201 protein-coding genes, 2 tRNA genes, 2 rRNA genes, 2 pseudogenes and 1 riboswitch are annotated in these 226,883 nt (G+C 54.6%); of the genes and pseudogenes, 87 read left to right on the top strand and 120 right to left on the bottom strand.

The annotated features are described in order from the left end of the window. The 9 genes from ACMV5H_RS07725 to fkpA form a co-directional block, all read right to left on the bottom strand. The coding region (locus ACMV5H_RS07725; protein ID WP_368439369.1) for a GTP-binding protein at positions 1 to 199 on the bottom strand (199 nt) is incomplete at its 3' end. Between the two features lie 71 nt (positions 200 to 270). Next, entirely contained in the window at positions 271 to 2,385 is a 2,115-nt protein-coding gene (gene fusA, locus ACMV5H_RS07720; protein ID WP_021181636.1) for an elongation factor G, read from the bottom strand. Between the two features lie 90 nt (positions 2,386 to 2,475). Then, positions 2,476 to 2,946 carry a 30S ribosomal protein S7 gene (gene rpsG, locus ACMV5H_RS07715; RefSeq protein ID WP_021181637.1) on the bottom strand — a complete coding sequence of 157 codons (471 nt, stop codon included), beginning with the start codon at positions 2,944 to 2,946 and terminating at the stop codon, positions 2,476 to 2,478. A gap of 91 nt (positions 2,947 to 3,037) precedes the next feature. After that, positions 3,038 to 3,412, bottom strand: coding sequence for a 30S ribosomal protein S12 (gene rpsL, locus ACMV5H_RS07710; protein ID WP_021181638.1), 375 nt, complete (start codon positions 3,410 to 3,412; stop codon positions 3,038 to 3,040). A gap of 144 nt (positions 3,413 to 3,556) precedes the next feature. After that, positions 3,557 to 3,844, bottom strand: a complete 288-nt coding sequence (gene tusB / locus ACMV5H_RS07705) for a sulfurtransferase complex subunit TusB (RefSeq protein WP_414821658.1) — start codon at positions 3,842 to 3,844, stop codon at positions 3,557 to 3,559. Positions 3,845 to 3,853: 9 nt separating this feature from the next. After that, a complete protein-coding gene (gene tusC, locus ACMV5H_RS07700; protein WP_414821657.1) occupies positions 3,854 to 4,213 on the bottom strand; it encodes a sulfurtransferase complex subunit TusC in 360 nt (119 codons plus the stop codon). Between the two features lie 9 nt (positions 4,214 to 4,222). Further along, positions 4,223 to 4,612, bottom strand: a complete 390-nt coding sequence (tusD, locus tag ACMV5H_RS07695; protein ID WP_094981632.1) for a sulfurtransferase complex subunit TusD — start codon at positions 4,610 to 4,612, stop codon at positions 4,223 to 4,225. After that, positions 4,612 to 5,334, bottom strand: coding sequence for a transcriptional regulator (locus ACMV5H_RS07690; RefSeq protein WP_021181642.1), 723 nt, complete (start codon positions 5,332 to 5,334; stop codon positions 4,612 to 4,614). Before ACMV5H_RS07690 ends, tusD begins: the two co-directional genes overlap by 1 nt. 324 nt (positions 5,335 to 5,658) lie before the next feature. Next, entirely contained in the window at positions 5,659 to 6,537 is an 879-nt protein-coding gene (fkpA, locus tag ACMV5H_RS07685) for an FKBP-type peptidyl-prolyl cis-trans isomerase (RefSeq protein ID WP_121608460.1), read from the bottom strand. 317 nt (positions 6,538 to 6,854) lie between these two features. Here fkpA and ACMV5H_RS07680 point away from each other — a divergent pair, with 317 nt between their 5' ends. Next, complete coding sequence (locus ACMV5H_RS07680; protein WP_094981634.1) at positions 6,855 to 7,082, top strand: protein SlyX; 228 nt, start codon at positions 6,855 to 6,857, stop codon at positions 7,080 to 7,082. A gap of 45 nt (positions 7,083 to 7,127) precedes the next feature. On the opposite strand, the gene slyD is transcribed toward ACMV5H_RS07680, so the two are convergent. The 4 genes from slyD to kefG all read right to left on the bottom strand — a co-directional run bounded on the left by slyD (position 7,128) and on the right by kefG (position 10,393). After that, on the bottom strand, positions 7,128 to 7,715 hold the full coding sequence (gene slyD, locus ACMV5H_RS07675) for a peptidylprolyl isomerase (RefSeq protein ID WP_021181645.1): 588 nt from the start codon (positions 7,713 to 7,715) through the stop codon (positions 7,128 to 7,130). A 94-nt stretch (positions 7,716 to 7,809) separates the two neighbouring features. After that, positions 7,810 to 8,013, bottom strand: a complete 204-nt coding sequence (locus ACMV5H_RS07670; RefSeq protein WP_037376686.1) for a YheV family putative zinc ribbon protein — start codon at positions 8,011 to 8,013, stop codon at positions 7,810 to 7,812. Between the two features lie 14 nt (positions 8,014 to 8,027). Then, complete coding sequence (gene kefB, locus ACMV5H_RS07665) at positions 8,028 to 9,839, bottom strand: glutathione-regulated potassium-efflux system protein KefB (protein ID WP_179253832.1); 1,812 nt, start codon at positions 9,837 to 9,839, stop codon at positions 8,028 to 8,030. Continuing rightward, entirely contained in the window at positions 9,839 to 10,393 is a 555-nt protein-coding gene (gene kefG / locus ACMV5H_RS07660; RefSeq protein WP_414821663.1) for a glutathione-regulated potassium-efflux system ancillary protein KefG, read from the bottom strand. Before kefG ends, kefB begins: the two co-directional genes overlap by 1 nt. Positions 10,394 to 10,527: 134 nt before the next feature. Between kefG and ACMV5H_RS07655 the strand changes: the two genes are divergently transcribed. Beyond that, positions 10,528 to 12,447 carry an ABC transporter ATP-binding protein gene (locus tag ACMV5H_RS07655; RefSeq protein WP_115159427.1) on the top strand — a complete coding sequence of 640 codons (1,920 nt, stop codon included), beginning with the start codon at positions 10,528 to 10,530 and terminating at the stop codon, positions 12,445 to 12,447. Positions 12,448 to 12,484: 37 nt separating this feature from the next. Here the strand turns inward: ACMV5H_RS07655 and ACMV5H_RS07650 are convergent, their stop codons facing one another. Next, complete coding sequence (locus ACMV5H_RS07650; RefSeq protein WP_115159426.1) at positions 12,485 to 13,975, bottom strand: nicotinate phosphoribosyltransferase; 1,491 nt, start codon at positions 13,973 to 13,975, stop codon at positions 12,485 to 12,487. Between the two features lie 10 nt (positions 13,976 to 13,985). Next, positions 13,986 to 14,846 (bottom strand): ribose-phosphate diphosphokinase, encoded by an 861-nt coding sequence (gene prs, locus ACMV5H_RS07645; protein ID WP_059199480.1) that lies wholly within the window; start codon positions 14,844 to 14,846, stop codon positions 13,986 to 13,988. A 192-nt stretch (positions 14,847 to 15,038) separates the two neighbouring features. On the opposite strand from prs, the gene ACMV5H_RS07640 reads away from it, so the two are divergent. Next, positions 15,039 to 15,758 carry an NUDIX hydrolase gene (locus ACMV5H_RS07640; RefSeq protein ID WP_021808033.1) on the top strand — a complete coding sequence of 240 codons (720 nt, stop codon included), beginning with the start codon at positions 15,039 to 15,041 and terminating at the stop codon, positions 15,756 to 15,758. A 3-nt stretch (positions 15,759 to 15,761) separates the two neighbouring features. Here the strand turns inward: ACMV5H_RS07640 and tauD are convergent, their stop codons facing one another. From tauD to ACMV5H_RS07595, 9 genes are all read right to left on the bottom strand, one after another. Further along, a complete protein-coding gene (gene tauD / locus ACMV5H_RS07635; protein WP_179253835.1) occupies positions 15,762 to 16,610 on the bottom strand; it encodes a taurine dioxygenase in 849 nt (282 codons plus the stop codon). Next, positions 16,607 to 17,440 (bottom strand): taurine ABC transporter permease TauC, encoded by an 834-nt coding sequence (gene tauC, locus ACMV5H_RS07630; RefSeq protein WP_414821656.1) that lies wholly within the window; start codon positions 17,438 to 17,440, stop codon positions 16,607 to 16,609. The genes tauD and tauC overlap by 4 nt, the downstream gene beginning before the upstream one ends. Next, positions 17,437 to 18,204 (bottom strand): taurine ABC transporter ATP-binding subunit, encoded by a 768-nt coding sequence (tauB, locus tag ACMV5H_RS07625; RefSeq protein ID WP_094981639.1) that lies wholly within the window; start codon positions 18,202 to 18,204, stop codon positions 17,437 to 17,439. The genes tauC and tauB overlap by 4 nt, the downstream gene beginning before the upstream one ends. Before the next feature lie 10 nt (positions 18,205 to 18,214). Then, positions 18,215 to 19,210: a taurine ABC transporter substrate-binding protein gene (gene tauA, locus ACMV5H_RS07620; protein ID WP_021181660.1), complete on the bottom strand. Its 996-nt coding sequence runs from the start codon at positions 19,208 to 19,210 to the stop codon at positions 18,215 to 18,217. A gap of 93 nt (positions 19,211 to 19,303) precedes the next feature. Next, complete coding sequence (locus ACMV5H_RS07615) at positions 19,304 to 20,431, bottom strand: Gfo/Idh/MocA family protein (protein WP_115159422.1); 1,128 nt, start codon at positions 20,429 to 20,431, stop codon at positions 19,304 to 19,306. After that, positions 20,428 to 21,492, bottom strand: a complete 1,065-nt coding sequence (locus ACMV5H_RS07610) for a sugar phosphate isomerase/epimerase family protein (RefSeq protein WP_414821655.1) — start codon at positions 21,490 to 21,492, stop codon at positions 20,428 to 20,430. Before ACMV5H_RS07610 ends, ACMV5H_RS07615 begins: the two co-directional genes overlap by 4 nt. Further along, the gene (locus ACMV5H_RS07605) at positions 21,489 to 22,565 is read right to left on the bottom strand and encodes a Gfo/Idh/MocA family protein (protein ID WP_115159420.1); all 1,077 of its coding nucleotides are present in this window, start codon (positions 22,563 to 22,565) and stop codon (positions 21,489 to 21,491) included. The genes ACMV5H_RS07610 and ACMV5H_RS07605 overlap by 4 nt, the downstream gene beginning before the upstream one ends. Continuing rightward, positions 22,558 to 23,820: an MFS transporter gene (locus ACMV5H_RS07600; RefSeq protein WP_115159419.1), complete on the bottom strand. Its 1,263-nt coding sequence runs from the start codon at positions 23,818 to 23,820 to the stop codon at positions 22,558 to 22,560. The genes ACMV5H_RS07605 and ACMV5H_RS07600 overlap by 8 nt, the downstream gene beginning before the upstream one ends. A gap of 47 nt (positions 23,821 to 23,867) precedes the next feature. Continuing rightward, complete coding sequence (locus tag ACMV5H_RS07595) at positions 23,868 to 24,785, bottom strand: GNAT family N-acetyltransferase (protein ID WP_115159418.1); 918 nt, start codon at positions 24,783 to 24,785, stop codon at positions 23,868 to 23,870. A 234-nt stretch (positions 24,786 to 25,019) separates the two neighbouring features. Between ACMV5H_RS07595 and ACMV5H_RS07590 the strand changes: the two genes are divergently transcribed. Continuing rightward, positions 25,020 to 26,000, top strand: a complete 981-nt coding sequence (locus ACMV5H_RS07590; RefSeq protein WP_039996163.1) for a LacI family DNA-binding transcriptional regulator — start codon at positions 25,020 to 25,022, stop codon at positions 25,998 to 26,000. On the opposite strand, the gene ACMV5H_RS07585 is transcribed toward ACMV5H_RS07590, so the two are convergent. Then, entirely contained in the window at positions 25,992 to 26,774 is a 783-nt protein-coding gene (locus ACMV5H_RS07585) for a PhzF family phenazine biosynthesis protein (protein ID WP_115159417.1), read from the bottom strand. The genes ACMV5H_RS07590 and ACMV5H_RS07585 overlap by 9 nt on opposite strands. Before the next feature lie 10 nt (positions 26,775 to 26,784). Next, positions 26,785 to 27,387, bottom strand: a complete 603-nt coding sequence (locus ACMV5H_RS07580; RefSeq protein ID WP_021808042.1) for a LysE family translocator — start codon at positions 27,385 to 27,387, stop codon at positions 26,785 to 26,787. 117 nt (positions 27,388 to 27,504) lie between these two features. Here ACMV5H_RS07580 and ACMV5H_RS07575 point away from each other — a divergent pair, with 117 nt between their 5' ends. The 3 genes from ACMV5H_RS07575 to ACMV5H_RS07565 all read left to right on the top strand — a co-directional run bounded on the left by ACMV5H_RS07575 (position 27,505) and on the right by ACMV5H_RS07565 (position 29,736). Continuing rightward, positions 27,505 to 28,485, top strand: coding sequence for a hydrolase (locus tag ACMV5H_RS07575; RefSeq protein WP_021808043.1), 981 nt, complete (start codon positions 27,505 to 27,507; stop codon positions 28,483 to 28,485). Then, positions 28,482 to 28,715, top strand: coding sequence for a YheU family protein (locus tag ACMV5H_RS07570; RefSeq protein WP_021808044.1), 234 nt, complete (start codon positions 28,482 to 28,484; stop codon positions 28,713 to 28,715). Before ACMV5H_RS07575 ends, ACMV5H_RS07570 begins: the two co-directional genes overlap by 4 nt. A 151-nt stretch (positions 28,716 to 28,866) precedes the next feature. Then, complete coding sequence (locus ACMV5H_RS07565; RefSeq protein WP_021808045.1) at positions 28,867 to 29,736, top strand: phosphoribulokinase; 870 nt, start codon at positions 28,867 to 28,869, stop codon at positions 29,734 to 29,736. A 36-nt stretch (positions 29,737 to 29,772) separates the two neighbouring features. On the opposite strand, the gene ACMV5H_RS07560 is transcribed toward ACMV5H_RS07565, so the two are convergent. Both ACMV5H_RS07560 and ACMV5H_RS07555 read right to left on the bottom strand, forming a co-directional pair. Beyond that, a complete protein-coding gene (locus ACMV5H_RS07560) occupies positions 29,773 to 30,951 on the bottom strand; it encodes an amidohydrolase (RefSeq protein ID WP_115159416.1) in 1,179 nt (392 codons plus the stop codon). Positions 30,952 to 30,956: 5 nt separating this feature from the next. Continuing rightward, a complete protein-coding gene (locus tag ACMV5H_RS07555) occupies positions 30,957 to 32,147 on the bottom strand; it encodes an MFS transporter (protein WP_115159415.1) in 1,191 nt (396 codons plus the stop codon). 192 nt (positions 32,148 to 32,339) lie between these two features. Here ACMV5H_RS07555 and ACMV5H_RS07550 point away from each other — a divergent pair, with 192 nt between their 5' ends. After that, on the top strand, positions 32,340 to 33,248 hold the full coding sequence (locus tag ACMV5H_RS07550) for a LysR substrate-binding domain-containing protein (protein ID WP_021808048.1): 909 nt from the start codon (positions 32,340 to 32,342) through the stop codon (positions 33,246 to 33,248). Positions 33,249 to 33,250: 2 nt separating this feature from the next. Here the strand turns inward: ACMV5H_RS07550 and ACMV5H_RS07545 are convergent, their stop codons facing one another. Then, positions 33,251 to 33,658, bottom strand: coding sequence for an OsmC family protein (locus ACMV5H_RS07545; protein ID WP_021181673.1), 408 nt, complete (start codon positions 33,656 to 33,658; stop codon positions 33,251 to 33,253). A gap of 381 nt (positions 33,659 to 34,039) precedes the next feature. On the opposite strand from ACMV5H_RS07545, the gene crp reads away from it, so the two are divergent. Then, positions 34,040 to 34,672, top strand: coding sequence for a cAMP-activated global transcriptional regulator CRP (gene crp, locus ACMV5H_RS07540; RefSeq protein ID WP_005969523.1), 633 nt, complete (start codon positions 34,040 to 34,042; stop codon positions 34,670 to 34,672). A gap of 56 nt (positions 34,673 to 34,728) precedes the next feature. Beyond that, entirely contained in the window at positions 34,729 to 36,804 is a 2,076-nt protein-coding gene (locus ACMV5H_RS07535) for a YccS/YhfK family putative transporter (RefSeq protein ID WP_094981644.1), read from the top strand. A 31-nt stretch (positions 36,805 to 36,835) separates the two neighbouring features. On the opposite strand, the gene argD is transcribed toward ACMV5H_RS07535, so the two are convergent. Together argD and ACMV5H_RS07525 are read right to left on the bottom strand one after the other, a co-directional pair. Beyond that, positions 36,836 to 38,053 carry a bifunctional acetylornithine/succinyldiaminopimelate transaminase gene (gene argD / locus ACMV5H_RS07530; protein WP_024482717.1) on the bottom strand — a complete coding sequence of 406 codons (1,218 nt, stop codon included), beginning with the start codon at positions 38,051 to 38,053 and terminating at the stop codon, positions 36,836 to 36,838. A 94-nt stretch (positions 38,054 to 38,147) separates the two neighbouring features. Further along, complete coding sequence (locus tag ACMV5H_RS07525; protein WP_059199470.1) at positions 38,148 to 38,723, bottom strand: aminodeoxychorismate synthase component II; 576 nt, start codon at positions 38,721 to 38,723, stop codon at positions 38,148 to 38,150. Positions 38,724 to 38,939: 216 nt separating this feature from the next. Here ACMV5H_RS07525 and ACMV5H_RS07520 point away from each other — a divergent pair, with 216 nt between their 5' ends. Beyond that, complete coding sequence (locus ACMV5H_RS07520) at positions 38,940 to 39,299, top strand: type II toxin-antitoxin system RelE/ParE family toxin (RefSeq protein ID WP_037376694.1); 360 nt, start codon at positions 38,940 to 38,942, stop codon at positions 39,297 to 39,299. Next, entirely contained in the window at positions 39,283 to 39,606 is a 324-nt protein-coding gene (locus ACMV5H_RS07515) for a helix-turn-helix domain-containing protein (protein ID WP_021181678.1), read from the top strand. The genes ACMV5H_RS07520 and ACMV5H_RS07515 overlap by 17 nt, the downstream gene beginning before the upstream one ends. A gap of 209 nt (positions 39,607 to 39,815) precedes the next feature. Here ACMV5H_RS07515 and ACMV5H_RS07510 read toward each other — a convergent pair whose 3' ends face one another. The 4 genes from ACMV5H_RS07510 to ppiA form a co-directional block, all read right to left on the bottom strand. Next, on the bottom strand, positions 39,816 to 41,342 hold the full coding sequence (locus ACMV5H_RS07510; protein WP_414821654.1) for a helicase HerA-like C-terminal domain-containing protein: 1,527 nt from the start codon (positions 41,340 to 41,342) through the stop codon (positions 39,816 to 39,818). A 478-nt stretch (positions 41,343 to 41,820) separates the two neighbouring features. Then, positions 41,821 to 42,546: a two-component system response regulator BtsR gene (btsR, locus tag ACMV5H_RS07505; RefSeq protein ID WP_021181680.1), complete on the bottom strand. Its 726-nt coding sequence runs from the start codon at positions 42,544 to 42,546 to the stop codon at positions 41,821 to 41,823. Further along, the gene (locus tag ACMV5H_RS07500) at positions 42,546 to 44,231 is read right to left on the bottom strand and encodes a sensor histidine kinase (RefSeq protein WP_021807483.1); all 1,686 of its coding nucleotides are present in this window, start codon (positions 44,229 to 44,231) and stop codon (positions 42,546 to 42,548) included. Before ACMV5H_RS07500 ends, btsR begins: the two co-directional genes overlap by 1 nt. A gap of 167 nt (positions 44,232 to 44,398) precedes the next feature. Continuing rightward, complete coding sequence (gene ppiA, locus ACMV5H_RS07495) at positions 44,399 to 44,968, bottom strand: peptidylprolyl isomerase A (RefSeq protein ID WP_021181682.1); 570 nt, start codon at positions 44,966 to 44,968, stop codon at positions 44,399 to 44,401. 311 nt (positions 44,969 to 45,279) lie between these two features. Here ppiA and ACMV5H_RS07490 point away from each other — a divergent pair, with 311 nt between their 5' ends. The 6 genes from ACMV5H_RS07490 (at position 45,280) to tsgA (ending at position 51,086) form a co-directional block, all read left to right on the top strand. Continuing rightward, a complete protein-coding gene (locus tag ACMV5H_RS07490; protein ID WP_037376515.1) occupies positions 45,280 to 45,585 on the top strand; it encodes a PTS sugar transporter subunit IIB in 306 nt (101 codons plus the stop codon). A gap of 16 nt (positions 45,586 to 45,601) precedes the next feature. Beyond that, positions 45,602 to 46,927, top strand: coding sequence for a PTS sugar transporter subunit IIC (locus tag ACMV5H_RS07485; RefSeq protein ID WP_094981654.1), 1,326 nt, complete (start codon positions 45,602 to 45,604; stop codon positions 46,925 to 46,927). 25 nt (positions 46,928 to 46,952) lie between these two features. Continuing rightward, complete coding sequence (locus ACMV5H_RS07480) at positions 46,953 to 47,291, top strand: PTS lactose/cellobiose transporter subunit IIA (protein ID WP_414821662.1); 339 nt, start codon at positions 46,953 to 46,955, stop codon at positions 47,289 to 47,291. Beyond that, positions 47,288 to 48,598, top strand: a complete 1,311-nt coding sequence (locus tag ACMV5H_RS07475) for a 6-phospho-beta-glucosidase (protein ID WP_414821653.1) — start codon at positions 47,288 to 47,290, stop codon at positions 48,596 to 48,598. Before ACMV5H_RS07480 ends, ACMV5H_RS07475 begins: the two co-directional genes overlap by 4 nt. Positions 48,599 to 48,687: 89 nt before the next feature. Further along, positions 48,688 to 49,668, top strand: a complete 981-nt coding sequence (locus ACMV5H_RS07470) for a LacI family DNA-binding transcriptional regulator (RefSeq protein WP_071681335.1) — start codon at positions 48,688 to 48,690, stop codon at positions 49,666 to 49,668. Positions 49,669 to 49,901: 233 nt separating this feature from the next. Beyond that, the gene (tsgA, locus tag ACMV5H_RS07465; protein WP_021181688.1) at positions 49,902 to 51,086 is read left to right on the top strand and encodes an MFS transporter TsgA; all 1,185 of its coding nucleotides are present in this window, start codon (positions 49,902 to 49,904) and stop codon (positions 51,084 to 51,086) included. A gap of 55 nt (positions 51,087 to 51,141) precedes the next feature. Here the strand turns inward: tsgA and ACMV5H_RS07460 are convergent, their stop codons facing one another. After that, entirely contained in the window at positions 51,142 to 52,425 is a 1,284-nt protein-coding gene (locus tag ACMV5H_RS07460) for a cytosine deaminase (RefSeq protein WP_021181689.1), read from the bottom strand. Positions 52,426 to 52,711: 286 nt separating this feature from the next. On the opposite strand from ACMV5H_RS07460, the gene nirB reads away from it, so the two are divergent. The 4 genes from nirB to cysG all read left to right on the top strand — a co-directional run bounded on the left by nirB (position 52,712) and on the right by cysG (position 57,916). Beyond that, positions 52,712 to 55,261 carry a nitrite reductase large subunit NirB gene (nirB, locus tag ACMV5H_RS07455; RefSeq protein WP_414821652.1) on the top strand — a complete coding sequence of 850 codons (2,550 nt, stop codon included), beginning with the start codon at positions 52,712 to 52,714 and terminating at the stop codon, positions 55,259 to 55,261. After that, positions 55,258 to 55,587 (top strand): nitrite reductase small subunit NirD, encoded by a 330-nt coding sequence (gene nirD / locus ACMV5H_RS07450; protein WP_115159411.1) that lies wholly within the window; start codon positions 55,258 to 55,260, stop codon positions 55,585 to 55,587. The genes nirB and nirD overlap by 4 nt, the downstream gene beginning before the upstream one ends. A 71-nt stretch (positions 55,588 to 55,658) precedes the next feature. Continuing rightward, positions 55,659 to 56,459, top strand: coding sequence for a nitrite transporter NirC (gene nirC / locus ACMV5H_RS07445; RefSeq protein WP_021807475.1), 801 nt, complete (start codon positions 55,659 to 55,661; stop codon positions 56,457 to 56,459). 53 nt (positions 56,460 to 56,512) lie between these two features. Continuing rightward, the gene (cysG, locus tag ACMV5H_RS07440) at positions 56,513 to 57,916 is read left to right on the top strand and encodes a siroheme synthase CysG (protein ID WP_021807474.1); all 1,404 of its coding nucleotides are present in this window, start codon (positions 56,513 to 56,515) and stop codon (positions 57,914 to 57,916) included. Positions 57,917 to 58,041: 125 nt separating this feature from the next. On the opposite strand, the gene trpS is transcribed toward cysG, so the two are convergent. The 12 genes from trpS to pilM form a co-directional block, all read right to left on the bottom strand. Beyond that, complete coding sequence (trpS, locus tag ACMV5H_RS07435) at positions 58,042 to 59,046, bottom strand: tryptophan--tRNA ligase (protein WP_021181695.1); 1,005 nt, start codon at positions 59,044 to 59,046, stop codon at positions 58,042 to 58,044. A 2-nt stretch (positions 59,047 to 59,048) separates the two neighbouring features. Continuing rightward, on the bottom strand, positions 59,049 to 59,747 hold the full coding sequence (locus tag ACMV5H_RS07430) for a phosphoglycolate phosphatase (RefSeq protein ID WP_021807473.1): 699 nt from the start codon (positions 59,745 to 59,747) through the stop codon (positions 59,049 to 59,051). Further along, a complete protein-coding gene (rpe, locus tag ACMV5H_RS07425; protein ID WP_021807472.1) occupies positions 59,740 to 60,417 on the bottom strand; it encodes a ribulose-phosphate 3-epimerase in 678 nt (225 codons plus the stop codon). Before rpe ends, ACMV5H_RS07430 begins: the two co-directional genes overlap by 8 nt. Positions 60,418 to 60,443: 26 nt before the next feature. Next, positions 60,444 to 61,265, bottom strand: a complete 822-nt coding sequence (gene dam / locus ACMV5H_RS07420; RefSeq protein ID WP_021807471.1) for an adenine-specific DNA-methyltransferase — start codon at positions 61,263 to 61,265, stop codon at positions 60,444 to 60,446. A gap of 84 nt (positions 61,266 to 61,349) precedes the next feature. Further along, positions 61,350 to 62,342 carry an SPOR domain-containing protein gene (locus ACMV5H_RS07415; protein ID WP_179248656.1) on the bottom strand — a complete coding sequence of 331 codons (993 nt, stop codon included), beginning with the start codon at positions 62,340 to 62,342 and terminating at the stop codon, positions 61,350 to 61,352. A 281-nt stretch (positions 62,343 to 62,623) separates the two neighbouring features. Beyond that, positions 62,624 to 63,721, bottom strand: coding sequence for a 3-dehydroquinate synthase (gene aroB / locus ACMV5H_RS07410; protein WP_021807469.1), 1,098 nt, complete (start codon positions 63,719 to 63,721; stop codon positions 62,624 to 62,626). Positions 63,722 to 63,815: 94 nt separating this feature from the next. After that, entirely contained in the window at positions 63,816 to 64,337 is a 522-nt protein-coding gene (aroK, locus tag ACMV5H_RS07405) for a shikimate kinase AroK (RefSeq protein ID WP_005271698.1), read from the bottom strand. Between the two features lie 552 nt (positions 64,338 to 64,889). Then, a complete protein-coding gene (gene hofQ / locus ACMV5H_RS07400; RefSeq protein WP_223536571.1) occupies positions 64,890 to 66,137 on the bottom strand; it encodes a DNA uptake porin HofQ in 1,248 nt (415 codons plus the stop codon). Continuing rightward, positions 66,137 to 66,493: a hypothetical protein gene (locus ACMV5H_RS07395; protein ID WP_414821651.1), complete on the bottom strand. Its 357-nt coding sequence runs from the start codon at positions 66,491 to 66,493 to the stop codon at positions 66,137 to 66,139. Before ACMV5H_RS07395 ends, hofQ begins: the two co-directional genes overlap by 1 nt. After that, a complete protein-coding gene (locus ACMV5H_RS07390) occupies positions 66,486 to 66,995 on the bottom strand; it encodes a hypothetical protein (protein ID WP_223536575.1) in 510 nt (169 codons plus the stop codon). The genes ACMV5H_RS07395 and ACMV5H_RS07390 overlap by 8 nt, the downstream gene beginning before the upstream one ends. After that, positions 66,988 to 67,524, bottom strand: a complete 537-nt coding sequence (locus ACMV5H_RS07385) for a PilN domain-containing protein (RefSeq protein ID WP_414821650.1) — start codon at positions 67,522 to 67,524, stop codon at positions 66,988 to 66,990. The genes ACMV5H_RS07390 and ACMV5H_RS07385 overlap by 8 nt, the downstream gene beginning before the upstream one ends. Then, positions 67,524 to 68,366 (bottom strand): type IV pilus biogenesis protein PilM, encoded by an 843-nt coding sequence (pilM, locus tag ACMV5H_RS07380; RefSeq protein ID WP_115159405.1) that lies wholly within the window; start codon positions 68,364 to 68,366, stop codon positions 67,524 to 67,526. The genes ACMV5H_RS07385 and pilM overlap by 1 nt, the downstream gene beginning before the upstream one ends. A 121-nt stretch (positions 68,367 to 68,487) precedes the next feature. On the opposite strand from pilM, the gene mrcA reads away from it, so the two are divergent. Continuing rightward, the gene (gene mrcA / locus ACMV5H_RS07375) at positions 68,488 to 71,046 is read left to right on the top strand and encodes a peptidoglycan glycosyltransferase/peptidoglycan DD-transpeptidase MrcA (protein ID WP_059199458.1); all 2,559 of its coding nucleotides are present in this window, start codon (positions 68,488 to 68,490) and stop codon (positions 71,044 to 71,046) included. Between the two features lie 104 nt (positions 71,047 to 71,150). Here mrcA and nudE read toward each other — a convergent pair whose 3' ends face one another. Continuing rightward, a complete protein-coding gene (gene nudE / locus ACMV5H_RS07370; protein WP_021807462.1) occupies positions 71,151 to 71,705 on the bottom strand; it encodes an ADP compounds hydrolase NudE in 555 nt (184 codons plus the stop codon). A 448-nt stretch (positions 71,706 to 72,153) separates the two neighbouring features. Here nudE and ACMV5H_RS07365 point away from each other — a divergent pair, with 448 nt between their 5' ends. The 6 genes and pseudogenes from ACMV5H_RS07365 to ACMV5H_RS07340 form a co-directional block, all read left to right on the top strand. Further along, entirely contained in the window at positions 72,154 to 74,286 is a 2,133-nt protein-coding gene (locus ACMV5H_RS07365) for an intracellular growth attenuator family protein (RefSeq protein ID WP_021807461.1), read from the top strand. An 84-nt stretch (positions 74,287 to 74,370) separates the two neighbouring features. Continuing rightward, positions 74,371 to 75,051 (top strand): GMP/IMP nucleotidase, encoded by a 681-nt coding sequence (gene yrfG, locus ACMV5H_RS07360; RefSeq protein WP_223664779.1) that lies wholly within the window; start codon positions 74,371 to 74,373, stop codon positions 75,049 to 75,051. Beyond that, positions 75,048 to 75,455: a ribosome-associated heat shock protein Hsp15 gene (gene hslR, locus ACMV5H_RS07355; protein ID WP_021181711.1), complete on the top strand. Its 408-nt coding sequence runs from the start codon at positions 75,048 to 75,050 to the stop codon at positions 75,453 to 75,455. Before yrfG ends, hslR begins: the two co-directional genes overlap by 4 nt. A gap of 25 nt (positions 75,456 to 75,480) precedes the next feature. Next, the gene (gene hslO / locus ACMV5H_RS07350; RefSeq protein WP_021807459.1) at positions 75,481 to 76,359 is read left to right on the top strand and encodes an Hsp33 family molecular chaperone HslO; all 879 of its coding nucleotides are present in this window, start codon (positions 75,481 to 75,483) and stop codon (positions 76,357 to 76,359) included. 200 nt (positions 76,360 to 76,559) lie between these two features. Continuing rightward, positions 76,560 to 78,179, top strand: a complete 1,620-nt coding sequence (gene pckA / locus ACMV5H_RS07345; RefSeq protein WP_021807458.1) for a phosphoenolpyruvate carboxykinase (ATP) — start codon at positions 76,560 to 76,562, stop codon at positions 78,177 to 78,179. 151 nt (positions 78,180 to 78,330) lie between these two features. Continuing rightward, positions 78,331 to 78,516 (top strand): annotated as a pseudogene (locus ACMV5H_RS07340) (plasmid stabilization protein); the annotation flags it as partial. A 34-nt stretch (positions 78,517 to 78,550) separates the two neighbouring features. Here ACMV5H_RS07340 and envZ read toward each other — a convergent pair. Then, the gene (envZ, locus tag ACMV5H_RS07335; RefSeq protein ID WP_414821649.1) at positions 78,551 to 79,921 is read right to left on the bottom strand and encodes a two-component system sensor histidine kinase EnvZ; all 1,371 of its coding nucleotides are present in this window, start codon (positions 79,919 to 79,921) and stop codon (positions 78,551 to 78,553) included. Further along, complete coding sequence (ompR, locus tag ACMV5H_RS07330; protein WP_004709363.1) at positions 79,918 to 80,637, bottom strand: two-component system response regulator OmpR; 720 nt, start codon at positions 80,635 to 80,637, stop codon at positions 79,918 to 79,920. The genes envZ and ompR overlap by 4 nt, the downstream gene beginning before the upstream one ends. Before the next feature lie 377 nt (positions 80,638 to 81,014). On the opposite strand from ompR, the gene greB reads away from it, so the two are divergent. The 6 genes from greB (at position 81,015) to ACMV5H_RS07300 (ending at position 88,212) form a co-directional block, all read left to right on the top strand. Beyond that, entirely contained in the window at positions 81,015 to 81,497 is a 483-nt protein-coding gene (gene greB, locus ACMV5H_RS07325) for a transcription elongation factor GreB (RefSeq protein WP_021181715.1), read from the top strand. A gap of 125 nt (positions 81,498 to 81,622) precedes the next feature. Beyond that, complete coding sequence (locus tag ACMV5H_RS07320; RefSeq protein WP_021807455.1) at positions 81,623 to 83,953, top strand: Tex family protein; 2,331 nt, start codon at positions 81,623 to 81,625, stop codon at positions 83,951 to 83,953. 262 nt (positions 83,954 to 84,215) lie between these two features. Beyond that, a complete protein-coding gene (locus ACMV5H_RS07315) occupies positions 84,216 to 84,758 on the top strand; it encodes an RNA 2'-phosphotransferase (protein ID WP_115159399.1) in 543 nt (180 codons plus the stop codon). Between the two features lie 602 nt (positions 84,759 to 85,360). Beyond that, positions 85,361 to 85,585: a ferrous iron transporter A gene (feoA, locus tag ACMV5H_RS07310; protein ID WP_021807451.1), complete on the top strand. Its 225-nt coding sequence runs from the start codon at positions 85,361 to 85,363 to the stop codon at positions 85,583 to 85,585. A gap of 75 nt (positions 85,586 to 85,660) precedes the next feature. Further along, a complete protein-coding gene (gene feoB, locus ACMV5H_RS07305) occupies positions 85,661 to 87,973 on the top strand; it encodes a Fe(2+) transporter permease subunit FeoB (protein WP_414821648.1) in 2,313 nt (770 codons plus the stop codon). After that, positions 87,973 to 88,212 carry a FeoC-like transcriptional regulator gene (locus tag ACMV5H_RS07300; protein WP_021807449.1) on the top strand — a complete coding sequence of 80 codons (240 nt, stop codon included), beginning with the start codon at positions 87,973 to 87,975 and terminating at the stop codon, positions 88,210 to 88,212. Before feoB ends, ACMV5H_RS07300 begins: the two co-directional genes overlap by 1 nt. Positions 88,213 to 88,254: 42 nt before the next feature. On the opposite strand, the gene ACMV5H_RS07295 is transcribed toward ACMV5H_RS07300, so the two are convergent. Together ACMV5H_RS07295 and bioH are read right to left on the bottom strand one after the other, a co-directional pair. Then, the gene (locus ACMV5H_RS07295) at positions 88,255 to 88,539 is read right to left on the bottom strand and encodes a YdgH/BhsA/McbA-like domain containing protein (RefSeq protein ID WP_021181721.1); all 285 of its coding nucleotides are present in this window, start codon (positions 88,537 to 88,539) and stop codon (positions 88,255 to 88,257) included. Between the two features lie 300 nt (positions 88,540 to 88,839). Beyond that, a complete protein-coding gene (bioH, locus tag ACMV5H_RS07290) occupies positions 88,840 to 89,610 on the bottom strand; it encodes a pimeloyl-ACP methyl ester esterase BioH (RefSeq protein WP_179253424.1) in 771 nt (256 codons plus the stop codon). Positions 89,611 to 89,641: 31 nt separating this feature from the next. Here bioH and gntX point away from each other — a divergent pair, with 31 nt between their 5' ends. Continuing rightward, on the top strand, positions 89,642 to 90,325 hold the full coding sequence (gene gntX, locus ACMV5H_RS07285) for a DNA utilization protein GntX (RefSeq protein WP_179253425.1): 684 nt from the start codon (positions 89,642 to 89,644) through the stop codon (positions 90,323 to 90,325). A gap of 58 nt (positions 90,326 to 90,383) precedes the next feature. Continuing rightward, complete coding sequence (gene nfuA, locus ACMV5H_RS07280) at positions 90,384 to 90,959, top strand: Fe-S biogenesis protein NfuA (protein WP_021181724.1); 576 nt, start codon at positions 90,384 to 90,386, stop codon at positions 90,957 to 90,959. Between the two features lie 72 nt (positions 90,960 to 91,031). Here the strand turns inward: nfuA and malQ are convergent, their stop codons facing one another. Beyond that, positions 91,032 to 93,113: a 4-alpha-glucanotransferase gene (gene malQ / locus ACMV5H_RS07275; RefSeq protein WP_414821647.1), complete on the bottom strand. Its 2,082-nt coding sequence runs from the start codon at positions 93,111 to 93,113 to the stop codon at positions 91,032 to 91,034. 9 nt (positions 93,114 to 93,122) lie between these two features. Continuing rightward, complete coding sequence (malP, locus tag ACMV5H_RS07270; RefSeq protein WP_414821646.1) at positions 93,123 to 95,528, bottom strand: maltodextrin phosphorylase; 2,406 nt, start codon at positions 95,526 to 95,528, stop codon at positions 93,123 to 93,125. 593 nt (positions 95,529 to 96,121) lie between these two features. On the opposite strand from malP, the gene malT reads away from it, so the two are divergent. Beyond that, positions 96,122 to 98,836 (top strand): HTH-type transcriptional regulator MalT, encoded by a 2,715-nt coding sequence (malT, locus tag ACMV5H_RS07265; RefSeq protein WP_059199447.1) that lies wholly within the window; start codon positions 96,122 to 96,124, stop codon positions 98,834 to 98,836. Between the two features lie 122 nt (positions 98,837 to 98,958). Here malT and ACMV5H_RS07260 read toward each other — a convergent pair whose 3' ends face one another. Genes ACMV5H_RS07260 through ulaA form a run of 6 tightly spaced genes read right to left on the bottom strand, consistent with a single transcriptional unit; the run spans position 98,959 to position 103,387 of the window. Continuing rightward, positions 98,959 to 99,645 carry an L-ribulose-5-phosphate 4-epimerase gene (locus ACMV5H_RS07260; RefSeq protein ID WP_115159432.1) on the bottom strand — a complete coding sequence of 229 codons (687 nt, stop codon included), beginning with the start codon at positions 99,643 to 99,645 and terminating at the stop codon, positions 98,959 to 98,961. A gap of 12 nt (positions 99,646 to 99,657) precedes the next feature. Continuing rightward, on the bottom strand, positions 99,658 to 100,509 hold the full coding sequence (locus ACMV5H_RS07255) for an L-ribulose-5-phosphate 3-epimerase (protein ID WP_115159431.1): 852 nt from the start codon (positions 100,507 to 100,509) through the stop codon (positions 99,658 to 99,660). Between the two features lie 5 nt (positions 100,510 to 100,514). Then, on the bottom strand, positions 100,515 to 101,171 hold the full coding sequence (locus ACMV5H_RS07250; protein ID WP_414821645.1) for a 3-keto-L-gulonate-6-phosphate decarboxylase UlaD: 657 nt from the start codon (positions 101,169 to 101,171) through the stop codon (positions 100,515 to 100,517). A gap of 5 nt (positions 101,172 to 101,176) precedes the next feature. Beyond that, entirely contained in the window at positions 101,177 to 101,659 is a 483-nt protein-coding gene (gene ulaC, locus ACMV5H_RS07245; protein WP_179248668.1) for a PTS ascorbate transporter subunit IIA, read from the bottom strand. Between the two features lie 10 nt (positions 101,660 to 101,669). Further along, positions 101,670 to 101,975 (bottom strand): PTS ascorbate transporter subunit IIB, encoded by a 306-nt coding sequence (gene ulaB, locus ACMV5H_RS07240; protein WP_039996172.1) that lies wholly within the window; start codon positions 101,973 to 101,975, stop codon positions 101,670 to 101,672. 14 nt (positions 101,976 to 101,989) lie between these two features. Further along, positions 101,990 to 103,387: a PTS ascorbate transporter subunit IIC gene (gene ulaA, locus ACMV5H_RS07235; protein ID WP_021181734.1), complete on the bottom strand. Its 1,398-nt coding sequence runs from the start codon at positions 103,385 to 103,387 to the stop codon at positions 101,990 to 101,992. Between the two features lie 412 nt (positions 103,388 to 103,799). Between ulaA and ulaG the strand changes: the two genes are divergently transcribed. The 6 genes from ulaG (at position 103,800) to ACMV5H_RS07205 (ending at position 109,220) form a co-directional block, all read left to right on the top strand. Then, positions 103,800 to 104,864 (top strand): L-ascorbate 6-phosphate lactonase, encoded by a 1,065-nt coding sequence (gene ulaG, locus ACMV5H_RS07230; protein WP_115159390.1) that lies wholly within the window; start codon positions 103,800 to 103,802, stop codon positions 104,862 to 104,864. A 143-nt stretch (positions 104,865 to 105,007) separates the two neighbouring features. Then, positions 105,008 to 105,763, top strand: coding sequence for an HTH-type transcriptional regulator UlaR (gene ulaR / locus ACMV5H_RS07225; RefSeq protein WP_414821644.1), 756 nt, complete (start codon positions 105,008 to 105,010; stop codon positions 105,761 to 105,763). 240 nt (positions 105,764 to 106,003) lie between these two features. Then, positions 106,004 to 106,993 carry an autotransporter outer membrane beta-barrel domain-containing protein gene (locus tag ACMV5H_RS07220; protein ID WP_414821643.1) on the top strand — a complete coding sequence of 330 codons (990 nt, stop codon included), beginning with the start codon at positions 106,004 to 106,006 and terminating at the stop codon, positions 106,991 to 106,993. A gap of 113 nt (positions 106,994 to 107,106) precedes the next feature. Next, positions 107,107 to 107,433, top strand: a complete 327-nt coding sequence (gene glpE, locus ACMV5H_RS07215; protein ID WP_021807441.1) for a thiosulfate sulfurtransferase GlpE — start codon at positions 107,107 to 107,109, stop codon at positions 107,431 to 107,433. A gap of 158 nt (positions 107,434 to 107,591) precedes the next feature. After that, on the top strand, positions 107,592 to 108,428 hold the full coding sequence (gene glpG, locus ACMV5H_RS07210) for a rhomboid family intramembrane serine protease GlpG (RefSeq protein ID WP_414821642.1): 837 nt from the start codon (positions 107,592 to 107,594) through the stop codon (positions 108,426 to 108,428). Between the two features lie 33 nt (positions 108,429 to 108,461). After that, the gene (locus ACMV5H_RS07205) at positions 108,462 to 109,220 is read left to right on the top strand and encodes a DeoR/GlpR family transcriptional regulator (protein WP_414821641.1); all 759 of its coding nucleotides are present in this window, start codon (positions 108,462 to 108,464) and stop codon (positions 109,218 to 109,220) included. Positions 109,221 to 109,276: 56 nt separating this feature from the next. Here ACMV5H_RS07205 and ACMV5H_RS07200 read toward each other — a convergent pair whose 3' ends face one another. Together ACMV5H_RS07200 and ACMV5H_RS07195 are read right to left on the bottom strand one after the other, a co-directional pair. Continuing rightward, positions 109,277 to 109,660, bottom strand: coding sequence for a tautomerase family protein (locus ACMV5H_RS07200; protein WP_115159388.1), 384 nt, complete (start codon positions 109,658 to 109,660; stop codon positions 109,277 to 109,279). Then, positions 109,660 to 109,968: a carboxymuconolactone decarboxylase family protein gene (locus ACMV5H_RS07195; RefSeq protein WP_115159387.1), complete on the bottom strand. Its 309-nt coding sequence runs from the start codon at positions 109,966 to 109,968 to the stop codon at positions 109,660 to 109,662. The genes ACMV5H_RS07200 and ACMV5H_RS07195 overlap by 1 nt, the downstream gene beginning before the upstream one ends. A 100-nt stretch (positions 109,969 to 110,068) precedes the next feature. Between ACMV5H_RS07195 and ACMV5H_RS07190 the strand changes: the two genes are divergently transcribed. Together ACMV5H_RS07190 and glpD are read left to right on the top strand one after the other, a co-directional pair. Next, positions 110,069 to 110,953, top strand: coding sequence for a LysR substrate-binding domain-containing protein (locus ACMV5H_RS07190; RefSeq protein ID WP_115159386.1), 885 nt, complete (start codon positions 110,069 to 110,071; stop codon positions 110,951 to 110,953). 284 nt (positions 110,954 to 111,237) lie between these two features. Next, complete coding sequence (gene glpD, locus ACMV5H_RS07185; protein ID WP_021807436.1) at positions 111,238 to 112,746, top strand: glycerol-3-phosphate dehydrogenase; 1,509 nt, start codon at positions 111,238 to 111,240, stop codon at positions 112,744 to 112,746. A 97-nt stretch (positions 112,747 to 112,843) separates the two neighbouring features. Here the strand turns inward: glpD and glgP are convergent, their stop codons facing one another. The 5 genes from glgP to glgB form a co-directional block, all read right to left on the bottom strand. Then, a complete protein-coding gene (glgP, locus tag ACMV5H_RS07180) occupies positions 112,844 to 115,291 on the bottom strand; it encodes a glycogen phosphorylase (protein WP_414821640.1) in 2,448 nt (815 codons plus the stop codon). 24 nt (positions 115,292 to 115,315) lie between these two features. Beyond that, complete coding sequence (glgA, locus tag ACMV5H_RS07175; protein WP_021807434.1) at positions 115,316 to 116,749, bottom strand: glycogen synthase GlgA; 1,434 nt, start codon at positions 116,747 to 116,749, stop codon at positions 115,316 to 115,318. 82 nt (positions 116,750 to 116,831) lie between these two features. After that, positions 116,832 to 118,109 (bottom strand): glucose-1-phosphate adenylyltransferase, encoded by a 1,278-nt coding sequence (glgC, locus tag ACMV5H_RS07170; RefSeq protein WP_021181744.1) that lies wholly within the window; start codon positions 118,107 to 118,109, stop codon positions 116,832 to 116,834. A 12-nt stretch (positions 118,110 to 118,121) separates the two neighbouring features. Then, positions 118,122 to 120,107 (bottom strand): glycogen debranching protein GlgX, encoded by a 1,986-nt coding sequence (gene glgX / locus ACMV5H_RS07165; protein WP_414821639.1) that lies wholly within the window; start codon positions 120,105 to 120,107, stop codon positions 118,122 to 118,124. Next, complete coding sequence (gene glgB, locus ACMV5H_RS07160) at positions 120,107 to 122,290, bottom strand: 1,4-alpha-glucan branching protein GlgB (protein WP_179253243.1); 2,184 nt, start codon at positions 122,288 to 122,290, stop codon at positions 120,107 to 120,109. Before glgB ends, glgX begins: the two co-directional genes overlap by 1 nt. Before the next feature lie 626 nt (positions 122,291 to 122,916). Here glgB and ACMV5H_RS07155 point away from each other — a divergent pair. Further along, entirely contained in the window at positions 122,917 to 123,402 is a 486-nt protein-coding gene (locus ACMV5H_RS07155) for a GlcG/HbpS family heme-binding protein (protein WP_021807430.1), read from the top strand. A gap of 204 nt (positions 123,403 to 123,606) precedes the next feature. Here ACMV5H_RS07155 and asd read toward each other — a convergent pair whose 3' ends face one another. After that, positions 123,607 to 124,713 (bottom strand): aspartate-semialdehyde dehydrogenase, encoded by a 1,107-nt coding sequence (asd, locus tag ACMV5H_RS07150; RefSeq protein ID WP_021181748.1) that lies wholly within the window; start codon positions 124,711 to 124,713, stop codon positions 123,607 to 123,609. A 202-nt stretch (positions 124,714 to 124,915) separates the two neighbouring features. On the opposite strand from asd, the gene ACMV5H_RS07145 reads away from it, so the two are divergent. Then, positions 124,916 to 125,509, top strand: coding sequence for a YhgN family NAAT transporter (locus ACMV5H_RS07145; RefSeq protein WP_021181749.1), 594 nt, complete (start codon positions 124,916 to 124,918; stop codon positions 125,507 to 125,509). 43 nt (positions 125,510 to 125,552) lie between these two features. Here ACMV5H_RS07145 and gntT read toward each other — a convergent pair whose 3' ends face one another. Further along, positions 125,553 to 126,869, bottom strand: coding sequence for a gluconate transporter (gene gntT / locus ACMV5H_RS07140; protein WP_021807428.1), 1,317 nt, complete (start codon positions 126,867 to 126,869; stop codon positions 125,553 to 125,555). 305 nt (positions 126,870 to 127,174) lie between these two features. Here gntT and ACMV5H_RS07135 point away from each other — a divergent pair, with 305 nt between their 5' ends. Next, positions 127,175 to 127,681 (top strand): gluconokinase, encoded by a 507-nt coding sequence (locus tag ACMV5H_RS07135; RefSeq protein ID WP_094982405.1) that lies wholly within the window; start codon positions 127,175 to 127,177, stop codon positions 127,679 to 127,681. A gap of 36 nt (positions 127,682 to 127,717) precedes the next feature. Here ACMV5H_RS07135 and gntR read toward each other — a convergent pair whose 3' ends face one another. Both gntR and ACMV5H_RS07125 read right to left on the bottom strand, forming a co-directional pair. Beyond that, on the bottom strand, positions 127,718 to 128,713 hold the full coding sequence (gene gntR, locus ACMV5H_RS07130) for a gluconate operon transcriptional repressor GntR (protein ID WP_071681484.1): 996 nt from the start codon (positions 128,711 to 128,713) through the stop codon (positions 127,718 to 127,720). A gap of 135 nt (positions 128,714 to 128,848) precedes the next feature. Further along, the gene (locus tag ACMV5H_RS07125) at positions 128,849 to 129,544 is read right to left on the bottom strand and encodes a pirin family protein (protein WP_021807425.1); all 696 of its coding nucleotides are present in this window, start codon (positions 129,542 to 129,544) and stop codon (positions 128,849 to 128,851) included. A 387-nt stretch (positions 129,545 to 129,931) separates the two neighbouring features. Between ACMV5H_RS07125 and ACMV5H_RS07120 the strand changes: the two genes are divergently transcribed. Beyond that, a complete protein-coding gene (locus tag ACMV5H_RS07120) occupies positions 129,932 to 130,429 on the top strand; it encodes a GNAT family N-acetyltransferase (protein WP_021807423.1) in 498 nt (165 codons plus the stop codon). A gap of 72 nt (positions 130,430 to 130,501) precedes the next feature. Here ACMV5H_RS07120 and iolE read toward each other — a convergent pair whose 3' ends face one another. The 3 genes from iolE to iolD form a co-directional block, all read right to left on the bottom strand. Next, a complete protein-coding gene (gene iolE / locus ACMV5H_RS07115) occupies positions 130,502 to 131,398 on the bottom strand; it encodes a myo-inosose-2 dehydratase (protein ID WP_021807422.1) in 897 nt (298 codons plus the stop codon). A 61-nt stretch (positions 131,399 to 131,459) separates the two neighbouring features. After that, entirely contained in the window at positions 131,460 to 132,473 is a 1,014-nt protein-coding gene (locus ACMV5H_RS07110) for a Gfo/Idh/MocA family protein (protein ID WP_059199437.1), read from the bottom strand. A 108-nt stretch (positions 132,474 to 132,581) separates the two neighbouring features. Further along, a complete protein-coding gene (gene iolD, locus ACMV5H_RS07105; RefSeq protein ID WP_414821638.1) occupies positions 132,582 to 134,522 on the bottom strand; it encodes a 3D-(3,5/4)-trihydroxycyclohexane-1,2-dione acylhydrolase (decyclizing) in 1,941 nt (646 codons plus the stop codon). Positions 134,523 to 135,115: 593 nt separating this feature from the next. Between iolD and ACMV5H_RS07100 the strand changes: the two genes are divergently transcribed. Both ACMV5H_RS07100 and ACMV5H_RS07095 read left to right on the top strand, forming a co-directional pair. After that, on the top strand, positions 135,116 to 137,056 hold the full coding sequence (locus tag ACMV5H_RS07100) for a bifunctional 5-dehydro-2-deoxygluconokinase/5-dehydro-2-deoxyphosphogluconate aldolase (RefSeq protein WP_115159379.1): 1,941 nt from the start codon (positions 135,116 to 135,118) through the stop codon (positions 137,054 to 137,056). A 207-nt stretch (positions 137,057 to 137,263) separates the two neighbouring features. Continuing rightward, complete coding sequence (locus ACMV5H_RS07095; RefSeq protein ID WP_414821637.1) at positions 137,264 to 138,100, top strand: MurR/RpiR family transcriptional regulator; 837 nt, start codon at positions 137,264 to 137,266, stop codon at positions 138,098 to 138,100. A 46-nt stretch (positions 138,101 to 138,146) separates the two neighbouring features. On the opposite strand, the gene iolB is transcribed toward ACMV5H_RS07095, so the two are convergent. Both iolB and ACMV5H_RS07085 read right to left on the bottom strand, forming a co-directional pair. Further along, positions 138,147 to 138,956: a 5-deoxy-glucuronate isomerase gene (iolB, locus tag ACMV5H_RS07090; RefSeq protein WP_115159378.1), complete on the bottom strand. Its 810-nt coding sequence runs from the start codon at positions 138,954 to 138,956 to the stop codon at positions 138,147 to 138,149. Positions 138,957 to 139,066: 110 nt separating this feature from the next. Then, a complete protein-coding gene (locus ACMV5H_RS07085) occupies positions 139,067 to 140,572 on the bottom strand; it encodes a CoA-acylating methylmalonate-semialdehyde dehydrogenase (protein ID WP_024482786.1) in 1,506 nt (501 codons plus the stop codon). Between the two features lie 560 nt (positions 140,573 to 141,132). On the opposite strand from ACMV5H_RS07085, the gene ACMV5H_RS07080 reads away from it, so the two are divergent. Beyond that, on the top strand, positions 141,133 to 142,569 hold the full coding sequence (locus ACMV5H_RS07080) for a sugar porter family MFS transporter (protein ID WP_021807415.1): 1,437 nt from the start codon (positions 141,133 to 141,135) through the stop codon (positions 142,567 to 142,569). A 27-nt stretch (positions 142,570 to 142,596) separates the two neighbouring features. Beyond that, a complete protein-coding gene (locus ACMV5H_RS07075) occupies positions 142,597 to 143,433 on the top strand; it encodes a TIM barrel protein (RefSeq protein WP_414821636.1) in 837 nt (278 codons plus the stop codon). Between the two features lie 70 nt (positions 143,434 to 143,503). Here ACMV5H_RS07075 and fetB read toward each other — a convergent pair whose 3' ends face one another. The 5 genes from fetB to ACMV5H_RS07050 form a co-directional block, all read right to left on the bottom strand. Then, positions 143,504 to 144,277 carry an iron efflux ABC transporter permease subunit FetB gene (fetB, locus tag ACMV5H_RS07070; RefSeq protein ID WP_414821635.1) on the bottom strand — a complete coding sequence of 258 codons (774 nt, stop codon included), beginning with the start codon at positions 144,275 to 144,277 and terminating at the stop codon, positions 143,504 to 143,506. Continuing rightward, a complete protein-coding gene (fetA, locus tag ACMV5H_RS07065) occupies positions 144,264 to 144,941 on the bottom strand; it encodes an iron efflux ABC transporter ATP-binding subunit FetA (RefSeq protein WP_021181766.1) in 678 nt (225 codons plus the stop codon). The genes fetB and fetA overlap by 14 nt, the downstream gene beginning before the upstream one ends. Positions 144,942 to 145,460: 519 nt before the next feature. Continuing rightward, entirely contained in the window at positions 145,461 to 145,763 is a 303-nt protein-coding gene (locus tag ACMV5H_RS07060) for a hypothetical protein (protein WP_094982411.1), read from the bottom strand. Positions 145,764 to 146,381: 618 nt separating this feature from the next. Continuing rightward, positions 146,382 to 147,125 carry a hypothetical protein gene (locus ACMV5H_RS07055; RefSeq protein ID WP_414821634.1) on the bottom strand — a complete coding sequence of 248 codons (744 nt, stop codon included), beginning with the start codon at positions 147,123 to 147,125 and terminating at the stop codon, positions 146,382 to 146,384. 191 nt (positions 147,126 to 147,316) lie between these two features. Continuing rightward, complete coding sequence (locus ACMV5H_RS07050) at positions 147,317 to 148,516, bottom strand: NAD(P)/FAD-dependent oxidoreductase (RefSeq protein ID WP_065683979.1); 1,200 nt, start codon at positions 148,514 to 148,516, stop codon at positions 147,317 to 147,319. 304 nt (positions 148,517 to 148,820) lie between these two features. Here ACMV5H_RS07050 and pitA point away from each other — a divergent pair, with 304 nt between their 5' ends. Then, the gene (gene pitA, locus ACMV5H_RS07045; protein ID WP_218520167.1) at positions 148,821 to 150,326 is read left to right on the top strand and encodes an inorganic phosphate transporter PitA; all 1,506 of its coding nucleotides are present in this window, start codon (positions 148,821 to 148,823) and stop codon (positions 150,324 to 150,326) included. A gap of 64 nt (positions 150,327 to 150,390) precedes the next feature. Here pitA and uspB read toward each other — a convergent pair whose 3' ends face one another. Beyond that, positions 150,391 to 150,726, bottom strand: coding sequence for a universal stress protein UspB (gene uspB / locus ACMV5H_RS07040; RefSeq protein ID WP_021181771.1), 336 nt, complete (start codon positions 150,724 to 150,726; stop codon positions 150,391 to 150,393). A 554-nt stretch (positions 150,727 to 151,280) separates the two neighbouring features. Between uspB and uspA the strand changes: the two genes are divergently transcribed. After that, complete coding sequence (uspA, locus tag ACMV5H_RS07035) at positions 151,281 to 151,715, top strand: universal stress protein UspA (RefSeq protein WP_021181773.1); 435 nt, start codon at positions 151,281 to 151,283, stop codon at positions 151,713 to 151,715. A 182-nt stretch (positions 151,716 to 151,897) separates the two neighbouring features. Then, positions 151,898 to 153,241, top strand: coding sequence for an NADP-specific glutamate dehydrogenase (gene gdhA / locus ACMV5H_RS07030; RefSeq protein ID WP_065683977.1), 1,344 nt, complete (start codon positions 151,898 to 151,900; stop codon positions 153,239 to 153,241). A 68-nt stretch (positions 153,242 to 153,309) separates the two neighbouring features. On the opposite strand, the gene ACMV5H_RS07025 is transcribed toward gdhA, so the two are convergent. From ACMV5H_RS07025 to prlC, 3 genes are all read right to left on the bottom strand, one after another. After that, positions 153,310 to 155,202, bottom strand: coding sequence for a bifunctional metallophosphatase/5'-nucleotidase (locus ACMV5H_RS07025; protein ID WP_414821661.1), 1,893 nt, complete (start codon positions 155,200 to 155,202; stop codon positions 153,310 to 153,312). 130 nt (positions 155,203 to 155,332) lie between these two features. Next, positions 155,333 to 156,079: a 16S rRNA (guanine(1516)-N(2))-methyltransferase RsmJ gene (gene rsmJ / locus ACMV5H_RS07020; RefSeq protein WP_059199427.1), complete on the bottom strand. Its 747-nt coding sequence runs from the start codon at positions 156,077 to 156,079 to the stop codon at positions 155,333 to 155,335. Between the two features lie 8 nt (positions 156,080 to 156,087). Continuing rightward, positions 156,088 to 158,130, bottom strand: a complete 2,043-nt coding sequence (gene prlC, locus ACMV5H_RS07015) for an oligopeptidase A (RefSeq protein WP_414821633.1) — start codon at positions 158,128 to 158,130, stop codon at positions 156,088 to 156,090. 389 nt (positions 158,131 to 158,519) lie between these two features. On the opposite strand from prlC, the gene ACMV5H_RS07010 reads away from it, so the two are divergent. The 13 genes from ACMV5H_RS07010 (at position 158,520) to ACMV5H_RS06950 (ending at position 171,121) form a co-directional block, all read left to right on the top strand. After that, a complete protein-coding gene (locus tag ACMV5H_RS07010) occupies positions 158,520 to 158,885 on the top strand; it encodes a DUF6516 family protein (protein ID WP_115159370.1) in 366 nt (121 codons plus the stop codon). Between the two features lie 4 nt (positions 158,886 to 158,889). Continuing rightward, positions 158,890 to 159,273 carry a MarR family transcriptional regulator gene (locus ACMV5H_RS07005; RefSeq protein WP_039996185.1) on the top strand — a complete coding sequence of 128 codons (384 nt, stop codon included), beginning with the start codon at positions 158,890 to 158,892 and terminating at the stop codon, positions 159,271 to 159,273. A gap of 104 nt (positions 159,274 to 159,377) precedes the next feature. Continuing rightward, a complete protein-coding gene (locus ACMV5H_RS07000) occupies positions 159,378 to 160,220 on the top strand; it encodes a 23S rRNA (adenine(2030)-N(6))-methyltransferase RlmJ (protein ID WP_021181782.1) in 843 nt (280 codons plus the stop codon). Positions 160,221 to 160,412: 192 nt separating this feature from the next. Further along, positions 160,413 to 161,267, top strand: a complete 855-nt coding sequence (locus ACMV5H_RS06995; RefSeq protein ID WP_021807404.1) for a tagatose bisphosphate family class II aldolase — start codon at positions 160,413 to 160,415, stop codon at positions 161,265 to 161,267. 450 nt (positions 161,268 to 161,717) lie between these two features. Beyond that, a complete protein-coding gene (gene gatZ, locus ACMV5H_RS06990) occupies positions 161,718 to 163,019 on the top strand; it encodes a tagatose-bisphosphate aldolase subunit GatZ (RefSeq protein ID WP_414821632.1) in 1,302 nt (433 codons plus the stop codon). Continuing rightward, a complete protein-coding gene (gene gatA / locus ACMV5H_RS06985) occupies positions 163,012 to 163,509 on the top strand; it encodes a PTS galactitol transporter subunit IIA (protein WP_021807402.1) in 498 nt (165 codons plus the stop codon). Before gatZ ends, gatA begins: the two co-directional genes overlap by 8 nt. After that, complete coding sequence (gene gatB, locus ACMV5H_RS06980) at positions 163,506 to 163,790, top strand: PTS galactitol transporter subunit IIB (RefSeq protein ID WP_021181786.1); 285 nt, start codon at positions 163,506 to 163,508, stop codon at positions 163,788 to 163,790. The genes gatA and gatB overlap by 4 nt, the downstream gene beginning before the upstream one ends. 3 nt (positions 163,791 to 163,793) lie before the next feature. After that, positions 163,794 to 165,176 carry a galactitol-specific PTS transporter subunit IIC gene (locus ACMV5H_RS06975; RefSeq protein WP_414821631.1) on the top strand — a complete coding sequence of 461 codons (1,383 nt, stop codon included), beginning with the start codon at positions 163,794 to 163,796 and terminating at the stop codon, positions 165,174 to 165,176. Between the two features lie 51 nt (positions 165,177 to 165,227). Beyond that, positions 165,228 to 166,277, top strand: a complete 1,050-nt coding sequence (gene gatD, locus ACMV5H_RS06970; protein WP_059199418.1) for a galactitol-1-phosphate 5-dehydrogenase — start codon at positions 165,228 to 165,230, stop codon at positions 166,275 to 166,277. 128 nt (positions 166,278 to 166,405) lie between these two features. Beyond that, positions 166,406 to 167,194, top strand: coding sequence for a DeoR/GlpR family DNA-binding transcription regulator (locus ACMV5H_RS06965; RefSeq protein ID WP_059199417.1), 789 nt, complete (start codon positions 166,406 to 166,408; stop codon positions 167,192 to 167,194). Between the two features lie 123 nt (positions 167,195 to 167,317). Then, on the top strand, positions 167,318 to 168,670 hold the full coding sequence (gene gorA, locus ACMV5H_RS06960; RefSeq protein ID WP_166733629.1) for a glutathione-disulfide reductase: 1,353 nt from the start codon (positions 167,318 to 167,320) through the stop codon (positions 168,668 to 168,670). 239 nt (positions 168,671 to 168,909) lie between these two features. Beyond that, a riboswitch (M-box (ykoK) riboswitch) is annotated at positions 168,910 to 169,081 on the top strand. A 265-nt stretch (positions 169,082 to 169,346) separates the two neighbouring features. Then, positions 169,347 to 169,439, top strand: coding sequence for a protein MgtS (gene mgtS, locus ACMV5H_RS06955; RefSeq protein ID WP_137751220.1), 93 nt, complete (start codon positions 169,347 to 169,349; stop codon positions 169,437 to 169,439). A 317-nt stretch (positions 169,440 to 169,756) separates the two neighbouring features. Beyond that, positions 169,757 to 171,121: a cation-efflux pump gene (locus ACMV5H_RS06950; RefSeq protein WP_115159368.1), complete on the top strand. Its 1,365-nt coding sequence runs from the start codon at positions 169,757 to 169,759 to the stop codon at positions 171,119 to 171,121. Between the two features lie 151 nt (positions 171,122 to 171,272). Here the strand turns inward: ACMV5H_RS06950 and ACMV5H_RS06945 are convergent. From ACMV5H_RS06945 to ACMV5H_RS06915, 7 genes and pseudogenes are all read right to left on the bottom strand, one after another. Further along, positions 171,273 to 172,198, bottom strand: a pseudogene (locus ACMV5H_RS06945) (fimbrial protein). Between the two features lie 15 nt (positions 172,199 to 172,213). Further along, positions 172,214 to 172,717: a fimbrial protein gene (locus tag ACMV5H_RS06940; protein WP_037376519.1), complete on the bottom strand. Its 504-nt coding sequence runs from the start codon at positions 172,715 to 172,717 to the stop codon at positions 172,214 to 172,216. An 18-nt stretch (positions 172,718 to 172,735) separates the two neighbouring features. Then, on the bottom strand, positions 172,736 to 173,257 hold the full coding sequence (locus tag ACMV5H_RS06935) for a fimbrial protein (RefSeq protein ID WP_021807393.1): 522 nt from the start codon (positions 173,255 to 173,257) through the stop codon (positions 172,736 to 172,738). Then, positions 173,257 to 175,866, bottom strand: a complete 2,610-nt coding sequence (locus tag ACMV5H_RS06930; protein WP_414821630.1) for a fimbrial biogenesis usher protein — start codon at positions 175,864 to 175,866, stop codon at positions 173,257 to 173,259. Before ACMV5H_RS06930 ends, ACMV5H_RS06935 begins: the two co-directional genes overlap by 1 nt. 81 nt (positions 175,867 to 175,947) lie before the next feature. Continuing rightward, positions 175,948 to 176,652 (bottom strand): fimbria/pilus periplasmic chaperone, encoded by a 705-nt coding sequence (locus ACMV5H_RS06925; RefSeq protein ID WP_071784889.1) that lies wholly within the window; start codon positions 176,650 to 176,652, stop codon positions 175,948 to 175,950. A 214-nt stretch (positions 176,653 to 176,866) separates the two neighbouring features. After that, complete coding sequence (gene fimA / locus ACMV5H_RS06920) at positions 176,867 to 177,430, bottom strand: type 1 fimbrial major subunit FimA (RefSeq protein WP_094982423.1); 564 nt, start codon at positions 177,428 to 177,430, stop codon at positions 176,867 to 176,869. A gap of 146 nt (positions 177,431 to 177,576) precedes the next feature. Continuing rightward, positions 177,577 to 178,077: a hypothetical protein gene (locus ACMV5H_RS06915; RefSeq protein ID WP_218520164.1), complete on the bottom strand. Its 501-nt coding sequence runs from the start codon at positions 178,075 to 178,077 to the stop codon at positions 177,577 to 177,579. 526 nt (positions 178,078 to 178,603) lie between these two features. Here ACMV5H_RS06915 and ACMV5H_RS06910 point away from each other — a divergent pair. From ACMV5H_RS06910 to ACMV5H_RS06900, 3 genes are all read left to right on the top strand, one after another. After that, on the top strand, positions 178,604 to 179,422 hold the full coding sequence (locus ACMV5H_RS06910; RefSeq protein WP_115159364.1) for a winged helix-turn-helix domain-containing protein: 819 nt from the start codon (positions 178,604 to 178,606) through the stop codon (positions 179,420 to 179,422). Next, positions 179,395 to 179,907, top strand: coding sequence for a hypothetical protein (locus tag ACMV5H_RS06905; RefSeq protein ID WP_218520413.1), 513 nt, complete (start codon positions 179,395 to 179,397; stop codon positions 179,905 to 179,907). Before ACMV5H_RS06910 ends, ACMV5H_RS06905 begins: the two co-directional genes overlap by 28 nt. 404 nt (positions 179,908 to 180,311) lie before the next feature. Next, positions 180,312 to 181,859: a hypothetical protein gene (locus ACMV5H_RS06900; RefSeq protein WP_115159362.1), complete on the top strand. Its 1,548-nt coding sequence runs from the start codon at positions 180,312 to 180,314 to the stop codon at positions 181,857 to 181,859. A 43-nt stretch (positions 181,860 to 181,902) separates the two neighbouring features. On the opposite strand, the gene ACMV5H_RS06895 is transcribed toward ACMV5H_RS06900, so the two are convergent. The 3 genes from ACMV5H_RS06895 to ACMV5H_RS06885 are packed head-to-tail and all read right to left on the bottom strand — an operon-like array spanning position 181,903 to position 186,043. Further along, positions 181,903 to 183,120: an N-acetylglucosamine-6-phosphate deacetylase gene (locus ACMV5H_RS06895; RefSeq protein ID WP_414821629.1), complete on the bottom strand. Its 1,218-nt coding sequence runs from the start codon at positions 183,118 to 183,120 to the stop codon at positions 181,903 to 181,905. After that, positions 183,113 to 184,465 (bottom strand): adenylosuccinate lyase family protein, encoded by a 1,353-nt coding sequence (locus tag ACMV5H_RS06890; protein ID WP_414821628.1) that lies wholly within the window; start codon positions 184,463 to 184,465, stop codon positions 183,113 to 183,115. Before ACMV5H_RS06890 ends, ACMV5H_RS06895 begins: the two co-directional genes overlap by 8 nt. 12 nt (positions 184,466 to 184,477) lie before the next feature. Next, entirely contained in the window at positions 184,478 to 186,043 is a 1,566-nt protein-coding gene (locus ACMV5H_RS06885; RefSeq protein ID WP_059199412.1) for a PTS transporter subunit EIIC, read from the bottom strand. A gap of 303 nt (positions 186,044 to 186,346) precedes the next feature. Between ACMV5H_RS06885 and ACMV5H_RS06880 the strand changes: the two genes are divergently transcribed. Genes ACMV5H_RS06880 through ACMV5H_RS06870 form a run of 3 tightly spaced genes read left to right on the top strand, consistent with a single transcriptional unit; the run spans position 186,347 to position 189,682 of the window. Then, the gene (locus tag ACMV5H_RS06880; protein ID WP_414821627.1) at positions 186,347 to 187,381 is read left to right on the top strand and encodes a glycosyltransferase family 9 protein; all 1,035 of its coding nucleotides are present in this window, start codon (positions 186,347 to 186,349) and stop codon (positions 187,379 to 187,381) included. Between the two features lie 22 nt (positions 187,382 to 187,403). Further along, entirely contained in the window at positions 187,404 to 187,898 is a 495-nt protein-coding gene (locus ACMV5H_RS06875) for a molybdopterin-dependent oxidoreductase (RefSeq protein ID WP_414821626.1), read from the top strand. Then, positions 187,895 to 189,682: a hybrid sensor histidine kinase/response regulator gene (locus tag ACMV5H_RS06870; protein ID WP_115159358.1), complete on the top strand. Its 1,788-nt coding sequence runs from the start codon at positions 187,895 to 187,897 to the stop codon at positions 189,680 to 189,682. The genes ACMV5H_RS06875 and ACMV5H_RS06870 overlap by 4 nt, the downstream gene beginning before the upstream one ends. Here the strand turns inward: ACMV5H_RS06870 and ACMV5H_RS06865 are convergent. Next, on the bottom strand, positions 189,672 to 190,523 hold the full coding sequence (locus tag ACMV5H_RS06865) for a helix-turn-helix domain-containing protein (RefSeq protein ID WP_021807381.1): 852 nt from the start codon (positions 190,521 to 190,523) through the stop codon (positions 189,672 to 189,674). The two genes, ACMV5H_RS06870 and ACMV5H_RS06865, sit on opposite strands and share 11 nt — an antisense overlap. 397 nt (positions 190,524 to 190,920) lie before the next feature. Continuing rightward, positions 190,921 to 191,457 carry a TetR/AcrR family transcriptional regulator gene (locus tag ACMV5H_RS06860; protein WP_414821660.1) on the bottom strand — a complete coding sequence of 179 codons (537 nt, stop codon included), beginning with the start codon at positions 191,455 to 191,457 and terminating at the stop codon, positions 190,921 to 190,923. Between the two features lie 385 nt (positions 191,458 to 191,842). Here ACMV5H_RS06860 and ACMV5H_RS06855 point away from each other — a divergent pair, with 385 nt between their 5' ends. Continuing rightward, on the top strand, positions 191,843 to 193,063 hold the full coding sequence (locus tag ACMV5H_RS06855; protein ID WP_414821659.1) for a Tm-1-like ATP-binding domain-containing protein: 1,221 nt from the start codon (positions 191,843 to 191,845) through the stop codon (positions 193,061 to 193,063). Between the two features lie 180 nt (positions 193,064 to 193,243). Beyond that, positions 193,244 to 194,602 carry a Fic family protein gene (locus ACMV5H_RS06850; RefSeq protein WP_115159356.1) on the top strand — a complete coding sequence of 453 codons (1,359 nt, stop codon included), beginning with the start codon at positions 193,244 to 193,246 and terminating at the stop codon, positions 194,600 to 194,602. Between the two features lie 284 nt (positions 194,603 to 194,886). Here the strand turns inward: ACMV5H_RS06850 and spy are convergent, their stop codons facing one another. Then, positions 194,887 to 195,390 (bottom strand): ATP-independent periplasmic protein-refolding chaperone Spy, encoded by a 504-nt coding sequence (gene spy, locus ACMV5H_RS06845; protein ID WP_094982431.1) that lies wholly within the window; start codon positions 195,388 to 195,390, stop codon positions 194,887 to 194,889. A 411-nt stretch (positions 195,391 to 195,801) separates the two neighbouring features. On the opposite strand from spy, the gene pdeR reads away from it, so the two are divergent. Next, a complete protein-coding gene (pdeR, locus tag ACMV5H_RS06840) occupies positions 195,802 to 197,793 on the top strand; it encodes a cyclic di-GMP phosphodiesterase (RefSeq protein WP_021807377.1) in 1,992 nt (663 codons plus the stop codon). A 19-nt stretch (positions 197,794 to 197,812) separates the two neighbouring features. Here the strand turns inward: pdeR and ACMV5H_RS06835 are convergent, their stop codons facing one another. After that, entirely contained in the window at positions 197,813 to 198,679 is an 867-nt protein-coding gene (locus ACMV5H_RS06835; RefSeq protein WP_115159354.1) for a crotonase/enoyl-CoA hydratase family protein, read from the bottom strand. A gap of 321 nt (positions 198,680 to 199,000) precedes the next feature. On the opposite strand from ACMV5H_RS06835, the gene yhjD reads away from it, so the two are divergent. The 3 genes from yhjD to ACMV5H_RS06820 all read left to right on the top strand — a co-directional run bounded on the left by yhjD (position 199,001) and on the right by ACMV5H_RS06820 (position 202,505). Beyond that, positions 199,001 to 199,996 carry an inner membrane protein YhjD gene (gene yhjD / locus ACMV5H_RS06830; protein WP_115159353.1) on the top strand — a complete coding sequence of 332 codons (996 nt, stop codon included), beginning with the start codon at positions 199,001 to 199,003 and terminating at the stop codon, positions 199,994 to 199,996. Positions 199,997 to 200,337: 341 nt separating this feature from the next. After that, positions 200,338 to 201,660, top strand: coding sequence for an MFS transporter (locus ACMV5H_RS06825; RefSeq protein ID WP_021807376.1), 1,323 nt, complete (start codon positions 200,338 to 200,340; stop codon positions 201,658 to 201,660). 92 nt (positions 201,661 to 201,752) lie between these two features. Beyond that, positions 201,753 to 202,505: a CDP-diacylglycerol diphosphatase gene (locus ACMV5H_RS06820; RefSeq protein WP_414821625.1), complete on the top strand. Its 753-nt coding sequence runs from the start codon at positions 201,753 to 201,755 to the stop codon at positions 202,503 to 202,505. A 7-nt stretch (positions 202,506 to 202,512) separates the two neighbouring features. Here ACMV5H_RS06820 and ACMV5H_RS06815 read toward each other — a convergent pair whose 3' ends face one another. Both ACMV5H_RS06815 and pdeH read right to left on the bottom strand, forming a co-directional pair. After that, entirely contained in the window at positions 202,513 to 204,558 is a 2,046-nt protein-coding gene (locus ACMV5H_RS06815) for an AsmA family protein (protein ID WP_115159351.1), read from the bottom strand. Between the two features lie 103 nt (positions 204,559 to 204,661). Continuing rightward, positions 204,662 to 205,447, bottom strand: coding sequence for a cyclic-guanylate-specific phosphodiesterase (gene pdeH / locus ACMV5H_RS06810; RefSeq protein ID WP_115159350.1), 786 nt, complete (start codon positions 205,445 to 205,447; stop codon positions 204,662 to 204,664). Positions 205,448 to 205,604: 157 nt separating this feature from the next. Between pdeH and ACMV5H_RS06805 the strand changes: the two genes are divergently transcribed. Both ACMV5H_RS06805 and ACMV5H_RS06800 read left to right on the top strand, forming a co-directional pair. Then, positions 205,605 to 205,808 (top strand): 2-hydroxymuconate tautomerase family protein, encoded by a 204-nt coding sequence (locus ACMV5H_RS06805; RefSeq protein WP_021181815.1) that lies wholly within the window; start codon positions 205,605 to 205,607, stop codon positions 205,806 to 205,808. A gap of 153 nt (positions 205,809 to 205,961) precedes the next feature. Then, complete coding sequence (locus ACMV5H_RS06800) at positions 205,962 to 206,894, top strand: sugar kinase (RefSeq protein WP_115159349.1); 933 nt, start codon at positions 205,962 to 205,964, stop codon at positions 206,892 to 206,894. A gap of 87 nt (positions 206,895 to 206,981) precedes the next feature. Here ACMV5H_RS06800 and ilvC read toward each other — a convergent pair whose 3' ends face one another. Continuing rightward, positions 206,982 to 208,457: a ketol-acid reductoisomerase gene (ilvC, locus tag ACMV5H_RS06795; RefSeq protein WP_179253259.1), complete on the bottom strand. Its 1,476-nt coding sequence runs from the start codon at positions 208,455 to 208,457 to the stop codon at positions 206,982 to 206,984. A 168-nt stretch (positions 208,458 to 208,625) separates the two neighbouring features. Here ilvC and ilvY point away from each other — a divergent pair, with 168 nt between their 5' ends. After that, positions 208,626 to 209,510, top strand: a complete 885-nt coding sequence (gene ilvY / locus ACMV5H_RS06790; protein WP_414821624.1) for an HTH-type transcriptional activator IlvY — start codon at positions 208,626 to 208,628, stop codon at positions 209,508 to 209,510. On the opposite strand, the gene ACMV5H_RS06785 is transcribed toward ilvY, so the two are convergent. From ACMV5H_RS06785 to ACMV5H_RS06750, 8 genes are all read right to left on the bottom strand, one after another. Beyond that, positions 209,505 to 210,206, bottom strand: a complete 702-nt coding sequence (locus ACMV5H_RS06785; RefSeq protein ID WP_021807370.1) for a DUF2461 domain-containing protein — start codon at positions 210,204 to 210,206, stop codon at positions 209,505 to 209,507. The two genes, ilvY and ACMV5H_RS06785, sit on opposite strands and share 6 nt — an antisense overlap. A gap of 21 nt (positions 210,207 to 210,227) precedes the next feature. Then, on the bottom strand, positions 210,228 to 211,772 hold the full coding sequence (gene ilvA / locus ACMV5H_RS06780) for a threonine ammonia-lyase, biosynthetic (protein WP_021181821.1): 1,545 nt from the start codon (positions 211,770 to 211,772) through the stop codon (positions 210,228 to 210,230). A 5-nt stretch (positions 211,773 to 211,777) separates the two neighbouring features. Beyond that, positions 211,778 to 213,628 (bottom strand): dihydroxy-acid dehydratase, encoded by a 1,851-nt coding sequence (gene ilvD, locus ACMV5H_RS06775; protein ID WP_021181822.1) that lies wholly within the window; start codon positions 213,626 to 213,628, stop codon positions 211,778 to 211,780. Between the two features lie 67 nt (positions 213,629 to 213,695). Next, a complete protein-coding gene (gene ilvE / locus ACMV5H_RS06770; RefSeq protein ID WP_021181823.1) occupies positions 213,696 to 214,622 on the bottom strand; it encodes a branched-chain-amino-acid transaminase in 927 nt (308 codons plus the stop codon). 21 nt (positions 214,623 to 214,643) lie between these two features. Continuing rightward, positions 214,644 to 214,901, bottom strand: coding sequence for an acetolactate synthase 2 small subunit (gene ilvM / locus ACMV5H_RS06765; protein WP_021181824.1), 258 nt, complete (start codon positions 214,899 to 214,901; stop codon positions 214,644 to 214,646). Further along, the gene (gene ilvG / locus ACMV5H_RS06760) at positions 214,898 to 216,544 is read right to left on the bottom strand and encodes an acetolactate synthase 2 catalytic subunit (RefSeq protein WP_037376516.1); all 1,647 of its coding nucleotides are present in this window, start codon (positions 216,542 to 216,544) and stop codon (positions 214,898 to 214,900) included. Before ilvG ends, ilvM begins: the two co-directional genes overlap by 4 nt. 141 nt (positions 216,545 to 216,685) lie before the next feature. Then, the gene (ilvL, locus tag ACMV5H_RS06755) at positions 216,686 to 216,784 is read right to left on the bottom strand and encodes an ilv operon leader peptide (protein ID WP_071681478.1); all 99 of its coding nucleotides are present in this window, start codon (positions 216,782 to 216,784) and stop codon (positions 216,686 to 216,688) included. Positions 216,785 to 216,917: 133 nt separating this feature from the next. After that, positions 216,918 to 218,150 carry an MFS transporter gene (locus ACMV5H_RS06750; RefSeq protein ID WP_021807367.1) on the bottom strand — a complete coding sequence of 411 codons (1,233 nt, stop codon included), beginning with the start codon at positions 218,148 to 218,150 and terminating at the stop codon, positions 216,918 to 216,920. A 343-nt stretch (positions 218,151 to 218,493) separates the two neighbouring features. Between ACMV5H_RS06750 and ACMV5H_RS06745 the strand changes: the two genes are divergently transcribed. Continuing rightward, positions 218,494 to 220,017, top strand: a complete 1,524-nt coding sequence (locus tag ACMV5H_RS06745) for a YifB family Mg chelatase-like AAA ATPase (RefSeq protein WP_094982438.1) — start codon at positions 218,494 to 218,496, stop codon at positions 220,015 to 220,017. Positions 220,018 to 220,045: 28 nt separating this feature from the next. Here the strand turns inward: ACMV5H_RS06745 and ACMV5H_RS06740 are convergent, their stop codons facing one another. Beyond that, complete coding sequence (locus ACMV5H_RS06740; protein ID WP_021181829.1) at positions 220,046 to 220,384, bottom strand: DUF413 domain-containing protein; 339 nt, start codon at positions 220,382 to 220,384, stop codon at positions 220,046 to 220,048. A 119-nt stretch (positions 220,385 to 220,503) separates the two neighbouring features. On the opposite strand from ACMV5H_RS06740, the gene hdfR reads away from it, so the two are divergent. Then, positions 220,504 to 221,331 carry an HTH-type transcriptional regulator HdfR gene (gene hdfR / locus ACMV5H_RS06735; protein ID WP_021807365.1) on the top strand — a complete coding sequence of 276 codons (828 nt, stop codon included), beginning with the start codon at positions 220,504 to 220,506 and terminating at the stop codon, positions 221,329 to 221,331. Between the two features lie 4 nt (positions 221,332 to 221,335). Here hdfR and yjfF read toward each other — a convergent pair whose 3' ends face one another. The 8 genes from yjfF to ACMV5H_RS06695 form a co-directional block, all read right to left on the bottom strand. Next, complete coding sequence (yjfF, locus tag ACMV5H_RS06730) at positions 221,336 to 222,328, bottom strand: galactofuranose ABC transporter, permease protein YjfF (protein WP_115159347.1); 993 nt, start codon at positions 222,326 to 222,328, stop codon at positions 221,336 to 221,338. Next, entirely contained in the window at positions 222,325 to 223,347 is a 1,023-nt protein-coding gene (gene ytfT / locus ACMV5H_RS06725) for a galactofuranose ABC transporter, ATP-binding protein YtfT (RefSeq protein WP_094982439.1), read from the bottom strand. Before ytfT ends, yjfF begins: the two co-directional genes overlap by 4 nt. Continuing rightward, a complete protein-coding gene (gene ytfR / locus ACMV5H_RS06720) occupies positions 223,344 to 224,858 on the bottom strand; it encodes a galactofuranose ABC transporter, ATP-binding protein YtfR (protein WP_094982440.1) in 1,515 nt (504 codons plus the stop codon). Before ytfR ends, ytfT begins: the two co-directional genes overlap by 4 nt. 22 nt (positions 224,859 to 224,880) lie before the next feature. Then, entirely contained in the window at positions 224,881 to 225,837 is a 957-nt protein-coding gene (ytfQ, locus tag ACMV5H_RS06715; RefSeq protein WP_021807362.1) for a galactofuranose ABC transporter, galactofuranose-binding protein YtfQ, read from the bottom strand. A 297-nt stretch (positions 225,838 to 226,134) separates the two neighbouring features. Beyond that, positions 226,135 to 226,210, bottom strand: a tRNA-Trp gene (locus tag ACMV5H_RS06710). Positions 226,211 to 226,263: 53 nt separating this feature from the next. Next, positions 226,264 to 226,340: transfer RNA gene (locus ACMV5H_RS06705), tRNA-Asp, on the bottom strand. A gap of 94 nt (positions 226,341 to 226,434) precedes the next feature. Continuing rightward, positions 226,435 to 226,550: ribosomal RNA gene (gene rrf / locus ACMV5H_RS06700) — 5S ribosomal RNA — on the bottom strand. Between the two features lie 104 nt (positions 226,551 to 226,654). Next, positions 226,655 to 226,883 (bottom strand): 23S ribosomal RNA (locus tag ACMV5H_RS06695); the annotation flags it as partial.

Below are 226,883 nucleotides of genomic sequence, written 5' to 3'. Positions count from 1 at the left end.
GAGAAGTGTTGATGGTGATACCACGAGCTTTTTCTTCTGGCGCGTTATCGATCTGGTCGAAAGCACGTGCAGAACCACCGTAGGTTTTAGCCAGAACGGTAGTGATTGCAGCGGTCAGGGTAGTTTTACCGTGGTCAACGTGGCCGATAGTACCAACGTTAACGTGCGGTTTGGAACGTTCAAATTTTTCTTTAGACACGGCTATATTCCTTAACTCTTTTGCTCCCCCCTCATGGAGGGAGCACTGATCAATGTGTTAAACCCGAAAGCTTATTTACCACGGGCTTCAATAACGGCCTGAGCGACGTTGTTCGGCGCATCATCGTACTTCAGGAACTCCATGGAGTAAGAAGCACGGCCTTTGGTCAGAGAACGCAGTTGAGTTGCGTATCCAAACATCTCGGACAACGGAACTTCAGCGTGAATCTGAACGCCAGTAGCGTTGGATTCCTGACCTTTCAGTTGACCACGACGACGGCTAAGGTCACCGATGACGTCACCAGTGTTCTCTTCCGGCGTTTCAACTTCGACCTTCATGATAGGCTCAAGCAAAACAGGTTTTGCTTTCTTAAAGCCATCTTTAAAGGCGATAGACGCGGCCAGTTTAAACGCCAATTCGGAGGAGTCAACATCGTGGAAAGAACCGAAATGCAGACGCACACCGAGATCAACTACCGGATAACCGGCCAGTGGACCAGACTTAAGTTGCTCCTGGAGGCCTTTATCAATGGCAGGGATGTATTCCGTTGGGATCACACCGCCTTTAATGTCATTGATGAACTCGTAACCTTTCGGATTTGAGCCCGGCTCCAGTGGGTACATGTCGATAACAACATGACCATACTGACCACGACCACCAGACTGCTTGGCGTGTTTACCTTCGATGTCAGTAACTTTCGCGCGAATCGCTTCACGGTAAGCAACCTGTGGTTTACCCACGTTCGCTTCAACGTTAAATTCACGACGCATACGGTCAACCAGGATATCCAGGTGAAGTTCACCCATACCTGCGATGATGGTCTGACCTGATTCTTCGTCAGTCCATACGCGGAATGATGGGTCTTCCTTCGCCAGACGGCCCAGAGCCAGACCCATTTTTTCCTGGTCAGCTTTGGTTTTTGGTTCTACCGCTACGGAGATTACCGGCTCAGGGAACTCCATACGCTCAAGAATGATCGGGCTAGCAGGATCACACAGCGTATCACCGGTAGTTACGTCTTTCAGACCGATTGCTGCAGCGATGTCGCCTGCACGAACTTCTTTAATCTCTTCACGCTTGTTAGCGTGCATCTGAACGATACGGCCCAGACGCTCACGCGCGGCCTTAACGGAGTTCAGAACTGTGTCACCGGAGTTAACAACGCCAGAGTACACACGGAAGAACGTCAGGTTACCCACGAATGGATCGGTAGCGATTTTGAACGCCAGTGCAGAGAACGGCTCTGAGTCGTCAGAATGACGCACAGCCGGGGTATCTTTACCGTCGTCCAGAATACCGTTGATAGCTTCAACGTCATTTGGCGCTGGCAGGTATTCGATAACCGCATCCAGCATTGCCTGTACGCCTTTGTTTTTAAAGGCAGAACCACAGGTTACCAGAATCACTTCGTTGTTCAGCACGCGCTGACGCAGAGCTTTCTTGATTTCTTCCTCGGTCAGCTCTTCGCCGCCCAGGTATTTGTCCATCAGCTCATCTGAGGCTTCAGCAGCAGACTCAACCAGATTCTGGTGCCATTCAGCAGCCAGTTCTTGCATGTCAGCTGGGATCTCTTCGTATTCGAAGGTCACGCCTGCATCAGCTTCGTTCCAGTTGATGGCTTTCATTTTCACCAGGTCAACAACACCGGTGAATTTCTCTTCTGCGCCAATTGCCAGCTGCAATGGAACCGGGTTTGCGCCCAGACGAGATTTAAGCTGACCAACAACTTTCAAGAAGTTGGCACCCATACGGTCCATTTTGTTAACGAACGCGATGCGTGGCACTTTATATTTGTTAGCCTGACGCCATACGGTCTCAGACTGTGGCTGAACACCACCAACAGCACAGTAAACCATTACCGCGCCATCAAGCACACGCATGGAACGTTCTACTTCGATGGTGAAGTCAACGTGCCCTGGGGTGTCGATGATGTTTACACGGTGCGGCTCAAACTGCTTGGCCATACCAGACCAGAAAGCAGTTGTCGCTGCAGAAGTAATGGTAATACCACGCTCCTGCTCTTGTTCCATCCAGTCCATGGTGGCGGCGCCGTCATGAACTTCACCGATTTTGTGGTTTACACCGGTGTAGAACAGGATACGTTCGGTAGTTGTGGTCTTACCGGCGTCGATGTGAGCACTGATACCGATATTACGGTAGCGCTCAATGGGTGTTGTACGAGCCATTTGATTCCTCTATTGCCTTAGGCGGTTCGGTGAAACCAAGCGGGTTGGCTTCTTGAAGCGCCCACTTGGTTAGCATAACTACTGCGTGGATTACCAGCGGTAGTGGGCGAACGCCTTGTTGGCTTCTGCCATACGGTGAACGTCTTCACGCTTCTTAACAGCAGAACCTTTGTTCTCTGCTGCATCAGACAGTTCGTTCGCCAGGCGCAGAGCCATGGATTTATCACCACGTTTACGAGCTGCATCAACGATCCAACGCATTGCCAGGGCATTACGACGAACCGGACGAACTTCAACTGGTACCTGGTAAGTAGAACCACCAACGCGGCGAGACTTAACTTCTACAGTCGGGCGCACGTTGTCGAGAGCGACTTCGAAAGCTTCCAGGTGACCTTTACCAGAACGCTGAGCCAGGGTCTCCAGCGCGGTATAGACGATTGCTTCTGCAGTAGATTTCTTACCATCTACCATCAGAATGTTTACAAATTTAGCCAACAGCTCGGATCCGAACTTAGGATCTGGCAGGATTTTACGTTGGCCTATTACGCGACGACGTGGCATGGAAATACTCCGTTGAAAATTTCAGGATTGTCCAAAACTCTACGAGTTTATTTTGACATTAAAATGTTTGGCCTTACTTAACGGAGAACCATTAAGCCTTTGGCTTCTTCACGCCGTACTTGGAACGAGCTTGCTTACGGTCTTTAACGCCGGAGCAGTCAAGTGCACCACGAACGGTGTGGTAACGCACACCTGGCAAGTCTTTAACACGACCGCCACGGATCAGGATTACGGAGTGTTCCTGCAGGTTGTGGCCTTCGCCACCGATGTAAGAACTCACTTCGAAACCGTTAGTCAAACGCACACGGCAAACTTTACGCAGTGCGGAGTTTGGTTTTTTCGGGGTGGTGGTATATACGCGAGTACATACACCACGTTTCTGCGGGCAGGCTTCCAGCGCTGGAACGTTGCTTTTAGCAGCCTTCACAGAGCGTGGTTTGCGAACCAGCTGATTAATCGTAGTCATTAAAAAAAGCTCCTGGGTTTTGCTTCGTTTTTTGCTTCGTAAACATGTGATAAATCCCCCGTATGCACTTTTGGCACAGTACGAGGACGCAGAATTTTATGGCTGACTGGTAGAGGTGTCAAGAAATATACAACATCACCCGCATTACCATGCCATTTGGCTGTGGTGTTTCTCGGTTAACACAACGAAGTCAGTATAACCGATTAGCGTGATTTTGGGTGAAAAATGAACAGACAGGCCTCTGGCTTCCAGATCGTCCTGCAGCGCATAAAGGGATATGGGGGCATTGAGCAATAAATCAAGGCTGGCGCTACCGGCCAGGCCGGCCAGTACGCCGTCTTGCAACAACAGCAGAGCATCACCTTCTCTGGTGAGCCTTAACAACGCAGGCAGGTCGCAACGCGTTGGGGAATGGCTGAGGGTATACAGCATCAAAGTATCCTAGAAAGTCATGACCACATCGTAAGCAGCCAGTTTCTGGCACAGAGTATCTGGCGGCAGAGTTTCGGCCTTCAGCACCCAGTCGGTGACCTGTTGCAGACCACGCTCCTGGACGGCCGTTGCGCAGAGATAGCAGTTTTCAACGTCATACAGCGGCAATACGCCAAAGGTGGCGATGTAATTGCGGGCCAGGATCTTTTCGGGTTGTTGGCCCGGCAGCAGTTGCAACACGCCATCGCCGACAAAAAATACGCCGATATCCTCGCTCAGTGCCGACGTCGCCAGTACCGCATCCAGCCCTTCTCTGCCAGCCGCACTGCCATGTGGCCCTTGGGTAAATACAAACGCAACTCGCTTCATTCTGCTCACTTAAAACTGTACCAGGCGATCGTTGCTCAGCGCCGCTTCGGCCAATGAGCCCAAACCGCTGAGGGTAAACCCCGGCTGCAGGTTGGCAGCCACCAACGCCAACTGTGCGGCTTCTTGCTCATCGGTCACGCCACGGCGCAAAGCTGCCGCCACACAGACATTAAGCTCCACGCCATGTTGCTGCGCCAGAGCCACCCACGCCCGCACCAGATCGAATTCATCGCTGGCCGGAGAGGTCAGTTGGTTGGCATTCAGCACCCCTTCACGATAGAAAAAAACGCTGGTAATGCGGTGGCCTGCCGCCAACAGGGCCTGGGCGAATTGCCAGGCGCTGCTCGCTTGCTGAGTACCATAAGCCGGGCCGGTGACCAATAGGCAGTAGTTAAGCATCAGCGCTCATTGCCCAGCAAATCGCCACTCTTGAACTGGCGGATATACAGGTAGACGGTATGCTTGGAGATATTCAGGCGATCGGCAACCTGATTGATCGCGTCTTTGATATCAAAAATGCCTTTCTCGTACAGGTTGAGTACGATCTGGCGATTTTTGGCGTTATTGGACACGTTGCGATCGGCATTCACCTCTTCGATGGTGAACTCCAACGTCTGCGCCACCAGATCGTCAACCGAGGAGGCGAAGTTGACCGAGGAAGCCACCTCCTGCGTTTCCGGCGGCATAAAGGTCTGGATAATCTGCGAGAACGGCACATCGAGATTCATGTTGATACACAGCAGGCCGATCACCCGCTGTTCGCGATTGCGGATGGCAATCGTTACCGACTTCATCAACACGCCACTTTTGGCCCGGGTGAAATAGGCTTTGGAGACGCTGCTGTCATCGCCCGCCATATCATGCAGCATACGCAGTGCCAGATCGGTGATCGGCGAACCGATTTTACGCCCGGTGTGTTCACCATTGGCAATACGCACGGCGGAGCATTTCAGATCCTCCAGGGAGTGCAGCACGATTTCGCAGTGCCCACCAATCAGCATCGCCAGCCCATCGACCACGGCTTCATACGACTTCAGGATTTCATGGTCCGTCTGACTAAACGGACGCTCATTCAGCAAATCAAGTTCGCTGGCTTCGCTGGATAAAAGCGAATTTGACATCGAAGATACCACCTACATAGATCGCCTGTGCCAGGGGACGCAACTAAAACGGCTCGTGCAGGAGACAATCGCTGCCGGGAGCAGTTTTAGGTACACGCCCTAAGGGGCAGGCGCATGATTCATAAGTTCAGACCCAGAGTCTAGCAAAACGGTCAGATGCTGGTTCTTACATTTGCGCGTGATATTGACGTTAAGCCCGATGCCCGGCAGGCGTCAAGCGATCAGTAAAAACAGGGGGTAAAGTTGCAGGATATTTTGCATTCTTGGTACGCAGAAATGAAAACCGCCGCGAAGGACATTCGCGGCGGTTGGGAAATCTCAGACTTATTTGGCTTTAGCGTCTGCAGCAGCTTCGTCAGCCGCTTTTTCTGTTTTGTCATCAGCCTTGGCTGCTGGTTTCACATCCAGCAGTTCAACGTCAAACACCAGCGTGGAGTTGGCAGGGATCCCTGGAACGCCATTTTTACCATAGGCCAGTGCCGGTGGGATAACCAGTTTGATCTTGCCGCCTTTCTTGATGTGCTTCAGGCCTTCGGTCCAGCCTGGGATCACGCCGTCCAGACGGAATGACAATGGCTCGCCGCGATCGTAGGAGTTGTCAAATACGGTGCCGTCGGTCAGGGTACCTTTGTAGTTTACCACTACGGTATCGCTGTCTTTCGGTGCTTCACCGGTCCCTTCTTTCTCTACTTTGTACAGCAGACCAGATTCGGTTTTCTTCGCGCCTTTTTCTTTGGCGAAGGTTTCAGCGTATTTAACGCCTTTCGCTTCGTTTTCTTTCGCGTCCTGCTCCATCTTCGCCTGAGCGGAAGCCTTCACGCGCACTTCAAAACCTTGCAGGGTTTTTTCGATGTCAGAGTCATTCAGCTTGCTCTGCTTGGCAAACGCGTCCTTAACAGCCCCGAGCATCACGTCTTTGTCCAGCTTGATGCCCAGCTTTTCCTGTTCATCCAGCGAGTTTTCCATGTAGCGGCCGAGTTGAACACCCAGTGCGTAAGCAACCTGCTCATCGTCATTCTTGAACTTGCCAGTGCTTGGTGCTTCTGCAGGTTTAGCCGCTTCAGCAGCAGGCGCAACCTCACCGGTAGTGGTAACGGTAGCAGCATCAGCAGGTTTGGCCGCATCGGCTGCCATAACTTGGGTCGCATTCAGAGCAAGCGCCATAGTGGTTGCCAGAAGCGTGACTTTAAACAAAGATTTCATCCATTTCTCCAGTGTCTGAAGCGGTGCCTCAAACCATCATTAAGTAAGTTAACCGGGCTACTATAGCTGCCTGAAACAAAACAAAACAGTCACACAGGTAACCAATCGAGTCAAGATGTGACCTCATATTGGTAGCAAAGTTCAAGAAAAATAATTATCGCATTGATAATTAACACCTTTATTTGACGGCCTTGCGAGTTGAATTGCCCGCCTTGCAGCAGTGATAAACCGCTTGCCGAAATTGGCAGGCACAAAGCCGAGCGCTACTGATAACATAGTGCCAGAATCCCGGATTTAACAGTGCCAGAGGTAATATCATGCACGAGAAAAACTACGACAGCCTGCTGCAGCGGTTGGAAGAGATGGAAAGCCGCCAGGCCTTTCAGGAAGTGACGATTGAGGAACTCAATCAAACCGTGGTACAGCATCAGCTTGAAATGCTGAAGATACAAGAACATCTGCGGCTGCTGACCGACAAACTGCGTGCCAGCCAACCTTCGATGATCGCCTCGCAGGCGGAAGAGACACCTCCCCCGCATTACTAAAAAAGGCCGCCGAAGCGACCTTTTGTTGCAGTTACAGCACCAGGATTAGTGGCAGCCGCAACCACCGTTGCCACCACAGCCGCCTTTCTTGCCGTGGTCATGATCGTGGTCGTGATCGTGGCCATGACCGCCACAGCAGCCGTCACCGTGTTCATGGTGATGATCGTGCTCACCGTGAACGTGGCCGTGGGCCAGTTCTTCTTCGGTCGCTTCACGCAGCGCCACAACTTCTACGTGGAAGTTCAGGTCTTGGCCAGCCAGCATGTGGTTACCATCAACCACTACGTGGTCACCATCAACTTCGGTGATTTCAACCGGAACCGGGCCCTGATCGGTATCAGCCAGGAAGCGCATGCCTACCTGCAGTTCATCAACGCCCATAAAGACGTCTTTAGGAACGCGCTGCACCAGGTTTTCATCGTAGTTGCCGTAAGCTTCGTTAGCGGCGACATGAACGTCGAAACGATCACCAGCTTCGTGACCTTCGAGTGCTTTTTCCAGACCTGCGATCAGAGAGCCATGCCCGTGCAGATAGTCCAACGGTGCACTCACCGGAGACTCATCAACCAAAACACCGTCTTCTGTACGTACTTGGTAAGCCAGGCTGACCACCAAGTCTTTTGTTACTTTCATGATATCTCCTACCGTTGGAAACTAAATCGGTGGAGATTGTAGCGGAAATCTCCAGCGCTGTACCCTTCAGCATAAAAAATCACGGCAGATAACGCTACTCTGGGTGAAAAATACCGATCACCTGCTCCTGCGGGCGAACGTGTTTTTCCACCTGTTGCTCGGTCTGGCGCTGATGGTGGCCACACTTGACACACTCCACTACTTCAACCTGGTCTTCACGCCAAACCGCCAGCGTATCCATAGCGTTACAGCTTGGGCAAACCGCCCCGGCGATAAATCTTTTACGAGTTGCAGACATCATTGTGCTCCGAATTATTCGTATTCATCATCCCAGCCGTCGAACTGCCGTTTTTCTTTTTGCATTTCGCGGTGGAAAAGTTCTTCCAGCTCGCGCCGGGCTTCTTTCACGCGGGAAATCTGAGCCACGTCCCCCAGATGCGGTGGCATCAATTCACGCAGCATGCGCATATCCAGACGGCGAAAATGCTGCTGAGCGCGATAAGCCTGATGCGGGTGCATCCCCAACTCCGTTAACGCCTTGCGCCCTAGCTCCAGGGCGCTGGAGAAGGTTTCACGACTAAACTGTTTTACGCCAGCCTGCAACAACTCGTGCGCCTCCACACGCCCCCGCGCCCGCGCCAAAATGGACAGGTTGGGGAAGTGCTGCTGGCACAGATGGACGATGGCCATGGTATCTTCCGGCTCATTACAGGTAATGACGATAGATTTGGCCTTTGCCGCACCGGCTGCCCGCAGCAACTCCAGTTCCGTGGCATCTCCGTAGTAAACCTTGTAACCGTATCGGCGCAATACGCCAACCGCGCTAACGTCCCGCTCAAGCACGGTGATACGCTTCTTATTAGCCATCAGTAAGCGGCCAATCACCTGCCCGAAGCGGCCGAAACCGACGATAATGACCTGCGGATCGTCATCTGCCACGTAGGGCGCCTCTTCATCCTCATCTTTGGCGTTATAGCGGCGGGCCAGAATGCGATCGATAATCTGCATCAGCAGCGGCGTGGTCATCATTGAGAGCGTCACCACGACCAACAGCAAGGCCAGTTGATCGTCGTCGAAAATATGCTGCGTCGAAGCCGCCGAGAACAGCACGAAGGCAAACTCACCGCCTTGGCTCAGCACCCCGGAAAATTGCAGACGTACCGAGCGCCGCAGGCCAAAGATACGCGCCAGCGAGTACAACACACCCGATTTCACCGCCACCAGGATCACCACGCCCAGCAGTACTTCCAGCAGATGGGTATACAACACCCCCATATTCAGCGCCATGCCTACCGAGATGAAGAACAACCCAAGCAGCAGCCCTTTGAAAGGCTCTATGGCGATTTCCAGTTCATGGCGATATTCGCTCTCTGCCAGCAGCACCCCGGCGATAAAGGTCCCCAATGCCATCGACAGGCCAAGGGCATCCATAAACAGCGCAGCCCCCAGCACCACCAACAGCGCGGCGGCGGTAAATATTTCACGCACCCCAGATGAGGCGATATAACGGAATAACGGGCGTAACAGGAAGCGCCCCCCGATCAGCATGCCGCCGAAGGCCGCGACCTTCATGGCGATTTTCGCCCAATCGTCGCTGGTACCTGCGCCCCCGGCCAGGATCGGGATCAACGCCAGCGCCGGGATCACCGCCATATCCTGAAACAGCAGCACTGAGAAGCCTAACTGCCCCCCTTCGTTGCGGTTCATGCCTTTTTCACGCATCAGTTGCAGCGCCATGGCTGTCGATGACATGGCTAGACCAATGCCACCTATCACCGCCGCCTGCCAGGCAAAATGGCTGAAGTAAAGCAGCGCACCGAGCACGGCCGCCGTGACCAATACCTGCCCGGCACCGACACCAAAGATCGAGCGACGCAGTTCCCACAGTTTGGCCGGGTTCAGTTCCAGCCCGATGATAAACATCAGGAACACCACGCCCAACTCGGAGAAGTGCAGAATTTCATCCACATCCCGGATGAATCCCAATCCCCACGGGCCAATGGCAATACCGGCGATCAGATAGCCTAAAACAGCTCCGATCCCAAGACGGCGGGCGATCGGCACCGTCAACACCGCAGCAAACAGGAACAGCAATATGGCGGTTAATAGCGAGGAACCTTCCATCAGTGCCTCCCGGTGTGCGGCAACGGGTTACGCAGCCAGTCGCCATAAGCGCTGGCGTGACTGCTCAGCACTTCCGGTTTCTGACGGCGCGCCCAGTAAACGATCATCGGCGTCAGCCAGTGCATATGGCACATGGCCGCGGTCAGCTCAAAAGGGCGCAGAATATCCTCGATCGCATAACGATTGTAACCGCCAGTGCGATAGGCACCTTCCGGTTCCCCAGTGGTGATCACCGAACGCCAGTATTTGCCCGCCAGCGCATTACCGCCGATACCACTGGCAAACCCGCGGGACAGCACACGGTCCAGCCATTCTTTCAGCAACGCCGGGCAGCTATAGGTATATAAGGGGTGTTGGAAAACGATGACCTGATGGTCGCGGAGCAGTTGTTGTTCGTGATGGATATCAATAAAGAAATCCGGATAGTTCGCGTATAAATCGTGCACGGTAACATGTTCCAACTGCTGTGCCGGTTGTAACAAAACCCGGTTCGCTACCGAGTCCTGGGATTCCGGATGGGCATACAGCAGCAAAACCTTCGGCGGCTGTGACATCATTCCCCTCCAAAGCGTCGTCAGGGTGGCGGATTTCCGTTACCATGCAACGCAAAGACTAATAATAGGACTGCTACGCGTCCTGTTAACGTAAACTCAATTCAATTTAACATACTCTGAACAAACGGCGCTTTATGATTGTTTTCTCCTCGCTACAAATCCGACGCGGCACCCGCGTCCTGTTGGACAACGCCACGGCGACGGTTAATCCAGGTCAGAAGGTCGGCCTGGTGGGTAAGAACGGCTGTGGGAAATCCACGCTGCTGGCCCTGTTGAAAGGTGAGATCGCCGCAGACGGTGGTAGCTACACCTTTCCAAACAACTGGGCGCTGGCCTGGGTGAATCAGGAAACACCGGCACTGGAAGTGCCTGCCATTGAGTATGTTATCGATGGCGATCGGGAATTCCGCCAGTTGGAAGCCGAATTACAGGTGGCAAACGATAACAACGACGGCCACGCCATCGCCACGCTGCACGGCAAGCTCGATGCTCTGGATGCCTGGACCATCCGTTCCCGTGCCGCCAGCCTGTTGCACGGCTTAGGCTTTTCCAACGAACAGCTGCAAAGCCCGGTGCGTGCCTTCTCCGGCGGATGGCGCATGCGCCTCAACCTGGCTCAGGCTTTGGTTTGCCGTTCCGATCTGCTGTTGCTGGACGAACCCACCAACCACTTGGATTTGGACGCGGTGATCTGGCTGGAACGCTGGCTGAAAAGCTATCAGGGTACCCTGGTGCTGATTTCGCATGACCGTGATTTCCTCGACCCTATCGTCGACAAGATCCTGCATATCGAAAATGAGACCATCAACGAATACACTGGCAACTATTCCTCCTTCGAACGCCAGCGCGTCACCAAACTGGCGCAGCAGCAATCTCTGTATCAGAGCCAACAGGAAAAAGTGGCGCATCTGCAAAGTTATATTGACCGTTTCCGTGCTCAGGCCACCAAGGCCAAACAGGCACAGAGCCGCATCAAGATGCTGGAGCGGATGGAGCTGATTGCCCCTGCGCACGTCGATAACCCGTTCACGTTTAGCTTCCGCCAACCCGAAAGCCTGCCGAATCCATTGCTGCGGATGGAAAAAGTCAGCGCAGGCTATGGCGACAAAGTGATCTTGCAGTCAATCAAGCTCAACCTGGTGCCCGGCTCACGTATTGGCCTGTTGGGGCGTAACGGTGCCGGTAAATCAACGCTGATCAAAATGCTGGCCGGTACACTGGAGCCGCTCAGCGGAGAGATCGGGCTGGCAAAGGGCATCAAACTGGGTTACTTCGCCCAGCATCAGTTGGAGTTCCTGCGCGCCGATGAGTCGCCACTGCAGCATCTGAGCCGCATCGCCCCTCGCGTGTTAGAACAGCAGTTACGCGATTATCTTGGCGGCTTCGGCTTCCAGGGCGATAAGGTCACCGAAATCACCGAACGTTTCTCCGGCGGTGAAAAGGCACGGCTGGTGCTGGCGCTGATCGTCTGGCAGCGCCCTAACCTGCTGCTGCTCGATGAACCGACCAACCACCTGGATCTGGATATGCGCCAGGCGTTGACTGAAGCGCTGATCGATTTCGAGGGGGCGTTGGTGGTGGTTTCGCACGACCGTCACCTTTTGCGTTCTACCACCGACGATCTGTATCTGGTGCACGACGGCCAGGTGGAACAGTTCGAGGGCGATCTGGACGATTACCAGCAGTGGCTTAGCGATCTGCAAAAGCAGCAGGCACAGCAGGATGCCGCACCAAAGCAGGATAACGGCAACAGCGCCCAGGCGCGTAAAGACCAAAAGCGCCGTGAAGCCGAATTCCGTACGCAAACCCAACCACTGCGTAAGCAGATCGCCAAGCTGGAACAACAGATGGATAAGCTGGGTGCAGAATTGGCCGCGGTGGAAGAACAGCTGGCAGACTCGGCGCTGTACGACATCAGCCGTAAAGCCGATCTGACCGCCTGCCTGCAAAAGCAAAGCCAGGCCAAGTCCGCTCTGGAAGAAACGGAAATGACCTGGCTGGATGCCCAGGAACAGCTGGAAAATCTGACCCAGGCGTTTGAGTCGGAGAGTTAATCATAGTTGCCCCTTTTCTACTGAGAGGGGGCAACCTTTATCTGTAGCAGGCAATGCGCTGGCGGATCTGTTCCAGTGAGTCCTGGTTATAGAGTTTGCCATCCAGGAAGCGCGTTTTCAGTTCACCCTGCTGCTCCTGCTGCCAGTCCTGATTATCCAGCAGTTGATATTCTCCTTCCCCATCGCGGATCACCCGCAACAAACCGCGTGCAGATTGTTTCAGGCCGCTGTCGGTCTTCGGTTGTTTGAAGATGGGACGCCCCACCCCGTTCACCTCACCGTAGGTGGCCTTCATCGCGAAACCAAAGGTATCGCGGGTATTATACTGATAAGTAAAGGAACCCACGCCAAACACTACGTTAGAGCTGGCAAAACCTTTCGCTTCCAGGCGTTGCAGGATTTCCTGGGCGCGTTCCAGAGTAATGGAGTCGCCATAAATCAGCCCGACATGGGGATCCAACACTTTGTAGCCCTTGCTGTTAACCGTGCCACCAAAGATTTCCCACAACACTTCCACCGAGCCTTTCTCTTCGGCGCTGCGTTGCGCACTGCGATCGCTGTCGTTACCGGTTCCACAAAGAATAGCCACCGGATCGCCACTGTCTGGGCGGAAGACCACCCTGCCATCGCGCGCCATGATTTTGCTGTGCAACTCACGGGTAAACTCCGTTAGCACCTGCCAGTAATCCCAGGTATCCGACACGATGGAAACCAATCCATTTGGGTAGAGATCTTCAATCAAACGGCGGAACGTTTCGATCTCCGTTGCCTGCTCTCCCATGCACATCACGCTATGTTCGGTGGCGGGGATGCTGCCAGCCACGAAGTAATCTTCTACGGTTGGATAATACCTCTGTGCGTACAGCACCGCCGGAATGTTGTCGGTGCCCTTGAAGCTGAGCAAATGCCCGGTACCGGCCTGCGCGACATCATGCATCCCTGACATGCCGCGGAAGGAAAAATCGTGGCATTGGAAATCCAGATGCGCCAGGTCATCGCAGGTTTTATCCGCCCACATCTGGCAGATCTTGCGATAATGATGGGCAATGGTGGCATTGGTGGAAGCCTTCCACAGTTCGGCCGAGATCACCGTTTCCAGGTAGTTGACCAGCCAGAAGAACTCCTCACGCGTATTGGTAATGGTCAGCACTGGTACCTTCATCCTCACCTTGCTGCCTTCGTCCAACCCTTTGATATGCAGCGGTAGATAACCCAACCGATGCAGGGCGCGAATATGCTCCACGCAGACCCGGTCCTGACCAATGTAGCTATCCATCAGCGTTTTATATTCCCCCACTACCTGCTCCTCCGGTTGGGCAAAGAATTGCTGATTAAATAAATCCACCATGAACCACTGCAAAAACCCCTGTAAACCAAAGAACACCAGTTGGCCGTCTGGCAGCGGGGAGGCAAAGAACCGATCGCTGCGCGGCGTAAAGTTGGAATAGATCCGCGTAGTACCCAGCGGATATTGCTCACGGTGTGACACTTTGTAGCCATCAATCGCCAGAATAGGATTGGTTAACATAGTCGGTTCCTTAGTGAGCGTAGATACGCGCAATATCAATCAGTTCAACACGTTGCTCAGCGAGTTCCGCCGCAGCATAGGAAGTGGTGGTATAGATGTTATCAATGCCTTGATTCAGCAAAGCCGCGGTACCTTTGGAAAATACCCCGTGGGTGACATATAGGCTGACCGTACGTGCCCCCGCCTGGCGTAACACCTGGGCCGAGCCGATAAAGGTGCCGCCACCGTCGCACAGGTCATCCACAATCAGCACATCTTTGCCCTGCACATCACCAGCCAGCAGTTCAAAGCCCGTCAGTTCGCCACTGAACACGTTCCGGTGTTTGGTCAGGATGCCGTATTGCGCGATGCCAAAGTGGGCCGCTACCGCGTGAATTTTTTTCAGCGCTCCGGCATCCGGTGCCACCAGGAACAGCTGCTGCTGGGTCAGTAAACTGGTCAGTCTGCTGCTGTGCTGCATGCACTGTTGCTGAGTGATGATGTGCATGTTGTCGATCACAGCGGCAGCTACTTCACTGTGTGGATCCAGCACCGTCACACGGTCAAACGCCAAGGTGTTGAGTAATTGGCCGAAAACCTTGAGCGCAAAGCTATCGCCGGAGGCCATATGGCGATCCTGGCGGGCGTAGGGCAGATAAGGCAGCTCAAGCAGGCTTTCTTTGATCAGAAACTGGTGGCGTACCGCCTGCGTCAACTGTGCCAACAGCATGAAGTCATCCATGCTGCGCATTGCGCTGGCACGAATACGCATCTGCGAAGTCCCCGTTGTTTCAGGCTGTGCAAACCGGACATACACCGCCCCATCGGGAAACTGTCCGGTTGTCACCTTCACTTCAATGTCGTTCAAAAACAACTGCAGTTGTGCGCTCATATTCTTCCCTCCATCAATTATTGTCCCTGGGACACTTATATAATTGTCCAAGAGACACTTATTGGCAAGCAAAAAAATGTCTTAATCGCAGCAAATTCGCTTAACCATTTGTTTATTTGAGCTTTTAATAATTATCATTAGCCGGCAGCTATTGTTATATTGTCCCAAAGACCTTTTTAGCCGAGCGCCAGCATGACCACCCAAGCCGAGTACCTGAAAAACTACGATCCGCGCCTCTTCCCCTCACCGCTTGTCACCGTCGACAGCGTGCTGTTTACCGTGCACGGCGGGAAACTGTGCGTGCTGTTGGCCAAGCGCGCTAATCACCCTTTCCTCAATCAATGGGGATTGCCCGGAGGGTTTATCGATTTGCAGCGCGACACCTCAACGCAAGCGACGGCCGAACGTAAACTGAGGGAAAAAACCGGTGTGGTACCGCCCTATCTGGCGCAGTTGGCCAGTTTTTCTGGCCCGGAAAGGGATCCGCGTGGCTGGAGCCTGACCACGGTCTACTTTGCTCTGATCGCCCATGCCGATTGCCAGCCGCATATCGCCGACGTGAATGACGTCGCCTGGGTGCCATTGGACAACCTGCAAACACAGCAGTTAGCTTTCGACCATCAAACGATCGTGGAAGCGGCACTTCAGCGGCTACGGCAAAAAACGGCTTACTCCATGCTGCCGGTCTATTGCCTGCCAGCGGAGTTCACGCTTTCCCAATTGCAGGAAGTGATTGAGATCATTTTGTCGCATACGGTGCAGCGCAAAAGCCTGATGCGGCGTTTTGACGCTTCGGAAATGTTTGAGGAAACCGGCGAGAGAGTGGCAACAGGCGCACGCAAGGCACGCCTGTACCGCAGGAAAGCGGGGGTAGATATGAGAAACTTTTCCAGAAACCTGATGGTGGAGTGATCCTCAGGCGCGATAGAACGGCTTATCCCCCAAAATGGTCGCACGGTGCATAATGCGCCGCTGCGGCAGGTAATCCGCATTGGCGTAATGCTGCGTCACCCGGTTATCCCAGATGGCAATATCATTGGCCTGCCAGCGCCAGCGCACCTGAAACTCCGGCTTGGTGATATGCGCAAACAGGAAGTTCAGCAGAGCATCACTCTCCTTCGCCGCCAGATCGACAATCCGCGTAGTAAATCCTTCATTAACGAACAGCGCCTGCTTGCCGGTCACCGGATGGGTGCGGATCACCGGATGCAATAACGGTGGGCTTTTCTGCACGGCCAACTGCCAGCGCTGATGCTCTTCCTCGCTGCCACGATGTTTATATTCGGGGAACGACTTGGTGAAGTCATGCTCTGCCTGCAACCCGACCAACAACTTTTTCAGCGGTGAGGACAACGCCTCATACGCGGCAATCCCGCTGGCCCACAGCGTGTCGCCACCGGTAGTCGGCAGCTGCTTGGCGGCTAAAATCGCCCCCTGCGGCGGGTTTTCGATAAAGGTGACGTCGGTATGCCAGTTGTCGTTATCCGGCGGATTATCGTCATGGGTATCCAGCACGATGATCTCCTCCACATCGGGAGCATGCGGATACACCGGGTGAATATGCAGATCGCCGAAACGCCCAGCCAGCTCGCGCTGTTGTAATGGCGTAATGGGCTGATCGCGCAGGAACAGCACCTGATGCTTGAGCAAAGCATGGTAAAGCTGTTCAAACTGGCCGTCGCCCAATGGCCGCGCCAGATTGACGTTTTCCACCAGCGCGCCGATATAAGGCCCCAACGGGGTAATTGCTAAACGTTCGTTCATTGCTGTACTCCATGCCAGGGGGTCAAACGGCGCTGTAAGGCACGCAGCCCCAGCTCCAGACCAAATGCAATTATCGCAATCACGCTGATACCGGCGATGACCACGTCGGTCGCCAAAAACTCACCGGCGGACTGCACCATAAATCCCAGACCGCGCGTGGCAGCAATCAGTTCAGCGGCCACCAGCGTAGACCAGCCGACGCCCAGGCCAATACGGATGCCGGTCAGAATTTCCGCAAGCGCGCTGGGCAACACCACAAAGCGCAGCAGTTGCCAGCGGTTGGCCCCCAAAGCTTGTGCAGCACGAATGCGCACCTGCGCTACGCTGCGTACACCTGCCACGGTCGAAAGCGTCACCGGGGCAAAAATCGCTAGGTAGATCAGCAGGATTTTCGAGATTTCACCGATGCCAAACCAGATCACCATCAGCGGCAGATAGGCCAGCGGCGGCACCGGACGATAAATTTCAATCAGGGGATCAAGCAGGCCGCGCACGGTCTCACTCAGCCCCATCGCAATGCCCACCGGGACGCCGATGACCACAGCAGCCAGTAATGCCACCAGGATCCGCCCAAGACTCGCGGCCAGGTGCTGCCATAGCGTGGCATCCATAAAGCCTTGTGGGCTGGCAATGACCACCAACTGATGCAATACCTGCTGCGGTGCGGGCAGAAATAACGGGCTGATCAGCTGCAAGGTAGTTACTGCCCACCAAACCGCCAACACCACCAGCAAGGTTGCCGTGCTCAGCTTGAGGCTGCGCGGCAGCGTGAAACGAGATTGGCGCACCGCTGTCGGTACTGCGGCTTTAAGAACAGAATGCAGGCTCATAGCAAGGCCTCGCGCTGTTGGAACACCCGGCCCAGCACGTATTCACGCAGGGCGATAAACTCAGGATCGGACTTGATGGCGCGGCAAGCCTCTCCGGCGGCATAGCGCTGGCCAAAATTCAGCGATAAACGCTCCACCACCTGCCCAGGACCAGGAGAAAGCAGTAACAACTCGCTGGCCAGGAATACCGCTTCTTCGATGTCATGGGTGATCAACAGCACCTGCTTGCCGGTATCACGCCAAATATTTAACAGCAGTTCCTGCATCTGTTCGCGAGTGAATGCGTCCAGTGCCCCGAAAGGCTCATCCAGCAGCAACAGCCGAGGGTCGGCAGCCAAGGCGCGGGCAATGCCCACCCGCTGACGCATCCCACCGGACAGTTGCCAGATGAAGTGTTGTTCATAGCCGGTCAGCCCAACGCGTTGCAACATCTGCTGCGCTACCTTGCGACGTTGTGGCTTGGCCACACCGGCCAGTTGCAAGCCAAACTCCACGTTATCCACCACGTTGCGCCACGGCAGTAAGCCTTCGTGCTGGAAGACCACGCCCCGCTCGGCACCTGGGCCTTTGATGGGGACATCATCCAGCGTAATGCTGCCTGCCGTTGGCTCAATAAACCCGGCGATCAAATTCAGCAGCGTGGTCTTGCCGCAGCCAGAAGGCCCTAACACCACCACCAGTTGCCCTCTGGCTATCTGGAAAGATACATCGCGCAGCGCCGCACGCCCCTGATAATCGGCCGAAAGATGGTTAACGTTTAGCATGGCGGACCCCTTACGACTGCGGCGCAGCCTGCAGTTGTTTGACAAAACGGTCGGTCACATAGGCGCTGTAATCACTGTCCACCTGCGGGATCTTGCCTTGTTGCTTAAGGAACTCGGCGGTATCGCGAATAGCTTTATCTACCGGCTGGCCCAGTTGAGTGATCTGATCGGCGACCGGCAGGTAACGGTTACCCTTCACCAGTTCCGGTACCTGCTCTGCCGGCACTCCACTCAGGCGAGCTAGCGTACTCAGGTTACTTGGGTCTTTCAGCCACTGCTCCGGCTGTGCCAGGTAGGCCTTCTGTGCTTGCAGGGCGCTGGCAGCAAACGCGGTGACGACCTCAGGATGCTGCTTGGCAAAGTCTTTACGCACTACCCACACGTCCAGCGTTGGTGAGCCCCACTGGCCAACCTGCTCGGAATCGGTCAGCACCTTGCCTTGTTTCGCGAGTTCATTGACCACCGGAGCCCATACGTAAGCCCCGTCGATATCCCCACGCTGCCAGGCCGCCGCAATGGCTGGCGGTTGCAGGTTGAGAATTTGCACCTGGTCAGGTTTGATGCCCCAGTGTTTCAGGGAGGCCAGCAGGCTGTAGTGAGTGGTGGAAATGAACGGTACCGCAATGCGCTTACCGATCAGATCCTGGGGAGATTTAATGTCCTTTTTCACCACCAGCGCTTCGGAACTACCCAACTGCGAGGCGATCAGGAACACTTCGATAGGGAGCTTCTGGCTGGCGGCCACGGCCAGTGGGCTGGAGCCGATATTGCCAATCTGCACGTCGCCAGAGGCCAGCGCACGCAACACGCTGGAGCCGCTGTCGAACTTGCGCCAGTCAACGGTCGCGCCAGACTGTTTGGCAAAGCTGTTTTCCGCCTGCGCCACCTTGGCGGGTTCGGCGGAGGTCTGGTACGCCACGGTGACGTCCACTGCCTGGGCACTGGCCGCACCGAGCGATAAAGCCAACAATACTGCACTGCGTAATGAGAAAAGTTTGCTCGCCATGATCCGCTCCGTTGATAAGATTCTGTGCTGTGACCAACAGTTTTATCTGAGCGACGCTCGGCAATAAAAGAATAAAAAAATCTTCTTTATTACTTATGGCGATATCAATTTCACCCACTCTCCCTCGGCACGGCTACTGCGCTGAGCGGCATCAATAAACGCCATCCCTTGCACGCCGGTTTCAATCCCTGGTAACAACGGTGCCGCCGAAGGGCCATCACGCAAACACCGGGCCGCTTCACGGTAAATCTGGCCAAACCCTTCTAAATAGCCTTCAGGATGCCCTGCGGGTACGCGGGCCAGCAGGCGGTTTTCTGCATGCTGAAATGCCGAAGCACGGGTGATGCAATAGGCGGGTGCGTCAAAAGGCCTTATGTACAGCTGGTTCGGGTTTTCCTGGCAAAACTCGAGGCTGCCCTCACTGCCGTAAACTCGTAACTTCAGCCCATTCTCATGACCACAGGCCACCTGGCTGGCCCAGAGCCGACCTTTGGCACCGTTGGCATAACGCATCTGCACCCGCACATCATCGTCCAGCTTGCGCCCCGCGATGAATGACGTCAGCTCCGCGCTGATCGCTTCAGGCAACATGCCGCTGACAAACTCAGCCAACTGCCAGGCGTGGGTACCTACGTCACCAATGCAGCCGGATCCGGCTTTTTCCGGCTGCGCACGCCAACCGGCCTGCTTGTTGTCGGTCAGCTCCAGCGGTTTCGCCAGCCACTGTTGCAGATATTCCACCTCGACGAAGCGGATCTCGCCCAACTCCCCCGCCAACACGCGGCTACGTGCCTCACGCACCAGCGGGTAGGCGCTGTAGTTATGGGTCAGGATCAGTTGTCTGCCGCTTAGGCGGACCGTTTGTGCCAGTTGCAGAGCCTCGGAGTAAGAGGTGCATAGTGGCTTATCGCAGATCACATCAATCCCGGCGTTGAGAAAAGCGCTGGCGACTGGAGCGTGCAAATGATTCGGGGTCACGATCGCGATAACATCAATCCCATCCTCTCGTGCCGCTTCTGCCTGCGCCATCTGGTTAAAATCGGCATAGCAGCGATCCGGTTGCAGATGTAGTAACTCCCCGGTGCGCAGACAGTTTTGCCTATCGGAGGAGAAAGCCCCGGCGACCAGTTCAAACTCATCATCCATCCGCGCCGCCAACCGATGCACCGCGCCAATAAACGCGCCTTCACCGCCACCTACCATTCCCAGCTTTAATCTCATGATGCATCCTCCACGCCCAGCATGGCTCTGACTCGCCCCCGGTCAGTATCCACCGCTGCAAAATCATCAAAGGCCCGTTCCGCTACCGGAATAATATGGCGGGCGATAAAGGCGGCACCTTCTCGTGCTCCGGCCTCCGGCGACTTAAGGCAGCACTCCCATTCCAACGTAGCGACGCCTGGGAAGCCGTACTGCGTCAGCTTGCTGAAAATGGCCGGGAAGTCGATCTGCCCGTCCCCCAGAGAACGGAAGCGCCCAGGTCTTTCCAACCATGGCTGGTAACCCCCATACACGCCACTGCGGGCGCTGGGGCGATACTCGGCATCTTTGACGTGAAACGCGCGGATACGTGGGTGATAACAATCGATAAAGCCCAGATAGTCCATCTGCTGCAAATGCAGATGGCTCGGATCATAGAGAATATGGCAGCGGGGATGGTTGCCGACCTTGGCCAGAAAGCGTTCAAAGGTCACGCCGTCATGTAAATCCTCCCCCGGATGCAGCTCATAGCACACATCTACACCAGCCCGATCGAAGGCGTCCAGGATCGGCAGCCAGCACTTGGCCAACTGTTCGAAGGCCTCCTCCAGTAATAACGCATTATGCGGCGGCCACGGATAGAAATAGGGCCACGCCAGCGCACCAGAGAAGGTCGCATGGGCCGTTAGCCCCAAGCGCTGCGAAGCCTGCGCCGCCAGCAATAACTGTTCCGTTGCCCAGGCCTGCCGCTGCTGAGGTTTGCCCCGGATTTCTGACGGAGCAAAGCCGTCAAAGGCCAGATCGTAGGCTGGATGGACGGCGACCAGTTGCCCTTGCAAATGCGTCGACAGCTCACTGATACGGATACCGTGCCGCCCAAGCCGGGCGACGATCTCATCGCAATAATCCTGGCTACGCGCCGCCAGCGCCAAATCGAAAATGGCTGGCTCCAACGTGGGGATCTGGATATTGGTGAAGCCCAGCCCGGCAGCCCACTCCGCCAAGCCATCCAGCGTATTAAACGGAGCCTGCTCGGCGATAAACTGCGCCAGAAACAGCCCAGGTCCCTGCATCGTCTTCATGCTTCTCTCCCTAATATCACCGTACGTTGGCTGCGAACCGCTTCGTCCGCCGCCAGCACCACCCGTAAGCTGTTCAATGCATCCTGAAGATGCTGATCGAGATCCAGGCCCTCACGAATTGCCCGTAAAAAGTAACGCTGTTCACTCAGGCAGAGCGCCAAATGATCTGGCTCATCCTGGCAGTCGATCCAGCGATCCGGCTGCTTAAAGCGGTTCTCATCGTCTAATTCGGCGTAATGCACCCGCAATGATTCGGTTTTGGTATGCCCCCCCACATCGTCAGAAGCCCTTTCCTGATGACGGGCTACGATCGAAACCGCGCCACGCGGCCCAATGACGTCTTTCACAAAGTAGGCCGTTTCACTGACCATCGGCCCCCAGCCAGCTTCGTACCAACCGACCGAGCCATCGGCAAAACGCACCTGTAGCTGGCCGTAGTTATACATCCCCTGCGGCAGGTCATCGCTCAGCCGGGCGCCGATAGCGCTCACGCTGATCGGTTCGGCCTGGGCCATCTGGCACATCACGTCCAGATAATGTACGCCGCAATCGACAATTGGCGACAGTGACTGCATCAGGTTGCGATGCACATTCCACATCTGCCCGTGGCTTTGCTGGTTGAGGTTCATCCGCATCACCAAGGGCTTACCCAAACCCCGAGCGAGCTCCACAAACTGCTGCCAGGAGGGGTGATGGCGCAGGATATAGCCCACCACCACCTGTCGTTGTGCCTGATGAGCAGCAGCAATCACCCTTTCGGCCCCTGCTACCGTGGTGGCGAGCGGCTTTTCGATAAACAGATGACATCCCGCCGCCAGCGCCGCCAAGGCGTAGGCTTCGTGGGTGTCCGGATAAGTGGTCAGGCACACGGCATCAGGCCGGGTTTGCGCCAGCGCCAACTCAAAGTCACTAAAAGTGGGATAACCGCCCCCCAAACGTTGATTGAGCAGCTCACGCGATTCACCCCGTGCCACCAGCCCGCAGATTGTCACCCCTTCCATAGCGTGGTAAGCCTCGGCATGGGATGCCCCCATATTGCCGCAGCCCACCACCAGCACCCGCAAATCAGCCATCACGTTTCTCCCCTGCTGGAACATCCCGGTAGTTGAAGGTGAAGAAGAACAGCGCGGCGATCGCTAATGCGCCGAAGGCCGGGTACCACCAGAAGTGCTGCCATTGCGGCAACGCCGCAGCGCCGTCCGCCGTCACCATATGGTTAAACAGCGCACCGCTGATCTGCGAACCAATCAACATACCGATGCCGTAGGTGAACAGCACCAGCAGGCTTTGTGCCTGGCCTTTCACTTTGTCGCCCGCCACTTTATCGGTATAGATAAAGCCGATAACGAAGAAGAAGTCATAGCACATGCCATGCAGGATGATGCCGAGGTAGATCATCCAGCGCATTTCTTCGGTAATGCCCAGTGCAAACATCACATAGCGCAGGAACCAGGAAAGCATGCCGATCATCAGCATGTACTTGATCCCCAACCGGGCAAACAGGAACGGGATCAGCAGCATGAAGAACAGCTCAGACATTTGCCCCAGCGACATCACGCCACCCACGTTGGTGAAACCGGCCGCGGCAACGAACGGCGCGGCATAGGCGTAATACGCCGCCAACGGGATGGAGATCAGCGTGGCACAGATGATAAATACCAGGAAATGGCGCTGCTTGAGCATTGCGAAAGCATCCGCACACAGCAGATCGCGCATTTTTACTGGCTTGCCGCGCTCCGGTGCAGGGGTATGCGGCAGCGTAAAGCTGTAAATCGCCAATACCAACGAGGCTACGGCAGCCAGCGTAAAGATATCGGTACTGTCCGACAGGCCGCTGCTGCCGACGATCAGCCCGGCAACAATCCAGCCAAAGGTGCCAAACGCCCGCACTACCGGGAAGGCTTTCTCGCTGTTACTCAGGCTGTAAAACGCCACGTTATTGCTCAGGGCAATGGTGGGCATGTAGCACAGCATATAGCCGAAGATGATCCACAACAGCCCGCTGCCCTGCCCCTCGGCAAAGAAGCCAGGCATCATCCACAGCAGGCCTGCCCCAATCAGGTGCAACACAGCCAATACTTTTTGCGAGGCAAAGAAACGATCGACCACCATGCCCAGCACAAAAGGCGACAGGATGGAGGCAATTGGCCCGGTGGAATAGGCATCGCCTATGATCGCGGCCAGGCCATATTTGCCCATCACCACGCCGAGCGTGACGTACCAAGCCCCCCAGACAAAAAATTGCAGGAACATCATCAGTGCCAGCCGTGGCACCACCCATTTGAACGTGGCGCCTTTGGCCCCCAAGGCCTGGCTATCTGTTTGCATAACTCCCCCATCGGTGTTGGTTGGTTAATACAGCAACGACGCCGGTGCTAACCGCTTTCCGGCAAAAAGGACGGCATCACCACGCCGCCGGGTTGTTGCGCCTGGCCTTTCACCTGCGCGACATGTAATTCACAAATTCGCCCTCCCCAGCGAAGCAAAACCTGGCTAAGCGCGGAACGCTCTGCGGGTACCAATACCACCGGTGTCGTACCGCGATGATGGCGATCGAGCATCCAGCCAAGTAACTCCAGGGCGATCTCTTCGCTATGGCAGCACCCCGGCCCCAACATACGGGAGGCCGGATGCGCCACCGAGGCCAGATAACCGCCGATGCGATCGTCCAACTCCCAGACGGCAACCCGCCACAGTCCACTGGTGTCATTGAGGAAATAATCGATATCGCGCTGACGTTCGATGCCCAGTATTTCGCGCTCCAACTCCAGGATGGCGGGTAGGTCGTCAAGCCGGGCTGCCCGTACCTGGCCGCGAGTCAGGCGTGGGTAAGCAAATCCCTGGCTCGGCACCGGGATCGCCATATCCTGATAGAGGGCATACGGGGTAAATCCCCCACGCTGGTAGAGCGAATAGGAATCCAGGTTCAGCGCGCTGGAAAGCAAACGAACCGGTAAGCCACCCGCCAATTCATCGGCCTTGGCCAACAAACGGCTGGCAATCCTGCGGCCAAAATAATCGGGATGAACATTCATGATACCCAACCCCAAATGAGTTTCACGCGGGTGGAAAAAGCAGGAGCCACAGATTGCCCCTTGTTGATCGCGCGCAATCCAGTGGTGGCCCTCATCCAACTGCTGGTAAACATCAACAAACAGGCCGCAACTTTCCGCCCCGGCAGAGAAGATGTCGCCCAATCCGTGGCGCTGATACCAGGCATTGGTCGAGCAATGGATCAGAGCAGCAATCTCGCTGCGTTCCTCTGCTTGCGCTAGCTGAAGCTGTATCTCCATCTGCCACCTCCTATTGCGTCGCCATTCGGGGTAATTTTGGTCTAAACTTTAAATGTAATCGATTTCATTTTGCGATAAATAAAATGTAATCGATTTCTTTTTTTCAGCAACCGGATTGATATGATTAAAAGTAGGGAGAAGATGAATTTGTAATCGCTGTCACAAACTCTTCGTAGTGATCGTACTTTTTGCCGCATACTGTGCGAGGCAAACGGGCAGAAGGAAAAGCAAACCATGTCGATAGCAAAGGTGGCGAAAATCGCTGGCGTCTCAGCGGCCACCGTCTCAAGGGTGTTGAACGGCCAACAAATCGTCAAGCCAGCCACTCGCGATAAGGTCCTGGCGGCGATCAGCGCATGTGACTATCAACCCAACCTGCTGGCACGCCAGCTGCGCACTGCCCGCAGCGGGATGCTGCTGGTGCTGGTGTCCAACATCACCAACCCATTTTGCTCCCTGGTGGTGCGTGGTATCGAAGAAGAAGCCGAACGCCACGGTTACCATATTCTGCTGTGTAACTCGGAATCCAACCCCACCCGTGAATCCGCTTACCTCAGCCTGCTAAGTGGCAAGGTAGTCGACGGCGTGATCACCATGGATGCCATCAGCTGTTTGCCGGGGCTGACCGCCATGATCGGTGATTTCCCCTGGGTGCAATGCGGCGAAGGGGATACCCAATTCCGCGCCTCCTCCGTTACCATCGATAACCACCAGGCCGCCATGGCCGGTGTGCAGCACCTGGCAGCCAAAGGCCGCCAACGGATCGCGTTGCTCAACGGCGATATGCGTTATCTGTATTCACAACAACGGGAACAGGGCTACCGGCAGGCGTTGGCCGAGCTGGGGCTGGACTATTGCCGGGTGGAATACGTCGAAGGGCTGGATTATGCCGCTGGAGCCAAGGCGATGAGTGATTTGCTGGCAGACGGGCCACGGCCAGATGCGGTATTTGCCATTTCGGATGTGATTGCCGGAGGCGCGATGAGTGCCTTGCACCAGCAGGGCTTGCGTATTCCAGAAGATATCGCGGTGATGGGATTTGACGGTGTACCGTTTGGCAGTATCACCACTCCGCCGCTAACCACCATCGTACAGCCAATGCATCAGTTCGGCGTGCGTAGCGTGCAGTTGCTGCTGGAGAAAATTCAGGGCCAGCAGTTGCCCCCTTGCCACGACGTGCTGGATTGGCAACTGCTGGAACGGAGTTCAACCTGAAAGAGAACCACGCAAGAAGATGCGCGCGTAGCCACCCAGCAACGTACGCTCTCCTTGCTGCTCGCAGAACAACTCGCCGCCGCGTGATGAGAGTTGCTTGGCATGCAATACGTGGCGGCCAAGGCGCGCCGTCCAGTAAGGCATCAGTATGCAATGGGCGGAGCCGGTGACCGGATCTTCGCTGCGATCCATTGAGAAATAGCGCGAGACAAAATCCACCTTATCACCCGGAGCCGTGACGATCACGCCGCAACCGAGGTGGTCGATCAGCTCGGCGATCGCAGGCTGCACCGCCCTGACTTGCGATTCATCGGCCAATACCGCCATCAGCGACTGGGCTCGCCACACTTCCTGCGGTTGCACACCGAGCAAAGCAGCCAACTGTGGCGGTTCAGCAATTTTCTGTGGTGGGCGAGAAGGGAAATCCAGGATCAGCCGTTCACCGTCGGCCGCATCACGTTTGACATACAGTTCACCGCTGGCGGAACGGAAACGGATATCGCTCAACCCCGGGTTGACCACGTTTAACAACACGTGCGCCGTAGCCAAAGTAGCATGCCCGCACAGATCCACTTCCCGCGTCGGCGTGAACCAGCGGATCGCATACATGTCGCCATCCTGCCAGACAAAGCTGGTTTCCGGCAGGTTCAATTCATTGGCGATGGCCTGCATCTGCGCTGCCTCCAGCGGTTGTGGCAGCAGGCAGACACCGGCCGGGTTGCCCCGCAGTCCCTCGCCGATAAAGGCATCCACATGGAAATAGTTTTCGTTCATCAGCGTTCCCTCAATGCCAAATCAGTAATACACAGGCGGCGGTTAACAGCCCCATCGACACGTTAAAGATTATCCAGGCTTTCTTACTGCGCAGCAGGCGGCCAATCACCGTACCAAAACCCAGCCAGATGATCCCGGCAACGATATTGACAGCAAAGATACCGAAGGCGATGGCCAGAATGGAGTGGTTGTATTTATCTCCCGCCAGGCTAAAGCTCGCCACTGCCCCAAGCGCCATCAGCCAGGCCTTGGGGTTGAGGAATTGCAACAGCCAGCCTTGGTACAGGCGCACCGGCTTTGGTGGCGGCGCGTCGGTTTCCAGCTTTTCATAGGCCGCCGTCGCCACTTTCCACGCCAGCCACAACAGATAAAGGCTACCGAGGATTTTCAGGATCAGGTGCAAAGAAGGATAAATCAGGATCAACCCACCAACGCCAAATGCCACCAGCACCAAGATACTTTGCATACCCAGCATGATGCCGATCATCAGCCATAATGAACGCATAAAGCCGAAATTGGCCCCTGAGGTGGTGAGCAACATATTATTGGGGCCAGGGGTGATCGCGGCCACCCACAGGAAGCCTAGCATCGAAAGAAATAAACTCAGTTCCATGAAGCGGGTGCTCCTCACCCAAATGACTTTTTTGCAGTATGATTGCTAATACATGTGTTTGAAGCTAACAGTGCGGTTCGGATCACACAATAGCCGCCAACAAGAATTTTATTCATTATGTATGAATCCTTTCGCCCCCTGACCGGGGCCAGTAATCCACACCTGCAAACCCTGCTGCCACGGCTGGTGCGCCGCCGCATACGGCTACAACCCCATTGGCAGCGGCTGGAGTTGCCGGACGGCGATTTCGTCGATCTGGCCTGGAGTGAAGATCCGCAACTGGCGCGCGATAAACCGCGCGTGGTGCTGTTCCATGGGTTAGAGGGTAATTTCTACAGCCCTTACGCACATGGGCTGCTTAATGCCTGGCGCGAGCAAGGTTGGTTGGGCGTGGTGATGCATTTCCGTGGTTGCAGCGGCGTGCCTAACCGTAAGCAACGCATCTATCATTCCGGCGAAACGGAAGATGCCCGCTTCTTCCTGCGCTGGTTGCGTGACAGCTTTGGCGAAGTGCCAACGGCAGCGGTTGGGATTTCCCTTGGCGGCAATATGCTGGCCTATTATCTGGCCCAGCAGGGCAATGACAGCCTGCTACAAGCGGCAGTGGTCGTTTCTGCCCCGCTGATGCTGGAGCCATGCTCAATCCGCATGGAGCAGGGATTCTCCCGCGTTTATCAGCGCTACCTATTGGGCCAACTCAAGCAAAATGCCACCCGCAAGCTGCTGCACTATCCAGGCACCTTGCCGTTGGATCTGTCGCAACTGAACAAGCTGCGGCGCATTCGTGAGTTTGATGATGTGATCACCTCGCGCATTCACGGCTTCAGCGACGCGGTCGATTACTATCGCCGTTGCAGCGCCCTACCGCTGTTGCCGCAGATCACCACGCCACTGCTGATCATTCACGCTAAAGACGATCCGTTTATGACCGATGCGGTGATACCCGATCTCGCCAGCCTGCCGCCTAATATCGAATATCAGCTGACGGAGTGCGGTGGCCACGTCGGTTTTGTCGGCGGCACCTTGAAAAAACCACAAATGTGGCTGGAGCAACGAATCCCGGCCTGGCTTTCTTCTTTTTTGGAACCCACCAAGTGATTATTCCCTGGCAAGAAATTGAACAAGAGACTCTCAACAGCCTGATCGAATCCTTTGTATTACGCGAAGGAACCGACTACGGCGAGCACGAACGTTCGCTGGAACAGAAGGTCGACGACGTGCGCCGCCAGTTGAAAAGCGGCGAAGTGGTGCTGGTGTGGTCAGAACTACATGAAACCGTCAACATCATGCCTCGCGGGCAGATCCGCGCCGGGCAGGAGGAAATTTAGTCTTATTGCGCGCTATGACTGAGGGAAAAAATCAGGTAACAATGCAGTATTGCAAACCAACGCGCACAATTTCGCCTTGGGCGAAAGGCTATCAGCCATACTAAAAATCTCATTCTGAGCCTGCGCATTTAATACGGAGTGACCCTCGACCATGTCTGCCAAACATCCCGTTATCGCGGTGACCGGTTCCAGCGGAGCCGGCACCACCACCACCAGCCTGGCGTTCCGCAAGATTTTTCAGCAGCTAAACCTGCGCGCCGCCCAGCTGGAAGGCGACAGCTTCCACCGTTACACCCGGCCGGAAATGGATGCGGCAATTCGTAAAGCCCGCGATATGGGGCGCCATATCAGCTACTTCGGCCCGGAAGCCAACGACTTTGGCCTGCTTGAGCAAAGCTTTATCGAATACGGCAAGAACGGCACCGGCCGCTCACGTAAATATCTGCATACCTACGACGAGGCGGTGCCTTACAACCAGGTTCCTGGCACGTTCACGCCTTGGGAGCCACTGCCCGCCCCCACGGATGTCCTGTTCTACGAAGGGCTGCACGGCGGCGTAGTGGCCGATCAGATCGACGTAGCCAAACATGTCGATCTGCTGGTCGGCGTGGTGCCGATCGTCAACCTGGAGTGGATCCAGAAGCTGATCCGCGATACCGGCGAGCGTGGTCATTCTCGTGAAGCGGTGATGGACTCGGTAGTCCGTTCGATGGAGGATTACATCAGCTACATCACGCCACAGTTCTCGCGCACCCATATCAACTTCCAACGCGTCCCGACGGTAGATACCTCCAACCCGTTTGCCGCCAAGGCAATCCCCTCACTCGACGAAAGCTTGGTGGTGATCCACTTCCGGGGCCTGGATCAGATCGATTTCCCCTACCTGCTGGCAATGCTGCAAGGATCGTTTATCTCGCATATCAATACGCTGGTGGTACCGGGTGGCAAGATGGGGCTGGCAATGGAACTGATTATGGCACCGCTGGTGCAGCGGTTGATGGAAGGCAAGAAGATCGAATAAGTTATCGGGCGCGGCTAATTTCCGCGCCCGCCGTCGTTAGCGCATCAACAGGTGGCGGATAAAACCGACGTGCAGTTTCACGCCAATCTGCATCGCCGCCTCGTCCAGTTTAAAACGGGGATTATGCACGCCGTAGGTGGCACCGATCGCCTCGTTACCGCTGCCGATAAACAGGAAGCACCCCGGCACTTTCTCCTGATAGGAGGAGAAATCTTCGCTGCCAAACATCGCGCTGGTCAATTCCCGCAACGCCTGTGGCCCCACGGCTTCGGCCACCACCTCGCGCGCAATAACGCAGGCATCAGGGTGGTTATTACCGATGGTATAGCCACGCGTCCAGTCAACCTTGTAGCTGGCACCGTGCGCCTGGCTGATCCCAGCAACGGTTTGCTCTACCAACAGCGGCACCCGATCACGGACTTCCTGATTATGAGTACGTAACGTTCCTGCCAACCGGGCAGTGTCTGGAATGACGTTATAGCTGTCTCCTGCCTGGAAGGTTGCCACCGTCAACACCGGGGCATTTAACGGATCCAGCTTCCGTGCCACGATCTGCTGTAATGCGCTAACGATCTCCGCACCAATCGGCACCGGATCGATACACAGATGCGGCATCGAGCCATGTCCACCCTTACCCTGCAGCACGATGTCGAAGTTATCGCTGGAGCCACTGAACACGCCCTGCTTCAAGCCCACCTCACCGGTCGGGAAGTTGGGCATGACATGCAGGCCGAAGATCATCTTCACGCCATCCAGAACACCCAGGTCTACCAGCTGTTGGGCTCCGCCCGGTGGCACTTCTTCGGCATGCTGGAAGATAAAACGCACCGAACCTTGCAGCTGCGCCTGCAACTGGCACAGCACGCTGGCCGCGCCCAGCAACATCGCGCTGTGAGCATCATGGCCGCAGGCATGCATCACCCCTGGCCGGGTCGAGCAGAAAGGCTCGTCGCTTTCCTCCTGGATCGGCAAGGCATCAATATCGGCGCGCAATGCATAGCATGGCCCCGGCGCTGCGCCCTGCAATTCGGCAACCACGCTATTCGGCGTAGGACGGGTGATCTTCAACGGACCAAGGCTAGCCAGTTGTCCGGCTATGTAATCTGCCGTCTGCGCCTCTTGAAATGACAACTCTGGATTGGCATGCAGGTGGCGACGCCACTGCAATACCTGTTGTTCCACACCGTCAATCAGCTGTTCAATGTTCATGTTCATACTCCTTAATTCAGTGCCGGTTGGCGTGCTCTGCCCGCCAATGGCAGGATCACCAGCCCGGAAACCACCATCGCCAGTGCCAAAAAGATAAACGTCGTCATGTAGTTGTGGCTGATAGTGATCAGATACCCCATGGCGATAGGGGCCACAAAGCCACCCAAGGTGCCACCGGTGTTAATCAGCCCCATCGCAGCCCCCATCACTTCCGTAGGCAAGCGCTTCATAGGCAGGGTAAACACCGTGACGAACGAGGCCATCAGGAAGATATAACCCAGGAACAAGAACAGGCTGGCCGTCAGAGCCGATTCGCTGGTAAACACCAGCCAGATGCACAAGGCGCTGAGCAGGGAACTGAAGAAGATCACCCACGGCTCATGCCCTTGCAGGTAGCGCCCGACCAGCCAGCCGGTGCCGAGTGAGGAGATCCAGATCCCCAGACCGCCGGCGGCCACCACCATGCTGGAGACGTCAAGCGGCATTCCGCGCTGCTGTACCAGGAATTTCGGCAGCCAGGCCATCAGGCCGTACGACGGGATGTTGATACAGAAAATCGCCACAAACAGCAGCAGCACGATTGGGTTTTTCAGTAGAGCCTTATAGTTGGCTACGGCTACCCCAGCTTTGGCGGGCGCCACCTGTGGCGGATTGGGCACCAGCCACAAGATGCAGGCGGCAATCACGAATGCCAACAGGCCAAGCGCAGAGAACGACCCACGCCAGCCGATGTGATCCAGGCAATAGACCGCGACCAGCGGCCCGACGGTCATCGCCAACCCGGCGGAGGACAGCAGAATGGACTGCGCGAAGGTGCGCTGTTCCAGTGGGAAATTCGCCACCACCGCCTTGGCGCAGGAACACGGATAGCCGGAGTGGCCAATGCCGGACAGGAAGCGGAACGTCACCAGCAGGCCCAGGCCGAACCCCAGAATGCCGAAGCACAGGGCGAATCCCCCCAGCAGCAGTAACGAACTGCACAGCACTTTCTTAAAGCCAAAGCGGTCATTGAGCCAGCCCGCCGGTATCTGGAACAGGGAATACGCCAGGAAAAACATCCCGGTAATGTAGCCCAGCTGTTCCGGCTGTAGATTGAACTCGCGTTCGATAGGTAACAGCGCAAAACCCATCACGGTTTTATCGATGTACACCACGACATAGCCCACAAACAGCAAAAAAATCATTAGCGAACGATTTTTCATCGCCGATATTCCTTTAAGTTATCACCCAGGCTGCCCACCAGCGTGAGGGGCGTAGTTTAATAATGTGATCCAGGTCACTTTATAGTTTTAATAACAGTCACTTACAGCAACATGCTGAAATTATCGCCTTTTGCCGAGCGGCATAAGATACAATTTTGTAAGGGGTGATGCTTTTTATTGATAGGGTGGGGAATGCGCTATTTACCGAAGTTACAACAGTTGAAAGTCTTCCAGCAGGTGATCCGCAGCGGCAGTATTCGCGGGGCGGCACGCGCGCTTGAGCAATCTCAACCGGCGGTGAGCCGCACCATCCGTGAACTGGAACAGATCCTGGAAACCCAGTTGATCAATCGCAGCAGTCAGGGAATGACGCTGACCGAAACCGGCCGCGCCTTCGCCCTGCGAATGCAGTTGATCCTGGAGGAATTGCAGCGCGCCGCCGACGAGATCCAGCAGTTGAATCAGCATTCGCAAGGTAACGTCGCCATTGGCTGCTCTTCGCTACTCGCCCTGACGGTATTACCGGAACTGGTCGAAGCCTTCAAACAGCCGTTTCCACAGGCCAATCTCCTAATCCGCGAAGCGCAGCTTTCTACGCTACTGCCAGCATTGCGCGAAGGCCGCCTGGATTTTGCCGTGGGTACCGTCAGCCCGGAACTTCCGCTGGAGGATCTGGTGCGTGAACCGCTGTTCAACGCCTCTTTTTGCATTATCGCACGCCAGGGGCACCCACTGGCGCAGGCCACCTCGTTGGACGAATTGCGTGAGGCCAAGTGGTTATTACCGGAAACCGATATGGGTTACTACCAGCAGTTGCGTGCGGTGTTAGGCACCTTCTATCAGCAATTGAGTCGTTCGCCCATTCGCTCGGACTCTGTGACCTGTGGCTTGAATATGGTGCTGGAGGCGGATTATTTGACTATCGTGGCGCGGGCGATGAGTGCACCGTTCTATTTGCAGCGTCGGCTGGTGGCATTGCCTATCGACACGTTGCCACAAGCGCAATATTGCGTGCTGTATTCACAGAAATCGCCGCTAACCGTGACGGCACGGCGATTTCTTGATTTATTGCGTGCCCACTGCCTGCGCTACCCTTGGTAGGATCAGGCCACTTCGCGGATTTCGAAGCTGTGGGTAATGCTGGCGGCTTTACCCAGCATCAAGGAGACGGAGCAGTATTTCTCGGCGGAAAGATCCACCGCACGCTCGACGATCTTATCGGTCAGCCCTTTGCCGGTGACGATAAAATGCAGATTGATATGGGTAAACAGACGCGGTGCTTCTTCACGACGCTCGGAGGTCAGTTTTACCTCACAGTCACGCACATCGTTACGCCCTTTTTGCAGGATCGACACTACGTCGATGGCGCTACAGCCGCCGACGGACATCAACACCATTTCCATCGGGCTTGGCGCTTTATCGCCAGCGTTGCCATCCATCAAAACCTGGTGACCAGACGCAGACTCACCCAGGAATGTCAGCCCTTCTACCCACTTAACTCTTGCCTGCATGTTACACACTCCGGTTAATTTCTTAAAAACAGGGTACGCTTTCGCATACATTCTGGCAACGTAACCTGACGCTAATCATGCTGAAGCGAGACAACACAAGACACCCGCCTCACTCTGTGCTACAAACAGAGCCGCAATAACTCTTTCCAGGTCACCGATTTCAGGGATATGTCCAAGGAAAGGCCCCTATATTGGTTTGTTAACAGAATGTAGCTTGCAGCTCTCCCTGCAAGTTAATATGCTAGAGCACAAGCGTATTTCTATAACACGCCTCAAAACCTGTTGATAGCCACAATTAAAACACCGGGCTATAAGCACGTTTTACAGGGAACTCTGACCCCTGTGATACAAGGCAGCGATAACAACAGAGGATAACAGCGAATGGTTCTCGGCAAACCGCAAACAGACCCGACTCTCGAATGGTTCCTGTCTCATTGCCATATCCACAAATATCCATCGAAGAGTACGCTTATTCACCAAGGTGAAAAGGCCGAAACGCTTTACTACATCGTCAAAGGCTCCGTCGCGGTGCTGATTAAAGATGAAGAAGGCAAAGAGATGATCCTGTCCTACCTTAACCAGGGGGATTTCATCGGCGAGCTAGGATTATTTGAAGAAGGCCAGGAGCGTAGCGCCTGGGTACGGGCCAAAACCGCCTGTGAAGTGGCTGAAATTTCCTACAAGAAATTCCGCCAGTTGATCCAGGTTAACCCGGATATCCTGATGCGCCTGTCCGCACAGATGGCTAACCGCCTGCAAGTCACCTCAGAGAAAGTGGGTAACCTCGCCTTCCTTGACGTAACCGGCCGCATTGCACAGACCTTGCTGAACCTGGCAAAACAGCCTGATGCCATGACTCACCCAGACGGCATGCAGATCAAAATCACCCGCCAGGAAATTGGCCAAATCGTCGGTTGCTCACGTGAAACCGTCGGTCGTATTTTGAAAATGCTCGAAGATCAAAACCTGATCTCCGCGCACGGCAAAACCATTGTCGTGTACGGTACGCGTTAATCCCCAGGGAAACGGTGCAGCAATGCGCCGTTTCTTTACCTGCTGAATAGCCAACCATGTGGCGCCGCCTGATCTACCACCCGGAAGTCAACTACGCACTGCGGCAAACGCTGGTGTTGTGCCTGCCGGTGGCGTTTGGTTTACTGATTGGCAACCTGCAACTCGGCATGCTGTTCTCGTTGGTGCCCGCCTGCTGCAACATTGCCGGGCTGGATACGCCGCACAAACGCTTTTTCAAACGCCTGGTCGTAGGCGGCTCCCTGTTCGCACTCAGCAGCCTTCTGCTGCAACAAGCCCTGCTGTGGGATCTGCCGTTACCCTTGCTGATGCTGGCAATGGCGCTGTTGCTCGGCGTCAGCGGTGAGATCAGCCCGCTGCACGCACGCCTGCTACCAGCCGCATTGGTCGCCGCCATCTTTTCCCTCAGCATGGTAGGCACCGTGCCAATCTGGCATGCCCCTTTGCTGTATATCGTCGGCACCGCCTGGTACGGGCTGTTTACCTGGGCCTGGTTCAAGCTGTGGAAAGAGCAGCCGATGCGCGAATCTCTAAGCCAGCTGTATATGCAGCTGGCCGACTATTTTGAAGCCAAATACTCATTACTGACGCAGCATACCGATCCTGAAACTGCCCTGCCGCCGCTGTTGCAACGCCAGCAGAAAGTCATGGATCTGATCAGTCTGCTATACCAACAGCTTAATTTCCTGCCCCATGCCAATAACCTGGAGCAAAAGCGCCTGCGGCGTACGTTTCAGGTGGCGCTCGATTTGCAAGAGCACATCACCGTCAGCCTGCATCTGCCGGAAGAAGTGCAAAAGCTGGTGGAGCAAAGCCAGGCCGAAGCGATCATCCGCCGCAACGCCCAGGTGATCGCCACGCGCCTGCGGGTGGTGGCCGACGATATTCTCTATCATCGGCACTCTGCGCGTTTCAGCATGAAGAATGAGCTGGCGGCGCTGGAAAAAGTGGCCTCACAGCACGCCGATAACCCGGTTGGCCAGTTCTGCTATTACCACTTCAGTCGCATCGCACGCCTGCTGCGCACTCAGCACCCACTTTACCGCCGTAATCTGATGGCCAATCAGTCACGCCTGCCGTTCTGGCCTGCAGTGGTGAGCTATCTATCGTTCAAATCCAACGCCTTGCGTAACGCCGCCAGACTGGGGGTCATTCTGGCGGCAGGCAGCAGCCTTGGCATGCTGTTCAATCTGCCAAAACCCTACTGGATCTTGCTGACCATCATGCTGGTCAGCCAAAACGGCTATAACGCCACGCGGGTGAGGATCCAGCACCGTGCCCTCGGCACGTTGGCCGGGCTGGTGATTGCCGCTGGACTGTTGCAACTACAGATGCCGGAGAACGTGACGCTGAGCATCATGTTGGCCATCACCCTGGCGGCCTATCTGATCCTGCGGAAAAACTACGGGCTGGCGGTGATGGGCTTCACCGTGACCGCCGTCTACACCTTGCAGCTCCTGGCGCTGAACGGTACCCATTTCCTGGTCCCCCGCCTGATCGATACCCTTATCGGCTGCGTACTGGTGTTTGGTGGCACGATCTGGCTATGGCCGCAGTGGCAGAGCGGCATGCTGCGTAAAAACGCCCATCAGGCTCTGGAGCACGATCAGACTGCACTGCGTTTATTGCTGGAAGAACAGGAACCCGACCCCAGCGAACTGGCCTACACACGCATGCAGGTCAATCAGGCGCATAACGCCCTGTTTACCTCCCTCAATCAGGCGATGCAGGAACCGGGGTTTGAATCGAATTATCTGGCTGATATGCGGCTGTGGATCACCCATAACCAGTTTATTGTTGAACACCTGAATGCGATGACCATTCTGGCGCGCGAGCACTATATGCTGACGCCAAAGCTGGCTCAGGAGTATCTGCAAACCTGTGAGATCGCCTTACAGAGCTGTCAGCAGCGGTTGGAATATGACGGCCCGAGTACCAGCAACAGCATCATGCAGCCGCCGGACCTGCATCCAGATATGCCGATCACCGAGATGGAACGCCACTTGAGGCGGATCCTTTCTCACCTGACCGTGATGCATACCATTTCGTCATTGGCATGGCGCCAGCGCCCACATCATGGGATCTGGCTGAAGCGCAAATTGCGGGAAAGCTGAGACTAGCGGGACCGCAGCCCCGCTAACTTGATCAGCCGTTAATCACATCCTGTACGGCCAATTCGAACAGCGCCATGCCTTCGTCGATATCTTTCAGCTCAACCACCAACGAAGGGGCAAAACGGATCACATTTGGCCCGGCATTGAGGATCATCAAGCCACGTGCAGCGGCGGCAGTGAGGAAATCACGCGCTTTGCCGTGATAGCCCGCCTTCAGTTCCGCGCCAATCAACAGCCCCATGCCACGAATATCGCTGAACACATCGTATTTCTTACCGATCTCCTGCAAAGCCTGAACAAACAGCCCACGACGCTGCTCAATCCCGCTTAGCACCTCTGGCGTGTTGATCACGTCCAACGCTGCCTCTGCCACTGCACAGGCCAGTGGGTTGCCGCCGTAGGTGGTGCCGTGGGTGCCAACCTGCATCACCGAGGCGATCTCTTCGGTGGTCAGCATCGCGCTCACCGGGAAACCGCCGCCCAGCGCTTTGGCGGTGGTGAGGATGTCTGGCGTAATGCCGTAATGCATATAGGTAAACAGCTTGCCGCTACGGCCCATACCGCTTTGCACTTCATCAAACACCAGCAGCGCCTGATGTTGGTCGCAAAGTTCACGTACGCCCTTGAGGAAGACAGGATCGGCGGCGGTAATGCCCCCTTCACCCTGAATAGGCTCCATCACTACCGCACAGGTGTGATCGTCCATCACCGCTTTCACCGCGGCCAGATCGTTGAAAGGTACATGCACGATATCGGCCGGTTTCGGCCCAAAGCCGTCGGAATATTTTGGCTGCCCGCCCACGGAAACGGTGAACAGCGTACGGCCATGGAAAGCGTTATTAAACGCGATAATCTTGGTTTTATACGGGCTATGACGGGTGATGGCGTAATGACGAGCGAGCTTGAAAGCCGCTTCGTTAGCCTCCGCACCCGAGTTGGCGAAAAACACCCGGTCGGCGAAGGTGGCAGCGATCAATTTACTGGCCAGGCGCAGCGCGGGCTCATTGGTGAATACGTTGCTGGTATGCCACAAGGTTTCGCCCTGCTGCTTTAGAGCCTCAACCAGTGCCGGATGGCAGTGCCCCAACGCAGTCACCGCAATGCCACCAGAGAAGTCGATATACTCTTTCCCCTGCTGGTCCCATACGCGGCTCCCCTTGCCCTTCACCGGCACAAACTGGGCGGGTGCATAAACAGGCAGGATAACCTGATCAAAGGTGCTGCGGGTAACTGCGGTTTTTTCGGTCATTACTGGCTCCAGTCGGCTAACCATCAAGTGAAAATATAATCACAAAATATGCATAAAAAACCAATCAAGGGCAAGCTTAAAAAACCACTAACGGCTAACTTCCAAGGAAATTACCCAGCAGTTGGTGCCCCTGTTCGCTGAGAATGCTCTCAGGATGGAACTGTACGCCTTCCAACGCCAGCGTCCGGTGGCGGATCCCCATGATCTCATCCCGTTCCCCGTCACGTTCGCTCCAGGCGGTCACCTCAAAGCACTCCGGCAACGTCGCCGCGTCCAGGATCAGTGAATGGTAGCGGGTGACGGTCAGTGGATTATTCAATCCCTTGAACACGCCGAGATTTTGATGGCGGATAGCTGAGGTTTTGCCGTGCATCACCTCTCGAGCGCGAACCACGTCGGCGCCAAACGCTTGGCCCAACGCCTGATGCCCAAGGCAAACCCCAAGGATCGGCAACTTGCCGGCAAAATGGCGGATCGCGGCCAGCGAGATGCCCGCCTCGTTCGGCGTACAGGGGCCAGGGGAGATCACCAGATGTTGCGGTGCCAGCCGCTCAATATCGGCCAGTTGCAGTTCATCGTTACGCTTCACCAGCACTTCTGCACCCAGTTCGCAGAAGTACTGATAGAGGTTGTAGGTAAAAGAGTCGTAGTTATCGATCAGCAGCAGCATGTTTAAATGAACTTAGTATGAAGGATCGTTACGGTCGCCCGTATCAAATAGCTAGATAGCCGAGTTTATCTAACCTTCGCCATTACACCTATAGCCACGTACGAACAGTACTCCATAAAGACGGACAGTTTTGCTGATTTGAAAACGTTGAATCAGCCAAAAAAGAGAGTAATCTAGCACTAAGTGCTATAGTTAAGGTAACAGGATGTCAACCTAATGCGCGTATTTAAAACCAAATGGTTTGCCAAAACGGCCGAATCTCATGGCATCAAAGATAGGGAATTATGCCGGGCTATTGACGCAGTGATAGAAGGGAAGGCCGATGACCTCGGAGGCGGAGTATACAAGAAGCGCCTAAGGGAGAATCGTGATCGCGCGATAATATTAGCCAAAGGCGGAGTGCATTGGTTTTACACGTTCCTGTATGCTAAACAGGATATGGCCAACATCGATAAACGTGAACTTGCTGGATTTCGAGAGTTAGCAAAGTACTATGCGGTACTTACAGATGAAAAGATTATGGCATTGATTACAAATAAAGAGCTGGTGGAGATTTGTCATGACCGCAAAAAGTAAATTCAAAAGTCCTGCGTTTGAAGCCATCCATAGTGCAGCTTCTGGGTTATTCAGCGTCGATGCCATCCCGCAGGAGACGATGCGTAGCTTCGATCAAGCCTGCATCAGCAGCGTCAAAGATCTTCAACCACTTGAAATCAAAGCATTGCGGGAAAAGCTCAATGTCAGCCAGCCAGTCTTTGCCCGTTATCTAAACACCAGCGTTTCTACAGTACAAAAATGGGAAAGCGGCGCAAAACGTCCCAGTGGCCTGTCGTTGAAGTTACTTACCGTGGTCCTGAAACATGGGCTTAAGGTGTTGATTTAATGACTTGCTCAATCATCCAGTTTCACACCAAGCATCCTGAGCAGTTTTAGGGCTTTAGCCTGGAAATTGCTCAGATGCTATCAGAGAAATTTGTGAGGCAAGCCATTTCGCAGACACTGTCTGCGAAATCTGCTCTGACTGCCAAGTTTGAAACTGCTGGCAAAGCTAAACGGACGCAGTATTCTGCACCCCACAAAATAATCACAGACCTACTTTTTGCGGCCACCCATGATCGAGCCTAAAACGCCGCGCAGGATCTGGCGGCCCAGATCGCGCGCCATGCTCTTGGCGGCGGTCTGTACGATGCCGTCGTGTTTACCGCCGCGTGGACCAGTGGAGCCGAACAGGATTTCGTTCAAGCCGCCCATCAAGCCACCGCCGCTTTCCTGCCCTGCGGCCGGTTTCTGAGCCGGTTGCCCAGGCTGTGGCGTACCCACAGTGGCAAAACCACCTGCGGCCAGTTTTTCATAGGCAGATTCACGATCCACCATATCCTCATAGCGTCCGTAGAGCGGGGATTTATTGATGGCGCTGTTCATCCCTTCGGCCCCCAGCATGCCCATTTTCGATTCCGGTGCGATCACCATCGCACGCTCCACCACGTTCGGCCGCCCTTTCTCATCCAGGAAGGAAACTAATGCCTCGCCCACGCCTAGCTCAGTGATTGCCGTTTCCGCATCAAAGTCTGGATTGGCGCGCATGGTTTGGGCCGCCGCCTTCACCGCTTTCTGATCGCGTGGTGTAAAGGCCCGCAACGCGTGCTGGACACGGTTACCCAACTGGCCCAAGACACTGTCCGGGATATCCAATGGATTCTGAGTGACAAAGTAGATGCCCACGCCTTTGGAGCGGATCAGGCGCACCACCTGCTCAATTTTGGTCAGCAATGCCGGCGGCGCATCGTTAAACAGCAGGTGGGCTTCGTCGAAGAAAAACACCAGCTTTGGCTGTTCCGGATCGCCCACTTCCGGCAAATGCTCAAACAGCTCCGCCAGTAGCCACAGCAAAAACACCGCATACAGCTTCGGCTGGTTAATCAGCTTATCCGCCGCCAGCAGGTTGATAATGCCGTGCCCGTTGGCGTCGGTTCTCATCAGATCGTTGATATCCAACATCGGCTCGCCAAAGAACTGATTGGCACCCTGCTGTTTCAGCGTCAGCAAACCACGCTGGATCGCCCCGATCGAGGCCGAAGAAATGTTGCCGTACTGGGTTTGGAACTGTTTGGCGTTATCCCCGACGTACTGCACCATCGCACGCAGGTCTTTCATATCCAGCAGCAGTAAGGCGTTGTCATCGGCGATCTTGAACACCAACTGCAACACGCCGCTCTGCACCTCATTCAGATCCAGCAGGCGACCAAGCAGCAGCGGGCCAAGATCGGAAATGGTGGCACGGATAGGATGGCCCTTTTCACCAAAAATATCCCAAGGGATCATGGAACAGGCTTGGGGTTGCCAGTCGGTAACGCCAATTGCCGCCAACCGCGCCTGCAACTTCTCGGAGGGAACACCTTCGGCCGCAATGCCCGACAGATCGCCTTTAACGTCCGCCAGGAATACCGGAATGCCAATGCGCGAGAATTGCTCCGCCATCTTTTGCAGGGTGACCGTTTTGCCCGTACCGGTCGCCCCGGTGATCAACCCGTGGCGGTTAGCCAGAGCAGGCAAAATGACCAGTTCCTGCGCCGGTTTCCCGTCTTTCATCGCTTTGGCAATAATCCGTGCTTCGCTCATTTTCTGTTCCTATAACCCTGTACGGCGCGAATGCGCCCTTTGATATCATCAAGGCTATAAGCGAGACGTAAACCCGTCAAGGACAAACAAAAGGGCCCCTCACCCCAACCCTCTCCCACAGGGAGAGGGAGCTATTAGCCCCTGCTCTTTTGCAAGTGAAAGAGGCCACCTCAGCAAACTCTTCAAGCCGATATCAATCGTAGGAGTTAATCTGTGGCACGTTAGGGTCCCTCATGCCAAACCGTATCGCGGGACGTGCAACCAGTCCTTCCTTTAGGGAGAGGGAGCTGATGCGGAGCCGATATCAATCGTAGGAGTCAATCTGTGGCACATTAGGGTCCCTCATGCCAAACCGTATCGCGGGACGTGCAACCAGCCCTTCCTTTAGTAAGAGGGAGCTGATGCGGAGCCGATATCAATCGTAGGAGTCAATCTGTGGCACATTCGAGTCTCTGATGCCAAACCGAGTCGCTTAACGTTATCCGCGTAACCCCAGCTCTTCTTTCAGCGATTTGAGATAGCGGCGGCTGACCGGTACCGGCTCCCCCACCGACATAATCATTTCCGCCGTGCCACTTTCTTCAAAACGGATCTCTTTGACCTGCTCAAGGTTCACCAGATATTGCCGGTGGCAGCGCACCAATGGCGTGCGGCTTTCCAACGTGCGAAGCGTCAGTTCGGTAAAACACTCCATGCCGTCATTGCGTACCACATACACCCCGGTCGAGCGTGAGCGGATAGCAATCACCTCATCGAAACGCAGCAGGTAAATCCGGCTGTGGCCGGTGCAGGGAATGTATTTCAGGTAGCCCGCGCTTTCATCCAGCGCCGCAATATTCTGCGGAGCACGGCGCTGATGCAGGCGCTGCAGGGTTTTATTCAGCCGATTCGGCTCCGCCGGTTTCAGCAGGTAATCAAACGCATGCTGCTCAAAGGCCTGCACTGCGTATTCGTCATAGGCCGTCAGAAACACGATGTAGGGCATACGGTTCGGATCGAGCATGCCAACCATTTCCAATCCGCTGATACGCGGCATCTGGATGTCCAGGAATACCACGTCCGGTTGCAAGCGGTGGATTTGGCTGATGGCCTCAATGGCATTGGCGCATTCACCAATAATGGTAATGCCCTCTTCCTCTTCCAGCAGGTGGCGCAGGTTATCGCGGGCAAAGGGCTCGTCATCGACAATCAGTACGTTCAACATCAAGCAGCCCTCGCCAAGGGAACGTTAAGGGTGATGCAAGTATAGGCTTCAGGTTCGCAGGTGACCTGCACGCCATAATCTTCACCATAGCGCACGCGGATACGCCGATCGACCAGGTTCATCCCCAACCCGCTGCCGCCGGTCTGCTGACGGAACAGCCCGGCGTTATCCGTCACCTGCAACAGCAAGTGATCGCCCTCCAGACGAGCACCAATATCGACACGGCCAATCCCCAACAGATGGGAAGTACCGTGCTTGATGGCATTTTCCACAATCGGCTGCAGCGAGAACGCAGGTAAACGCACTGCCAGCAACTCTTCCGGCAGCGAAACGGTGATCTCCAGCCGATCGGCAAAACGGGCCTTTTCGATCTGCAGATAGGCGTTCACATGTTCGATCTCGTCCGCCAGGCTCACCTCATCGTCGGAGCGCTTGAGGTTTTTACGGAAAAAGGTCGACAGATACTGCACCAGTTCGCAGGCCCGGTCACCATCGCGGCGGATCACCGCCACCAGCGTATTCAGGGCGTTGAACAGGAAATGCGGGTTCACCTGCGCATGCAACAGTTTGATTTCCGACTGGGCCAGCAGCTGTTTATGGCGCTCATATTGCCCGGCCATGATTTGCGCCGACAGCAGGCTGGCAATCCCTTCCCCCAGCGTGCGATTAATGGTGCTAAACAGCTTGGTCTTGGGTTCATACAGTTTGATGGTGCCAATCACTCGCTGGTTTTCACCACGCAGCGGGATCACCAGTGTCGAACCTAGTTTGCAATTGCCGTTGATGGAGCAGCAGTAAGACAGCTCATTGCCGTCGGCATACACCACCTCGTTGTTATCGATGGCGCGATGGGAGTGGACAGAGGAGATCGGCGTGCCCGGCAGATGGTGGTCGTCACCAATGCCGATAAAGGCCAGCAGCTTGTCACGATCGGTGATCGCCACGGCGCCGATGCCCAGCTCCTGATAGACCACCCGCGCCACCTTCATGCTGTTTTCCTGGTCAAACCCCTGGCGCAGAATACCCTCGGTACGTTCGGCAATCTTCAACGCCTTGGAGGAGAAGGCGCTGGTGTATTTCTCAAACATCGCCCGCCGATCAAGCAGGATCTGCATGAACATGGCGGCACCGATGGTATTGGCGATCAGCATCGGCAGGACGATGTGCTCCACCAGCAGCACCGCTTCGGGGAACGGACGCGCGACGATCAGGATAATCGCCATTTGCAGCACTTCGGCCACCAACGCAATCCCGGCGACAAACAGCGGGTTGAACAGCAGATCGATACGCCCGCGCCGCATGGCAATGCTGTGCACAATACCGCCAACCAGACCTTCGGCCACCGTGGAGATCGCACAGGCGACGTCTGTCATGCCCCCCAGTGTATAACGATGCAAGCCGCCCGTTAGGCCAACCAGGAAACCGACGGAGGGCCCACCCAGCAGCCCGCCCAACACGGCGCCGATAGCGCGGGTATTGGCGATGGAGTCTTGAATATGCAGGCCAAAATAGGTGCCCATAATGCAGAACACCGAGAAAATGACGTAGCACAGCAACTTGTGCGGCAGGCGAATGGTCACCTGCATCAACGGAATAAACAGCGGCGTCTTGCTCAGCAGATAGGCAATGACGAGATACACGCACATCTGCTGTAGCAGCAGTAACACCTGGTTAAATTCGTACATAAAAACGGCTCATCCTGAACAACGGGGGCGATCAAAAAAGTGCCGGGTATCCGGTCTGGTTTTAGGCGGGCAATTAAATCACGTGGGATCGAAAAAAACAGTGATGCAGGCAAACATTCAGGAGGGAAAAGCAGGCCGGCCCCCAGCTAGAGACCGGCTTGGGTGATTTATGGCAGCACTTTGGCCGACAGGATCACGATAGGTTTACTCGGGACATTCTGGTAAGGACCGACGTTGCCAGTGGGTACCTGGGAGATTTTATCTACTACGTCCATACCTTTAACGATTTTGCCAAATACCGCGTAGCCAAAATCACGCTGGCCATGATCGAGGAACGCATTGTCTGCCACGTTCAGGAAGAACTGGCTGGTGGCGCTGTCTTTATCGGCGGTACGCGCCATGGAAATGGTGCCACGCAGGTTACGCAGGCCGTTGTCGGCTTCGTTCTTGATCGGTGCATTGGTGGTTTTCTGCTGCATATCCGCAGTAAAACCGCCACCCTGAACCATGAAACCAGGGATCACGCGGTGGAAAACGGTGTTGTTGTAGTAACCGCTGTTCACGTAGTCAATGAAGTTCTTGGTTGAGACCGGTGCCTTCTGACTGTCGAGCGCCAATTCGATATTCCCTGCCGAGGTGGTCAACATGACGTGGGTTTCACCGGCGGCTAATGCGGCGGGTGCCATGGCTGTCAGTGAACACAGCGCAACGAAGGTCACTAAAGTACGTTTGAACATGAACGGGTCCTTTCTTTGAGATACAAACAACGGAAAGCGCTTTGATTCTAAAGAGCTGCGCCCGGCAGCGCCAGCCATTTACCTATATTTACTCAATTGCCGGACGTTTCTGAGTGCGCCCGGTTTTTTCCTGCCGACAGTATGATCCCCGTACTGATTTTTGCCAAGCCGATCACGCATTATTTGCCGATTTTCGCCCTTCATCGGTTTTTGCGACACAAATCCCGGTTTGGTTCTGCAATCCAGCTAGGCTAAATAAATGAGAGCGCTCTCATTTGCGCTGATAACCATAATAATACTGGAGAGCAATGATGAAAAAGATAGTGCTGTGCTGTGCCGCGGGGATGTCCACCAGCATGCTGGTCAAACGCATGCAAACCGAAGCGCAAAAGCGCGAACTGGCCGTGGAGATTGTGGCGGTACCGGCTGCGGATTTCGAAGCCGAGTTGCCAACTGCCAGCGTGGTGCTGTTGGGGCCACAGGTAAAGTACGAACTGGCCCGCTTCAGCCAGCTTGCCGGGCCGCATGGCCTGCCGGTTGCCGTCATCGACATGATGGATTACGGCACCCTGCGCGGTGACAAGGTATTAGACCAAGCCCTCAGCCTGATCGCCTGACGCCGCGGAGAACCCCATGAGCCTATACGCTTCCCTGATGCGCGTGGTCGAAAGCCATATCGCGCCACTGGCTGGCCGGATCGGTAGCCAGCGCCATATTATTGCCATTCGTGACGGTTTTATCAGCGCTATGCCATTTTTGATCGTCGGCAGTATCATGCTGATCGTCGCCAACCCGCCGTTTGACGCGACCACCACCTCCAGCTTTGGGCAAGCCTGGTTAGGGTTCGCCAAGAAGCACTGGGACACCATCACCATGCCGTTCTTTATGACCATGGGGTTGATGAGCGTATTTGTCTCTATTGGTACCGCCTACAGTCTGGCAAAGCACTACAAAATGGATGCGCTGACCGCTGCGCTGCTGTCGCTGATGGCATTCCTGCTGGCCTCCGCGCCACAGGTCGACAACAAGATGTCCCTCGATTTTCTGGGTGGCCAGGGGGTATTCACCGCTCTGATCTGCGCCATTTGGTCGGTCGAACTGATCCGCCTGCTGAAAAAGTACAACATCACCATTCGCATGCCAGAGCAGGTTCCCCCTGCCATTGCCCGCTCGTTTGAACTGCTGTACCCAGTGGTCGGCATTCTGTTGACGGTCTACCCCATCAGCCTCCTGATGCAGAGCGAATTCCAACTGCTGCTGCCCGCTGCGATTATGCAGGTGTTCCAGCCGCTGATTTCCGTCGGCGATACGCTGCCAGCCATCCTTTTGGCGGTGCTGATTGCCAACCTGCTGTGGTTTGCCGGTATTCACGGCGACAACATCGTGACCGGCCTGCTGAACCCGATCTTTATGGCTAACCTGGCCACTAACGCCGCGCTGGTCGCCAACGGTGCAGCCATGACCCAAACGCTGACCGCGCCATTCTGGTCATTCTATGTCTGTATCGGCGGCTCAGGCTCCACGCTGGTGTTGGCCTTCCTTTATCTGCGTAGCCGTTCCATTCATCTACGCACCATCGGCAAGCTGAGCGTGGTCCCGGCGGCTTTCAATATCAATGAACCGCTGCTGTTTGGTTCGCCGGTGGTGATGAACCCAACGCTGTTTATCCCGTTGATTGTGGTGCCGATGGTTAACGCCACTCTGGCTTATTTCGCCCTGCACTGGGACATGGTGGAGAAAATGGTGGCGATGGCCCCCTGGACCGCTCCGGCACCGCTGGGAGCGATGATCTCCGCCTCCTGGGATATCCGTGCCGCCGTATTGGTGCTGGTGCTGATGGTGATTGACCTGGCGATCTGGCTGCCGTTCTTCAAGGTGTATGAAAAACAACTACTGGCGCAGGAACACGAGCAGGCCGAGGCTGAACGTGAAGCCAGCAACGCCGCCACCGCACAGTAACAGGAGAGATAACGTGACTGAACTGATGGCTGAAGTCAGCCAGGATTTTGAAAGCACCATTATGGAGCTGCTGGTATTTGCCGGTAGCGCCCGCAGCAGCGCGCTGATGGCTTTGCAACAGGCCCGTGCCGGTGATTTCACCGGTTCCGCCGAACATATGGCCGAATCCAAGCAGGCGGTGAAACAGGCCCACCGCATTCAGACCCAACTGATCGGCATGGACGAAGGCTGCGGCAAACTGGCCATCACCCTGATCACCGTACACGCACAGGATCACTTGATGAACGCCATGGTCATTCAGGATCCGGCCGACGACATGATCGAACTTTATCGCCGTCAGGTACAATTGGAGTCCCGCTCATGAGCGCATTAAAAATCGCCATTATTGGCGGCGGTAGCAGCTACACGCCGGAGCTGGTGGAAGGCCTGATCCTGCGAATTGAAGAGTTGCCGGTGACCGAACTGGCGTTGGTGGACGTTGAGCCTGGCCGGGAGAAGGTCGAGATCATTGCCGCATTAACCCAGCGTATGCTGGCCCGTAACGGCCTGGAGCAGGTGAAGGTCAGCGTGCATTTCGATCTGGACGAGGCCATTCGCGGTGCCAGTTTCGTTCTCACCCAGTTCCGCGTAGGTCAGTTGCCTGCCAGGGCAGCCGACGAGCGCCTGGGCCTGAAATACCAACTGATCGGCCAGGAAACTACCGGCGTTGGCGGTTTTGCCAAGGCGTTGCGCACCATCCCGGTGATGCTGAATATCGCCCGCAAGGTTGAACAGCTGGCACCCGATGCCTGGATCATCAACTTTACCAACCCGGCCGGTATCGTGACCGAAGCCATTTCGCGTTATACCAAGGCGAAAATCATCGGCCTGTGTAACGTGCCGATCAGCATGCATCACATGATCGCCAATATGCTGAAGGCCCCTTACGCCGAGGTACAGCTGCAATTCGCGGGGTTGAACCACATGGTGTGGGTCCACCAGGTGCTGCAAAACGGCAAGGACGTGACCGACAAGGTACTCGACATGCTGTGTGACGGTGCCGCGCTGACCATGAACAACATCAAGGAAGAGCCTTGGCCACCAGAGTTCCTGCGCGCCGTAGGGGCGATCCCCTGCCCTTATCACCGCTATTTCTACCAGACCAAAGAGATGCTGGCAGAGGAGATTTCCGTCGCAGCCGAACGCGGTACCCGTGCCGAACAGGTGATGAAAGTAGAGAAGGAATTGTTCGAGCTGTATGCAGACCCACATCTCGACAGCAAGCCCGAGCAGCTCAGTTTCCGTGGTGGTTCCTTCTATTCCGAAGTGGCGTTAGAGCTGATCCGTGCCATTCACAATAATCTCGGCACGCAATTAGTGGTCAATACCGCAAACCGTGGCGCTATTCGCGGTTTGCCAGACGATGCTGTGATAGAAACCAACTGTATCGTCGATGCTCAGGGTGCCCATCCGCTGACGTTTGGCCAACTGCCGGATTCGATGCATGCGCTGACCCAGCAGGTTAAAGCCTATGAACGCCTGACGATAGAGGCCGCCGTGCATGGCGATCGCCGCAGTGGGCTGCTGGCACTGGTCACCAATCCTCTGGTCGCCAACGCCCAAATTGCCCAGCCGCTGCTGGAAGAAGTGCTGGAGGTAAATAAAGCCTATTTGCCGCAGTTTAACGCATAACCATCAACATTGGGTTCGGCTCGCCGGACCCACTTATCTCCTGTAATCTGATCAAGTGGGGGGATAAGCCCGTAATCAGGAGCAGTAAAATGGTGACACTGGAAGATGTCGCAGCGATAGCGGGCGTATCCCGCGCGACTGTGTCACGCGTGGTCAACGGCGACAACAAGGTCAAAGCGCTCACCCGCGAGAAGGTCAAACGGGCGGTGGCCGAACTGGGCTATACCCCCAACCCCGCGGCCAGGGCGTTGGCATCCAGCCAAAGCAATACCTTGGGCCTGGTCACCACCTCATACCGAGGGGGCTTCTTTGGTGCCCTGATGGATTTCGTCCAAACCGAAGCCGAGTCCAACGGTAAACAGCTGCTGGTAACCCAAGGCCGCAACAGTGCGGAAAATGAACTGCTGGCGATCCAACGCCTGTTCAGCCTGCGTTGCGACGGAGTGATCCTCCACGTGCGCTGCCTCAGCGACGATCGGCTGCGTCAGTTGGCGGCCGAACAGCGCTCCTTTGTGCTGCTGGATCGCCTGGTCCCTGGCCTGGAAGATCGCTGTGTCACCTTCGATCACGTTTATGCCAGCCAGCTTGCTACCCAGCAGCTCATCGATGCCGGCCATCGGCGCATTGCCTGTATCAGTGGCCCAGCCCAACGAGCCTCCAGCCAACAGCGGTTACAAGGGTTCCTCAATGCGATGCAGGCCGCCAACCTGCAACCGCTAGGCTGCCCGGAAGGGGTCTATGACCTGGAAAGCGGCTACCAGTGCGCTGACCAGTTGCTGCGCAGCAAAGCGCTGCCTACGGCGATCTACTGCTGCAACGAAGAAATGGCGATTGGTGCCTTGCTGGCGATTAATGAACGGCATCTGCGTGTACCGCAGGATATCTCATTGATCTGCTATGACAGCGGCGAGCGAGCGCCTTTTGTCCGCCCGGCGCTCACCAGCGTGCATTTCCCTATTACCGAAATGGCGCAATATGCCGCTCGTCTGCTGATAGATCCACTGACCGCACCGGTGAGCTTTGAGCCGACCATCATCCAGCGCGATTCGATCGCCACACCCGGTAGCTGATCACATAAAAATCTAAAAACCCTTCATCTCTTGCATCAAAAAATCGATGCTCGTCACATAAACTCCCGTTGTCTATGCTAGGATCCGCCTCCTGGTGGCCTGATCGGGATCTTTTCCAGTTTTTAGCAGGAAAAACCTGCGGCCTTATGCCAGCTTTAAACCCCAGGGATCTCAGGTTACGTCCTGACAGCCCACGGGTATAAACCACAACAAAGATAATCAGGCCTATATACATGAATGACAGCAACCGCATCCGGCTAACCTGGATCAGCTTCTTCTCTTATGCGCTGACCGGTGCATTAGTGATCGTCACAGGGATGGTGATGGGAAACATCGCAGAGTATTTCAATCTGCCGGTTTCCAGCATGAGCAATACCTTTACCTTCCTTAACGCGGGTATTTTGATTTCAATCTTCCTCAATGCCTGGCTGATGGAAATCATTCCGCTGAAACGTCAGCTGATCTTTGGCTTTATCCTGATGCTGCTGGCCATCGCCGGGCTGATGGTGGGCAAAAGCCTGACCCTGTTCTCGCTGTGCATGTTTGTGCTCGGTGTGGTCAGCGGTATCACCATGTCGATCGGCACCTTCCTGATCACCCATATGTATGCGGGCCGCCAACGTGGTTCACGCTTGCTGTTTACCGACTCCTTCTTCAGCATGGCCGGGATGATCTTCCCAATCATCGCCGCAATGCTGCTGGCGCGCAGCATTGGCTGGTACTGGGTTTACGCCTGCATTGGGGTGCTGTACCTGGCCATCTTCGTGCTGACGCTGTGTTCCGAGTTCCCGGTTCTGGGTGACAAAGGGGAGAAAAGCAGCGAGCCGGTGGTGAAAGAGAAATGGGGCATCGGCGTGCTGTTCCTGGCTATCGCCGCGCTGTGCTACATCCTTGGCCAGTTGGGCTTTATCCAATGGGTGCCGGAATACGCCACCAAAACCTTCGGCATGAATATCGATCAGGCGGGCAAGGTAGTCAGCAACTTCTGGACTTCTTACATGATCGGTATGTGGGTGTTCAGCTTCGTGCTGCGCTTCTTTGACCTGCAACGCATCGTCACCGTGCTGGCCGCGCTGGCAACGGGTGCCATGTACCTGTTTATCAGCACCGATAATCCTGAGTACCTGAGCTACTACATCATGGCTCTGGGCTTCGTCTCCAGCGCGATCTACACCACGCTGATCACACTCGGTTCGCAGCAAACCAAGGTTTCCTCACCGAAACTGGTCAACTTTATCCTGACCTGCGGCACCATCGGTACCATGCTGACCTTCGTGGTCACCGGCCCGATCGTTGCCAGCAGCGGGGTCCATGCCGCACTGACTACGGCCAACGGCCTGTATCTGGCCGTGTTTGTGATGTGTCTGCTGCTCGGTTTTGTGACCAAGCACCGTAACCATGGGCATACCACGCACTAACTGTTGCTCGTTTTCCCCATGAGGGTTCTGCCAACGCAGAACCCTTTTTTTATGTCTAACGCCTGAAGTCGACCTGCTCTTCCTGCTCCAGATACAGCGTGGTTTGCGCAGGCTGGGTGGCCGCGATGACCGCACCCGCACGGATCGAATAGCGTACCGGCGTCTGGCGGCGTACTGCGTCAAAACCGCTGTCTGCGGGTAAGATCACCAAATCGGCACTATTGCCTGCACGCAAACCGTAATCCGTCAGGTTCAAAGTTCGTGCGCTGTGGGTGGTGATCAGATTCAAACCGTCATCGATCTGGCCATAACCCATCAGTTGGCAGACGTGGAGCCCCATATGCAGCACCTGCAACATATTGGCGGTGCCCAGCGGATACCAGGGGTCAAACACGTCGTCATGACCAAAGCAGACGTTGATGCCCGCCTCCAGCATCTCCTTCACCCGTGTGATGCCACGCCGTTTAGGATAGGTATCGAAACGCCCTTGCAGGTGAATATTCACCAACGGGTTGGCCACGAAGTTGATACCGGACATTTTCAGCAGCCGGAACAGCCTTGAGGTATAGGCCCCATTGTAGGAATGCATCGCGGTGGTGTGGCTGGCGGTGACCTTGGCGCCCATCTCCAGCTTCAATGCCAGCGCGGCCACGGTCTCCACAAAACGGGACTGCTCGTCGTCAATCTCGTCGCAGTGCACGTCCACCAGCCGATCGTATTTCTGTGCCAGAGCAAAGGCCTTGTGCAGCGACTCTACGCCGTATTCGCGGGTGAATTCAAAATGCGGGATAGCACCGACCACATCCGCCCCGAGCCGTAACGCCTCCTCCAGCAGGGCTTCCCCATTGGGATATGACATGATCCCTTCCTGAGGGAAGGCCACGATCTGCAGCGTGATCCAAGGAGCGACCTCCTGCTTGACCTCCAGCATGGCGCGCAGCGCGGTCAGCGTAGGATCGGAGACGTCGACATGGGTGCGCACATGCTGCACGCCGTTGGCGATTTGCCATTTCAGCGTCTGCCAGGCGCGCTGTTTCACGTCCTCATGGGTGAGCAGTGCTTTACGCTCCGCCCAGCGCTCAATACCTTCAAACAGCGTGCCGGACTGGTTCCATGCGGGCTGCCCGGCGGTTTGCGTGGTATCCAGGTGGATATGCGGCTCGATAAACGGCGGCAGCGCCAGCCCGCCTTCGGCATCCAACACGTCGCTGCGCCACTCCAGCCCCTCAGGCTGTGGAATGATATGCGCGATCCGCCCCTGCTCAATAGCCAGTTGCCATAGCCCTTCATGCCCGCTCAGGCGCAGGTTATCGATAAACTTGACCGGATTGTTCGCCATTTTTTCCTCTGCTCGGCTCACCATTTCTTTCATCATACTGGGCAATGACGAGCTGACAAAATCGCCGCTTGGTGCCTCTCCCCTTTCGCTACTCCCCAAGGAGTATTTTTTCCATTAACTGGCTCGATTCAGCTAAAGTTGAGTAAAAACCGCAACTTATCAAATATCGATAAAAATCATAGATATACCACCTTAGAGGTATATAGGGGCTAGCTTGACCTGTATCAATAAATTGCCTTCTGGGAGGAATAAGGTACATCCAGGAAATCAGAATTTTGAGGCAATAATGAGCAGAGTCCAACTCGCGGTTATCGGCAACGGCATGGTCGGCCACCGCTTTATCGAAGATCTGCTGGAAAAGGCAGACAAAGACCAGTTCGATATCACCATCTTTTGTGAAGAGCCACGCATCGCCTACGACCGCGTGCATCTCTCCTCCTATTTCTCCCACCACACTGCCGAAGAGCTTTCGCTGGTCCGCGAAGGCTTCTACGAAAAACAGGGCGTCAAAGTGCTGGTAGGCGAGCGCGCGATCACCATTAACCGCGCAGAGAAAGTGATCCACTCCAATACCGGCCGCACGGTGTATTACGACAAGCTGATCATGGCGACCGGCTCCTACCCGTGGATCCCGCCGATCAAAGGTTCAGATACTCAGGACTGCTTCGTTTACCGCACCATTGAAGATCTCAACGCTATCGAATCCTGCGCCCGCCGCAGTAAACGTGGCGCGGTAGTAGGCGGTGGCCTGCTCGGCCTGGAAGCGGCTGGCGCACTGAAAAGCCTGGGCGTGGAAACCCACGTGATCGAGTTCGCGCCGATGTTGATGGCAGAACAGCTCGATCCAATGGGCGGCGACCAGCTGCGCCGCAAGATCGAGCGCATGGGTGTCAAAGTCCACACCGGCAAGAACACCACCGAAATTATCAACGGCGGAAAAAACGCACGCAAAACCATGCACTTTGCCGACGGCAGCGAGCTGGAAGTCGACTTTATCGTCTTCTCCACCGGCATCCGCCCGCAGGACAAACTGGCTCACCAATGCGGGCTGGCTACCGCCCCACGCGGCGGCATTGCGATTAACGATAACTGCCAGACCTCCGATCCGGACGTTTACGCCATCGGCGAATGCGCCTCCTGGCAGCAGCGCACTTTCGGCTTGGTCGCGCCGGGCTACAAGATGGCTCAGGTCACCGCCGACCATCTGCTGAGCCGTGAAAACAGCTTCCAGGGTGCCGATATGAGCGCCAAACTGAAGCTGCTGGGGGTCGATGTTGGGGGCATTGGCGATGCGCATGCGCGTACCGAAGGCGCCCGCAGCTACGTCTATCTGGATGAAAGCAAAGAGGTTTACAAGCGCTTGGTCGTCAGCGCTGACAACAAAACGTTGCTCGGCGCGGTGCTGGTCGGCGATACCAGCGACTACGGCAACCTGCTGCAGCTGGCACTGAATAATATCGAACTGCCGGAAAACCCGGACAGCCTGATCCTGCCAGCCCATGCCGGCAGCAAGCCTGCCATCGGCGTAGATTCACTGCCAGAAACCGCACAGATCTGTTCCTGCTTCGACGTTAGCAAGGGCGATATCATCAAAGCGGTGAATATGGGCTGCCATACCGTGGCGGCGATCAAGTCCGAGACCAAGGCCGGTACCGGCTGCGGCGGCTGTATTCCACTGATCACCCAGGTGCTGAATGCCGAACTGAGCAAACAGGGCATCGAGGTTAACCATCACCTATGCGAACACTTTGCCTATTCCCGCCAGGAGCTGTACCACCTGATCCGGGTTGAAGGCATCAAGACCTTCGACGAGCTGTTGGCGAAATACGGTAAGGGTTACGGCTGCGAAGTGTGTAAACCGACCGTCGGTTCACTGCTGGCCTCCTGCTGGAACGAGTATGTGCTCAAACCGCAGCACACGCCGCTGCAAGACACCAACGACAACTTCCTGGGCAACATCCAGAAAGACGGCACTTATTCGGTGATCCCACGCTCTGCCGGTGGTGAAATCACGCCGGAAGGTCTGATCGCCGTCGGCCAGATTGCCAAAGAATACAACCTGTACACCAAGATGACCGGCTCGATGCGTATCGGCATGTTCGGTGCGCAGAAAGACGATCTGCCCGCCATCTGGAGCAAGCTGATCGCCGCCGGTTTCGAAACCGGCCACGCCTACGCCAAAGCGCTGCGGATGGCAAAAACCTGCGTCGGCAGCACCTGGTGCCGTTATGGCGTGGGTGACAGCGTTGGCTTCGGCGTGCAGCTTGAACACCGTTACAAAGGCATCCGTACCCCGCACAAGATGAAGTTTGGCGTTTCCGGCTGTACCCGCGAGTGTGCCGAGGCGCAGGGGAAAGACGTCGGCATTATTGCCACCGAGAACGGCTGGAACCTGTACGTCTGTGGCAACGGCGGGATGAAACCACGCCATGCCGATTTGCTGGCCGCCGATCTCGACAACGAAACGCTGATGCGTTACCTCGACCGTTTCATGATGTTCTACATCCGCACCGGCGATAAGCTGCAGCGTACCTCGGTCTGGCTGGAAAGCTTGGAAGGCGGCATCGATTATCTGCGCAAGGTGATTATCGACGACAAGCTGGGCATCAACGCACAGCTGGAAACCGAAATTGCCCGCCTGCGCGAAGCAGTGATCTGCGAATGGAAAGCAACTGTCGAAAATCCTGCATCGCAGGTGCGTTTCGCTCACTTTATTAACAACAGCCAGCGCGATCCTAACGTGCAGGTCGTGGCCGAGCGCGAGCAACATCGCCCAGCTCGCCCGGATGAACGCATTCCCGTCACCTTGCTGGAAACCGAGGAGAACAACGCATGAGCCAGTGGATCACCGTTTGCCCCATCGCCGATATTCTGCCCGCGACCGGCGTGTGTGCGCTGATCGGTACCCAGCAGGTGGCGATATTCCGCCCCTATGCCGACGAACGGCTGTTTGCCATCAGCAATATCGACCCGTTTGCCCAGGCCAGCGTGCTCTCTCGCGGACTGATTGCCGAGCATCAGGGTGAATTGTGGGTCGCCAGCCCGCTGAAAAAACAGCATTTCCGCCTGCGCGACGGTTTCTGTCTGGAAGATGAGAGCCACTCCGTGGCCAGCTTCACCAGCCGGGTAGTCGACGGCCTGGTTCAGGTGGCAATGCAATAAAACACGATGCCCCTTGGTTAAGGTTAACCAAGGGGCACGGCACCAATTTTTATTACTTCCCAGGGAAATTTATGTTCACCGACACCATCAACAAATGTGCTGCCAACGCGGCACGCATCGTCAAACTGGCCAAAGAGAGTCCGCTCGGCTTCTGGATCAGTTCCGCTATGGCCGGGGCCTATGTCGGCCTTGGCATCATCCTGATCTTTACCCTCGGCAACCTGGTGGATCCGTCTATCCGTCCGTTGGTCATGGGTGCCACCTTCGGGATCGCACTGACGCTGGTGATTATCGCCGGTTCAGAGCTGTTCACTGGCCACACCATGTTTCTGATGCTGGGCGTCAAAGCCGGTACCATCAAGCACCGCCAGATGTGGGCCGTGCTGCCACAAACCTGGTTGGGTAACCTGCTCGGTTCGGTGCTGGTCGCGCTGATGTATTATTACGGCGGCGGTAGCCTGCTGCCGATGGATACCAGCCTGGTGCATACCGTGGCGCTGGCCAAAACCACCGCCCCGGCAGAAGTGCTGTTCTTCAAAGGCGTGCTGTGTAACTGGCTGGTTTGCCTGGCGATCTGGATGGCACTGCGCGTTGAAGGCGCGGCCAAATTCATCGCCATCTGGTGGTGTTTGCTGGCGTTTATCGCTTCCGGTTACGAGCACTCGGTGGCTAACATGACGCTGTTTGCCCTGTCCTGGTTCGGCCACCACAGCGAAGCCTATACCCTGAGCGGTATCGGTCATAACCTGCTGTGGGTGACTCTGGGCAATATGGTCTCTGGTGCCGTCTTTATGGGCCTCGGTTACTGGTATGCCACACCACGTGCCCAACGTCCACAGGCTGAGATTGCCGCCGCTCGCCAAACCGCATAATGATTTTTGGGGTGAGCAATCGCCCCCGTTAGCCACTTCTCCGAGGATTGCCGATGGATTACTTACCCATTTTCTGCCAACTGCAACACAAAGCCTGCCTGCTGGTCGGCGGCGGGGAAGTCGCTGAACGTAAGGCTCGCCTGCTGCTGGACGCCGGTGCGCAGTTAACCGTCAACTCGCTCGAATTCAGTGAGCAATTCCTGATCTGGGCCGAACAGGGCCAGGTGACTCTGGTAGAAAGTGAGTTTTCTGCCGACTTGCTGGCAGAAAAATGGTTAGTGATTGCCGCCACCGATCGGGTGGAAGTCAACGCCCTGGTCTATCAGTGCGCCAACCAACGGCAGGTGTTCTGCAACGTGGTGGACGACCCCAAACGCGCCAGCTTTATCATGCCTTCGATTATCGATCGTTCGCCGATTATGGTGGCCGTTTCTTCCGGGGGCAAAGCCCCGGTGCTGGCACGTCTGCTACGGGAAAAACTGGAAGCCATTCTGCCGCAGCATCTGGGTCAACTGGCTCAGTTGGCGGGTTCATTGCGCCAGCGGGTGAAGCAGGAGTTTGCCAGCATTGGCGCTCGTCGCCGCTTCTGGGAAAGGTTGTTCGTACACGACAGACTGGCGCAGTCCCTGGCCAACGGCGATACCCCGCAGGCCAACCAGCAGGTTGAAAAGCTGTTCGCCGATCGGCCTGAAGAACAGGGCGAAGTGGTGCTGGTAGGCGCAGGCCCCGGCGATGCTGGCCTGCTGACGCTGAAAGGTCTGCAGCAGATCCAACAGGCTGACGTTGTCGTTTACGATCGCCTGGTCTCTGAAGAAATTATGGCCCTGGTGCGCCGCGATGCCGAGCGTATCTTTGTAGGCAAGCGTGCCGGATATCACTGCGTACCTCAGGAACACATCAATCAGATCCTGGTGGAGCAGGCCAGACGAGGCCTGCGTGTCGTCCGGCTAAAAGGGGGCGACCCCTTCATCTTTGGCCGGGGTGGCGAAGAACTGGAAACGCTGGCCGAAGCGAATATTCCCTTCTCGGTAGTACCGGGGATCACTGCGGCTTCGGGTTGTTCGGCTTACAGCGGCATCCCCCTCACCCACCGCGATCACGCGCAAAGCGTGCGTTTGGTGACGGGCCACGCCAAGGCCGACGGCGGATTGGACTGGGCACAGCTTGCCGCCAAACAGCAGACGCTGGTGTTCTATATGGGGCTAACTCAGGCGGCAGAAATCCAGCAGCAGCTGATCGCTCACGGTATGGCGGCCTCAATGCCCGTAGCTCTGGTCGAAAACGGCACCTCAACTCGCCAACGTGTGATAGAAGGCGAGCTGGCGCAACTGGGTGAGCTAGCCAAACAGGCTGCCAGCCCAAGCCTGATTATCGTTGGCAGCGTTGTCAGCCTGCGCAGCAAGCTGAACTGGAATGCCTGCCGGGAAACACCAGCAGATTTGAGCAAAATAGCATAAAAAAAGCGACCCTTTGGCCGCTTCAGATAGGTAGTAATGTTGCTAAGTTTGTCGTTACCAAACAGGTTCGATCCCAGGGGGGCCGCATGCGGCGCCCCTACTGGCTGAGACTCTGTCTACATCCATTAAGGATGCGGTACAAAACCTACGGCTTCATATACCTTCGCCAAGGTTTCCTGCGCACGAGCACGGGCTTTCGCTGCGCCATCACGCATCACCTGCTGTAACAGAGCCTCATCGTTGCGGAAACGGTGATAACGCTCTTGCAGCTCGACCAACATACCAGATACGGCCTCTGCTACGGCGCCCTTCAGGTGACCATACATCTGGCCCTCAAACTCGGCTTCCAGCTGAGCAATGCTCTTGCCGGTCACGCCGGAAAGGATATCCAGCAGGTTGGATACCCCCGCTTTATTGGCAACGTCGTAACGAATGACCGGCGGATCCTGGGAATCGGTCATTGCGCGTTTGATCTTCTTGGTCACCGCCTTCGGATCTTCCAGCAGGCCGATCACGTTGTTACGGTTATCGTCCGACTTGGACATCTTCTTGGTCGGCTCCTGCAGCGACATCACGCGCGCACCGGATTTCGGAATAAACGGCTCCGGCACCTTGAACACGTCGCCATACAGCGCGTTGAAGCGCTGGCCGACGTCACGGCTCAGTTCCAGATGCTGTTTCTGATCTTCACCGACCGGCACCTGATTGGTCTGATACAGCAGAATGTCTGCCGCCATCAGCACCGGATAGCTGAACAGACCGGCGTTGATGTTTTCCGCATAGCGCGACGACTTGTCTTTGAACTGGGTCATGCGGCTCAGTTCACCGAAATAGGTGTAGCAGTTCAGCACCCAGCTCAGTTGCGTATGTTCCGGCACATGGGACTGCACGAAGATGGTGCTTTTCTCTGGATCGATACCACAGGCCAGGTACAGCGCCAGCGTATCCAGGGTGGCTTTACGCAGCTGTTGTGCATCCTGACGCACGGTGATGGCATGCAGATCGACGATGCAGTAGATGCAATCGAACTCGTCCTGCAACTGCACCCACTGGCGCAGCGCCCCCATGTAGTTGCCGATAGTCAGTTCACCGGACGGCTGCGCGCCGCTGAAAACGATGGGCTTACTCATAGTTAAATTTCCCGATCTTCTAAAGATGACAGCCCAAGTGCGGGCAACAAATCGGCGAAGCGCTCCAACACGCGGTCGGGGTGGCTCAGGGCGATCGCTTCACCGTAGTTATATCCGTAAGTCAGACCGACGCTCGGGCAACCTGCCGCCTGCGCCGCCTGAATGTCATTGCGCGAATCCCCGACGAACAACACTTCACCGGCCCGCAGGCCAAGCTTGCCGAACACCAGATACAGCGGGGCAGGATGTGGCTTTTTCTCCACCACGTCGTCACCGCCGATGATCAGCGAGAAAAAGTCGATAATGCCGAGCGCCGTCAGCAAAGGGGCTACAAAAGGTGTCGGCTTGTTGGTGACCAGCGCTAGCGGGTAGCCAAGCTTGGCCAACCGGGCCAGCGTCTCTATTACCTGTGGAAACAGGCGGCTGCCGCTTTCTACGGTTTGCCCATAGAAATGGTCGAAACGTTGACGCATTTGCAGGCACAGCTCTGGCGTGGCTTCCACCTCTGCCCAGCGCAGCGCACGCTGGACCAGCACATCGGCACCGTTACCAATCCAGGTGCCAACACGGGCCTCACCGGCCTGCGGCAGACCCATTTCCGCCAACGCCATATCGATGGCCGCCGCCAAACCCGGCGCACTGTCTACCAGCGTGCCGTCGAGATCGAAGGCCAGACCACGGATAGCGCTAAAATCAGCCATGAGTCACCTTGGCCAGTTCGCTGCGCATTTGATCAATCACCGCGCGGTAATCCGGCTTGCCAAAGATGGCCGAGCCTGCCACGAACATGTCCGCGCCCGCCGCTGCGATCTCGGCAATATTGTCTACCTTCACGCCGCCGTCCACTTCCAGGCGAATGTCGCGGCCACTTTCGTCGATCAGTTTGCGAACCTGACGCAGCTTGTCTAACGTGCCGTGGATAAAGGATTGACCACCGAAACCAGGGTTGACCGACATCAGCAGGATCACGTCGATCTTGTCCATTACGTAATCGAGATAGCTCAACGGGGTCGCTGGGTTAAACACCAGGCCCGCCTTGCAGCCGTTCTCTTTGATCAATTGGATGGTACGGTCGACGTGTTCAGAAGCTTCGGGATGGAAAGAGATGTAGGTTGCCCCCGCCTTGGCAAAGTCCGGCACGATGCGATCGACCGGTTTTACCATCAGATGGACGTCAATTGGTGCGGTAATGCCGTAATTGCGCAAGGCTTCGCACACCATTGGCCCGATCGTCAGATTAGGCACGTAGTGGTTATCCATCACGTCAAAATGCACCACGTCGGCACCGGCGGCCAACACTTTGGCAGTATCTTCACCCAGGCGGGCAAAATCTGCAGACAGAATGGACGGGGCAATCAAAAACTTTTTCATCCGCTTCTCCAAACGTAGGGGTCGAGTTATTCCGCTTTTTTATACAGCGCCAGAAGTTCGTTCACTTTACTGCGGCCTAAAATATTGCGGCTGATGGTGCGACGAGCCTTCACCACATGCAGCGAAGCATGCTGATACCAGTCACGCGTCAGCTCGGTGTCATGGTTGGAAATCAACACCGGCACCTGGCTTTCAACCGACAGCTGATGCGCAATGCGCGCCAGCCCTTGCTGATCGGCCAGGCTAAAGCTGTTGGTGTGATAAGCGGTAAAATTCGCCGTTGCCGACAGAGGAGCATAAGGCGGATCGCAATAGACCACCGCACCTTGGGTCGCCTTCACCATGGTATCGTGATAATGCTCGCAGACAAAAGTAGCATTGCGTGATTTTTCAGCAAACCAATACAGCTCTTCTTCCGGGAAGTAAGGTTTCTTGTAACGCCCAAAAGGCACATTGAACTCACCACGCAGGTTATAGCGGCACAGGCCGTTATAGCAGTGGCGGTTCAGATACAGGAACAGCAGCGCGCGCCGATACTCATCGGCAGTGGTGTTGAACTCTTCGCGCAGCAGGTAGAACTGCTCTGAGTTATTGAATTCGTCGGTGAAAAGCAAGCGGGCATCGCGCACGAAATCACTCGTGCGCAGCTTAACGATGTTATACAGGCTGATAAGGTCGCTGTTGATATCGGCGAGAATATAAGCCTCGTACTCTGTGTTCAGGAAGACTGAACCCGCGCCCACGAAGGGCTCGATTAAGCAGTTACCCTCTGGTAAATGACGACGGATCTCGTCTATCAGCGGGTATTTTCCACCAGCCCATTTTAAAAAAGCGCGGTTTTTCTTCATGCCGTCAGTTAGCTACTTATTACAATTCAGAGCGGCGGATATGTACTCTGTTTCAGACAGCACATCAGCGCACAAAATTAATGATTATTTTTTCAGGTCTTGCTGTACTTGCTGTACAGGGCGGACCCATGGTTTTTTCGCCTGAACTTCCGCCGGCAGTGTGGCGATAGCACGCTTGGCCTCCGCCGAAGAAGCGTAGTTGCCGCTCACTAACACATACCAGGGTTTACCATCACGTTTGGTCTCGTACACCATAAAGTGTGGCAAATTCTGTTGCTTGGCAAAAGCATTCAACGTATCGGAGCGTGAGGCACTGCTCAACTGCAGCGTGTAATGGCTACCCGGTGCGGTTTTCAGTGAGCTTCCGCTGCCGCTCACCACACCACTCTTGCTTTTGGCCGGTGGGGTGTAAACCGTGGTGGTGGTCGCAGAAGGTTTGACCGATGCTGTCGGCTTGGTGGCTGCTGGCTTGGAGGCAGGCGTTTTATGCGGCTGCGTTGCAGCGGTTGCATTGTTATTCGCCGCCGGACGCGCGGCAGCACCGTTCATCACGGTTGCCGGAGCGGTTGGCAAAGCGGAAACCGGGGCATTGAGACTTTGCGCGGCAGCAGCATCAACCTGACCTTGTTGTGAAGACAGGGCGTCTGCCATGTTGCCAGGCAGATCGACACGCTCACCAGCACCGCCCTGTGGTACTACAGGTTGTGCTTCGGTCGGCGTGCTGGAGATAGGTGGGACACTAACAGTCTGAGGCTGAGAGGTACTGACACCGTTGTTATCGTTGGTATCCGTAGTGCCGCCCACAACGCCGTTGTTGCTGGTGGTCAGCGACGAGGAGCCCGACAGATTGATGTCGCGGGTTGCCCCTTGTTGCGCAACCTCGTGCTTGGTGGGGGCCTTCAGCGCCGAACCGATACCGATGATCAGCAACAGCAGCACCAAAATGCCAATCCCAATCATCATATGCTGGCGTGAAACGGCAAAACGCGGCCCAGTTGCGGCTGGCCGACGTGAACGCGAAGGACGGCGATCGCTGGTATCAGGCCTGAGATCGTCTTCTGGTTTAAATTCATCCATCTGAAACCCTCCAACTAGAGGCAAAATCTCGCCACCCAGGTGGTTCGAGACTATTAACCCGATGATGGCAAAGCGATATCTGTCTCGCCTTACGCACAATTTTTATAGAGTCTAACAGCAGCCAAGCTACTGTTATAGCCCGCAAGCTCAAGCACTGTCGACCTGCGTCAAATTACGCCATCCATGGAATTGCCCGGCGGGCAAGGTACAGCCCGGATAGCAGCAGAGCAACGGCTGCATATCGACCTGGCGAAACGTTAACGTTATTGAGTGTAACCGACTTACGCGCGCTGTGTTGGTAAACAGTCAGCGATGGATGCCAGCACCAGCTCATGGGCGACACCGCCACGAACTTCTGCTTCACCAATGCCCTTCGGCAATACCAAACGCAACGCCCCCGCCAACACTTTTTTATCACGCAGCATGTGTGGCAGATAGGCCTCAGGCGTCATTTCCTGCGGCCCGCAAACCGGCAACCCGGCGCGCAGCAGCAGCGCCTTGATCCGTTCAATATCGTCAGCCGAGAACTGGCCCAGGCGACGTGCTGTTTGCGCAGCCATCACCATGCCAGCCGCCACGGCTTCACCGTGCAGCCAGACACCGTAGCCCATTTCGGCTTCGATGGCATGGCCGTAGGTATGGCCCAGATTGAGCAACGCCCGCAGACCGTTTTCACGTTCATCGGCAGCCACAACTTCGGCCTTCAATTCGCAACAGCGGCGGATGCAGTACGCTAACGCGTCCATATCCAGCGCAACCAGCGCATCAATATTATTTTCCAGCCAAACGAAAAAATCACCATCGAGAATAATCCCGTATTTGATCACTTCCGCCAGACCAGAGGAGAGTTCACGCGCCGGTAAAGTACGCAGGCAGTCCAAATCTACCACCACCGAAGCCGGTTGGTAGAAGGCACCGATCATATTTTTACCGAGCGGATGATTGACGGCGGTTTTGCCGCCAACGGAGGAATCCACCTGCGAGAGCAGCGTGGTAGGAACCTGGATAAAACGCACACCGCGTTGATAGCACGCTGCGGCAAAGCCGGTCAGATCGCCAATCACGCCGCCGCCGAGGGCAACTAACGTGGTATCGCGACCGTGGGGCTTTTCCAGCAGCGCCGAGAACACCTGCTCGAGTACGGCCAGAGATTTATACTGTTCGCCATCAGGTAGAATCACCTGATCCACCACTACGCCGCCCTGTTCCAGCACCGACCGGATCCGCTCCAGATACAACGGTGCCAAAGTCTGGTTGGTGACCAGCATGACCTGTTCACCCGCCTTTAGCGGCATAAAAGAAGCCGGATCGTCAAACAATCCGGCGGCTATGGTAATCGGGTAGCTACGCTCCCCAAGCGTTACGGTAATTCTCTCCATGTCGCGCTCAGTTCTCGGTGTGGTTTATCCCCGCCAACGCGGGGAACACAATCAGAATTTCCGCATTTGCCCGCGGCCAACACGGAACCCGCTATCAGTTACTTTCCAGCATGTTGATAATCTGGTTGGCAACCACTTTAGCGCTTTGATCGTCGGTGCGGATAGTGACATCTGCAATTTCTTCGTACAACGGATTGCGCTCTCTAGCCAGCGCTTCCAGCACCTCACGCGGAGGAGAGTCTACCTGCAGCAGCGGACGCTTCTTGTCGCGCTGAGTACGGGCCAACTGTTTCTCGATAGTGGTTTCCAAATAGACCACGACACCACGCGCCGACAGGCGGTTACGCGTTTCACGCGACTTAACCGAGCCCCCGCCGGTAGCCAGCACAATCCCTTGCTTTTCCGTCAGTTCATTAATGACTTTTTCTTCACGATCGCGGAAACCTTCTTCCCCTTCCACGTCGAATACCCAGCCCACGTCAGCTCCGGTACGTCGCTCAATTTCTTGATCGGAGTCGAAAAACTCCATATTGAGTTGCTGAGCTAACTGACGGCCAATAGTGCTTTTGCCGGCACCCATAGGCCCAACCAGAAAGATATTGCGTTTCTCTGCCATGTTTTTCGGTATTACTAAGACAATTCGTTAATGATAACCCGCCCCGCCAATCAAATTAGCGGCGGGACCTAAACTGAAACCTCATGAGCGATAGTGCGAGATCAGACGAAAAATTATCTCAACACTCTTGGTAGTTTGGCAACCGAATAAATCACTATCCACGCCGCAGGAGGGAAACCATACGTTTTTAACGGCGTCTTATACCCTATGGATCCCAGGTTTCAGCCTGGAAGACGACGGGTACAGCATTAACAAAAAAACCTCGGTGCTCAATTCGGTAACCCTTGTAAGCTAAATCGGCCGCAGCGTCAAACTCAGATGCCTCTAAGGCACGAAAAAAAGTGCATTTGCTTGCCAACTTTTAAGCGTTTTCAACGGCTAGGATTTTGGACCAAGACCTCATGAACCGAGCATTGCAGCGAGATCTCCGCCTGGAGTTTATCTGAAAAAGTCACGGGATGTCGTGATTTGGCAGATTAACGGCAACTTTCGTCGGTTTCCCTCATTTGGACTTGGCGTCACCACCGTGCCAAACATCACGATCGAGACAATTTAGACTTTAACCAGTGTGGGCGTGATGAAAATCACCAACTCGCGCCTTTTATGCTGTTGGTTGCTGCGTTTGAACAGCGATCCCAGCAAGGGGATATCGCCCACGCCAGGGACTTTATCGGCCGTTTGGTTGCGCTGACGCTGAAAAATGCCCCCTAAGACGATGGTTTCACCATCTTTCACCGTCACCTGGGTTTTAATCTCCTGCTTGTCGATCGCCAGCGCCTCTCCTTCGCCCTGTTTGATCGAACGCCCGGGCATATTCTGGCTGATCTGTAACGCCAGGGTGATGCGGCCATTGGGTAAAATCTTCGGCGTGACTTCCATGCCCAGCACCGCGTCCTTGAACTCGATCGAGGTGGCACCGCTGGAACCGCTCGACACCTCGTAGGGGATTTCCGTGCCCTGCTTAATGCTGGCGGTTTGCAGATGTGCGGTAAGCAGGCGCGGGCTGGCGATAATCTCCACCTGATTTTCCTGCTCCAGCGCCGACAGCTCCAGATCCAGAATGCGCCCGCTGATGCGTGCCAGGTGGAAACCGGCCGTTATGGCGCTGTTCTCTACCGGCAGACCAACGCTGAAATTGTCTATCCGCAGCTTTTTGGCTGGCCTTTCTTCTGCCGCCAGGCCCCACCTTACGCCAAGCTCCCGCAAATTCTCGCTGCTGATGGTGACAATATGGGCAGCCAGTTGCACCTGTTCCAGCGGGGCATCCATCTCTGCCACCCAGGTTTTCAACTGGGCCAGCGCCTGAGCGGTGTCACGCAGCAGCAACGCGTTGGTGCGTCTATCCACCACGACGCTGCCACGCTCGGTCAATAATTTGCCACGTTGGCTATCCAGGCTCTGCGCTATCTCGCTGGCCTCCGCGTTTTGCAGCGTGATCGTCAGGTTGTGCAGCGACTCCTGCTGCGCCAAATCCCGCTGCCGACGAAGCAGCTCCTGTTCATCCGGCAGTGGGAAAACCATCATCACATTGCCCTCCAACGTCATCGTCAGCTTGCCCATGCGTAATACCACGGCCAACGCCTGCTGCCAGGGAACATTGTCCAACCGCAGCGTCAGATTGGTATCGACCCCCTCGGCAGCGACCAGGTTCAGATCTTGATACTCCGCCAGCGCCTGTAAAATCAGGCTGACCGGAGTATCATGGAACACCAGTGACACCGGCTTTTCCTGCTGCACACCCGCCATCACCGCCAAAGGGAGAACCAGCCACCCCACCAAAAGCCACTGATATCCTTTCATCACTTTTCCTTACGGTTTTTCCCCAACGTGAGCACCACACTACCCGTGCGTGGCCGACATGCTTCGGCCCTATCCTGCGCAACGAGTTCAAGCTGCCGGGGCTGGATCTCCATCACTTGCCAATCACCATCCAGCACACGCTGCTGGGGCAATAACCCCAACCACTGCCCCTGCGGGGTGACCACCCAGCCATAGCGCAAATCCGGCGTGCCAATAATCCCTTTCAGCCGCCAATCCTCCGGTGAAACGGCAGGATCGGCGCAGGCCGCCGTTAGCGGTGGCTGGAACGGATCGCGATACTGTTCAGCCCACAGCGGGGCCGAGAGCAACAGCCAAAACCACCACGCCTTATTCATCCACCGCCTCTTCTGAGCTAATCAGAGTCAGTTGAGTGGTTAACCCTTCGGGCTGCCTCTCGATCTTCATTTGCCCAATCCTGCGGGTGGAGGGCAGCGCCTCCAGCAAGCGCAGCAAGCCCTCGAAATCTAGCTGTAACCTTATCTTTTGTTGGGCTGGTTTCTCCTGCTGCTGGAAACGTAGCAGCCGCCCCCCAAGCTGATAGAGCTGAGTACCCAAATCCCCCGGCTCATCAGGCACGATCAACACCTGATGCCCCAACCGCTGCTCAAGCTCTGCTAACGGCGGTAGCTGGCTAAGTTGCTGCTGACGCTCTGCAATCTGGTGTACCAACTGCTGACGCTGCTCATCCAGCCTTTCCCACCGTTGCCATTCCCCCGAGATCAGCCCACTGCAGGCCAACAGCCCAACCCCGGCTAATACCAGCCATTGAGCCGCCAGCAACTGCCAACCAGGCCGGGCTAGCCAGGGGATCAGCCAGTCTGGCAGGGGCTTATCCATCCTGCCCCCAGCGTGCCGTTAGAGTGAACGCCAACCCTCCCTCCTTTCGTTGTGTGACTTCAACCAGGCGACAGCCCTGTAACAAAGGTAGCGCGGCCAACCGCCGTTCAAAGGTGACGATCTCCACATACGCCCCACCTTGCCCCCACAATGAGATCCCCTTGGGGTTCTCTTCAAACCCCGTGAGCCACAAAGTGTCCGGCAGCCTTACCGAGAGCTGCTGCAATAGCGACAGGTAACGCAGGTTGTGCGCTCGATTATGCTGGTAACGGGTGCTTTCTGCGGCCAAACGGGCCAGTTCGGCCATCTTTTGCTGAGTCTGCTGAATACGCTCTGCCAGCTCAGTGTGTTGCTGCGTTAAGTCCTGCAATATCGAATGTTGCCTGGCCTGTTGGTAGAACAGCAAAAAGTAGGCTGCCGTGAGCATAGCCAGCACCAGCAGCAATTGAGCAACGAAGCAGCGTAACCAGAAGGTGTAGCGCTGCCGCTGCCGTCTGAGGCGCCAGGGCAACAGATTGACCTGATACATCAGGCATCCTCGCGGCGCAGAGCCAACCCGCCGGCTAGAACAAACGCCATTGGCTGAGCGGGCAGCGGCGGGTATAAGCGGCTGAAAGCCGTGAACGGTGACCAAGGCATGGCACCTTCTGGCGCGGCCTCGTCCAGCACGCTGCTGTAATACACCTCTTTAGCCCCCATGGCTGGGCAAGCTGAACGCAGGGCTGCCAACGCTTGCTTGACGCCGACGGCTTCCCCCGCAGGCAAGACGCCATAAGCAAAGGACATCGCTCGCGGTGCTACCCATAACCATTCCGACTCCAGGCGATGCAGCAGCCCGGCATCGGGAGCCAAGCCGGCAAAGGCGGCCATCATACTTAGCGCATTGGGGGCGATATCGATCACCTGGGGATGCAGATCCGCCTGTTGCAGGCAATGCAGCCATTGTTGCAGCTCCTGCTGGCGGGCCGCGGTGAGCAGCAACTGATGGGTATTGGGCTGCGCCTGGCGGTAATCCAATGCTAACGTCTGGCTGTCTAACGGGAACTGTTTCAGACCCTGGGTGGTGATGTAGTCATGGCGAACCGGTTCCTGCAAGCGCAGATCCGGCAGGGGTAACGTCTGCTGTAAAACCCGCTGCGCGGGTAAAGCAATGCGTAAGGAAATATGTCTTGGTAACCGGCTACGCCACTGCTTGAGTACCTCCACCAGCATCGCAGAACTCTCTAAATGCCCGGCCCGCAGCGCCGAATACGGCAATGCCTGTTGCCACCAGTGGCGCAATTGCCAACCGTTACGCCGACGCTGCGCAGCCAGCGCTCTGATGCTGTGATCCTGGATATCCAACCCCACCTGCCACGTTTGAGAAAACATATTTCACCCCACCTCCGTACCCTCAGATAACAAAAGAACATATCCATGTTGCAGGCTTGCCTTTATACTACCGCGCGGTTGTTTATAAACTGCCCAATTGACATGAAATGGGAAATCTCAGGTGAAGTTCGTAAAGTATCTTTTAATCCTTGCAGTGTTTTGCATCGTGCTGGGAGCAGCCTCGATTTTTGGCTTGTACAAATATGTCGAGCCACAGCTGCCCGATGTCGCAACGCTGAAAGACGTGCGGCTACAAATCCCGATGCAGGTTTACAGCGCGGAGGGCGAACTGATCGCCCAATATGGTGAAAAACGCCGTATTCCTCTCAAGCTGGACCAAATCCCACCGGTGATGGTGCATGCCTTCATCGCCACGGAGGACAGCCGTTTCTATGATCATCACGGGGTCGATCCCGTTGGTATCTTCCGTGCCGCCTCGGTCGCGCTGGTTTCCGGCCATGCTTCGCAGGGGGCCAGTACCATCACCCAGCAGTTGGCCAGAAACTTCTTCCTGAGCCCGGAACGCACTTTGATGCGCAAAATCAAGGAAGCCTTCCTGGCGATCCGCATTGAACAGATGCTGACCAAGGATGAAATTCTTGAGCTGTATCTGAACAAAATCTATCTGGGTTACCGCGCTTATGGCGTGGGTGCTGCCGCGCACGTCTATTTTGGTAAGGATGTCAGCCAACTGACGCTGAGCGAAATGGCCACCATTGCCGGATTACCCAAGGCACCTTCTACCTTTAACCCGTTGTACTCCCACGATCGCTCCGTAGCGCGTCGTAACGTGGTGCTATCGCGAATGCTGGATGAGCGCTACATCACACAGGCGCAGTACGATCAGGCCCGCAGTGAACCTTTGGTAGCCAATTACCATGCGCCGGAAATCAGCTTCTCCGCCCCTTATCTTTCAGAGCTGGTGCGTCAGGAGATGATCAAGCGTTACGGTGAAAACGCCTATACCGACGGTTACAAGGTCTACACCACCATCACCAAGCGGCTGCAACAAGGTGCGCAGGAGGCGGTACGTAACAACATCCTCAACTACGACATGCGTCACGGCTATCGCGGCCCGTCAAACGTGCTGTGGAAAGTGGGTGAGCCTGCCTGGGATCAGAAACAGATTGTCGATTCACTGAAGAACCTGCCGAACTACGGCCCGCTGTCTCCTGCGGTGATCCTGCAGGCGGATGCCGAACAAGCTACCGCCATGCTGGCCGATGGCAGCCGCATTGCGCTCCCCATGTCTGGCATGCGTTGGGCACGTGCGTTCAAGAGCGATACGCTGCAAGGCCCTACGCCGAAGCGCGTCACCGACGTGGTGCAGCCCGGCCAACAGATCTGGGTGCGTAAAGTTAACGACAACTGGTGGCTGTCACAGGTGCCGGACGTGAACTCGGCGCTGGTGTCACTCGATCCTAATACTGGCGCTATCAAGGCGTTGGTCGGCGGCTTCGATTTCAACCAGAGCAAGTTCAACCGCGCAACCCAGGCGCTGCGCCAGGTGGGGTCCAACATCAAACCGTTCCTGTATACCGCGGCGATGGATAAGGGCCTGACGCTGGCCACCATCCTCAACGATCTGCCGATCACCCGTTGGGATGCCGGTGCCGGTACCGACTGGCGGCCGAAAAACTCGCCACCTACTTACGACGGTCCTATCCGACTACGCCAAGGCCTAGGCCAATCGAAAAACGTGGTGATGGTGCGGGCAATGCGCGCCATGGGCGTGGACTATGCCGCTGAATATCTGCAACGCTTTGGTTTCCCTGCGCAAAACATCGTGCATTCGGAATCGCTGGCGCTGGGTTCAGCTTCGTTCACCCCGCTACAGGTGGCTCGCGGCTATGCCGTGTTGGCCAACGGTGGCTATCTGGTTGACCCGTACTTCATCACCAAGATCGAAGACGATACGGGTAACGCGGTATTCGAAGCCAAACCGAAAGTGGTCTGCGATAGCTGCAACCTGCCGGTGATCTACGGCGATACGCATCGTTCAGCCATGCTTTCCGATGATAACGTCGAGAACGTGGCGGTATCGCAGGAAGGCAACAATGCCAACGTCCCGATGCCACAGCTTGAGCAGGTAACCCCGGCCCAGATGCAGCAAGATAACGACCAGCAGTATGCACCACATGTGATCAGCACCCCGCTGTCGTTCCTGATCCGTGATGCATTGAACACCAATATCTTCGGTGAACCGGGCTGGATGGGTACCGGCTGGCGCGCAGGCCGCGATCTTAAACGCCATGATATCGGCGGCAAAACCGGTACCACCAACAGTTCGAAAGATGCCTGGTTCTCCGGCTACGGCCCAGAAACAGTGACATCGGTGTGGATCGGTTTCGACGATCACCGCCGCAATCTTGGCCGTGCCTCCGCTTCGGGTGCCATCCCGGATCAGATTTCCGGTGGTGAAGGTGGAGCGAAGAGTGCTCAACCGGCTTGGGATGATTTTATGAAGGTGGCGCTGGAAGGCCTGCCAGAGCAGAAAGTCACTCCACCGCCGGGGATTGTCAGCGTGACCATCGACAAGAGCACCGGCAAACTGTCCAACGGGGGCGGAGGTAGCCGTTCCGAGTACTTTATCGAAGGCACTCAACCCACGGAGTTCTCGGTACATGATGCCGGAACCACCCTGACAGACCCTGGTGGCGAAAGTCACGAGCTGTTCTAAAAACGACAATGGCCAGAGCAATCTGGCCATTTTTTTATCTTAACCGGCGGGCGCCGTATGTTGTGAGCCCAGGCGGATTTGTCAGCAGATGAATCGATTGAGGGTTAGCGTGAACCGCGCAGGAATGCCTCTGCCAGGAACAATGCGCTGACATTGCGCGCCTCACGAAAGTCCGGTTCCGCCAGCAGTGCCATCATGTTGGCTATCGGCCAACGTACCTGGGGTAACGGCTCTGGCTCGTCCCCCTCCAGGCTTTGCGCATAGAGGTCGTGTGCCAGCACGATATTCATCTGGCTGGAAAAATAGGAAGGTGCCATCGTCAGTTTGCTGAGGAAATCAAAGCGCCCGGCCCCAAAGCCGACTTCTTCCATCAGTTCGCGGTTAGCGGCTTCCAACACCCCTTCGCCAGGATCGATCAGCCCTTTGGGGAAGCCCAGCTCATAGGATTCGGTGCCTACCGCATATTCACGGATCAGCAGCAAATCATCCCCTATCACCGGCACAATCATCACCGCTTCGCGTTCCGAAGGGCGCATACGCTCATAGACCCGCCGCACACCGTTACTGAACTCCAGATCGACCGACTCCACGTTAAATAAACGCGAGCGCGCGACCGTTTCTACTTTCAGAATTTTAGGTTTTTGCAGCTGTTTATCCATGATTGCCTCAAATAGGTTAACCGCCTAATACACTGAATACTCAGTACTCTCAGGCAGGTAACCAGGATAATAATATGCGCGTTGTGGCAGACAGCAAAAGGGTCAACCACTGGCTAAACTCGATCTTGATCACATTGTGCGTTAATGGGAACCATTTCCGCAACGAGCTTAGCCTGTAATTTACTTTTTTTTAACAAACCTGACCAGCAGCTATCCTGGTGGATAAAAAAACAGGTAGGCAAATAGGATAATCCTGATATCCGGACACCATGAGGATTGCTATGCTCGTGCAGGTTAAAAAATCGTACGGTAAATGCCTAACGATAGCCACGAATGAGAGCCGGATAACAACTAAACGGTGGGTCATTCTATCTCTGGGCGGTTAACTCCGTATAATGTCTGGCTTTGCGTAAGATTGGCGGTTTCATGGGTGTAGGACGAGAATAGCATGAGCACAATAGCGTTGATATTGGCCTTAGCGCTAGCCTGCCTGATCGCTGCTGGCCTCTACTTGTGGTTTAAATTCCGCCCCCAGCCAGCCTTGGCTGGTATCCTGCCGTTCGTCAAACCTAACCACCGCAAACTGACCGCGCCAGAGCGGGCAGCTATCGAGAATTACCTCAACCAACAAAACCGCCTGGGCAACAAACTGCTGTCAGGTTCCGCTTCCCTGCCTTCTGCCAGGCTGGCGTTGACCGCACAGAGCGACAACGTTTACCCGATCACCCATGCCATTACCCGCTATGGTCTGGCAAGCGATGAACCCAACAACTGGCGCTACTATCTCGACTCGGAAGAGATCCATCTTCCTCCGTTTTGGGAGCAGTACATCAGCGCCGATAACCATGTCGAAGTGATCAAGACCCAGACTCTACCGCTGGTGATCTCACTCAACGGCCATTCGCTGCTGGATCATATTTACGACAGCCCACCTTCGCCGGTAGTGACTACAACCCCGACAAGGAACGCCTCCATCCGCAAAGAAGAGAGCGAACATATTGAGTTGGTGAACATTCGCAAGGAAACCCGCGAGGAACATGAGCTTAACCGGCCGAACGGCGTCAAGGAAGCGGCCCTCATCTCTGCTGCCCTACTGCTGCTGTTCCTTAGCCTGATCAGTCCGGTGGTAGTGATCCCCTGGATCATTCTGGTAGCGGTGCTGATGATCGTCTGGAGCTGCTGGCATCTGTTGCGCCGCCCGAGCGAAAAAGAGCTGAAAGAGGTGCACTGTCTGCGCGGCACGCCAAAGCGCTGGGGGTTATTCGGTGAGTCCAATCAGGGGCAAATCAGTAATATCTCTTTTGGCATTATCGATTTGATCTACCCCCCGCACTGGTTGCCTTACCTGAATGCAGACCTGGGTAAAACCACCAATGTGGATATCTACCTCAACCGGCAGGTGGTACGTCAAGGGCACTATCTTTCCCTGCATGACGAAGTGAAAAACTTCCCCTTGCAGCATTGGGGCAAGAACGCCGTATTAGCGGCCAGTTCGCTCGTGGTGCTGTTGTTACTGTTAATCTACATTCCACTCAGCCTACCCGCTAAATTGAGCACAGCGTGGTTACAGGGCACACAGAAAACGGAAGTCACCAGCGTTCAAGCGCTGGAGGCCATTCCACTGCATATCGGCGATAGGCTGAAAATTCAGGGCAACGGCATGTGCTACGTTCCTTCGGGCAACAACAGCGCCACTGCGCCAAGCTTTATGCCTTTCGATTGTTCTGGGATCTACTGGAATACGGCGACCCCGCTGCCACAGCCCGAATCGGAAGTGATCGATAAAGCAGCTGCGCTGATGGCCACCATCAACCGGCAACTGCACCCAAGCGGTGCCGAGCAGAAAGTGAACCCACAGTTGGCCAGCGCCATTGAAAAGTCAGGCATGATCCTGTTGGATGACTTTGCGGATATCGTATTGAAAACGCAGGACCTGTGTGGCACGGAGGCCGACTGTGTGCGCTTGAAGAATGCGCTGGTCAATCTGGGTAACGTCAAGAACTGGGCCAACCTGGTGAAACGGGCCAAATCCGGGGCGCTGGAAGGCGTTAACGTCCTGCTGCGTCCGGTCAGTGCTGAATCGCTGGAAAACCTGAGTAACGCGGCTACCTCTGCCTTCGTGGTGCGGGAAACCCGTCAGGCCGCTGCGGCCCTCAACAGCCCACCACCGGGCGGTTTTTTGATTACTAGTGACGAAGGCAAGCAGTTGGTGGATTATCCCTTGCCCACACAGCCGCTGAACGAATACAACTCACTCGACCAATGGAAAGAACTACAGCGTCTTAGCAGCATGTTGCTACATACGCCGTTCCGGGCAAACGGGGTGATCACCAATATCTTTGTCGATGCCAACGGCACTCGGCATATCGCCCTGCATAGTGAACCGGATATCGTGACCCTGTGGCGCTATCTTGGCACCAGCCTGCTGTTGCTGGTGTTGGTCGTCGTGCTGGGTTACAACTCCTGGCGGTTGGTACAACGCAGGCGCAAAAACCAACATCGCCTCGCCGATATCCAGCGCTATTACGACAGTTGCTTCAACCCGCAGCTCACCCCGATGTCCATACGCCCGATGGCGTAGCCTCCAACCTGCCATCCGCCTATACTAGGCTGTATGTTTTTTATCATCCGCGGGATACCGCTATCCCGCCTATGGAGTTGGTACATGGTTCCTGAGTTTGACTGGCACGATATTGATACCGTACTGCTGGATATGGACGGCACCCTGCTGGATCTTGAATTCGACAGCCATTTTTGGCTAACGTTGGTACCGCAGGCGTTGAGTAAGCAACGAGACATTCCCTTCGACGAAGCCAGCAAAATCATTCACCAGGAATACCTGTCCGTGCAACACACCATGAACTGGTATTGCTTTGATTACTGGAGCGAACGCCTAGGGCTGGATATCTATCAAATGACCAGCGAAGTCGGTAACCGCGCTCGGCTGCGTGAAGATACCCAGCCATTTTTGCAGGCGTTACGCGATGCCGGGCAGCGCACCATCCTGCTCACCAACGCGCATCCACACAGTCTGGCGGTGAAGGTTGAGCACACCGGTTTGGATCGACACCTTGATTTATTACTTTCCACCCACACATTTGGTTATCCAAAGGAAGATCAGCGTCTGTGGCAGGCCGTGCAGCAGCAAACCGGCTTTGACCCGCAGCGCACAATGTTTGTGGATGATGGTGAACCCATTCTGGATGCCGCAAGCAAGTTTGGTATCCGCTACTGCCTTGGCGTGCAGAACCCGGATTCCAGCATGGCGAGTAAAACTTTCCAGCGTTATCCGTCGATGAGCGACTACCGCCAGTTGATACCGGCCTTGGAACGGAGGGAGCAATGAAAGCCAAAGCAACACCGGATGAGGCCGTTCGCCTGGATAAATGGCTGTGGGCCGCCCGATTTTACAAAACCCGCGCACTGGCCCGTGACATGATCGACGGCGGCAAGGTGCACTACAACGGGCAGCGCGGCAAGCCGAGTAAAGCCGTTGAAATCAATGCCGAAATCAAGCTGCGTCAGGGCAACGACGAACGCACTGTCATCGTGCTGGCCATCAATAGCCAACGGCGTGGAGCCGACGAGGCGCAGCTGATGTATCAGGAAACCGAGGCCAGCATTGCCAATCGCGAGAAAGTGGCGCTGGCACGCAAGATGAATGCGCTGACCATGCCGCATCCGGATCGTCGTCCGGACAAGAAAGAGCGGCGCGATTTGATTAAATTTAAATTTGGCGAGCAGGAATAATCCCTCGCCTCAATGAGAGAAAACTATGTCCAACCATGACCAATTACACCGTTACCTGTTCGAAAACTACGCGGTGCGCGGTGAGCTGGTTACCGTCAGCGAAACCTATCAGCACATCCTGACCAACCATGATTATCCGGCACCGGTACAAAAACTGCTGGGCGAGTTGCTGGTAGCCACCAGCCTGCTGACCGCCACGCTGAAGTTCGACGGTGACATTACCGTTCAGGTGCAAGGCGACGGCCCGCTGAAACTGGCAGTTATCAACGGCAATAATCGCCAGGAGATGCGTGGTGTAGCCCGTGTCGAAGGCGAGATTGTGGCCGACAGCACCCTGCACCAGATGCTGGGTAACGGCATTATGGTGATCACCATCAGCCCGTCTGAAGGTGAACGCTATCAGGGCGTGGTGGGTCTGGAAGGTGAAACGCTGGCCCAGTGTCTGGAAGGGTATTTCCGCCAGTCCGAACAGTTGCCAACGCGGCTGTTTATCCGTACCGGTGAAGCTGAAGGCAAACCTGCGGCTGCCGGTATGCTGCTGCAGGTACTGCCAGCTCAGGATGGCAATGCCGATGATTTCGACCATCTGGTGCAGCTGACCGCCACCATCAAGGATCACGAGCTGTTCACCCTGCCGGCCAACGAAGTGCTGTATCGCCTCTATCATCAGGAAGAGGTTACGCTGTACGAACCTCAGGACGTGATCTTCCGCTGCACCTGTTCACGCCAGCGCTGTGCCGATGCCTTGATCACGCTGCCAGCGGAAGAAGTGGCCGATATGCTGGAACAGGATGGCAACATCGATATGCACTGTGATTACTGTGGTAATCATTATGTATTCGATGCGTTAGACATCGCCGCCCTCCACAACGGCAATGCCGACAGCAACACCCAACTGCATTAAGCAACACCGCGGTGTGACGTGCGTCGAGTTGTGACGCACGTCAGCCCTCGCCGTTTGCACGCTTGCTTTATTCCGTGGTCTACATCTCATAACTTAACTAAAAAACGTTTAATACGTTAAATATTTGATACCTATCGCGGTTACATCGCCATGGATCCCTACAATTGTCGCCAGAAATTCTGTGATCAAGGAGTAGTGACATGCGTGTTAATGGTATAACCCACCAGGATCTTGCCGCTTATGGAATTCATAACGTTGGTGAAATCGTTCACAATCCGAGTTATGAATTACTGTTTAAGGAAGAAACGGACCCTTCACTGCAAGGGTTTGAGCGTGGTGTAGTAACCAATCTGGGTGCCGTTGCCGTCGATACCGGCATCTTCACCGGCCGTTCGCCAAAAGATAAGTACATCGTCCGTGACGATATCACCCGGGACACCGTCTGGTGGGCCGATCAAGGTAAAGGCAAGAACGATAACAAACCTCTCAGCCCTGAAGTCTGGGCAGATCTGAAAAAACTGGTCACCGAGCAGCTTTCCGGCAAGCGCCTGTTCGTGGTCGATACCTTCTGCGGTGCTAACGCAGACTCCCGCCTGAAAGTCCGCTTTATCACAGAAGTGGCCTGGCAAGCGCATTTCGTCAAAAACATGTTTATCCGCCCGAGCGATGAAGAACTGCAGGGCTTTGAGCCTGATTTCGTGGTGATGAACGGCGCCAAGTGCACCAATCCGAACTGGCAGCAGCAGGGAATGAACTCGGAAAACTTCGTGGCATTCAACCTGACCGAGCGTATGCAGCTGATCGGCGGCACCTGGTACGGCGGCGAAATGAAAAAGGGTATGTTCTCCATCATGAACTACCTGCTGCCGCTTAAAGGCATTGCCTCCATGCACTGCTCGGCCAACGTGGGCGAGAAAGGCGACGTGGCGGTGTTCTTCGGCCTGTCCGGCACCGGTAAAACCACCCTGTCCACCGATCCGAAACGCCAACTGATTGGCGATGACGAACACGGCTGGGATGACGATGGCGTCTTCAACTTCGAAGGCGGCTGCTACGCCAAGACCATCAAGTTGTCGGAAGAAGCCGAGCCAGATATCTATCACGCCATCAAGCGTGATGCGCTGCTGGAAAACGTCACCGTATTGGCCGACGGCACCGTGGACTTCAACGACGGATCGAAAACCGAGAACACCCGCGTTTCCTATCCGATCTACCACATCCACAATATCGTCAAGCCGGTGTCCAAAGCGGGCCACGCTACCAAGGTGATCTTCCTGACTGCGGACGCCTTCGGCGTACTGCCACCGGTATCACGCCTGACGGCCAACCAGACCCAGTACCACTTCCTGTCCGGTTTCACCGCCAAACTGGCCGGTACCGAGCGCGGCGTTACCGAGCCAACGCCAACCTTCTCTGCCTGCTTTGGCGCGGCGTTCCTGTCACTGCACCCAACCCAGTATGCAGAAGTGCTGGTCAAGCGCATGCAGGCAGCCGGAGCCCAGGCTTACCTGGTCAATACCGGCTGGAACGGCACCGGTAAGCGTATCTCGATCAAAGACACCCGCGGCATTATCGACGCCATCCTCAACGGTGAAATCGATAAGGCAGAAACCATCACGCTGCCAATCTTCGATCTGTCGATGCCTACCGCCCTGCCAGGCGTTGATCCGGCCATCCTCGACCCACGTGCCACCTATGCCAACATAGAACAGTGGGAAGAGAAGGCGCACGATCTGGCGAACCGCTTTATCACCAACTTCGACAAATACACCGATACCCCGGCAGGCGCTGCACTGGTCAGCTCGGGTCCGAAACTGTAATAGCGTTGATTACCTCCTAAGCCAAGGCGCGGAATTCCGCGCCTTTTCTATTTTTGGCTGATTTGCACTTGAGGTTGGTTTGAATTCGTGGCTGACTTGCACTTGTGGTCAATTTGGAGGGGCGCTGCAATGCTGCGCCCGTTGAAGGCTGGAGGAGGCACATATGGACTTGAAACAAACCTTACTGAAGAAGCCACCGCGTTATGGATTGGGAACCTGGATGCATCAACACTTTGCCGAATTAGGCGGCGTCGAGTTGAAAATCCCGCCGCGCGGGGAGGAACCACCGCGCGATGTCACCTTTGGCGATGAATATGAAGGAAACACGAAGCCCTGACCAGGCCACAATGCTGCGGCCTTAAGTCAGGATATCAGGCGTTCTCTTTGGCTGGCGGAGTCCCGCTGGAAGTTTCTTTCTTCTCGATCGGTAATGGGAGATAAGCTCGGATACGCAGCCCACCACGCTCACTGGTGCCGATATCCAGCACGCCAGCATGAGCGTCAATGATGCGCTGCACGATCGCCAGCCCTAACCCGGTGCCACTGGTGCTACGCGCACTGTCGCCACGTACAAAGGGTTGGAACAGATGCTTCAGCTCTTCCGGCTTGATACCGGGGCCATCATCCTCCACCTGGAACCAGCCGCGCTGCAGTTCTCGCCCGCTGCTGACCTTGATCCAGCCGTTGCCATAGCGCGCCGCATTCACCACCATGTTCACCACCGCACGTTTGATCGAGAGCGGATGCACATCCACCATCAGCTCACCCGGCAGAATATCGGTTTCGATCACCCGCTCGTAGCCACTTTCGGTGGCCACCACTTCGCCCAGAATGGAATTCAAATCGCAAATTTCGGTTTGCATCTCCTGGCCGGTACGCAGGTAATCAATAAACTGTTCGATGATGGCGTTACATTCTTCGATATCTTTATTGATCGACTCCGCCAGATAACCGTCTTGCTCGCTCATCATTTCCGTCGCCAGACGGATACGCGTCAACGGCGTGCGCAGGTCATGACTGACCCCCGCCATCAGCAGCGTGCGATCGTCGGCCAGCAACTTCACCCCAGAGGCCATCTGGTTGAAGGCCCGGGTTACCGAGCGCACCTCAGAGGCACCATACTCACGTAGCGGCGGCGGAATAATGCCTTTGCCTACCTGCAAGGCGGCGTGCTCCAGCTCCACCAGAGGGCGGTTCTGAATGCGGATAAATAGCCAGGCGCCGCCTATCGCCAGCAGCATAATCGCCAGGGTGTAGCGGAACAGCGGCGAAAAATCGCCTTGATGGATTTCGGTCAGCGGGACGCGCACCCAGATATCCGGCTGCAACCAGGTTTTCAGCCAGACCACCGGGGAGTTTTTATTCACCTCGACGCGGACGTCGGTCGGGCCACCCAGTTGCTGCGCCATCTGCTGACTAAGGAACTGGTAGTGTTGTGCCCAGCGCAGGCCGCTCTCTTCAGCAGCCGCGTTGGTATAAAGCGAAATGCCCAGCTCGCGGTAGATCTCGCGGCGGAACGCTGGCGGCACCTCAAGCAAGGTACCGTCCTCCAGTTGCAGCCGATCGGTCATCAGCATACGAACTTCGTACGCCAATACCTTATTGAACTGCTGCAGACTGGGCAGGATGGCGAAGTTAAGCACCACCAGATAGGTCGTCACCAGGCTGACGAACAGCAAGGTGACGATCAACAGCAAAGTTCGGGCAAACGAGCTACGCGGTGAAAAGCGTAATCGCCTCATGCCTTACTGCCGTCCGGGACGAAGACGTAGCCAAGACCCCAAACGGTCTGGATATAGCGTGGATGTGCCGGATCTTCTTCGACCATGCGGCGCAGGCGCGAGATCTGCACGTCGATGGAACGCTCCATCGCGCTGTATTCGCGGCCACGGGCCAGATTCATCAGCTTATCGCGCGATAACGGTTCGCGTGGGTGGCTGACCAAGGCTTTCAGCACGGCAAATTCACCGCTGGTTAATGGCATAGGCTCATCTTCACGGAACATCTCGCGCGTGCCGAGGTTCAGTTTGAATTTACCAAAGGCGATCACCGCCTCTTCCTGAGAAGGCGCACCCGGCAGTTCGTTGGCCTGACGGCGCAGCACGGCACGGATACGGGCAAGCAGTTCACGTGGGTTGAACGGCTTAGGGATATAGTCATCGGCACCGATTTCCAGCCCGACGATACGGTCCACTTCTTCACCCTTGGCGGTCACCATAATGATCGGCATCGGGTTGCTTTGACTGCGCAGGCGGCGGCAAATGGATAGCCCATCCTCACCCGGCAACATCAGGTCTAATACCATCAGATGGAAAGACTCACGCGTCAGCAAACGATCCATTTGCTCAGCGTTGGCAACGCTGCGAACCTGGAAGCCCTGTTCGGTTAAGTAACGCTCTAAAAGCGCGCGCAGGCGCATGTCATCATCGACGACCAGAATCTTGTGATTCTCTTGCATTGTCTGACTCCCAAAGGCTGTATTGCCTGATTCTAGACTGTGGCCCGCACTTATGCATTGGCACCGCTGGCGGCTATTTGGCAACAGCCTCGTATTGTTCAAAAACTCAATCATTACTGACAGCGTTTAATGGTATATATTCTAGCCGAAATTGTTACAAAGCTTATTCTTTTGCCCAAATATCAACAATTTTCACTTAAACCGGAGCGGCAGATCGGTAAACAACTTCCCGCTGCGTATGATGTACACTCTTGGCAGAAAACCGCAAGACTGGCGAATTGGCAGTGTACCTCAGGTTTATAAAAAAAACGCCAACGGATATGGTGGCCGCTTTATGCGAGAATGCCACTGCTCCTGTGATTTGATGATGGATGACGATGAAAACATTGCTGATCACCCGTGAGGGTTACAACAAGCTCAAAAAAGAATTGGATTTTCTGTGGCGTGAAGACCGCCCGGAAGTGACCAAGAAAGTCACCTGGGCCGCCAGCCTGGGCGACCGAAGTGAAAACGCCGATTACCAATACAATAAGAAGCGGCTGCGTGAGATCGATCGTCGAGTACGTTATCTCACCAAGTGCCTTGAGCAACTGAAAATTGTCGATTATTCGCCGCAGCAGGCGGGCAAGGTGTTCTTTGGGGCCTGGGTAGAGATCGAGAATGACGATGGCGATACCAAACGCTTTCGCATCGTGGGTTACGACGAAATCTTTGGCCGTAAAGACTACATCTCCATCGACTCACCCATGGCTCGCGCCTTGCTGAAAAAAGAGGTGGGAGATACGGCTACGGTTGAGACCCCGGCAGGTATTGCCTACTGGACGGTCAACGAGATCGAATATATCAAAGACGAAGAATAGTTGAGACCTTAGGGGCGCCGCATGCTGCGCCCATCAAAACCTCGGCCCTCTGGACTGGCATTTTCCCCCTGCAAAACGTATAACTATCCCCCTATCGATTATCGCTGCTAACAGATACCTGACTTATGACTGATCCACTGAGCCGCATTATTGCAACCGAACTGCAGGCCCGCCCGGAGCAAGTTGACTCCGCCATCCGTCTGCTGGATGAAGGTAATACCGTGCCGTTTATCGCACGCTATCGTAAGGAAGTCACCGGGGGCCTGGATGATACCCAACTGCGTCAGTTGGAGACTCGTCTGGGCTATCTGCGTGAACTGGAAGATCGCCGCCAAACCATTCTCAAGTCCATTGAAGATCAGGGTAAACTGACCGAGCAGTTAGCGGGGGCAATCAACGCCACGCAAAGCAAAACCGAACTCGAAGACCTTTACCTGCCCTACAAACCGAAACGCCGCACCCGTGGGCAGATCGCTATTGAAGCCGGTCTGGAACCGCTGGCAGACTCCCTGTGGCAAGATCCGCAACAGCAGCCAGAGCAACTGGCCGAAGGGTTTGTCGATGCCGAGAAGGGCGTGGCAGACGTCAAAGCGGCGCTGGACGGTGCACGCTACATCCTGATGGAACGCTTTGCCGAAGACGCTGCCCTGCTGGCCAAGGTGCGTGACTACCTGTGGAAAAACGCCCATCTGGTGTCCAAGGTTGTCGAGGGAAAAGAAGAGGAAGGCGCGAAATTCCGTGACTACTTCGATCACCATGAGCCTATTGCGCAAGTGCCTTCGCACCGTGCGCTAGCGATGTTCCGTGGCCGCAATGAAGGCGTGCTGCAACTGGCGCTGAACGCCGATCCGCAGTTTGAAGAAACCCCGCGTGAAAGCCAGGGCGAGCTGATTATCACCAACCATCTCAACCTGCGCCTGAACAACGCGCCGGCAGATGCCTGGCGTAAATCCGTGGTTAACTGGACGTGGCGCATCAAGGTGTTGCTGCATCTGGAAACCGAGCTGATGAGTACCCTGCGTGAGCGCGCGGAAGACGAAGCGATCAACGTTTTCGCCCGCAACATGCACGATTTGCTGATGGCCGCCCCGGCCGGTATGCGCGCCACCATGGGCCTGGATCCTGGCCTGCGCACCGGCGTTAAAGTGGCGGTGGTGGATGCCACCGGCAAGCTGGTTGCCACCGATACCGTCTATCCGCATACCGGGCAGGCAGCCAAAGCCGCTGCGGTCGTTGCCGCGCTGTGTATCAAACACAAGGTTGAGCTGGTTGCCATCGGTAACGGCACCGCATCCCGCGAGACAGAGCGTTTCTTTGCCGAGCTGCAACAGCAGTTCCCGGACGTTAAAGCCCAGAAAGTGATCGTCAGCGAGGCCGGAGCTTCGGTGTATTCCGCTTCCGAGCTGGCCGCGTTGGAGTTCCCTAACCTGGACGTTTCGCTGCGCGGTGCGGTTTCCATCGCCCGCCGTCTGCAAGATCCGTTGGCCGAGCTGGTGAAGATCGATCCGAAATCTATCGGTGTGGGCCAATACCAACACGACGTCAGCCAAAGCCAGTTAGCCAAGAAGCTGGACTCGGTGGTGGAAGACTGTGTGAACGCCGTTGGCGTTGATCTGAACACCGCCTCCGTGCCGCTGCTGACCCGCGTAGCTGGCCTGACGCGCATGATGGCGCAGAATATCGTCACCTGGCGTGATGAGAATGGCCGCTTCAGCAACCGTGAACAGCTGCTGAAAGTGAGCCGTTTGGGGCCAAAAGCCTTCGAGCAATGCGCGGGCTTCCTGCGCATCAACCACGGCGATAACCCGCTGGATGCGTCAACCGTTCACCCGGAAACCTACCCGGTGGTGGAACGCATTCTGGCCGCAACCCGCCAGGCTCTGCAAGATTTGATGGGCAACCCGAGCGCGGTACGCAGCCTGAAAGCCAGCGACTTTACCGATGAGAAATTCGGCGTACCAACGGTCACCGACATCCTGAAAGAGCTGGAAAAACCGGGCCGCGACCCACGCCCGGAATTCAAAACGGCTACCTTCGCCGAAGGGGTGGAAACCCTCAACGACCTGCAAGTGGGTATGATCCTGGAAGGTTCGGTCACCAACGTCACTAACTTTGGTGCCTTTGTTGATATCGGCGTCCATCAGGATGGCCTGGTGCACATCTCGTCACTGGCGGACAAGTTCGTTGAAGATCCGCATACCGTGGTAAAAGCCGGTGATATCGTCAAGGTGAAGGTGATGGAGGTGGATCTGCAACGTAAGCGTATCGCGCTGAGCATGCGCCTGGATGAGCAACCGGGTGAAGGTTCACCACGCCGTGGCGGGGGCAATAATAGCGCTCCAGCTCGCGATAAAAACTCACGCCCAGCGGCTAATAAGCCTAAACCACGCAACAGCACCCCGGCAGGTAACAGCGCTATGGGTGACGCGCTGGCCGCCGCATTTGGCAAGAAATAATGAGCTGAGGGGATAAACCCTTATCCCCTCCTTCGGCTGTCTCTTGATCGGTTCTGCGCTCAAGAGACAGCGCGGATTTATTACGGTCGATGAGATCCATGTATTCAACTATGGACTTCTGGAGTTCGTAGGTAAATTAGTCATCAATCCACTAGCGGGGATGGCATCCCACCTTACATAGCGTCAGCAAAATTGCTCTCTTGATTGACACCAGCCATAGATTACCCAGTAATATGCGGATACTAACAACAAGGAATGTGAAATGAGTCATCAAAATCAGGAAGTGAGCAAGTTTTTAAGCTATGTATTACGCCACCAACCAGAATCTATCGGTTTAGCGCTGGACAGTGAAGGATGGGCAAATCTCGACTCGCTTATCGCCTGTGCAGCTAAAAAGGGTAGGATACTTGACCTGCAGCTACTAAGATCGGTTGTAGAGAACAGCGACAAGAAGCGCTTCTCTATTTCTGATGATGGTGGTTATATCCGCGCTGTACAGGGGCACTCCTCAAAACAGGTTGATATCAGCTATCAGGAACAGACCCCGCCACAGTACCTTTACCATGGCACGGCAACACGTTTTATCGCTTCAATTAATCAAGACGGATTGCTCGCTGGCTCCCGTCAGTATGTGCATCTATCCGCTGATATCACTACAGCGACCGCCGTTGGCCAACGGCATGGCAAGCCTATTGTGTTAACCATTGATGCCCTGGCAATGTACCAAAATGGTTTTAGATTTTATCAGGCTGATAATGGGGTCTGGTTGACGACGGCTGTGCCAGTGAAGTTTATAGGTGAGTGATGGCAGAAATGAAGGCAATTTTGCCAGTTGCCCTTCTAGCGCCACCCCAACAATTTTGACCTACCGCAATAAAATGGCGATTATTTTGCCACCCGATTTCGAGCTATCGCTTAAAGCCCGCACTCCGGTAAAAATGCTCCGTTGTTAACACCCTTATTAACACCCTTATTAACACCACCTTTTCAGTTCGTCGATTGTGTCGTAAACACAAATACTTACCCCTCTCATTTGCAGCAGGCGATGTTGCCAGATCTGCGCCATAAAACTTTCAGCCACGCCAATAGAGCTACAACTGTTTCATTACCGCAAGAAAATGCACAAATTTGCAACTTAATTAACCTTTTGCACTCATTTGCAGTGCGTTTGGCTTAGTGCTAAAACAGGAGCTGGCAAGGCGTCCATTGTAGATATGACAGCATTTACAATTGCCCATACATTCCGTATTGAATACGATAATTGTTATCACTATGATTCTGTGTATTCATTGCTCTGTTTTTGGCTCGGCGCTCCTGGCCCCATACACCTTTTCACAGGTAGTCTGGGCAGCAAATGTTCTGAAGGTGTCATTCCTGTGGGAATGCTCAACGCATTGAGAAGGCAATATGCAGCTGCTTCCTAAACATACCTATAAAATTACCGGTTTCTCCAGCGAGATTAGCCCGGCCTACCGCCAGAAATTACTGTCGCTTGGCATGCTGCCCGGCTCGCAGTTTGACGTGGTACGTGTGGCACCATTTGGCGATCCGATAGAAATAAAGACTCGCCGCGTTAGCCTGGTACTGCGGAAAAAAGATATAGACCTGATCCTGCTAGATAGCCAAGCGTAACGCGCTGTCCCCGCCTCAGGCAGTTGCCGTGTGCAAACACGGCCGATACTTAATTTACTGATATCACGTTGGTTTATGAAAAAAATCACTATTGGCTTAATCGGTAACCCGAACTCGGGCAAGACGACGCTGTTCAACCAGCTCACCGGAGCACGCCAGCGGGTCGGTAACTGGGCCGGGGTGACGGTTGAGCGTAAAGAGGGACAGTTTACGACGCCGCAGTCGCAGGTCACGCTGGTTGATTTACCAGGCACCTACTCGCTCACCACCATCTCCGAACAAACCTCGCTGGATGAGCAGATCGCCTGTCACTACATCCTGAGCGGCGATGCGGATATGCTGATCAACGTGGTCGATGCCTCCAATCTGGAACGCAACCTCTACCTGACGCTGCAACTCCTGGAGCTGGGTATTCCGTGCATCGTGGCCTTGAACATGCAAGATATTGCCAAGAGCCAGAATATTGAGATCGATGTCGCCGCCCTGGCCGAGCGCCTTGGCTGCCCGGTGGTATCCATGGTTTCCACCAAGGCCGACGGCATTGGCCTGCTGAAACAGACCATCGACAATCACCGCTTCAATGAGTTAAAAGCGCTGGTGGCCTATCCGCCGCTGCTGTTAGACGAAATCGCTACGCTGACCGAGGCCATGCCTCAACAGTTGCCCACCGAACAACGCCGCTGGCTGGCCCTGCAAATGCTGGAGGGCGACATCTACAGCCATCAGTTAGCCGGGAACGCCACCGATCTGCTGGCTCATTCCAGGCAAGCGCTGCAACAGCAGCAGCAGGAAGATCCCGCGCTGGTAATTGCCGATGCCCGCTACCAGTCGATCGCCACTATCTGCGATGCGGTCAGCAACTCCAAGCTGGCATTGCCAAACCGCCTGACGGAGGTACTGGATCGGGTGATCCTCAACCGCTGGCTGGGGGTGCCGATCTTCCTGCTGGTGATGTACATCATGTTCGTATTGGCGATCAACATCGGTGGCGCACTGCAACCAATCTTCGATCTCGGTTCGGCGGCCATCTTTATTCAGGGCATCCAGTGGATCGGTTATACCCTGCATTTCCCGCAGTGGCTGACCGTCTTCCTGGCGCAGGGCGTGGGGGGCGGTATCAATACCGTGCTGCCGCTGGTTCCCCAGATCGGCATGATGTATCTGTTCCTGTCATTCCTGGAAGACTCCGGCTATATGGCGCGAGCGGCATTTGTGATGGACCGCCTGATGCAGGCGCTCGGGCTGCCGGGTAAATCCTTTGTGCCGCTGATCGTCGGCTTTGGCTGTAACGTGCCGTCCATTATGGGCGCACGCACCTTGGATGCCCCACGCGAACGCCTGATCACCATCATGATGGCCCCCTTTATGTCCTGCGGCGCGCGTTTGGCAATCTTTGCCGTATTCGCCGCGGCCTTCTTCGGCCAGGATGGCGCGGGCGTGGTGTTCTCGCTGTATATGCTCGGCATCGTGGTGGCGATCCTCACCGGCCTGGTGCTGAAATACACCATCATGCGCGGCGAAGCATCACCGTTCGTGATGGAGCTGCCGGTTTATCACGTGCCGCATCTGAAAAGCCTGTTGCTGCAAACCTGGCAACGCCTGAAAGGTTTTGTGCTGCGCGCCGGGAAAGTGATCGTGATTGCCAGCATCTTTATTGGCGGCCTGAACAGCTTCTCGTTCAGCGGGCAGCCGGTAGACAGTATCAATGATTCAGCGCTGGCCTCGGTTTCCAAAGTGCTGACGCCATTATTGCAGCCAATGGGCGTACACAATGATAACTGGCAAGCAACCGTCGGGCTGGTAACCGGGGCGATGGCCAAAGAAGTGGTGGTCGGAACGCTCAACACGCTGTACACCGCAGAGAACATCACCAATGAGCACTTCGATGCCGCCAACTTCAACCTGCTTGATGAGCTAGGCACCGCCGTCAATGAAACCTGGCAGGGCCTGAAGAGCACCTTCAGCCTGAGCGTACTCTCCAACCCTATCGAAGCCAGCAAGGGCGATGGTGAGATGGGCGTGGGATCAATGGGCGTTATGAGTAGCAAATTTGGCACTTCAATCTCTGCCTACAGCTATCTGATTTTCGTGTTGCTGTACGTTCCCTGCGTTTCGGTGATGGGCGCTATTGCACGTGAGTCCAGCCGGGGTTGGATGACCTTCTCCATCCTGTGGGGGCTGAACGTGGCCTATTCGCTGGCAACGCTGTTCTATCAGATCGCGACCTTCAGCCAACATCCGCAATACAGCACGACAGCGATCCTGATCGTGCTGCTGTTCAATGCGCTGGTGCTATTGGGCTTGCGCAAGGCTCGTAGCCGCGTAACGATCCGTTTGCGTAGCGCCACCTCGGCGTCCTGTTGTCAAAGTTCGGGTGACTGTCACTAATGGCCAGCCTGCTGCAAATCCGTGATGCGCTTGCCCTTCGGGGCAGCGCTCAGGCGCAACAGCTGAGTCAGCAGTTGGCAACGCCCTTGCCATTGGTTGAAGCAATGCTGCAACGTTTGACCGCCATGGGGAAAGTTGAACGTATTGAGCTCGATAGCAGCGAATGCCTGAGCGGCAGCTGTAAGAGTTGCCCAGAAGGGCTGGCTTGTAACACGGTGATTTATCGTTTGAAGGGGTGAATACAGGGGCGCAATAGTTTGCCTGCACCCCCTACTTGAAGATTATTGCTTGTCTTTATATACATCCGCTACGGCGCTGAACTTGCCGTGCTCACGGGCAGCCAGCACGACATAGTATTGGCCCCCTTTCTCATCGGCCAGCTTGGACAATTCATCTTTCAAGTCCATCGGATCGGTGGCCTGTGCTGTTGAAGACACGGTACCAATTTTCTCATACTTGCCTGGGTTCTTATCCAACTCGTCCTTAGTTAGCAAGGTTGCAGCCATCGAACCGAAAGACACTGAACCTACAATCAACGCCGCAACGATCATCTTCAATGATTTCATGATAATACCTCTCAATGGATAAATTGGATTTTTATGAAAGCGACTCACAACAAATGCGTCATCGAGCTTGGCTACTGCGACGTCTAACAGCTTCGTTGCTTTCCCTGACGAAGCTCCCTCTGCCCAGAAACAAATCGCCAAAGTGAAGATTGATAAGCTTATATTCACCTTGTAGCCACGCATTTACCCCTTCAAGTATCGAACAGGTTTGGTTTTTATCCACTTATTGGTTAAAAATTTACCGCCATTTTGTGCGTTTATAATCTGTAATCAATGAGATATCGCCGCCAGACCGCGCCATTACTCGGTTGCAACAAATTGATTAATAATGTTAGCGAATGCTTCGGGGTGAGAGATAAACGGCGCATGGGCCGCTTTGGCGATCACCTCCGAGGTGGAGTTTGGCCACAATTCATCCAACAGGCTAGCCACTTTGCGCGGCACCAGCCCGTCGAGGTAACCATAAATACGCAGTACCGGCATCGTCAGTGCCGCCAACGATTGGCGTTGATCCACCGTACGTAGCATCTCCAGGCCTCCGTTCAGCACCTCAACGCCCGGTATCGGCTGATTAAGCACTACGGTTTTCAACTGGCGCGCATCCTGACGAGCGCTTTCCGTGCCCAACGTTTGCAACGCCAGAAAACGTTCCACGGTGCGCTGGAAATCATGGCTGAGCTGCTGCTGGAAGCCACTGAGCACCTCCGGGCGGATCCCCGGCCACGGGTCGTGCGCCGTAAAGCAGGGCGAAGAAGCTACGGTGATCAGCCCGGTTACCCGCTCAGGCTGCATAAGGGCGATCTGCCCGGCAACCAATCCACCAAGGGACCACCCCAGCCAATAAGCCTGCTTGGGTGCTGCGGCCAGCAGTATCTCTGCCATCTCCGTTAACGAGACGGCCCCATAGCCCTGGCTGCGGCCATAGCCAGGCAAGTCCACCAGATGTAGGCGAAAATGCGGAGCCAATCGCTCCAATGTGCAACCCCAGACCTCGGCATTCAATCCCCATCCGTGCAGCAGCACAAGATCGCGATCGCCCTCTCCCAGTGTTTTCCAATACAGCTCAGTCATCAGTTATTGTCCTGCTAAAACGGAGGTGACTATGCTACCAATCCACAGCCGCTGTTGGCTATGCCGGCAACCATTACGGCTGATGCAACAGGGTATCTGCAGCTACTGCCTACGCACGTTGCCCGCCAAACCCTCTTGCTGCCCGGTTTGCGGTTTGCCCAGTGGCGATCCCCATCAGCCTTGCGGACGATGTCTGCAAAAGGCGCCCCCTTGGCAAGCCTTGGTATTTGTTTCGGATTATCGCCCGCCCATCAGCACCCTGGTGAAAAATTTCAAATTCCAGCAGACACCCGCACTGGCTCCCACTCTGGCTCGTTTGATCCTGCTGCACTGGCTGCAGGCGCACCGAGAGCAACATCTGAACAGACCGGAGGTGATTTTAGCGGTACCCTTGCAGGATAAACGCTGCTGGCGACGTGGCTATAACCAAAGCGAGCTGTTGGCCCTGCCACTGGCCCGCTGGTTGGGCTGCGAATATCGCCCTGCGGCATTACGCCGCATCAGGGCAACCGCGCCACAACAGCAATTGATAGCGCGCCTGCGGCGGCGTAATCTGCGTGGGGCTTTCCGTTGTGATGAGAACCTGGCAGGAAAACATGTGGCGCTGCTGGATGATGTGGTTACCACTGGCAGCACCATGGCGGAAATCGCTACACTGTTACAGAAGCAGGGCGTCGCATCATTGCAGATTTGGTGCGTTTGCCGCACGTTGTAGTACCACGGCAATGGGCGTATTATAACCTACTATAGAAGTCAACTATTGAGCTAATGCTATGATCCGTATAACAGATGCTGCACAGGAACACTTTGCCAAGCTGTTGGCAAGCCAAGAAGAAGGCACCCAAATCCGCGTATTCGTGATCAATCCGGGTACGCCGACGGCCGAATGCGGTGTCTCTTATTGCCCGCCAGACGCGGTGGAAGCGACAGATACCGAACTCAAGTTCGAGAAGCTGTCCGCTTACGTCGATGAGCTGAGCGCGCCTTATCTGGACGACGCCGAGATCGATTTCGTCACCGATCAGCTCGGCTCACAGCTGACGCTGAAAGCGCCGAACGCCAAAATGCGCAAAGTGGACGACAATGCGCCACTGATGGAGCGCGTTGAGTACGTGCTGCAATCGCAGATCAACCCGCAGCTGGCTGGCCACGGTGGCCGTGTGACGCTGATGGAAATCACCGACGACGCGCTGGCCATCCTGCAGTTCGGCGGCGGTTGCAACGGTTGTTCAATGGTCGACGTGACGCTGAAGGAAGGGATCGAGAAAGAGCTGCTGCAAAAGTTCCCGGAACTGAAAGGCGTGCGCGATCTCACCGAGCACCAGCGCGGCGAACACTCCTACTACTGATAACTGTCAGGGCGCAATTCCGTTTTGCGCCCTGCCTGTCTCCATCGCGGTCGGTAAGCCGCCCCGATGCATTTAGCCTACCGAAACCTTCCTGCGTCGCTTATCCAAATCCTTCAATAAACGGTTGACCTCAGCATCGTCAAACATCGCTTCCAAGGTCTGGCTCAGCTTGCGCCGCCAGTTCGGGTACTGATCGCTGGTGCCGGGAATATTGACCGGTTCCGCCATATCCAGCCAGTCTTCCGGTTGCAGGCCCAGCAGCGCGCTGGCGCTGTCTGCCACATAGCGTTGCAGACCTCGGTTCAGCAACGGGCTCATGCTCAACAACGAGGCTTTCTTGCCGACCTTTTGCGGTACGCAGCCGTAGCGATGCAGCCCGTCCAGTAGCCCCTGCTTGGCCCGTTCTCGATCGGCAAACAGCTCTTTGAGCACTTCCGCATCCGGGTATAGCCCCAGTTGCTTGCCGAGCGTCAGATCGCCGCTTTGCCAATAGCCACGCAGCGTTGGCAGATCGTGGGTGGTAATGGTCGCCATTGCCTGCACCGGATAAGACTGCGGCGCACGGAACTGCTTCTCCGCATCGTGCTCGAAATACAGCACCTTGTAGGAATAGACGCCGCTATCACGCAGTTTGCCGACGATCTCCACCGGCACGGTCCCTAAATCCTCCCCAATCACCATGCAACGATGGCGCTGACTCTCCAAGGCCAACAGCGCCAGCAGATCGTCAACCGGGTATTTCACATAGGCACCGTGATCGGCCGTTTCACCATAAGGGATCCACCATAAACGCAGCATCGCCATCACGTGATCGATACGCAAGGCGCCACAGCTGGTCATGTTGGCCCGCAGCAAATCGATAAACGGCTGATAACCCCGCGCCACCATCACATGTGGATCCATCGGCGGCAGGCCCCAATTTTGCCCCAGCGGCCCGAGAATATCCGGCGGAGCACCCACCGAGGCTTGCATGCAATACAGCTCGCGTTCACACCAGGTTTCCGCCCCGCCCTCTGCCACCCCGACCGCCAGATCGCGGTACAGGCCAATCGGCATCTGGCACTGCTGGCTTTGGCCGAAGCACTCGGCAAACTGGCTGGCCGCCAACCATTGCAGCCACAGGTAGAAGGTAACCTCATCCTCATGCTGCTTACAGAAGGTTTCCACTGCCGGGCCGTTGCCCTGCTGATACTCCTCCGGCCAGGCTGGCCATCCCCACATAGTGCTGTCTTTGGCACTGAGATGGGCATGTAACGCGTCGAACGTTGCCTGCTGATACAGGCTGCTGCCTCCTTCGCCGACGAAGCGCTCAAATTCCTGCTTCAGCGCATCCTGCGGCTTGCGGGCCTGGAAATGCGGGAAAGCCAGCTTCAACGCCGCCAGCTTCAGCTGCGTTACCGTGCTGTAGTCCACCAGCTCACTACTACGCGCCTTGGCCAACAGCTTCTGCGTCGCAGCCTTCTGCCACCATTTTTGCGCAGCCTGGCTGAGCTGGAAATCCTCCACCACGTTGACGTCGATATACACCACGTTCAACCAGCGGCGCGAAGACGGGCTATAAGGACTGGCGCTTTCCGGACTGGCCGGATACAGCGCGTGGATCGGGTTGAGCCCGATAAAGGCGCCGCCGCGTTCACCCACCTCACCGACCATCGCCCGCAGATCGCCAAAGTCGCCAATCCCCCAGTTACGCTCAGAACGCAGCGTGTAGAGCTGTACGCAGGCTCCCCATAGCTTCTTGCCGGTCAACAATGCATCCGGCTCGTAGCAACGCTTGGGGGCGACAATCAGCCGGCAGGTCCATTGCTGCTCCCCCTGTGACAACGTGAGCTGGTGATAACCCAGCGGTAACTTGCCAGGCAGAGTCAGGGTTTTGTGCGCACTGGCACGGCCTTCTTGCTGGCTACCGTCCTCATGCAACAATACCCACTGAAACTCGCCATCTCCCCCCAGCGGCAGCGCCACCGGGTTACCATGATAAAAGACTTTAACCAGCGGCAAGGGAGCCGTTGACGGCTGCAACGACGCCGGGTTCATCGCCGCCAACAGCTTGCGTTTGGTTTCCGGCGAAATCGCCTGGCGTTGGCCGTGGGCATTGATGTAATCGGTAGCAATCCCAGCCTGGGCTGCTACCTGATCGATACCTTTACTCATTCGCACTCCTTAACGCTTGGCTTGCCAAATGCGTTGCTGATAGTCACGGATCGAACGATCCGAGCTGAACATGCCTACGCGCGCGGTGTTAAGGATAGTGCGGCGCGTCCATTCGTCGCGGTCACGATACAGTTTGTCTACCTGCCGTTGAGCTTCGCAGTAGGAAGCAAAGTCCGCCAGCACCAGATACGGATCGCCGCCTTCCAACAGGCTGTGCAGCATCATATCGAAGGCGTGCTTGTCACCGTGACTGAATGCGCCGCTGGCCAGTTCGTCCAGGATTGCCTTCAGGTGTTTGTCTTTCTTGCGATAGCTCAGAGGATCATAACCTTTGGCCAACAACGCTTTGACCTGCTCCACGGTGTTGCCGAAAATAAAGATGTTGTCCTCGCCGACCTGCTCGGCGATCTCGACGTTGGCTCCGTCCAGCGTGCCAACGGTCAGTGCGCCGTTCAGCGCCAGCTTCATATTCCCGGTACCCGACGCTTCTTTACCGGCGGTGGAGATCTGCTCGGAAATGTCCGCCGCCGGGATCATCAGTTCAGCGACGGAAACGCGGTAATCAGGGATGAAAGCCACTTTCAGGCGATCTTTGACGATCGGATCGTTATTGATCTTCTCTGCGGCCTGATTGATCGTATAGATGATGTTCTTCGCCAGGTAATAGCCCGGCGCGGCTTTGGCACCAAACAGGAATACGCGTGGCACGATGTCCAGATCCGGGTTATCCCGCAGCTGGCGATACAGCGAAAGAATGTGCAGCAGGTTCAGATGCTGGCGCTTGTACTCGTGCAGGCGTTTGATCTGCACGTCGAAGATCGCGTCTGGATTGAGCGTCAGCCCCATTACGCTGTGCACGTAGTTGGCGAGGACCACCTTGTTATCGCGTTTAATCTGCTGGTACTTCTCGCGGAAAGCGGCGTCTTCAGCGTATTTTTCCAAGCCCTTCAGCGCATCAAGATCGTTGGCCCACTCCACTTTCAGGGTGGCATCGATCAGGCCTGACAATGCCGGGTTACACTGCTTGAGCCAGCGACGCGGCGTAATACCGTTGGTGACGTTGTGGAATTTGTTCGGCCACAGCTGGTGATATTCCGGGAACAGATCTTTTACCACCAGGTCCGAGTGCAGCTGGGCCACACCGTTCACCGCAAAGCCGCTGACCACGCACAGGTTGGCCATGCGCACCTGCTTGTTGTGGTGCACCGCCAGCTTGGCCCACACTGCCTCATCGCCCGGCCAGTGTTGGTCTACCAACCGCTTAAAGTTGGCATTGATCTGCTTGATGATAGAGAAGTGGCGCGGCAGCAGGCTGCGGACCAGTTTCTCATCCCAGCACTCCAGAGCTTCCGGCATCAGGGTGTGGTTGGTGTAGGCAAAGGTCTTGCTGGTGATCGCCCAGGCCGCATCCCAATCCAGTTGGTGCTCATCGAGCAGAATACGCAGCAGCTCTGGAATGGCGATGGTTGGGTGGGTATCGTTGAGTTGGATCACTTCGTACTTCGGCAACTCTTCAATCTTGCGCCCGGCCAGATGGTGCTTACGCAGAATATCGGCCACCGAGCAGGCACACTGGAAATACTGCTGCATCAGGCGCAGGCGTTTGCCAGCCTGATGGTTGTCATTCGGATAGAGCACTTTGGTCAGCTTGGCGGCTTCTACGCCCTGCTTTTCCGCCTGCAGGAATTTGCCGTCGTTGAAATCCCCCAGATCGAATGGATGATTATGCGTAGCCTGCCACAGACGCAGCGGCTGAGTGACTCCGTTACGGAAGCCCAGCACCGGCAGATCCCAAGCTTCCCCACGCAGGGTAAACTCCGGGTGCCACAACTCACGACCATCGGCCAGTTTCTCTATCTTGCCACCAATCCCGACATCCACGGCCAACGCCGCATTATGGCGGAACCACGGGTAGCTCTCGCGCTGCCAGTTATCCGGCGCCTCTTGCTGATGCCCCTCTTTGAACGACTGACGGAACAGCCCGTATTGATAGTTCAGCCCATAGCCGGTAGCCGGTTGCTCCACCGTGGCCATCGAGTCCAGGAAACAGGCGGCTAAACGCCCCAGGCCACCGTTACCTAACGCCAGATCGGTTTCCTGCTCCAACAGATCGGCCAGCTTGACGTCCTGCTCTGCCAACGCCGCCTCAACGGTGTCATACCAGCCAAGGTTGATCAGGTTATTGGCCGTCAGGCGGCCAATCAGGAATTCCATCGAGATGTAGTTTACATGGCGCAACGACTTGCTGCTTTTACGCGGTGCAGTCTGCGCGGCCAGCTGTTCGGCGAGAGCGGCACTTACGGCCTCCCACCATTGATGCTGAGTCATCTGCTGTGCGGAGCTGAGGCCAAAACGCTGCCACTGACGAGTCAGTGCAGCCAGAAAAACGTCCTTTTTGAGCATAGGCTGTGACATAGGTAAAACTCTCTATCCGGTGTACCCGTCGTCTTTCAAGCGGCAACTTGAGTTCCATTGGGTAGTAAATGGGCCAATTTTTTCACTATCGTGCCGGGGAGAACCCGCAATGGCATCATCCCGCCTGGGGATTAGCTGGGGAGGAGGATTGGGGCGTAGCTGAAACTGTGATCTCAGGCACTTTTTAAGCCCCCTTGCGTGCGGTAAGAAAGCCCATCGATATCACCGGTGAGCATAAAATCGACGGCAAACCTTAGGACGTTAGCACAGTTATGATAGCTGATGAAGTTTTGTACTCGTCCACTAACGGCCGAAAAACAGGGTAATTTCTGAGGGTAATCAGGCGCGATGTAAAGCGCAGTTAGAGCTGAACCGAGGGCAAACATAAAAAAGTGTGATCAATAGCAATTTAACTTCAAGCCAAAGCGCAAGCTTGTTGCATTACCGTTGACGATGTTCGAAGTTAAAGAGGGGGATTAATTACGAGCTACAAAATAATTAACTCAACCCGGTCCCGAGACAGGAACACGGTGAAATAAATTCCTTCGGGCAGTCCTTCGGCGGCGGGAACCGCACTTTACACCTGGAATATTATGCTGATCCCATCAAAACTGAGCCGTCCGGTACGGCTGCAAAATACCGTGGTACGCGATCGTCTGCTGGCGAAGCTGGCTGGTGCGGCTAACTATCGCCTGACATTGGTCAATTGCCCGGCAGGATACGGTAAGACCACGCTGGTGGCACAATGGGCCGCGGGCAAATCGGATCTGGGGTGGTACTCTCTGGACGAGAGCGACAACCAGCCGGAGCGCTTCGCCAGCTATCTGATCGCCGCGCTGCAACAGGCTACCACTGGCCACTGCGTGAAAAGCGAGGCATTAAGCCAGAAACACCAATACGCCAACCTTTCGGCGCTGTTTGCCCAGCTGTTTATCGAGCTGTCTGACTGGCACCAGCCGCTGTACCTGGTGATCGACGATTACCACCTGATCACCAATGACCAGATCCATGAAGCAATGCGTTTCTTCCTGCGCCACCAGCCAGAAAATCTGACGCTGCTGATCCTTTCCCGCACTCTGCCTCCCCTGGGGATCGCCAATCTTCGCGTACGCGATCAACTGTTAGAGCTGAGCACGCGCCAATTGGCTTTTAATCATCAGGAGGCGAAACAGTTCTTTGACTGCCGCCTTACCTCCCCGCTGGAGCACAATGACAGCAGCCGTCTGTGTGACGAAGTGGAGGGGTGGGCAACCGCCTTACAGCTAATCGCGCTCTCCGCCCGCCAATCCACCTCTTCCGCTCAGCAATCTGCCAAACGTCTGGCCGGGCTGAACGCCAGCCACCTGTCCGATTATCTGGTGGATGAGGTGCTGGATCGCGTTGATGCCGATGCCCGCGCGTTCCTGTTGCGCTGCTCGGTTTTGCGTTCGATGAACGACGCGTTGATCGTTCGCCTGACCGGGGAAGACAACGGCCAGCAGCGCCTGGAAGAGCTTGAGCGCCAGGGCCTGTTTATTCACCGTATGGACGACACAGGCGAGTGGTTCTGTTTCCACCCGCTGTTTGCCTCGTTCCTGCGCCAGCGTTGCCAGTGGGAATTGGCGCTGGAACTGCCAGGCCTGCACCATGCGGCGGCAGAAGGATGGCTGGCGCTCGGGTACCCGGCGGAAGCCATTCATCATGCGTTGGCAGCCAGCGATGTCAGCATGTTGCGCGATATCCTGCTGCAACATGCCTGGTCGTTGTTCCATCACAGCGAACTGGCCTTGCTGGAGGAGTGTCTGAATGCCCTGCCGTACGAACGGCTGATCCAGAACCCGAAACTGGCGCTGCTGCAAGCCTGGCTGGCACAAAGCCAGCATCGTTACAGCGAAGTGAATACCCAGCTGGAACGCGCCGAACAGGCCATGCTCCAGCAAAAGATCGTCATTGACCAGACTCTGCATGCTGAATTTGACGCGCTGCGTGCTCAGGTGGCGATCAACGCCGGTAAACCGGAAGAGGCCGAACGCCTGGCCACCGAGGCGCTGAAATTCCTGCCGCTATCCAGCTATTACAGCCGCATCGTGGCCACCTCCGTTACCGGTGAGGTTCACCACTGCAAAGGGGAACTGGCACGGGCGCTGCCCATGATGCAGCAAACCGAACAGATGGCTCGCCGCCATCAGGCTTATCACTATGCGCTGTGGGCGCTGTTGCAGCAGAGCGAAATTCTGATCGCGCAAGGGTTCCTGCAAGCCGCCTATGAAACCCAGGATAAGGCCTTCGAACTGGTGCGTGAACAGCATCTGGAGCAGTTACCGATGCACGAATTCCTGCTGCGCATCCGCTCACAGGTGCTCTGGTCGTGGTCACGGTTGGACGAAGCCGAAGAAGCGGCACGTGAAGGGCTAAAGGTGTTGGCTAACTACCAGCCGCAGCAGCAGTTGCAATGCCTGGCGATGTTGGCGAAATGCTCGCTGGCGCGTGGCGATCTGGATAATGCCAATGCTCACCTGCTGCGCAGCGAAGTCCTGCTGCATGGCTCGCAGTATCACCGAGACTGGCTGACCAATGCCGATAAACCCAGGGTGATCCACTGGCAGATGACCGGGGATACCACCGCAGCGGCCAATTGGCTGCGCCATACCGAAAAACCGGGGATGGCCAATAACCACTTTACGCAGGGGCAATGGCGTAATATCGCCCGTGTCCAGATCCTGCTTGGGCAGTACGAAGAAGCCGAAGTGGTGTTGGACGAGCTGAACGAAAATGCCCGCCGCCTGCGGTTGGTAAGCGATCTCAACCGTAACCTGCTGCTCAGTAACCACCTCTACTGGCAGATGGACCGCAAAGTGGACGCCCAGCGCGCGCTGATAGAATCGCTCTCGCTGGCCAACCGTACCGGGTTTATCAGCCACTTTGTGATCGAGGGAGAGGCCATGGCGCAGCAACTGCGTCAACTGATCCAGCTCAACACGCTGCCAGAAATGGAACAGCATCGCGCCCAGCGCATTCTGCGTGATATAAACCAGCATCACCGACACAAGTTCGCTCATTTTGACGAGAACTTCGTCGATAAGCTGCTAACTCACCCGCAAGTACCAGAATTGATCCGCACGAGCCCGCTGACACAGCGTGAATGGCAGGTGCTGGGCCTGATTTACTCCGGTTACAGCAACGATCAGATTGCCGGGGAACTGGCCGTGGCGGCCACCACCATCAAAACCCATATCCGTAATCTGTATCAGAAACTGGGGGTCGCACATCGCCAGGAAGCGGTGCAGCAAGCACAGCAGTTGCTGAAAATGATGGGTTATGGCGCTTAGACCAACGTATTCTTAAGGTAACACGCCCCTCTCCCCTGTACATTCCCAAGGAAAAGGGGCTATTCCTGCCACAGTGTAGCCTTTGCTTTTAACTGCAGCGCCACGATTGCCAACTGGTGATGTCATCGCTGCCCATAATAGGCATCAGACCCATGCTTACGGCTGAAATGCTTGTGTTGTAAATGGGCATCGAGAGGGCGTAATGCCGGGTTGATACCACAACTGATCCAGGCCATGCGCGCCACCTCTTCCAGCACCACCGCATTATGTACCGCCTCGTCCACGGTAGACCCCCAACTGAACGGGCCATGCTGATAAACCACAATGCCGGGCGTATGCATGGGGTCATGTTCACCCAACGTTTCCACAATTACCCGCCCGGTTTCCAGTTCATACTCCCCTTCAACCTCCGCCACCGTTAAGCCACGAGTGCAAGGAATATCTCCCGCAAAGTAATCAGCATGCGTGGTGCCAAGCGCCGGGATCGCCCTGCCTGCCTGCGCCCAGGCGGTAGCGTGCGTGGAATGGGTATGAACAATTCCCCCCAATTGCGAATAGCGCCGATACAATGCCAGGTGAGTTGGCGTGTCGGATGATGGACGCCAGCGCCCTTCCAGCACTCGCCCCGCCAAGTCCACCACCACCATATCTTCAACCTGCATCTGCTCATAGGGCACTCCGCTCGGTTTGATCACTATTGCCCCGCGCTCACGATCTATACCGCTGACGTTTCCCCAGGTGTAGGTCACCAAACCTTGTGCAGGCAGAGCCATATTGCCGGCATAGACCTGCTGTTTCAGCTGCTCCAGCATCATTCTCTCCTATGAAATAACCATCCCGGCCTTGGCCATACTCTCCACCACCCAAGCACGCGCTGCCTTTACTTCACGGATCGGGTCTGCAGCCTCCCCGCTCCACATCTCGATGAGATATGGGCCGCAATAACCGCTTTGCAACAACGCGGTAAAGCAGCGTTCAAAATCCACGATCCCTTCTCCGAAAGGTACGCCCTTGAACACGCCGGGCTGCGTATCTTTCACATGCACCGCCACAATATGACCGCGCCCAGCCATTAACTCCATCGGCACGTCGTTATCCCAGGCCGATAGATTGCCGACATCCGGGTAGATCTGGAACCAGGGGTTATTCAAGAAATGGGCGTAGCCCAGAGCCTTGCTGATGGAATTCATCAGCGGATAATCCATGATCTCCATTGCCAGCATGACCTGCGCCCGGCTAGCCATGACCACCGCCTGCTGCAACGCCGCGCGGAATCTGGCCCGGGTATTATCGTTGGCCTGCTGATAGTAAACATCGTAGCCCGCCAGTTGAATCACCCGGATACCCGTGTCTTGCGCCAGCCGGATGGCCTGTTGCATGATCGCCAAGCCTTGCTCGCGCACCTCATCATCTTCGCTGCCCAGCGGAAAGCGCCGGTGAGCGCTCAGGCACAGAGAAGGCACACGCACTCCACTGCTAACTACCGCATTCACCAGCGCCAAACGCTGTTCCTGGCTCCAGCCCAGGCGGGCCAAACGCGGGTCGCTTTCATCGATCGACATTTCGACAAAATCAAACCCCAGCTCACGCGCCAGATTCAGGCGCGTGAGCCAGTTTTCACCCGCCGGTAGTGCCTTTTCGTAGATGCCCAAAGGAACGGTTTGCTGCAACATAATCGTCAGCCCCACAGTTGTGCAATGGCGCGTTTGAACTCGCGGGCGCTGGCCACGGGATCGGCGGCATCACGAATGCTGCGGCCAGCAATAAACACATGGATTGGAATGCCCTTGAACAGCGGCAGATCTTCCAGAGCCAATCCGCCGGTCACGGTGACCTTGAAGCCCATGCTGGTCAGGCGTTTGATGGCGCTGATATCCGCATCGCTCCAGGCAACCCCGGCGGCCTGCGCATCACGGCTGCGGTGGTAAACCACTTGCAGGATCCCCGCATCACGCCACTCCTGCGCCTGTTCCCAGGTCCAGAAACCGGTCAGCTCAATCTGCACATCACCGTTAAACTCTTTGGCTACCTCTAACGCCCCTTTGGTGGTGTTGATATCGGCACAGCAGATCACCGTAACCCAGTCGGCATTAGCCTCAAAGCACATGCGTGAGAGGATCTTGCCAGCGTCGGCAATTTTGGCATCCGCCAGTACGATGCGGTCTGGATAAAGCGCCTTCAGATCGCGCACCGCACGCACCCCTTCGGCCACACACAGAATGGTACCAACCTCGATGATATCGACCTCGTTGGCGATCAGGCGCGTGGTACGATAAGCATTATCCATCGACTGGTTATCCAGGGCGACCTGCAACATCGGTAAAGTGTTTGCCATCTTGCTTACTCTCCTTGGTGTTCTGCCACAGTGGCAGAAGTCAGGTTAATCAAATCCACTACCTGCTGTGGCGTACGGCAGGCTCGCAGGCGATCAAAGTTGGCCTCATCCTCAAACAGGTTAACCACCTGTAAGATGCCGACCTCCTGATGCGTTTTGGCATCCACCGCCGCCATGGTGATCAAGATATCGATGGGGTCGTTGTCCTCATCGCCAAAACAGACTGGCGTTTTCAGCGTGACCAGAGCAAAACCGGTTTTTAATACCCCTTCCTCCGGCCTGCCGTGAGGCATTGCCAGCCCCGGAGCCAACACAAAATACGGGCCAAACTGCTCAACCCCGGCCAGAATGGCGTTGAAATAACGCGGTTCGACTACGCCGGCCTCCACCAGCAGATCGACACCAATCTTCACCGCCTGCTGCCAGTCTTGCGCCTCTGCCTGCAACAAAATCGACTGATTGTGCACCAGCGAATCACTCAGTTTCATTACCGTTGCCTCACTTGATGTCTTTGGGGAAGTGAGCGCCAATCACCTCCATCAGCTTGGGGCCGAAATCGGCGGCAGACAGCATATTGCGCACCCCCACGACATACTTGTTGCCACTGACGGTGATTTCATCCGCCACGTGGGTGGAAGCAATGATGATGTCGGCACCGCTCAGTTCGGATTTGTACTCCCCTACTGCGCAGCTGTTGACCGTATGGTCTACGCCCTGCTGGGTGAGGAACTGGTCGACTTTCATTTTCATGATCATGGAACTGCCTTGCCCACAGCCGCATACCGCCAGAATTCGTACTGTCATGATGTGCTCTCCAGTTAATTTGAAGCTGATTCGGTGAGTTGTTTTTCCGCATCTTCCTCCGCGCGCAGCGTGCGCCCGGCGAAGAACATGTACAGCAGCGCAATAATCACCACCACGCCCATAAACCACAGGCCGAAGCTCAGGCCCTGCATCAGCGGCGGAGCTAGGATTGACCAGTCCGCCATGCCCATCCAGGCACTGAGCCCGGTCAGTTTGATGGCCCACACGCAGCCAAAGATTTCGATCATCCCCATCACCAGGCAAATCTTCATCGCCGCACGCCAGCCGCCGAAATGGTTGGCAAACACGCCGATGGTGGCGTTGGAGAAAAACATGGGAATAAAACCGGGAATGATCATGATGGAGGAGCCGACCGCCAGCAGTACGCCCACGGCGATCAGTTGCCCCACCGTGCCCCACATAAAGCCCCACACCACGGCATTGGGCGCAAAGCTGTAAATGGCGGCGCAGTCGATGGCCAGCACGGCCCCGGGGATCAGGCGTTGAGAGATACCGTTGAAGGCTTCGGTCAGTTCGGCAACGAACATCCGCACGCCCTGAACGATGATAAAGATGGCGACGGCAAACATCAGGCCGGTTTGCAGGATGTAGATCGTCCAATGGGTTTTACCCGCCATCTGTTGCAGGGTATCCAGCCCGAAAGAGCAGAGGATGATGCCAAAGAACACCGTCATCACGATGGCGGTAGAAACGATATTGTCGTGGAAGATATTCAGCCAGCCGGGCAGCTTGAGGTCTTCCACGCTGTCCTCTTTTTTACCGAGATAAGGTGCCACCTTATAGGCTACCCAGGAGGCGAACTGCTGCTGGTGACCGATGGAAAAACCGCTGTTTTCCGTCACCGACTGGGTTGGCTTGAACATCATGTTGGAAGTGATCCCCCAATACAGCGAGGCGATCAGGGCACTACACAATATGGTGGTCCACATGTCGTAGCCCGAGATGTAGAAAAACACCGCGATCAACCCCACCTGCTGGAACATGATATGGCCCGTCAGCATGATGGTACGGATACCGGTGATGCGCCGCAGCAAGACGTAGACAATATTCAGCGCCAGTGCCAGCAATACCGCATAGCCCACCCAGCTGTAAGCATCCCCCATCCGTTCAATGGTCGCCATCATCGAGGCATAAGTGTCGGAGATGGCACCGTTGATGCCATAAACCTCAGAAAGCTTGGCTACCACGGGTTTGAAGGTGCCGGTCAGGATGCCCGAACCGGCCTGTAACAGCATAAAGCCGATGATGGTCTTGATGGTGCCTTTGATGATCACCGCCGCGCTTTTGCGCAGCAACAGATAGCCCAGCAGCGTAACCAGGCCCAGTAGTAGCGGGGCATTGGTCATCACCTGATTAAAAAAGACGGTGAAGATGGTGTAGAGGGTTTCCATACGGCTCTCCATGTAGCGTTTATGCGCCGTAGGGAACGCCACTGGTCGCGCTAGAACAGTGCGTCACCGTAACGCAGGGACAGGCTTACCATAGCAATCACAGTGAATCACCAAAAGATCATAAATGATTATTTGTGAACAACCTCGCAAGTTATATGGAAAAAGTCTGTGCATTCAACGAGCCGAGTTGAGAAGCATTCCATTACCCATTGAATTAAATACAAGTTAATGATTAAACCACTGAACATAAGGCCGGTGAATGGCACCGAAAAGCCGGTTTACTAGCGATTAAACACCGGTTGCCAGCGCGCATAAACGGTGCTAAATTCAGCAAAACAAGTCACAACAAATCATTAAATGATAATTTGTGATTAAATATGACGTACCAACCCCTGAAAATGAGGAATAAATCATGAGTAAAGTCGCCACCATTACCCGCGAGTCATGGATCCTGAATACCTTCCCGGAGTGGGGCTCCTGGCTGAATGAAGAGATTGAGCAGGAACAGGTTGCCCCCGGCACCTTCTCCATGTGGTGGCTGGGATGTACCGGTATCTGGTTAAAATCAGAGGAAAATGCCAACCTGTGTGTCGATTTCTGGTGCGGTACCGGTAAGCAGAGCCATGCTAATCCGCTGATGAAAACCGGCCACCAGATGCAACGCATGGCCGGAGTAAAAAAGCTGCAGCCTAATCTGCGCACCACGCCGTTCGTCCTCGATCCCTTTGCCATCAAACAGATTGATGCGGTGCTAGCCACTCACGATCATAATGACCATATCGACGTCAACGTTGCTGCGGCAGTGATGCAAAACTGTGCCGCCACGGTGCCCTTTATGGGGCCGCAGAGCTGCGTGGACATCTGGCTTGGCTGGGGAGTACCGGCAGAGCGTTGCATCGTGGTGAAACCTGGTGATGTCATCAAAATCAAAGATGTAGAAATCCACGCATTGGATGCCTTCGACCGCACAGCGCTGATCACCTTGCCGGTGGAGCAAAAAGCAGCGGGCATGCTGCCAGACGGTATGGATCAGCGGGCGGTCAACTACCTGTTCAAGACCCCTGGCGGCAATCTTTACCACAGCGGGGATTCCCACTACTCCAACTATTACGCCAAGCACGGCAACGATCACCAGATCGACGTGGCGCTCGGCTCCTATGGCGAAAACCCACGCGGCATTACCGATAAAATGACCAGCGCCGACATTCTGCGCATGGCGGAATCGCTCAATGCCAAGGTGGTGATCCCGTTCCATCATGATATCTGGTCGAATTTCCAGGCCGATCCGCAGGAAATCCGCGTGCTGTGGGAAATGAAAAAGGACCGGCTGAAATATGGCTTCAAGCCGTTTATCTGGCAGGTGGGGGGCAAATTCACCTGGCCGCTGGATAAAGACAACTTTGAATACCACTATCCACGCGGCTTTGAAGATTGCTTTACCCTTGAGCCGGATCTGCCGTTTAAATCCTTTCTGTAACGGTTAGGCATGAGAACGGGACGTCGGTGCAGCTTTATGCGCACTTCTGCACATGAATGATTCAAATCATCAGCAGGTGAGCATATAATCACGGTATATCCCCTGACGATGGGGTAACGTTCTCATTTCTCGACGGAGCCTGCATGACCGAATCCCAGCGCCATAATGCCATTCTCGATCTCTTACAGCGTAAGGGGCAAATCTCCGTGGCTGATGTGATTAGCGCCTTTGAGATCTCACCGGCAACCGCGCGCCGCGACATCAATAAGCTCAATGAGACCGGCAAACTGCGCAAGGTGCGTAACGGTGCCGAAGCCACCAGCACCCCGCGCCCCACCTGGACACCACTCAATATCCATCAGACTCAGCATCTAGATGAAAAGATGCGTATCGCCAAAGCGGCCGCCCAGCTTTGCCAGGCAGGGGAGAGCGTGGTGATCAACTGCGGTTCCACTGCGTTCCTGCTGGGGCGCGAGATGTGCGGTAAAGAGGTACAGGTGATCACCAACTACCTGCCGCTGGCCAATTACCTGATCGAGCGTGAACACGAAAGCGTGGTGATTATGGGCGGCCAGTATAATAAAAGTCAGTCGATCACCCTGGCACCGCAGGACGGCGATGCCACCCTGTATGCCGGGCATTGGATGTTCACCAGCGGTATCGGCCTCACCAGCTACGGACTGTATAAAACCGATATGCTCACCGCCATGGCCGAACAGAAGATGCTGAACTACGTCGGTAAGTTGGTAGTGTTGGTCGATAGCAGCAAGGTCGGGCAACGCGCGGGTATGCTGTTCAGCCGCACCGAGCAGATCGGCATCGTCATTACCGGGCGCGATGCCGATCCGGCGATAGTCGAGCAACTGCGCCTGCAAGGGGTGGATGTACAGCTGGTTTAACCTCTATGCCGCTGCCTTGCTATCTATTTTTGTCATCTTGGGGGATTTCCCAAGATGAGCATTAATCCTCCTTTTGTTCAGCAACCTATAGTTTAGAGAATGTATAGAGCTGGATATATCCACCAAATAAATAGGTCGAGCGATATCACCTGCGGTCAATCTAAAGCCCACCTGTTTTCTCATGACATTATCGTTTCATCTGGGTACTATTGCGGCAAATTTCCATAGGGAGTTGGGATTGTGGCAATAAACAGCAAAACACTTATTACAGCCGGGATTTATCTTATTGGCTCTCAAGCCATGGCGAGCACGGATACCCTCATCGATTATAGTTCTCGGCCCGACGCCGGGGTTTATCTGGGTAATCAGGTTGCTGCATCAACGTTGTTTTCTCATACCTTGCACCAAAGAAAGACCGCGCCAGGGGACAGTCAATTCTGGATGCGCGTTTCGGGTTATCACAGTAAGGATCTGAGCGCGGGCGATAACGGCTTGCCCGTCGATATGGATCGTCAGGTCTTTATGCTTGGCGGGGATTTGCTGGCCTTGGATAACAACAAAGAAGAGTGGACGGCAGGCCTGATGACCGGCTACGGCCACGCCAAGAGCAGCGCTAACAACGCCACCCTCTCATCCGAAGGTAAAGTCGACGGCTATTCTATCGGCGCTTACAGCACCTGGTATCAGGATAAGAAAAAGCATTCTGGGGCGTATGTGGATTCCTGGCTGCAATATGCCTGGTTTAACAACAGCGTGACCTATGCCCAAGGCAAGCAGAATTATGACAGCACCGGTTTTAGCGCCTCGCTGGAAACCGGCTATGCCTTGCAGCCGTTTTCGGCACTCGAATTAATTATCGAACCACAGCTGCAGATTATTTATAACCGCTTCGATGCCGATAATTATCAGGATCCGGCGGGCGTCTATATTCATCAGGCCGATGCGCCAAACTTTACTTCACGCGTCGGTATTCGCTGGTATAGCGATCAAGACGATTATACCACCGCCTATCTCGCCACCAACTGGTGGCATAATAGTGGCAAGAACGCGGTCAACTTTAATGATACGCGGGTAGAATCCAATTCCCTGGATGATCTGTTTGAGGTCAAGTTAGGCCTGCATTCGCCTAGTACTTACAACATGCAGCTGTGGTTTGAAGGCGGGATCACCCTGGGAGCCAACAGCTACCAGGATTACGGTGGCACCTTGGGTGTGAGCTATCGCTGGTAATAACGCAACGGCTGCAAGACAGCGGGGATAAAGTCCCTGCTGTTGCTCTGGTCTAAATCCAGCCAAAGTTGGATACAATACCGGCATTCCCCATTACCCGGTATTTTGCAGTTATGGAACAGTTTGAAACGATCGACGTTGTGCAAGCACACCAACGCCTGAAAGACGGTAGCGCCGCACTGGTTGATATCCGCGATCCACAAAGCTTTGAAGCTGGGCATACGCCAGGCGCTTTTCATCTGACCAACGCCACCCTGTCCGCCTTTATGCAGCAGAACGAGTTCGATCGCCCGGTGATGGTCATGTGCTATCACGGCAACAGCAGCCGCAGCGCCGCGCAGTATCTGCTGCATCAGGGGTTTGACGCGGTTTACAGTATTGATGGCGGCTTTGAGGCCTGGGCCCGCCAGTTCCCACAGGACGTCGAGACCTCCGCCTAATCCCCTTTGGGCCGCCTTTCTGGGCGGCCAATTGCTGAATTCTGCACTGTTTTTGTCAGATCCCTTCCCTGCGCTCAGGATTTCAACGGTATAATCAGCCGCCAATGCCATCGGCGGTTTTGCCCGTGGCCAAAGTCATCTACTTAGACGGAAAATCTATGGTTCGAGTGATCGCCGTTTCCAACCCTCGCCTGGCGCAGGCCTTTGTCGATTACATGGCAACGCAGGGGGTTGTACTTGAAGTCCGCGCAACGGGCGATGCAGCCGAAATCTGGCTGGCGGATGAAGCCCATCTGGAACAGGTGCAACACGAATTGCAACAGTTCCTGCTCGATCCGTTCAACCGCCGCTATCAGGCCGCCAGTTGGCAGGCAGGCAGCACCGATGCCGGTCTACAGTATCAACAGTTTTCTTACCTGCAAATCATCCGCAGCAAGGCCGGGCCACTGACGCTGACGGTGATGAGCCTGTGTATTCTGGTCTATATCCTGATGCAGGTGCTGGGTGATGATACCGTCATGTTCTGGCTCTCCTGGCCGCAAAACAGCTCGCAATATGGCCAGCTGTGGCGCTGGGTCAGCCATGCGTTTCTGCACTTCTCGCTGCTGCACATTACCTTTAACCTGATGTGGTGGTGGTATCTTGGTGGTCCACTGGAAAAACGCCTCGGCACCGGCAAGCTGTTTGTGATCGCCGTAGTGTCGGCCTTTTTCAGCGGCTGGGCGCAGTCGTTGTTCAGCGGTGCGCTGTTCGGCGGGCTTTCCGGGGTAGTTTACGCGCTGATGGGCTACGTCTGGCTGAGCGGTGAACGCGCACCGGAACACGGTTTGAACCTGCCAAGGGGCTTGATGGTCTTTTCCGCGCTCTGGCTGGTGGCCGGTTATTTCGATATTTTAGGAATGTCGATCGCCAATGCGGCACACGTTGCCGGTTTAGTGATAGGGTTATTAATGGCATTCTGGGATACGCGGCATCGCGCGCACAACGAACAATAACAACCAGGCACATCGGTGTATTAGGGGAATATCGTGAAGCAAACACAGCGTCATGACGCAATTATCGAATTAGTGCGCCTACAGGGATATGTCAGTACGGAAGAGCTGGTGGAGCACTTTGCCGTCAGCCCGCAAACCATTCGCCGTGATTTGAATGACCTGGCCGATCAGAACAAAATACAGCGTCATCACGGTGGCGCTGCGTTACCTTCCAGTTCGGTAAACACCGCTTATCACGATCGCAAGGTGATGTGGTCGGAAGAGAAAGCCCGTATCGCCCAGCGCGTAGCCAGCCAGATACCGGACGGTGCCACGCTGTTTATCGATATTGGTACCACGCCGGAAGCGGTAGCCCACGCCTTGATGGGCCATAAAAATCTGCGGATCGTCACCAATAATCTGAACGTGGCCACCCTGCTCACTGCCAAAGAGGACTTCCGCCTGATCCTGGCCGGTGGTGAGGTCCGTACCCGTGATGGCGGCATCATGGGCGAAGCCACGCTGGACTTTATCTCCCAGTTCCGCCTTGATTTCGGCATACTCGGCATCAGCGGCATCGATATGGATGGCTCGCTGCTCGAATTCGACTATCACGAAGTGCGAACCAAACGCGCGATTATCGAAAACTCCCGCTGCGTGATGTTGGTTACCGACCATTCCAAGTTTGGCCGTAACGCGATGGTGAACCTGGGGAACATGAACCTGATCGACTATCTGTTTACCGATCAGGCTCCGCCACCCAGCGTGATGAAGATTATCGAGCAGTACGACGTACAGCTGGAACTCTGCTGATCTCCCGGCCCCCTCACCAAATCGAGAGGGGGCCTAACGTGCCACGCATTAGCCCATCACCCAGGGCAATACATGCGGCCATTGCTGAAGCTCCAATCAGCGGCGTTGTTGAACTGAATAATCACCATGACATCATCGGGATGGATATTCAGGCCCCTATTTAGCCGCTCACTCAGCACACGATAAAAACTCTGCTTCTGCCCGGCGGTACGCGGCTTTCCTGCGATGACCTGAAACAGAATAAAGTTGTCGCTGCGTTCACCACTCTGATAGTGCCGGTCAAAAATGCGCTGGCTGGCAGGTAGCGTTTCTATGACCTGAAAACGGTCGTCTGGCGGAACGTCAAACTCCTCCGTCAGGCTCTGGTGCAGAATGTCAGAAATTTTCTGAAGTTGTTCCTCACTGTAGCCTTGGCGAAGTGTAATTCGGCTGAAGGGCATCAGATACTCTCCTCATCAATACAGCCGATTGCAGATACCGCGGCCGGCCAGCCTGCATAAAAAGCCAAATGGGTGAAGGCTTCAATAATCTCCTGGTGGCTCAGACTATTTTTCCGAGCAAAATCGAGGTGCCACGGTAGCTGTTGCACCCGCCCCAGCGCAGCAAGAGCAGACAATGTTATCAGGCTGCGATCACGCGGGGAGAGCTCACCGCGCTGCCATATATCATCAAAAAGAACCTCCTTGCTCAATTCAGCCAGTTTAGGGGCCAGTCGGGCAAGCATGTCTCGGTCGGTGGATTGGGTCATGGCATTCTCTCCGTATTGACAGTCAGCCCATTCTGGCGCGATAGTCACATCCTGAAAATCGAATTAATCAGGACTAATCATCCTGAATACAAGGATGATGATGAAGAAGCTTTTACCCGCGCTGGATCTGGATGCACTACGCAGCTTTGTTACCGGCATTGAATGTGGCAGCTTTGCGCTAGCAGCAACACGCCTATCCCGCTCCACTTCCGCCGTCAGCGCCCAGCTGAAAAAGCTGGAAATGCAGTGCAATGCGACATTGTTGATGAAAAAGGGGCGTCATCTAGAACTGACCCCTCAGGGTGAAATGCTGATGGGTTATGCGCGGCGCCTGCTGGAGTTAAACGATGAAACACAGCGTGCTCTGAAAGGAGAATTGTTAAAGGGGGAGATAAGCATTGGTATGCAGGAGGATTTTGGTGAATCACTGATGCCTGGGATCCTCGGCCAGTTCAGGCGCCATCATCCAGAGCTGAAGATCATCGCCAGGGTTGACCGTCAACGTGCGCTGCAAACCGCATTAGACGATAAATCGGTCGATATGGCACTCATGTGGCAACCAGATGCACAGATACGCGAAGGCCGACGGTTAGGCGAACGCCAGCTAGAGTGGATTTACCATCCGGATCTGGATCTTTCTGCTCTGCTGGCAAAGGGTGAGCCGCTACCACTGGTGATGTTCGAAAGCCCGTGCCTGATGCGCTCGCGTGCCACTGCCATCCTGGATCATGCAGGGATCCCCTGGAAGGTAATGTTTGTCAGCCACAGCCTGAGCGGTATCTGGGCTGCGGTAAAGGCCGGGTTTGGCATAACCGTACGCACGCGCCTAGGCATGCCAGGAGATCTGCACATAGCGGGCAACCTTCTGCCAACACTCGGAAATCTGGGGATCACACTTGAGCAGACCAAGACCGACGGTGAGAATCTCACTGCGCGGGCCATGCTTTGCCAATTAATGGAGGAAGCATTATCAGGATGGGAATGATGCCCATGCTTATGTTCATCCCCACCCCAATAGCTTCGTTACCAAACTCAAAAATCTCCTGATATCCACGCCCGCAATGGGCATGGATTTGCGGCGGATGCGGCTAGCGAAAGTCACGTCAAATATCCCTTCAATTTGTATATCTACTATCACCAAACTGTTACCTCTATCACGCAAGAATGTTTTTGTTTGGTTAACTCTTGGCTTGCTTGTTGGTTTCCGATTACAATAATGAGCGAAAACGAACATAAAAGAGCTATTTCGAACACCAGGAGGAAGTTAACGTGGAAACCAAAGACTTGATCGTTATCGGTGGCGGTATCAACGGAGCCGGCATCGCAGCCGATGCAGCCGGGCGTGGGCTGTCCGTACTGCTGCTTGAAGCGCAAGACTTGGCCTGTGCTACGTCTTCCGCCAGTTCAAAACTGATCCACGGTGGCCTGCGCTACCTGGAACACTACGAGTTTCGTCTGGTCAGCGAAGCGCTGGCCGAACGTGAAGTGCTGCTGAAACTGGCACCGCACATCGCCTTCCCAATGCGTTTCCGCCTGCCGCACCAGCCCCATCTGCGCCCGGCCTGGATGATCCGCATCGGCCTGTTCCTGTACGATCATTTGGGCAAACGCACCAGCCTGCCAGGCAGTAAAGGTTTGCGCTTTGGACCAGACTCCGTTCTGAAGCCGGAATTAAAGCGCGGTTTCGAATATTCTGATTGTTGGGTAGACGATGCGCGCCTGGTCGTGCTGAATGCCCAAGCCGTGGCCGAACGCGGTGGCGAAGTGCGCACCCGCACCAAAGTGACCCGCGCCTGGCGCGAAAATGGTCTGTGGATGGTGGAAGCCATCGACGTCGACAGCGGCAAAACCTTTACCTGGCGCGCCAAAGGCCTGGTAAATGCCACCGGCCCATGGGTAAAACATTTCTTCGACGATGGCCTGAAGCTCAAGTCTCCTTACGGTATCCGCCTGATCAAAGGCAGCCATATCGTGGTACCTCGGGCACATAACCAGCCACAGTCTTATATCTTGCAGAACGAAGACCACCGTATCGTATTTGTCATTCCGTGGTTGGATGAGTTCTCCATCATCGGCACCACCGACGTGGAATACCACGGTGATCCGAAAGACGTGAAGATCGACGATAACGAAATCAACTATCTGTTGAAGGTGTATAACGATCACTTTAAAAAACAGCTGGGCCGTGACGATATCGTCTGGACCTACTCTGGCGTACGCCCGCTGTGTGATGATGAATCTGATTCACCGCAGGCCGTCACTCGCGACTATACGCTGGATGTGCATGACGAGCAGGGCAAAGCCCCACTGCTTTCCGTGTTCGGTGGCAAACTCACCACCTACCGCAAGCTGGCCGAGCATGCGATGGAGAAATTGGCTCACTACTATCCTGGCTGTGGCCCGGCGTGGACCAAAAACGGTTCCCTGCCAGGGGGCAATATTGACGGCGATCGCGATAGCTATGCCGCTAAACTGCGCCGTCAGCACGGCTGGATGACGGAGTCTCTGGCTCGCCGTTACGCTCGCACCTATGGCAGCCACAGCGAAATGATCCTGGCCAATGCCAATAGCCTGAGCGATTTGGGTGAAGACTTTGGCCATGACCTGTACGAGGCTGAACTGCGTTATCTGGTAGAGAAAGAGTGGGTTGTCGAACTGGATGATGCCCTGTGGCGCCGTACCAAACTGGGGATGTGGCTCAGCGAAGAGCAGCAGGCGCGGGTGAAAACCTGGTTGGCAGACAATGCCAAACCAAAAGCGTTGTCATTGGCGTCTTGATTGAGGTGTGAGTAGACGGGCGCAGCACGCAGCGCCCCCTATGGCATACGGTACGTAATAAGTTAAATTCAAGGGCCGGTGATCCGGCCCTTGGCTATTACAGCTTTATCGGTTTGATATTCCAAATTTCGTCCGCGTACTCCTGGATCGTGCGGTCGGAAGAGAAGTAACCCATGTTGGCGATATTGAGTATCGCGCGCCGGGTCCAGTCGTCCTGATTGAGATACACCTCATCCACCTTATCCTGCATATCCACATAGCTGCGGTAGTCGGCCAACAGCTGATAGTGGTCGCCAAGATTGACCAGTGAATCGAACAGGTTGCTGTAGCGTTGGGGTTCTTCAGGGCTGAACGCACCGGTAGCGATCTGCGTCAAAGCCAAATGCAACTCTTCATCCTGTTCGTAATACTGACGTGGGTTATACCCATCGCGGCGCAGCGCCTCCACCTGTTCGGCGGTATTGCCAAAGATAAAGATGTTCTCTTCACCCACGTGTTCCAGCATTTCGACGTTGGCCCCGTCCAGCGTACCAATGGTCAAGGCACCGTTGAGAGCAAACTTCATATTACTGGTGCCCGAAGCCTCTGTCCCCGCCAGCGAGATCTGCTCGGAGAGATCGGCCGCCGGAATGATCATCTGGGCCAGGCTTACCCCGTAGTTAGGAATAAACACCACCTTCAAATCATCATGCACTCGCGGATCGTTGTTGATCACCTTCGCTACGTCATTGATCAAACGGATGATCTGTTTGGCGGCATAGTAGGCCGAAGCCGCTTTACCCGCGAAGATCACCACGCGCGGTACGCGTTTGGCATCAGGATCCTGCAACAGACGGTTATAACGCGTGATCACATGCAATACGTTCAGCAATTGCCGCTTATATTCGTGGATCCGTTTGATTTGTACGTCGAACAACGCGTCGGGGTTCACCACCACGTTGAGCTTTTTCGCGATATACCCCGCTAGCCGCTCTTTATTCTGCCGTTTGGCAGCCTGTACGGCCTGCAAGAAGCTCGGGTAATCCGCATTCGCTTTGATTTCGCCAAGCTGGCTGAGATCGGTACGCCAGTGATGACCAATACTGTCATCCAGCACTTTGGACAGCGGCCGGTTAGCCAACCCCAACCAGCGACGCGGCGTGACCCCGTTGGTTTTATTGCAGAAGCGATCGGGGAATACGCGAGCAAAATCGGCAAACAGCGACTGTACCATCAATTCGGAGTGCAGTGCCGAGACGCCATTCACCTTATGGCTGGCGACCACGGCCAACCACGCCATTCGTACCCTGCGCCCGTTGGTTTCATCAATGATGGAGACCCGTGCCAACAATTGATCATCCCCCGGCACCACTTGCTGTACCTGCTTGAGGAAATGGTCGTTGATTTCGAAGATCAACTGCAGGTGACGCGGCAGGATCTTGCCCAGCATATCGACCGGCCAGGTTTCCAGCGCTTCGCTCATCAAGGTGTGGTTGGTATAGGAGAATACCTTTTCCACCACTTCCCAGGCATCCAGCCAGCTGAATTTGTGCTCATCAATCAGCAGATGCATCAGCTCAGGGATCGACAACACCGGGTGGGTATCGTTGAGGTGGATGGCAATCTTGTCGGCCAGATTGTCGAAGGTTTTGTGCATCGTCCAATGGCGGTTGAGGATGTCCTGGGTAGTGGCTGAAACCAGGAAATACTCCTGCCGCAGGCGCAGTTCACGCCCGGAATAGGTGGAGTCATCGGGATAGAGCACGCGCGAGACGTTCTCGGAGTGGTTTTTATCTTCCACTGCGGCAAAATAATCCCCCTGGTTGAACTTACCCAGGTTGATTTCATTACTGGCCTGAGCACTCCACAAACGCAACGTGTTGGTGGCATCGGTATCGAAACCCGGGATCACCTGATCGTAGGCGATGGCGATAATCTCTTCGGTTTCCACCCAGCGGGCCTTCGCCCCTTCCTGCTGAACGCGGCCACCAAAACGCACTTTATAGCGGGTATTGTGGCGTGGGAATTCCCACGGGTTGCCGTATTCCAGCCAATAATCCGGCGACTCCATCTGTTGGCCATCGACGATGTTCTGCTTGAACATGCCGTATTCATAGCGGATACCGTAACCCCGGCCAGGCAGCGCCAGCGTAGCCAACGAATCCAGGAAACAGGCGGCCAAACGCCCCAAGCCGCCATTGCCCAGGCCAGGATCGTTCTCTTCCTCAAGCAGTTCACTCAGGTTCAGGCCCATCTCATTGAGTGCGTCTTCAATATCCTGGTAAATCCCCATCGATAACAGCGCATTCGACAGCGTACGGCCAAGCAGAAACTCCATCGACAGGTAATACACCTGCCGGACATCTTGCGAAAGCTGGGCGCGATTGGATCGCAACCAACGTTCCACCATCCTGTCGCGCACCGCAAACAACACGGCATTAAGCCAGTCGTGCTGGGTGGCGATAGCCGGATCCTTACCGACAATAAACATCAGTTTATAGGCGATGGAATGTTTCAGCGCTTCAACACTGACCGTGGGTGAGGTGTAACTAAACGGTGAAGTCATAGTAATTCAATCCCAAGTACGTGATTACAACAAGCGTTGATAAAGCGACAGATATTCCTTTGCCGCGACTTGCCAGCCAAAATCCAGACTCATGGCGTGGCGTTGTACGTGATGCCAATGTCTCGGCCTGCTCCACAGCACCAGAGCACGCCGAATGGCATTGCCCAGGGCAACAGCATTACAATCATCAAACACAAACCCGCTGGCAGTGCCGTCGGCCAGGTTCTCCAGCGCACAGTCCACCACCGTATCTGCCAACCCACCGGTGCGGCGCACCAGCGGCAACGTGCCATATTTCAGGCCATAAAGCTGTGTTAACCCGCAAGGTTCAAAGCGGCTGGGCACCAGGATCACGTCCGCTCCGCCGATAATGCGGTGTGAGAAGGCATCGTGGTAGCCAATCTGCACGCCGACCTGTTCCGGATAATCGGCCGCCGCGGCCAGGAAAGCCTGCTGCAATACTGCGTCCCCCGCCCCCAGCAGCACCAACTGCCCCCCTTGTTCCAGCAACGCTGGCAGGGCTTCCAGCACCAGATCCAATCCTTTCTGGTTTGTCAAACGGCTGACCACCGCAAACAGTGGCAACGATTCATCCACCTGCAGCCCCATGGCTTTTTGCAGATGAACCTTGTTCTTTGCCTTGTTTTTCAAGCTGCTGGCGTCATAGCGTGCCGCCAGGCGCGCATCGTGTGACGGGTCCCAAATCTTGTCATCAACACCGTTGAGAATGCCGCTCAATCTTCCCTGCCGCTGCCGCTCCTGGAGCAATCCTTCCATCCCGTAACCAAACTCAGGCTGGGTGATTTCACGCGCATAGGTCGGGCTGACGGCGGTGATATGGTCAGCGTAGTACAAGCCTGCTTTCAGGAAAGACATCTGGCCATAAAACTCCAGGCCATAGATATTCAAGAATGACGGTGGCAACCACAGCTCCGCCATATGGTGGGCGGAAAATAACCCCTGATAGGCCAGATTGTGTACGGTGAAGATTGAGCGTGCCGGATGGCCATTAGCAGCCAGATAGGCGCAGGCCAGGCCAGCATGCCAGTCGTGAGCATGGACCAGTTTTGGCCGCCAGTAATGATCCAACCCCTTCGCCAACTCGCAGGCCATCCAGCCCAGCAAGGCAAAACGGCGATGGTTGTCCGGGTAGGCGTACATCGACTGATCGTGATACGGGCTGCCCGGCCGATCGTACAGCCAAGGGGCATCGATCAGGTAAACGCCCACGCCATGGTAGGTGCCATAACGCAGGCCTACGCGCCCGGCAAAAGAGTCGATTTCGGCAACCAGTACCGTGTCCGGGATACCGTTGCGCACGTCAGGAAACGCCGGTAATAGCACCCGAACATCAGCTCCTGCGGCAATCTGCGCCGTCGGTAATGCGCCAACCACGTCTGCAAGCCCGCCGGTTTTAAGCAGTGGGAACATCTCGGAACATACGTGTAAAACCTGCATTATCACTCCTGAAATTCGGTAAAAACGTCTTTACGGAGATAAGGGGCGCAGCTTGCCACGCCCAAGGTCCCAGCCGGAATGGCTACAGTTTTGCCAACATTTCGCGCGTTACCAGCACGATGCCCTCTTCCGAACGGTAAAAGCGCTTGCTGTCTTCCTCGGCGTTTTCACCAATCACCATGCCTTCGGGAATATGGCAGGCGCGATCGATAATGCAGCGACGCAGGCGGCAGGAGCGGCCAACGTTGACATCGGGCAGTAATACAGAAGAGTCGATAGTGCAGAAGGAGTTCACCCGTACTCGCGAGAACAGCACTGAATGCACCACCACCGAACCGGAGACAATGCACCCACCGGCCACCAGCGAGTTCATGGTCATGCCATGGCTGCCGGAACGATCTTGCACAAATTTGGCCGGTGGCAGTGGCTCCATATAGGTACGGATCGGCCAGGAGCGGTCGTACATATCCAGCTCAGGCGTGACCGAAGCCAGATCGAGGTTGGCGCGCCAGTAGGCTTCCAAGGTCCCGACATCACGCCAATATGGCGGCAGATCGGGACCACACCCCACACAGGAAAGCGTAAACGGATGCGCCCAGGCAGCACCCTGCGCGGTAATTTTGGGGATCAGATCCTTACCGAAATCGTGGGTGGAGTCAGGGGTCGACATATCCTCTTCCAGCAGTTGGAAGAGGTAGCTGGCGTTGAAAATATAGATGCCCATGCTGGCCAGTGACATCTCAGGGTTGCCAGGCATGGCCGGCGGATTGGCTGGCTTCTCCAGGAATTCGAGGATCAGGTCGTTATCGTCCACCTTCATCACGCCAAACTCGCTGGCTTCCTTGCGCGGTACCGGAATACAGGCCACCGTACACTGCGCTCCCTTCTCGACGTGGTCGATCAGCATCCGCGAGTAGTCCATTTTATAAATATGGTCGCCTGCCAGGATCACCACGTATTCCGCTTCATAGCGGCGAATGATGTCGAGGTTCTGGTAGACCGCATCTGCGGTGCCTTTGTACCAGTGTTCGGTGCTGAGGCGCTGCTGGGCAGGCAGCAGATCGACAAACTCATTCATCTCTTCGTTCAGGAACGACCAGCCCCGCTGAATATGCTGCACCAACGTATGGGAATGATACTGAGTGATCACCCCCATACGGCGGATCCCTGAGTTCAGGCAGTTGGACATGGCGAAATCGATGATGCGGTACTTGCCACCGAAGTGAACGGCTGGCTTGGCGCGGGTAGAGGTTAAATCTTTCAAACGCGAGCCACGGCCGCCTGCCAATATCAGGGCAACGGATTTATTCGGCAGTTGGCGCGCCAACATCAGAGGGTCTTTATTTTCGTGCTTAACCATAACTGACTCCTTTTAATTTTTCTCTACCAGCACGCAAAGCGAATGCGCAACCTGGCACCAGGCGGGTAGAACCGCCCGTGAATCTTCCTGAGTAAAGGGGGCGACAACCTGCCAATCACCCTCGGGTAACGTCATCTCAACGGTCTGCTGGGTGGCGTTGATCACCATCAGCCAGCGTTGCGACAGGCGGATCTGCAAGCAGCGATCGCCCTGTTCCCACTGTTGCGCACTGAGCGGCTGCCCCTGCGCGTTTAACCACTGCACGCTGCCGTCTCCCTCCTGCCACCAGCGGTCTGCCTGCAAAGCAGGAATTTGCTGGCGCAAGCGGATCAGCGCGGCGGTGTAGGCGGTCAGTGACTCATCCGCATTGGCCCAGTCGAGCCAGGTGGTTGCGTTATCCTGACAGTAAGCATTGTTGTTGCCTTGCTGGCTATTTCCGTGCTCATCACCGGCCAGCAGCATCGGTGTCCCCTGCGCCAGAAGCAGCGTGGCAAGCAGTGCTCGCTGGCTGGCCTGGCGGCGTTGCAAAACGGTTTCGTCGGCAATCAGGCCTTCAACCCCGTGGTTACAGCTAAAGTTTTGGTCGCTGCCATCACGGTTTCCCTCTCCGTTAGGCTGGTTATGTTTCTCCTTGAAACTCACTACATCCTGCAAGGTAAAGCCGTCGTGGGCCGTCAGCATATTGATGCTGACATAAGGCGCGCGCCCACGTTGGTTGAATACCTCGCTGGAGGCAGCAAAACGCTGGGCAAACTGACCCAGTGACAGATCGCCCCGCAGCCAGAAACGGCGGATATCGTCACGGAAATGGTCATTCCACTCAGCAAAACGGCCTGGAAACGCGCCAACCTGATAGCCGCCCGGGCCAATGTCCCAGGGCTCGGCGATCAGTTTGCAGCGCCCCAGCGTATCGTCCGCCAGCATCGCCTGAAACAGCGGTGCATCGCGGTCAAACGCCGGTGTACGGCCTAACACGGTGCCAAGATCGAAGCGAAAGCCGTCGACATGGCACTCCCGAACCCAAAAGCGCAGGCAATCCATCACCCACGCCACGCCCGCCGGCTGATCCAACCGCAGCGTATTGCCACAGCCGGTGAGGTTATCGTAGCCACCGTCAGGGGTTAGCCAGTAGTAGCTGGGGTTATCGATACCGCGCAGCGACAGCGTTGGCCCATCCACATCCAGCTCTGCACTGTGGTTGAACACCACGTCCAGAATCACTTCGATCCCCGCCCGGTGCAGCGCTTTCACCGCATCGCGGAACTCACGCAGCGGCGTCGTCCCGGTGCTCAAACTGCTGTAACGGTTGTCTGGCGCGAAAGGAGCCAGCACGTTGTATCCCCAGTAATTGATCAGCCCCAGGCGCTGCAAACGCGGTTCCGTGGTGTGCTGTTGCACCGGCAAAAGCTCAAGCGCCGTGATCCCCAACCGCTTGAAGTAGGCAATCATCGCCGGGTGGCCAAGAGCGGCAAAGCTGCCACGCAATACGGCCGGGATCTCCGGGTGCGTTAACGTCAGCCCCCGGACGTGGGCTTCGTAGATCACCGTTTTGCCCCAAGGGGTGGCTGGTGGGCGATCGTCTTGCCAATCGTAGCTTTCGTCGATCACTATGCATTTTGGCATCAACGGGGCGCTGTCTTGCGAGTCCGGTTGATCGTACCCCCCATGCAAATGCACATGGTCGGCAACCGGCCCTTCGACTGCCCGCGCCGCCGGATCGAGCAACAGCTTGTTGGCGTTAAAGCGCAACCCTAGATGCGGCTCAAATGGGCCATGCACCCGAAAACCATAACGTTGCCCCAACTCGCCCCCTGGCAGATATCCATGCCAGATATCACCGCTGCGGGCAGGCAACGGCAGGCGTGTTTCACGATATTGCGCATCGAACAGACACAGCTCAACCTGAGTGGCATGCGCAGAAAACAGGGTAAAGTTGATGCCATTACCGTCGTAATAAGCCCCTAAAGGCGCGGCAAGACCCGGCGTCAGCTCTACCATCAAACCTCCCGCCGCAGATAAACCGTAGCCAGTGGTGGCACCATCACGCTGATCGAATGTTCACGACCGTGGCTGCCGATCGGCTGCGAAATCACCCGCCCCTGATTACCCGCGTTGCTGCCGTGATAATGGTGTGAATCGGTATTGAGGATCTCCTGATATTCGCCAGCGCGCCCAATACCGATACGGTAATAGGGGCGCGGCACCGGGGTAAAGTTGCTGATGGCAATCAGCTCATTGCCCTGCGAGTCGTAGCGTGCGAAGGCAAATACCGAGTTGTCGTGATCGTCGACTACCAGCCATTCAAAACCATCTGGACGATAATCGCGCTCATACAGCGGCGCATTCTCCTGGTAGCAGTGGTTGAGATCGCGTACCAGCCGTTGCACGCCGTGGTGCCAACCGTCCAATCCATCCAGCAGATGCCAGTCCAGACTGTTATCGAAATTCCATTCACGCCCTTGAGCAAATTCGCTGCCCATAAACAGCAGTTTTTTGCCCGGGTGCGCCCACATAAAACCGTAATAGGCCCGCAGGTTGGCGAATTTCTGCCAGGCATCTCCCGGCATACGATCCAGCACGGAGCCTTTGCCATGCACTACTTCGTCGTGCGAGATCGGTAGCACGAAGTTTTCGGTATAGGCGTAGAGCATGCCGAAGGTCATCAGGTTGTGATGGTATTTACGGTGCACCGGATCGCACTTCATATAATTCAGCGTGTCATGCATCCAGCCGAGATCCCACTTGTAGTGGAAGCCTAAGCCGTTGGCATCTGGCGGTAGAGTAACGCCCGGATAATCCGTGGATTCTTCCGCCAGCGTCACCGCTCCTGGCCGCTCTTTGCCCAGCGTCTGGTTGGTATAACGCAGGAAGGAGATCGCTTCCAGGTTCTCATTGCCGCCATAGTAGTTCGGCACCCACTCACCGTCGGCACGGCTGTAATCACGGTAAATCATCGACGCCACCGCATCGACGCGCAGGGCGTCGATACCAAAGCGCTCCAGCCAGTAAAACGCATTTCCCGCCAGGTAGTTACGCACCTCGTGGCGGCCATAGTTGTAGATCAGCGTGTTCCAGTCCTGATGGAATCCTTCGCGAGGATCGGCATATTCATACAGTGCGGTGCCGTCGAAGTTGGCCAGGCCATGGGCATCGCTGGGGAAATGCCCCGGCACCCAATCCAGGATCACGTTGATCCCGGCATCATGAGCCGCGGCGACAAAAGCCTTGAACTCCGCTGGCGTGCCAAAACGGCGGGTTGGCGCATACATTCCCAACGGCTGATAGCCCCAGCTGCCGTCGAACGGATGCTCGTTGATCGGCAACAGTTCAATATGGGTGAAACCCATATATTTAACGTAGGGGATCAGTTGCTCGGCCAATTCTTGATAGCTGAGCCAGAAATTATTGTCGGTATGGCGGCGCCAGGAGCCCAGGTGCACTTCGTAGATGGAAATCGGACGGTCAAAGTCATTGGCCCGCTGCCTTTCCGGCGTATTTTCCACCACCGCAGGCAGCGGTGTGATCAACGAGGCCGTTTCCGGCCGCATCTGCGCTTCGAAAGCATAAGGATCGGCTTTCAGCTGCACGTTGCCGTAACAATCGATAATCTCGTATTTATACAGCTGCCCGGCCTTCACGCCCGGTAAAAACAGCTCCCAAATCCCGTTCTCTCTACGCAGACGCATGGGATGACGCCGTCCATCCCAAAAGTTGAACTCCCCCACTACCGACACGCGCTGGGCATTCGGTGCCCAAACGGCAAAGCTGACCCCATCCACATTATCCAACGAGCCAGGATGCGCCCCCAGCCGCTCATAAGGCCGCAGATGGGTGCCCTCGGCCAGCAGCCAGCTGTCAATATCCTGCAGCAGGGTGCCAAAACGGTAAGGGTCTTCGAGAAGTTGTTGATGGTCGCGCCAGCTGACTTCAAGCTGATAGCGGAAAGGGGTTTTACGACGCGGTACGAGAGCGCTGAAAAAACCACGAGCGTCATCGCAATTGAGCTGAACCAGACGGTTACCGGTTTTACTCTCTACCAGCCACACGGTGCCCGCATCCGGCAACAGCGCACAAATCTGTAGTCCGTTTTCGGTTACATGCATGCCGAGCAAGGAAAAGGGATCGGCATAGTGACCGGAGATGAGCTGATTGATCACGTCACGTTCGGGAAGTACAGGCATAGCATTCTTCCTTTGATTAAGAGCATGACTTTTAAAAGGCTACGCTGAACAAAAAGCAGCCGTTGCACCTATCATGCAATTCATTTGCTACCTAAAGCGTGATTTCAGTCGGTTATTGATTAATCGATCGCCTTCATGCTCGCAGTTTCGCTCTTTATGCTTAATTTTTAGGCGAATTTTCACCATTGATGGAAAACTTTTGATCCACCTAATAAGCATAGCTATGTCTGCTAAAAACACGGTGACATTACCAAGGAAAATTTTCAGCCGGAAAACCGGCGGAGCGGGCAACCTTCGCTGGCCGCGTCTGATATACGACAGGCGTGACGTCACCTTGCCTGCATCGCCTTTACTGCTACAGCAATTGAGACCAGAAATGTGGAAAACAGCACATTGGAGGGCTGAAAGAGATCAGCCTCAAGGAAGTTCAAGGTTATAGCAGTAACATACAGTGTTGGGGCTCACCGAACGTCAGATCAAACAACGCTCCAACCCTTTCACAGGGTTGCATATCCCCTTACTCAGTAAAAACACCTAGCCAAGTAGGTAATCAAGACAATGGATTGCTTCAATGACACCCTCTATTCTCTTTGTTACACCAAAGGTCTATTCAGGAGCAAGCCAAGATGAAACGTATAATCTCATCCGCCATTTTATTTAGCAGTATGCTGTCATTCACCAGTGCAGCCAGTGGCATTCTGACCGAAAAGAATCTCTCCCTCGAATTGGCTGATAAGTTGGCGCAAAGTGCCATCCAGGCCTGTAGCGCCAATAACTACAATGTTGCCGTTACCGTGGTAGACCGCGCCGGTATTCCTCTGGTTATCAAGAAGATGGATAACGCGGGTCCTCATACGGTGGAAGCCAGCCGGATGAAAGCATTTACCGCGCTGACCACCAAAAACCCTACCGAAAATGTGATGAAAAATGCCCAGACCAACGCCGGGGCAGAAAATCTGCGTGATATCCCTGGATTTTTATTGCTGGCCGGTGGCGTACCGGTGAAAAGCGGTGAAGAAGTCGTTGGCGCTATTGGTGTAGGCGGCGCACCGGGTGGACACCTTGATCAGCAATGCGCGCTTACCGCATTAGAAAAGGTGCTGACGAAATAACACGATGGGCCGCGGTTTCAATGATATACCGCCAACATGGCCCCCGCATTACGTTGCCGCCAATCGACCTGTCCCCAAAGTACGGTCTTGGGGATAACCTAAAGGTGCGTTTTAGTAATGCTATCCACATAAAAAAGCCCGCTTTCATGCGGGCTATCGGTTTTTTACAGCTTAGTGATCCTTCATGCAACGCAACTAAATATCCTACAGCAGGATACGCAGCATGCGGCGCAGGGGTTCGGCCGCGCCCCATAACAGCTGATCGCCAACGGTGAAGGCGGAGAGGTATTCCGGCCCCATATTCAGCTTGCGCAGACGGCCAACTGGCGTGTTCAAAGTACCGGTTACGGCAGCAGGCGTCAGCTCACGCATGGTCAGTTCGCGGTCGTTCGGGATCACCCGTACCCAGTCGTTGTGCGTGGCCAACAGTTGCTCAATTTCCGGCAGCGGAATGTCTTTCTTCAGCTTCAGAGTAAATGCCTGGCTGTGGCAGCGCAGCGCACCGACGCGCACACACAGACCATCAACCGGGATGATGCTTGAGGTGCTGAGGATCTTGTTAGTTTCCGCCTGGCCTTTCCACTCTTCGCGGCTTTGGCCGTTATCCAGCTGCTTGTCGATCCAAGGGATCAGGCTGCCCGCCAGAGGAACGCCAAAGTTATCGGTTGGCAGCTTACCGGAACGGGTGGCCTCCGTGACTTTACGTTCGATGTCCAGGATCGCCGAGGCCGGGTCCTGTAACTCCTTCGCTACATCCGCATGCAGCATGCCCATCTGGGTCAACAGCTCACGCATATGGCGCGCCCCCCCGCCAGAGGCAGCCTGGTAGGTGGCAACAGAGGCCCACTCCACCAAGTCATTGGCAAACAGGCCGCCCAGCGACATCAGCATCAGGCTGACGGTGCAGTTACCGCCAACAAAGGTCTTGATGCCTTTGTTCAGCCCTTCCTGGATCACCGCATGGTTCACTGGGTCGAGGATGATAATCGCCTCGTCTTTCATACGCAGAGAAGAGGCCGCATCAATCCAATAGCCCTGCCAGCCGGCAGCCCGCAGCTTTGGATAGATTTCATTGGTGTAATCGCCGCCCTGGCAGGTAATAATAATATCGAGAGCGCTTAATGCTTCGACATCATACGCATCTTGCAGCGTACCTTGCTGCTGGCCACCGAAAGCCGGGGCGGCAGCACCGAGCTGCGAAGTGGAGAAGAATACCGGGCGAATGGCGTCAAAATCGCGCTCTTCAGTCATGCGTTGCATGAGAACCGAGCCGACCATACCACGCCAACCAATGAAACCAACGTTTTTCATATTTACTGTCCTGCCTTGGAGGATGGCTATGCTCTATACCCTTTCAGGAAGGATATGAGATAGAGTTAAGTTATATGTTGTGTGCAATATCTACCCACCTTACAAAAAGTCGGCGCGAGCACAAAGTGAATTTATTCAATGAGCAGGCAATTCTCAGTAACGCCGCTTATATCCGTCGTTTTTTCTGATTTTGAGGCCTTAAATGACAGAAATGATTGCGGCAACGGTGTTGCTGTTTTTAATTATGGATCCGCTGGGTAACCTGCCGATTTTCATGTCGGTGCTGAAACACTTGGAACCGCGCCGTCGCCGGGCGGTGGTGATCCGCGAGTTGCTGATAGCCTTGGTATTGATGCTGATTTTCCTGTTCGCGGGCGAACATATTTTGGCGTTCCTCAACCTGCGCACCGAAACCGTGTCGATCTCCGGCGGGATAATCCTGTTCCTGATCGCTATCAAGATGATTTTCCCTTCGCAGGAGGGCAGCGGCAGCGATCTTTCCGCAGGAGAGGAGCCTTTCCTGGTGCCGCTCGCTATTCCGTTAGTGGCCGGGCCGTCAATTCTGGCAACCTTGATGTTACTTTCACACCAGTACCCCAATCAGATTTCGCATCTGGTCGTGGCCTTGCTGATTGCCTGGGGATTGTCGGCGGCGATCCTGCTGATGTCGAACGTATTCCTGCGGTTACTGGGTAGCAAAGGGGTGAGTGCACTGGAACGACTGATGGGGTTGATTCTGGTGATGCTGTCCACCCAGATGTTCCTGGACGGCGTTCGGGCGTATCTGAACCTTTAGCAGTCAGGGCGCAGCAGAGATTGCTGCGCCCCGCCGTTAAGGCTTAAACCACCATCGCCAACAGCAGGCAGCCAATCAGGCCACAGACTGAAATGATGGTTTCCAACACGGACCAGGACCTGATGGTTTCCATAATGGTCAGGTTGAAATACTCCTTGAACAACCAGAAGCCTGGATCGTTTACGTGAGAGAAAATCACGCTGCCCGAACCAACGGCGATAACCATCAGCTCCGGGCTAGCCCCGGTGGTAGCAATCAGCGGAGCCACAATGCCCCCGGCGGTGATTGCCGCTACGGTCGCGGAACCCAGTGCAATACGCAGCACTGCGGCAATTGACCAGGCCATCAGGATCGGTGACACATTGCTGCCATGCATGATACCAGCAATGTATTGCTCAATGCCGCTGTCCACCAGCACCTGTTTGAACGCCCCACCACCGCCGATGATTAACAGCATCATGGCGATGATTTTGATGGAGTCGCTGACGGTGCCCATCACTTCGTCCATGGTGCGGCCACGGTTCAGGCCGAAGGTAAAGATGGCGATCAGCACCGCGATCAGCGTTGCCATTACCGGGTCACCAAAGAACTCGGCGTAAGCCAAGATCGGGTGGCCTTTTGGCAACACCATTTCCGCCACGGCACGCAACGCCATCAGGATCACCGGCACCAGTGCAGTCGCTACGCTGACGCCAAACCCAGGCATTTCTTCTTCGGTAAAGGTTTTTGGGTTATATAAACCGACTGGAACCGGCTTATCGATACCTTTCAGGAAGCGGGCATACACCGGGCCTGCCAGGATCACGGTTGGGATTGCCAGCAAGGTGCCATACAACAGGGTTTTACCCATGTCCGCATGGAAAATGGTAGCAATGGCTGTCGGGCCTGGGTGTGGCGGCAGGAAACCGTGGGTAACGGACAGCGCCGCAGCCATCGGCACGCCGACATACAGCAGCGGGATACGTGCAGAGGCAGCAATGGTAAACACCAAAGGCAGCAACAGCACGAAGCCCACTTCGTAGAACAGAGCAAAACCGACGGTAAAACCGGTCAGCACGATGGCCCATTGGATATGCTGTTTACCGAACTTGTCGATCAGCGTGGTCGCAATCCGTTGCGCACCACCACAGTCCGCCAGCAGCTTACCGAGCATGGCACCAAAGCCCATGATCAGCGCCAGACCGCCCAGCGTTCCGCCCACGCCGGCCTTGATAGAACCAATCACTTTGTCTACCGGCATTCCCTGCATGATACCAACCGCCAGAGCGACCAGAATCAACGAGATAAAGCCGTTCAGCTTAAAGCGGATCATCAGCAGCAGTAGCATGGCTACGCCGATGGCAACAATCACTAGTGGCATAATTTTTCTCCAACCCTTTTATCACTTGGCCTCTTTACGCAACGGCAGCGAAAGAAGGTGCTTTGTTTTATTGTACGACCCTATCCTGGTTGTCTAAGTAGGCAGCTGAGTACAGTGGTAGCCAATGGATGCAGATTGCAGCCCGCCACGTGGCGACATGAAAACGCCGGGCATGTTCCCTGTTCTGTGCTGTGTGATGACAATCACATCTCCATTTGTTACCCGTATCATGATACCGGTAACATGATAAGATCCGGAACCAGGTAACCCAGCAAAATTCGCATTCTGAGATAGAGATCAAACTTATGGCGGGAAAAAGCATCATCCTGATGGGCGTCTCCGGCAGCGGCAAATCCACGATTGGCGCGGCGGTAGCACGGGAAATCAAGGCAAAATTTATCGATGGCGACGATCTGCATCCACGCGCCAATATCCAGAAGATGGCCAGCGGCCAGCCGCTGAATGACGAGGACCGCGCGCCCTGGCTGCAACGCCTCAACGACGCCGCGTACAGCCTTAATCACAAGAACGAGAGCGGGATTATTGTCTGCTCGGCACTAAAGCGCCGCTATCGCGATCTGCTACGCAAAGACAATGACAATATGGTGTTTATCTATCTAAAAGGCAGCTTCGAGACGATCCTGACCCGTCTGCAAGCCCGCTCTGGGCATTTTATGCCCACCGAGCTGCTAAAAAGTCAGTTTGAGGCATTAGAAGAGCCAGGGGCCGACGAAAAAGATGTGATTTGCGTGGATATCGATACCGACGTTGAAGGCGTAGTTGGCCGCTGTGTTGCAGCGCTAAAGCAATAAGTTAACCGTGCTGGGCGCTGGCTGTTGCGCCCAGGTTCAGATGCTGCCACCGGGTGCCACGGTGAAGCCCACGTCCACCATACGTGGGGAAACAACCTCTCCACGCAGCCGTGCCAACAGGCGCTCAGCGGCGATCTGCCCCATATGCTCACGCGGCGTCAGCACACTCGCCAGCTTTGGTACCATCACCTGGCCGATATCGTGGCCGTGGAAACCGGCAATCGCCATATCCTGCGGGATAGATAACCCCTGGCGCTGGCACTCGAATGCCGCACCGATCGCCAAGTCATCGTTGGTACAAAAGATACTGTCAACCTGCGGATAATCTCGCTGCGCCTCGCGCAACATCTCACCACCGGCCGAATAGGAAGAAGAACGTGAGGTCATGATGCTGTAGGCTTCAAGACCAGACTCACGCATGGCCTGTTCGTAGCCCTGCTGTTTGATAATGGTGCGTTCATCCTGACGCGCGCCAAAGTACACCACATGACGATGGCCGCGAGCGATGATCTGCTGGGTCATTTGGCGGGCCGCTTCAAAGTTGTTGAACCCGACAGCCAGATCGATACAGGGTGACACACAGTCCATCAGCTCCACTACTGGAATGCCTGCAACTTCAATCATCTTCAGGGTACGTGGGGTATGGTGGCGTTCGGACAAGATCAACCCATCGATGTTATAAGAAAACAGCGACGTCAGACGCTCTTCCTCACGCTCCGGCAGATAGCCGTAGTGCGCCAGCATGGTTTGATAGTTGTGTGCATCGGTAACGCTTTCGATACCCCGCAACACTTCGGCAAATACCTGGTTGGTCAGCGACGGTAGCAACACACCAATTGCCCGGCTGGTCGCATTGGAAAGGATATCCGGGGCACGATTGGGAATGTAGCCAAGTTCGTCCAGCGCTACCGCAATTTTTTGCTGTAAAGCGGCAGAAACCTGATCGGGATTGCGCAAATAGCGGCTCACCGTCATTTTGGTGACGCCAACCTGATCTGCAACATCTTGAAGCACCGGCCGTTTTTTCTTCATTATCACTGAACTGGCTAACCGTGAATGGGCGGCCATTTTAGCAAATAAAACGCCTTTCCGATATTGTTGGTTATCCGGCCAGCAGACACAAAAAAGGGCCCGGCATTGCAACAAGCCCTCGCCATTACTTTGTCATCACACCGGTGGCAGATCGAACAGTAAAATCTCGCTGTCTTCATCAGCATGGATAGACAGTGCTGTCTCATCCCAGATGGCAAACGCATCGCTAATACCTGCTTTGTGGCCATTGATAGAGACATTGCCATGCACCACCTGGATCCAAACGCGGCGTTCTGCCTGGATTGGATAAACCGATTGCTCGTCTTTCTTCAGCGCCCAGCGAGACAACGTCATATCCTGGAACACCTTCAGCGAACCTTCACGGGCGTCTGGCGACAGCACCAACTGGCGGCCCTGAGGCGCATCAAACATCCGTTGTTCATAACGTGGCTCCAGCCCAACCTGATCCGGAATAATCCAGATCTGGTAGAGATGCAATGGCCGATCGCTATTGGCATTGTACTCAGAGTGACGCACACCGGTCCCTGCACTCATGATCTGGAACTCACCGGCATTAATCTGTTCTTTGTTGCCCATGCTGTCCTGATGCTCCACCGTGCCGCTCAGCACGTAGGTCAGGATTTCCATGTCTTTATGGGGATGAGTACCGAACCCCTGGCCTGCATCAATCACGTCTTCGTTGATCACCCGCAGCGCCGAGAACCCCATAAAGTCGGGATCGTAATAGTCAGCAAATGAGAAAGTGTGCCAGCTGTCGAGCCAACCATGATTGGCATGACCGCGATCTTGTGCCTTACGTAAATAAATCATATTCAACTCTCCTCAACGTTTTCTACAGTCTAGACCTGACGGAGGAATATGAAAGCGCAAAAATCTCACCCCTCTGTTCAAAAAATTAGGTGGAGTTTGCCAGCACGTAGCAAAGGATGTGTGGGATGGTTTAGCCGCTGAATTTGGGCAAAAAAAAAGCCAGCACCCGAGCTGGCTAAGTAAACACTGGAAGCAATGTGAGCAATGTCGTGCCTTCAGCAAACAGTATCAAAGGTTGATACTCTCTCTGAACGCATGACAATAATAATCATTATCATTCGCACCTGTAAAGCGTTTTTTTGACCAATGGGAAATTATATTGACTCAGGGGAGTAAACGGATAATTTGGGAGGTTATTCAAACGGTAAACGCCAAAGAGAGGAAAGAATGAGCGAGATTGTAGTTCGTCACGTGGAAAGTAACGATGCTGAAGCCTTGCACCAGCTATATTCCCACCCGGCCGTTTACCGTGACACGCTACAACTACCGCTACCGTCAAAAGCCATGTGGCAGCAACGTATTGCTAACGTGCAACCCGGAACCTACAACATGGTGGCCTGCATTGACGATCGCGTGGTGGGGCAGCTGTTCGTGGAACTCAACCAGCGGGTGCGCCGCCGCCATGTGGCCACTATTGGCATCAGCGTGGATGCCGGTTACCACGGCAAAGGCGTTGGCAGCGCGCTGATGCAGGCGATGATCGATATCTGCGACAACTGGGCCGGTATTGAGCGCATTGAGCTCACGGTCTTCACCGACAATCAGGGTGCCATTGCGCTGTATCGTAAGTTCGGTTTTGAGATTGAAGGCACCAGCCGCCGCTTTGCCATGCGCGATGGCGAGTTGGTGGATGCTTATCATATGGCTCGGTTTAAAACCCCGTAATCAGAACTGCTTTGTAGGTGGGGCGCTAATACCAACGCCCCACCAGTTAGACTCAGCAAACCAATAACTAACTTAAAGCCCGGCCGTTTCGCGAATATAGCGGCGTGCTTTCACAGCGTATTCAAAAGGATTGGCCAGCGCCGGATCCTGCTCGGCCTCCACCACCATCCATCCCTTATAGCCACGCTCATCCAACAGCTTGAATATCGGCCGGAAATCGATCACGCCATCCCCCGGCACGGTGAAGGTGCCTTTTTTCACCCCGTCCAGGAAGCTCAGGCGCTTGGCCTTAACCTCTGCCACCACCTCGTCACGCACGTCTTTCAAGTGCACATGGTTGATGCGCGGCAGGTATTTCTCCAGGATTGCCAACATTGCCTGTTGGCTGCCTTCGGAGTAATAGGCATGCCCGGTATCAAACAGCAGGTAAACATCGTCGTTCACCATGCTCATATAGCGGTCTATCTCTTCGGTGGTCTGGATGCCCGTGCCCATATGATGGTGCAGGCAGACCTGCATCCCCTTTCCGGCGGCAATTTTCGCCAGCTCGTTATACCCTTGCGCCACCCGCTGCCACTCTTCATCGCTAAAATAGGGCTTCTCTTCAAATACCGCCTTGGTGGTGCCCTGAATGCTCTTGCTCTGCTCGGAGCAGCCAATCACTTTGGCCCCCATTGCATGCAGGAAATTCATGTGGTTAATAAACTCATCGATGGTCTTTTCCTTCAGCCCATCGGCAAAAAACGTGCTGAACCAGGCATTACAGATCTGTATCCCGCGGATATCCAGCATCGGCTTCAACACCTTGGGATCGCGCGGATATTTGCTGCCCACTTCGCTGCCGGTGAACCCGGCCAGCGCCATTTCGCTGACGCACTGCTGGAACGTGTTCTCGTCCCCTAACTCAGGCATATCGTCATTCGTCCAACCAATCGGGGCGATTGCCAGCTTTACGTGGTCTTTGTTCATTTTCAGCCTCAGTCATGTTGGCACTTACCGGCTATCTTTCCCACCGGCTTGGCCAAGAAAGTTATTTACCATAGAAGCCAGGACGGGCAGGCAAGGTCACTGGCACCACTTCACCACTGGTCTGCGCGGCGATACAGGCATCCGCCGCCACCGCAGCGGCAAAGCCATCCCAAGCAGAAGGCCCGGTGAGATTGCCGGCCTGAACGTCATTGATAAAGGCTTGCAGTTCAACATCATAGGCACCGATAAAGCGGTCTTTCCAGTCGACCAGGATCTCGGTGGACAGTTTGGCACCGCTGCGCATTTGCACCGCGGAAGGCTCTGGTAGCTTGGCAATGCCGGTTTCCCCCACCACCTCACACTGAATGTCGTAGCCGTATTGGCAGTTAACAAAAATTTCGACGTCAATGCGGGTGCCCTTGGCCGTTTCCATCAGCACAATCTGCGGGTCTCTCAAATGCGGCAGGGCTTTGCTGCTCTTGCGTGGGAACACTACTTGCACCGAGACGTAATCATCGTCCAGCAGCCAACGCAGCACGTCTAACTCGTGAATGAGCGTATCGGTAATGGCCATATCCGTGGTGTAGGCTTCACCGACCCTTGGATTACGGTGGGCACAATGCAGCATCAGCGGTTCGCCGATCTGGCCGCTGGTTAGTACCTGTTTCAGCGCCCGGTAGCCCTGATCGTAAGGGCGCATAAAGCCCACCTGTACCAGGCGTTTGCCATGCCTGGCTTCGGCATCCACGATGTTTTTGCAACCCTGTGCCGTGACCGCCAGCGGTTTCTCGCAAAACACGGGTTTACCCACAGCAATGGCGGCCAGCACAAACTCTTCATGGCTCGGCCCCCATGACGTGACCAACACCGCCTGGACGTCTGAGGAGTTGATCAGATCGTGAGCATTGTCATAAACCTTGGCGTCCAGTTTCAGTTCGCTGACCACCTTGGCCGCACTGTCTCGATTGATGTCATTCACCGCAACCACTCTGCTACCCTGCAACACCTGGCTGCAACGGCGGATATGATCCCTACCAATAGCACCGGTACCAATAACCCCAATGTTCAATGTCATTTTCGTTATCCTCGTGGACTGTAAACGGCAGACGCAAGGTCTGAAGTAGATCGGATTATTTATGCGCGGCGTTCTCCGCCGCACCTATGATTGCAAGGCATTGCGTTATCAGTAGTCGCGGGCTTTATCGATGTTCTCCTGCAGCTTGCGGGCGACGGCAATAATTTTTTCACTTTCAGCCACCTGGGCCCCCCCCACACGCCACCAACTGAGATAGTTGTGGACCATGGTTTTTGGCAGCACTTTGATATCGAGCAGGGTGGAAACCTGTTGCTTACGGGCATCTGCTAGCGCATCGATCAGCTGTTGTTCTGTAGTAATGCTGTAGGTTTTGCAACCATAGGCCGCCGCTAACATGGCAAAGTTAACCGGAACGAGCTTGCCATCCAGTTTGTTGCCTTGCGGATTACGGAAGCGGAACTCGGTGGTGTAGCTCCCCATGCCGTGCCCTATCTGCAGGTTGTTGATACAGCCGTTGGTCATGTTGTCGAACAACACCACGTTGATTTTGCAACCTTCCTGGATCGAGGTGACCAGCTCAGAATGCAGCATCATGAACGCCCCATCCCCCACCATGGCGTAAACTTCGCGCTGCGGCTCCGCAAGCTTGACGCCTAACGCGGCGTTAACCTCATAGCCCATACAGGAGTAGCCGTATTCCACGTGATAGCCGTGCTCACCCCGGTTTTGCCACACTCGCTGCAAATCGCCCGGCAAACTGCCAGCGGCGGCAACGATGACGCTGTCCTGCGGTAAATGCTCATTCAGCACCCCCAGCACTCGGCTTTGGGTTAATACGGAGCCGGTTTTTTCGATAAACTCGGCAAACACCTGTTCACGATCGAGGCTGTCGTCGACTTCCGGCACAAAGCCTTCGCCGGTATAGGTCACTTGATAGACACGCTCGGTCTCTTTCTGCTGTTCGCCAAGCGCCTTGCTGATAGTGTCTTGCCAATCAGCACGATAATCCGCCTGAGCCAACAGCGGGCTGAGAGAGGCCAGAGCCGCACGGGCATCTGCCAAGACTTGCAGACCGTCCAGCTTGCCAGCATCAAACGCGCTGACGTTGATGTTAAGGAAGGCCACATCCGGATTTTGGAATAGCCATTTGGACGAGGTGGTGAAATCGCTGTAACGGGTACCGATGCCGATCACCAGGTCTGCCCGCTTCGCCAGCGTGTTGGCCGCCAGACAGCCGGTTTCACCGATGCCCCCCACGTTATAAGGATGAGCGGAAAGCATCGTACCTTTACCAGCCTGAGTTTCGGCAAACGGAATATGGAAGCGTTCAGCAAACTGCTGCAACGCCTGCCCAGCCTGCGAATACTTCACTCCGCCACCGCAGATTATCAACGGCTTGCATTTACCCACCACCAACGCCAAAGCCTCTGCCAGAGATTCTTGGCTGGCCGGACGACGCTCAAGGCGATGCAGCCGTTTGTGGAAGAAATAGTCTGGGTAATCGTAGGCTTCGCCCTGAACGTCCTGCGGCAGGCAAAGCGTAACGGCACCAGTTTCTGCCGGATCGGTCAGCACGCGCATGGCATTAATGCAGGCGCTCATCAGTTGTTCTGGGCGCACAATGCGATCCCAATATTTACTGACAGCGCGAAATGCGTCGTTGGTACTGATGCTTAAATCGTAGGATTGTTCGATCTGTTGCAATACCGGATCGGGCTGGCGAGAGGCGTACACATCGCCCGGTAGCAGCAGTAAAGGAATGCGGTTAGCCGTGGCAGTGGCCGCAGCGGTAATCATATTGGCTGCGCCGGGGCCGATGGAAGAAGTGCAAGCGTAGATCTGCTGGCGCAGCTTCTGCTTGGCAAACCCGGTAGCGGCATGCGCCATTCCCTGTTCATTGCGCCCTTGATGCACCAGCAGATCGCCACAGTCTTGCTCCAGAGCCTGCCCCAGGCCGAGTACGTTACCGTGGCCGAAAATGGCGAAGATACCCTTGACGAATTTGGTTTCGACACCGTCTACCAGCATGTACTGGTTGTCGAGAAATCTGACCAACGCCTGTGCCATGGTCAACTTGATCTTACCCATTTTACTCACCCTTTCATTTGGCGTTATCCCGAGCCTGCTGCAGATGGTGGTGTGCGAGCAGACAGGTGTAGCCGGTGGCGTAGCGCTGACGTCGTTACACAAAAGCAGTGATAATCTTGTCTGGGTTGTTACACACTGCTCATGCAATAAGCGGTTTGAAACGTGCATTGATTATAAACAAATATATTTTTCATAAAATATCAATACAGAAAAAACATTTCATTTTGCGATAAAGATCGCATATTACCAAACCACCAAAGCTTAAGTTGTTTATATAATTCAATTGATTAAGTATAAATTCATCATCACTCTCTTTCGATCGATGCGCCCACTCGCCGATCGAACCAGCAACCATCAAGATGGCGCTCGCTTGTGCAGGAAATTTCCGCAATGTACTGTTATATCAATAATAATATGCCAGATCGGCAGGCCGTCCGTTATAGGCTGCTTTTAAATGCATCACGTTTACGGGGTGTAAATTTCATTTCGTATTGAAATTGAAATTTTTATTCCTCATACTTCGCACCATGCTTCCTACTTAGCTCCTTTACCGGGTCGCAATCGGTTTTGCTTAATGACAGAAGGAAACGGGTATGGCCACACAACAAAAGCAGCTTGATGTCATTTGCCTCGGGCGCATCGCTGTCGATTTCTATGCTCAACAAATCGGCGCACGCCTGGAAGATGCCAGCTCATTCGCCAAATATCTTGGCGGCTCCTCCGGCAACGTGGCCTATGGCACCGCGATCCAAGGGTTAAAATCCGGCATGCTGGCTCGCGTAGGGGATGAGCACATGGGCCGCTTTCTGCGTGAAGAACTCCAGCGCGTCGGCGCGGACACGCAGAGTCTGATCACCGATAAGCAGCGCCTGACTGGCCTGGTGATCCTGGGCATCAAGGATCAGGAAACCTTCCCACTGATTTTCTACCGCGAAAACTGTGCCGACATGGCGCTGACACCCGAGGATATCGATGAAAACTACATCGCATCATCACGGGCCCTGGCGATCACCGGCACCCACCTTTCCCATCCCAAAACGCGCGCAGCGGTACTTCAAGCGTTGGAATACGCCCACCGCCACGGGCTGCGTACCGCGTTGGATATCGATTATCGGCCAGTGCTGTGGGGGTTGACCTCGTTAGGCGATGGCGAGACCCGCTTTATCGAATCGGAAAAGGTGACCCGCGAGTTGCAGGAAGTTCTGCACCATTTCAATCTCATCGTGGGGACTGAAGAAGAGTTCCATATCGCTGGCGGAAGCACCGATACGCTGGTCGCGCTGCAAAACGTCCGTAAGGTCACCCAGGCCACGTTGGTGTGCAAGCGAGGGGCGCAGGGGTGCTCGGTATTTGAAGGGGAGATCCCCACCGATTGGCAGCATGTCAAACTGCATTCTGGCGTTCGCGTTGACGTTTTAAACGTGCTCGGCGCGGGTGATGCCTTTATGTCTGGCCTGCTACGTGGCTATCTTAATGATGAGGGTTGGGATCAGGCTTGCCGTTACGCCAATGCCTGCGGTGCGCTGGTAGTGTCACGCCACGGCTGCGCCCCCGCGATGCCGACCAAGCTGGAGCTGGACGATTACCTGCAACGCGAACAAGAGGTGAAACGCCCGGATCTGGATGCCCGTCTGAACCATTTACACCGCGTTACCACACGTAAACAGCAGTGGCCGGAACTGTGCGTATTTGCCTTTGATCATCGCAAGCAGTTGGCAGAAATGGCGCGAGAGGCAGGAGTGAGTACAGAGCGGATCCCACAGTTAAAAACGTTATTGTTGGCCGCCGCACAGGCTGCAGCTGCCGAAGCGGGGTTACACGGCAACAGCGGTATTCTGGCAGATACTACCTACGGCCAGGCGGCGTTGAATGCCATTACTGGCCAAGGCTGGTGGATTGGCCGCCCGGTGGAGTTGCCGAGCTCCCGCCCTTTGCGGTTGGAGCACGGCAACATTGGCTCGCAGCTGATCGACTGGCCCCAAGAGCACGTGGTCAAATGCCTGGTATTTTATCATCCACAGGATGCCGAAACGCTGCGCCGTGAGCAGGATGAGCTGATCGTTGACGTGTATCGTGGCTGCTGCAAATCGGGCCATGAGCTGTTGCTGGAAGTCATTTTGCCAGAAGGTCATGCCGACAAAGACGAGCGCAACTATCTGCAGGTGATGGAACATTTCTACCGGTTGGGCGTTCTGCCAGACTGGTGGAAATTGCCGCCGCTGAGTGCCGCCAACTGGCAAAAAGTGGGGGAATTGATTGAAACTCACGACCCATTCTGCCGCGGGGTGCTGATCCTCGGGCTAGACTCCCCACAGGAAACGCTGAAAACCGGGTTCTCCGCAGCGGCAGATGCCCACTGGGTAAAAGGTTTCGCGGTTGGCCGCACCATTTTTGGCACTTCTTCACGCCTTTGGCTACAAGGTGAGATCGATGACCTCGGGCTGGTCGAACAGGTGAAACAGAAATACCTGACGCTGATCGGTTTCTGGCGGCAATATCGCCCGCAGCCTGCGAGTAAAACCAGCCGGAGTTAAGCTGGCGTTGTTAATGAACCTGCCCCTTAAAGTGATTTTCGCTGCTTTAAGGGGATTTTTTTGCCCATTTTCTGTGAAGTAACGCAACTGGCGACGAAATAAATCGCTTTTTGTAGAAATGAAATGTCCACTCCATCTGTTAGAATAACCGGACAATATCTTCAGCGTATACCCAATACGCCTCAGCCAATACTGCGAGCCGAATGGATGACTAACCCAACTCAACTTTCGCTGTTACAGGACGAGATCCGCCGCCGTTATGAAACGCTGAGCAAGCGCTTGAAACAGGTAGCACGATACATTCTGGATAACAGTAACAGCATTGCTTTCGATACCGTTGCCTCCATCGCCGCACAGGCCAGCGTGCCGCCATCTACCCTGATCCGTTTCGCCAACGCCTTTGGCTTTAGCGGCTTCAACGAAATGAAGCAGGTTTTCCGCCAGCATCTGATGGAAGAAACGATGAACTATACCGAGCGCGCACGCCTGTTCCGCCAAACCTCTACCGACGACAGCGTTGCCCCGGAAAAGCCGGCAGAAATCCTTAACGTGTTTACGATGGTCAACTCGCAGGCGCTACAACAGTTGGCGATGCAAACCAGCGCCGAGCAGTTGGATCGGGCGGTAGAGCTGCTGAATAGCGCGGAAAATATCTATGTGATCGGCCTGCGCCGCTCGTTCAGCGTAGCTTCATATCTCACCTATGCCCTGCGCCACCTGGAAAGGCGCGCCTTCCTGATCGACGGGTTAGGCGGGATGTTTACCGAACAGCTCAGCATGGTGAAGCCCAAGGACGTGGTGATCGCCATAAGCTATTCGCCTTATGCCAAAGAAGCGGTAGAACTGGTGGAGTTGGGTGCCAAGCAGGGCGCACAGCTGATCGCCATTACCGACAGCCAGGTCAGCCCGCTTGCCGCCTTCAGCGATGTCTGTTTTGTAGTGCGCGAAGCGCAGGTAGATGGTTTCCGCTCGCAGGTGGCCTCCATGTGTCTGGCACAGACGCTGGCGGTATCATTGGCACTGAATAACGCCAAAGAGCTGTAATATTCGAAAAGGGCCGCAGTGTGCGGCGGCCCCTACCTTGTCAGTATCAATAGCTCTCGCTGTTGATCCAGGCGTGATCTTTTTCCCAGGTGAACTTCCACAGGCGTACCGGCCCCGCCATCACATTGAGATAGTAATTGTCATATCCGGCCAGGGTTGCCACCGGATGGTAACCGCGCGGCACTTTCACCACATCGCGGTTATAGACCGGCATACACTCATCCAGCGAGCGATCGTCGGTATAGACACGTTGCAGGCAGAACCCTTGTTCAGGGTTAAGACGGTGGTAATAGGTTTCTTCCAGGTAGGTTTCGTCCGGCGAGTCTTCCTGGTCGTGCTTATGGCTTGGGTAGGAGCTGGTATTGCCTTCGTCGGTATAAACCTCAACCACCAGCAGGCTGTCAGCCGGTTGGCTATCAGGCAGAATATTGTGTACCAGCCGTTGGTTACGGCCTTTACCCCGCCGCTCCACGCCGACGTCTGCCGGGGTGATCAAGCGTGAAGGCAGATGTCCGTTACCCGGTGCGCTGCATACCGCCAATTCCAGATCGGTTTCTGCCCGGACTTCAGCATGGTCGTGATGCGGTATATAAACGGAGTAAGGTGGAGTGCGCTCAAACGGGCTCATCCGCTTACCAATGTGTGGATACTCCGCTCGTTGCGTTACCACAGAGGCAATTCCCGCCACCAGCACCAGGCAAAGCTCCTTGTCGCCACTCTCCAACCGCAACGACTGCCCGGCCGCTAACCGATAGACCTCAAACCCGACAAAACGCCAGCCGGCATTTTCCGGGGTGACGGACTGAATACGCCCCTGCGCATCCGGTTGCTGACATTTCGCAAGTAATGATGACATGACAATGCTCCTTAAATCCCGTGCTTGTGAGTGTGGCTGCAATGCATTGATACCAGCGACAACGGCCGCTATCCCGATGGAATAACGGCCTCGGCATACCTGGCTGCGGTTTAGCCCAGCGTTGGCATACTGTATTCGGATACCGTTTGCTGGCCGGTTGGCCAACGTGCGGTGGCCGTCTTCATGCGGGTATAGAATCGCACGCCGTCAGTGCCATGTACGTTAAGCGCACCGAATACTGAACGTTTCCAGCCGCCAAAGCTGTGGAAAGCCATCGGCACCGGTACCGGCACGTTAACCCCCACCATCCCCGCCTGAACCTCATGCACAAACTGGCGAGCATAGTGGCCGTTATTGGTGAAAATGGCGCTGCCGTTACCAAACTCGTGGCTGTTCACCGTATCGATGGCCGTTTGGTAATCGGCCACACGCACAATGCCCAACACCGGCCCAAAGATCTCTTCGCGATAGATGCGCATATCAGGTTGTACGTTGTCGAACAGGGTGCCGCCCACGTAGTAACCCTCTGGATAACCCGGCACCTGATAATCGCGGCCATCGACCACCAGCGTTGCGCCCTCTTTAACGCCAATATCAATGTATCCCAGCACTTTTTTCTGATGGGCGGATGAGACCAACGGCCCCATTTCATTTTCCTCACCGCCTTGCTGCATGCCGGGGCCAACCCGCAGTTGGGCGATCAGCGGTTTGAGTTTGGCAATCAGTTTATCCGCCGTGCTATCACCAACCACGACGGCCACCGGCAGCGCCATGCAACGTTCACCGGCCGAGCCAAATGCCCCTCCCATCAGCGCATTGACCGTGGCATCCAGATCCGCATCCGGCATGACGATAGCCTGATTTTTGGCGGCCCCAAAGGCTTGTACACGCTTGCCATGCGCACTGGCGGTGGTGTAAATATGCTCTGCAACCGTAGATGAGCCAACGAAGCTCACCGCCTGAATGCGTGGATCGGTGCATAGCTGCGAGGCCTCTTCATTGCCACAATGCACGACGTTGAACACCCCATCCGGCAGGCCCGCCTCTTTCAGCAGTTCTGCCAGGCGCACGGAGGCCGAAGGCACCAACGCCGGAGGCTTCAAGACGAAGGTATTACCACAGGCCAGCGCGATAGGGAACATCCACATCGGCACCATAGCCGGGAAGTTAAACGGCGTGATCCCGGCCACAACACCCAGTGGCTGCATCAACGAGAAACTGTCCACGCCGGTGCCGACATCCGGTGAGTATTCCCCTTTGATCAGGTGCGGAATACCGCAGGCAAACTCCACCACCTCCATGCCACGGGTCAATTCACCCAGCGCATCGGAATAGACTTTGCCATGTTCACTGACGATCAGTTGCGCCAACTCTTCGCGGTGCTGCTCTAGCAATGCTTTGAAATTGAACATGATACGCGCCCGGCGCAGCGGCGTGGTACGCGCCCAGTCGGTAAATGCCTGATGGGCGACATCAATAGCCTGTTTCACCTCGGCGGCGGTGCTCTGCGTCACCCGGCGTTCAACCTGGCCACTAGCCGGATTGTGCACGTCGACGGTTTGATTACTGCTGCTCAGGCAAACCTGCCCACCAATAAAGTTACCCACGGTTTTCATGTTTCACCCTCTTTTAAGTCCGCTATCGCCACGACCTGAAGCATTGCCGCATACCGTGACGTTCATCGTGCCGTCTGCAAGAGTACGGCCCACAGGCAGATTAAATCCTGACCAGATGAATCAAACTCTATTCTATTGAAAAAAAAGTTTCAAATAAAAGTTTTTAGAAAATTTGTTTTTAGTGCCGCCGATCGCAAATTTGCCATTCCCGTAGGCAGAGCGGGTGGTGGCAAACGATGCTATCCGCGATCCGCCAGCTGCGTGGCCTTACGCAGTAATCTCTATTTTTTAAACAGATACACTTGCCCGCCTGGAGGAGTCAATTTTCCAATCTGCTATGCAAATCGGGCTGAACATTTGCCCTATTTATACTCAATTTTTTGAACTGGATCTAAAAATAAATATTTCATTATTCACTAAATATGAAATAAATGTTCTTGTCTGCCAAAGGCCCCCTGAAAAACACCGCCTTGATGACAGGCACGGTTCACCCTTCTGCCTCCCTACCCCCTATAAGTCACTTAAGTAGGCAGAAGCCTGGATAAAAATCGGAGCAACATATGTCACATCAGCGTAAACACAATACTGGGTATATTCTGCGTATCTGCGGGATTGCGGCACTCGGCGGCATTCTGTTTGGTTATGACACCGCCGTGATTTCTGGCGCTATCGAGGCCCTTAAAGCCTACTTTGACCTCAGCCCGGCAGAAACCGGCTGGGCCGTGTCCAACGTAGTGATCGGCTGCGTGGTCGGTGCCTTCGGCGCTGGGCCGCTGGCCGGGCGCTATGGCCGAAAAAAGGCCCTGGTGGTCGCCGCCCTCCTGTTTACCGTCTCTGCAGTCGGTGCTGCTTTGGCCACCACCTTCACTTGGTTTGTTATCTATCGCATCATCGGGGGTCTCGCCGTCGGGCTGGCCGCAACGGTATCCCCCATGTACATGTCAGAAGTCTCACCGAAGGATATGCGGGGCCGGGCGCTCAGCATGCAGCAGTTCGCCATCGTGTTCGGTCAGATCGTGATTTTTTACGTTAACTTCAAGATTGCCAGCTATGCGAGCGAAGCCTGGCTGATTGAGATGGGCTGGCGCTGGATGATTGGCTCAGAGGTGATCCCCTGCCTGCTGTTCACCGCCTTGGTCTTTGTCATCCCCGAATCACCACGCTGGAGCGTAATGGTAGGCCGCGACGATCAGGCTTTAGCCATGCTGACCCGAGTTTCAAATGCTGAGCATGCTAAAAGCGTTTTGAGAGAAATCAAGGAGTCGCTTCGCCAGGACGAGCAGCACCGCAAGCAAAAGCTGAATTATGGCGACGTGCGCGTACGCTTCATTCTGTTTGTCGGCTGTATGATCGCCATGCTGCAACAGGTGACGGGGGTTAACGTCATGATGTATTACGCCCCGGTGGTGCTGAAAACCGTGACCGAAAACGCGCAAGAAGCCCTGTTCCAGACCATCTGGATCGGCGTATTGCAACTGGTCGGCTCAGTGATCGGCGCGATGTTGATGGATCGCTTAGGCCGTATTCCACTGATGCGCTGGGGCACCCTGGGCACCATCGTTGGTCTGCTAATCACCTCTTATGCCTTGTATACCCAGGCAACTGGCTACTTTGCGCTGTTTGGCATGCTGTTCTTTATGGTGTTCTACGCCATGTCATGGGGCGTGGGTGCCTGGGTGCTGGTTTCCGAAATCTTCCCCAACCGCATGCGTTCACAGGGGATGAGCATTGCCGTTGGCTGTATGTGGCTGGCCAACTTCGTCGTGGCCCAGAGCTTCCCGATGATCAATGACCAACCTTATCTGTTCTCCACCTTCCACGGGGCGTTCCCAATGTGGGTGTTTGCCGCCTGCTGCCTGTTCAGCTATTGGTTTATTGCCCGCTTTATTCCAGAAACCAAGGGCGTTTCACTGGAAAGAATGGAAGACGTCGTGATGGCAAAACGCTATCGCCAACCGCTATCTGAAATCGTCACGGCAGAAGATGGCAAAGCCTAAAGCCCACAAATCCAGGAGTGATGCAGCATGGCCATTGCGTTAGCACGTTTTTGTATCAACCGTAAGATAGCCCCCAACCTCACTCTGGAGAACTTCTTCCGCCTGGTGAAAAGATGTGGGTTAAACAAGGCCGAACTGCGCAACGATATGTCGGGTGGCAAAGTGTCCGACAACCTGAGCAACGAGCAGTTAAACGCACTGGCCGAAGAGTTCGGCATTGAGATCGTCACCATCAACGCGCTGGGAATGTTCAACCTGCTGGAAGATCAAGCAGCATTGCTGAAAAACGCTGAAGCGTTGCTGGTTCAGGCAAAAGCCATCCATAGCAAGGCGGTGGTGATGTGCCCACATTGCAACGCGAGCGACCGGCGCAGTGAATCACAAAAGAGGGAAGATACGCTGGCTGCACTACGGCTACTCGCTCCGCTGTTCAAACAATACGGCGTTGAGGGCTACGTGGAACCATTGGGGTTTGGCATAAGTTCACTGCGCTCTTCCTTGCTGGCACAGGCAATCATTCGTGATTCTGGCGCACCCTATAAGATAGTGCTGGATACGTTCCACCACTATCTGAGCGACGTAACACAACCAGAGTTTGACGCTCAGATCCGGGTTGAGCAGATTGGTTTGGTGCATCTCTCTGGCGTTGAGGATCCGCTCGTCAAAGGCGCATTAAGCGATGAACAACGCATTATGCTGAGCGATAAAGATCGGTTGGCAAGCGTAGCCCAGGTACAGAACCTGGAACGTTTGGGCTACCGGGGGATCTATGCCTTCGAGCCGTTCTCGTCACAGCTAAACACCTGGACAGAGGGCGATATCGAACGCGAGATCCGCCACAGTATTGCATTGCTGCAAGGATAAACGCACAAGCTGCCCGTAGGCTACAGAGAGCCTCGCTTTACACATACTGCGTAGGTAGGGCGAGAAGTGCCTATTTGAGCGTATGAACCACCAGTTGCTCACGCTGGTTGTAGAACTTCCTATAAGCCAGATAGCAGGCGATGATGGTTGACAGGCTGGCGGTAGAAAGCAGCATAAATGTCACCATAATCTGATACTTGATGGCTTTTACCGGATCGATACCAGCAAAGATCAAACCGGACATCATTCCTGGCAGGCTTACCAGACCAACCGTTTTAGCGGAGTCTATCGTCGGGATCAGCGATGCACGAATACTGTCACGGATCAGAGCCGCAGAAGCGAATTTGGGGGATGCTCCCAGGCTGAGCATTTCCTGGATCTTCTGCTGTTGGTCTTTAAAACGTTGCCCAAGGTTGTTGTAGCACAGACCTACCGCCACCATCGCGTTGCCAGCAATCATGCCGGAAATGGGGAGCACCTGCATTGGCGTAAAGGCAATCGAGCCGCTCAGTACCAGCACTACCAGCGTCAACGTCGCCCCTGCAGTAATGGCAATAAACGAAATGGTAAACGCGTTATCGATATACTTACTGCGCTTTTTCGCGTTATATGCTGCATTGAAGCAGATAAACAGCACCATCAACACCGTTAATAGTCCATTATCCAAATCAAAGATATATTTTAAAACGTAGCCGACGATAACCAACTGTACCACCGCACGGCAAATGCTCCAGATAATGTCTTTTTCCAGTGCCAGCTTCTCTTTGTGGCTGATCAGAATGGCGACAATCACCAGGAGCATCGACAAGCCTAATGATTCGTTGGTGATATTATGCTGACTCATGAGCTTTCTCCTGGCTATCGATGCGGCTCAGCGGCAGGGTGATCACCTCGTCCGCATGCGCAATTTCATCCTTATCGTGTGTAACCCATAGTACCCCTAGACCTTGCTCGGCCACCAGGCGGCGGATCAACTCATTGACGTTACGTTTGTTATCTTCATCCAGAGCACTGGTGATCTCATCAAGCAGCAGTACCTTTGGCATAAATTGCAGATTTCTGATCAAGGAAATACGTTGTTTCTCACCGCCGGAGAGCTCGTTGATACCTTTTTTCAACATGCTATCCGGCAAGGCCAACAGTGTCAGATCCTGGCGGATTTTCTTCTCATCGGGTTTCAGTTTACGAATTTGATAGGGTAACGCGAGGTTATCGTAGACGGTGTCACCAAACAGGGCTGGCGTTTGGAAGCAGTAAGAAACCTGCTTGCGGTACTCTTCTGGGGCAACGTCATCAATATTTTTACCGTTGAAAATGATGTTGCCACGAGTTGGGCTAAGCAATGAGGAAACGATCTTCAACAAAGTACTCTTGCCACACCCCGAAGGCCCGGTGATCAACTTAAATTCGCCCGACTTCAGGGTGAAAGAAACGGCATCCAGAATAACCTGCTCGTCAATTTGATAATGGATGCCTTCCAATACCAGTAATTCATTACTGCCCTTCATGCTCACTCCGGCTTGTTGCGCGACTCTCCTCTTTCAGCGGCGAACTGCTGGCTGCCAGCTGAAATCCATGAGGGTATTTTCTGCCAGTAAAAAAATTCAGGCAAGTTGTTAATCGCTCTGCAAACCGGCCAGCTCAGCGCATGTGGAGAGCGGTTGATGCAGTATAGAACCAAGCTGAATAAAATGTTGCTGAGCCGAGAGGAGTCAAGGTCGCTCTTGGCACATTAATAATACTACGCATGTACGGCTGGCCGTGTTAATAATGTAGTAGTTTAGCCCCATTCGCCCCCAACGGCACGATAATAGGTATACGTGTAAAAGCAATTAATAATACTTTCTGCGGAAATAGAATTATATCGATAAAATACCCGGGCGTTCTACCCTATATTGGCCCTCCCCCCTTATCCAACAGCATAAGTTCAAAGTACGGTGAAATAAATAGCTCGTTAATAATGAGCCGGTACCATACGAACCAAAAAGCAACCCCTCGCTAAAATACAAGGGGTAGAGATGGAACTGTCAGGGTTCGATTTGCGCACGTAAATACGCCAGTGCGCTTTGGCTGTAGCTCTCCCCTTGAGTCAATTTGTTGATCCGGCCCTGGGCCTCCAGCACCATACCAAGACGATGTAATTCCTGATGCTGCGGAAGTACATCGGCAAACGCATTAAGCAGGATGATTGACGGCATGATTTTTTCTGCGCAAGTGCCTACTGCGCCAGGTTCATCCCCCCTGGCCGGACAGGGCAGGCTGTCCGAATGGCGATGTTGGCATGCCTGTAACAAGGTAATTGCCTGTTGAATTTCATGACTCCATGGCATAACCACTTTCCTCTGAGACTGATTGCCTTGCCTAGATATGATTAATAATCAGCACGTTAACATGCATTAACGACTAACAACAAACCACAAACGCCCCTAACCAAGCTGGCCCTATACAAGATAGGTTTTTCCGGCCATGGTTTATTGATATAGGTCACATTGCATAAAGATCGCCAAATTTTTATATCCCGCCAATGGCTAAGATAATTCGCAGAATTTCTATAACGCCACATTTTTCACTTAGAAAAGATAAAATTCCTACTGCGAAATCTATCTATCCCTAACCTAAATTGGGTAAAAAAAACCAGACTTTTCGGTTAATTACCGATTAAAAACAATAGAAAAATGCGTTCGCATGATGCAGAAGGATATTCTGAATAAACACGATAGTTGTAATTGTAAAGTTATTACCAACCAGATTATTCCTGTACGCCATTTATTGTCTCGAAAACGGCCAAGAGCAAGGTCTTGCTGGTCGAAAGGTAAGCGTTCACCCTGCGATGAGGCGATAGCCGCTACGGGGGTCAGGAGCTGCCGGTATGTCTAGGGTGTCTGAGGAAGCTGGAAACAGGCCCGAAGCCTGAACGTGGCCTCAGATTTTGGGCCACGTTCACGCAATTACGGTTTCTTGCAGGGAGCAGGGGCGTATTTAGCATCCGCAGGGAACGCCTGCGGTTGGCAATCAGGCAGGCCCGGCAGGGCCATTTCATAAACCGCCACACCAATCACGCCGACATTCTCTTTTTCCCCCGCCAGTGAACTCGCAGCGTAGGAGTCATCCGGTTTTGCAAAACGGAATGCGGCAACGGACGAATCACTTTTACGGAAGCCCTCAATCACCAGGGTTCCTTTTGGGGAGACCAGATAGCCGGAATTACGCAGTGAACCACTGCGGCCAGAAATCACGTCCAGACCGTCAACAGCGGTTACCACCTCATAGGTTTTGCTGGGGCTGGTGTTATAGAAGAACAGCTGGTAGCGCTCGCCGTCATTGGCAGAGAATGAAAACTCGCCATTTTTATAGCGATTGAGCGCGAAATCCCGATTGTTTTCGGTCTGCACCCGCATTCTGACGGAAGACAACACGATCTCATTGGTGTACTGCCCATTATTGGAAGCGGCCGCGCTGTACAACACTTTGGCGACACTGTCTGGAGAGGAATGCAAACGCTTCGCGTCAACAGTGGTCACTTTGGAGTAAACGTCCTCACCCCATGCCGTTCCCAGTTTATGTTCTTGGGCGACTGGAGCCGGTGCAGCGGCAGGATCAGCAGCCGCCACGCGTGAAGAGGAAATCTTTTGGCTACAGCCGGAAACCAGCACCAGAGAAGCCAGTAATGCCAAACCGCATTTGATTTTCATCAGCAGAACTTTCCTTGTTATTATTTGAATAAGAGTGCGCTTACCTCAACGCACGAGCCGAGCCCATTATTCTGAATTACTTCCGATGTTCCTATCTCTTAAGTTCTTAAAATAGACGATTGATTATCTGAATGGGCGCGGCATTCCGCGCCTCTTCATGGCGAGCCGTTTCAGGAGTGTCTGCCGTCTCTTTAAGATTTCTGCGCAGCCAAAGCTTGCGCGCAGGCCCAAGCGGAACTCCAGGCCCACTGGAAGTTATAACCCCCCAACCAGCCTGTCACGTCCACCACCTCACCGATAAAGTACAGGCCCGGCACCTTACTCGCCTCCATGGTTTTGGAAGAAAGCTCTTTGGTGTCCACACCGCCCAGGGTCACCTCTGCGGTGCGGTAACCCTCGGTGCCATTGGGTTGTACGCGCCAATCTTGCAAACTATCAACCAACGCTGCCTGCTGCGTTGGAGTGAGTTGCTTCAACGTGGCCTCCGGCAGTTGCCCCAATTCTTGCAGCAATTCCACCAGGCGCTTTGGCAAGTGCAAAGCCAGAGTGTTTTTCAGGCTCTGGTTAGGATGTGCCTGGCGCTGTTCGTTAAGGAAGCCCACCAGGTCTAGCGTTGGAAGTAAGTTAATGCTCACAAACTCACCAGGCTGCCAGTAACTGGAGATCTGCAAGATAGCCGGACCAGAAAGCCCCCGATGCGTAAACAAGATGCTTTCACGAAAGCTGGTGCCATCTTCCGCTGTGACCACTGCGGGAACCGAAACGCCAGACAGCGCCTGGGATTGCTCCAACAGCGGCTTATGCAGCGTAAAGGGCACCAAACCGGCCCGGGTCGGCAACACTTTCAGGCCAAACTGTTCCGCCAACTTATAGCCAAAGGGGGTGGCCCCCAAACCCGGCATGGAAAGCCCACCGCTCGCCACCACAAGTGAGCGAGCACTCACACTCTCGCCGTTAAGTGCCAATTCAAAGCCCTGGTCGGTTTTTTCGACGCTCAGGACCTCGCTGCGCAGGCGCGTTACCACCTGACCCAGTTCGCACTCTTGCACCAACAGATCGACGACCTGCTGTGCAGAATCATCACAGAACAGCTGCCCCAAGGTTTTTTCGTGGTAGGCGATGCCGTAGCGGTTAATCAGATCGATAAAATCCCATTGGGTATAGCGTGCCAATGCCGATTTGCAGAAATGGGGGTTATGCGAGAGGTAGGCCGCCGGTTCAACGGACATGTTGGTGAAGTTACAGCGCCCACCGCCAGACATCAGGATCTTGCGGCCCGGTTTTTTGCCGTTGTCGAGTAATAGCACCCGGCAACCCAGTTGCCCTGCCTGCGCAGCACAAAACATCCCTGCGGCACCCGCGCCAATGACGACAACATCAAACTGTTCCACCCAAACCTCTCTTTGCAATAACCACAACAATCGCGGCAACAAGAGCGTATTTTACGCCTTTTACGTGCCTGTATACCGCTAAATCCGCGGTGGGGGATTGTAAAGGCATCGGCAGGACAACGCCAACGTAAGAAAATGTAACGGACATAAACGGCAGTAACATGCTGAAATTGCATCGATTCAACAGTGTTCAAACCCCTTGTACATCAGAGAAATCAAAAAAACGTCATATTTTCCTTTTCCCCGACACCCGTTGTCGCCGATAATGCGCGGCGTTCATGTCCACAAACCTGGCGTAACGCTTATGCTGCATTTGTTCACTGGCCTGGATTTCCATACCGGCCTGATGTTAATTCTCGCATTGTTGTTCGTGCTGTTCTATGAGGCCATTAACGGCTTCCATGATACGGCCAATGCGGTCGCTACTGTAATTTACACCCGTGCTATGCGCTCGCAACTTGCGGTCGTTATGGCTGGCCTGTTCAACTTTCTTGGCGTGATGCTCGGCGGTTTGAGTGTTGCCTACGCCATTGTGCACCTGCTACCAACCGATCTGTTGTTGAACGTCAGTTCAGCACACGGGTTAGCCATGGTCTTCTCCATGTTGTTGGCGGCAATTATCTGGAACCTCGGTACCTGGTATCTTGGGTTACCGGCCTCCAGTTCCCACACCTTGATTGGCGCCATTATCGGTGTCGGCTTGACCAATGCGTTGGTGACCAACACCTCCGTGGTCGACGCGCTGAACGTGCCAAAAATGATCAGCATCTTCCTGTCGTTAATCTTCTCCCCGTTGATCGGGATGATCATTGCCGGGCTGATGGTGTTCATGCTGCGCCGCTATTGGAGCAATACCAAAAAACGTCAGCGTATTCATATGACACCGGCGGAACGTGAAAAGGTCGATGGCAAACGTAAGCCACCGTTCTGGACACGTATCGCTCTGATCCTGTCGGCTATCGGCGTGAGCTTCTCACACGGTGCCAATGACGGTCAGAAAGGTATCGGCCTGATTATGCTGGTGCTGATCGGTGTTGCCCCTGCCGGCTTCGTCCTCAACATGAGCGCGACCGGTTATGACATCACCCGTACCCGCGATGCCGTGAGCCACCTGCAGCAATTCTACCAAAAGCATGGCGATTCTCTGGCACACGTGGCCACACAGACGCCGTTGGTTCCTGCGCCTCAGAATGCGGCTCCAACGCCTGATCAACCGGTTGAGTTCCACTGCGACAGCTCACGTGCCCTGATTGCCGTTGAGCGCTCTCTGGACCTGCTGAACAATCTGCAAAACTACGATCAGCTGACGGTAGAGCAGCGCAGCCATCTGCGCCGCCTGCTGATGTGCGTGACCGAGACTGCAGACAAGGTGGCCAAGCTGCCAGAAACCTCAGTGGAAGATCAACGCTTCCTGAAGAATCTGCGTTCAGACCTGTTGGAAACCGTTGAATATGCACCAACCTGGATTATCGTCGCGGTAGCCCTGGCGCTGTCCCTCGGTACCATGGTGGGCTGGCGACGCGTTGCTACCACTATCGGTGAGAAAATCGGTAAGAAAGGCATGACCTACGCTCAGGGGGTGTCGGCACAGATGACGGCCGCCCTGTCGATTGGCGTGGCCAGCTATACCGGTATGCCGGTTTCCACTACCCAAGTATTGTCTTCGGCGGTTGCCGGAACGATGCTGGTGGATGGCGGTGGCGTGCAGAGCAAAACCATCAAGAGCATCTTGTTGGCCTGGGTTCTGACCCTGCCAGTCTCGATTTTGCTTTCCGGTGGCCTGTATTGGCTGGCGCTGAAAATGATTTGACGATTGCTCGATACAACAATGGCGGCCAAAGTGGCCGCCATTTTTTTGCCTTGCTATCGCCGGGCTAATACCAGATCGCCAATGCCACCAGGCTGATCACCACTAGCCCACACAGCGATGAAGTCAGCACAAACTGGCTGCGGACACGCTGACAGCGGCGAATGAATTCCGGGTCGTGGTGCTCCATATAGCGTTGCGTAAAGATATAGCGCACCAGCCGTATCTGCTTGCTCGGCTGGCCATGCGAAGTAAAGAACCCTCCGCCATCGACGTATTGGTAAAGTAACGGGTCGCAGCCGCGTAAAACAAATAGCAGCGCACGCAGAGAAGAAAAATACCGGGCCATGTTAATCACACAGACCACACACAATGCCCAAAACAGCGCGACGGTACTAATCATGATAGCCCCCTCAAGGCGTTGTTATCCCGGACACCCGCCGGGCCAACGGCCCTACTTCATACCTTATGCTGCCGGAGCCTTGGCTCCCATCCCCCTAGCACCTTACGGACCCGTTACTACCCACAACCTCTGACCGCTTGATGAACAGGTCTTACAGCGATCAGAGGAAATAAGTGGGGCCCACATTCACTAGTGTAGAATAATGAAACGCAAACAGATCCCGGTGCCGCATAAAATTTACAGTCAGGGCCAAATTCTTCATCTACCCACTCTCCGCTCGGATAACCGCCATAAGCTATACTTTGAGCAACAATGCTTATAATTCAATCGTTCAAACGGCGGATAGCCGTATAAGCCATAGGATTTTTTGCCCCGGCGGTGTAAAACGGGTGGGGTAAACGTATAAACAAGGGTGATTGATGCGGTGCAGTGTGATCGCCCCAACATATCATTGTGTTATCTGGATGGTACTATGCAGGTAAGGCGAAAGCGCCAAGCTGGAACACTGAATGCCTGCCCCCCTTTAATCGGCATTATATGGAAGGAGTATTCTCATGGCTTACAAACACATACTGATTGCGGTTGACCTATCACCGGAAAGTAAAATCCTGGTCGAGAAAGCGGTATCAATGGCGCGGCCGTACAATGCCAAAGTCTCTCTGATCCACGTTGATGTAAACTATTCCGATCTGTATACCGGCCTGATCGACGTCAACCTTGGCGATATGCAAAAGCGTATTTCCGAAGAAACCCACCATGCGTTAACCGAGCTGTCGCAAAATGCGGGCTATCCCATCACCGAAACCCTGAGCGGCAGCGGCGATCTGGCGCAGGTGCTGGTTGATGCGATTAAGAAATACGATATGGACCTGGTATTGTGTGGACACCACCAGGATTTCTGGAGCAAGTTGATGTCCTCTGCGCGCCAGTTAATCAATACGGTACATATTGATATGTTGATTGTGCCGCTGCGCGACGAAGAAAAGTAAGTATTCGCTAACCTGTTTGGCCAACGCCCGCCCTGCGCGGGCGTTTTTCATGGTTTCCTGTTATTTATTGCTTGTTAATCAGCCACCCCACAGTGATATAGTCGAGGTAGACACAACATCCTCCCCAACTGTGAGACACATCATAAAAACAGGGGAACCAATATGCTAAACAGGAGCTATCCATGGAACAGGCTGTATCGCTAGAATCCTTTCTAAAATCCTTACAACGTCATAACTCGCATCAACCGGAATATCTGCAGGCAGTGCGTGAAGTCTTTACCTCTCTGTGGCCATTCATCGAACGTAACCCCCATTATCGTGACCATGCCCTGTTAGAGCGCCTGGTAGAGCCTGAGCGTATCATTCAGTTTCGCGTCAGTTGGGTTGACGATCAGGGCAAAGTACGGGTAAACCGCGCCTACCGTATCCAGTTCAACTCCGCCATTGGGCCGTACAAAGGGGGGATGCGTTTCCACCCTTCGGTTAACACCTCCATTCTGAAGTTCCTGGGTTTCGAACAGACCTTCAAGAATGCCCTGACCACGCTACCTATGGGCGGTGGCAAGGGGGGGGCAGACTTTGATCCCAAAGGCAAAAGCCAGGGCGAAATCATGCGCTTCTGCCAATCGCTGATGACCGAACTTTATCGTCACCTAGGTCCAGATACCGACGTGCCAGCCGGGGATATCGGCGTAGGTGGCCGCGAAGTGGGCTTTATGGCCGGCATGATGAAAAAGCTGTCCAACAACACCAGCTGCGTATTCACCGGTAAAGGCCTGTCGTTCGGCGGCAGCCTGATCCGCCCGGAAGCGACCGGTTACGGCCTGGTGTACTTCACCGATTCAATGCTGCAGCGCCATGGTCTGGGCTTTGAAGGGATGCGTGTCGCGGTTTCCGGCTCCGGTAACGTGGCGCAATACACCATTGAGAAAGCGTTGGAGCTGGACGCGCGGGTGATCACCGTTTCCGATTCCGGCGGTACCGTGGTGGATGAAGCTGGCTTCACCACTGAAAAACTGGCGCATCTGGCCGAAATCAAGAACCAGCGCTATGGCCGGGTTGCCGATTATGCCCGCGAGCGTGGCCTGACCTACCTGGCCGGTGAAAGCCCGTGGAACGTGCCGGTGGATATCGCCCTGCCTTGTGCCACCCAGAACGAGCTGGATCTGGAAGCCGCACAGGTGCTGATCCGCAACGGGGTCAAAGCCGTGGCAGAAGGCGCTAATATGCCAACCACCATCCAGGCCACCGATGCCTTCCTGGAAGCGGGCGTGCTGTTCGCACCGGGCAAAGCCGCCAACGCCGGTGGTGTTGCCACTTCCGGGTTGGAGATGGCGCAAAACGCCGCGCGCCTTAACTGGCGGGCAGAGAAGGTCGATATCCGTTTACGTCACATCATGGCGGATATCCATCAGTCCTGCGTCGAATACGGCGGCGAAGGCAAGCAAACGCATTACGTTCACGGCGCCAACATTGCCGGGTTCGTTAAGATTGCCGATGCGATGCTGGCTCAGGGCGTGCTCTAACCTTATCCTGAATGAAAAATGCCGGCAGATTCGCCGGCATTTTTTTATCTGGTTAACTGAGTATTACCTCAATTAATGGCTTCGATAATCACCAACCGATCGTTGAGCCGCTGTTTGATGACCGGATCGGTCGCTGCTTGCGCCTGTTGTTGCAGTGCCGCAACCTGCTGCTTCATCTTTTGCGGATCGCTAAACAGTAATTCTTTGACGTTGATGGAGGCTACGTTGGTATAGCGCCCATCATCGGTGGTTGGTACGCTGATCTTGCCGTCATTGAGCAACTTGTCCACAATCTTGCGCTCACGTTCGTACCCTTCCAGCCCCACCAGCTTCCAGCGGTGCATCGCTTTGCCCTGGTATTCACCCTTCTTCACCTCGGTCAGATAGCGAATGGTGAGATTACGGATAGTCCCCGCTTCCTCACCAAATTCCGCCTTGGTATCTGACAGCACCGGGAACTGCATACCTTCCAGTACGCCGCCTTTTTGCGTCAGGTGGCCCATGCGATAACTGTTCATCCCCAACTGGATCGGCGTGCTGTCGGTCACTGGGGTGCCGTCGTTCAACTTCAACTCGGTGATGCGCTGCCCAACGGGTTTACGCAGATCGATGGTATAGGTCACACCATCAAAGAAGTCATTGGTTGAGTATTTGGACGATCGACGCTGTGGGTTAAAGCTGTAGGTGACATCGCCATCATGCTGCTGGTTGAAGTAGTCCGCTGACCACTCCATGTACTTTTTCAGCTCTTTACCGGTCAACTGGTAGACGGTGATTTCACCACCGGCATATTGATAGTTGAAGGCGATATCCTTGGCGGTGATGGTGCCCACGTTCAGCTTCGGCCTGTCGTTATCAATCTGCAACGCGATCACCTGCGCCTTAGGTGCGTAGTGACGAGCAGCCTCCTGATACAGGGCGCTGATGCCGGTATCCTGAATATGTACCTGTGGAATACCTTTTACCGCATCCGGCGGCACCAGATCCTGACCGGTCAGTTGCGCAATCGGCCGGTTGGCATTGGCACGCAGGATGGTATGGAACGGTTGGTAGATCTCTTCGAGCTTTTTATCGGAGCTGATGCCTTTGATCGGATAGGTGTAGCTGTCTTTATTGATCAGTACGTATTTGCCATTTTGCTGCTCAAATTGCAGATCGATACGCGACAGCGCACGGCCGTATTTGTCCGGCTCGGTGACGATCACGCCGTTGATCACCTCTTTATCCACCTTGACGTGCATATGCCCGGCCACGATCGCCGCCAGCTCCGGGTTGGCTCGAGCGATATCGCCCACGCCAGTGCCTGGCCGCTGGTTCTCATTATCGATCCCCATGTGGGCCACCAGCACGATGGCATCCACCTGGCCGTGGATCTGCTGGATCACCTTTTTCACCGCCTGCACCGGATCGGTAAACGTCAGGCCGTCGATGCGATCGGTGCCCTTGGCAAACTCAGCGGTCATCGGCGTATCCATGCCGATAATGCCAATCTTCACCCCCTGGCGCTCAACGATCTTATAGGCAGGCAGATAAGGCTTGCCGCTGTCCCAGACGATATTGCCCGCCAGCGCGGTGCCTTTGAACTGGCTGAGTGGGGTTGCCAGCGCCTTCAGGCCAAAATCGAACTCGTGGTTGCCCATCACCCACACGTCATAGTCCAGCGCGTTAAAGCCGAGGATCATCGGGCTGGTTTTGTCATTCTTGAAGGTTTCAACAAAGTTGCCCTGAATGGTGTCCCCGGCGTCGACCAGGATCACGTTCGGCTGCTGGGCACGAACTTTATGCACCTGAGTGGCTATCTGGCTGAGGCTGCCTGCCAGGTTCTCGGTGTCGGTAGAGTAATCCCAAGGCACAAAGGTGCCATGCAGATCGGAGGTGCCCAGAATGGTGATATTTACCGGTTCAGCGGCCATGGCAGAGGTACTCAAGCAAAGCAGCAGGGAAAGCAGCGTCTTTTTCATCATGTTGTTTCATTATAGTTGATTGTAATTAAACAGGATTATGCGACGCACATCTCAGCGTTACCAGTGACATTGCAGAATGAACATGGGAAATGTGAGGAGGCTCAATGAATGCCCCCTCACGTTTATCTTACAGCGGCATATAAATATCGAAACGGTGATTTTTGGTGGTCGTGGCAGCATGAGCGGGAACATCGGCCAGCGGAGGGGCATAGTCCGGTCGTTTCACCACGACCCTTTTGGTCGCCAGCCTGCGGGCAGGCTCCAACAAGCCGTCGGCATCATCATCACTGCCCACCAGCGACTGAAATACCCGCATCTCTTTTTTCACCAACGCACTCTTCTGCTTATGCGGATACATTGGGTCGAGGTACACCACTTCCGGGCGTGGATCGAGATCGCTCAGCGCCGTCAGGCTGGAGGCATGAAGCAACGTCATGCGTTCACGCAGCCAAAGACCGATCTCCGCGTCCTGATAGCCCCGTTGCAAACCATCTTCCAGCAACGCAGCGACGACCGGATCACGCTCCAACATGCGAACCTGGCAACCCAGCGATGCCAACACAAACGCATCACGCCCTAACCCGGCAGTGGCATCCACCACGTTAGGCACATAGCTGCCTTTGATGCCTACCGCTTTGGCCACCGCTTCGCCACGGCCACCGCCGAAACGCCGCCGATGGGCCATCGGGCCAGAGATAAAATCGACGTAGATAGCGCCAAGCTTTGGCTCATCGCGCTTGCGCAGCTCCAACCGTTCTGGCGTCAGCACCAGCGCCATCGTCGCATTTTCGTCGCTGGTTAGCTGCCAACGATCGGCCAAAATAGACAAGGCGCCGGGATCGGCGCCTGCTTCACACAATAAAAACACGCTCACTTGGCGGGTTACCCTTTTATACCGTAATGGCGCAGCATAGCATCCAGCTTCGGTTCACGGCCACGGAAGCGTTTGAACAATTCCATCGGCTCTTCGGAACCCCCGCGTGACAGGATGTTATCGAGGAAGGATTGACCGGTTTCAGCGTTGAAAATCCCTTCATCTTCAAAACGCGAGTAGGCGTCTGCCGACAACACTTCCGCCCACAGGTAGCTGTAGTAACCCGCCGCATAGCCACCGGCAAAGATATGGCTGAATGCGTGTGGGAAACGGCCCCAGCTCGGCGAAGGGATCACCGCCACCATTTTCTTCACCTCGGCCAGGGTTGGCAGGATCTGCGCCCCTTTTTCCGGGCTGTATTCGGCGTGCATACGGAAATCGAACAGGCCAAACTCCAGCTGACGCAGGATAAACAGCGCCGCCTGATAGTTTTTCGCTTCCAGCATTTTGTCCAGCAGGGCTTTCGGCAGTGGTTCGCCAGTCTGGAAGTGACCAGAGATAAATGCCAATGCCTCCGGCTCCCAGCACCAGTTTTCCATAAACTGGCTTGGCAGCTCTACCGCATCCCAAGGCACACCGTTGATACCGGAAACCCCAGCGGTATCGATCTGCGTCAGCATATGGTGCAGACCGTGGCCAAACTCATGGAACAGCGTGGTGACTTCGTTATGGGTAAACAGCGCCGGCTGGTCACCCAGCGGGCGGTTAAAGTTACAGGTGAGATAGGCAACCGGCTTTTGCAATTCGCCATTGGCTTTGCGCAGGCTACCGACGCAATCATCCATCCATGCACCACCGCGCTTGTTCTCGCGGGCATACAAGTCCAGATAGAAGCTGCCGCGCAGTTCACCTTTGGCATCGAACAGATCGAAGAAACGCACCTCTGGATGCCAGGTATCAACACCCTGACGCTCTTTGGCGGTGATACCGTAAATACGGTTAACCACTTCAAACAGCCCTTCCAGCACGCGCTGTTCCGGGAAGTAGGGGCGCAGTTGCTCATCACTGATGGAGAACAGATGTTGCTTCTGCTTTTCTCCGTAATAACTGATATCCCAAGCCTCTAACTCATCCACACCATAGTGCTGTTTGGCAAAGGCTCGTAGCTGTGCCAGTTCTTGCTCTGCCTGTGGGCGAGCGCGCTTGGCCAGATCGCTCAGAAAACCGAGCACCTGCTCTGGGCTCTCTGCCATCTTGGTCGCCAGTGATTTGTCCGCATAGCTGGCAAAACCCAGCAGTTGCGCCAGTTCGTGGCGCAGAGCCAGCGTTTCCGCCATCACTTCGCTGTTATCCCACTTACCGGCATTTGGCCCCTGATCGGAGGCACGGGTGGTGAAGGCGCGATACATCTCTTCACGCAGCGCCTGGTTATCGGCATAGGTCATCACCGGCAAATAGCTCGGCATGTCCAGCGTCAATAACCAGCCCTCCTGCTCTTTGGCCTGTGCCATCGCCTGGGCTTGGGCCAATGCGCTTTCCGGCAGGCCGCTCAGCTCATTCACATCGGTAATCAACTTGCTCCAGCCCATGGTGGCATCGAGCACATTGTTGCTGTAGGTCGAACCCAGCTCAGACAGACGCGCCACGATCTCGCCGTAACGCTTTTGTTTTTCCTTTGGCAGGCCAATGCCCGACAGCTCAAAATCACGCAGCGCGTTTTCTACCGACTTGCGCTGTGGCGCGGTCAGTTTGGCAAAGCCTTCGCCGTCTTTCAGATTACGATAGGCCTGGTACAGCCCTTCATGCTGGCCCACCCAAGTACCGTATTCGGAAAGCAGCGGCAGCGCCTGCTCGTAAGCTTCGCGCAGTTCCGGGCTGTTTTTCACCGAGTTTAGGTGACCAACAGGTGACCAGATGCGTGACAGGCGATCGTCAGATTCGGCCAGCGGCTGACACAGATTTTCCCAGGTAAACGGTCCTGGTTGTGCCACGACGTGCTCAACCGCAGCACGGCAGTCGGCCAGTGCGGATGTCACCGCAGGAACGATATCTTCAGGGCGAATGGCAGAAAAAGGCGGTAAGGCAAACGGTGTCAGCAACGCATTGGTCATAGAGGCAGTCCTGATTAGGGTGGTGGACCCGATGCGCACATCAGGCCAGACAAAGATAAGCTTCTTTCTAACATGGTGCCAACCAGCGGGAAAATCAATGGTCATCACCTGCTTCTTCGCTAGCGGGTGTTTCATTCATCCCAGTGCTATACCAATTTAATCTAACAGCTCCCAGGCATGATTGAGTTTATTCGCCAAGATATTGAACACATACTGAGCAACGCCAGTTTATGGCCTTGAGTTAGCCGGAGCACAGGGGGAATGAACGATACGGCGCCCCTACAAATTGAGCAATATCGCCACCTTGTCACCAATCTAAACGACAGGATTGTTTGAATTTCAACCCCCTCTATATTATGATTAGATCATAAATGTCACAAGGAAGAGATATGCAACATGATCCTAGTTTAGATTATCTCATTGAATTACATGGACAACGAGTTTACCGAGAGGATGGCTACTGGTGGAAAATTGAGGCATGGCAAGTTAAGCCCAATAATTTTATTCCACATGGCATCCGATACAACCTCACGCTGCATGATAAGCACAACACGAGGGTGTTTGGCATGGATAACGCCCACGCCATAAAACCACCGAAGAAAGGCAAGTATACTGGGCGACTGGTATATGACCATATCCATAGAACGCCCAGAGATAAGGGGTACCCTTATGAGTTTACCTCCGCATCCCAGTTGCTCCAGGACTTCTTTGAGAAGATGGATGAAGCGATCGCAGAAAGAGAAAAGAGAGGGTAGGCGTATGAAAGCACTGATCGGTGTAATGTCTGAAGATCTTATACGCAGGAGAACGCTGGCGATAGCCAAAGGAGATTACAAGCCCGAGCCAGGGGAACCAAAGGTTTGGTTTACCTCCATGATTGCCCTCGCGCAGGTGCTAAGCAATGAAAATATAGCGCTGCTGCGGTTGATGGATGAGCAAAAACCAAAAACGCTAACGGAGTTGGCCGATCTTTCAGGCCGAAAAATCAGTAATCTGTCGGTTACCCTAAAAACGCTTAATTCACATGGCTTTGTCAGGCTGGAGAAAGACGGGCGTAGCGTTAAACCTGTCGCACTGTTTACCGACTTCGATATCCAGGTAAACCAAAAATATGCAACAATGCAGGCTCAGGAAGTCGCATAGTTTTAAGCCAGGTTTTTTCAGGCTTTTTCACGTCTAGCACCCTCAACCTGCCAGAATAAATGCTTTCGATAATAGTGTATTAAAATCAATCGGATAAAAACGCCATGTTAAGTTACCGCCACAGTTTTCACGCCGGCAACCACGCCGACGTGCTCAAGCACACCGTTCAGAGCCTGATCATTGAGGCGCTGAAAGAAAAAGATAAGCCGCTGCTGTACCTGGATACCCACTCCGGTGCCGGGCGCTATCAGCTGAGCGGTGAGCATGCCGAGCGCACCGGGGAATACCTGGAAGGCATCGGCCTGCTGTGGCAACGTGACGATCTGCCAGAAGAGCTGGCGGCCTACATGAGCGTAGTGCACAACTTCAACCGTTCCGGCACCCTGCGCTACTACCCAGGCTCACCGCTGATCGCCCGCCAGTTGCTGCGCCCGCAGGATAAAATCCATCTGACAGAGCTGCACCCAAGTGATTTCCCGCTGTTGCGTAACGAATTCCAGAAAGACGAGCGCGCCAAAGTGCAGCGTGCCGATGGCTACCAGCAGCTAAAATCGCAGTTGCCACCTCCGTCACGCCGTGGCCTGATCCTGATGGACCCACCGTATGAGATGAAAACCGATTATCAAGACGTGGTGAAAGGTATTCAGGAAGGCTACAAACGTTTTGCTACCGGCACCTATGCCCTGTGGTATCCGGTGGTGATGCGCCAGCAGATCAAACGCATGCTCAAAGAGCTGGAAGCGACCGGCATCCGCCGTATCCTGCAAATTGAGCTGGCGGTGAAACCCGACAGCGATCAACGCGGGATGACGGCTTCAGGCATGATCGTGATTAACCCACCTTGGAAGCTGGAACAGCAGATGAACAACGTGCTGCCGTGGCTACACAAGGTACTGGTGCCGTCCGGTATCGGTCACCACCTGGTGAACTGGGTCGTACCAGAATAAGTTCGATGATGGTCGCCTGCCTGGGCGGCCATCCACTTTTCCCTTCTCCATCCCCCCTGCTTCAGCCTCATTTTCCCCCGATCTTTTGCCGATCCTCATCACAACCGCAAAATAACTGTTTGCTTATTTTACCTTTCGATCAGATGATGAATATCGAAAGATACCGTAATAAAAGAAAACAGGAGGCAGGCGGTGTATATCATTTCGACCAACCATATGCTGAAGAAGGCACAACAACAGGGCTATGCCGTACCTGCCTTCAACATTCATAACCTGGAAACCATGCAGGTGGTGGCAGAAACCGCCGCACACATGCGCTCGCCAGTGATCCTGGCCGGTACACCGGGCACCTATCTCTATGCGGGAACGGCTAACGTGGTCGCCATTGTCAAACAGCTGGCCGCCGAATACCGCATCCCGCTGGCGGTACATCTGGATCACCATGAAACCCTGCAAGATATTGAAACTAAAGTGCATGCTGGGATCCGCTCGGCCATGATTGATGGCTCACACCTGCCCTTTGCGGAAAATGTCGCCCTGGTGCGGCAGGTGACCGAGTTTTGCCATCGTTATGATGTCAGCGTTGAGGCAGAGCTGGGGCGGCTTGGTGGCGTTGAAGATGGCATCAGCGTCGATGCCAAGGATGCCCGCTATACCTCGCCGCAACAGGCCGAGGAGTTTGTGCGTTCCACCGGCATCGATTCACTGGCGGTGGCGATTGGTACGGCACATGGGCTTTACCAGGGCAAGCCAGAGCTGGATTTCATCCGCCTTGGACAGATCCGCGACAGGGTCAGCGTGCCATTGGTGCTGCATGGTGCGTCGGGTTTGCCGGACGCCGATATTCAGCAGGCGATTCGGCTGGGTGTCTGCAAGGTGAACGTGGCGACGGAGCTTAAAATCGCCTTTTCCGATGCGCTGAAACAGCATCTGGCGGAGCATCCGCAGGCCAACGATCCGCGCCACTATATGCAGCCCGCCAAGCTGGCGATGCAGCAGGTGGTGCAAAAGGTGATTCAGGTTTGTGGCTGCGAAGGCAGGCTGTGAAATACACCAGCATGGTAACGGCCCCTCACCCTAACCCTCTCCCACAGGGAGAGGGGACAGCACGTGCTACAAATTAAGCCTTGCATACTACCTCACCAACTCCCACAAAGAAGGGCAATTGAGGCGATCCAACAATGCACTCCATTCCCAACCACAACGCCGGACCACTCCCTCTCCCTATGGGAGAGGGTTGGAGTGAGGGCATCCTCTCGTCACAATAACGGCTTTCACTTTATTGCGTATGCCGACGCCTCTCTTTATCAATCCTCTATAATTAACTGATTTTAAATAACTAAACTTACCCTGCTCGTTAACTTACCTCCTCACACTGAAAGCACTAACACGGAAAAATAGCGGCAAAGTTTTCGATCTTGATCACGAATAATAGAAAAGTGCATTGCTAACCTTTCGAAACATTACGATTATATTCGTAAGAAAACGGAGGGTAGAATGAAAAATATCATCGCACGACATAAAGCAGGGGAGCCGATCGGGATCTGCTCTGTCTGTTCGGCACACCCATTAGTCATTGAGGCCGCATTACGCCTGGATCTGCACAGCGATCGCCAGGTGCTGATCGAGGCCACATCCAACCAGGTTAATCAGTTTGGCGGTTACACCGGCATGAAACCGGCGGATTTCCGGCAGTTTGTCTGCGATATTGCGGCAACCGTCGGCTTTCCGCTCTCCCGGCTGCTGTTAGGGGGCGACCATCTAGGCCCGAACTGTTGGCAAAATGAACCCGCCGCCAGCGCAATGGCGAAAGCGGAAGTGCTGATCGCCGACTACGTTACCGCCGGATTCAGCAAGATCCATCTGGATGCATCCATGTCCTGCGCCGACGATCCGATCCCGTTAGATCCCAATGTGGTGGCAGAACGCGCCGCCCGTTTGTGCCAGGTCGCCGAACGGGTCGCTACCCCAGAGCAAAAACAGCAGCTAACCTATGTGATTGGGACCGAGGTGCCGGTTCCAGGGGGAGAGTCTTCCGCCATTGGCAGCGTACATATCACTCACGCGACGGATGCCGCCGCCACGCTGGAAACTCACTATCAGGCGTTCCGCAAGGCTGGGTTGGCAGCGGCGATCCCGAGGATCATCGCCGTGGTAGTGCAGCCAGGGGTGGAGTTCGACCACTCACAAGTGATCGCCTACCAACCACAGCTTGCCCGTGAGCTCTCCCAATTTATTACCACCACGCCGTTGGTTTATGAGGCGCACTCTACCGATTATCAAACGCGTGAAGCCTATCAGCAACTGGTGCGCGATCACTTCGCCATTCTCAAGGTTGGCCCGGCCCTGACGTTTGCCCTACGCGAAGCGGTGTTTGCCTTGGCCAATATCGAACAGGCCCTGATTGCCCCGGAAAAACGCAGCCAGATCCTGGCGGTGATTGACGCCGTAATGCTCGACGAACCGGATTACTGGAAAAAGTATTATCACCCGACGTTCAGCCGCTCGCTGATCGACCTGCATTTCAGCCTGTCGGATCGTATCCGCTACTACTGGCCTCATCCGCGTATTGCCCAAAGTATGACGACGCTGCTCAATAACCTCGACCAGCAAGAGATCCCCACGGGCCTGCTTAGCCAATACTTCCCGCTGCAATATCAGCGCGTGATGGAGCGCAAACTGGCGAAGCAACCCCACGCACTGATGATCGACAAGATTCAGGATGTGCTGCGCGCTTACCGCTTCGGCTGTGCCTCAGCAGAGCAAGCCAAAAACGCCGAGGAGATGGTCCATGCATAACAGCCAACTGTTCGTTCGCACTGGCATCAGCTTTGCCGACGCGCAGCAGGCGCTGGAGCACATTGGCGTCACCATGCTCAACGCCGGGGTCGTTCACAACAGCTACCCGCAGGCGTTGCTGGTGCGTGAGAGCGCTTATCCCACCGGCATAGCCCTTGAGCAGCACGCGGTCGCCATCCCCCACTGTGAAGCGGAGCATGCACGTGCTCCGGCTATTTATCTGATCCGCCCTGACCATGCCGTTCCCTTCGCTCAGGCGGATGATGACGGCACGATCGACGTTGCGCTGATTATCGCGCTGATCGTCACCGACCCGGCTGCGCAGTTGGTTTTACTGCGCACGCTGTTTGGCCAGTTGCAGCACCCCGAGTTTATCACTGCGCTACTGACCGCCCCCGAGGACCAATTGGGCGAAATTTTTGCCCAGCGGGTTTTCACTCCGCCCTCCCGACCACAACAAAAAACAGAATATGAAGGAGCCACACTGTGAAACGTAAAATTATCGTTGCCTGCGGCGGTGCCGTTGCCACCTCGACCATGGCCGCAGAAGAGATCAAAGAGCTGTGCGCGGAGCACAACATCGAGTTGGATTTGGTGCAGTGCCGCGTGACCGAGATTGAAACCTATATGGACGATGCCGATTTGATCTGCACCACCGCCCGTGTCGACCGGCAGTTTGGCGATATACCGTTGGTCCACGGCATGCCGTTTATTTCCGGCGTCGGCATCGATGCGCTGAAACAAAAAATACTGACCATTCTGACGGAGTAGCCCATGTTTACCGACATCATGCGTTACATCCTCGATCTCGGCCCTACGGTGATGCTGCCCATCGTGATCATCATCTTCTCGCTGATTTTAGGGATGAAGTTAGGGGATTCATTTAAATCCGGCATTCATATCGGCATTGGCTTTGTCGGTATCGGGCTGGTTATCGGCCTGATGCTGGACTCGATCGGCCCCGCAGCAAAATCGATGGCCGAACAGTTCCAGATCAACCTGCACGTGGTGGATATCGGCTGGCCAGGCTCATCACCAATGACCTGGGCCTCACAGATTGCCCTGATCGCCATCCCGGTTGCGATTGCGGTCAACATCGTGATGCTGCTGATGCGTATGACCCGCGTGGTTAACGTGGATATCTGGAACATCTGGCATATGACCTTTACCGGTGCCATGGTGCATCTGGCCACCGGCTCATACTGGCTGGGTATGCTGGGCGTGGTGGTGCATGCCGCCTTCGTCTACAAGCTGGGGGATTGGTTCGCCAAAGACACCCGCGACTTCTTCGGGCTGGAAGGGATTGCCATTCCGCACGGCACCTCCGCCTATATGGGGCCGATCGCCGTACTGGTGGACACCATTATCGAGAAGATCCCCGGCCTGAACCGTATTCACTTCAGCGCGGACGACGTACAGAAACGCTTTGGCCCGTTCGGCGAGCCGGTGACCGTCGGCTTTGTGATGGGGCTGATTATCGGTGCGCTGGCCGGTTATGACCTGAAGGGCATTCTGCAACTGGCGGTGAAAACCGCTGCCGTGATGCTGCTGATGCCACGGGTGATCAAACCGATCATGGATGGCCTGACGCCGATCGCCAAGCACGCTCGTAAACGCCTGCAAGCACGCTTTGGTGGCCAGGAGTTCCTTATCGGCCTCGATCCGGCGCTGCTGCTGGGCCATACCGCCGTGGTCTCCGCCAGCCTGATCTTTATCCCGCTGACCATTCTGATCGCCGTGATCGTCCCAGGTAACCAGGTGCTGCCGTTCGGCGATCTGGCAACCATCGGCTTCTTTGTGGCCCTCGCCGTCGCGGTACATCAGGGCAACCTGTTCCGCACGCTGATCTCGGGCTTTATCATCATGAGCATCACGCTGTGGATCGCGACCCAAACCATCGGGCTACATACCCAACTGGCGGCCAATGCCGGTGCCCTGAAAGCGGGCGGAGTGGTGGCCTCCATGGACCAAGGCGGCTCACCGATCACCTACCTGCTGACCCAACTGCTCACCTGGCAAAACGTGGTGGGTCTGGTGGTTATCGGCGTCATTTACGCCATTGGGGTGTTCCTCACCTGGCGCCGTGCCCGTCAATTTGCCCAGGCTGAAGCCACCGCCAAGCAACAGGCCGCCCAAAGCCTCAACGCTATGTCCTGATCCTTCGGGGGAGCTTATCTCCCCCCTCTCTATTTCTACGGAGTTCAAGTTATGCAATCAGTCGTGATCCACACGGAGGGAGAAGTGCGCGTTGAAGAACGCCCCGCCCCTGCTATTGAGGCCGCCGATGAGGTGTTGGTTCGGGTGGCTTATTCCGGGCTATGCGGTTCGGATATCCCCCGCATATTCGCCAAGGGAGCGCATTTCTACCCGATTACCCTGGGGCATGAGTTCAGTGGCCGGGTCGTGGCCTGTGGCGATCGGGTTACCGATCTGCAACAGCATGATGCCGTGGCCTGCGTTCCTTTGTTGCCATGCTTTAACTGCCCGGAGTGCCAGCGCCATTACTATTCGCTGTGCAAGCATTACCAGTTCGTCGGTTCACGCAGCCATGGCGGCAACGCCGAGTTTATCGTAGTCAAACGCGCCAATCTGGTGAAATTGCCTGCCAACGTCAGCTTGTTGCAGGGGGCGTTTATTGAGCCCATCACCGTCGGCCTGCATGCCATTCAGTTGGCTGGGGGCTGCCAAGGCAAAGAGGTGATCATCATTGGTGCCGGTACCATTGGCCAATTGGCGATCCAGTGCGCCAGAGCAATGGGCGCACGCAGCGTCACGGCGATCGATATCAATGACGACCGGCTCAAGCTGGCACGCCAGATCGGCGCAGAAAACGCGTTTAACAGCGCAGAACTCAGTCCCGCCCAGATAGCCGAACGCTTGCAGGAAAGGCGTTTTGATCAGTTGATCCTGGAAACCGCCGGCACGCCACAAACGGTTGGCCTGGCGCTGGATATCGCCGGGCCGCGGGCACAAATCGCGCTGGTGGGGACTCTCCATAAGGATCTGCACCTGTCTTACAGCACCTTTAGCCAGATCCTGCGCAAGGAGCTAACGCTGCTGGGCAGTTGGATGAACTATTCGGCCCCGTGGCCAGGGGAAGAGTGGCAGCAGGCCATGAAGCTGTTCCAATCGGCAGATTTGGCTCTGGAGCCGTTGATTGCCAGCATCGATCGCCCGCAGCAATACGCCGCCAGCGTTGCGGCCCTGGCCGGTATGCCGATGCAGGGAAAAATCATGCTCAAGCTCGGCGAAGAGTGATATTTAGCCAATGGCTGCCCTGGTGCAGCCATTATTTTGCCTCAAATCCCATCTCCTTGATCTTTATGCTCCCCTTTCATATCCCTTTCGCATAAAATAAAAGCAAAACATTTCGATAGGTCAGGATGATGAACTCTTTTGAAAGACGAAACAAAATTGTCGACTTGGTTCAGCAGAACGGCAGCATCTTGGTCAGCGATCTTTCGAATTCCTTCGGAATTTCTGAAGTTACCATCCGCGCTGACCTGCGCCTGCTGGAAGAAAAAGGCCTGCTGATCCGCTTCCACGGCGGTGCCGCCAGGCCGGGCAGCCAGTTGGAGCAGGAGGCCGAGGCGCCGAAAACCACCGGTGAGGTCATCCTGGAGGAACGCTACCAGCTGGCCAAAGACCCGAAAAAACGCATTGCCTTAAAGGCAGCAGCGATGGTCAACCCCGGCGATACGGTGATCCTCGACAGCGGCAGCACCACCATGCTGATCGCCGAAGAGCTGGTGAAGATGGGCAATATCACGGTGATCACCAATAACCTGCCTGCCGCCTTTGCGCTCTCCGACAATAAAGACATCACGCTGGTGCTGTGTGGTGGCACGCTGCGCCATAAGACGCGCTCCATGCACGGTTCCATCGCGGAGCTCTCCCTACAGGGTATTGCCGGTGACGTGATGTTCGTCGGGGCCGACGGGTTGGACGCCACCAACGGCATTACCACCTTTAATGAAGGCTACTCTATCAGCGGCGTGATGGCTCAGGCAGCCAAGCGCGTAGTCGCGGTGGTCGACTCTACCAAGTTCGGCCGCCGGGGTTTCAACCTGGTGCTGTCGATGAGCCAGATCGACATGATCATTACCGATACTGGCATCAGCAGTGCCGATCGCCAAGCGCTCGATCGGGCAAAACCCGAACTGGTTATCGTGTAAAATCGACCGGGCAGAGGATCAAGCCTCTGCCTATTACAGCCATCGACGCAATCTTTGCGACAACCCCCAGTCAGGCGTTAAACTCTTACCCTTCTCGAATCACACAACTCATGGAAAACCCAGATGACGAAACATTACGATTATCTAGCAATTGGCGGCGGCAGCGGCGGTATCGCATCGATCAACCGGGCAGCCATGTATGGCCAGAAATGCGCACTGATTGAAGCCAAAGAGCTTGGCGGCACCTGCGTTAACGTGGGTTGTGTCCCGAAAAAAGTCATGTGGCATGCGGCGCAAATCGCCGAGGCCATTCACCAGTACGGCCCGGATTACGGCTTCGATACCACCGTTAACGCCTTCGACTGGAAACGCCTGATCGCCAACCGCACCGCCTACATCGATCGTATTCATACTTCCTACGACAACGTGCTGGGTAAAAACAAAGTTGACGTGATCAAAGGTTTTGCCCGCTTTATTGACGCGCATACCGTAGAAGTCAACGGCGAGAAAATCACTGCCGACCATATTCTGATCGCGACCGGTGGCCGCCCAAGCCATCCTTCGATCCCAGGTGCCGAATACGGCATCGACTCCGACGGCTTCTTCGAGCTGGATGCCATGCCAAAACGCGTGGCAGTAGTGGGTGCGGGCTACATCGCGGTAGAAATTGCCGGTGTGATGAACGCGCTGGGAGCGGAAACGCATCTGTTCGTGCGTAAACACGCCCCGCTGCGTACCTTCGATCCGATGATTGTAGAAACCCTGGTTGAGGTGATGAACACCGAAGGGCCAACCCTGCACACCGAATCCATTCCAAAATCCATCGTCAAGAATGCCGACGGTAGCCTGACGCTGGCGTTGGAAAACGGCAAAGAGTTCACCGTGGACAGCCTGGTCTGGGCCATCGGCCGCGAACCAGCGACCGACGATCTGAACCTGGCGGTCACCGGCGTGAAAACCAATGCCAAAGGTTACATCGAGGTCGACAAATTCCAGAACACCAACGTGAAAGGCATCTACGCGGTAGGTGACAACACCGGTGCGGTTGAGCTGACCCCGGTTGCCGTTGCCGCTGGCCGTCGACTGTCTGAGCGCCTGTTCAACAACAAGCCGGACGAACACCTGGATTACAGCAATATCGCCACCGTGGTGTTCAGCCACCCGCCAATTGGCACCATCGGCCTGACCGAACCGCAGGCGAAAGAGCAGTTTGGTGAGGACAAAGTGAAGGTCTATAAATCGTCCTTCACCGCCATGTACAGCGCTGTGACTCAGCATCGCCAACCATGCCGTATGAAGCTGGTGTGTGTGGGCGAAGAAGAGAAGATTGTTGGTCTGCACGGGATTGGCTTCGGCATGGATGAAATCCTGCAGGGCTTCGCCGTGGCAATCAAGATGGGCGCGACCAAGAAAGACTTTGACAACACCGTGGCGATCCACCCAACCGCTGCGGAAGAATTCGTGACCATGCGGTAAATGGTGCATTCCTTACTGTAAAACCGACTGTAAAAGGTCGGTTTTTGCTTTTATTCAGCTTATAAATGCTGATTAAGGCAATTGAATATCCCCGCCATAATGTTTATATCACTGCAAAATTAGCATTCATTAAGATAAATCGTTCTTTTAAATATAACTTCTTAAATATAACCTCAACGAGATGCCGATTTTCGAGCACAATCGCTCCCAACGCGCCTATAATCACCGCGTAGTTATATGCAGTATCTCGTTTGGCGAGGCTCCTATACAAACACAGGTTACTGATCTGACGACATCGAGAGATGCCCAAGGTTAAGACAGGCTTTATCGGATTAAGGTTCAGCCCAAGGTAACTTCTGAGATTGTTCAGATACGTTGTATAGTGCTAAAACCTGGACGCGGAGATAGGCTTTCTGCACTCCCCCTCTTTGGTTTACTCCCCTATGCGATGCACTGTTGAAGTTTAAACAGCAATAGGGTCAATCACTTCCAGACTCCTCAGCGATGACCGCTACCACGCCAGCAGCACAGGCGGGTCAGCCATTGCTAACGCTTTGAACGCTGACTTTTTCACCGCCGCTGGCACCAGGACGGTGAATGAAGCCAGAGACTACGTTACACACTTACTTTTAACCACAGAGGTCGTTATCGATTACAGTTAACCGAGGATAAGATTATGGGAAATATGATGTTTTTTATGGGATTTTTGTTTTTCATCAGCTCATTGGGGCTGATCGCAGCCTATCTGAGCACCAAATGGGATGACTAATGAACGAAAAAGATCCGCCTAGCATCATCCTCCCCGTAGCCTCATCAATCATTGCGGGGAGGATGAATAACCGCAATAAAACGGACGGTATTTACCGCGCGTGATAATGATGATAATTTTTATTCTTGGGTTGCTGTACGCTATTTTTATGATCTCGGTAGGTATTAATGAGATTTATTTGTATTCCACCGGTCAAACTGCCTTTCTTTCCTGTTTATTGCTGACAGCGACCGCAAGCTTGCTGCTCGTCGCTTTTGTCTGGCAATGTTCCGTAAAAACCAAACGCTGATTTTTTTAATTCAACTATGAGCTGTGCTATGCAAAATAAAAAACAGGCCGTCGCCAGAAACTCGATGATTATCAGCGGATTGTTGGCGTTAGGTAAATTTATCGCAGGTATATTTACCGGCAGTATTGGCCTGATCTCCGAAGGCATTCATTCATTTACCGATTTTATAGCCACCAGCATCACCTGGTGGGCGGTGAGCGTCAGCGATAAACCTGCTGATGATGACCATCACTTCGGTCATGGCAAGGTTGAGAATCTGGCCGCACTGTTTGAGGTACTGCTCCTGTTGGCGGCAGGCGGTTGGATCGTCTTTGAAGCAGTAAGCAGCCTGATAGGTGAGGCCAACCAGATTGTAGCTGCACCGGTAGTGATTGCGGTACTGCTGGTGTCCATTGTGGTTGATTTCTTCCGTGTCCGAGCCTTGAACCGCGTGGCCAAAGCCACCAACAGCGCGGCTCTGGAAGCCGATGCTTTGCATTTCTTCTCCGATATGTTGTCTTCTGGTGTGGTGCTGTTGGGCATGGTTTTTGTGCTCTTTGGTTTTGCCCGTGCAGATGCGCTGGCAGCACTGATCGTCGCCTGCTTTATCCTGACTGCCGCATTGAAGCTGGGGAAACGCTCCTTTGATTCCCTGATTGATACTGCACCTGCTGGCACGCGGGAAGATATCGCTGCCATACTTAATGACTTCCCCGCGGTGCTGTCTACGGAGAATATTCGTCTGCGCAGTGGTGGAGCCACGCTGTTTATCGAGGTGAGCGTTGGGGTATGCCGTACGCTACCGCTTGAGCGGATCAAGGAATTGAAGCTGGCGATTACCGCCAAACTTGCGCAGCAATACGCCAACTCGGAAGTGAGGGTGATTGCCATCCCTCAAGCCAGAAGTGATGAAGATCTGGCAACCCGTATTCGCATGCTGGCCGCCAACCATGGGGCCGTGGTACAGAGCCTTTCGCTACAACAATTGGCAGACCGTGTGGCGATCGGGATGGATCTGCTGGTTCCGGCCAATGCCAGCGTAGAGCAGGCGCATGATATTGCCAGCGAGGTGGAGGAGGCTCTACGCCAGACCTTGGGCGAAAATACCGAGATTGAAACCCACCTGGAGCCCCAGATGCTGGATTGGCTAACTAGCCAGGATGTGGAACACGGTGAACTGGCAAGGATTGAACAAGCATTGACGGTTTCGGCGCAAAACAGCGGATTGGTGCAAGACATCCATGATATCCGTGCGCGAGAAACGCCACAGGGCGTGATTGTGAATTTTCACTGTCGGGCCCTTCCAGCCTTGTCGATTTCTGCGGTGCACGATGCGGTGGACCATATTGAACGGCAATTAAGAATACAATTCCCGATGGTATCGCGGGTGGTGGGGCATGTTGAACCGCTGTGATCCCTCACAGCGGAATAGGGAGTGGGCACAGTCAGCATCGAAGTAGAAATTGCCGGTGTGATGTGCCCCAAAAAACCAAGCCTCCCGATGCTGAGCTGCCAGCATCAGGGGGTTAAGAAGGTTTAAATAGCCATTGAATATTCGCTAACATTTACTGGTAAACAAACGTCACCCCAATGATTACTGAACGTTTCCTGCGGTCAACGGCCCACTGGTACGTGCATAGCTCGCCGTTAACCCAAGCTCCACTGACGATTCTCCAACGTTACCCAGTGATACATTACTGTTCGCAGGGATAACCTTGCCGTTGCCCGTTATCTGTATGCCAACCCCTTGTGCGGCAGAGGCTGAAGCCGTATTGCGGAAAACGGTGTTGCCGGCATCCTCAGTCGTTCCTGAAAGGTAGTAGCTCAACTGTTGATTTTTCAAACAATTCACAGAAATGGGCACAGGAGTACTAGCAGGATAATCAGGTAATGAGACCGTAACATTACGTGCTGAAACATCGCAGGTTCCTGTAGGAATGACGACACTGTTATTAGCTATTAGATTCCATGTGTACGTTTCGAGTGTTACAGGGCCGTTATTATCAGGGCCTCTATCCATCATATGCACATACAAAACAGCAAAATTGCTCCCAGCTGGTATCACAACTCCTCTGGCAGATGAGTCAGGCGTAATAATAAGCTTAGCGGAGAGTGGTGTATAATTATAGTTAGAAGAATAATATGAGAAAGTTTCGGTACCTAACGGCAATGAATACTTAGTTCTAACGAATTCTAAATAACCAGCATATTTAGATAGTTCCCCCGTGAAGCCTGAGTTGCGTGCAAAATAAAAAAAAACGGGGCTCCCGTTCCCACCATTAATTTTGTAGCGATCTTTACAACTGATAGAGTTGGAAAGGTTTACTACCATGTTTTCCCCAGCAGAAATACTCGGCCTAATATCAACATAGACATTCACGACGCTCTCGTCTTTATCACTTATAGTCTGACCAGTCAAATCTATACACGTAGTTGCCAAACTATTAAAAGAGCATCCCATCAATAATATTATTAATATGATTTTTTCCATAAAAACACTCATCAATCAGGCATAGGTATAGGTAATGCTAATTACCGCTTGAATAGTTCCCTGGGTAGCCGCACCGTTTACAGACAGTGCTCTGACTTTGAGTGGGAAACTTGCCGACTTGGTAGCATCGACGACCGATACTGCCTTTTTAATGCCATTATTCAGCTTGGTTCCTTTATCGTCCTGCAGTTCGATCTGAATATTACCCGCGGTCCCCATATTTTTATAATAACCGGTCGCATCAGCCGTCCCGCTAAATGTCGCTGTCACCTGTGACGTTCCGATGGGGCAACCCGTCAGGCTTAGGGTAACGGGTTTCCACTCCGATGCGGCACCCGCGGAGATCATATCCGAACTGTATATGTCACCTAGTGCAACAGAAGCTTTGGAGGTTGAAACGGTACAAGGGCCGGCTACCACTTTACCGCTAACCGTGATAGTCACGTCAGCAGCCTGTAATGGGCTGGCGAGGCTCAGTAGCCCGGACAATAGCAGAGGGTACACATTCCTATTTTTCATATTCATATCAGTTTCCTGTCACTGAAATTCAAGCGTAAAGGTTGCCGTTGCATTGACATGCCCGACGGTGACCGGCATCCGGGTAGCCATCAAACGGGCATAAAAATTAAGTACGTTGGTTTGTCCTGGTGTCAGCGTCGTCCATGATATTGATGACGATGTGGCATTGAGCGACAACATCGTCTGCTGGCTATTCAGAATTTGTACGCCTATTCCCGCAGCAGCAGCCGCACCACTGTCGAGCTTTAACAGACTTGTGTTGTCATTATCCGCAGTACCGGTAAAACTGACTTTTACCGCCGTTACCGAGCTTCCGCACGGGGAAAGCACGATACGGAATGGTACTGGTGATGTCGTCGCGCCTACTGTGTGAAATTGTTTAGCGACGTTATGCCTCAGATCGACAGTAAAATCTTTCGATTCACCTGCCACTGCGCAGGTGTTATTCAGGATGTTTCCGTAAAGAGAAATGGAGTTATCGGTGGCAACGGCCGAGCATATGTAACAAGCCAATAGCGCACTAAACAGGTTAAGTTTCATCAACGACACACCACCGTCAGTTGATTCAGCACTTTGTTCAGGCTATCTTTCGGCTGGCGATAATCAGCCACACAACTGTTGTCCTGTCCATGGCCCCACTTTGCCTGAACCTTGCCCACTAGCGGCATACCGCTCATATAAACCTGACCGTTCTCGTCGACGATATTGCCGCCCTGGTTGGTTTCGGATGTTACAAGGGCACCGAATGGCACTGGCTTGCCGTTGTATATCAACGTCATCAGAATTTTTATCCCGACTCTGACGTTGAAATCAGCGCGCACTACCGCGCCGTGGGTAGGTACAACACTGACCACCGGATCATCAAGCTCGACGTTATTGGCCAGAGTATTGGTATTCAGCGCTATCCGGTTTTCGCGATAGTCGGTGGCATAAGGCAGTACGGCGTAACCGCGCCAGTCCGTGCGAACACCGGTCTGGTTTTCAACTTTGATGCCGCCCGCGCCAGGCGCTTTCACCAGCACCACCGTATCGTTCAGCGGCTGGCTCAAGGTGACGCCATTGTCATGAAGCAGTGCACCACCGCTGACGCCGTAGTACAGCTGCTTAAAACCGTCGCTGCGGCTGTAGCCAATATTGGTGTTAGCGTAACCGCCACGGTAGTTCAGCGCCGCATAGCCCGTACCGTTACTACGGCTATCGCCTCCGCTGGCGTAACCGGTCTGCACGCTGTAACCCAGGTTGTTATCCTCCAGCAGCGTACCGTAGAGGCCGGCAAAGTTGTTCATCCGACCGTTCAGATCATGAGACATGCTGTAACTTGCACTGGCACTGTTCCATACTGACTGGCTGTTGGAGCGCTGCCAGTAGCTGAAGGGGATGTTGACGTTGAAAGCCAACATCTGGTTGCGGCCTGTCTGCCAGGCGCTTCTGGTCAGACTGTAACTCAGCGTCCAGTTGATGTTGTCCACTGCGGCATTCAGTCCCATTTGCAGCTGTTCGTCAGCCTTGCCGGTCCCCCAGTAGGTCTGGCGACTGCCGCTCAGATAGAAGGTGGCTGCCCCCCCCAACTGCTGGGTCAAACTGGCCTGTAATGTACCGCGTTTGTTCCAGGCGAGATTGTAGTAATCAGTGAATTTGGGTTGCACCTGTATAACCCCATCCTGGGTATCTATACTGTAGCCCTCCATTCGCCGGTAAGTGGTGTCTGCAAAGCTGTAGTAACCCCGTGTCGAGTGCCGATAGCCCACTAACTGAATATTTGTACCGGTCTCATTAAACGACTTGTTGTAGAGGAAACGTAGCGACTGCCCCTGATACTCGCTGTCGTCGGGTAGCATGGCGTTTGCCTGCGTGATATCCAGCGAGAAGGCACCGAAATCGCCGATATTCTTGCCGAACCCAAAGTTAAACGCACGATAGCGATCCGCCAGTAAGGTGCCACCGTACAGCGTCCAGCCTGCCGGCATACCATGCATCAGCGTACTCTGGATGAATTTGGGTTTCTCCTGCTGGCTGCTGCCGCTACGATATTCACCCGCCGCTACGCTGTAGCGGATTTGGCCACTGCGCAGCAACATCGGCACAGAGGAATAAGGCACGCTGAATACCTGGCTGGTACCGTCAGATTCTTTTATGGTGACCTGCAGATCGCCACCGTTGCCTGCCGCATAAAGATCGTTGATGGTGAACGGCCCAGGTGGCACCGTAATGTTATAAGTCTCATAACCATTTTGCGTGATCGACACCTGTGCCGTACTACGAGCAATACCATGAATAACCGGCGCAAAGCCCCTCTGGCTTTCTGGCAGCATATTGTCATCGGAGACCAACTGCGCACCACGGAAGTTAATGCCGCCAAGAATGTCGCTGCTGGTATAGCTGTCACCCACCGTCAGACGTGAGCGTAGTAAGGTAATACCGCGCTCTATCCAGGTATTGATGTGTTGCCACTGATTTTTACTGTCGGATGAACCACCTCTGCTGTAGCTCCAAATGGTATTGTCGCGCAACCGCCAGGAGCCCATGTTCAATCCACTTTGCAGGTTCAGATAAGCATTATTTCTGCCATCACCAATATTATTACCGGTAAAGTTGTAGTTCAGCAGGCCGGCAGTAATCCCTTCATCCCAGAGCTCAGGCGGAATATAACCACGCACACGGTTACCCATAAAGGCCTGTGGTACGGTCAGATAAAGACGTTGCTGGCCGACGTCGAAACGGCTTGTGGCCCCCTCGATCATATCGGTCAAGGGGACACAGGCGTCTGGCGCGAACGTATCCATACCACTGACTACGGAGGTATTGACGCCCATGCCAACGAGCTGGCTGCGGGTCAGGCACGGAACCAGACCGAGACCGTTTTCACCCGCACTAAAGGCAACATCACGAGTGGTCATAAAGTCGTCGTTAAGATAGATATCTACTCGATAAGTATCAGGCGGCACTTCCTGACCATTTTCAAACCCGGAAAGATCTGCCACAGCAGCAGGATCGTCCGCCAGAAAACGGGGATTAAAGTAAAGCTCGGCTGGTATTGTATATGTCGGTATCGTCGCCAATAAGGCGATAAAAAAACGCCCCGAATACTGGCTGAAGTGCATATTGAACCGTGAGCCTAAATGGCCTGTTCCATGTTTTAGCTGCGACATAGTCCCTCCGGTCTGAAATTGGCCGGCTGTCAGTTCTTTCTTTATACCCAGGGAACAAACCGCTGGGATCTTCCCTGTTGGTTATTGCTGTGCGCCCGTCATTTTTGGAGTCAATGCGCCATAGTCATTAATCGTCTGGTAGGTGATTTCGCCGCCAGTGTTGGCAGGAAGCGTCACCGAAGCTTTACCCATCGGTGGTACCAGCGCATTTTCCAGCACCTGGTTCCCAGCCTTCAGCTCCGTGACCGTCAGGTAATAGGGAGTAGGGTTGTGAAGCGTCAGCGTTGAGCCACTACGGCTGAATGTCAGTTTTTCCGCTGCCAACTCCGGCGGCAGGCTCAGTTTCCCTGGGCGATAATAGAGCTTGATACGGCTGATGATTGCCAATTGCAGCGTGTTTTCACTCAGCTTCGATTTATCCATCGATGGGATCGCTTTAACGTTTACCCAAAACAGGCTTTCCCGATCCTGCGGTAGCTGATTATTAGTGGCATCGATAATGCGCAGGGTGTTCTCTTTTTTACCCTGCATGGCAAACAGCGGGGGGGTGATGACAAAGCGACCGTCTTTGCCACCTTCAGCATTTTCCACCCATGATTGAATAAGGTAGGTGCTGTCCTGCTCATTATTGGTGACCGCCAGCGCAACCTGTTTCTGGCCTGCCGGATAGATAACCCGGGTGGTCCCCAGCGCTACACCCGCTTCGCTACGCACGGAAAAGCCGGTGGCGGCAATTATCAAACATCCCACGAATAAGCAGCGCGTTATCTCCAGTATTTTTCTCACATATTTCCCTTTTTATTCGTCGTTATTTTCTGTTTCTTATTGGTAGTTCAGGGAGAACCAATACTGGCGGCTCCCTTGGGTAAGGTGATGCTCAAGCAATTACCTAAAACAGATAGCAGAATACCGATTTCACTTTCTGCATCGTTATCATCCCAGTTTTATTGTGTATAACGGGCCATCCTGGCCCTGAATGCCTCCTTGCCTGGCAAATGGATTACTCGTATTGCACCTTAAAGGAGGCATCAGCACTGACAGTACCGGCCGTTGCTGCACCAGTAGCGTAGAAACGAGCCTGGAAAGGAACAGCCGTACTGCCATCATTCAGAGCCATCGCAGTGCTGAAAGTTGAGCCATCCAATACCAGCGGAGTACCCGTTTTATCAAGGATCTGTACACCGATATTCTTTGCCCCACCGGAAGTTGAACTCTGCGTTGCAAGTACGGTAGTGTTAGTGCTGTCAACCGCTGTACCGGAGAAAGCAATAGAAGCTTTAGTCGAAACAGCAGTATCGCAATCGTTAAGCTGAATATTGAAGCCAACCGCCGGACTGGTGTCGCCTGCTTTAGCCAGTTTTGCGGAACGCACTTGGCCTAACTGAACGGTCTGATCGATAGAGCCCGCGTCTACAGCACAAGCTGCGTTAATTACTTCCCCTTTAAAATAAACTTTACCTCCATTCACAATGCTCTTCGTCGCACCAGCTTCCGCAGCCAATACAGATGTAGAGTTCAAGGCCAGGATTGACAGTGCAATGGCGCCCAGTTTATTAATTTTCATGTGTATTCCTTTAAACATATGAGTGAATAACCTTATTTAAACTAAGGTGGTGTGGTGCATATCCATATAACTATACGGAATTCTTGAAAATACTATTTCAAAACATCATGTACTCAGTGAGTAACGATGTTACTTACCTGAATGAATTAATGATGATTTAATGCCTTATCAGAAAGCCAGAGAAACTTAAACAAAAGCATACTTAAGTCATTAAGATTAGACAGCCCGGCTTTATATAATGCATTATTCCTTTTCCTATAAACGGTTTTTGAATTCATCAGCAGCACTTTAGAGACTCTATTAATGTCCATACCGTCATTAATCATCGAGCGCATGATACTGACCTCGTCAGCAGTAAACCGTTGCCACAAAAACATTTTTTCTCTAACGTGTCTTTTATCCGCTCTATTGGTTTTAACGTCGTTAATAAAGCTTACAACTTCAGAAACTTCCGTTTTTGAGGATAAAAAAAACACACTTCCCTTTGGATTCGGCCTGACCTTCACAGGAACGTCGATAAAACAAACTGTTAGAATATCATTCGCTAACAAAAACCCTAAAATTTTTGAGAAAAAATGAATATTTTCCATATTTACATTTACAATAAATATACTATTTTCGGATGTTTTCTTAAGTGCACTACGCATTTTTTTCTCTGATGGAAAACGTCTCGACTGAATGAATCTCCATTCCGAATGCAAAGATTTCAGGCCAGATATGAAAAAATGATCGTCACTCCATGTTATGAATCTTGTTTTCTTAGCATACATAGTTTTCTTAACCACGCAGAAATCTGGCAGGTAATTATGACATCATACATTTTTACACGGGTAGAAAGTCCCGCACCATATTAGTCATTAAATACCCAAGGTCCCTCTCAATGGCAACCACAGTATCATCGTAACACCACTTAAAATAATCAAAAAAAATCAAAAATAATCATCTGAGATTCTTATAATTTTAAGATTTTTCCTAAAGTGCATTTTGCTTAAAAAAATGCGATCATATGATAAATTAATGAACCTATAAAGTTATTAACTCTTTCTTAGATTTCTCCTAACATAATGATTTTAAAACATAAACCAACTTGGCCACAGGTAATTCAAAATGGGGTTTTCTTGCTCAACATACAACCTTAAATGAAACTTAAGTGATGATTTGATAAGGAAAAAAATGAACGACGTAGATAAAGAAGATGCAGAAATCAGCAATCGCTGCATTTACCTCATTGACCAAAAAGTATACTTCATACCTGATGAAAACCTACTCATTTCAAAAAATTATGATGAGAAGATTAAACTTTTAAGTACAGCAACAGAGTGCCTTTCTACTCTTATCTCGCGTCAGGGGCAGATAATCCCCAGAGAAGAACTAATGGACAGTGTCTGGAAAAAAAGGGGCGTTATCGCTTCTGACAATAACTTTTACCAGACGATACTCACCATCAGAAAGGCGTTTTCAACACTTGGCTTGGATGATGTTATTGCAACAAGATATAGAAGAGGTCTGGTTATAGAAAAAAAAACCTCAATTATTTTAAAGACACAGCTTTCATCAGACAGTGTAGAGACAAGAACTCTGCCGTTGGAAGGTACGATAGATGAGGTGGCCTGCCAGGATACTCAGCAAGATACCATTGAGTCCCCAACCAACAATCCCCCCCAGTCAAAGAGAAGAGGTTTCTATGCTATTTTATTATTAACCCTCACCCTTGGATGCATGACAGGACTCATTTTAAATATAAATTCGGGTAGGTTCTTTGATACTTTTCACCATATGAAAAGTGGCTACCCATGTGATATTTACCTCTCCAACAATACTAACTCCGTAGAGAGCGTCACATCATTTTTAAAAAGTAAAAAATTCTCCTGCAATAAAGGAGAAAAAGTTTATTATGCCTCAAGACAGCAAATTGGTTATCGGGCCATTATCACATGTGATAGTACATTTCAGGAGGGTGGCGAATGTTCAACAGAATTTTATCTAGATTAAGCATAAGAAAACTGAAAACCCCCTTAATTATCATGGCTATTTTTGCCATCAGTTCACTATCTGTATTAGAATTGAGAAGATATTTATACACTCAGCACAATAGAATATCCTGTTATGCAACTATAAACATACACAAGAATGACAAAATACTCTCCCTTAGATTAAGATATCTTATGCAGAAAGGTAATGGCATGATTTTCCTGCAAGGTAAATTGTATGAGAACGGAAAGAGCGTTGGAATTATAAGCAGGGATATTTCGTTTAATTACATTCAAAGTGGATCTTTTTATAAGATCTACGTAGAAGATATAGTAAACCTTTCTCAGAGTACACTTTTTGACGCAAAAGTGGATACCTTCCTGCCTGATATTTGGTATCAAAAAGGGATACGCAGTGGTTTTTTCATCCAACCCCAATATCCTAATGGCTATATTTTAGGCCGATATTTTTTGCCTTCTTTCTATTGCCGGAATATCGATGATTGACCCCAAGAAAAGGGGTATGTTAGCTGTGTCACGAGCACATCGTCAGGCCTGATAAACAGCTTTAAGGGGTCGTCACTATAAATGCGCCAAAAGCGTCGGTATATCCCTGATGGAGGGAGACAGTGAAACTGGCGAGAGTCTGCAGCAAACCCAGGCCGCTCAAGCGGCCTCAGACTGGTGACAAAATCCAATATGACGGTGGTTTTATGTCTGCCAATTGGAGCACAATAATCTGTATGCCCATGCCATGCCTTCTGTCTTTTTAATGCTAGCCAGCCTCCTCAATTTACCTAGCCAATTTCAGTGTGCCACTACACTCCCCTTACCACCCATGTCACAGACAATCTCCGCGATTTTCTATACTCTCAGCTATCCGACTCCAGACGCGACGTTGAGACGCCTTAGTGAACAGTTTTGACCTGTCATTGTTGAAATATATTCAGGAACACAGCCCGGTGTTAATCGAGGATGTCACCTCCAGGTTTGGCAAAACCCTGTCGACGCTGAAGCGATCCATGAAGGAGATTAACGAGTTTCTGGAGCCAGATTACCACCTGCATATTGATGGGCAGTGGATCGTCACGGCGATCGGCTATAGGGAATACATCGCCTTTCTGGAACAGCTCCCGTTTAACCGCTACATCACCACCGCCGATGAACGCATTAAAGATCTCAGCGTGGCGCTGTGCCTGCAGGACGTGGTGAACAAAAGCGAGTATTACCGCAAGTTTAACGTCAGCCCAACCACGCTAAAAAACGATAACCAAGCGCTGTTGGCATTTTTACAGGCCAATCATCTCACCGTTACCGCCATTCCCAAGCAGGGATCGCGGCTGGATGGCGACGAGATCCTGCTGCGCATCGCCATCTGCCTGACGATCCTGAAAACCATCGAGATCGGCGAAGATCATCTATTGGTGCCGCACAAAGCCAGCGAGCCGATCAATCGCTCCATTGCCACGCAGTTCTTAAAGGTGTGCCAACAAGAAATCAGCGCCGCCGCCGAGTTGTACCAACAGCAGCTGAGCCAGCAGATCACGCTGGGCTATAACAGTAAAAAATACTTTCTGGTGTATATGAGCATTGCGCTACATCGCATGCGGCGCGGGCATTTCATTACCCACAGCGATAACCTGAGCTTTATTCAATCCTCTGACTTTGGGTTACTGAATGGCGAGCACGAAAACCGTTTCCTCGACCTACTGATTTCATCGCTGACCTACACCTGGCGGCCATTTGATATCTATGATCCCACGTTGATTACGCTCGTTGGCCGCCTTTGTGAAACCCTGACCCCGTTGCTGCGGGCAGAAATCCACAACCGTTCGCCCTTCTTCGCCGAGATCTACCAGTTCGTCTATTCGACCATCGTACAAAACAAGTTCAATCTCTACTTTGACGATAAAAAACTGCATCAGGTGCAGACCCGGCACGCCCTGCTCTATCAGGGCGTCGTCCAGGCCACCGCCCCCATCGCGCAGCACTATCAAACCACCTTTTCGCCGGTGCATTTGTCCACGCTGGTGTTGATCCTGAAGAAATACGAGCTGCAAAACCGAGTCCACAGCGAGGAGAAAAAACGCGTCATTATCGTGACCAACTCTTCGGAAAGTAAGGTGGGTTATTTCAAGGAGGTATTGAAGTCGCACTTCCATATTGAGATTGTCGGCTACGTTAATATCAATGAGATACATACGCTCGAGCGGATCCCCTTTGATTTGCTGATCACCTTCACCAATAAAATCTCGAGCTATCTGAAGTATTATCAGTGGGATTACATCAAGGTGAATTTCTATCTCAGCCGCGATGATATCTCGCTGCTCAGCCAGCACGGGCTTTCCCGGGCGAAGAAGAAGATCCCGGCAGAGGGGTTTATTCAGGAGATTGAAGGATTGGATCGCCAGCAGCTGCGCCCCCTGTTAGAGCGGCAGTATCCGGACTTTTTCATCTGACAAGGTGACAACAAATGGGCACAGCATGCTGCACCCGTCGTGCCTAAGCGCTTAGCTGGGTTTGACGCAGGCCCCGGCAGTAGACCTCCACCAGCTCCAGCCCTTCATCCAACACCAGAATATCGGCATCTTTCCCCGGGCACAGTGACCCTTTACGGCTCTGTGCGCCCGCCAGAAACGCCGGATTCTCGCAAGCAATGCTGGCGACAGACACCAGCCCCTTATCCAGACGATCGACGATGTTCCTCACCGAATCGAGGAAGTTCATCTCCAACTGCTGGACCGCACCATAGTCGCAGGGGCAAACGTGGCGCGTATCGCCACCGTCTGAGGTAATCTCTAACTGCCCCTGTTTGATACGGAAGGTCTCTTTGCGCAGGTAATGGTGAAACTCATAGCCTTCCGGGAAATCGACATAGCCCATACAGTCACTCATCAGCACCATGCGCCGATCGCGTTTCAGGCGATAAAGCAGATCAAAGGCCTCCGGTTTGATGGTGATACCGCTCTGTTTCGCAACTTCTGCATAGGTATCCTGATAGTACATCAGCGCACCAACCACCCCGAGCTCACGGTGATGGAAGCCACGCATCCCGCTATAAGCGTGGGTGAAGTGATTTAATCCCGCCTCTATCGCTGCCGTAACCTCAGCAAAGGTGGCATCGGTATGCCCTGCCGACGCGGTGATCCCATGCGCCCGCAGATGGCGAATCAACTCCAACGCCCCTTCCAGCTCTGGCGCTAGCGTCATCAGGCGGATGTTATGGCCCGCCAGGCGGTTAAAGCGTTCGAATCCCTCAACGCTTGGCCGTTGCAAACAGTCGGCTCGCTGCATGCCGAGGTGTTTTTCACTGATGTAGGGGCCTTCCATATGGATGCCGATGGCTTCGGCCCCGTTCGCTGGCGTTGCCGTGGCAATATAATCGGCAGCCTCCATTAACGACGTCTCAAGGAAATCATTTGGCATGGTGCCGGAAGTGGGCAGGTAAGAAGTGACACCGGCCTTGACCAAATCGTGGCTCATCCACTTCAGCGACTCCTTATTGCCCTTGTAGCCGAACGAACCCCGCCCCCAGCCGTGTACATGGATGTCGACAAAGCCGGGCATGATGATCCGATGACTATGGTCGATGCAGCTACCGGAAAAGTGGCTGGCGAACCCGCTTATTTTCCCTTGTTCCACCCATAGATAACCGGCCTTGATACCGTCGGGGAATACGATCCGGTTGGATTTGATAACCCCGGAGCGCTGGTTATCCATGGCTTCTCTCCAAGACCCGGCCCGCCAGTTCATCGGCCAAGGCGGCACACAGGCCGGTATAGGCTCCGGGATCCAGCAGCTCCGCAATCTCCTGCGCAGTGAAGTTTTCGGCCATGACCGGATCCTGGCTTAGTATCTCACCGTATTCGAGATGTTCATGGGTGCTGCGCATCGCCATGTTGTAAACCAGCTCATGGGCCGGATCCTTACCCAGCTTATCCACCAGTTTCATCATGATTTTCTCGCTGTTGATCAGCCCGTGCGTCAGCATCACGTTGTCGTGCATCCGCTCAGGGTTAATCACCAACGTGCGCGTCAGCTCCTCTGCACGCAGGATAATCTCGGCCATCAGCTCAATGCTTTCCTGCAGGCTGGCATCAAAGATAAAGTAGGCAGAGCTGTCCGCCTCAAACGGCCTTGGGCAGACGTAGAGCGCCGCCGTCATCACCGAATACAGCTTCTGGGCGTTGGCAATGATGCCCTTTGCCAGCTTGGGATTGACCTTCTGCGGCATGGTGCTGCTGCCCACGGTGCCTTTGGTAAACGCCTCGGAGACCTCGCCAAACTCCTCACTGGAAGTCTGATAAACCTCTTCGGCGATTTTATGCAGAGTGGTTGCCAGCAAACACAGGTTGCTGATGTACTCGGCGCGGAACACTCTGGCATTGCGTGAAGGCACCAGCATCGAATGCATCCCGAGCTGTTCGGCGACCAGATCCTGCACCGTTCTGCCCGCTTCCCCCGTGGCGTGAAAGGCTCCCACCGCCCCGCCCATCATCACGGTGAATACGCGCTTTTCCGCCTCCTGCATGCGTTCCACCGCTGCCAGCAGCTCATAAATCCACACGGAAACCTTATAACCATAGGTGATAGGCAAGGCATGTTTACCGTGGGTGCGCCCCGCCATCAGGGTATTTTTGTGTGCCTTCGCCAAGTGGGCCAGATTGACCAGCGTGTCATCGACAAACTTCATCAGATGGCGGTGGAATTTCTGCACGATCAGCAGATGGGCCGTTTGCTGTATGTTTTGGGTCGTCACGCCGTAGTGCACGTACTTGCCACTTTCCGCATCACAAGATTTAACCAACACCTTGATAACGGGAACAAACCCGTGGCCAATCTGACGCATCAACCGGTCGATCTCCGCCAGATCGATCCGCTCCAACTGGCAGTTGGCAGCGATATTTTCAGCCGCGGCGGCGGGGATCATCCCCACCTTAGCCTGCGCCATCGCCAGTGCGCCTTCCACGTCGAGCCATGACTGCACCCTGGCTTCGTGGGTGAACAGATCTTTCATGCCCTGATGATCGATGGTTTTACTTTTGGAATCATAAAGTGCGCGCATGCTGTGTTCCTCTTAACGTTGCTGAATGCCAGCAAGATGGTCGTCTACCGCGTTACGGACAAACTCGACGTGTGGCCCGAAGACGACGTGAATATGGTTGCTGGAGGGAATAAAGGTCCCCAATGAACCGGCCTCTTTCAGCAACTCCATGTTCATCAGCTTCTGGTCGCCTAGGTCGATACGCAGCCGCGACACGCAGTTTTCTACCCGCTTGATGTTCTGCCTGCCGCCCAGTCCTTCTACGACCAGCTCCGCTACCTTGTCGTACTCTTTGTTATTGAGCAGCGCACTGTCCGCCATCTCTTTCTCGCGGCCTGGCGTTTTGATATCAAACTTGCCAATGGCATAGCGGAACACGCCATAGAACACCACAAAGTTAATCGCTCCCAACAGCAGCAGGTTCGGCCAGTGGGTGTTTTCGTACATCAGCCCGAAGATGCCGAAGTCAAAGATCGTGCCGCGAATATAACCAATCGAGACGTCCAACATTTGCAGAGGAATGGTTAACAGGCCGCACAAGATTGCGTAGACAACAAAAAGCTGCGGTGCAATAAACAGGAAGGAGAACTCAAGCGGTTCGGTGATATTGCCGAGGAACGCCGTCAGCACCACGGTCAGGATCATCCCTTTGGCGAATTTCTTGTTTTTGAAATAGGCCATGTGGTACATCGCCAGCCCGATAGCCGGAACGCGGAACAACGTGGTCAGCATCTGCGACGAAGCCAGGTAGCTGGACAGCGTTGGCATGAACTCATTCCATGCTGGATGGTTGGGCCCCAGTTCAAACAGGATCTTGTTCATGGCGGGCAGAATGCCAACGTAGGTTTGCCCATCAATCAGATAGGTGCCGCCCGCTTCGGTGAAGCGCACCGTCGAACTCAGGACATGGTGCAAGCCAAACGGGATCAGCAAACGGTTCAAGGTCATGTAGATCCCGGCACCGATGTTCGGCGCCATCATTACGGTCGAGATGCTCCGCATCCCATAGGTAAACACATCCCATACGAATGGGATCAACAGCCCGACCGGAATGGTAAAGGCAATCGACAGGATGGCGACCGATTTCTTCCCGCTGAAGAAGGCAAAGGCCAACGGCAGTTGCAGCCGGTAGAACCGGTCTGTCACCTTGGCGGCAAGCAAACCGGCAATGATCCCTCCCAGCGCCTCTATTTTCAGCGTATGGATGCCGAGCACCATGCCCTGCCCGACCAGCGCCATATTCTCCGTCACCAATTGGTCCATCACTTTCAGATGCACATGCATGGAGATCAGTAAGGTTAGATAGGCGATGACCGAAGCAAAGACCGCAATGCCCTTTTCCTTCTTCGACATGCCATAAGCGACCCCCATGGCGAACAGCAATGGGATATTCTGGAACACCACGCTGCTGATTAATCCCACCGAAGAGAGGATCGCCTTGCAGTAGGCATTTCCCAGAAACGGCAGTTTATCGATCATATACGCCTGGCCCAGCGCGCTACAGATCCCCATTAACATCCCCACCGGGGCTAACACGGCAATAGGCAATAATAGGGAACGCCCAAACGTCTGTATTTCGTTTTTAAAATTTGATTTCATTATCTGGCCCCTGGTTTACTTTACCGCTCTATCAAACAATGCCAGCGCTCCCACCATCAAGGCCAAATACTGGCTGATTCAAGGCTCATTTTTTGCCCGTCAAAAATCAGGGCTTGGGGCCAATTAACAGGTACGCCAAATCGCCGCCCAGGTCGTTTTCAGACAGGCGGTTAGCAATAAGGCGTAAACTCCAATCTTTTTAATGCTATTTCGCTTATTCTCACCTGCAAAGCGCGGCGTTTTCTGCCATTCTTTTGCCTATTCCTCCTAGCCTTAGCCACGCCTTCGTAGACAGGACAAATAATGGAAGTGTTAACAAAAGATGAAGTGTTATATCACCGGGGAAGTTTGCTGACGGCAGACGGCGTCATGGTCGCCTCATGGGATCTTGAACAACAGGAGAGTTTTTCCGGTGATTATTTTAGCCTGGCTGGCTACCGCGGTATCCGCAATGCCGCTGCGGCCCCTTTCAGCGTGGATTATTGCAACGAATCGGTCGTGCACATCATTAACGGCATGGGCGTAACGCTGGGCGATTCCATTATTGGCCTGACCGCGCTTGAGGCGCTGCGCGAGTTTAATCCCAACCTGCACACTATTATCTACCGGCCAGGGCGCGCGCCCCACTATGTCGATCAGCTTTATCATCTGGCGGCAGGCGTGGTGGCGGATCTCCGTTGGCTGCCGTGGAAGGCAGAGCATATTCCAGAACAAGAACTGTGTATCGATGCCGGTAATCAACTGTTCTGGCCAGCCTTCACCACGTTGCCGATGATCGATTTTTTTCTGCAGGCGCTGGGCGTTGAACCTGCCGCTATTCCTGCTACGGCGAAAGCCAACCGCTGGATGCAAAAACTATGTCTGCCGCCATTACCTGAACGCTGGCAGAACAAGCCCTACGTGCTGTTTTGCCCCACCGCCAGTACGCCGTTACGCAGCATTCCGGCCAGTGCCCATGTGCCACTGGTGAATGCCCTGTGGGAGAAATTTGCCTGCCCAGTGCTAGGATTTGGCGCGGTAGATCATCCGCATTATGTGGATATTCAACCGCTTTCCACCACGACCGCGGATTTCCTGGCCTGGGTGAAGCATGCCCGCTATGTTCTGACATCGGATACCGCTGCGGTGCATATTGCCGCTGGTTACGATGTGCCAACCACCGCCTTCTTTACCTCAATCGCTCCCGAATTGCGGGTGCGAGACTATCCTTTATGTCAGCCTGTCTATTTTGCCATCCCCGAGCTGAACAACGTGCAGGCCAGCGCCAGAAAGCATGACCTGGAGCAGGTCGAACTAGCCTTTACTACCCTGATGCTAAACGAATTGCCGTGGGCCTGATCCCCGGACTGGAGAACTACCGATGCTGTTGACCGCAATAAGAAATACCGCATTTGCCCTGCTGGCTTTGGTCATTACCCAAACCAGCGCAATCAGCTTTACCCTGGAAGTTGGCGGCAAGATTAAAAACACCACCGACGCCGAGAACAAAACCTATGTCTTTACCGATAAAGAGCTGTTTGCCATGCCGGTCCACAGCATCACGACCACCACGTCGTGGACGCCAAGAGTAAAATTCGATGGCGTATTGCTGGCAGATATTTTGGCTAAAGTGGGGGCCGAAGGCACCATGATGACGCTCTACGCGCTGAACGATTATTATATTGATGTGCCCATCTCGGACGTGGCTAAATACAATATGATCCTGGCCTATAAAATGGGCGGGGAAATGTTAAAGGTGCGCGATTTCGGGCCGCTGTTTCTGATCTATCCCCGCGATGCCGGGGGCGCGGAGCTCAACTCTCCGCTGTATAACTCGCGCTTTATCTGGCAGATCAACAGGATAGTAATTAAATGAAGTTAGTCCGCTTCAAAGACAGCGGCAGGTTGGCCATTCCGGCCATTTTTGCCGCCTTATTCCTGCTCGCCTCGACGGTGACGCTGTATTACTACAGTGCCACCTTGTCCAAAAAAGGGCTGTATGCCGTTGCCGGTACGCAGGAGAACTACTCTTGGTCGATCGCCAAGTTCGCCATCAAGCTGGCGGAATTTGAAACCCTGGTGGAGCAGCAAAAAAGTACCAAACAGGTGGATATCGATAACCTGAGGCTAAGGTTCGATATTCTCTATTCTCGCTATTCGGTGCTCGCCCGCCCGTCAGAATCGACCCTGCCGCTGTATCACGAGCCTGGATATCCCGAGCTCGTTGAACGGATGCGCAATGAAATTACCCAGTTGGATCAGTTGGTCAACAGCCCTCAGGTAGATCTGGGGTTGATTTCGCAAGCCATGCAACAGATCAAACCTTCCGCGATTATGATGGCCAACCTGGCGGACCACGCTGAAGTGAAACAGCGCACCGGGGCTTACGAAGATTTTATCGAGAAAAGGCGCATCATCTTTTATGGCCTGGTGATCATTATGTTCTCGGTGATCGCGCTGATTGCCATCACGCTGATCGTCATCCGCCAGCAGCGCCAAACCATCAGCCAGCAGTCGAAGGCCATTCGCGCAGAGCAAAAGGCTATCCGCACCAAAAACGCCTTCCTCGGGGCCATCGGCCATGAACTGCGCACCTCGCTGCAAAGCATTATGTCCGCCATTGATGTGCTGACCAATACCCGCGTATCCCATGAGCACAAGGATACCTTCCACCGGCTGGAAACAGCCGCCGAGCAGATAGAAAGCCAGATGAAGGATCTCACCGATTATGCACGCCTGGACAGCGGCATGATGGAGCTGCGCATTGTTCCCTTTAATGCCCAGCAGGTGATCGACGAAACGACGGATGAAATCGCCATGCTGACCCATAAACCTGGGGTCAAACTGGTACGTGAAGTGGAGTTTACCCATGCGCAGGTCTATTCAGACCCTCAGCGGCTGAGGCAAATCGTGGTTAACCTGCTGACCAACGCCTTTAAATATACCGAAAGCGGCACCATCACGCTGCACAGCTGCCTGCGTAGCCAACCGGCGGGAAGCTCGTTAATCATTGAAGTCACGGATACCGGCATCGGTATCGACAATGCCCTGCTACCGCAGATTTTCGAGCCCTTTACCCAGCTCGATCAGTCAAATACTCGCCAATACAGCGGGGTTGGCATGGGATTGGCGATCGTCCACGGCCTGGTCGAATTGCTCGATGGCACGATCACGGTATACAGCGAAGTGGGAGAAGGCAGCACCTTTATCGTCAGCATCCCCGTTGAGATCAGTGAAGAACAGTTGCCGGAGCAAAGCCCACGTCCGGCAGCGACGCTGTTGAAAAAAGAGCAGCAAATCCTGGTGGTGGACGACAATCCTGCCGCAGGCATGGCCTTTATCGCCCTGCTGGATAAGTTGGGCTATCAATATGAGCTGTGTGACTCGTCGGAACGTGCGCTGCAAAAGCTGTTGCGGCGGCCTTACGATGCCTTGCTGCTCGATCTGCAAATGCCCGGCATCGATGGTGTGGCAGTGGCGCAACAACTGCGTGACCAGCGTGGCCCGAACCGTAATATCCCGATTATCGGTATCAGCGCCTATACGCCGGAGCTGCTCCCTAGCGAGCAACGCGCCATGTTTGACGATTACCTGATGAAACCGGTACGCATGGAGGCGCTATCCACCTCACTCACTTCGCTGTTTGTCGCTACAGATTAAAGCACCGTTGCAGTGCGGCTTCGATCACATGGAGCCGCACCGGCTTTTCATACGGGCCGAGCACGTCATAATCACGCATTGCTCTGGCAATCTCTGACTCACGCAAATCGGTGCCCAACTGGCCGGTCAGCACCAGGATCGGCGCATCCGCATGATCGGAAGTGCGAATGGTTTCGATGCATGTCTGCGCCGTCTCATGGCCTATCAACCAATCCACCACATAGCCATCAAACGGGCTTTTGGCCAACGCCTGGCAGAAACTGCTGACGTCATAGAAAGCCACCGCATTAAATCCTTGGCTATTGAGATACTTGGTTAGCTCATCAGCGGCCTGATGTGCATCGTCCAATACTGCAATGCTCAGGCGATCGTCCTCGCTAAGGCCGGGGCGGATCTCGATCAGTTCGACAGCAAAATACTTGCCCTGTGGGGCTTCGCCGGCTCGATAAACGATCCACTGCCCATCCTGCTGCAAGCCAACAAACTCGGCCTGCTTGCTGCCCACTAGTTCGCTGCTAATGTGCGCCACGCAAGGTAACGCCACCCCGGCCACAGAAAAGATGGCATCCTGTGCCACAGTGGACCCAACAGACTCGCTTTCGGGGAGAATGTCGACGATGGACGCCGGCGTTTCTCCCAAGGCCAGTGCCACGCTGTTGATTTGCTCCAGCGTCCATGGGCTCTGGCCTTTCAGCTTGCGGTGAGCATGGGAAAAACTCAGATCCAAAATGCGGCTGAGTTCCTTGGCATGTTGTCGCTTGCCGATCCCATGTTGCAAAAAGAGTTCCCTGACCTTGCCTGCAATCGACTGCGAATCGAATTTTTGATGATTGTTAAACATGTTATCCTTCGATATATCTCGCTGATTTTTCAGTCGCTTTGACACCCATCCGTACAAAAACGTTATCGAAATCTCGCATACTATACAATCTTAGCCTAATAGCTTGCTTGACATACCATCTTTTATGGTCAAACATGGTATCAGAAGTGATGTATTATAAAAACGATAGTAGAACGATAAGTTAGTAATAACCATACCAACACCAGGGAAATTATAAGCCGGCCACAACACCTGATTAAAGTATCAACAGGGAGTTGCAAGCTGAGCAAGTTTAACCGCAGAGTTAATTGCTTCACCCCTCGTTAAGCCGGGGCCCGCAAGGGTTCCGGTTTTTTATTTGCCAAAAAACCAATGAAAAGGCCGGAGAGCACTCCCCGGCCCGTCACTCGTTCGCGGATTATCCCTCAACTCTCGCATCTTCCTCAGCCTGACTTATGATGGCTTTGGCCATCCACTGGGTTACATCCTGAATATCATCGAGCTCTAAACCCCAAATGTCCTTCAGCACCAGGAACACCTCGGAACCATAAATCAGCGAAAAGGCGTGGATCACGCGTTGCAAGGCTTCAGCAGGGAGTTTGTTCTGCAAGGGCTCAACCGCCAGCTTCAACAGCCGCTTGCGATTGCCACGCACAAACTTTTCGCCCGGCGTCGCGTTAGCCCATTGCTGGAGCGATAGCTGTAACGCCGCACGTAGCGCGCCTTCATGCTGCTCCATCTGCGGGTAGGCAAACGCCAACAGTTGATGAATGCGCTTGAGCGCATCGTTATCCTGCGGTTGCCATTCAAGGATCGGCCCCAGGCTTTTCGCCACAACGGCGGAGATCAGGGCACTTTGGGTGGGAAAATAGCGATAAGCGGTGGCACGAGAGACCTGCGCATGCGCCGCTAGCTCAGTAATCGAAGGGAAGACTCCACCATCGTAGAGCTCCATCGCACAGGCCAGCAGCAAGCTGCGGGTTTTGGCACGAGTATGTGTCAAAGATTCATCCCGTGGAGCGGGAAATGCGGATATTGGCACGTTTTCCTCGAACTTCCTCGTATCTTCCAGCCTTGGAGTCAATACGATAGACAGCCTCACCGACAGATCCTGGCCCATCGGCAACGTAAAAAATTACAGCTAAGATAGCCAAAAACGGGACTCAAGTCTCACTTTAAACAAATTAATGCTTGCAAAAATGATACGGCAGTCTCATTATGGCCAACAAATAAACGATAGTACCTTATTGTCCGACACCAGGGTTCACCACCTACTATAAAAAATAGCATTAAAATCAATTTGTTCAGGCCTTTGTCTGAACCTTTTTCAGGAACAGATGATGAGCAGCACCCCGGCTTTTGTCTATATTGCTACCACAGCAGATACTAAAGGACAAGAACTGGAATATGTCCGTCATCTGATCGCCAATCTCGATTTACCCGTCATCACCCTCGATCTCTCCACTTCCGGTAAGCCTTCTCTGTATCATGCGGACGTTTCTGCGCATGAGATCGCGGGTTACCATCCGGAAGGTGAGCAAGCCGTTTTTTGTGCTAATCGCGGGCAGGCGATTGCGGCCATGGCTATCGCTTTTGAGCGCTTCATGCTCTCACGTCGTGATGTTGCTGCGCTGCTCGGTTTGGGCGGGTCTGGTGGCACCGCGATCATCACGCCCGCCATGCAACAGTTGCCCATCGGCCTGCCAAAGCTGATGGTGTCGAGTATGGCGGCGGGTGATGTCGCTGGCTATGTCGGCTCCAGCGATATTGCCATGCTGTATTCCGTCACCGATATCGCCGGGCTAAATCGCATTTCACGCAAGGTATTGAGCAATGCCGCCAACCAGATAGCCGGCGCCATCCGCTTTCATATCGATGATGATGCCGACAGCAAACCTGCCACCGGCCTGACCATGTTTGGCGTCACTACGCCTTGTATCAAGGCCGTGACCAGCGCCATTGAGCACGACTGGGATTGCCTGGTGTTTCACGCTACCGGCAGTGGTGGCCAGGCAATGGAGAAGCTGATCGACAGCCGCTTGCTCAACGCCGTATTGGATCTGACCACCACCGAGGTGTGCGACTATCTGTTTGATGGCGTGTTGGCCTGCAACGAAGATCGCTTTGGGGCCATTGCCCGCACCGAGATCCCTGGTGTGATGTCATGCGGAGGGCTGGATATGATCAACTTCGGTCACCCGAAAACCATTCCGGCCCGCTACGCCAATCGTCAATTTTATTGTCACAACAGCCAGGTAACGCTGATGCGCACCACGGCGCAGGAGAATACCCAGTTAGGGCGCTGGATTGGTGACAAGCTGAACGCCTGCGCCGGGGAAGTATGCTTTGTCGTACCGCTGGGCGGCTTTTCAACCTTGGATGCGCCAGGGCAACCCTTCTGGGATCCACAAGCGCTGAGCGCTTTTGTTCACTCGCTGGAACGGACGCTGGTACAGACCGCAAAACGCCGGTTGCTCAAGGTACCGTACCATATCAACGATCCCCTGTTCGCCGCGGTTATTATCGAACAATTTAATGCCATTGCTGCTACAGCTAAATAATCCTGTCAGAAATTAAAATCGTGTCGATGGCCCTACTATGGGCCGCAAACCCTTTAATGGGCCGGTAAAACTTAAATTGGGCCATAAAACCTGATACAGTGGGCCATAAATGGCAAAACGGGCCGTAAATATCATATTTTTCGGTCCGTGTTTTTACTGGCCCGCAGGAAACAAACATCGATGACATCCTCAGTTACCCTACCCAACCTGCAGCAGGCCATCCTAACCGCCATCGCTGCCGCGAAAACTCCCGTCAGTTCTGGGGAACTGGCGAAGCAGCTTCAGGTCGGTCGCTCCACCATCAAGCGTCATATTGAGGTCCTGCTCAGGGAAGACAGAATCATCCGATACGGCACCGGACGAGGAACCCGTTACACCCTCTCTGGGCAACAGACAGAGTTGGTACAACTCACTTCTTCGGTCACAACAGACAGTGGCATCGCACCTCACACCACGGAGGCGCAAGCTCTTCTCAACTACCTACACTCCCCACTGACTAGCAGGGAGATTACTGGTTATGACCGAAGCTTTGTGGAAGACTACATCCCGAACCAGACCTTTCTGCTGTCAGAGTCTCTTGCCAGGGCACTAATGGAAGAAGGGAAGATGGCCGGGCAGCAACCTGCAGGGACCTATGCCCGAAAAGTGCTGGAGCAGTTGCTGATTGATTTATCCTGGTCCTCATCGCAATTGGAAGGCAACCGGTATTCCTTGCTGGCAACCGAGGAACTCTTTAAAAGCGGGACAGAAGCCGGGGATATGGATGCAGTGATGCTGTTGAACCATAAGCAGGCGATTGAGTTTATGGTCGATGCCGTCCCCGAATCCGGACTGACTGGCCCTGTCATCAGCAACCTTCATGCTCTATTGATGCACGACTTGCTTTCTGAACCGGAAGGTCTCGGGGCCATCAGGAAGAAGATAGTGAATATCAGCGGAACAACTTACACTCCGCTGCAGACACCTTTCCTGCTGCAGGAGATGTTTGACAAAATTATTGAGAAGGCCCGGCAAATCATAAATCCGGTAGAGTCCGCATTTTTTCTGTGGGTCAATCTTGCCTACCTGCAACCCTTTGAGGACGGTAACAAAAGAACCAGCAGGCTCGCGGCCAACATTCCGCTGATGCTGTATAATAGTGCCCCTTTGTCCTTCCTTGACGCTGATGCCACGAATTATGCATACGCCATGATGGGGGTCTATGAAAAGCGTAATGTGGCTCTAGCGGTGGAGTTGTTTGAGCATCTGTACCGTCGCTCAATAAAACGCTACGCCGTGACACTCCAGGCAATGGGTGTTCCTGACCCGTTCAGACTGCGCCACCGGGAGGACTTAAATACAGCCATCCGCTATATCGTCACCGACAGGGAGAGTATCGAATCCGCCCTGCTAGCCATCACTATTGCCACAGAAGATAAGGAGCAGTTCAGGGCTCTCCTGCAGGATGAACTCCGGGTACTGAACACGCACAACTGCGCCCGGTATCGCCTTTCGATGCGTATGACGGAACAGTGGATTAAAGACGGGAAACCGGCCTAGTCGCCCCGTTCAACCCATGCGAGATCCGCGGGAAATAGGCTGTAGGCGCGGCAGCACATACACCATCCTCAATTTTTCATTCCAGATGGTCTTCGGGGGAAAATTCATTAAGAGTGATGATTTCAAACTGGTATTACTGGGGAGAGAGATCTTTGAACATGGCGGCCAGTCTATTTTTTACACTAACTTTATTAGGTTAAATTTTAGCTTCACGGTCAGGACGTTGTCATTAATAAAAAAGCCGGGAAAATAACCCGGCATTTTTATTTTGACAGCAATGTTAATTATTCAGCAGCAGGGACATGATCGCGCATTTTCTTCATATGCTCCATCATCTTCTGCTCGCGTTTCTGATAATTCTCATTGTATTGTTTTTTCTGCTCTGGCGTTAGCAGGTTATACATTTTGTTTTCCGCTTTGGCACGTTCCAGCATGTGCTCGGATTGCGCTTTGCCGATTGCATCGATCTGGGCTTTTACCTTGGCTTCGTCAAAGTTTTCCGAAGCGATCATACTGTGTAGCGCCTGGCGCTCGTCTTTAGCTCCTGGGCCGCGTTTTTGATGCGACTCTTTCATAATATCGCGCATCTGCTGGCGTTGATCTTTGGTCAAGTTCAAACCAGCAAAGAGATTGTCTCTTTTCGCCTCTTTATAGTGCATCATTTTTACCGGGGCGGCAGGTGTGGCCGATGCGGTTGCCGGGGCGGTAGTTGCATCGGCAGCAAAGGCGGCAGAAGCAGAACCCAGGGCTAAGGTTGAAGCGACAAATAAAGCAGTCAGTTTACGCATAATTATTTCCTTAAAAGTTATTCTTCATCAGGAGCGCTGTACGTTAACAGGCTCACTATCTCGTCGTCGGAAATAATAGTATGCGCATGAATATATAGTAATGCGAGGGAGTGTAAATTTTTTAAAATCAAAAATGGCAATATTCGTCAATTATGAATAAATTATGGAGAAGGCGTCTGTTATTTGGAAGATTACATGACCCAAGCGTAATTATTAGTGTGGCTTTTGTCCACCTCCAGCTTGGGATTAATTTAGCATCCCTAGCCACAACTCTGGCTCAACGAAGCCAAAAACTGATTTTCGCACACTGCGCGGTTCTCTTTTACACTCTATACAGACGTCGTTCACGCGATCCCCATCGTCTTTCAGGCTGCAGCGTAGGGTCCGGCTGTCCCATTTTGAGGAATGAACATGTTCGCAGACCAAGGCCCGATACTCCTTAACACCCATTTTGGCACCAGCAGCCCTTACTGGCATCTGGCGTTTGACAGCAATGCCCTGCAGTTGACGGCAATCAAAGGCAAAACACACCTTGCCGTGGCCCTCGACGAAATGCAGGCGGCGAAAATCCGCCGTCTGAGCGGGGTCACCGCCAGCCTGGATCTGACCATCCAGCTCAGCGGCCAGCCCATCCACCTGCATTTGGTCGGCCGCCGGATCAATAAATTTGAGTGGGCTGGCACCGCCTCTGCCTATACCGATACCGAAGCCGTGGCACGTGATTTGGTGCACGGCCTATCGTTTGCCGAACAGGTGGTGTCAGAGGCTAATTCCGTCATTGTCATCGTTGACCAACACGGCCGCGTCCAGCGCTTTAACCGCCTGAGCGAAGAGTATACCGGCCTGCAGGAACAGGACGTGATTGGCAAAAACGTCTTCAAGATGTTTATGAGCCCCGAAGAGGCCGCAGCATCCCGGCGCAATATTGCCAACTTCTTTCACAACGGGGCCTCTTATGAGGTGGAGCGCTGGATCAAAACGGTCAAAGGCGAGCGGTTATTCCTGTTCCGCAACAAGTTTGTCCACAGCGGCAGCGGCAAAAAAGAGGTGTTCCTGATCTGTTCCGGCACGGATATCACCGAAGAACGCCGTGCCCAGGAACGCCTGCGGCTATTGGCCAATACCGATACCATCACCGGCCTGCCAAACCGCAACGCCATTCAGGATGATATTAACCGGGCGATAAGCGAACGCGGTGAAAGCCACGTAGGGCTGGTCTATCTCGATCTGGATAACTTCAAAAAAGTGAACGACGCCTATGGCCATATGTTTGGCGATCGCTTGCTGATCGAGGTGTCCCACGCCATTCTCAGTTGCCTGGATCATGGAGAAAAACTTGCCCGTCTGGGGGGCGATGAATTTCTGGTGCTGGTCACCCAGGCCGACCGGATCATGCTGCAAGAGCTGGCCCAGCGCATTATCGATCGCTTGCAAATGCCCTTCCGCATCGGCCTGATCGAGGTCTACACCGGCTGTTCGATTGGCATTGCCCTCTGCCCGCAACATGGCCACGATCTGGACAGCCTGATCCGCAGCGCCGATACCGCCATGTACGTCGCCAAGGAGCACGGCAAACGCACCTTTATCGTCTTCTCGCCGGACATGAACCGCCGCGTTGCCGAATACATGTGGCTGGATACCAACCTGCGTAAGGGGCTGGAACAGGAGCAACTGGTGGTGTATTACCAACCCAAGGTCACAACGCTCAACGGAGCCGTGAACAGCGTAGAGGCGCTGGTCCGCTGGGATTCGCCGGAGCGCGGGCTGATCCCACCGCTGCAGTTTATCTCCTATGCCGAAGAGTCAGGGCTGATTGCCCCACTTGGCCGCTGGGTGCTGCAAACCGCCGCTAAACAGGCTGCCATTTGGCAGCAGCAGGGGCTGAATTTACGCATTGCGGTTAATCTTTCCGCCAGGCAGTTGGTGGATGACAGCGTGGTAGACGATCTGGTTGAGGTACTGCGAGAAAACCAGCTTTCTCCCTGCACTCTGGACTTTGAGCTGACCGAGAGCAGCCTGATAGAAGATGAGAATCGGGCTCGTGAGGTGATCGCCCGGCTACGGGCCTTGGGCGCCCAGGTACACCTGGATGATTTTGGCACCGGTTACTCCTCTCTGGCCCAGTTGGCACGTATCCCGCTGGACGCTATCAAGCTGGATCAAAGCTTTGTTCGCGGCGTCAATCTGGCCCCGGTATCACAGTCATTGATACGCGCCATCGTCGCGGTCGCCGAAGCGCTACAGTTCAAGGTGATTGCCGAAGGGGTCGAGACGGACAGTGAAAATCGTTTCCTGGACTGCGTAGGGGTCGATGAAAAACAGGGATTCCTGTTCGCCCGACCGATGCTGCCCGAACAGTTGGAGCAGTGGCTGAAAACCTATAGCCCGCAATCACCAAAGTGATGCGGGCGGGAATTAACGCTTAGCCAGCGTGACGCTGATTAAGCGTGTGCCGATCCTGCAACATCACCAACCGTTCAATGTACAGGCGATCCTTCTCCTCGATGGTAAAGGCCGCGTGCACCCAATCCTCGGTAATGTCCATCAGCTCGGAGCGGGTTAACTGTAATACCCGCTGACGCGCGCGTAACATGGCACGCATACCGTTCAGCTTGGGCCTGATGGTGTCGATGAAGGTACGAGTCGCCATATAGGCATCACCTGGTTGAAACAGCTTATCCACCAGCCCACAGTTTTCGAACCATTCGGCAGTGTGAGACTCACCGCTCCAGATCAGTTCTTCCGCCAGGCGCATACCTGCCTTGCGGGCTACCAGTGAATAACCGCCCATACCGGGAAACAGATTGAAGGCGATTTCTGGGAACCCCATCCGTGCGTTGTTCTGCGCCAAAACAAAATGGTGCGCCAATGCCGCCTCAAAACCGCCCCCTAGCGCGCTGCCCTCCACCATGGCAATGCTGATGGCCCCGGTATCAAAACCTCGTGCTGCCGCATGCACACAGTCGATACAGGCCCGGGCATATGCCATCATCGCCTCACGCTTGCGGTTTTTGATCGCTTCGGCAAAAAAGCTCAGATCCCCGCCGACGTTAAACATGTTTTGCACCAGCGAGCCGGTGACCCAGAAGTCGAACTGCAACGTCGACTCTTTCGCCGCCTGCGCCAGCGTCATGATGTCTTCTATCAGCGCCTGATTGAAGCAAGGGCGCGGCTCTGCACGCAGTAACATCCACATGATGTGGCGATCTTCCTCGTAATAAGCGGAAAGTTGCGACAGGTTGCCCGCTTCGGTAAATGGACGACAGGTGGGATGATTGAATAATTTCATAAGACCTTCCATTTTATCTATTGATTCAGGAAATAACCGTTCCAGCCCCTACGGCTGCAGTAGGCGCATGCCGGATAAAAAAGCGCGCGCCATAAGATGAGTAAAAGCCTTCCTGGCGCTGAGATAGATAAAATTGCAGGGATCCGGCAGAAAAACAGACGTGTGGTGAATAGGACAAAATCGAACGTTCTTACTCGCAGTTGTTGGTAGAGGCCATCATCAGAATTAACCCAATCTCGTCCATTAGCGACCAAATCGAGGGCATATTTGGCTATAATCAAGCACATGCCCATTGATTTACCTGAAGGATACCGTGACGTAATGCAGAATAAAGCCGCTCCAGAGCAGCCTGAGGCCATTGAGAAACCGACGATCGCCATCAAAACCGGCAACCAAAAACTGGATAAAGGCCTTTCGGGGTTCGCTCGCCTGATAGAGCGCGTTAAAGCCTGGCCCACCATCGCTCACCTGCTGCGAGCCACCGAACGCTTCAACGACCGTCTCGGCAGCCAGTTTGGCGCCGCCATTACCTACTTCTCGTTTCTCTCACTGATCCCGATCCTGATGGTGTCGTTTGCCGCCGTGGGCTTTGTGCTGGCATCTAACCCGGATTTGCTGGCCGAATTGATCAACAAGATCGTCAACAGCATCAGCGATCCCACGCTGGCCAGTACCTTGAAGAACACGGTGAATACCGCCATCCAGCAACGTACCACCGTCGGCCTGACCGGTCTGGCGCTGGCGCTGTACTCCGGCATCAGTTGGATGGGTAACCTGCGTGAGGCGATCCGCGCCCAGTCCCGAGACGTCTGGGAACGTAATCCGCAGGATCAGGAGAAAATCTATTTTCGCTACACCCGCGATTTTATTTCATTAACTGGCTTGGTGGTGGCGCTGATCGTCACTCTGTCTTTAACCTCGATTGCGGGTTCTGCCCAGGCGGCCATCGTGCATGCGTTGGGACTGGATGGCATTGAATGGCTGCGGCCAGCGATGACGCTGATCGCGCTGTCGATCTCCATTTTTGCCAACTACCTGCTGTTTCTTTGGATCTTCTGGATGCTGCCACGCCATAAGCCGAAGAAAAAAGCGCTGCTGCGCGGCACCCTGATCGCCGCAATTGGCTTTGAAGCCATCAAGTTTGTGATGACCATGACGCTGCCGCAGGTCGCCAAATCACCTTCCGGTGCCGCCTTTGGCTCGGTGATCGGGCTGATGGCGTTCTTCTACTTTTTTGCCCGCCTGACGCTGTTTTGCGCCGCCTGGATCGCCACGGCACAGTATAAAGAGGACAAAAACCTGCCGCAGGGCAAGTGAATATCCACCATCAGCATGGTATTCATGCCAGTCGCAAGGTTGCGACTGGTTTTTTATTTCAACAATCAACTCAAAAAGCAGTCAATAACTCTAAAACAAGACTAACCGATTGGCAAAAACCAGCATAACAAACTACCCTATAACTTTTCTTTGCACCTTTTCCAGTCATTCTCTCTGCGTATGGCTCACTTCACCACGTTAACAACCATAGAACGTCAACTCGTTAAAACATTAGTCTTTTTAACGGTTTATTTGCCAGATAGTACAAAATCTCCCCGTTGAAAAGCCATTTTGCTATGACTAAGATGAATTTTTCCCTAGTCAAAATATAAGAAATAACTATGCAAGCCACCATCGCAACCCCCTTGGACGCCGATGCCGCGTCCACACCGGTTAACTCCCGGGGAAAAGTCATCGTCGCCTCTCTGGTCGGTACCGCCATCGAGTTCTTTGATTTCTATATTTATGCCACCGCTGCGGTGATCGTATTCCCGCATATCTTCTTCCCACAGGGTGACCCGGCTGCTGCAACGCTACAATCGCTGGCCACCTTCGCCATCGCCTTTGTGGCAAGGCCAATCGGCTCTGCTCTGTTCGGCCACTTCGGCGACCGCGTCGGGCGGAAGGTCACCTTGGTGGCTTCACTGCTGACCATGGGGATTTCCACCGTGCTGATCGGCCTGCTGCCAAGCTATGCAACCATTGGCATCTTTGCACCGATCCTGCTGGCGCTGGCACGCTTTGGCCAAGGCCTGGGTCTGGGTGGTGAATGGGGCGGTGCCGCGTTGCTGGCCACCGAGAATGCGCCTGCCAACAAACGTGCGCTGTACGGCTCTTTCCCGCAGTTGGGTGCACCGATCGGCTTCTTCTTCGCCAACGGCACCTTCCTGCTGCTCTCTTGGTTGCTGACTGACGAACAGTTCATGACCTGGGGCTGGCGCGTACCGTTTATCCTCTCTGCCGCGCTGGTGCTGGTGGGCCTGTATGTGCGTATTTCGCTGCACGAGACTCCGGTTTTTGCCAAGGTGGCCAAAGCGGGCAAACAGGTGAAGGTCCCGCTCGGGACGCTGTTGAGCAAACACAAAAAGGCGACCATCCTGGGTACCTTCATCATGCTGGCTACCTATACGCTGTTCTACCTGATGACCGTTTACTCCATGACCTACGGCACGGCCGCAGAGCCGCTGGGGCTGGGATATTCACGTAACAGCTTCCTGTGGATGCTGATGGTAGCGGTGATTGGTTTTGGCGTGATGGTGCCGATCGCCGGTTTGCTGGCCGATGCCTTTGGCCGCCGCAAGACCATGATTGTCATCACCCTGTTGATGATCGGCTTTGCCTTCCTGTTCCCGAGCATGCTGGGTTCCGGTAATCAGCTGTTGGTGATGGCTTTCCTGCTGCTGGGGCTGAGCATTATGGGCTTGACCTTTGGCCCGATGGGCGCACTGCTGCCTGAACTGTTCCCAACCGAAGTGCGCTACACCGGAGCCTCGTTCTCGTATAACGTGGCCTCGATCCTGGGGGCTTCGGTAGCGCCTTATATTGCGACCTGGTTGGCTAACAACTACGGGCTGTTCTACGTTGGCATGTACCTGGCGGCCATGGCCAGCCTGACGCTGATCGCGCTGCTGCTGATGAAAGAAACCCGCCACACGTCTCTGTAATCCTCTCCCGGCCCCCTGCCTATGGGGGCCTGTTTGTCTGTTGTCACAAATCCCGGCTATGCTATCCCTCCATTTGCTGAGGAAACCCGCCCATGCCATTGCGCCGTTGGCTCTGTTTGTCTGTTACGTTGCTGATTATTATCGCCATTGCCACCTATTTCTGGCTGAAACCGGCCCACCCGGATGCGCTGTGGCATATCGTCAGCCAGCAATGCCTGCCGAATCAGCAACAAAACCATAATCCAGCGCCCTGCACACAGGTAGATGAGCAGGCCGGGTTCGTAGTGCTGAAAGACCGCAATGGGCCTTTGCAATACCTGTTGATGCCAACGGCCAAAATCACCGGCATAGAAAGCCCACTGGTCTTAGAGCCCGACACTGCCAACTTATTCACCTTAGCCTGGCAGGCCCGGCATTTTATGGCGGATAAACTCGGTAAACCGATCGACGATGCCGCCATCTCTCTGGCGATCAACTCCGAATATGGCCGTACGCAAAATCAGCTGCATATTCATATCTCCTGCCTGCAACCGGCGGTAAAAAACCGGCTGGCGCAGCTGCAAGGGGATTTCAGCGAAAGCTGGCAGCCGCTACCCGGTGGATTGCTGGGGCATGATTATTTGGCTCGCCGCGCCAGCGCTGCTGAACTCAAGCAGCTTGGGGCATTCCGTTTGCTGGCTCAGGGCGTTGAGGGCGCACGTGAAAGCATGGGGAGCTACGGCATGGCGATGACGGCCTTACCGGGAGGGGATTTCCTGCTGTTGGCTGTGAAACGTAACCTATGGCAGCTGAATCTGGCCTCCGCCGAAGAGAGCCAGGATCACAGCTGCCGGGTACTACAGTAATCTTGGGTCACTTCTTGTTCTTCATCTGCTGCAGGATCTTGCCACACTGGTTTTCTTCGCCACCGTCACTCGGTGAAACCAGAGCCAGCAACGCTGCTGCCGGGGCGACAACCACTCCCAATGCCACCGCAGCCACCCCGCGAGCAATCAACGGTCCAGCCTTCACGCCAGCGTCCGGTTTTTTAAACGTCCCTTTGACATACAGCGGCGAACGCAAGGTCAGCACCCGCATCCCTTTACTTTCCGGATCGATGGACAGATCCAGCCGCTCGGTGGCGAAATTGATGTTGCCGGTGATGTTGATGATGGCATTTTCCGTATCAAACACGAACAGTCGTGGTGTCGCCAACCCGCTGCGAATGCCGACATCCGCCGCCGCGCAGTTGATCCCCACCTCGTCATCGCCAAACAGTTGAGCTACCAGGTAGTTACCTACGTTGAGGCCCAGGATTTCCATCAGGCTGCGGCTGATCACGCCGTCATTGATCAGCAGGCGCAGATCGCCGCTGCTGGTCGCCAGCAAATCGGCCACCGAGTTGCCGCTGCCTGTTAGCTTGGCATCGCCGTTCAATTCCCCCAGGCTGCGCTTCATCGACTCCACGTTCGGCAGCAACTGCTTCAGCTGGAACTTACGCGCGTGCATATCCACCCGGCCCTGCATCGGGCTCTTGCTACCATCAAGACGGACGGTGGCATTCAGGTTGCCCCCGGCCACGCCGAAGCGCAGCGGGTCCATCAGGATCACTGCGTTATCCAGCTTAAGATGGGTATTCAGATCGCTCAACGGCAGCGAACTGCCATGCTCAATACGTTTGGCGGTAAATTTGACGTCGGCATCCATTACCCCCCAGCTTTTGGTTTCGAACTTCTCAACCGGCAGCACTTTGTCGCTCGGCTGGCGGGTTTTCTCGCCGCGATTGGCTTTCTGCTGATTGGAGTCCGCGCCGATCAATGGCGCAAGATCGGCAAAACGCAGCTGTTTGGAAAGCACTTCACCGCTCAACTTGGGCCGCGGGTGGCTCGCAACGTACTTCAAGTCCCCATGGATATCGCTGTCACCGATCTTGCCGTCAAAGCCCTGATACTCGAATACCGCACCGCCCGGTTGATGCAACTGGGCGATAAGATGGCCATCGGTAGAATAAGGTGGAGTGTTGGGTAACAGCACGCCGGTCAGCGCATACAGGTTTCCCAGGCTGTCACCGGAGAATTTCAGCCGTAGATCCAGACCGCCAAGGTTCAGCGGATCGGACAACGTCCCCGCAACCTGCACTCTGGTATTGCCGGAACGGACATCGGCCTGCAGCGGGAACGGAATATCAGCACTTTGCAGTGACAGCATGCCACCTATTTTGCCGCTGCCTGACAGCGCTTCACCGTGGTATTTTCCTTTAATCTTCCAGCCGAAGACATAATCCGGCGTCGTCGCTTTATCTCCCGGCTGCTTACCCGCAACTTCACTAAAGGGCAGAGGCTTGCCAAGTGGGTCGATCAGCGCCTGGAAATCGGCCTTGAGCGTGGCGTCTTTAAAATCAATCTGGCCGCGATCGAACACGATATCGTGAATGCTGACAGACCAGTCTGACTGCGGTTGGTTGGGGTCTTTTTCGGCGCTGTTAGCCAGGTTGAAGGTCCAGTTATTGTCACCGTTCGCCAGGCGCTGTAGCGAGGCATTTGGCTGTTTCAACCAGATACGCGGGATCAGCACCTCTTTGCCCAGCAGCGCCAATGGCGCGATCGAAGCATCGACGCGTTGCAGTGTGACCATCTCATCACCGGGGATCTTGGCAGGGTTGCCCAGCATAATATCTTCGGCGTGAATATGCGGCCAAGGTACCCAGGCACGCCAGCCTCCCTCATCCTGGTGACGTTCCCAGTTAACGCCCAGACCGCCACGAATAGCAAACGGGCGCTGCAGCTCGGCAGAGACTTTGCTATTGATGGTGGGTTTGAGGCGGTTCCAATCGAAGGTGGCAATGAACACCACCAAAACCACGATAATCAGCAGTACGATGCCGCCAATCCAGCTAAAAGTTTTGCCTGTTCTTGTCATATCGGCTCCCTTGAGGCGATAGCTGACTGCGAAAATTGATAAGCAGCCTTACTGAAAGCCTAGTCGAGGATAAGCCTAAGTTCACGCGATGGGAACTAATGGGTCAAGGGATGGGGGCAATAAACCGCGTAGGCAGCGTTTTCAGCTGGTCAAAATGTGCAGGGCGGCTCAGGTAATACCCTTGGGCTGCAAACGCGCCAGAGCGCTGTACCAGCAGCCATTCCTGCTCTGTTTCTACCCCTTCGACAATCACTCCGTCGCTATGCTGGCTCATCAGGCGCACCAGGGTAAAAAACAGCTGGATGCCCTCGTCGCTTTGCTTGAGCAACATGAACAGCTCGCGCGCCACCTTGATATACTGATAACGCCAACTGCTGACCGCAGAGAAATTCGCCAACCCGCTACCAAAATCATCCAGCCACAGGCGCTCCGCTCCGGGGATATGCTGCAGCGGCCCATTCAACGCCCTGTCTGCCTGCTCAACCAGCTCAAAACGCAGGTAAGGCATGACGCTGATTTGCCGCTGCATCGCCGGGTGTCGCTGCAGGGCCTGTAAGGCCTTGCCGTCGATATTGATGGAGACCATCAACGCATGGTGGATAAACATGGCCTGCCATTGCTGCAGTAAATTGAGCTGTTCCTGAAGCACCGCCAGGCGCTGGCGCAACCCCAGCGCGGCAAAGTAGTCCTCGGGGGAGACCGGCTTGCTCGGTGCCGCCGGATGATGCACCGCAGTAAGCAGCTCTACCGCCAGCAATTTGCCGCAGGTGCGGTAAATGGGCTGAAAAGTATACAAACGCCGACACTGCCGCCAGTAACGGAAGACCTTGGCACGCTGCCAGGCGGCAAACAATGGCGTCAGTAGACCAGAGATCATGTTGGTTATCATCGGTTCTATCGCCATTAGGGAATGGGAACGATAACGTTGCCGGAAATTTGTCGATCTTGTTATCGGCAACGCACAATAAAACTTTAAGCTTGGGTAAAAGGTCCCTACATTAAACCATTACCTACATGCAACGTTTCTATAACAAGAGGAAAATTTAATGCCCTACGTAAATATCAAAATTACCCGCGAAGGCGCAACCGCGGAGCAGAAAAAACAGCTAATTGCAGGTGTGACTCAACTGTTGGTCGATACGCTCGGCAAAAATCCGGCCACTACCGTGGTGGTTATCGATGAAGTGGAAACCGATAACTGGGGGATTGGTGGTCAATGTGTCACCGATCTGCGCGCGGCGGCCAAGTAGTTTTCCTTCCTCAGCGGCGGGAAACCACGCGTTTCCCGATCGCGATCATAAACTAATTAAAACGCTGTTTTATTCCTATTGACTCGCTTCGCCCTTGCGTTGAGACTGGACGTATTCGCAGCAACCAGACTCATTATCAAGCCAGGGATTATCATGAACAGCAAAAACCTCGCCGTGATCGGCGAATGCATGATCGAACTGTCGCAGAAAGGCGCCGATCTCAGCCGTGGATTCGGCGGCGACACCCTCAACACTGCCGTCTATATCGCCCGTCAGGTGCCGCAACAGGCGCTGAACGTGCATTACGTCACCGCGCTAGGCACCGACAGCTTCAGCCGGGAAATGCTGCAAACCTGGCAGCAGGAGCAGGTAAAAACCGATTTGATCCAGCAATTGGACAACAAGCTGCCGGGGCTGTACGTGATCGAAACCGACGATACCGGCGAGCGCACCTTCTATTACTGGCGCAACGATGCGGCCGCACGCTACTGGCTGGATGGCCCCCAGGCAGAGAGCCTGTGTGCACACCTGGCGCAGTTTGATTACCTGTATCTGAGCGGTATCAGTGTGGCGATCCTCAACCCTGCCAGCCGGGAAAAACTGCTGACCCTGCTGCGCCAATGCCGGGCCAACGGCGGCAAAGTGATCTTCGATAACAACTATCGGCCGCGGCTGTGGCAAAGCCAGCAAGAGACTCAGCAGGCCTATCGCGAGGTCCTGGCCTGTACCGACATCGCCTTCCTGACGCTGGATGATGAAGATTTACTGTGGGGCAAGCAGCCGGTTGAGCAGGTGGTGAGCCGTACCCGCGACTTTGGCGTGAGTGAGATTGTGATTAAGCGTGGCGCAGATTCCTGCCTGGTGTTCAGCGCCGATGGGGGAGCCCACGACGTACCGGCGGTCAAACTGCCAAAAGAGAAAGTGATTGATACCACCGCCGCCGGGGATTCCTTCAGCGCGGGTTATCTGGCTGTACGCCTGACCGGCGGTGATGCGGTTAGCGCGGCCAAACGTGGTCACCTGACCGCAAGCACGGTGATCCAGTATCGCGGGGCCATCATCCCACGCGAGGCGATGCCACAATAATTCCTGTCGTCTAGATAGGCGAAAGGCCAGCAACGATGCTGGCCTTTTTAGTTGGCCCGATAAATCGGGCCTCTACAATCTTGGTGCTTAACCGGCTACTGCGATACGTTTCATATCGGTCATATAACCACGCAGTTTGCGGCCAACGGATTCGATCGGGTGGTTGCGCACCGCTTCGTTCACGTCACGCAGTTGCGCGTTGTCAACAGTGGTACCAGCAACTGATTTACCCAGATCGCCCGCCTGCAGAGTGGTCATGAACTCTTTCAGCAACGGTACCGCCGCATAAGAGAACAGGTAGTTACCGTATTCTGCAGTATCGGAGATCACCACGTTCATTTCATACAGACGCTTACGCGCGATGGTATTGGCGATCAGCGGCAGCTCGTGCAGTGATTCGTAGTAAGCAGACTCTTCGATGATGCCTGAATCCACCATGGTTTCGAAGGCCAGCTCAACGCCCGCTTTCACCATTGCTACCATCAGTACGCCGTTGTCGAAGTATTCCTGCTCGCTGATTTTGCCTTCAAACTGCGGCGCAGTTTCGAAAGCGGTTTTGCCGGTCTCTTCACGCCAGGTCAGCAGTTTCACATCGTCTGCGGCCCAGTCTGCCATCATACCGCTGGAGAATTCGCCAGAGATGATGTCGTCCATGTGCTTCTGGAACAGCGGAGCCATGATGCCTTTCAGTTGCTCAGACAGCGCATAGGCACGCAGTTTCGCCGGGTTGGACAGGCGATCCATCATCAGGGTGATACCGCCCTGCTTCAGCGCTTCGGTGATGGTTTCCCAACCGAACTGGATCAGTTTTTCTGCGTACGCCGGGTCGGTACCTTCAGATACCAGCTTGTCGAAGCACAGCAGAGAACCCGCTTGCAGCATACCGCACAGGATGGTCTGCTCGCCCATCAGGTCAGATTTCACTTCTGCAACGAAGGAAGATTCCAGCACGCCTGCACGATGGCCGCCAGTGGCTGCCGCCCATGCCTTGGCAATCGCCATGCCTTCGCCTTTTGGATCGTTTTCCGGGTGAACCGCGATCAGCGTTGGTACACCGAAACCACGTTTGTATTCTTCACGCACTTCGGTACCTGGGCACTTAGGTGCAACCATCACTACGGTGATGTCTTTACGAACCTGCTCGCCAACTTCAACGATGTTGAAGCCGTGGGAGTAGCCCAGCGCAGCACCGTCTTTCATCAGCGGCTGTACGGCGCGAACTACGGAGGTGTGCTGCTTGTCTGGCGTCAGGTTAACGACCAGATCGGCCTGCGGGATCAGATCTTCGTAGGTGCCAACCATGAAGCCGTTCTCGGTGGCTTTGCGCCATGAGGCACGCTTCTCGGCAATCGCTTCTTTACGCAGCGCATAAGCCACGTCCAGGCCGGAATCACGCATGTTCAGACCCTGGTTCAGACCCTGAGCACCACAGCCGACGATCACCACTTTTTTCCCTTTCAGGTAACCGGCTTCATCCGCAAATTCGTCACGCGCCATGAAACGGCACTTACCCAATTGCGCCAACTGCTGACGCAGGTTCAATGTGTTGAAATAGTTAGCCATGGTGATGCTCCAGTTAGATGTTGTGTCGTGCAATATTATTCTCATTCCCGCCCTGTCTATGCGGGATCCGTTGAAACCAATGTATAACAGGAATTGCGTTGCTTAAATTGATATATTACGAACGTGACGTTGCAATTTCTGCAACACCCCGCTGCGAGCGTACTGATTATGGACTTACGTGATCTCAAGCTGTTCCTGCACCTGGCTGAAAGCCATCACTTTGGCCGCACGGCCAAGGCGATGCACGTCAGCCCCTCTACGCTTTCCCGCCAGATCCAGCGGCTGGAAGAAACGCTTGGGCAGCCGCTGTTTCTGCGTGATAACCGTACCGTAGAGCTGACCGATGCTGGCGAACAGTTGAAAGTGTTTGCTCAACAAACGCTGCTGCAGTATCAGCAGTTGAAACATTCGCTTGGCCAGCACGGCCCTTCTCTGAGTGGCGAGCTACGCTTGTTCTGCTCGGTCACTGCCGCTTACAGTCATCTGCCGCCGATCCTCGACCGCTTCCGTGCCCAGCATCCCCTGGTTGAAATCAAATTGACTACCGGTGATGCCGCCGATGCGGTGGACAAAGTACAATCCAACGAGGCCGACCTTGGTATCGCCGGGCGGCCTGAAACACTCCCCACCAGCGTCGCCTTCACCCAAATCGGTGAGATCCCGCTGGTGCTGATTGCTCCCGCTCTGCCGTGTGCGGTTCGAATGCAGGCTTTTGCAGAGCAGCCGGACTGGGCCAATATGCCGTTTATCCTGCCGGAGCATGGCCCATCAAGAAAACGCATCGAGCTGTGGTTCCGCCGCCAGCACATCACCAATCCGCTGATTTACGCCACCGTCGGCGGGCATGAGGCGATTGTTTCGATGGTGGCATTAGGCTGCGGTATCGCGCTGATCCCCAGCGTGGTGGTAGATAATAGCCCGGAGCCCGTTCGCAACCGCATCTCTCAGTTGGAAAATATCTCGATGGTCGAACCGTTCGAACTGGGGGTCTGCGTGCCGAAAAAACGCCTCAACGAACCGCTTATTGAGGCGTTCTGGCGTTTGCTCTCATAAATCCGCAGGGTCGATCTGCTTCATCGCTTCCACCTGCATCAGCCACTGGTACAGCGGCTCCAACTGCTGGAAACTCTGCGTAAGGGTAGCGACCAGATCGGCGCTGAACAGTTTTTCCACCTGATTATCCGTGGCCATCACCGCAAAGGACTTACGGTTGTACCAGGTGGCAATCTCCGGTGCCTGTTCCTTCACCAACGGGCGCTTATAGCTTTCCCCCACCAGCTCGAACGGCGCACGGCAGCACTCGGCTACCTCCAAAAACGGCTGCGGCCTGCGCAGCAGAGTATGGCGAAACAGATCCATGGTGGCTTTGTCGGCGCTGTAATAACCCAGGCCATAACGCAGCATGTCCGGCCCCAGTTCAAAGAAGTACACCGGTGCCAGCTTCCAGTCTTTGCTTGGCCGCTTGAAGGTCAGCCACATGCGGCTACGGTAGCGGGATTTATCATGGGAAAAACGCGTGTCGCGATGAATGCGCGACAGCGTTTTGCCAATGGCCGGACGGGTTTCAAACTGCGGGTCAATCATCAGCATCGCAGGACTCAGCGCATCCACCAGCGAACGGAACGGCGTTAACAGCTCACGGTCATACACGCCCCGATTGGCATCAAACCACTCCTTGTCGTTCTCGATCCGCACCTGTTGCAGGAAGTCCAGCCCTTGTTGGCTGAACCCGGTGAACTCATTACTCATACGCTATCCTTGTCGCCGATGTTAGCCCTGCAGGAAGAACCGGAAGGCCGGGTTGTCGGTCTCATCATGGCAGTCGTAACCCAACGCCTGCAGGTGTTGCTCAAACTCTGGCTCGGTCTGAGAAAGCTCAAACCCTGCCAGCACGCGACCAAAATCGGTACCGTGGCTGCGGTAGTGGAACAGCGAAATATTCCAGTGCGTGCCCAGCGTTTGCAGGAACTTGAGCAGAGCGCCCGGTGACTCTGGGAACTCAAAGCTGTACAGACGCTCACGCAGCGGTTTCGAAGGCCGCCCGCCCACCATGTAACGCACGTGCAGTTTCGCCATTTCATCGTCGGACAGATCCACTACCTGATAGCCATCACGGTTCAGCTCATCAATGATTTCCAGCCGCTCGGTATGGCCTCTGGTCAGGCGGACACCGACGAAGATGCAGGCATTATCAGCATCGGCATAGCGGTAGTTGAACTCGGTAACCGCACGGCCGCCCAACAGCTGGCAGAACTTCAGGAAGCTGCCCTTCTGCTCTGGAATGGTCACCGCCAGCAGCGCTTCGCGTTGTTCGCCCAGTTCGCAACGTTCGGAAACGTAGCGCAGTCCGTGGAAATTCACATTAGCACCGGAAAGCACATGGGCCAGCCGCTCGCCCTGAATATTGTGCTGCTGCACGTATTTTTTCAGCCCTGCCAACGCCAGCGCGCCAGAAGGTTCGGCGATGGCCCGCACGTCTTCGAACAGATCTTTCACCGCTGCGCAGATCGCATCGCTATCGACGGTGATCACATCATCAAGGTATTCACGGCACAGACGGAAGGTTTCATCACCGATGCGCTTTACTGCCACGCCTTCAGCAAACAACCCGACGCGCGCCAGATCGACCGGCTGCCCGGCATCCAGCGCCGCACGCAGACAGGCCGAATCCTCAGCTTCCACGCCAATCACTTTGATTTGCGGCATCAGTTGCTTGATCAGCACCGCGACACCGGCCGCCAGGCCGCCACCGCCCACCGGCACAAACACCCGGTCCAGGTGCGCGTCCTGCTGTAATAGCTCCATCGCCAAAGTGCCCTGCCCGGCAATGACTGCCGGGTGATCGAACGGGGGTACAAAGGTCATGCCCTGTTGCTGCGAAAGCTCAATCGCCTTGACCTTGGCTTCGTCGAAGTTGGCGCCGTGCAGCAACACTTCACCGCCGAAACCGCGCACCGCATCAACCTTGATATCCGCCGTCGACACCGGCATCACGATCAGGGTTTTGATCCCCAAACGGTTGCCGGAAAAGGCGACGCCCTGCGCATGGTTGCCCGCAGAGGCCGTGACCACACCACGCGCCCTCTGCTCTTCATCCAGGCTGGCAATCATCGCGTAAGCCCCGCGCAGCTTAAAGCTGTGCACCGGCTGGCGATCTTCGCGCTTCACCAGAATGGTATTGCCGAGGCGCGCAGAGATCTTGCCCATGGTCTGTAACGGGGTGACCTGAGCCACCTCGTAAACTGGCGAGCGGAGTACCGCTCGCAAATATTCGGCGCCACAGGGGGCGTCGGGTAGGGGTTGTGATACCGCCATGGTGGTTAGCCTCCCAGCTTGCTCTTGTCCCGCACTGCGCCTTTATCAGCACTGGTGGCCAGCGTAGCGTAAGCACGTAACGCATAAGATACCTGGCGCTCACGCGCTTTCGGTGTCCAGGCCGCATCACCGCGTGCCAGTTCCGCCTCACGGCGTGCAGCCAGTACGCTCTCCGGCACATCCAGCACCATGCTGCGTTTCGGGATATCGATATCGATCATGTCCCCTTCTTCCACCAGCGCAATCAGGCCGCCGCTGGCCGCTTCCGGCGAAACGTGACCAATGGATAAACCGGAGGTGCCGCCTGAGAAGCGACCATCGGTGATCAGCGCACAGGCCTTACCCAGCCCCATCGATTTCAGATAGGTGGTTGGGTAGAGCATTTCCTGCATGCCCGGCCCACCTTTTGGCCCTTCATAACGGATCACCACTACGTCGCCGGCCACCACTTTACCGCCAAGAATCGCCTCAACGGCCGTATCCTGGCTCTCATAAACTTTGGCTGGCCCACGGAAAGTCAGGTTGTCTTTATCCACGCCAGCGGTTTTAACGATGCTGCCGTCTTCGGCCATGTTGCCATACAGCACCGCCAAGCCCCCTTCCAGACTGAAGGCGTTTTCCAAGGAGCGGATACAGCCATCGGCACGATCGTTGTCCAGCGTGTCCCAACGGCAGTCCTGTGAGAATGCCTGGGTGGTGCGGATGCCCGCCGGACCTGCGCGGAACATTTTCTTCACGGCCTCATCCTGGGTCAGCATGATGTCGTACTTTTCCAGGGTCTCTGGCAGCTTCATCCCCAGGATGTTATCCACATCGCGGTTCATCAGCCCGGCGCGATCCAGCTCGCCAAGAATGGCAAGTACGCCACCGGCACGGTGTACGTCTTCCATGTGGTATTTCTGAGTGCTTGGCGCCACCTTGCACAGGTGTGGCACTTTGCGGGACAGGCGATCGATATCCGCCATGGCGAAGTCTATCTCACCTTCCTGCGCTGCCGCCAACAGGTGCAACACGGTATTAGTGGAGCCCCCCATCGCGATGTCCAGAGTCATCGCATTTTCGAATGCGGCCTTGTTGGCGATGCTGCGTGGCAGTGCACTTTCATCGTCCTGCTCGTAGTAACGCTTGGTCAGTTCGACGATGCGCTTACCGGCGTTCAGGAACAGATCCTTACGATCGGCGTGGGTCGCCAGCAGCGAACCGTTGCCCGGCTGAGACAGGCCCAACGCTTCGGTCAGGCAGTTCATGGAGTTGGCGGTAAACATCCCGGAGCACGAGCCGCAGGTTGGGCAAGCGGAACGCTCGATCTGCGCGCTGTCTGCGTCGCTGACGTTCGGGTTGGCACCCTGGATCATCGCATCGATCAGGTCCAGCTTGATGATTTTGTCGGAAAGCTTGGTTTTACCGGCTTCCATCGGGCCGCCGGAAACGAAGATCACCGGAATATTCAGGCGCAGTGACGCCATCAGCATCCCTGGGGTGATCTTGTCGCAATTGGAGATACATACCATCGCATCGGCGCAGTGGGCATTCACCATATACTCCACCGAGTCGGCGATCAGTTCGCGCGACGGCAGAGAATAGAGCATGCCGCCGTGGCCCATGGCGATCCCATCATCCACCGCAATGGTGTTGAACTCTTTGGCGACGCCGCCGGAGGCTTCGATCTGTTCTGCAACCAGCTTGCCCAGGTCGCGCAGGTGCACATGGCCCGGCACAAACTGGGTGAAGGAGTTGACCACCGCAATAATCGGTTTGCCGAAATCGTCGTCGGTCATCCCGGTCGCGCGCCATAATGCGCGGGCACCCGCCATGTTGCGGCCGTGGGTGGTGGTGGCGGAACGGTACTTAGGCATGCTCTTCACTCCAAAAATAGTCATTTTACGGACGGCGAACGAACCATCCGTTTAGTGTTGTCTGTCGTTATTGGTTTACCGGATCCAACCAGCCGTACTTGTCTTCGGTTTTGCCGCTGAACAGGCCAAAGAACGCCTGCTGGATCTGCTTGGTAATTGGGCCGCACTTGCCGATCCCTACCTGAATGCCATCCACGCTGCGCACCGGCGTGATTTCCGCCGCGGTGCCGGACATAAACACTTCGTCCGCCAGATACAGAGACTCACGGGAAAGCACTTGCTCGCGCACTTCGAAGCCCATGTCTTTTGCCAGCTTGATGATCGCGTCACGCGTGATACCTGGCAGGGCAGAAGAGGTGAACGGTGGAGTAAACAGTACGCCGTCTTTCACTTCAAACAGGTTCTCGCCTGCGCCTTCAGAGATATAGCCGTGAACGTCTAGCGCGATACCTTCCTGATAGCCGTGGCGGCGTGCTTCGCTGCCCACCAGCAGTGAGGAAAGATAGTTGCCCCCGGCTTTCGCCGCGGTAGGAATGGTGTTTGGTGCTACACGGTGCCAGGAAGAGACCATCGCATCGATACCTTGATCCAGCGCTTCTTCACCCAGATATGCGCCCCAAGGAAACGCCGCAATAATCACGTCGGTTTTATAGCCTGCCGGTGGGTTAACGCCCATGCCAACATCACCAACAAACACCAAAGGACGAATATACGCGCTGACCAGATTGTTTTTACGCAGCGTAGCACGGCAGGCTTCCATCAGTTCATCGACGCTTTGCGTTACCGGCATGCGGTAAATTTTTGCCGAGTCATGCAGACGCTGCATATGTTCACGGTGGCGGAATACCACCGGGCCTTTATGGGAGTCGTAGCAGCGAACCCCTTCAAATACCGACGTTCCGTAGTGCAGCGCATGCGACATTACGTGAACCTTGGCATCGGCCCAAGGAACCATCTCACCATTGAACCAAATATAATCGGCTTTCTTCGTCATTGTTCTGTTCCTTTTGCGCAATCAGGCGCGTATTTGTTGTGATGATTGTTGCTGGATCTCAACGCTGGAGACATCCATCAGTTTGCTCAACTGAGATGACAGTAAATCCACAGGGCGCTGGCTGGCAACGGTCAATTCAATATTTATATCGTCGCTATTGCTGCCCGAAGCCATATTCATAGCACAGACCTGGAAGCCACGGTGACGAACAACGCGCAATACGCGCTCTAACATTTCAGGGCGGAAGCGGGCCTGGATCGAGAGTTGATGCTGCATCATGATACTTTCTCCAACATGGTTTCGTTGCCTGCGCCCGGCGGCACCAGCGGCCAGACGTTCTCGAGTTCATCAATGGAAACCTGCAGCAGATAAGGCCCTTCGCTGTTAAGCAAGGTATCGAGCGCGTCTGCGACCTGGTCTTTGCGGGTAATACGTTGGCCGGGGATGCCGAAAGCGCTGGCCAATATCAGGAAATCGGGGTTATCGGAGAGGTTGGTTTCGCTGTAACGGCCATCAAAGAACAGTTGCTGCCACTGACGAACCATCCCTAAACGCTGGTTATCCAGTAACACGATTTTCAGCGGTAACTGTTTGCGTTTGATGGTACCCAGCTCCTGCACGTTCATCATGAAGGAACCATCTCCGGACACGCAGATCACCATATCCTCCGGGCGTGCCATCTGCGCACCTACCGCTGCGGGGATACCGAAGCCCATCGTCCCCAACCCGCTGGAGGTGATGAAGTTCTCTGGGCGTTCAAAGCTCATGTGCTGCGCGGTCCACATCTGGTGCTGGCCCACGTCGGTGGTCACCACGGTATTGGCCGGTTTGCGTTCAGACAGTTGCTTGAGCAGCAACGGAGCATAGATCGGTTGGCCCGGGTGGTCGTAACGCCAAGGGTGAGTTTCTTTCAGTTCGGCCACCCGTTGCAGCCAAGGGGCGATCTGCATCGGCTGTTGCAGCGCTGGCAGCAGGGTTCTCAGATCCCCTTGCAGGGCCACATGTGCCTGACGCAGCTTGCTCATTTCTGCCGGATCGATATCCATGTGGATCACCTTGGCCTGCGGCGCAAAGGCGTTCAGCTTGCCGGTCACCCGATCGTCAAAACGCGCGCCTACGGCTATCAATAAATCACACTCCTGCACGGCGAAGTTGGCAGCTTTGGTGCCATGCATACCCAACATGCCGAGATAATACGGATGGTTGGCATCCGGTGCGCCCAAGCCTTTCAAGGTCGCCACGGTTGGGATTTGCGTCAGCTCGACAAATTCCCGTAATGCCGAGACTGCCTGCGCCATCCCTACGCCACCGCCCACGTACAGCATTGGCTTCTGCGCCTGTGCCAGCAACTGCGTGGCCATAGCCAGCTCCGCCGTAGGATGTTCAAACTGGTCTTCTACCGGCATCAGATGAGGAGGCAAATCGCCCTGCGCCAGTTGGATGTCTTTCGGGATGTCGATCAGTACCGGGCCTGGGCGGCCGCTGGTGGCGATGGCAAAAGCCTCTGCCATGATCCCTGGCAGCGCTTCCAGCGACTCCACCAGGAAACTGTGTTTGGTACAGGCCAGAGACAGGCCAAGAACATCGATCTCCTGAAAAGCATCGGTACCGATAAGCGCAGAGCCTACCTGACCGGTGATCGCAACCACTGGCACCGAGTCCAACAGCGCATCCGCCAACCCGGTGATCAGGTTGGTCGCGCCGGGGCCAGAGGTGGCGATACAGACGCCAACTTTGCCGCTGGAACGAGCATAGCCAATGGCCGCAATCGCCGCACCCTGCTCATGACGACACAGCAGATGTTCAACTCCGCCGTCATACAACGCATCGTAGACCGGCATGATCGCACCACCGGGATAGCCGAATACCTTGTCTACCCCCTGCGCACGCAACGCTTGAACTACCCACTGAGCACCATTCATGGTTATTTCCCCGCCTTGTTGCGGGAAGTGCAGGATTTTATTCTGTTGGTCATTCTCTGCTCCTTGTTCATATTTTCTTGGCATAAAAAAACCCCCGGACCTTTTGGGTGCGGGGGTTATCTTGCGATTCCGGCTTGTTTTCTAAGCCTTTCTTCGTCCAAGTGCAGCCCCGCACGGTGGGATAATAATCACCACCACGCTAATCACGACTAGGCTAATCACTTGGGCTAGGGCTTTCATAATTGGGTTGTTCACTGTGCTCGTTTCGAACTAATGCCTACAGAGTTACCATAGCAGCCGGTAACCTGACAACACTTTTTTTGCGTTATTATTCGGCGCTGCCGGGTCAAAGCTGCAACAAAGCGCATGAAATTCAAACGCTAACACCAGCACCAGGCGCTTTACTTTCCACCGCAATCGCTTTGCCGCGCGTATCCTTGCCGAAATACACCAGCACCGCGATCACGATCGCCACCGTCCCGGCAATCATCGCCATCGCCAGGCCGTAGTTTTGCCCATGATGTTCCGCAATCGTGGCCTGCAAGGTCGCGTTCACTGAGGCAATAAGATTACCCAGCTGATAGACAAACCCCGGCAACACCGCGCGGGTATTCGCTGGCACCAGTTCGTTGAGGTAGGTTGGGATCACACCCCACGCGCCCTGCACCATGAATTGCATCATGAACGCCCCCAGCCCCAGCATCAGCGAACCGCTGGCGAAGGCCCACAGCGGGATCACCGGTAACGCCAGCAGGGCCGCAATAATAATGGCTTTCTTACGGCCAATTTTTTCCGACAGGGCACCAAAGAAAATACCGCCGATAATGGACGCGATATTGTAGCTAATGGCGATAATACTGACGGTTTTAGGATCGAAACCGTGCTGAATTTTCAGGAAGGCCGGATACATATCCTGGGTGCCGTGAGAGAAGAAATTAAACGCCGCCATCAGCAGCACCAGATAGACACACAGCTTCCAATGACTCTTCAGGACTGGCAGCAAAGCGGTGCTTTCTTTACGAGCCCGTGCCGCCAGCCACACCGGCGACTCTTCCACGCAGAAGTAGATAAACGGCAGTAACAGGATTGGCGCGGCCCCGATCACGAACATACCACGCCAGCCGACCACTTCAAACAGCAGGCCGTAGGCCACCGCCGCCAACAGATAGCCAAACGGATACCCCGCCTGGAAGATACCGGACATCAGGCCGCGCGAACGATCTGGGATGCTTTCCATCGCCAGCGAAGAGGCCACGCCCCAGATGCCCCCCATCGCCACGCCGTAAAGCACACGCAGCAACAGGAAGACGGTCAAAGAAGGAGCGGCCGCCGACAACAGCTCGAATACCGAGAAAAACACGATATTCAACATCAGGATTGGTTTACGGCCGTACTTTTCCGCCGCACGGCCAAAGATCAGGGCGCCAATCGGGCGCACCGCCAACGTCAGCAGGATCGCCAGGGTGACTTCTTCCATCCCCACCTGAAAAGCCTGAGCTATATCGCTGAGCAGGAAGACCAGCACAAAGAAATCGAAAGCGTCGAGCGTCCAGCTTGAAAAGCTGGCAATTGCCGCATTGCGCTGCAGCGGAGTCCAACCGAACATAGTGTTATCCCTACCGTAGAGTATGAAGTTATCAGGTTTAGCGGCGGCCGCAGCGGGTGCGGTAGCGGTCGGGGCTTTGTTAATGAAGTGATTTTTTATTTTAACCAATTGTTAAATACACCCATTAACCCTGCTGTTGCAACTTGGTTAGCTTGCTAATTTGTTGCAACCTTGTGGTAATTGTTAAGGGGTATTACAGTGAAATGCGTGCCGGCTCGAAAAACACCACTAACCTGATGAAATAAATTACTTTTAATTTTGTAGCACTACGCAAGTTGACGATGAATAGAGCGCAGCTATCGGTCCGTTCACGCATCATGTTGCCTTCAGCGAGGAGAGCAATATGTCACTGGCGGTAATCTATACCCGTGCCACGATCGGCGTGCAGGCACCTTCGGTCATGGTTGAAGTCCATATCAGCAACGGATTACCCGGCCTCACGCTGGTCGGTCTACCGGAAACCACGGTGAAAGAAGCCCGTGACCGGGTGCGCAGCGCACTGATCAACAACGGCTTCACCTTTCCGGCCAAACGCATCACCGTCAATCTGGCACCCGCCGATTTGCCTAAGGAAGGGGGGCGCTATGATTTACCCATTGCGCTGGCCATTCTGGCGGCCTCAGAACAGTTGCCAGCAGATAAGTTGGCGCACTATGAGTTCCTGGGTGAATTGGCGCTTTCTGGCGCATTGAGGGCGGTGCACGGCGCCATTCCGGCGGCAATAGCGGCAGCCGAGGCCAAGCGTGAGCTGATCCTCGCAGCGGCCAACGGCAAAGAGGCAGGGTTGCTTCCCAACAGCACAACCCGAGTCGCGGAACATTTGCTTGAGGTTTGCGCTTTTTTGCAAGGTAAGGGTGAGCTGCCGATCGCCGTAGCGCCCCCTGCGGCCGCCACGTCAACGGAAACTGCCGACCTGCAGGAAGTCATTGGCCAGGAGCAGGCAAAACGAGCGTTGGAAATTGCCGCGGCCGGGGGCCACAACCTATTGCTGCTTGGCCCTCCGGGCACCGGAAAAACCATGCTGGCCAGCCGCCTCAACGGTTTGCTGCCGCCGTTAAGCGATCGGGAGGCGTTGGAAAGCGTGGCCGTTGCCAGCTTATTGCATCACCCTGATGAAACCCTGCCATGGCGACAGCGGCCGTTTCGTGCCCCGCATCATAGCGCTTCGATGGCTGCACTGGTTGGAGGTGGTTCCTTGCCACGGCCAGGGGAAATCTCCATGGCGCACAACGGCGTGCTATTTCTGGATGAGTTACCGGAATTTGAACGGCGAGTATTGGATGCGCTGCGTGAGCCGCTGGAATCCGGTGAAATCGTCATCTCACGCGCTAGTGCCAAGGTACGCTTCCCAGCCAGGGTGCAGCTGATTGCAGCGATGAACCCCAGCCCAACCGGACACTATCAGGGCATACACAACCGCACGCCACCGCAGCAGATTTTGCGCTACCTCGGCAGGCTCTCTGGCCCCTTCCTCGATCGATTTGATTTGTCGATTGAGGTGCCACTGCTGCCACCAGGCGTACTGGCCAAGCAGCGCCATGCGGGGGAAAGCAGCCAACAGGTACGTCAAAGGGTGCTGGTGGCGCGCGAGCGGCAGCTGGCACGTGCAGGTAAAGTGAATGCGCTGTTGAGTAACCGCGAGGTGGATCGGGATTGCCATTTACCTGCAGCGGAAGCGGAGTTTTTAGAAAGAACGCTGAGCCAACTGGGATTATCGGTTCGAGCCTGGCATCGCATCCTGAAAGTGGCACGCACACTGGCCGATTTGACGGGGGAACAACAGATTGATAAACGCCATCTCAGCGAAGCGCTCAGCTATCGCAGTATGGATCGCCTGCTGCTGCAGTTACACCGCAGCCTGGAATAAAAAATGGGGCCGAATGGCCCCATGATGATCAATCGTCGCTTTCAGTGTAGTCTTCTACCGCATCAGCCTGCGGCTTGCCACCTGACAACGTATGGAATTTTTTCGGGCGGCGGGTGCGCGCCAGATATTTAGACCATACTTTTTCTTGCTCGGTTACCGGTTCACGCTCACCGCGACACACTGCAACGAACAACTGTTCTTCTTCAGTGGCTGGCTGGCGTTTGCCGGCATCCAACTCGTTGAACGCATACCCGAAACGCTCTAGCAATTGCGCTTCTTTAATGGTGAAATCGCCGTGACGGGAGAACCCGCGAGGATAGTTTTTATTATCAAAAAAACGACTGTTGGTGGTGAAGCTATCCGCCATCTGACACGCTCCTAATTCTCTCATGGCCGTGCTGTTTATGGCGCGGAGTATTAGATAGGCTTGACATCGTGTAAAACAAAACATTTAAATCTTAACGATAAAAAATTTTGGAGATAGGTGTGGACACCGAATTACTGAAAACCTTTTTGGAGGTCAGTAGAACGCGACACTTTGGCCGCGCAGCGGAATCCCTGTACTTAACGCAGTCTGCGGTGAGTTTCCGTATCCGTCAGCTTGAAACTCAATTAGGGGCGAATTTATTCACCCGCCACCGCAACAACATCCGCCTGACACCAGCAGGAGAGCGGCTGTTGCCCTATGCCGAGAGCCTGATGAACACTTGGCAGTTAGCAAAGAAAGAGGTGGTGCGATCGCTACAGCACAGCGAACTTTCGATCGGCGCCACCGCGTCGCTATGGGAAGCTTACCTCACGCCCTGGCTGCAATCTCTCTACCAGCAGCGGGAGGCCTTGCAGCTCGAAGCCAGGGTGGCTCTGCGCCATTCTTTGGTGAAACAGCTACATGAAAGACAGCTCGATTTGCTAATCACCACCGAACCGCCAAAGATGGATGAGCTGGCCAGCCAGCTGTTGGGTAACTTCTCGCTACGCCTGTTTTCCTCATCGCTACGCGATAAATCCGCCCCCATGCCTTACATCAAACTGGAATGGGGTGCCGATTTTCACCAACAGGAAGCCCGCATGCTTGAGGGCGACAGCATGCCCGTGTTGACCACCACTTCGGCACATCTGACGCGTCAATTGCTGGAAACAACCGGTGGCTGTGCATTTCTCCCCAGCCAGTGGGAAAAAGAGTACCCTCAGTTGATCGCCGTTGCTGACGCCCAGCCGATCATCCGCCCGCTTTATGCCGTCTGGCTGCAAAACAGCGACCAGCAGCCGTTAATCCGCCAACTGCTGAAAATACCTTTAAATACCGCAACCTGAGCCGCTATGACGGCTTCAGGCGTGGATGGCGGGGTTTTGCCCGTCTGGTCTGCCAAAAGGCGCTCATCGCCTTCTGGAGGCCGATAAAGCAGAACAGCAGGATGCCGATGACGATTTTGGTCCACCAGGAGCTGAGCGAGCCATCGAAAGTGATGTAACTCTGGATTAGGCCCTGGATCAGCACGCCAAACAGGGTACCCAAGATGGTGCCGACACCACCGGTCAGCAACGTTCCCCCAATGACGACCGCCGCAATGGCATCCAGTTCGACACCGCTGGCAGCTAGAGCGTAACCGGCGGAAGTGTATAGCGAGAAAATTATGCCAGAGAGGGCTGCCAGCGTACTGGAAAGCATGTAAATCTGGATGGTGGTACGCCTTACCGGCACCCCCATCAAGGCAGCGGAGACCGGATTGCCGCCAATGGCATAGACGTTATGGCCAAAACGGGTGCGATGCGCCAGGATCATGCCAATCGCCACAACCAGCAGCATCACCAGCGCCAATAAGGTAAATCGGCCACCACCGGGGACTTTCCAGGCATAGTTTGCCAGCGTGGCATACAGCGGGTAATCGATCGGCAAAGACTCTTCTGACACGATAAAACTCATGCCGCGCACGAAGAACATCCCCGCGAGCGTGATGATAAATGCAGGTAATTTCAGCACGTCAATGATCCAACCCATCAGCGCACCAAACGAGGCCCCCATCAGCAAGGCAATGACAAATGCATAACCTGGAGCAATACCATAAGTGCCAATCAGCTTGGCCAGCAGTACGCCGGTAAAGGCGATCACTGAGCCCACCGAAAGATCGATACCCCCTGAAAGGATCACAAAGGTCATGCCCACGGCCACAATGCCGAGAAAGGCGTTGTCGGTCAGCAGATCGCACCAGACGCGGGTGGAAGCGAAGCTGGGGAATTGGCTAAGGCAAAAGGCATAGCCCAGCAGGAAAACCGCGATAGTGATCAATAGGGGAAGGTTACGTTTCATCATGATTTCCGTCTCCGCCACAGCCGCTGTAATGACACACTGGGGGATTGCACCAGCAACACGGCTAATACCACCACCGCTTTCAACACCAGGTTAAACTCCGGTTTATAGCCCGAAAGCAGAATTCCAGTATTCATGCCCTGAATGATTAGCGCCCCCACCACCGAGAGCAACAGATTAAAACGCCCGCCCAGCAGTGACCCACCACCAATCACCACGGCCAGGATCGCATCCAGTTCGAGCCACAGGCCCGCATTGTTGGCATCCGCACCACGGATATCCGCCGTGACGATAACCCCTGCCACCGCCGCGCACAGGCCGCAAATGATATACACCGCAATAATCACCCAGCGAGTACTGACGCCAGCATTACGTGCCGAGCGCAAATTGATACCGACCGCCTCAATAAACAGCCCCAAAGCGGTTTTGCGTGTCAGTAACCAAATCAGCAGCAGCATGATGGCAGCAATGATCACCGGCATCGGCAGATACATCAGCGAACCACTGCCGAGCTTGGCTAATCCTTCACTTTCAAAGGTGACGATTTGCCCTTCGGTAATCAACTGCGCGATACCGCGCCCGGCCACCATCAGCATCAAGGTGGCGACGATCGGCTGGATTTGCAGCACCGCCACCAGGAAACCGTTCCACAGGCCACACAGTGCCCCAACCGCTAATGCGGCCCCCAGGATGTAAGCTAATGGGTAGCCAGCGCTAGTCATGGTGGCAGCGGTCGCCCCGGCAATCGCCATCACCGCACCGACGGAGAGATCGATCCCACCGGTAGCGATCACTAGCGTCATACCCAAGGCAAGCAGCGCAACGGGGGCACCGCGATTAAAAATATCAATCACGCTGCCGAACAGGCGGCCATCCTGGATATGAATTGAAAAGAAATGGGGGGCGACCAGGCTATCGATAAGCAAAATCACCGCCAGCGCCCCCAGCTGCGTCGCTCCGGCGGGCATTACCCACCTTACTTTGCGCGGTCCACCGGTCATGGGAAAACTCCTGTGGTTCATGCTGCCCCCTGTTGCACGGCAATGGCCTGCATAATGGCGGGAACCGTAATGGCATCATGCTCAAGCTGCGCCACATGTTTTCTATCGCGTAATACCACGATGCGATCGGCATAGCCTGCCAGCTCCTCCAGTTCGGAGGAGATCACCAGCAGCGCCAACCCTTCATCACAGAGCCGTTCAATCAGGCGGATAATTTCCGCATGGGCTCCTACGTCAATGCCACGGGTTGGCTCATCCAGGATCAGGAAACGGGGTTTAGTCGCCAGCCAGCGGGAAAGCAGCACCTTCTGCTGGTTACCGCCGGAAAGGTACTGGATTTGCTGCTCCGGCCCCGGTGTGCGGATCCCCAGCAGTTTGATGAAATCCTCCGCAATTCGGGTTTGCTCACGCAAAGGGATAGGCCGTAACCAGCCACGCTGCGCCTGCAATGCCAGAATGATGTTTTCCCTTACCGTGGCCGCGCCGACAATACCGTCGGTCTTACGATCTTCTGGGCAATAGCCAAATCCCAGGCTGGCCGCTTTACGGGGGGTAGGGATCGCCACCATTTTGCCCTCAACCTTCGCTGTACCTTTATCCCGAGCCTTAATGCCGAAGATCAGTTGTGCCGTCTCAGTACGCCCCGATCCCAATAAACCAGCCAGACCAACTATTTCTCCAGGCCGGATCGCCAGATCAAAGGGCTCAACCATGCCGCGTCGGCCATAACCGCTAAACTCCACTAACGGCGGAGCCTGCACGGCCTGATGTTCGCTGCGTTTGAGCAACGTCTCATCAAAACTGTGGCCAAGCATCATCTGTACCAACTCGAGCCGTGGCAACTCGGCGGTGACACGGGTCCCGACCAGCTTGCCGTTACGCAACACAGTAATACGATCGCTGATGCGGTAAACCTGTTCGAGAAAATGGGTGACGAAGATCATCCCCATTCCCTGAGATCGCAGCTGGCTAAGAATATCCAGCAGCATGGTGACTTCCTTGGCATCCAGGCTGGCGGTGGGTTCATCCAGGATAAGCACCTTGGCGGAGAGATCGACGGCGCGAGCAATCGCGACAATTTGCTGAATGGCGATAGAGTAGTTACCCAGCGGCTGGCTGACATCCAGCGGTAATCCATACCCTTCCAGCAGCTTACGGGCATTACGCAACAGGGTTTTTTGATCGATTAGGCCAAAGCGGGTGGGTTCGCGTCCGATAAACAGATTAGCGGCCACCGAGATATTAGGCAGCAGGTTAACTTCCTGATAGACGGTGCCAATCCCCAACGATTGCGCCTGGGCCGTATTCTGTGGCGCAATCGCGGTGCCTTCTAGCCAGACCTCACCGGCGGAGCGTTGGTAAACACCGGTTAATGCCTTAATCAGCGTGGACTTACCCGCGCCGTTTTCCCCAAGAAGCGCCACCACCTCACCGCGTTGTAGTGTGAAATCAACCTGCTCCAGCGCTTTTACACCTGGAAACTCCACGGATAACCCGCTTATTGCCAATAATGCTGCCTGAGGTGTGGCCATTATCTGCTCCGCCTGTTAACGATCAATATCCCATGCTTTTCTTCATATCGTATTCCTGTCTGGCCGTTTCAGGCTGCAGCAGTTTCGACTCGGTCTGGATAAATTTCTGTGGCTGTGTGCCGTCTTTTTTCAATGCAATCAAGGCATCAAACGCAGGTCCTGCCATATTTGGCGTCAGTTCAACCGTGGCGTTGGCTTCCCCTTCCATCATTGCTTTAAAGATATCCGGCACGCCGTCGATGGAAACAACCTTGATCTGTGAGCCCGGTTTGAGGCCAGCTTCTTTGATCGCCTGGATGGCACCAATGGCCATATCGTCGTTATGTGCATAGACGGCGCAGATGTTTTTGCCGTTCTGTTCAGCCTTGATAAAGCTTTCCATCACTTCTTTACCCTTGCTGCGAGTAAAGTCACCGGACTGCGAACGGATGATTTTGACGTTGTCGGCAGAGGCAATACCATCCGCAAAGCCTTTCTTGCGGTTAATGGCCACGCTGGCCCCAACGGTGCCTTGCAGTTCCACTACGTTACAGGGCTTGCCCGCAACGGCTTTCACTAGCCATTCGCCTGCGACTTTTCCTTCATGGACGCTGTCAGAGGCGACGGCTGCGGTATACAGCGAGGGATCGTTCACTTCGATCATGCGATCCAGCAGGAAGACCGGAATTTTGGCCTCTTTCGCTTCCTGCAATACCGGAGTCCAACCGGTGGCCACCACCGGCGCAATGAAGATGGCGTCAACGCCCTGAGCAATAAAGGATCTCACCGCCTTGATCTGGTTTTCCTGCTTTTGCTGTGCATCGGCGATTTTCAGCGTAATACCCCGTTTTTCCGCCTCCTGTTTCGCCACTTTGGTTTCTGCCGAACGCCATCCTGATTCAGAACCAATCTGAGAAAAGCCGACAACCAAGGGGGCAGCCTGCGCCGCTCCCATCAACACGCCGCTTACGGCTGCCGCTAACAGTAAACGCTTAACCATGTTTTTCTCCTCGCTCTGCCTGAATCGATCAGACAGAGATGGCTGTGGGTATATTCGCTTTCATCGAGTGTGCCCAACAAACTCGTGGGGCTTATAAGGTGTAGTTGAAATACAGACAGGAATGATGAGCGATATCACAGCGCGGGATTACAACCATTTTGTACATAGATACAGCTAGAAATGTCTAAATTGGGAACGATTTCGGCGGGAATTTTGTACGCGCTAGCGGCAGGAGTGGCAATTTTAAGCGAGTAGAAAGCAAAAAAAACCCTTCGCTTTCGCAAAGGGTTTCTAATATGGCAGGGGCGGAGAGACTCGAACTCGCGACACCCGGTTTTGGAGACCGGTGCTCTACCAACTGAGCTACGCCCCTAAATTACGCTTAACATTATGCCTGCTAAAGTTAGCAGGCATAATTTAAATAAGTGGCGGAACGGACGGGGCTCGAACCCGCGACCCCCTGCGTGACAGGCAGGTATTCTAACCAACTGAACTACCGCTCCACCGATTCTTTTACGTCGCATCTTTCGATGCTGGCAAAACCACCTGTGTGATTTCGCGCATTACCAGGTGTCACACTGATAACGTTTATTTGATGCCTGGCAGTGTCCTACTCTCGCATGGGGAGACCCCACACTACCATCGGCGCTACGGCGTTTCACTTCTGAGTTCGGCATGGGGTCAGGTGGGACCACCGCGCTATTGCCGCCAGGCAAATTCTGTTTCATTCTTGGCCGTTACTTTCGTAACCACCAGAACCAATCTCGGAACTTCGCTGAAAATCTCTACAATCTCTTCAAAACACCTTCGGTGTTGTAAGGTTAAGCCTCACGGATCATTAGTACTGGTTAGCTCAATGCATCGCTGCACTTACACACCCAGCCTATCAACGTCTTAGTCTTAAACGTTCCTTCAGGGGCCTTAAAGGCCCAGGGAAGACTCATCTCGAGGCAAGTTTCGCGCTTAGATGCTTTCAGCGCTTATCTTTTCCGCACTTAGCTACCGGGCAGTGCCATTGGCATGACAACCCGAACACCAGTGGTGCG

Origin of the sequence: Serratia sp. N21D137 (assembly GCF_047530005.1) — a bacterium.
GTDB classification, from domain to species: Bacteria; Pseudomonadota; Gammaproteobacteria; order Enterobacterales; family Enterobacteriaceae; genus Chania; species Chania fonticola_B.
This window is presented reverse-complemented; position numbering and strand designations above follow the sequence as displayed.

Coding starts and splice junctions, on each gene's coding strand:
- prs (WP_059199480.1), bottom strand. CDS start 14,846: ATGAGCGCACAACTGCAGTTGTTTTTGAACGACATTGAAGTGAAGGTG.
- iolB (WP_115159378.1), bottom strand. CDS start 138,956: ATGTCATCATTACTTGCGAAATGTCAGCAACCGGATGCGCAGGGGCGT.
- ACMV5H_RS06875 (WP_414821626.1), top strand. CDS start 187,404: ATGCTGTTGACCGCAATAAGAAATACCGCATTTGCCCTGCTGGCTTTG.
- nfuA (WP_021181724.1), top strand. CDS start 90,384: ATGATCCGTATAACAGATGCTGCACAGGAACACTTTGCCAAGCTGTTG.
- nirD (WP_115159411.1), top strand. CDS start 55,258: ATGAGCCAGTGGATCACCGTTTGCCCCATCGCCGATATTCTGCCCGCG.
- ACMV5H_RS07120 (WP_021807423.1), top strand. CDS start 129,932: ATGAGCGAGATTGTAGTTCGTCACGTGGAAAGTAACGATGCTGAAGCC.
- glgB (WP_179253243.1), bottom strand. CDS start 122,290: ATGCCTGTACTTCCCGAACGTGACGTGATCAATCAGCTCATCTCCGGT.
- nudE (WP_021807462.1), bottom strand. CDS start 71,705: ATGGATAAACAGCTGCAAAAACCTAAAATTCTGAAAGTAGAAACGGTC.
- ompR (WP_004709363.1), bottom strand. CDS start 80,637: ATGCAAGAGAATCACAAGATTCTGGTCGTCGATGATGACATGCGCCTG.
- gatZ (WP_414821632.1), top strand. CDS start 161,718: ATGAAAAATATCATCGCACGACATAAAGCAGGGGAGCCGATCGGGATC.
- ACMV5H_RS07560 (WP_115159416.1), bottom strand. CDS start 30,951: ATGAACATGAACATTGAACAGCTGATTGACGGTGTGGAACAACAGGTA.
- ACMV5H_RS07155 (WP_021807430.1), top strand. CDS start 122,917: ATGAAACGTATAATCTCATCCGCCATTTTATTTAGCAGTATGCTGTCA.
- ACMV5H_RS07640 (WP_021808033.1), top strand. CDS start 15,039: ATGACCACCCAAGCCGAGTACCTGAAAAACTACGATCCGCGCCTCTTC.
- ACMV5H_RS06855 (WP_414821659.1), top strand. CDS start 191,843: ATGAGCAGCACCCCGGCTTTTGTCTATATTGCTACCACAGCAGATACT.
- ACMV5H_RS07510 (WP_414821654.1), bottom strand. CDS start 41,342: ATGAGCGAAGCACGGATTATTGCCAAAGCGATGAAAGACGGGAAACCG.
- ACMV5H_RS07575 (WP_021808043.1), top strand. CDS start 27,505: ATGTATGAATCCTTTCGCCCCCTGACCGGGGCCAGTAATCCACACCTG.
- tauA (WP_021181660.1), bottom strand. CDS start 19,210: ATGGCGAGCAAACTTTTCTCATTACGCAGTGCAGTATTGTTGGCTTTA.
- ACMV5H_RS07490 (WP_037376515.1), top strand. CDS start 45,280: ATGAAAAAGATAGTGCTGTGCTGTGCCGCGGGGATGTCCACCAGCATG.
- prlC (WP_414821633.1), bottom strand. CDS start 158,130: ATGACCAATGCGTTGCTGACACCGTTTGCCTTACCGCCTTTTTCTGCC.
- ilvD (WP_021181822.1), bottom strand. CDS start 213,628: ATGCCTAAGTACCGTTCCGCCACCACCACCCACGGCCGCAACATGGCG.
- dam (WP_021807471.1), bottom strand. CDS start 61,265: ATGAAGAAAAACCGCGCTTTTTTAAAATGGGCTGGTGGAAAATACCCG.
- ACMV5H_RS06850 (WP_115159356.1), top strand. CDS start 193,244: ATGACATCCTCAGTTACCCTACCCAACCTGCAGCAGGCCATCCTAACC.
- fetA (WP_021181766.1), bottom strand. CDS start 144,941: ATGAAGGGCAGTAATGAATTACTGGTATTGGAAGGCATCCATTATCAA.
- ACMV5H_RS06935 (WP_021807393.1), bottom strand. CDS start 173,257: ATGAAACTTAACCTGTTTAGTGCGCTATTGGCTTGTTACATATGCTCG.
- gorA (WP_166733629.1), top strand. CDS start 167,318: ATGACGAAACATTACGATTATCTAGCAATTGGCGGCGGCAGCGGCGGT.
- glgP (WP_414821640.1), bottom strand. CDS start 115,291: ATGACTTCACCGTTTAGTTACACCTCACCCACGGTCAGTGTTGAAGCG.
- crp (WP_005969523.1), top strand. CDS start 34,040: ATGGTTCTCGGCAAACCGCAAACAGACCCGACTCTCGAATGGTTCCTG.
- ACMV5H_RS06930 (WP_414821630.1), bottom strand. CDS start 175,866: ATGTCGCAGCTAAAACATGGAACAGGCCATTTAGGCTCACGGTTCAAT.
- asd (WP_021181748.1), bottom strand. CDS start 124,713: ATGAAAAACGTTGGTTTCATTGGTTGGCGTGGTATGGTCGGCTCGGTT.
- ACMV5H_RS07520 (WP_037376694.1), top strand. CDS start 38,940: ATGCGCGTATTTAAAACCAAATGGTTTGCCAAAACGGCCGAATCTCAT.
- ACMV5H_RS07475 (WP_414821653.1), top strand. CDS start 47,288: ATGAGCGCATTAAAAATCGCCATTATTGGCGGCGGTAGCAGCTACACG.
- ACMV5H_RS07555 (WP_115159415.1), bottom strand. CDS start 32,147: ATGAAAAATCGTTCGCTAATGATTTTTTTGCTGTTTGTGGGCTATGTC.
- uspA (WP_021181773.1), top strand. CDS start 151,281: ATGGCTTACAAACACATACTGATTGCGGTTGACCTATCACCGGAAAGT.
- ACMV5H_RS06870 (WP_115159358.1), top strand. CDS start 187,895: ATGAAGTTAGTCCGCTTCAAAGACAGCGGCAGGTTGGCCATTCCGGCC.
- cysG (WP_021807474.1), top strand. CDS start 56,513: ATGGATTACTTACCCATTTTCTGCCAACTGCAACACAAAGCCTGCCTG.
- ACMV5H_RS07565 (WP_021808045.1), top strand. CDS start 28,867: ATGTCTGCCAAACATCCCGTTATCGCGGTGACCGGTTCCAGCGGAGCC.
- ACMV5H_RS07485 (WP_094981654.1), top strand. CDS start 45,602: ATGAGCCTATACGCTTCCCTGATGCGCGTGGTCGAAAGCCATATCGCG.
- glpG (WP_414821642.1), top strand. CDS start 107,592: ATGGTTCGAGTGATCGCCGTTTCCAACCCTCGCCTGGCGCAGGCCTTT.
- aroK (WP_005271698.1), bottom strand. CDS start 64,337: ATGGCAGAGAAACGCAATATCTTTCTGGTTGGGCCTATGGGTGCCGGC.
- fimA (WP_094982423.1), bottom strand. CDS start 177,430: ATGAAAATTAATAAACTGGGCGCCATTGCACTGTCAATCCTGGCCTTG.
- tauC (WP_414821656.1), bottom strand. CDS start 17,440: ATGAGCCTGCATTCTGTTCTTAAAGCCGCAGTACCGACAGCGGTGCGC.
- ACMV5H_RS07615 (WP_115159422.1), bottom strand. CDS start 20,431: ATGAGATTAAAGCTGGGAATGGTAGGTGGCGGTGAAGGCGCGTTTATT.
- ACMV5H_RS06890 (WP_414821628.1), bottom strand. CDS start 184,465: ATGCGCGCACTTTATGATTCCAAAAGTAAAACCATCGATCATCAGGGC.
- ilvC (WP_179253259.1), bottom strand. CDS start 208,457: ATGGCTAACTATTTCAACACATTGAACCTGCGTCAGCAGTTGGCGCAA.
- ACMV5H_RS06895 (WP_414821629.1), bottom strand. CDS start 183,120: ATGGATAACCAGCGCTCCGGGGTTATCAAATCCAACCGGATCGTATTC.
- pilM (WP_115159405.1), bottom strand. CDS start 68,366: ATGTTTTCTCAAACGTGGCAGGTGGGGTTGGATATCCAGGATCACAGC.
- ACMV5H_RS07085 (WP_024482786.1), bottom strand. CDS start 140,572: ATGAAAACCGTGGGTAACTTTATTGGTGGGCAGGTTTGCCTGAGCAGC.
- ACMV5H_RS07550 (WP_021808048.1), top strand. CDS start 32,340: ATGCGCTATTTACCGAAGTTACAACAGTTGAAAGTCTTCCAGCAGGTG.
- ACMV5H_RS07650 (WP_115159426.1), bottom strand. CDS start 13,975: ATGTTAACCAATCCTATTCTGGCGATTGATGGCTACAAAGTGTCACAC.
- ACMV5H_RS07595 (WP_115159418.1), bottom strand. CDS start 24,785: ATGGAGATACAGCTTCAGCTAGCGCAAGCAGAGGAACGCAGCGAGATT.
- ACMV5H_RS06805 (WP_021181815.1), top strand. CDS start 205,605: ATGCCCTACGTAAATATCAAAATTACCCGCGAAGGCGCAACCGCGGAG.
- ACMV5H_RS07535 (WP_094981644.1), top strand. CDS start 34,729: ATGTGGCGCCGCCTGATCTACCACCCGGAAGTCAACTACGCACTGCGG.
- fkpA (WP_121608460.1), bottom strand. CDS start 6,537: ATGAAATCTTTGTTTAAAGTCACGCTTCTGGCAACCACTATGGCGCTT.
- ACMV5H_RS07670 (WP_037376686.1), bottom strand. CDS start 8,013: ATGTCTGCAACTCGTAAAAGATTTATCGCCGGGGCGGTTTGCCCAAGC.
- ACMV5H_RS06815 (WP_115159351.1), bottom strand. CDS start 204,558: ATGACAAGAACAGGCAAAACTTTTAGCTGGATTGGCGGCATCGTACTG.
- hslO (WP_021807459.1), top strand. CDS start 75,481: ATGTCCAACCATGACCAATTACACCGTTACCTGTTCGAAAACTACGCG.
- pdeH (WP_115159350.1), bottom strand. CDS start 205,447: ATGATAACCAACATGATCTCTGGTCTACTGACGCCATTGTTTGCCGCC.
- ACMV5H_RS07100 (WP_115159379.1), top strand. CDS start 135,116: ATGGCCACACAACAAAAGCAGCTTGATGTCATTTGCCTCGGGCGCATC.
- ACMV5H_RS07610 (WP_414821655.1), bottom strand. CDS start 21,492: ATGAAGACGATGCAGGGACCTGGGCTGTTTCTGGCGCAGTTTATCGCC.
- ACMV5H_RS07255 (WP_115159431.1), bottom strand. CDS start 100,509: ATGTTGCAGCAAACCGTTCCTTTGGGCATCTACGAAAAGGCACTACCG.
- ACMV5H_RS06740 (WP_021181829.1), bottom strand. CDS start 220,384: ATGGCGGATAGCTTCACCACCAACAGTCGTTTTTTTGATAATAAAAAC.
- malP (WP_414821646.1), bottom strand. CDS start 95,528: ATGTCACAGCCTATGCTCAAAAAGGACGTTTTTCTGGCTGCACTGACT.
- ACMV5H_RS06785 (WP_021807370.1), bottom strand. CDS start 210,206: ATGAGTAATGAGTTCACCGGGTTCAGCCAACAAGGGCTGGACTTCCTG.
- ACMV5H_RS07135 (WP_094982405.1), top strand. CDS start 127,175: ATGGCGGGAAAAAGCATCATCCTGATGGGCGTCTCCGGCAGCGGCAAA.
- ACMV5H_RS07365 (WP_021807461.1), top strand. CDS start 72,154: ATGAGCACAATAGCGTTGATATTGGCCTTAGCGCTAGCCTGCCTGATC.
- tusD (WP_094981632.1), bottom strand. CDS start 4,612: ATGCTTAACTACTGCCTATTGGTCACCGGCCCGGCTTATGGTACTCAG.
- ACMV5H_RS06820 (WP_414821625.1), top strand. CDS start 201,753: ATGCCATTGCGCCGTTGGCTCTGTTTGTCTGTTACGTTGCTGATTATT.
- tauB (WP_094981639.1), bottom strand. CDS start 18,204: ATGCTAAACGTTAACCATCTTTCGGCCGATTATCAGGGGCGTGCGGCG.
- argD (WP_024482717.1), bottom strand. CDS start 38,053: ATGACCGAAAAAACCGCAGTTACCCGCAGCACCTTTGATCAGGTTATC.
- feoB (WP_414821648.1), top strand. CDS start 85,661: ATGAAAAAAATCACTATTGGCTTAATCGGTAACCCGAACTCGGGCAAG.
- nirB (WP_414821652.1), top strand. CDS start 52,712: ATGAGCAGAGTCCAACTCGCGGTTATCGGCAACGGCATGGTCGGCCAC.
- ACMV5H_RS07470 (WP_071681335.1), top strand. CDS start 48,688: ATGGTGACACTGGAAGATGTCGCAGCGATAGCGGGCGTATCCCGCGCG.
- ACMV5H_RS07315 (WP_115159399.1), top strand. CDS start 84,216: ATGAGTCATCAAAATCAGGAAGTGAGCAAGTTTTTAAGCTATGTATTA.
- ACMV5H_RS06800 (WP_115159349.1), top strand. CDS start 205,962: ATGAACAGCAAAAACCTCGCCGTGATCGGCGAATGCATGATCGAACTG.
- ACMV5H_RS07080 (WP_021807415.1), top strand. CDS start 141,133: ATGTCACATCAGCGTAAACACAATACTGGGTATATTCTGCGTATCTGC.
- ACMV5H_RS06940 (WP_037376519.1), bottom strand. CDS start 172,717: ATGAAAAATAGGAATGTGTACCCTCTGCTATTGTCCGGGCTACTGAGC.
- ulaA (WP_021181734.1), bottom strand. CDS start 103,387: ATGGAAACCCTCTACACCATCTTCACCGTCTTTTTTAATCAGGTGATG.
- ACMV5H_RS06745 (WP_094982438.1), top strand. CDS start 218,494: ATGTCACTGGCGGTAATCTATACCCGTGCCACGATCGGCGTGCAGGCA.
- ACMV5H_RS06965 (WP_059199417.1), top strand. CDS start 166,406: ATGAACTCTTTTGAAAGACGAAACAAAATTGTCGACTTGGTTCAGCAG.
- gdhA (WP_065683977.1), top strand. CDS start 151,898: ATGGAACAGGCTGTATCGCTAGAATCCTTTCTAAAATCCTTACAACGT.
- glgC (WP_021181744.1), bottom strand. CDS start 118,109: ATGGTTAAGCACGAAAATAAAGACCCTCTGATGTTGGCGCGCCAACTG.
- ACMV5H_RS07320 (WP_021807455.1), top strand. CDS start 81,623: ATGACTGATCCACTGAGCCGCATTATTGCAACCGAACTGCAGGCCCGC.
- ACMV5H_RS07605 (WP_115159420.1), bottom strand. CDS start 22,565: ATGGCTGATTTGCGGGTGCTGGTGGTGGGCTGCGGCAATATGGGGGCA.
- ilvA (WP_021181821.1), bottom strand. CDS start 211,772: ATGGCGGTATCACAACCCCTACCCGACGCCCCCTGTGGCGCCGAATAT.
- ACMV5H_RS06905 (WP_218520413.1), top strand. CDS start 179,395: ATGTTCAACAGAATTTTATCTAGATTAAGCATAAGAAAACTGAAAACC.
- ilvM (WP_021181824.1), bottom strand. CDS start 214,901: ATGATGCAGCATCAACTCTCGATCCAGGCCCGCTTCCGCCCTGAAATG.
- malT (WP_059199447.1), top strand. CDS start 96,122: ATGCTGATCCCATCAAAACTGAGCCGTCCGGTACGGCTGCAAAATACC.
- ACMV5H_RS06950 (WP_115159368.1), top strand. CDS start 169,757: ATGCAAAATAAAAAACAGGCCGTCGCCAGAAACTCGATGATTATCAGC.
- ACMV5H_RS06750 (WP_021807367.1), bottom strand. CDS start 218,150: ATGTTCGGTTGGACTCCGCTGCAGCGCAATGCGGCAATTGCCAGCTTT.
- ACMV5H_RS06915 (WP_218520164.1), bottom strand. CDS start 178,077: ATGCGTAGTGCACTTAAGAAAACATCCGAAAATAGTATATTTATTGTA.
- btsR (WP_021181680.1), bottom strand. CDS start 42,546: ATGTTGAACGTACTGATTGTCGATGACGAGCCCTTTGCCCGCGATAAC.
- ACMV5H_RS07095 (WP_414821637.1), top strand. CDS start 137,264: ATGACTAACCCAACTCAACTTTCGCTGTTACAGGACGAGATCCGCCGC.
- ppiA (WP_021181682.1), bottom strand. CDS start 44,968: ATGTTCAAACGTACTTTAGTGACCTTCGTTGCGCTGTGTTCACTGACA.
- ACMV5H_RS07580 (WP_021808042.1), bottom strand. CDS start 27,387: ATGGAACTGAGTTTATTTCTTTCGATGCTAGGCTTCCTGTGGGTGGCC.
- ACMV5H_RS07110 (WP_059199437.1), bottom strand. CDS start 132,473: ATGACATTGAACATTGGGGTTATTGGTACCGGTGCTATTGGTAGGGAT.
- ACMV5H_RS06865 (WP_021807381.1), bottom strand. CDS start 190,523: ATGTTTAACAATCATCAAAAATTCGATTCGCAGTCGATTGCAGGCAAG.
- iolE (WP_021807422.1), bottom strand. CDS start 131,398: ATGAACAAAGACCACGTAAAGCTGGCAATCGCCCCGATTGGTTGGACG.
- ACMV5H_RS06880 (WP_414821627.1), top strand. CDS start 186,347: ATGGAAGTGTTAACAAAAGATGAAGTGTTATATCACCGGGGAAGTTTG.
- ACMV5H_RS07300 (WP_021807449.1), top strand. CDS start 87,973: ATGGCCAGCCTGCTGCAAATCCGTGATGCGCTTGCCCTTCGGGGCAGC.
- ACMV5H_RS07515 (WP_021181678.1), top strand. CDS start 39,283: ATGACCGCAAAAAGTAAATTCAAAAGTCCTGCGTTTGAAGCCATCCAT.
- ACMV5H_RS07385 (WP_414821650.1), bottom strand. CDS start 67,524: ATGTATCAGGTCAATCTGTTGCCCTGGCGCCTCAGACGGCAGCGGCAG.
- ACMV5H_RS07055 (WP_414821634.1), bottom strand. CDS start 147,125: ATGAAAATCAAATGCGGTTTGGCATTACTGGCTTCTCTGGTGCTGGTT.
- ACMV5H_RS07545 (WP_021181673.1), bottom strand. CDS start 33,658: ATGCAGGCAAGAGTTAAGTGGGTAGAAGGGCTGACATTCCTGGGTGAG.
- kefG (WP_414821663.1), bottom strand. CDS start 10,393: ATGTCACAGCCGCCGAAGGTTTTGCTGCTGTATGCCCATCCGGAATCC.
- malQ (WP_414821647.1), bottom strand. CDS start 93,113: ATGAGTAAAGGTATCGATCAGGTAGCAGCCCAGGCTGGGATTGCTACC.
- rpsL (WP_021181638.1), bottom strand. CDS start 3,412: ATGACTACGATTAATCAGCTGGTTCGCAAACCACGCTCTGTGAAGGCT.
- ACMV5H_RS06885 (WP_059199412.1), bottom strand. CDS start 186,043: ATGAAATCAAATTTTAAAAACGAAATACAGACGTTTGGGCGTTCCCTA.
- spy (WP_094982431.1), bottom strand. CDS start 195,390: ATGCGTAAACTGACTGCTTTATTTGTCGCTTCAACCTTAGCCCTGGGT.
- pckA (WP_021807458.1), top strand. CDS start 76,560: ATGCGTGTTAATGGTATAACCCACCAGGATCTTGCCGCTTATGGAATT.
- ACMV5H_RS06825 (WP_021807376.1), top strand. CDS start 200,338: ATGCAAGCCACCATCGCAACCCCCTTGGACGCCGATGCCGCGTCCACA.
- ACMV5H_RS07460 (WP_021181689.1), bottom strand. CDS start 52,425: ATGGCGAACAATCCGGTCAAGTTTATCGATAACCTGCGCCTGAGCGGG.
- ACMV5H_RS06860 (WP_414821660.1), bottom strand. CDS start 191,457: ATGGAGCTCTACGATGGTGGAGTCTTCCCTTCGATTACTGAGCTAGCG.
- feoA (WP_021807451.1), top strand. CDS start 85,361: ATGCAGCTGCTTCCTAAACATACCTATAAAATTACCGGTTTCTCCAGC.
- ACMV5H_RS07480 (WP_414821662.1), top strand. CDS start 46,953: ATGGCTGAAGTCAGCCAGGATTTTGAAAGCACCATTATGGAGCTGCTG.
- nirC (WP_021807475.1), top strand. CDS start 55,659: ATGTTCACCGACACCATCAACAAATGTGCTGCCAACGCGGCACGCATC.
- glpE (WP_021807441.1), top strand. CDS start 107,107: ATGGAACAGTTTGAAACGATCGACGTTGTGCAAGCACACCAACGCCTG.
- ulaG (WP_115159390.1), top strand. CDS start 103,800: ATGAGTAAAGTCGCCACCATTACCCGCGAGTCATGGATCCTGAATACC.
- ACMV5H_RS07010 (WP_115159370.1), top strand. CDS start 158,520: ATGCAACATGATCCTAGTTTAGATTATCTCATTGAATTACATGGACAA.
- ulaR (WP_414821644.1), top strand. CDS start 105,008: ATGACCGAATCCCAGCGCCATAATGCCATTCTCGATCTCTTACAGCGT.
- ACMV5H_RS07600 (WP_115159419.1), bottom strand. CDS start 23,820: ATGCAAACAGATAGCCAGGCCTTGGGGGCCAAAGGCGCCACGTTCAAA.
- ulaB (WP_039996172.1), bottom strand. CDS start 101,975: ATGACAGTACGAATTCTGGCGGTATGCGGCTGTGGGCAAGGCAGTTCC.
- ACMV5H_RS07125 (WP_021807425.1), bottom strand. CDS start 129,544: ATGATTTATTTACGTAAGGCACAAGATCGCGGTCATGCCAATCATGGT.
- tusC (WP_414821657.1), bottom strand. CDS start 4,213: ATGAAGCGAGTTGCGTTTGTATTTACCCAAGGGCCACATGGCAGTGCG.
- ACMV5H_RS07295 (WP_021181721.1), bottom strand. CDS start 88,539: ATGAAATCATTGAAGATGATCGTTGCGGCGTTGATTGTAGGTTCAGTG.
- hofQ (WP_223536571.1), bottom strand. CDS start 66,137: ATGAAAGGATATCAGTGGCTTTTGGTGGGGTGGCTGGTTCTCCCTTTG.
- uspB (WP_021181771.1), bottom strand. CDS start 150,726: ATGATTAGTACCGTCGCGCTGTTTTGGGCATTGTGTGTGGTCTGTGTG.
- envZ (WP_414821649.1), bottom strand. CDS start 79,921: ATGAGGCGATTACGCTTTTCACCGCGTAGCTCGTTTGCCCGAACTTTG.
- ilvL (WP_071681478.1), bottom strand. CDS start 216,784: ATGAAAGCCCTAGCCCAAGTGATTAGCCTAGTCGTGATTAGCGTGGTG.
- slyD (WP_021181645.1), bottom strand. CDS start 7,715: ATGAAAGTAACAAAAGACTTGGTGGTCAGCCTGGCTTACCAAGTACGT.
- gntR (WP_071681484.1), bottom strand. CDS start 128,713: ATGAAGAAAAAACGGCCGGTGCTTCAAGATGTTGCAGATCAGGTTGGC.
- gatD (WP_059199418.1), top strand. CDS start 165,228: ATGCAATCAGTCGTGATCCACACGGAGGGAGAAGTGCGCGTTGAAGAA.
- glgA (WP_021807434.1), bottom strand. CDS start 116,749: ATGCAGGTTTTACACGTATGTTCCGAGATGTTCCCACTGCTTAAAACC.
- tusB (WP_414821658.1), bottom strand. CDS start 3,844: ATGCTGTATACCCTCAGCCATTCCCCAACGCGTTGCGACCTGCCTGCG.
- glgX (WP_414821639.1), bottom strand. CDS start 120,107: ATGGTAGAGCTGACGCCGGGTCTTGCCGCGCCTTTAGGGGCTTATTAC.
- iolD (WP_414821638.1), bottom strand. CDS start 134,522: ATGGGTAAGATCAAGTTGACCATGGCACAGGCGTTGGTCAGATTTCTC.
- ilvE (WP_021181823.1), bottom strand. CDS start 214,622: ATGACGAAGAAAGCCGATTATATTTGGTTCAATGGTGAGATGGTTCCT.
- yhjD (WP_115159353.1), top strand. CDS start 199,001: ATGCAGAATAAAGCCGCTCCAGAGCAGCCTGAGGCCATTGAGAAACCG.
- ilvY (WP_414821624.1), top strand. CDS start 208,626: ATGGACTTACGTGATCTCAAGCTGTTCCTGCACCTGGCTGAAAGCCAT.
- ACMV5H_RS07250 (WP_414821645.1), bottom strand. CDS start 101,171: ATGGCAAACACTTTACCGATGTTGCAGGTCGCCCTGGATAACCAGTCG.
- ytfQ (WP_021807362.1), bottom strand. CDS start 225,837: ATGGTTAAGCGTTTACTGTTAGCGGCAGCCGTAAGCGGCGTGTTGATG.
- fetB (WP_414821635.1), bottom strand. CDS start 144,277: ATGAGTCAGCATAATATCACCAACGAATCATTAGGCTTGTCGATGCTC.
- ACMV5H_RS07525 (WP_059199470.1), bottom strand. CDS start 38,723: ATGCTGCTGCTGATCGATAACTACGACTCTTTTACCTACAACCTCTAT.
- ACMV5H_RS07690 (WP_021181642.1), bottom strand. CDS start 5,334: ATGTCAAATTCGCTTTTATCCAGCGAAGCCAGCGAACTTGATTTGCTG.
- ACMV5H_RS07390 (WP_223536575.1), bottom strand. CDS start 66,995: ATGGATAAGCCCCTGCCAGACTGGCTGATCCCCTGGCTAGCCCGGCCT.
- ACMV5H_RS07655 (WP_115159427.1), top strand. CDS start 10,528: ATGATTGTTTTCTCCTCGCTACAAATCCGACGCGGCACCCGCGTCCTG.
- rpe (WP_021807472.1), bottom strand. CDS start 60,417: ATGAAAAAGTTTTTGATTGCCCCGTCCATTCTGTCTGCAGATTTTGCC.
- ytfR (WP_094982440.1), bottom strand. CDS start 224,858: ATGGCCACACCTCAGGCAGCATTATTGGCAATAAGCGGGTTATCCGTG.
- ACMV5H_RS07025 (WP_414821661.1), bottom strand. CDS start 155,202: ATGAAAAAGACGCTGCTTTCCCTGCTGCTTTGCTTGAGTACCTCTGCC.
- ACMV5H_RS07000 (WP_021181782.1), top strand. CDS start 159,378: ATGTTAAGTTACCGCCACAGTTTTCACGCCGGCAACCACGCCGACGTG.
- ilvG (WP_037376516.1), bottom strand. CDS start 216,544: ATGAATGGTGCTCAGTGGGTAGTTCAAGCGTTGCGTGCGCAGGGGGTA.
- mgtS (WP_137751220.1), top strand. CDS start 169,347: ATGGGAAATATGATGTTTTTTATGGGATTTTTGTTTTTCATCAGCTCA.
- kefB (WP_179253832.1), bottom strand. CDS start 9,839: ATGGAAGGTTCCTCGCTATTAACCGCCATATTGCTGTTCCTGTTTGCT.
- yjfF (WP_115159347.1), bottom strand. CDS start 222,328: ATGATGAAACGTAACCTTCCCCTATTGATCACTATCGCGGTTTTCCTG.
- tsgA (WP_021181688.1), top strand. CDS start 49,902: ATGAATGACAGCAACCGCATCCGGCTAACCTGGATCAGCTTCTTCTCT.
- ytfT (WP_094982439.1), bottom strand. CDS start 223,347: ATGAACCACAGGAGTTTTCCCATGACCGGTGGACCGCGCAAAGTAAGG.
- pdeR (WP_021807377.1), top strand. CDS start 195,802: ATGTTCGCAGACCAAGGCCCGATACTCCTTAACACCCATTTTGGCACC.
- tauD (WP_179253835.1), bottom strand. CDS start 16,610: ATGAACGAACGTTTAGCAATTACCCCGTTGGGGCCTTATATCGGCGCG.
- gatA (WP_021807402.1), top strand. CDS start 163,012: ATGCATAACAGCCAACTGTTCGTTCGCACTGGCATCAGCTTTGCCGAC.
- bioH (WP_179253424.1), bottom strand. CDS start 89,610: ATGACTGAGCTGTATTGGAAAACACTGGGAGAGGGCGATCGCGATCTT.
- ACMV5H_RS07500 (WP_021807483.1), bottom strand. CDS start 44,231: ATGTACGAATTTAACCAGGTGTTACTGCTGCTACAGCAGATGTGCGTG.
- ACMV5H_RS07585 (WP_115159417.1), bottom strand. CDS start 26,774: ATGAACGAAAACTATTTCCATGTGGATGCCTTTATCGGCGAGGGACTG.
- hslR (WP_021181711.1), top strand. CDS start 75,048: ATGAAAGCCAAAGCAACACCGGATGAGGCCGTTCGCCTGGATAAATGG.
- ACMV5H_RS07195 (WP_115159387.1), bottom strand. CDS start 109,968: ATGACCCAATCCACCGACCGAGACATGCTTGCCCGACTGGCCCCTAAA.
- aroB (WP_021807469.1), bottom strand. CDS start 63,721: ATGGAGAGAATTACCGTAACGCTTGGGGAGCGTAGCTACCCGATTACC.
- ACMV5H_RS07075 (WP_414821636.1), top strand. CDS start 142,597: ATGGCCATTGCGTTAGCACGTTTTTGTATCAACCGTAAGATAGCCCCC.
- ACMV5H_RS07590 (WP_039996163.1), top strand. CDS start 25,020: ATGTCGATAGCAAAGGTGGCGAAAATCGCTGGCGTCTCAGCGGCCACC.
- ACMV5H_RS07200 (WP_115159388.1), bottom strand. CDS start 109,660: ATGCCCTTCAGCCGAATTACACTTCGCCAAGGCTACAGTGAGGAACAA.
- greB (WP_021181715.1), top strand. CDS start 81,015: ATGAAAACATTGCTGATCACCCGTGAGGGTTACAACAAGCTCAAAAAA.
- fusA (WP_021181636.1), bottom strand. CDS start 2,385: ATGGCTCGTACAACACCCATTGAGCGCTACCGTAATATCGGTATCAGT.
- ACMV5H_RS07190 (WP_115159386.1), top strand. CDS start 110,069: ATGAAGAAGCTTTTACCCGCGCTGGATCTGGATGCACTACGCAGCTTT.
- ACMV5H_RS07145 (WP_021181749.1), top strand. CDS start 124,916: ATGACAGAAATGATTGCGGCAACGGTGTTGCTGTTTTTAATTATGGAT.
- ACMV5H_RS06910 (WP_115159364.1), top strand. CDS start 178,604: ATGAACGACGTAGATAAAGAAGATGCAGAAATCAGCAATCGCTGCATT.
- trpS (WP_021181695.1), bottom strand. CDS start 59,046: ATGAGTAAGCCCATCGTTTTCAGCGGCGCGCAGCCGTCCGGTGAACTG.
- pitA (WP_218520167.1), top strand. CDS start 148,821: ATGCTGCATTTGTTCACTGGCCTGGATTTCCATACCGGCCTGATGTTA.
- ACMV5H_RS07395 (WP_414821651.1), bottom strand. CDS start 66,493: ATGAATAAGGCGTGGTGGTTTTGGCTGTTGCTCTCGGCCCCGCTGTGG.
- gntX (WP_179253425.1), top strand. CDS start 89,642: ATGCTACCAATCCACAGCCGCTGTTGGCTATGCCGGCAACCATTACGG.
- ACMV5H_RS07415 (WP_179248656.1), bottom strand. CDS start 62,342: ATGGATGAATTTAAACCAGAAGACGATCTCAGGCCTGATACCAGCGAT.
- rpsG (WP_021181637.1), bottom strand. CDS start 2,946: ATGCCACGTCGTCGCGTAATAGGCCAACGTAAAATCCTGCCAGATCCT.
- yrfG (WP_223664779.1), top strand. CDS start 74,371: ATGGTTCCTGAGTTTGACTGGCACGATATTGATACCGTACTGCTGGAT.
- ACMV5H_RS07005 (WP_039996185.1), top strand. CDS start 158,890: ATGAAAGCACTGATCGGTGTAATGTCTGAAGATCTTATACGCAGGAGA.
- ACMV5H_RS06975 (WP_414821631.1), top strand. CDS start 163,794: ATGTTTACCGACATCATGCGTTACATCCTCGATCTCGGCCCTACGGTG.
- ACMV5H_RS07430 (WP_021807473.1), bottom strand. CDS start 59,747: ATGGCTGATTTTAGCGCTATCCGTGGTCTGGCCTTCGATCTCGACGGC.
- ACMV5H_RS07680 (WP_094981634.1), top strand. CDS start 6,855: ATGCACGAGAAAAACTACGACAGCCTGCTGCAGCGGTTGGAAGAGATG.
- ACMV5H_RS07060 (WP_094982411.1), bottom strand. CDS start 145,763: ATGCCATGGAGTCATGAAATTCAACAGGCAATTACCTTGTTACAGGCA.
- gntT (WP_021807428.1), bottom strand. CDS start 126,869: ATGCCACTAGTGATTGTTGCCATCGGCGTAGCCATGCTACTGCTGCTG.
- ACMV5H_RS06835 (WP_115159354.1), bottom strand. CDS start 198,679: ATGAAATTATTCAATCATCCCACCTGTCGTCCATTTACCGAAGCGGGC.
- ulaC (WP_179248668.1), bottom strand. CDS start 101,659: ATGAAACTGAGTGATTCGCTGGTGCACAATCAGTCGATTTTGTTGCAG.